Below are 223,588 nucleotides of genomic sequence, written 5' to 3'. Positions count from 1 at the left end.
GCTAGCACCCGGACCCCACCCGGTCAAGGAACCCCCCATGAGCGAGGTCACCATCTACCACAACCCGCGCTGCTCCAAGTCGCGCCAGACCCTGGCGCTGCTGCGCGAGCGGGGTGTGGAGCCGCGCATCGTGGAGTACCTCAGGACCCCGCCCGACGAGACGGAGCTGGAGCGGATCCTGGATCTGCTGGGGATGGAGCCGCGCCAGCTCATGCGCCGCAAGGAGGCCCCCTACCGCGAGCTCGGGCTGGACGACCCGGGCCTCGACCGGCGCACCCTCATCCGCGCCATGGTGGAACACCCGATCCTGATCGAGCGGCCCATCGTGGTCACCCCCCGCGGTGCCGCCATCGGCCGGCCGCCGGAGGCGGTGCTGGCGGTGCTGCCCTGAACCGCCGTCCCGGCGTGCAACCCCGTCAGTTCCCCCTGCCCCTCGTCTGCGCCTCGCCCGCGGACCTCGAGCGCTTCCACCCCGGGCCGAACCGCGCGGCCTGGGAGCGGGTGGCCGAGGCGGCCCTCGCCGGCGGCATCCTCTACCTCTGGGGCGCGGCCGGCAGCGGCAAGACGCATCTGCTGCAGGGGGCCTGTCACCGCGCGGCGCAGGCGGGCCGGCGCGCGGCCTATCTGGATCTGGCCGACCCCGCCTGCCGCAGCGAGGCGGCCCTGGAGGGGCTCGAGCGCATGGACCTGGTGTGCCTGGACGGCCTCGAGCATGTGGCCGGCAACCGCGCCTGGGAGGGCGCAGCCCTGCTCCTTCTCGACGCCGCGGGCCGCGGCGGCGGCGTCATCGCCGCCTCCCGCGCACCCCTCGCCGGTCTCGACCTCGCCCTCCCCGACCTGCGCAGCCGGCTCGCCTGGGGCGGGGTCTACGGGCTCGAACCCCTCGCCGACGACGAGCTCGCCGAGGCCCTGCGCCTGCATGCCGAGGCCCGCGGCATCGAGCTCCCGCGCGAGGTGGCCCGCTTCCTCCTCGCCCGCCATCCGCGGCGGCTCGACCGCCTCGTGGACCTTCTCGCCCGCCTCGACCGCGAGAGCCTCGCCGCCGGCCGGCGCCTCACCCTGCCCTTCGTGCGCGATCTCCTCGGTCCCTGAGCGCTCCGGCAGGGCGGCGGGCACGCCACGCCCTGCGCCCCCAGACCCACGCGTAGCCCGCGCCGCTGGCCACGGTGGTGGCGGCGACCGCGGCGATGCCCGCCTCGCGCAGCGCAGGCGGCAGCAGCCCCGCACGGAGATGGTCGGCGATGACCGCGGCCACGAGGAGGATCTGCACCACCGTGTTGAGCTTGCTCAGCAGGCTCGGGGCGGCCTCGAAGCGCCCCACCATGAGGCGGAAGAGGAGGCTGCCGCCGACGATGAAGAGGTCGCGCCCCACCACGAGGGCGGCAAGCCACGCCGGGAGCAGGCCCTGCCGCGCCAGCAGCAGGTAGCTCGCCACCAGCAGCAGCTTGTCCGCCGCCGGGTCGAGAAAGCCGCCGAGCCGGGAGCGCCAGCCGAAGCGGCGCGCGAGATAGCCGTCGAGCCCGTCGGTGACCGCGGCGAGGACGAACCAGACCAGCGCCTCCCAGTAGCGGCCGCGCGCGGCGGCCATGACGATGGGGACCACCAGCACGATGCGCAGCAGGCTGAGGGCGTTGGGGATGTGGCGCCACGGCGAGGCGCCCGGTCGGCCTCCCCTCATCGCCGCAGCCGGACGGCGATACCCTGGTCGGTGGCGCGCACCTCGGCGAAGAGGTCCGCCACCTCCAGGCCGCGGCGCAGCGCCGCAAGCCCGCCCTCGTGCCGCAGCCGGAACTCGGCCCGCTCCCCCTCCAGCGCCACCAGCATCGCCCCGGCCGCCGCCGGCAGCCCCGCGAGATACCGCTCCACGCGCACGATGTCGGCGAGGGTCTGCACCCCCTCGACGCGCAGATGCAGCGTCTGCACCGCATCACCCGCGCCGATCGGCGCGTAGAGCTCGGCGAGACGCTCGGCGAGCCCGTCGATGCCCGCGCCGAGGGCCTGCGCCGGACTCGCCCCGAACGCCTCCCACGCCGTGCCGCCCTCGCCCAGCAGCCGCCACGAGGCCCGCCAGCCGCCCCCTGCGGCGCCGAGGCGCACCACGGCGATGCGATCCGCGCCGTAGCGGCGCGAGGCCTCCATCACCGGGGCGTCGAAGCCCGCCCACAGATCGGCGACGTCCACCGCCGCACGGTCGGCGAGATCCCCCAGCGGCACCACCAGCGGCAGCCCGCGCCGCTGCCCCGCCAGGGCCAGGGCCTGGGCCAGCCCCGCCTCGTCGTCCGCCACCACCAGCCGGCGCGCCCCGTCCGCCGTCTCCGCCGCCACCCAGACCAGCGTCAGCGGACGCTCCTCGCCCCACACCGGGAGGCCGGCGGCGCGCACCACCTCCGCCACCGCCGCCTCGTCGAAGCGCAGCGCGAGCACCGTCGCCTCGTCGCCCGGACCGCGGTCGCGGTAGGCGTAGCGCACCAGCAGGCGCGAGGCGTCGGCGAGCGCCGCACGCGCGGCCTCCGTGCCCAGCACCGCCGAACGGCCCGCCACCCGCACCAGCACCTGGGCCAGGGCCGCGCGGATGGCCTCCTCGCGCAGCGCAGGGTCGCGCCCCTCCACCAGCACCTCGACGCGGTGCAGCTCCGGCACGGGCACGGCCGCCGCCGGCCGCGGCCCCGCCAGGAGCAGCCACGCCACCGCCACGCCGGAGAGGAGAGAAGCGCTGCGCCTCATGGGCCTCGCGTGCAAGGACGAAAGCGCGGCCAAAGATAGCACAAGCCCGCGGGCGCCCGGCGCGCGCCGTATAATGCAGGCCCTGTCCCCATCCGAACGGTGAGCGCCTTGTCCGGATCCACGCCGCCCCGCCCGCGGGGCCTGACCTACCGCGACGCCGGGGTCGACATCGACGCCGGCAACCGGCTCGTCGACCGCATCCGCCCCCTCGCCGCGCGCACCCGCCGCGACGAGGTCCTCGACGGCATCGGCGGCTTCGCCGCCCTCGTGCGCGTGCCGCTGGAGCGCTACCGCGAGCCGGTGCTGGTCTCCGGCACCGACGGCGTCGGCACCAAGCTGCTCCTCGCCCGGACGCTGGGGCGGCACGACACCATCGGCATCGACCTCGTCGCCATGTGCGTCAACGACGTCGTGGTCCAGGGGGCCGAGCCGCTCTTCTTCCTCGACTACTTCGCCACCGGGCGGCTCGAGGTGGAGGCCGCGGCGGAGGTGGTGGCCGGCATCGCGCACGGCTGCGAGCTCGCCGGCTGCGCCCTCGTGGGCGGTGAGACCGCGGAGATGCCCGGCCTCTATGCGCCGGGCGACTACGACCTCGCCGGCTTCTGCGTCGGCATCGCCGAGCGCGCCCGCCTCGTGGACGGCCGCCGCGTCCGCCCCGGCGACGTCGTCCTCGGTCTCGCCTCGTCGGGGCCGCACGCCAACGGCTACTCGCTGATCCGCCGCGTCCTCGAGCAGAGCGGCGCCGACCTCGCAGCCCCCTTCGGCGCCTCCACCCTGGGCGAGACCCTGCTCGCGCCGACGCGCATCTACGCCCGCGCCCTCCTCGCCCTGATCGCCGAGGTGGAGGTGCACGCCGCCGCCCACATCACCGGCGGCGGCATCCCGGAGAACCTGCCGCGGGTGCTGCCCGAGGACTGCGCGGCGGTGCTGGACCGCGGCGCCTGGGCCTGGCCGCCGGTCTTCCGCTGGCTCGCCGAGGCGGGCGGCATCGAGGAGGGCGAGATGCTGCGCACCTTCAACTGCGGCATCGGCATGGTGGTCTGCGTCGCCGAGGAGGAGGCGGCGCGGGCGCAGGCGCTGCTGGAGGCGGCCGGGGAGACGGTCTGGTGCCTCGGCCGCATCGAGCCGCGCGGCGCCGACGGGGCCCCGGTGCGCTGGCGGGGGGAGGCGCGTTGAGCGGCATCGGCGTCGTCGCCCTCATCTCGGGGCGCGGCAGCAACCTCCAGGCGATCCTCGACGAGGCCGCGGCCGGACGGCTGCCGGTGCAGGTGCGTGCCGTGATCAGCAACCGCCCCGAGGCCCAGGGACTCGCGCGCGCGCAGGCGGCGGGGATCGCCACCGAGGTGGTGGACCACACCGCCTTCCCGGACCGGCTCGCCTTCGAGGCGGCGCTGACCGAGGCCATCGACCGCCACCGCCCCGACCTCGTGCTCCTCGCGGGCTTCATGCGCGTGCTCTCGGCGCAGACCGTGGCCCGCTACGCCGGGCGCATGCTCAACATCCACCCCTCGCTCCTGCCCGCCTTCCGCGGTCTCCACACCCACCGCCGCGCCCTGGAGGCGGGGGTGCGCGAGCACGGGGCGAGCGTGCATTTCGTCACCGCCGACCTCGACGGCGGGCCGGTGATCGTGCAGGCCCGCGTCCCGGTGCTGCCCGGCGACGACGAGGCCCGCCTCGCCGCCCGCGTGCTGCGCCAGGAGCACCGGATCTACCCCCTCGCCGTGCGCTGGTTCGCCGAGGGACGGATCCGGCAGGACGGGGCGCGCGTGCTCCTCGACGGGCTGCCGCTGGCGGCACCGGTGCGCTTCGAGGGCGAGGGGCCGTGATGCGGGCGGCGCTCGCGGCGCTCGCGGCGCTCGCCCTGCTTCTCGCCCTGCCCGCGGCCTCGGCAGGTGTCGCCGCACCCCATGAGGCGGTCTATGCGGTCCACGCCGGCGTCCTGCGCCTGGGCGAGGCCCGCTACGCCCTCTCCCGGACCGGTGAGGGACGGCTGCGCTACCGCGCCGAGCTGATCCCCCAGGGGCTGGCGGCGGCCCTCGTGGGGGACGGGCGCAGCGTCGAGGAGAGCCTGCTCGAGGTGGTGGCGGGGCGCCTGCGGCCGCTGCGCTACCACTACCGGCGCGAGGGGCGCAAGGCCCGCACCGTGGCCATCGACTTCCAGTGGGCCCAGGGGCGGGCCGTGCACGAGGTGGACGGCGAGCGCTGGGTCCTGCCCCTGGAGGCGGGCGTCCTCGACAAGCTCTCGGTGCAGCTTGCGGTGATGGCCGACCTCGCCGCCGGCGCCGAGACGCTCGCCTACCGCATCGCCGACGGCGGCCGCCTCAAGGCCTACCGCTTCCGGCGCCTCGGCGGGGAGGTGGTGGAGACCCCGGCGGGGCGGTTCGAGACCGTGCTCATCGAGCGCCCCCGCGCCAAGGGGGCGCTGCGCTTCTGGTGCGCCCCCGCCCTCGACTACCTGCCCGTGCGCGTCGCCCGCCTCGACGAGGACGGGCGCGAGCGCATGCGCATGGTGCTGGTGCGGCACCGGCGGGCGGCGCCCGCGGCCGCCGCCCCTCAGCGCCAGACGCCGGCGGCCGGCTCGTAGCTCGAGAGCACCTTCATGTAGTTGGCGCGCTCGAAGGCGGCCGGATCCTCCACGTGCCGCTGGCTGAGGCTGCCGCGCAGCTCGGCCACCGAGGCGTACTCGCGGTCCTCCATCCAGCGCACCATGTCCTCGCGGATCCGCCCGAGGGCGCGCGGACCCTCGCGCAGGAGCACGCTGCAGAGCTGCGCCGCGTCGGCCCCGGCGAGCAGCACCTTGAGCACGTCCTCGGCCGTGTGCAGCCCGCCGGTGGCGGCGAGCCCGAGCCGTACGCGGCCGTAGAGGATGGCGATCCAGCGGATCGCCAGCAACGCCTCCGCCGAGGTGGAGAGGCGGTGCACCGGCACCACCTCCAGCCGTTCGAGATCGATGTCGGGCTGGTAGAAGCGGTTGAAGAGGACCACGGCGTCGGCCCCCGCCGCCTCCAGCTCCCGCACCAGGTGCGGGATCGCGCTGAGCTGGTAGCCGAGCTTGACCGCGATGGGGATGGAGACCGCCTCGCGCAGGGCGCGCGTGACCTCGACGTAGCGGGCCTCGACGTCGCGGCCGCTCTCGCCGGGGTCCGCGGCGACGTAGTAGAGGTTGAGCTCGAGGGCGTCCGCGCCCGCCTCCTCGAGGGCGCGGCCGTGATCCAGCCAGCTGCCCACGGTGGTGCCGTTGAGGCTGGCGATCACCGGGATCTCCAGCGCCTCCTTGAGGCGGCGGAGCTGCTCGAGGTACTCGTCGCGCCCGGTGCGGTAGCCCTCGAGCGGCGGCACCAGGCCGCTCGCCTCGGCGTGCCCCGCCTCGTGCCCCTCGACGAAGCGCGCGAGCGCCTCCTCCTCGGCGGCGAGGTCCTCCTCGAACAGCGAGTACATGACCACCGCGCCCGCCCCCGCATCCTCCAGCCTGCGCGCCGTGTCCAGCGACCGCGTCAGCGGCGAGGCCGAGGGCACGAGGGGGCTGCGCAGGCGAAGCCCCAGGTAGTCGGTGCCGAGATCCACCGCCATCACGCCGCCCCCCGCTCGGGCTTGGCCTTCGCCTCCGCCTCCTCGCCGCCGCCCACACGCAGCCCCGCAAGCTGCTGCAGGCGGAAGTAGTGCTCGAGCACCTTCTGCTGCGAGCGCCGCAGCAGCGCCTCGGCGGTCTCGCCGTCCTTGCGCCAGAGGATGTTGAAGCGCGTCTCGTGGTCGATGAACTCGCGGTACGGCACCGACGGCTTCTTGGAGTCGAGCTGCAGCGGATTGAGCCCCTGCTCGACGCGCCGTGGATCGTAGCGGAACAGCGGCCAGTGCCCGCTGTCCACGGCGAGCTGCTGCTGGGTGAGGTTCTGCCGCGTCAGGTCGATGCCGTGCTCGATGCACGGGCTGTAGGCGATGATGAGCGAGGTGCCGGGGTAGGACTCGGCCTCGAGGAAGGCCTTGAGCGTGTGCACGTCCTTGGCCCCGAAGGCGACCTGGGCGACGTAGACGTGCTCGTAGCTCATGGCGATCTCGGCCAGGTCCTTCTTGCCCAGCATCTTGCCGTTGGCGGCGAACTTGGCGATGGCGCCGCGCGGCGTTGCCTTCGAGGCCTGCCCGCCGGTGTTGGAGTAGACCTCGGTGTCCAGCACCAGGATGTTGACGTCGGCGCCGGTGGAAAGCACGTGGTCGAGGCCGCCGAAGCCGATGTCGTAGGCCCAGCCGTCGCCGCCCACGATCCAGACCGACCTGCGCACCAGGGCGTCGGCCACCGAGTCGAGCTCGCGCGCGAGCGGATCGTCCATCGCCGCAAGCGCCGTGCGCAGGGCCTTGACCCGCTGGCGCTGCTCGTGGATGCCGGCCTCGCTGGACTGGTCCGCCTCCAGCAGCCCCCGCACCAGGGCCTCGTCGAGGCGGTCGGCGAGCCGCCGCAGCAGCGCCTCGGCATAGGCCTTCTGCTGGTCGATGGCGAGCCGCATGCCGTAGCCGAACTCGGCGTTGTCCTCGAAGAGGGAGTTGTTCCAGGCCGGCCCCCGGCCCTCGGCGTCGGTGGTGTAGGGGGTGGTGGGCAGGTTGCCGCCGTAGATGGACGAGCACCCCGTGGCGTTGGCGATCAGCATGCGGTCGCCGAAGAGCTGCGTGGCGAGCCGGATGTAGGGCGTCTCGCCGCAGCCGACGCAGGCCCCCGAGAACTCGAACAGCGGATCCATCACCATCGCGCCCTTGAGGGTCGAGGTGCGAAGCCGCGTGCGGTCGAAGGGCGGGATGCGCAGGAAGTAGGCGAAGTTCTCCCGCTCCTGCTCGCGCAGCGGCTCCTGCGGGCGCATGTTCAGGGCCTTGAAGCTGTGGTCGGTCTTCGAGCGCGCGGGGCAGATCTCCACGCACAGCGAGCAGCCGGTGCAGTCCTCGGGCGCCACCTGGTAGGCGATGTGCATCCCGGGCTCGAACTCCTTGCCCTTGACCGCGGTGTGCTTGAAGGTGGGCGGCGCGTCCTGGATCCGGTCGACGTGGAAGACCTTGCTGCGGATCGCCGAGTGCGGGCAGACGAAGACGCACTTGCCGCAGAAGATGCACAGCTCCGGCTCCCACACCGGGATCTCCAGCGCCAAGTTGCGCTTCTCCCAGCGCGCGGTCCCGGTGGGATAGGTGCCGTCGCAGGGCAGCACGCTCACCGGCAGCTCGTCGCCCTTGCCGGCGATGAGCGGGGCGGTGACGCGCCGGACGAAGTCGGGCGCCTCCTCCGGCACGCGGAAGCCGATCTCGGTCTCGCTGGTGATGCGCCCGGGGACCGGCACCTCGTACAGGTGCTCCAGGGCCATGTCGATGGCGCGGAAGTTGCGCTCGACGATGCGCTCGCCCTTCTTGCCGTAGGTCTTCTCCACCGCGCGCTTGATCGCGGCGATGCCCTCCTCGCGGGGCAGCAGGCCCGAGACGGCGAAGAAGCAGGCCTGCATGATGGTGTTGATGCGTGAGCCCATCCCGGTCTCGCGCGCCACCGTCACCGCGTCGATGGCGTAGACGCGGATGCCCTTCTCGAGGATCTGCGCCTGGGCGCCGCGGGGCAGCGTGTCCCAGACCTTGTCCGGGGCGGCCGGCGTGTTGAGGAGGAAGACCGCCCCCGGCCTGGCCTTGGCGAGCATGTCGAAGCGGTCGAGGAAGCGGGGCTGGTGACAGCCCACGAAGTCCGCCTCGCCGTCCCCGATGAGGTAGGTGGAGCGGATGGGCTCGGGCGAGAAGCGCAGGTGCGACACCGTCACCGCACCCGCCTTCTTGGAGTCGTAGACGAAGTAGCCCTGGGCGTAGAGGTCGGTCTCCTCGCCGATGATCTTGATCGTGTTCTTGTTGGCGCTGACGGTGCCGTCGGAGCCGAGGCCGAAGAAGACCGCGCGCAGCAGCCCCTCGGGCTCGTCGACGCGGAAGTCCGGATCCGGCTCGATGTGGCTGTGGCAGACGTCGTCGACGATGCCCACGGTGAAGCCGTTCTTCGGCCGCTGCCTGGCGAGCTCGTCGAACACCCCCTTGATCATCTGGGGGTTGAACTCCTTGGAGGAGAGCCCGTAGCGCCCGCCCACCACCAGCGGCATCTCGGCGAAGGGGCTCGTGCCCTCGGCGTGGGCCCGCGCGACGGCGGCGAGCACGTCCTTGTAGAGGGGCTCGCCGTCGGCGCCCGGCTCCTTGGTGCGGTCGAGGACGGCGATGCGGCGCACCGTCGGCGGCAGCGCGGCGAGGAAGCGCTCCGCGGCGAAGGGGCGGAAGAGCCGCACCCGCACCATGCCCACCTTCTCCCCGCGCCGCAGCAGCGTCTCCACCACCTCCTCGGTGGCCTCGCAGCCCGAGCCCATGAGCACGACCACGCGCTCGGCCTCCTGCGAGCCGAAGTAGTCGAAGAGGTGGTAGCGCCGGCCGGTGAGCTCGGCGAAGCGGTCCATGGTCCGCTGCACCACCTCCGGGAAGCGGGCGTAGAAGGGGCTGACGGCCTCGCGGGACTGGAAATAGACGTCGGGGTTCTGCGAGGTGCCCCGGATCACCGGGCGCTCGGGGTTGAGGCCGCGCGCGCGGTGGGCGCGCACGTGTTCGTCGTCGATCATCGCCCGCACCACCTCGTCCGGCACCTTCGCGATCTTGGCCACCTCGTGGGAGGTGCGGAAGCCGTCGAAGAAGTGCAGCACCGGCACCCGCCCGGCCAGGGTCGCCGACTGCGCGATGAGCGCCATGTCCATGACCTCCTGCACCGAGCAGGAGGCGAGCATGGCGAAGCCGGTGGCGCGCACGGCCATCACGTCGCTGTGGTCGCCGAAGATGGAGAGGGCGTGGGTGGCGACGGTGCGGGCCGCCACGTGGATGACCGCCGGCGTGAGCTCGCCCGCGATCTTGAACATGTTCGGGATCATCAGGAGCAGGCCCTGCGAGGCGGTGAAAGTGGTGGCGAGCTCGCCCGCCTGCAGCGCCCCGTGCACGGCGCCCGCCGCCCCGGCCTCGCTCTGCAGCTCCACCACCCGCGGCACCACGCCCCAGAGGTTCGTCCGGCCCTGGGCCGACCAGGCGTCGGCGTACTCGCCCATGGGCGAGGACGGCGTGATGGGATAGATGGCGATGACTTCGTTGGTCAGGTGGGCGATGTGGGCGGCGGCCTCGTTGCCCTCCACCGTCACCATCTCGGGCTTGGACATGGCTCCCCCTCGCTGCTTCGTGCTCGCGGGCCGGCCGCGGCCGGCCCTCGTGTGGTTGTCGATGACGCTTGTGGTCCCGATGCTAGCACGGCTGTTATTGCATCGCAACAATCGATATTTCCGCGGAGATTCAATGTCTTGAGAATGATTTTTCCTGCAACGCAGAGAGCCGGGGCGCGTCTTCCGGCGGCTGCGCGACCCCCGCCCGCGCCTTCCCCGGCTTCTTTCTGGTACCATCGCCCGATCCACTACCGCGCTGCAGCATGCCCCGCGGCGGGAGCCCGAGCGATGTCCGACCCACGCATCATCAAGAAGTACCCCAACCGGCGCCTCTACGACACCGCCATCAGCAGCTACATCACCCTCGGCGACGTCCGCCAGCTGGTGCTCGACGGCGTCGACTTCCGCGTCGTCGACGCCCGCAGCGGCGAGGACCTCACCCGCAGCATCCTGCTCCAGATCATCGCCGAGCAGGAGGAGGGCGGCACCCCGGTCTTCACCACCGACCTCCTCACGCGGATCATCCGCTTCTACGGCGACAGCCTGCAGGGGGTCATGACCCGCTACCTGGAGCGGAGCATGGAGCTGTTCGTCGAGCAGCAGCAGACCCTGCGCGAGCAGATGCGCGAGCTGGTCAGCCGCACCCCGGTCTCGGTCATGGCCGAGCTGACCCAGCGCAACCTCGAGCTCTGGCGCGAGATGCAGGAGGCCTTCCTCCAGGGCGTCAAGCCGCCGCAGGAGGGCGGCGACGGCACCGCCGAGACCCGCGACCACACCGCCCGCAGCCGCCGCAAAGGCGCTTGACTTCCGCCCGCGGGGGGTCTATTGTGCACTGCAGCAATCATGTTGCAGTGCAATATCCAAGGACCCTTCAAGGAGGTCAGGCCATGAACGAGCTCTTCGAGCAGTGGACGTCGTACCAGAATGCCGCGCTGGAGAACGCGCTGCGCTACCAGGCCATCGCGCGCAAGGCCGCCGAGAAGGTCGCCCGCCAGCAGGTGGCGGCCTTCGGCGACTACGCCGATCTCGCCGCCCGCCAGCTCAAGGCGGCGGGCGAGGTGCGCGGCTATCAGGATCTCTACGCCGCGCAGGCGGGCTTCGCCGCCGAGTACGCCGCCAAGGCCCGCGCCCAGGCCGAGGCCCTGCTGGACATCGCCCTCGAGACCCAGGGTGAGCTGGTGGCGCTGATGGAGGAGGCCCTGCGCAGCGCCGCCTCCACCGCCGGCGAGGAGGCGCGCAAGGTGGTGAGCCGCCTCGAGCAGGGCGTCGCCGCCGTCGCCAAGGCGGGCAAGAAGGCCGCCTGAGTGCGTCAAGCGCGTCCGCCCGCAGGGGCGGCGCCACGCGACTGACCGAAGGGCCCCTGCCCGGCGCGGGCACGGGGCCCTTTTCGTCGAGGCCGCCGGGACACGGCGGCGGATGCGGCCCCCCGGGGCCGGGAGGAGCAAGGCATGGAGCAGGACATCGTCATCGTCGCGGCGGCACGCACCGCCATCGGCACCTTCGGCGGATCCCTCGCCGGGATCCCGGCGCCGGAGCTCGGCGCCCGCGTCATCCGCGCCCTCGTCGAGCGCACCGGGATCGATCCCGCGCAGATCGACGAGGTGATCCTGGGGCAGGTCCTCACCGCGGGCGCGGGCCAGAATCCGGCGCGGCAGGCCGCCATCCGCGCCGGCCTCCCCCACCACGTCCCCGCGATGACCATCAACAAGGTCTGCGGCAGCGGTCTCAAGGCGGTGCATCTGGCCGCGCAGGCGATCCGCGACGGCGACGCCGAGATCGTCGTCGCCGGCGGCCAGGAGAACATGAGCGGGGCGCCCCACGTGCTGCCGGGCTCGCGCACCGGACAGCGCCTCGGGGAGTGGCGTCTCCTGGACACCATGCTCGTGGACGGGCTCATCGACGCCTTCCACGACATCCACATGGGCTGCACCGCGGAGAACCTGGTGCGCCAGTACGGCATCAGCCGCGAGGAGCAGGACGCCTTCGCCCTGGCCTCCCAGGAGAAGGCCCTCGCCGCCATCGATGCGGGGCGCTTCCGCGACGAGATCGTCCCCGTCGAGGTCCCGGCGGGCAAGGGCGAGACCCGGGTCTTCGACACCGACGAGCACCCCCGCCGGGGCACCACCCTGGAGCGGCTCGCGGCGCTGCGCCCGGCCTTCGAGAAGGACGGTACCGTCACCGCGGGCAACGCCTCGGGGATCAACGACGGCGCCGCCGCAGTGCTGGTGATGACCGCGCGCCGGGCGCGCGAGCTCGGCCTCGAGCCCATGGCCCGCATCGCCGCCTACGCCAAGGCCGGGGTCGATCCCAAGATCATGGGCATCGGGCCCGTCCCCGCCTCGCGCCGCTGCCTGGAGCGGGCCGGCTGGCAGGTGGAGGACCTCGACCTCGTCGAGGCCAACGAGGCCTTCGCCGCCCAGGCCATCGCCGTCAACCGCGACATGGGCTGGGACACGGCCCGGGTCAACGTCAACGGCGGCGCCATCGCCCTCGGCCACCCCATCGGCGCCTCCGGCGCCCGCATCCTCGTGACCCTGCTGCACGAGATGGCCCGCCGCGGCGCGCACCGCGGCCTGGCCACCCTCTGCATCGGCGGCGGCCAGGGCGTGGCGCTGGCGGTGGAACGCTGAGCGAAGTGTGCAACCCATCCAGCGAGGGAGGAGAGCAACGATGAAGAACCGTGTGGCACTGGTGACCGGGGGAACGGGCGGCATCGGCACCGCCATCTGCGTCGCCCTGGCCGAGGCCGGCGCGCGCGTCGCCGCGAACTTCCTGCCCGGTCACGAGGACAAGGCGCGCGAGTGGCAGGAGGCGCGCCGCGCCGAGGGGCACGAGATCCTGGTGGTGCCGGGGGATGTCACCGACTTCGACTCCTGCCGCGCCATGGTGGCGCAGGTGGAGGCGGAGCTCGGGCCGGTGGAGATCCTGGTCAACAACGCCGGCATCACCCGCGACGCCACCTTCCGGAAGATGACCCCGGAGCAGTGGCAGGCGGTGCTGCGCACCAACCTCGACAGCTGCTTCAACGTCACCAAGCAGGTGTGGGAGGGCATGCTCGCGCGCGGCTTCGGGCGCATCATCAACATCTCCTCCCTCAACGGCGAGAAGGGCCAGTTCGGCCAGGCCAACTACGCCGCGGCCAAGGCCGGCATGCACGGCTTCACCATGGCCCTGGCCCAGGAGGGCGCGGCCAAGGGGGTGACCGTCAACACCATCTCGCCGGGCTACATCGGCACGCCCATGGTGATGGCGATCGCGGAGGAGATCCGCGAGAAGATCATCGCCCAGATCCCGGTGGGCCGGCTCGGCAGGCCGGAGGAGATCGCCCGCGCCGTGGTCTTCCTCGCCGCCGACGAGGCCGGCTTCATCACCGGCGCCAACTTCTCCATCAACGGCGGCCAGCACATGCACCACTGACCCCGCGCGACCGGGGGCGGCACGGCCCGCCCCCGGTGGCCCTAGCGCGCCTTGAGCCAGGACGCGATGGCCGGCGGCACCTCGCGCTGCGAGCGGCCGCTGACGTAGATGCCGATGTGCCCGCCCTTGAAGGCCTGCACCGTGTAGTCGTCGGTGCCCACGTGCCGCTCCAGCGCCACCGAGGAGGCCGGCGGCACCAGATGGTCCTCGGTGGCGTAGATGTTGAGCACCGGCATGGTGACGCGGCCGAGCTCCACCACCCGCTCGCCGATCTCGAGGGCGCCGCGCACGAGCCGGTTCTCCTGGAAGCAGCCCTTGACGAACTGGCGGAAGGCCTCGCCCGCCTGATCCGGGCTGTCGAAGATCCACTTCTCCATGCGCAGGAAGTTGCGCGCCTGCTCCGGATCGTCCATCAGGTCCACCAGCCCCACGTACTTCTGCCCCGTGAGGCGGAAAGGCTTGAGGGTGAGGAAGAGCCAGTTGAGGAGCTCGCCCGGCACGTTGCCCAGGGTGTCCACGAGGAGGTCGACGTCGATGTGGCGCACCAGGTGGGCGAGGAGAAAGTCCGGGACCGCAAAGTCCACCGGCGTCACCATGGTGACCAGATTGCGCACCCGCTCCGGATGCAGGGCGGCGTAGCAGAGGCTGAAGGTGCCGCCCTGGCAGATGCCGAGGAGGTTGACCGCCTCCAGCTCGTGGCGGCGGCAGACCTCCTCGACGCATCGGTGCAGATAGCCCTCGATGTAGTCGGCGAGGGTGAGGTAGCGGTCGCCGCGGTCGGGGTAGCCCCAGTCGATGAGATAGACGTCGATCCCCGCCTGCAGCAGCCCTTCCACCAGGGAGCGCCCCTTCTGCAGGTCGGCCATGTAGGGGCGGTTGACGAGGGCGTAGACGATGAGCAGCGGCACCGCATGCGGGCGCCTGACCTGCGGGCGGTAGCGGTAGAGGACGAGCTTGTCCTCGGCGTAGACGGCGTCGCGGGGGCTGGCGCCGACGTCGATCTCGCCGATGGCGGCCAGGGTGCCGAGCCCCCGCGCGAGCCGCTCCTGGTAGCCGGCGAGCTCCTCCGCCACCCGCTCGGGTCGAAGATCCAGCGGCAGCATGCTCAACCCTCCTTCTTCTTCGCGCCGGCACGCCCGCGCACCTTCGTGCCGCGGGCGCGGGCGGGGCCCTTCAGCGCCGCCACCTCGGCCTGGACGGCCGCGAGCGCCTGCTCCAGCCCCCGCACCCGCGCGCGCAGGTCGTGCACGCGCCGGTGCGCCGCATCCAGCTCCGCCCGCCCCGGCAGGTCCCAGGCCTCGGCCAGCTCGTCGCCGAGCACGCGCTGGCAGCGGCGCAGCGCCATCATGGCGTTGACCAGCCGCCCGTAGACCACGCTGTAGTCCTCTCCCGCCACCACCTCGGCGTAGGCCTCCTCGGCGGCGTCCACCCACAGGTCGTAGAGCTCGCGCAGGCTGCCCACCGGCCGATCCGCCTCGGCGCGCGCGCGCAGCCGCTCGCCGAAGCGGCGCGCGGTGCCCGTGGCCACCTTGTCCAGCTCGCGCCGGTAGGCGGCCCACGCCTCCTCGAGGGCCCGCCGCGCCCGCTCCAGGCGCTGCAGCTTCTCCTGCCACTCGCGGGTGTAGCCCAGGGGCGGGGCCGCAAGCAGCGCCTCCCACGGCGCCCGCCCCCCCGGGGCGCCCGGCGCACCTGCGGTCAGGATCTCCGTCATGCGCGTGCGCAGCGGCGCCACCGCCCGCTCGAAGGCCTCCTGCCAGCCGGCCTCACCCGCGGCGGCGGCGCGCTGGGCGGCGATCAGGGCCTCGCCCATCTCCTGCAGGATCCGCCCCTGCGCCAGATGGCGCTCGAAGACCTCCCGCGCGGTCCCGCCCGGAAGCGCCCCCGCCCACGCGCGGGCAAGCTCCGCCCACGCCGTCCCCCCGCCCCCGGCGAGCGCCTGCACCGCCTCGACCCAGGCGCGCGCCACACCGGCGAGCGCATCCGCCCCTGCTCGCTGCTCCGTCATCGGTGTACCTCCCGTACCGGGCCTTGCCCCCCGACCCATTATGGGCGGGGATCGGCGAGGCGGCCACGGGGCCGCGGGGCTCAGGCCCGCGGCAGGGTGACGCCGCGCTGGCCCTGGTACTTGCCGCCGCGGTCGCGGTAGGAGACCTCGCAGGGCTCGTCGGACTCGAGGAAGATCACCTGCGCCACCCCCTCGTTGGCGTAGATCTTGGCCGGCAGCGGCGTGGTGTTGGAGAACTCGAGGGTCACGTGCCCCTCCCACTCCGGCTCCAGCGGGGTGACGTTGACGATGATGCCGCAGCGGGCGTAGGTGCTCTTGCCGAGGCAGATGGTGAGGACGTTGCGGGGGATGCGGAAGTACTCCACCGTGCGCGCGAGGGCGAAGGAGTTGGGCGGGATGATGCAGACCTCGCCCTTGAAGTCCACGAAGCTGCGTTCGGTGAAGGCCTTGGGGTCGACGATGGCGGAGTTGATGTTGGTGAAGATCTTGAACTCGTCGGCGCAGCGGATGTCGTAGCCGTAGCTCGAGGTGCCGTAGGAGATCACGCGCCGGCCCTCCACCTCGCGCACCTGCGCGGGCTCGAAGGGCTCGATCATCCCGTGCTCCTCGGCCATGCGGCGGATCCAGCGGTCGGACTTCACCGGCATCTTCCACCCCCCTCGCGCAAGGAGGCGGAAGCCTAGCAGGCCGGCCCGCGCCCGGCAACGCCGCGGCCGCGAAGGCGGCTCAGGTGTTCTCGATGACGATGGTGGGGAACTTGTGGGCGTAGGTCTTGGCCTGCTGCGACAGCCGCGCCCCCACCCGGCGGGCGATCTCGCGGTAGATCTGGGCGATGCGCCCGTCGGGGTCCGCCACCACCGTCGGCCGCCCGCCGTCGGCGTGCTCGCGGATGGAGATGTCGAGCGGCAGCGCGCCGAGGAAGGGCACGCCGTACTGCTCGGCCATGCGCCGGCCGCCGCCCTCGCCGAAGATGGGCTCCTCGTGGCCGCAGCGCGAGCAGATGTGGATGCTCATGTTCTCGACGATGCCGAGCACCGGCACCTCCACCTTCTCGAACATCTTGAGCCCCTTGCGGGCATCGAGCAGGGCGATGTCCTGGGGCGTGGTCACGATCACCGCCCCCGCCACCGGCACCCGCTGGGCCAGCGTGAGCTGGGTGTCGCCGGTGCCTGGCGGCAGGTCGATGACCAGGTAGTCGAGGTCGCGCCAGTTGGTGTCGCCCAGCAGCTGCTGCAGGGCCTGGGTGACCATGGGCCCGCGCCAGATCATGGGCGTCTCCTCGTCCACCAGGAAGCCGATGGACATGGCCTGGACGCCGTAGCTGACCATGGGCTCGAGGGTGCGCCCGTCCTTGCTCTGGGGCCGCCCCTGGATGCCCAGCATGCGGGGCTGGCTCGGCCCGTAGATGTCGGCGTCGAGGATGCCCACCTGCGCACCCTCGGCCTTGAGGGCGAGCGCCAGGTTGACCGCCACCGTGGACTTGCCGACACCGCCCTTGCCGGAGGCGACGGCGATGACGTTCTTGATCCCCTCCAGGGGCTTGAGACCGCGCTGCACGGCGTGGGAGGCCACCTCCCAGCGCACCTCCGCCGCCACCTCCGAGACCCCGTCGATGGCGCCCACGCGCTCGCGCACGGCCTGCGCCAGGGCGTCGGCCCAGCCCGCGGCGGGATAGCCGAGCACCAGCTCGACGCGCACCCGCCCGCCGTCGATGTCGATGCCCCGGACCTCCTTGGCGCTCACCACGTCCTTGTCGATGTGGGGGTCGACCACCTCCTTGAGGGCCGTCTCCACCTGCAGGCGCGTGACCTCCGCCATGCCGCTGACCTCCTCGACGAGAAACCGGCGCGGCAGCCGCGCGAGGCCGCCGCAGGGCTGCGGATTCTACACGAGCGCGCCACCGCGCCTCACCCCCCATTGGGAATGGTTATGGCACCGCCTCCGCCCCGGTGCTACCTTATTCCGCCCTGCGGCGCGGCCCCGCCCCGGCGACCCGGAAGCACGATGAAGCAGCGAAAGATCCTCGTCACCAGCGCCCTGCCCTACGCCAACGGCCCGATCCACGTCGGCCACCTGGTCGAGTACATCCAGACCGACATCTGGGCCCGCTTCCAGCGCCTGCGCGGCCACGACTGCATCTACGTCTGCGCCGACGACGCCCACGGCACGCCCATCATGCTCAAGGCGCGCGAGGAGGGCGTCACGCCCGAGGCCCTCATCGAGCGCATCGGCCGCGAGCACCGGGCCGACTTCGCCGACTTCCTGATCGAGTTCGACAACTACTACACCACCCACTCGCCGGAGAACCGCGAGCTCGCCGAGCTCATCTACATCCGCAACCGCGACGCCGGCCACATCGAGACCCGCACCATCACCCAGGCCTACGACCCGGTGCAGGGGATCTTCCTGCCCGACCGCTACATCCGCGGCGAGTGCCCGCGCTGCGGCGCCCCCGACCAGTACGGCGACTCCTGCGAGGTCTGCGGCGCCACCTACTCGCCGGGCGAGCTCCGCAACCCGGTCTCGGTGCTGTCCGGGGTGCGGCCCGAGGCGCGCGAGTCGCTGCACTACTTCTTCCGGCTCGCCGACTTCGAGCCCATGCTGCGGGAGTGGACCGCGGGCGGCCACCTCCAGGAGGAGGTGCGCAACAAGCTCGACGAGTGGTTCGCGGCCGGGCTGCAGCCCTGGGACATCTCGCGCGATGCGCCGTACTTCGGCTTCGAGATCCCGGACGCCCCGGGCAAGTACTTCTACGTCTGGCTCGACGCCCCCATCGGCTACATGGCCAGCCTGCGCAACCTCTGCACGCGCCGCGGCCTCGACTTCGACGCCTACTGGGGGCCGGACTCGGAGGCCGAGGTCTACCACTTCATCGGCAAGGACATCATCTACTTCCACGCCCTGTTCTGGCCCGCGATGCTGCACGGGGCGGGCTTCCGCAAGCCCACCGCGGTCTTCGCCCACGGCTTCCTCACCGTCGACGGGCAGAAGATGTCCAAGTCGCGCGGCACCTTCATCAAGGCCCGCACCTACCTCGACCACCTGGATCCGGAGTACCTGCGCTACTACTTCGCGGCCAAGCTCAACGGGCGCGTCGAGGACATCGACCTCAACCTCGACGACTTCGTACAGCGGGTCAACAGCGACCTCGTCGGCAAGCTGGTCAACATCGCCTCGCGCTGCGCCCGCTTCATCGAGCGCGACTTCGGCGGGCGGCTCGCCGAGGCCCTGCCCGCGCCCGAGCTCTACCAGGGCTTCGTCGCCGCCGGCGAGATCATCGCCGAGTGGATGGAGGCGCGCGAGTACGGCCGCGCCGTGCGCGAGATCATGGCGCTCGCCGACCGCGCCAACCAGTACATCGACGAGCGCAAGCCCTGGGTCGCGATCAAGGAGCCGGCGCGGCGCGGCGAGGTGCAGGCCGTCTGCACCCAGGGGCTCAACCTCTTCCGCGTCCTGGTCACCTACCTCAAGCCGATCCTGCCGCGGCTCGCCCAGCGCGCCGAGGCCTTCCTCGGCGGCCCCGCCCTCGACTGGCAGACGCGCCTGCAGCCGCTGCTCGGCTGCGAGATCCGCCCCTTCCAGCCGCTCCTGCACCGGGTCGACCCGAAGCAGGTGCAGGCCATGGTGGAGGCCTCGCGCGAGAGCCTCGAGCCCCGCCCCGCCGCGGCGGGCACGGCCGCAGCCCCTGCCCGCACCGAGGAGGAGGCCGCCCCCACCATCGGCATCGACGAGTTCGCCCGCATCGACCTGCGGGTCGCCCGCATCGTCGAGGCCGCCGAGGTGGAGGGCGCCGACCGGCTGCTGCGCCTGACCGTGGACCTTGGCGGCGAGCGGCGCACCGTCTTCGCGGGCATCCGCCAGGCCTACCGCCCCGAGGAGCTGGTGGGCCGGCTCACCGTGGTCGTGGCCAACCTCGCCCCGCGCCGGATGCGCTTCGGCGTCTCCGAGGGCATGGTCCTCGCCGCCGGCCCCGGCGGTGAGCGGCTCTGGCTCATCGGCCCCGACGAGGGGGCCGAGCCCGGCATGCGCGTGCGCTGAGCCGCCCGCACCGCCGCATTGGGGCTTATCGCGGCATAAAAAATTACTAGCCGCGAGCGGCGCCGACCCCGTTGTTGCACCGCGTCAAACCCTGCTAGCATCGGATACATCCCCCTGCCGCGGTGTGTTTTCCGGGGCAGGGCGACGCGCTAGATTGTTTGCTCATCGAACAAAAACAGCCGCCCCGACCGAGGGCGTGGCGACGAGGGAGAGGCGATGGCCGAGTACGCGCTCATCCTCGTGAGCACGGTGCTCGTGAACAACTTCGTGCTCGTGAGGTTCCTCGGGCTCTGCCCGTTCATGGGCGTGTCGCGCAAGGTGGAGACCGCCCTCGGCATGGGGCTGGCCACCACCTTCGTGCTCACCCTTTCCTCCATCCTCGCCTACCTCGTCAACACCTATCTGCTGGAGCCGCTGGGCATCGGCTACCTGCGCACCGTCGCCTTCATCCTCGTCATCGCCGTGGTGGTCCAGTTCACCGAGATGGTGGTGCACAAGACCAGCCCCGTGCTCTACCAGGTGCTCGGCATCTACCTGCCCCTCATCACCACCAACTGCGCGGTGCTGGGGGTGGCGCTGCTGCTGGTGCAGGAGCAGCGCACCTTCCTGGAGTCGGCGGTCTACGGCTTCGGGGCCGCGCTCGGCTTCTCGCTCGTGCTGGCGCTCTTCGCCGCCCTGCGCGAGCGCATCGCGGTGGCGGACGTGCCCGGCCCGTTCCAGGGCGCGGCCATCGCCATGATCACGGCGGGCCTGATGTCGCTCGCCTTCATGGGCTTCTCGGGGCTGGTCAGGGGGTGAGGCGATGATCGTGGCGGTTGCATCCCTGACGGTGCTCGCGCTGGGCTTCGGCCTGCTGCTGGGCTATGCGGACCTGCGCTTCCGGGTCGAGGGCGACCCGGTGGCCGACCAGGTGGACGGACTGCTGCCCCAGACCCAGTGCGGCCAGTGCGGCTACCCGGGCTGCCGGCCCTACGCCGAGGCGGTGGCCGCCGGCGAGGCCGAGATCAACCTCTGCATCCCCGGCGGCGAGCCCGTGATGCGGGCCATCGCCGACCTGCTGGGCCGCGAGCCCAAGCCGGTGGAGGAGGCCGAGGAGAAGGGCCCGGAGGTGGCCGTCATCGACGAGCAGAACTGCATCGGCTGCACCAAGTGCATCCTCGTCTGCCCGGTGGACGCCATCGTCGGCGCCACCAAGCAGATGCACACCGTGATCCGGGCCGAGTGCACCGGGTGCGAGAAGTGCGTGCCGGCCTGCCCGGTGGAGTGCATCCGCATGGAGCCGGTGGACGAGGGCCTTGCGGGCTGGCGCTGGCCGCGGCCGGCGGGGATCGGGGAGGCCGCCTGATGGGCCGCCTGTGGCGCTTCCCCGGCGGCATCCACCCGCCGGGGCGCAAGGAGATGAGCCTCGAGGTGCCCCTCGCCCGCGCCTCGCTGCCGCCGCTGCTCGTCCAGCCCGTGCACCAGCACATCGGCCAGCCCGCCGAGCCCGTGGTGCAGCCCGGCGAGCGCGTCCTCAAGGGCCAGGTGATCGCCCACGCCGGCGGCGTGGTGAGCGTCCCCATCCACGCCGCGAGCTCGGGCACGGTGGTGGCGGTGGAGCCGCGCCCGGTGCCCCACCCCTCGGGTCTTTCCGCGCCCTGCATCGTCATCGAGACCGACGGCGAGGACCGCTGGGCGGAGCGGCCCGAGCCCATCGCCGACTGGGCGGAGGCGGATCCCGCGCGGCTGCGCGAGCGGGTGCGCGAGGCCGGCATCGTGGGCCTCGGCGGCGCCGCCTTCCCGACCCACGTCAAGCTCAATCCCGGGCAGCGCCACGCCGTCGAGTACCTGATCCTCAACGGCGCCGAGTGCGAGCCCTACATCACCGCCGACGACATGCTGGTGCGCGAGCACGCCGACGAGATCGTCGGCGGCATGCAGATCCTGCGCCGCATCCTCGACGCCGGACGCTGCCTCATCGGCATCGAGGACAACAAGCCCGAGGCCATCGCCGCGATGGAGGCGGCGGTGGCGCGGCTCGGCGATCCCGCGGTGGAGGTCCGCCCCGTGCCCACCCGCTATCCCACGGGGGGCGAGAAGCAGCTCATCCACGTCCTCACCGGGCGCGTGGTCCCGAGCGGGGGGCTGCCCATCGACGTCGGCGTGGTCTGCCAGAACCTCTCCACCACGGCCGCCGTGTACCGCGCCGTGACCCGCGGCGAGCCCCTGGTCTCGCGCATCGTCACCGTCACCGGCGAGGGCGTGGCCCGCCCGCGCAACCTGGAGGTGGCGCTGGGCACGCCCGTGCGCCATCTGGTCGCGGAGGCCGGCGGCTACACCCCCAAGGCGGCGCGGCTGATCATGGGCGGGCCGATGATGGGCGTGGCCCTGGCGAGCGACGAGGTCCCGGTGGTCAAGGCCACCAACTGCGTGCTGGTGGCCTCCGAGGCCGAGGTGGCCGCGACCGGCCCGGCCCTGCCCTGCATCCGCTGCGGCCAGTGCATGAACGCCTGTCCCATGCGGCTGCTGCCCCAGCAGCTCTACTGGTACGCGCGCGCCCGCGACCTCGACCGCGCCCAGGCCCTGCGGCTGTTCGACTGCATCGAGTGCGGCTGCTGCGCCTACGTCTGCCCCAGCCGCATCCCGCTGGTGCAGTACTTCCGCTACGCCAAGACCGAGATCTGGGCGCGCGAGCGCGAGCGCCGCCGCGCCGAGCGCGCCCGCCGCCGCCACGAGGCCAAGCAGGAGCGGCTCGAGCGGGCGCGGCGGGAGAAGGCCGAGCGCATGCGCATGCTGCGCGAGGCCGCCGCGGCCAAGAAGGCCGAGGACGGCACGCGGCCGGCGGCGGGGGAGCCGCCGAAGGCGGTGGCGGTGCGCGAGCGCGTGCGCCGCCACGAGGAGGCCGGGGAGGAGTGATGCGCTTTCCGACCCCGTCCTCGCCGCACCTGCACGGTCCGGCCTCGGTCACGCGCCTGATGGGCCGGGTGCTGCTTGCCCTCGTCCCCGGGGCGGCCGCGGCGACCTGGCTCTACGGCCCCGGGGTGCCGGTGCAGATCGCGCTTGCGGCGGTCACCGCGGTGGCCTGCGAGGCCGCCATGCTGCGCCTGCGCGGCCGCCCCCTGCGGCCTTTCCTCACCGACCTCAGCGCCGTGCTCACCGGGGTGCTGCTGGCCCTCGCCCTGCCGCCCACGGCGCCGTGGTGGATCGCCGTGGTGGGCGCGGCCTTCGCCATCGTCGTCGCCAAGCACCTCTACGGCGGTCTCGGCTACAACCCCTTCAACCCGGCGATGGTGGGCTTCGTGGTCCTCATCATCGCCTTCCCGCGGGAGATGACGGCGTGGCCGGCGCCGACCATCCTCGCGCCGCTGCCGCTCGCGCCCGGCGAGGTCCTGAGGCTCATCTTCGGCGGCACGCCCCCATCCGGGCTCGGCCTCGACGCCATCACCATGGCGACCCCCCTGGACGAGGTGCGCACGGCCCTCACCCTGGACAAGGCGGTGCCGGAGGTGCTCTCCGGGGCCGCCTACGGGCTGCTCGGGGGCGCCGCCTGGCAGTGGGTGGCCCTCGCCTACCTCGCCGGCGGCCTCTATCTCGCGGCGCGGCGCCTGATCGCCTGGCAGATCCCGGCCGGGATGCTGGGGGCGCTGGCCGGGCTGGCGACGGTCTTCCACCTCCTGGACCCGGCGCGCTACGCCGGGCCGCTCTTCCACCTCTTCAGCGGGGCGGCGATGCTCGGCGCCTTCTTCATCGCCACCGACCCGGTGACGGCGAGCACCACCCCGCGCGGGCGCCTGCTCTTCGGCGCCGGCGTCGGCGCCATCACCTACGTCATCCGCACCTGGGGCGGCTTCCCCGACGGCGTCGCCTTCGCCGTGCTGCTCATGAACATGGCCGCCCCCACCATCGACCAGTACACCCGCCCGCGGGTCTTCGGCGAGCAGGAGGGCTGAGCGGTGGCGGCGCGGCACATGAGCGGGGCGGCGCTGGTGCTCGCGGGCTTCGCCCTCGTGGGGACGGGGCTGGTGGCGGCCACCTACGGGCTCACCCGCGAGCGCATCGCTCAGGTGGAGCGTGAGAACCTGCTGCGCACGCTCGGGGCCCTGGTCCCGCCCGAGTGGTACGACAACGACCTCGCCGGCGACACCCTCCAGGTGCGCGACCGGGCGCTGCTGGGCACCGACGAGCCGGTCACCGTGTATCGGGCGCGACGCGGCGGCGCGCCGGTGGCGGTGGTCCTGACGCCGGTGGCCCCGGACGGCTACGGCGGACCCATCCGCCTGATGGTGGCGATCCGCGTCGACGGCACCCTCGCCGGGGTCCGCGTGCTCGCCCACAAGGAGACCCCCGGCCTCGGCGACCGCATCGAGGTGGAGAAGTCCGACTGGATCCACGCCTTCCGCGGCCGCTCGCTTCGCGACCCGGACCCGGCGCACTGGAAGGTGCGCAAGGACGGAGGGGTCTTCGACCAGTTCACCGGCGCCACCATCACCCCGCGCGCGGTGGTCAAGGCGGTGCGCAAGGCGCTGGAGTACTACGAGGCGCACCGCAACGAGCTCTTCGCGGCGCAACCGGAGGAGTCCCGGGATGGCTGAGACGCGCTACGGCCGCCTCCTCGCCGACGGCCTCTGGCACAACAACCCCGCCCTGGTGCAGATCCTGGGCCTGTGCCCGCTGCTCGCGGTCACCGGCTCGGTGGCCAACGGGCTCGGGATGGGGCTTGCGACCACCGCGGTGCTCGTCGCCTCCAACGTGACCGTGTCGCTGATCCGGGGGCTGGTGCGGCCCGAGGTGCGCATCCCGGTCTACGTGCTCGTGATCGCCTCCTTCGTCACCGCCGTCGAGCTCCTCATGAACGCCTGGTTCTACGACCTCTACAAGGTGCTCGGCATCTTCGTCCCCCTCATCGTCACCAACTGCACCATCATCGGCCGCGCCGAGGCCTTCGCCTCGCGCAACCGCGTCCTACCCGCCGCCCTCGACGGGCTCGCCATGGGCCTCGGCTTCACCGCGGTGCTGGTGACGCTCGGCGGGCTGCGCGAGGTGGTGGGTCAGGGCACGCTGTTCAGCCAGATGGGCGTGATGTTCGGCGAGGCCCTGGCGGGGCTCGAGATCACCGTCATCCCCGACTACCGGGGCTTCCTGGTGGCGATCCTGCCCCCGGGGGCCTTCCTCGGCATGGGGCTGCTCATCGCCCTGAAGAACGTCATCGACCGCCGCGCCGCCCGGCGCCGCACGGCCGCCGTCGCGGTCGCCGCCCCGGCGCCGGAGGCCGGCTGAGGCGGTGCCCCCGGAGGCGGTCCGGACGTTCTTCTCGCGCCTGCGCGCCGAGCGGCCGGAGCCGCGCAGCGAGCTCCGCTACCGCACCCCCTTCGAGCTCCTGGTGGCGGTGATCCTCTCGGCCCAGGCCACCGACGCCTCCGTCAACAAGGCCACCGAGACCCTGTTCCGCGTCGCCGACACCCCGGAGAAGATGCTCGCCCTCGGCGAGGAGGGGCTGCGGCGGCACATCCGCCACATCGGCCTGCACAACAGCAAGGCGCGCAACATCCTCGCCACCTGCCGCATCCTCCTCGAGCGCCACGGCGGCGAGGTGCCGCGCTCGCGCGAGGCCCTGGAGGCCCTGCCCGGGGTCGGACGCAAGACCGCCAACGTCGTCCTCAACGTCGCCTTCGGCGAGCCCACCATCGCCGTCGACACCCACATCTTCCGCGTCGCCAACCGCACCGGCCTCGCCCCCGGGCGCACGCCGCGGGAGGTGGAGCGCCGGCTGCTGGAGGTGGTGCCGGAGACCTTCCGCCGCCACGCCCACCACTGGCTGATCCTGCACGGGCGCTACGTCTGCACCGCGCGCCGCCCGCGCTGCGGCGCCTGCCCCGTGGCCGACCTCTGCGCCTGGGAGGGCAAGGCGGCGCCCGGCTGAGCTGGACGCCGGGGCGGCAAAGGCCTACCTTTCGCCGCGGATCCCCTGGGGGAGAGGAGCGTGTTCACCACCGACCGCACGCGGCTTCGCCGCTACTTCCGCGAGGCCTGGCGCAGACACTGCGCGGGCGAGCCGCTGGAGCCGCTGCAGCGCCAGATCGCGGGCGTCGTCGCCCGCCACCCCGAGTACCACCGCTGGCTGGAGGACGAGGAGGCGCTCGCACGCGACTTCCACGCCGAGCTGGGCGAGGCGAACCCGTTCCTGCACCTGTCGCTGCACCTGGCGCTGGAGGAGCAGCTCGCCACCGACCGCCCCCGCGGCATCGTGGCGCTCTACCGGCGGCTGCTCGCGCGCTCGCCCGACGCCCACGCCGCCGAGCACCGCATGATGGAGTGCCTTGCACGCACCGTCTGGGAGGCCCAGCAGGCCGGCCGCGAGCCCGACGAGGCGGACTATCTGGCCTGCCTGCGGGGGCTGCTGGACGAGGGCGGGTGAGACCCGGGGTCCGCACCCGGTCCGCCGGGCGGACGGCACGGGAGGAGCACAGGTGAGCGATTGGCAGCAGTTCGGCCTTGCCGCGGTGGAGATCCTGGCGGCGCTGTTCGTGTTCGTGATCGGGCTCGGCGTGCTCGGCGTCGTGGTCCTCTACGTCATCGACGTGACCCAGACCCGCCACGCCATCCGGCGCAACTATCCGGTCATCGGGCGCTTCCGCTACTGGTTCGAGCACCTGGGGATGTTCTTCCGGCAGTACTTCTTCGCCATGGACCGCGAGGAGCTGCCCTTCAACCGCGCCGAGCGGGGCTGGGTCTACCGCGCGGCCAAGAACGTGGACACCACCCAGGCCTTCGGCTCGACCCGGGACCTGCGGCCGGTGGGCACGGTGTTCTTCGTCAACTGCCCCTATCCGACCCTGGAGACGGACGCGGTCGCACCGCGCGAGGTCACCATCGGGCCCGACTGCCCCACGCCCTACACACGCGCAGCCTGTTCAACATCTCGGGGATGAGCTACGGGGCCCTGTCGCGCCCGGCGGTCCGGGCACTCTCGCGCGGCGCCGCCGAGGCCGGCTGCTGGCTCAACACCGGCGAGGGCGGCCTCTCGCCCTACCACCTGGAGGGGGGCTGCGACCTCGTCTTCCAGATCGGCACCGCCGAGTACGGCGTGCGCGACGCGCACGGGCGGCTGTCGGAGGCACGGCTGCGCGAGCTCGCCGCCCGCGAGCGCGTGCGCATGTTCGAGATCAAGCTCTCCCAGGGCGCCAAGCCCGGCAAGGGCGGCATCCTCCCGGCGGTGAAGGTGACCGAGGAGATCGCCCGCATCCGCGGCATCCCGCCGCATCGCGACTCCATCAGCCCCAACCGCCACCCCGAGATCGACAGCACCGCCGATCTCCTGGACATGATCGCCCGGGTGCGGCAGGTCACGGGCAAGCCGGTGGGCTTCAAGGCGGTGCTGGGCGCCTGGGGCTGGCTCGACGAGCTCTTTGCCGAGATCCACCGCCGTGGCATCGCATCCGCCCCCGACTTCATCACCGTGGACGGTGCCGAGGGCGGCACCGGCGCCGCCCCCATGAGCCTCGCCGACAACATGGGCCTGCCGCTGCGCGAGGCCCTGCCGCTGCTGGTGGACCGGCTGACGCTGTGGGGCCTTCGGGATCGCGTCCGCGTCATCGCCTCGGGCAAGCTCGTCACGCCCGTGGAGGTGGCCTGGGCCCTGTGCGTGGGCGCCGACTTCGCCGTCTCCGCCCGCGGCTTCATGTTCGCCCTCGGCTGCATCCGGGCCATGCAGTGCAACCGCGACACCTGCCCCACCGGGATCACCACCCACAACTCGTGCCTGCAGCGCGGCCTGGTGCCCGAGGACAAGGCGCGGCGCGTGGCCAACTATGTCCGCAACATGGTGCGCGAGGTGGGCGTGATCGCCCACGCCTGCGGCGTCCCCGAGCCGCGCGCCCTGCGCCGGTTCCATGCCCGCGTGGTCACCGAGCGGGGGATCTCGGTGCCCCTCGACCGCCTCTACCCGCCACCGCAGCCGGATCCCGCGCTGTGGCGCGACCTCGCCGCCGATCCGGGCTGAGGAGACCGCCATGGATGTCGTCCACCGCATCGCCCTGATCCCCGGCGACGGCATCGGCCGCGAGGTGGTCCCGGCCGCGGCCGAGGTGCTCGAGGCGGCGGCGCGCCGCTTCGGCTTCGCCCTGCGCTGGGAGGAGCTCGACTGGGGCTGCGAGCGGCTGCTGCGCACCGGGGCGATGCTGCCCGCCGACGGCCTGGAGGCGCTCGCGGACCTCGACGCCATCTTCCTCGGCGCCGTGGGCGATCCCCGCGTGCCGGACCACGTCTCGCTGTGGGGGCTGCTGATCCCGATCCGCCGGCGCTTCCGCCAGTACGTCAACCTGCGCCCGGCCCGCCTCCTCCCGGGCGTGCCCTCGCCGCTCGCCGCCGTGCCCGCCGGCGGCATCGACATGGTCATCGTGCGCGAGAACAACGAGGGCGAGTACTCCGAGATCGGCGGCCGCCTCTATCCCGGCACCGAGGAGGAGATGGCGGTGCAGGAGGCGGTCTTCACCCGCCGCGGGGTGGACCGCGTCCTGCGCTACGCCTTCGCGCTCGCCGCCGCGCGGCGCGGCCGCCTCACCTCGGCCACCAAGTCCAACGGCATCGTCCACACCATGCCCTTCTGGGACGAGCGCGTCGCCGCCGTCGCCCGCGACTTCCCCCAGGTGGCGGTGGAGCAGTACCACATCGACATCCTCGCCGCCCACTTCGTGCAGCGCCCCGAGCGCTTCGACGTGGTCGTCGCGAGCAACCTCTTCGGCGACATCCTCTCCGACCTCTCGGCGGCGGTGACCGGGAGCATCGGCCTTGCCCCCTCGGCCAACCTCAACCCCGAGCGCGAGCACCCGTCCATGTTCGAGCCGGTGCACGGCTCGGCCCCCGACATCGCCGGGCGGGGCATCGCCAACCCCATGGCGCAGATCCTCTCCGGGGCGATGATGCTGCGCCACCTCGGGCAGGCGCGCGCGGCGGACGCGGTGGAAGCGGCGGTGGCGCAGGTCCTCGCCGAGGGCGGCCCGCGCACCCCCGATCTCGGCGGCAACGCGGGCACCGCGGAGGTGGCGCGCGCCGTCGCCTCGGCGCTCGCCTGAGGGCCTCAGGCCCCGAGCAGGGCGCGCAGCCTGCGCTCCGACTGCGCCCCCACCAGCACCTGCACGACGCGGCCGCCCTCCACGAGGACGAAGGCGGGCGTGGCCAGCACGCCGAAGCGGCGCGCCGTCTCCGGCTCGGCGCTCACGTCCACCAGCTCGACGTCGCCGCGCTCGGCGGCAAGCCGCGCCACCACCGGCGTCACCCCGCGGCAGGGCCCGCACCGCGGGCTGTGGAAGTAGTAGAGCCTGCGCCCTGCCGGCAGGCCCTCGAGGCGCCGCCCCACGGCGCGGCGCATGCGCCACCACAGCGCAAGCTGCAGGCCCGCCACCAGCGCCGCCAGGACGCCGACGATCCAGGGCAGGACGTCGCCCACGGCCGGCTACGCCTCCAGGAAGCGGCCCAGCCACTTGGCGAGCTTGGGCTGGACCAGGTAGCCGTAGCTCTTGTGGGGATTGGGACGGCCGGTGCGGGGGCTGACGTAGGGATTGGCGAGGCGGACGTAGTCGCGGGTGGCCTCCTCCTCCGGCCCCAGCAGGCCCAGGCTGCGCATGGGCGCGAAGAAGTCGTCGGTCAGCGTCGAGTCGTGGGCGACGATGTCGCCGAGGGCGGCGTAGTTGTGCCAGCGGCGCACGTTGACCGGGAAGCGGCGCGCCTCGCCGCGGTAGCGCTCGCCGAAGAGCAGCCGCTGCACCTCGCGGTCGCCGAGGGGGCTGCCCAGGGTGGCGAAGAGGGCGACGCGGCGGTCGCGGTAGGCGGCGTACTCCGGTTCGCTGCGCCAGGAGAAGCGCCAGAGCACGTCGTAGGCGACGAAGGTGCCCATGCTGTGGGCGAGGACGGCGACCTCGGCGCCCTCGTCCCAGGCCCGGCGCAGGGCCTGCTCCAGGGGCGCGCGGATGCGGTCGGCCACGTACTGGTCGTGGGCGTAGAGGCGTACCTCCTCCAGCACCTTCTGCACCACCTCGTCCTTGATGGTGAGGGCGGTGCTCAGGGCGTCCACCAGATCCACCGCCCGGTCCTTGACGAAGGCCTTGAACCGCGCGCCGGGACGGATGTGGAAGTCGCCGCCGCGGCGGCGGCGCTCGCGGATGACGCGGTCCACCGCGCGGCGCAGCGCCGCCACCGCCTCCGGCGGATCCTCCAGGTGGCTCGGCACCGCGTTGGCCCAGTAGACGGTCTCGAACAGCGCCTCGAGGTCGGCGCGCCCGAGCGAGGCCACGGCCTGCGGCGCCTCCGCGCGCAGGTTGGCCGTGAGGCAGCGCGTCCAGAGGGCGTGCAGATCCCGCGCCGGCGGCTTCGAGGCGAGGCCGTGGACGAGCAGGATGCGCTTGGCCGCCATCTCCGTCCCTCCCTGGTGCGGGCCCCTGCGCCTCAGCGTAGCAGGCCCGCCTCGGCCTCGCCCTCCAGCACCCGCTCGCCGTGCTGGTTCTCGATCCAGGTGGCGAGGCGCACGCGGTTGCGCGCGGGGTCCGCCGCGATCACCTCGATCCAGGCGGTGAGGGTGTCGCCGATGCGCACCGGGCGCAGGAACGCCATGCGCTGGCTGCGGTAGACCGCACCCGTGCCCGGGATGTGCATCCCCACCAGGGTGGAGAGCAGCGAGGCGGTGAGCATCCCGTGCACGATCCGCCCGCCGAAGCGGGTCGCGGCGGCGAAGGCCTCGTCCGTGTGCAGGGGGTTGGTGTCGCCGGTGATGGCGATGAAGCGCTCGAGGTCGGCCTCGGTGACCGTCTTGGTCACCGAGGCCCGCTGCCCCGGGCGCAGGTCCTCGAAGCGCGTGCGCCGCAGGGCCACGCCCGTCAGCGCCGCCCGCGCCGGCGCGCGCCGATGCGAAGGCGCAGGGCGTTGAGCCGGATGAAGCCCGCGGCGTCGGCCTGGTCGTAGGCGCCGGCGTCGTCCTCGAAGGTGGCCACGGTGGCGTCGAAGAGGCTGTCGCGGTCGGAGCGGCGCCCCACCACCTGGACGCTGCCCTTGTAGAGCTTGAGCCGCACGACGCCGTTGACGCACTCCTGGGAGGCGTCGATCATGCGCTGGAGCATCTCCCGCTCGGGGCTGAACCAGTAGCCGTTGTAGATGAGGCTGGCGTAGCGCGGCATCAGCTCGTCCTTGAGGTGGGCCACCTCGCGGTCGAGGGTGATGGACTCCATGGCGCGGTGGGCCTTGAGCAGGATGGTGCCGCCGGGGGTCTCGTAGCAGCCGCGCGACTTCATGCCCACGTAGCGGTTCTCGACGATGTCGATGCGGCCGATGCCGTGCTCGGCGCCGATGCGGTTGAGGGTCGCGAGCACGCCGGCGGGCGTCATCTCCTCGCCGTCCACCGCCACCGCGTCGCCGCGGCGGAAGGTCAGCTCCAGGTAGCGGGGCTCGTCCGGGGCCTGCTCCGGCGCGCGGGTCCAGCGCCACATGTCGGGCTCGGGCTCGGCCCAGGGATCCTCCAGGACGCCGCCCTCGTAGGAGATGTGGAGCAGGTTGGCGTCCATGGAGTAGGGCGAGCCGCCGCCCGGCTTGCGCTCCACCGGGATGCCGTGAGCCTCGGCGTAGGCGAGCAGCTTCTCGCGCGAGGTGAGGTCCCACTCGCGCCACGGCGCGATGATGCGGATGTCGGGCTTGAGGGCGTAGGCGGTGAGCTCGAAGCGGACCTGGTCGTTGCCCTTGCCCGTGGCGCCGTGGGCGATGGCGTCGGCGCCGGTCTCCTCGGCGATCTCCACCAGGCGCTTGGCGATCAGCGGCCGCGCGATGGAGGTGCCGAGCAGGTACTCGCCCTCATAGACGGCGTTGGCCCGGAACATGGGGAAGACGTAGTCGCGCACGAACGGCTCGCGCAGGTCCTCGATGTAGATCTCGCGCACGCCGAGGGCCTCGGCCTTGGCGCGGGCCGGCTCCACCTCCTCGCCCTGGCCGATGTCGGCGGTGAAGGTGACCACCTCGCAGCCGTAGGTGTCCTGCAGCCACTTGAGGATGACCGAGGTGTCGAGGCCGCCCGAGTAGGCGAGCACCACTTTCCGGATCTTGCTCATGGGATCAGCTCCGCGGTCCGATGGGGAAGGCGCGCCGGCGGGCGCGAAGGCGGGGATTATACGGCGGCGGCAGGCCTCACCGCAGCAGCCGCACCTCGGCCCGGCGCACCGCCGCCCAGCGCGGGCGCGGCGCCGCCACCTCGCCGCGGGGGACGAGCTCGATGCGCGCCGCAGGCACCCCGAGGGCGACCAGCAGCGTGCGCACCGCCTCGGCGCGGCGGCGCGACAGCGCGAGGTTGGCACGGGCATCCCCGCGCGGGTCCGCCGAGGCCTCCACCCGCACCCGCACCTCCGGGTCGGCCGCCGCCCAGCGCGCAAGCGGCGCGAGCGCCGCCCGCGCCGCCGGCGGCGGCGCGGCGCTGCCGCTGTCGAAGCGCACCTCGCGCCGCGCCACCTCGGCGAAGGACCAGGGCAGCAGCCGCGCCTCGCAGGCGCGGAAGGCCTCGAGCCCGTCGGCGAAGCGGACCGCGGAGAGGAAGACCATCACCTCGTCGCCGCCGCGGGCGTAGCTCGCAAGCCCGTAGATCCCCGCCTCCAGGCGGGCGAGGAGACGGCCGGCCGCCTCGCCCGCAACCTCCGCCGCCGCCGGCCGCCCGGCGAGGGCGGTCTCGGCGAGATCCTCGATCATCATCCCCGGTCGCCACTCCGGCGGCACCGCCGCGAGCGCCACGCGCACGGGTGCGGCGGCGGCAGGTTCCAGCCGCAAGCGCAGGCCCCCGCCCGCCTCGTGGACGAAGCGCACCCGCCCCCACCCCGGCACCTGGTGGACCAGCTCGCAGCGCGCCGGGGTGCCGCCGCCGCGCCAGACCGCCTCGTCCAGGGGCGCCTCGTAGACGCTCTGCAGGGCCCGTGCAGGCGCCGCGGCGAGGATCAGGACTGCCAGGAGGATCGCTCGCATCACGCCCCCCTTATCGGCGCGCGCGGCGGCGCCTTGAGCCGCCGCCTCAGGCCGCGAGGAAGGGCTCCACGAGGGCGAGGAAGGCCTCGGGGCGCTCGGCGTGGAGCCAGTGGCCCGCCCCCTCGATGCGCGCGATGCGCGCCTGCGGGAAGAGGGCGCGGATGCGCGCCTCGTGCTCGGGCCGCACGTAGTGGGAGGCGCCGCCGGCGACGAAGAGGGCCGGCCCCGGATAGGGCCGCCCCGGCATCACCGCGGGAAAGTCCAGCAGCTGCGGCAGCGCGGCGTGGATGGCGGGCAGATCCACGCGCCAGCGCCACTGCCCGGGGCGCCCGTCGAGGTTGGTGAGCAGGAAGGCCCGCAGGGCGGCGTCCCCGATGTGCGCGGCAAGCCCCGCGTCGGCCTCGCGCCGGCTTCCCAGATGGCCCAGGTCCAGCGACTCCATGGCCGCCAGCAGGTCCTCGAAGCTGTGGCCGTAGCGCACGGGGGCGATGTCGGCCACCACCAGGCGCTCGACCCGCTCGGGCCGGGTCAGGGCCAGGGTCATGGCGGTCTTGCCGCCCATGCTGTGGCCGAGGAGCGCCGCGCGCCCGATCCCGAGCCGGTCCATGAGGCGCTCCACGTCCGCGGCCTGTGCGCGGTAGTCCATCCCCGGCGCGCGCGGCGAGGCGCCGTGGTTGCGCGCATCGGCAAGCACGACGCGGCGGCCGCGCGCGAGGCGCTGCCCGACCGAGCGCCAGTTGCGCCCCGAACCGAAGAGGCCATGGAGGATGACGAGCGCCGGCGCGCCGGGATCGCCGAGCTCCTGGTAGGCAAGGTCCACCGCCATCTGCGTCTCCCCCCGATCGCGGGGCGCCAAGGATAGCGGCAACCGCGGCCGCCGGCACGCGGCCTCAGGGCAGACGTTCCAGAGGCCGGCAGCGCTCCACCAGGTCGCGCAGTTCCCGCAGCGCCACCGAGAACATGGCGAGCTCCAGCGCGCCCGCGGCCCGCAGGTCGCCGAGGAGGCTGCGCCAGCGCGCGAGCGCCGCCTCGTTGTGGGCGAGCCAGGCCTCCACCAGACGCGCGCTGCGGCAGCGCTCGCGGCAGCCGGCGAGCATCCCGGTCACCAGCGCGCTCTGCTGGCGGTGCAGGTCCTCGCGCAGGGTCGCCACCGCCATCCGCTGCCAGTGCCCCTCCACGCCCAGCCCCTCGAGCTGGTCGCGCAGCCAGCGCAGCCCGAGGCGCTCGCCGAGGGCGAAGTGGGCCTCGGCGGCGAAGGCCATGGCGTGGCCGCTGGCGAGGCAGACCTCGACGAGGTCGAGGGCGGCGTCCATGTGGGCGAGCGCCGCGACGCGCGCGGCGAGCGCCGCCGGCACGCGCGCGCGCGTGAGCCGGCGCACCGCCTCGCGGTGGCGGCGGCGGTCCTCGGGCACCAGCGCCCTGGGCAGCGCCGCGCCCAGCGCGGCCACGCCGTCGAGATAGCGTGCCACGGTCTCCTCGATGGACATGGGCTGCGGCCGGTTGCGCAGCAGCCACAGCGCGGCGCGCTCGGCGAGATCCTCGGTCGCCGCCAGCATCTCCAGCTGCACCGCCGCCGCGACCCGGTTGTCCAGCGCCTCCACCTCCTGCCACAGCGGCCGCAGGGCGAAGACCTCCCGGACCACGGTGTAGGCGCGGGCGACGTCGGCGGCGCCGGCCCCGGTCTCCTCGTGCAGGCGGTGCACGAAGGTGCTGCCGACGCGGTTGACCATGCCGTTGACCACGTGGGTGACGATGATCTCGCGCCGCAGGGGGTGCTGCTCCATGAAGGCGGCGAAGGGCCCGCGCAGCGGCTCGGGGAAGTAGTCGGCGAGCTCCCGCCGCAGGTACGGGTCCTCGGCCACCCCCTCGGCAAGGAGCGCCCGCTTGACCGCGATCTTGGCGTAGGCGTGGAGCACCGCCAGCTCCGGCCGCGTCAGCCCCCGCCCCTCGGCGCGCCGCTCGCCGAGGGCCTCGTCGCCGGGCAGCCCCTCGAGGGCCCGGTCCAGCAGCCCCTCGCGCTCGAGGGCGCGGATGAAGCGCGCGTGCTCGGGCAGCAGCGCCGCGGCGCGCGCCTCGGCCAGGCTCAAGGCCTGGGTGCGGCGGTAGTTGTGGGAGAGGACGCGGGCGACGACGTCCTCGACCACCTCCATGAGCAGCGCGTTGCGCCGCTTGAGCGTGAGCTCGCCGGCGGCCACGGCGCGGTCGAGCAGGATCTTGATGTTGACCTCGTGGTCGGAGCAGTCGACCCCGCCGGAGTTGTCCACGAAGTCGGTGTTGATGCGCCCGCCGCGGAGGGCGAACTCCACGCGCGCCGCCTGGGTCAGGCCGAGGTTGCCGCCCTCGCCCACGACGCGGCAGCGCAGCTGCGCGGCGCTCACGCGCACGGCGTCGTTGGCGCGGTCGCCGACGTCGGCGTCGCGCTCCCAGCTCGCGCGCACGAAGGTGCCGATGCCGCCGTTCCAGAGGAGATCCACGGGAGCGCACAGGATGGCGCGGATGAGCTCGTTGGGCGTCATCCGCTCGGCCTCCACGCCGAGGCGGCGGCGCACCGGCTCGCTGAGCGGGATCCATTTCTGGCTGCGCGCGAAGACGCCGCCGCCCTCCGACAGGCAGGCGGGGTCGTAGTCGGCCCAGGTGGCGTGCGGGGTGCGGAAGAGCCGCTCGCGCTCGCGGAAGCTCGCCTCGGGGTCCGGATCGGGGTCGAGGAAGATGTGCTGGTGATTGAAGGCGGCGACGAGGCGGATGTGGCGCGACAGCAGCATGCCGTTGCCGAAGACGTCGCCGCCCATGTCGCCGATGCCGACCACCGTGAAGTCCTGGCTCTGGATGTCGAGGCCGAGCTCGCGGAAGTGCCGCTTGACCCCCTCCCAGGCGCCGCGCGCGGTGATCCCCAGCTTCTTGTGGTCGTAGCCGACGGAGCCGCCGGAGGCGAAGGCGTCGCCCAGCCAGAAGCCGTACTCGGCGGCGACGCGGTTGGCGAGATCCGAGAAGGTGGCCGTGCCCTTGTCCGCGGCCACCACCAGGTAGGGATCGTCGCCGTCGTGGCGCACCACGTGGGGCGGGGCCACCACCTCGCCGTCGACGATGTTGTCGGTCACATCCAGCAGCGCGCGGATGAAGCCCGTGTAGCAGGCCTCCACCTCGGCGGCGCGGGCCTCGCGCCCGCCCTCCGCGGGCATCCGCTTGACCACGAAGCCGCCCTTGGCCCCCACCGGGACGATGACCGCGTTCTTGACCTGCTGCGCCTTCATGAGGCCGAGGATCTCGGTGCGGTAGTCCTCGAGGCGGTCGGACCAGCGGATGCCGCCGCGGGCGACGCGCCCGCCGCGCAGGTGCACGCCCTCCACCCGGGTGGCGTAGACGAAGATCTCGAAGGCGGGACGGGGCTCGGGGGCGGTCTCGAGGCGGGAGGTGTCGATCTTGAGCGCCAGGGCGTCGCCGGTGCGCCCCTCGGCGGCGAGGCGGTAGTAGTTGGTGCGCAGCACCGCCAGGACCACGTGCAGGAACTCGCGCAGGATGCGGTCCTGGTCGAGGCTCGCCACCTGGTCGATGGCCTGGCGGATCTGCGCCGCCCACCGCTCGGCGCGCGCCTCGCGCTCGCCCTCGCGGGCGGGATCGAGGCGGACGTGGAAGAGCTGCACCAGCCGCCGCGCGATGCCCGGGTTGTCGGCCAGGGCCGAGGCCATGTAGCTGTGGCTGAAGTGCAGGCCCAGCTGGCGCAGGTAGCGGGCGATGCCCCGCAGCAGCGCCACCTCCCGCCAGTCCAGCCGCGCCGCCAGCACGAGGCGGTTGAAGGCGTCGTCGTCGGCCTCGCCGGCCCAGACCCGCGCGAACGCCTCCTGGAAGCGCTCGCGCAGGTCCTCCGCCATCAGCGCCTCGTCGTCGTCGTGGTGGAGCCCGAAGTTGTGGATCCAGGTGACCTCGCGCCCTTCCGGCTGGAGCTTGTAGGGATGCTCGAAGACCACCCGCACGCCCATGTGCTCCAGCACCGGCAGCGCCTGGGCCAGGGGCACCGGTCCGCCGAGGCTGTAGAGCTTGAAGCGCAGCGCCCCGCTCGGCGCATCCAGCGGGCGGTAGAGGTGCATCCCCAGCCGCCGGCGCGGCCCGAGGGCCTCCATGTGCTCGATGTCGTGGGCGGCGACGCGCCCGTCGTAGTGCTCGCGGTAGCCGGCCGGGAACGCCCCGCCCCAGCGCCGGAACAGGCGCACGCCGCGGCCCTCGCCGAAGCGCTCGACGAGCGCCTCCCGCAGCCGCTCCTCCCAGGTGCGCGCCGCCTCCGCGAGGCGCCGCTCCACCGCCTCCGGGTCCACCTCCGGGATCCCGCCCGGGGCGGTGCGGACCACGAAGTGCACCCGCGCCAGGGCCGACTCCGAGATCTCCACCGTGAACTCGACGTCGGTGCCGTCCCAGGCCCGGCGCAGGATCTCCACCATCTGCCGCCGCACCCCGGTGTGGTAGGCGTCCCGCGGCACGTAGACGAGGCAGGAGACGAAGCGCTGGTAGGGGTCGGGGCGGACGAACAGCCGCACCTGCTGGCGCTCCTGGAGGTGGAGAATGCCGAGGGCGATGTCGTAGAGCTGCTCCACCGGGGCCTGGATGAGCTCGTCGCGGGGGTAGGTCTCGAGGATGTGGCGCAGGGCCTTGCCGTCGTGGCTGCGCGGATCGAGGCCCGCGCGCTCCAGCACCGCCTGCACCTTGCGCCGAAGCAGCGGCACCTGCCAGGGGCTGGCGTGGTAGGCGGCCGAGGTGTAGAGGCCGAGGAAGCGCCGCTCGCCCACCACCCGGCCCGCCTCGTCGAAGCGCTTGATGCCCACGTAGTCGATGTGGGTCGGGCGGTGCACGGTGGCGCGCGCGTTGCCCTTGGTGAGGATCAGCAGCTGGGGCACCCGCGCCAGGCGCTGCACCGCAGGCGGCAGGAGCGAGAAGCTGGTGGAGATCCCCTCCGCCGGGTCCTCGCGCAGGATCCCGAGCCCGGAGCCCGGCACCACGCGCAGGGTGTCGCCGTGGGCGGTGGACTCGAGCACGTAGTCGCGGCTGCCCAGGAAGACGAAGTGGTCCTCGGCGAGCCAGCGCAGGAAGGCCCGGTCCTCCTCCACCTGTGCCGGGTCCAGGGGCAGGCGGGCGGGATCGATCCCGTCGGCGGTCTCGCGCAGCCGCGCCCGCATCGCCCCCCAGTCCTCCACCGCCGCGCGCACGTCGCCGAGCACCCGCAGCAGGTCGCGCTCGAGGGCCATGAGGACGTCGGGGTCGACGCAGCGGTCCACCTCGATGTGGGTCACCGCCTCGGCCTGCCCCTCGCCGTCGCCGCCCTCGCCGAGGACCGCCTCGAGGACCCCCTCGCCGTCGCGCCGCACCCGCAGCACCGGATGGATCACCACGTGCACGGCGAATCCGTGGCGGGCCAGCTCCATGCGCAGGGAGTCGACGATGAAGGGCATGTCCTCCAGCACCGCCTCCACCACGGTGTGGGTCGACTCCCAGCCGTGCTCCTCGAAGTCGGGGTTGTAGATGCGGATGCGGGTCTCGCCGGGGCGACGCCGGCGCGCCAGGTGCCAGTGGGCGAGCGCCGCCCCGTAGAGGTCCTGGGGGGCACGGGCGACCACGTCGCGGGGATCGACCCAGCGGTAGTAGAGCTCGATGAAGCGGGCGGCGGTCTCGCCCTCGCCGCCCTCGAGCTCGGTGCGGGCGCGGGCCGCGAGCGCCTCGATGCGCTCGCGCTTCTCCGCCTCCCGCTGCGCCAGCACCGCCTACCTCCGGCGCGGCAGGTAGAGGTCGGTGACGGTGCCCGCCGCCGCCTCGGCGGCGAAGGCCACGGTCTCCGACAGGGTCGGATGCGGGTGGATCGACAGGCCGATGTCCTCGGCGTCCGCCCCCATCTCGAGGGCGAGCACGGTCTCGGCGATGAGCTCGCCGGCGCCGGGGCCGACGATCCCGGCCCCCACCAGGCGCCCGTCGGCCTTGTCGAAGAGGAGCTTGGTGAGCCCGTCGTCACGCCCCAGGCTGAGCGCCCGCCCGCTCGCCGCCCACGGGAAGACGCCCTTCTCCACCTCGATCCCCGCCGCCCGGGCCTCGGCCTCGGTCAGCCCCATCCAGGCCACCTCCGGGTCGGTGTAGGCCACCGCGGGGATGGCGCGGGCGTCGAAGGCGGACTTGTGCCCGGCGGCGACCTCGGCCGCCACCTTGCCCTGATGGGCCGCCTTGTGGGCGAGCATGGGCTGGCCGACGATGTCGCCGATGGCGAAGATGTGCCCGACGTTGGTGCGCTGCTGGGCGTCGACGGGGATGAAGCCGTGCTCGTCGATGCGCACCCCCGCCGCCTCGGCGCCGATGCGGTGGCCGTTGGGGATGCGGCCCACCGCCACCAGCACGCGGTCGACCCGCAGCGACTCCGGCGCCCCCTCCCCCTCCAGGTACACCGCAAGCCCCGTCTTCCGGGGCGTGACGCCGATCACCCGGGTACCCAGATGGACGCCCTCGAGACGGCGGCGCAGCCGCTTCTCCAGCGGCGCCACGAGATCGCGGTCGCATCCGGGCAGCAGCCCGTCGGTGAGCTCCACCACGGTGACGGCGCTCCCCAGGGCGCGGTAGACGGTGGCCATCTCGAGGCCGATGATGCCGCCGCCGATCACCAGCAGGCGCTTCGGGATCGCGGGCAGGGCCAGCGCGCCGGTGGAGTCCATGATGCGCTCGTCGTCGGGCAGCCCCGGCAGGCGGGCGGCCTCCGAGCCTGCGGCGATGACGGCGTGGGCGAACCCCACCACCTGCACGCCGCCCGGCCCTTCCACCCGCAGGGCATGGGGCGAGACGAAGCGGGCCGTGCCGGTGAGCACCTGAACCTTGCGCCGCCTCGCGAGCCCGGCGAGCCCCTGGGTGAGGCGGCCCACCACCTCGTCCTTCCACGCCCGCAGGCGGTCGAGATCGATGCGGGGCCGGCCGAAGAGGATGCCGTGGGCCCCCATGGCCTCGGCCTCGTCGATCACCGCGGCGGCATGGAGCAGCGCCTTGGACGGGATGCAGCCGACGTTGAGGCAGACCCCGCCGAGGCGCGGGTAGCGCTCCACCAGGGCCACCCGCAGCCCGAGGTCGGCGGCGCGGAAGGCGGCGGTGTAGCCGCCGGGGCCGGCGCCGAGGACCACGAGATCCACCTCGAGGTCCACCCGCTCCACCGGCGCCGCGGGCGCCGGCGGCGCCGCCTTGGCCGGGGCGGGCGGCACCGGGGCCTCGGCCGCGCCAGACTGCACCGGGGCCTCGGCCGGGGCCGGCGGCTCCGCCGCCGCCGGCTCCCCCTCCTCCACCTCCATCACGCAGATGGGCGAGCCCTCCGAGACCCGGTCCCCCACCTGCACCCGCAGCGCCCGCACCACCCCCGCATGCGGCGACGGCACCTCCATCGTCGCCTTGTCGCTCTCCAGCGTGATCAGCGAGTCCTCGGGCGAGACCCGGTCCCCCGGGGAGACCAGGACCTCGATCACCTCCACGTCCCGGAAATCCCCGATGTCCGGGACCTTCACCTCCACCGTCCTGCCCACGTGCCCGTCTCCTCGAAGAACCGGTGGCGCTCGCGCCGCCGTCAGAGCAGCAGCCGGCGCACGTCGCCCAGGGTGCGCGCCAGATGCGTCGTGAAGCGCGCCGCGTCGGCGCCGTCGATGACCCGGTGGTCGTAGGACAGCGACAGCGGCAGCATCAGCCGCGGCACGAACTCGCTGCCGTTCCACACCGGCCGCATCTGCGCCCGCGAGACCCCGAGGATCGCCACCTCGGGGGCGTTGACGATGGGGGTGAAGGCGGTGCCGCCGATGCCGCCGAGGCTCGAGATGCTGAAGCTCGCCCCCTGCATCTCCTCCGGGCGCAGCCTGCGCTCGCGGGCGCGCGCGCTCACCTCGGCGAGCTCCTCGGCGAGCGCCCACACCCCCTTGGCGTCGACGTCGCGGATCACCGGCACCACCAGCCCCTCCGGCGTGTCCACGGCGACGCCGATGTGGTAGTAGCGCTTGAGGATCAGGTGCTCGCCGTCGGGATCCAGCGAGGCGTTGAAGTGCGGATGCTCGCGCAGCGCCGCCGCCACCGCCTTCATGAGGAAGGCGAGCAGGGTCAGGCGCACGCCGCGCGCCTCGGCCTCCCCGCGCAGCGACCGGCGGAAGGCCTCGAGCTCGGTGATGTCCGCCTCGTCGTGCTGGGTGACATGCGGCACGTGCAGCCAGGCCCGGTGCAGGTTCTGGGCCGAGAGGCGGCGGATGCGCGAGCGCTCGACCCGCTCCACCTGGCCGAACTTCGCGAAGTCGATCTGCGGCATCTCCGGCAGGGCGAAGGCCGCGTGCGGCGCCACCTGCGGCGCGGTGAGCTGCTCCTTGACGTAGGCCTGGACGTCCTCCTTGAGGATGCGCCCCTTGGGGCCGCTCCCCCGCACCCGCGCGAGATCCACCCCCAGCTCGCGCGCGAAGCGGCGCACCGCGGGGCTCGCGTGGGGCTTGCCGCCGGGCCGCTCCACCGGCACCGGCTCCACCGGCGGCGGACGGAAGGGGCCCGGCGCGCCAGGCGCCGCCTCGGCGACCGCCGTGGGCGCCGCCGCGCCCGTCTCGCCCGGGGCGGCCTGCGCCGCGGCCGCCGGGGCCTCGGCCGCGCCAGACTGCACCGGGGCCTCGGCCGGGCCCGGCGGCTCCGCCGCCGCCGGCTCCCCCTCCTCCACCTCCATCACGCAGATGGGCGAGCCCTCCGAGACCCGGTCCCCCACCCGCACCCGCAGCGCCCGCACCACCCCCGCATGCGGCGACGGCACCTCCATCGTCGCCTTGTCGCTCTCCAGCGTGATCAGCGAGTCCTCCGGCGAGACCCGGTCCCCCGGGGAGACCAGGACCTCGATCACCTCCACGTCCCGGAAATCCCCGATGTCCGGGACCTTCACCTCCACCGTCCTGCTCACCTCGGCGCCCCCCTCACACTTCCCACGGGTTCGGCGCCTCGGGATCGACGCCGTACTTCTCGATGGCCTCGCGCACCGTGGAGGCGGGGATCGTGCCCTCGCGGGCGAGGGCCCAGAGGGCGGCGACGGCGACGTGGTAGCGGTCGACCTCGAAGAAGCGGCGCAGCGCCGCGCGGGTGTCGCTGCGCCCGAAGCCGTCGGTGCCGAGGACGACGTAGCGCATGGGCACCCACGGGCGGATCTGGTCGGCGAAGGTGCGGATGTAGTCGGTGGCCGCCACCGCCGGCCCCTCGCGCCCCTCGAGCATGCGCTCGACGTAGCTCTTGCGCGGCCGCTGCTCGGGATGGAGCATGTTCCAGCGCTCGGCGGCCATGCCGTCGCGGCGCAGCTCGGTGAAGCTGGTCACGCTCCAGATGTCGGCGGCGACGCCGAAGTCCTGCTCGAGCAGCTCGCCGGCGGCGATCACCTCGCGCAGGATGGCGCCGCTGCCCATGAGCTGCACCCGCGGCGGCTTGCGGCGCCCGCGGCTGCCCCGGGCCTCGCGCAGCAGGTACATGCCGCGGACGATGCCCTCCTCGACCCCCTCCGGCATCGGCGGGTGGGCGTAGTTCTCGTTCATCACGGTGATGTAGTAGTAGACCCGCTCCTGGTCCACGTACATGCGGCGCAGGCCGTCGTGGATGATCACCGCCAGCTCGTAGGCGAAGGTGGGGTCGTAGGCCTTGCAGTTGGGGATCACCGAGGCCAGCACGTGGCCGTGGCCGTCCTGGTGCTGCAGCCCCTCGCCGGCGAGCGTGGTGCGCCCCGAGGTGCCGCCCATGAGGAAGCCGCGCGCCTGCATGTCGGCCGCCGCCCACGCGAGGTCGCCGACGCGCTGGAAGCCGAACATGGAGTAGAAGATGTAGAACGGGATCATGGAGATCCCGTGGGTGCTGTAGGCGGTGCCGGCGGCCATCCACGAGGAGATGGCGCCGGCCTCGGTGATGCCCTCCTCGAGGATCTGGCCCTTCTTGTCCTCGCGGTAGTAGCTCACCTGCTCGGCGTCCACGGGGCGGTAGAGCTGGCCCACGGAGGAGTAGATGCCGAGCTGGCGGAACAGCCCCTCCATGCCGAAGGTGCGCGCCTCGTCGGGGACGATGGGCACCACGTGGGGGCCGATCTGCTTGTCCCGGCACAGCGTGGCGAGGATGCGCACGAAGGCCATGGTGGTGGAGATCTCGCGCTCGCCGGTGCCCTCCAGCATGTTCCGGAAGGCCTCCAGGGGCGGGATCCGGAGCGGCGGCGCCTCGCGCCGGCGCTGCGGCAGGTAGCCGCCGAGGGCCTCGCGCCGGGCCTTGAGGTAGCGGATCTCGGGACTGTCCTCCGGCGGGCGGTAGTAGGGCACCTCGGGCAGCTTCTCGTCCGGGATCGGCACCCCGAAGCGGTCGCGGAAATGGCGCACCGCCTCGTCGCTGAGCTTCTTCTGCTGGTGGGTGATGTTGAGGGCCTCGCCCGCCGGCCCCATGCCGTAGCCCTTGACGGTCTTGGCCAGGATCACGGTGGGCTGGCCGCGGTGCTTGACCGCCGCGGCGTAGGCGGCATAGACCTTGTGCGGGTCGTGGCCGCCGCGGTTGAGGCGCCAGATGTCCTCGTCCGTGAGGTTGGCCACCATCTCCTTGAGCTCGGGGTACTTGCCGAAGAAGTGCTCGCGCACGAAGGCGCCGTCGCGGGCCTTGAAGAGCTGGTACTCGCCGTCGACGCACTCCTCCATGCGCCTGCGCAGCAGCCCCTTGGTGTCGCGCGCCAGGAGCGGGTCCCAGTACGAGCCCCAGATCACCTTGATCACGTTCCAGCCCGCGCCGCGGAAGACGCCCTCCAGCTCCTGGATGATCTTGCCGTTGCCCCGCACCGGACCGTCGAGGCGCTGGAGGTTGCAGTTGACGACGAAGATGAGGTTGTCGAGCCGCTCCCGCCCGGCGAGCGAGATCGCCCCCAGGGCCTCCGGCTCGTCCATCTCGCCGTCGCCGCAGAAGCACCAGACCTTGCGGTCGCCCATGTCCATGAGGCCGCGGTCGGCCATGTACTTCATGAAGCGGGCCTGGTAGATGGCCATGATCGGGCTCAGGCCCATGGACACCGTGGGGAACTGCCAGAACTCGGGCATCAGCCACGGGTGCGGGTAGGAGGAGAGCCCGTTGCCGTCCACCTCGCGGCGGAAGCGGTCGAGCTGCTCCTCGCTGATCCGCCCCTCCAGGAAGGCGCGGGCGTAGATCCCCGGGGCCGAGTGGCCCTGGATGAAGACCAGATCCCCCCCGTGCCCCTCGCTGGGCGCGCGGAAGAAGTAGTTGAAGCCCACGTCGTAGAGGGTCGCGGCCGAGGCGAAGCTGGCGATGTGGCCGCCGAGCTCCGGGAAGCGGCGGTTGGCGCGCACCACCATGGCCATGGCGTTCCAACGGATGATCGAGCGGATGCGCCGCTCGAGCCCCGCATCCCCCGGGATCCGCTCCTCACGCGAGGGCGGGATGGTGTTGAGGTAGGCGGTGGTGGCCGAGAAGGGCAGGTCCGCGCCGCTGCGGCGGGCGAGATCCACCAGCATCTCCAGCAGCTGATGGGCCCGCTCCGGCCCCTCGCGCTCGAGCACCGCCTCCAGGGCGTCGAGCCACTCCTGCGTCTCCTGGGGATCGGGGTCGTTGCGAAGCTGGGCCTCGGGGATCGCCGCCATGGATCACCTCTCGCGATGCAACGTGTTGAACCGGAATGCTTTTTTCTGCGGGCGTGATGCGCGGGCACGCCATTACAGCGTAGTATAGCGAGGCCCGGCAAGCTGCATTGCACCATGCGGAAGAGGCACCCATGAGCACCGTCGCCCTGCGCCGCGGCCGCGGCGCCCCCGATCCCCGCGCCATCGCCCGCGCCGGCGCCGTGCTGCTGGCGCTGCCCCGCGAGGGCGCCGCCGAGGCGCTCGCCGCGCTGCCCCACGGCGAGGTCCTCGCGCAACGGCTCGCGGCGTGGCCCGACTGGCCGCGCGAGCCCCTGGTCACGACCCTGCCCGACGCGCGCGGCACCCCCGTCGCCCTCGCCGCCCCTCCGGACGGCGGGGCCTGGTCCGTGCACGCCTGGGCCCGGCGCGCCGTCGCCACCCTCACCCCCCGCCGCCCGGGCGCGCTCCTCGTCTGGGTCGCTCCCGGGCGCGGCCTGCCCCCGACCACCGCCACCGCCCTCGCCCGCGCCGCCCTCGCCACCGCGCCCCTGCCCGCCCAGCGCCGGGAGCCGCCGCGCCCGCCCCTGACCCGGGTCGAGATCCACGGCGAGGCGCCGGGCCTCGACCCGGCGCGGCTCGCCGCCGAGGCCGAGGGGACCGACCTCGCCCGCGCGCTCACCGCCCGCCCGGCCAACGCGCTCACCGCGGCGGACCTCGTGCGCGAGGCCCGCGCCCTCGCCCGCCGCCACGGCTGGCGCGCGCGGCTGCTGACGCGCACGGCCCTGCAGCGGCGCGGCGCCGGGGCCTTCTGCGCCGTCACCCGCCTCGACCCCGAGGCCGGCATCCTGCACCTGCATCACCGCGGCGCAGGGGCCGTGCAGGGCCGCGTCGCCCTCGTGGGCAAGGGCATCTGCTTCGACACCGGGGGCGTCAACCTCAAGCCCGCCCGCGCCATGCAGCACATGCACGAGGACATGGCCGGCGCCGCCGTCGCCCTCGGCACGCTGCTCGCGCTGACCCGCCTCGGCGCCCCGCTCGCGGTGGACTGCTGGCTCGCCCTCGGCCGCAACGAGATCGGCCCCGGGGCCTACCGGCCGGGCGAGGTGGTGCGCGCCCTCGACGGCACCACCATCGAGGTGGTGCACAGCGACGCCGAGGGCCGCATGGTGCTCGCCGACACCCTCGTCCTCGCCGGGCGCGCCCGCCCGCAGCTCATCCTCGACTTCGCCACCCTCACCGGGGCCTGCATCCACGCCCTCGGCACCCGCTACAACGGCGTCTTCTCCAACCGCCCGCAGGCCTATCCCGCGCTGGTGGAGGCGGGCGAGGCCGCCGCCGACCGCGTCTGGCCCTTCCCCATGAGCGAGGACTACGACGAGGCCCTGGAGAGCGAGGTCGCCGACGTGCGCCAGTGCACCCTCGAGGGCGAGGCCGACCACATCCTCGGCGCCCGCTTCCTCGCCCGCTTCGTGCCCCGCGACATCCCCTGGGTGCACGTGGATCTCGCCGCCGCACGCAGCCGCGGCGGGCTGGGGCCGGTGCCCACGGAGGTGACCGGCGCGGGCGTGCGCTTCGCCCTCGAGCTTCTCCTCGGCCCGGCGCGCGGGCGCCTCGCGGCGGCGCCTTGAACCGCGGCGCGGGGGCTGGTGCAATGCGCCCCCCGCAGCACCGGAGACCGTCATGAGGGGACGCGGCGACAGCGCCGGGCGGCGGCGCGCGGCCTTCGCGGCGCTGGCCCGCTATCGCGAACTGATCGACGACTGGGCCGCCTTCGTGGAGGCCCTGGAGCGGCCCTTGCCGCGCTGCGTCTGGGCCAATCCCCTGCGCATCGACGCCGCGGGGCTGGCCCGGCTGCTGGCGGCCGAGGGGGTGGAGGCGCATCCGCTCGCCTGGCACCCCGGCGCCTTCCGCCTCGCCGCGGCGGACGGGGTCGGGGCCCGCTGGTGGTACCTCGCGGGCCTCGCCCACGCCCAGGAGGAGGCCTCGCTGCTGCCGGTGCGCCTGCTCGATCCGCAGCCGGGCGAGCGGATCCTCGACCTCTGCGCCGCCCCCGGCGGCAAGACGGCGCAGATCGCGCTCGCCCTCGGCAACCGCGGCACGGTGGTCGCCAACGACGTCCACTTCGGCCGCCTGCGGCCCCTGCGGGCGAGCGTCGAGCGCCTGGGGCTGCTCAACGTCAGCCTCACGGTCCACGACGGCACCGGCTACCCCGGCGAGGCCGGCCCCTTCCACCGCGTCCTCGTGGACGCCCCCTGCAGCGGCGAGGGCACCCTGCGCAAGCACGCCGCGCTGGAGGGCGAGGTGGGCGAGGCGCTCTCGCGCCGCTACGCCCGGCGCCAGCGGGCGCTGCTGCGCCGTGCCGTGCAGCTCACCCGCCCCGGCGGGCGCATCGTCTACTCCACCTGCACCTTCGCCCCCGAGGAGAACGAGGAGGTGGTGGACGCGGTGCTGCGCGAGGCCGAGGGGCGCCTGCGCATCGTGCCCGCGCGCGTCCACGGCCTGCGCCTCGCCCCCGGCGTCACCCGCTGGGCGGGGCGCGACCTCGACCCCGCCCTCGCCGGCGCCGCCCGTCTCTGGCCCCACCACAACGACACCGGCGGCTTCTTCGTCGCGGTGCTGGAGCGCACCGACGGGCCCGCCCCCGCCGAGGCCGCGACCGCCGCCCCGGACGCCCTCGACGAGCCCCTGGTGCGGGCCCTGCTCGCGCGCCACGGCGTCCCCGAGGCCGCCGCCGCGGGCTGGCGCATCACCGGCCGCAGCGGCCGCGGCGTCCACGTCGCCGCCGCCGACCACGTCCCGCCGCCGCGCCCCGCCCCCGAGGCCACGGGGCTGCCGCTGGTCAACCTCAGGGCCCGCCCGCCCAAGGCCACCACCGCGGCGGCGCTCCTCCTCGCGGCCCAGGCCACCCGCAACGTCGTCGACCTCGAGGCCGCGGAGCTCGCCGCCTACCTCGCCCGCGCCGCGGTGACGCTGCCCGCGGCCCGCACCGCGGCCTGCGACGGCGGCTTCGTCCTCGTCCGCCACCGCGGCTTCGGCCTCGGCACCGCGCTGCTGCGCCCGGACGGCACCCTCGAGAGCCTCTTTCCCAAGCGCTGGGCGGTGCCGACCTGAGGGAGGCGGTGCCGCGGCCGGACCGCTACAATGCGGCGCCGGCCCGAACCCCCATGCGAGCCATGGACCGCATCACCCTCATCCGCCCCGACGACTGGCACCTGCACCTGCGCGACGGCGAGGCGCTGGCCACCACCGTGCCCCACGCCGCGGCCCGCTTCGGCCGCGCCATCGTCATGCCGAACCTGCGCCCGCCGGTGACCACGGTGGCGGCGGCCGAGGCCTACCGCCGGCGCATCCTCGCCGCGCGCCCGCCCGGCGCCGCCTTCGAGCCGCTGATGACCCTCTACCTCACCGACACCACGCCCCCGGAGGAGATCGCCTGCGCCGCCGCCTCGGGCCTGGTGCGCGCGGTCAAGCTCTACCCCGCCGGCGCCACCACCCACGCCGAGGCGGGCGTGACCGATCCGCTGCGGCTCGACCCGGTGCTCGAGGCCATGGCCGCGCACGACCTGCCCCTGCTCGTGCACGGCGAGGTGGTGGACCCGGAGGTGGACGTCTTCGACCGCGAGGCCGTCTTCATCGACCGCGTCCTGGGGCCGCTGGTGGAGCGCCACCCGCGGCTGCGCGTGGTCCTCGAGCACGTCACCACCCGGCACGGGGTCGCCTTCGTGCGCGCGGCACGCCCCGGGGTCGCCGCCACCATCACCGTCCACCACCTGCTGCTCAACCGCAACGATCTGCTGGTGGGCGGCATCCGGCCCCACCACTACTGCCTGCCGGTGCCCAAGCGCGAGGCCGACCGGCTCGCGCTGCTGGAGGCGGCGGTGGGCGGCGATCCCCGCTTCTTCCTCGGCACCGACAGCGCGCCGCACCCGCGAAGCGCCAAGGAGAGCGCCTGCGGCTGCGCCGGCGTCTACACCGCCCATGCCGCCGTGGAGCTGCTCGCCGAGGTCTTCGAGGCCGCCGGCGCCCTCCACCGCCTGGAGGCCTTCGCCGCCCGCCACGGCGCCGCCTTCCACGGCCTTGCGCCCCATCCCGACACCATCACCCTGGTGCGGGATCCGTGGCCGGTGCCGCAGCGCTATCCCTTCCCGGACGGCGGCCTCGTGCCGCTGCGCGCCGGCGGCACCGTCGCCTGGAGGCTCGCGGCATGAGCGAGCCCCGCCCCAGGGCGCCCATCGCCGAGCGCTTCCGCGGCTACCTGCCGGTGGTGGTGGACGTGGAGACCGGCGGCCTCAACCCCGACACCGACGCCCTGCTGGAGGTGGCGGCGGTGCTCATCGAGATGGACGAGGCCGGGCGGCTGCGGCGCGGCGCCACCCACGCCCGCCACGTGCTCCCCTTCGAGGGGGCGCGGCTCGACCCCAAGGCGCTGGAGATCACGGGCATCGATCCCTGGCATCCCTTCCGCGACGCCCGCCCGGAGAAGGAGGCGCTGCAGGAGATCTTCCGCCCCATCCGCCGCGCCCTGCGCGAGACCGGCTGCAACCGCGCCGTCCTCGTGGGGCACAACCCCGCCTTCGACCTCGCCTTCCTCAAGGCCGCGGTGCGCCGCTGCGGGATCAAGCGCGACCCCTTCCACCCCTTCGCCACCTTCGACACCGCAACCCTGGCGGGCGTCGCCCTGGGGCAGACCGTGCTCGCGAAGGCGGTGGAGGCGGCGGGGATGGAATGGCAGAGCAGCGAGGCGCACTCGGCGATCTACGACGCCGAGCGCACCGCCGACCTGTTCTGCCACATCGTCAACCGCTGGCAGGCCCTGGAGCGCCTGGCCTCAGGAGGCTGAGGCCTCGCCGCCGGCCTTCTCCACCGCCTCGCGCACCATCCGCTGCAGCTCGCCGCGCTCGTAGAGCTCGAGGGTGATGTCGCAGCCGCCCACCAGCTCGCCGTTGATGTAGAGCTGCGGGAAGGTGGGCCAGTTGGCGTAGCGGGGCAGGTTCTCGAAGATCTCCGGATCGTCGAGGACGTTGACGTAGGCGAACTTGACGCCGCACTGGGCGAGCGCCGCCGCGGCGCGGCTCGAGAAGCCGCACATGGGGAACTGCGGCGTCCCCTTCATGAACAGCACCACCGGGTTGCCCTCGACGATCTCGCGGATCCGGTCCATCACGTCCATCGCGCTCACCTCCGTAGGGAAAGGGATGCCCCCTTGGGGCCGTCATGGACCCAGTCTAAACCAGGCGGCGCACTCGGAAAAACCCCGCCCCCCTTGCGGGTGCCCCGCCGCTCAGCGCAGGCCGTCGACGTTGCGCTGCAGCCACAGCTCCAGCATCGCCAAATGAAAGAGCTTGCTGCCCTGGATGCGCGTCAGGTGACGCTCGGGCTCGGCCAAGAGCCGCTCCACGTAGGGGCGCCGGAACAGACCCCGCTCGCGCGCCCGCGGCGAGTCGAGGACCTCGCGCATGAAGGCGAGGAAGGGCCCGCGCACGTACTTCAGGGCCGGCACCGGGAAGTAGCCCTTGGGCCGGTCGATGACCTTGTCCGGGAGCCGGCCGCGGGCGATGCGCTTGAGGATGTGTTTGCCGCCCGAGGCGAGCTTGAGCTCGGGGGGCATGCGCGCGGCGAGCTCCACCACGTGGTGGTCGAGGAAGGGCACCCGCGCCTCCAGCCCCCAGGCCATGGTCATGTTGTCGACGCGCTTGACCGGGTCGTCCACCACCAGGGTGGTGACGTCGAGGCGCAGCACCGCGTCGATGAAGGTCTCGGCGCCGGGCTCGGCGAGCCGCGCCGCGACCAGCTCCGCGGTGTGGTCGGGGCCGTGGAAGCGCGGATCCACCGTCTCCAGGTACTCGGCGTGGTCGCGGTCGAAGTAGTGGCGGCGGAAGCGCTCCACGGCCGGCCCCTCGGTCTCCGCCGCCATGCGCGGGTACCAGAAGTAGCCGCCGAAGACCTCGTCCGCGCCCTGCCCGCTCTGCACCACCTTGACCTCGCGCGAGACCCGCTCGGCGAGCAGGTAGAAGGCCACCGCGTCCTGCCCGAACATGGGCTCGGCCATGCAGTCGACGGCCTCGGGCAGGCGCTCGAGCACCTGCTCGTTGGGGACCAGGAAGCGGTGGTGGCGCGTGCCGTAGCGCTCGGCCACCGGGTCCGAGTACTCGAACTCGCTTCCGCGCTCCTCGGGCTGGTCCTCGAAGCCCACCGAGAAGGTGAGGATCTCGCCGCCGCCGGCCTCGGCGAGCAGCGCCACCAGCAGGCTCGAGTCGAGCCCGCCCGAGAGGAGCACGCCGACGGGGACGTCGGCGATGGCGCGCCGCCGCCGCACCGCCTCCAGCAGCGCCCCATGGACCGCCTCCTCCCACTCGGCCTCGCTGCGCGGTGCGCCCTCCCGCGTCGCCTCGAGCCGCCAGTAGACCCGCTCGCGGCCGGCGCCGTCGGCCTCCACGGTGAGGGTGGTGGCCGGGGGGAGCTTGCGCAGCCCGCGCAGGATCGTGCGCGGGGCCGGCACCACCCCGTGCAGGGTGAGCTGGTGGTGCAGGCCCACCGGGTCGATCTCGGTGTCCAGCCCCCCGGCGGCGATGAGCGCCTGGGCGTTGGAGGCGAAGCGCAGCCACCGCCCGGTGCGGGCGTAGTAGAGGGGCTTGATGCCGAGGCGGTCGCGGGCGAGGAAGAGGCGGCGCGCATGCAGGTCCCAGAGGCCGAAGGCGAACATCCCGTGGAGCCGCTCGACGCAGCGCTCGCCCCAGGCGTGGTAGGCCTTCAGGATGACCTCGGTGTCGCCGTGGGAGAAGAAGCGGTAGCCGAGCCGCGTCAGCTCCCGGCGCAACTCCGGGTAGTTGTAGATGGTGCCGTTGAAGACCAGGGCGAGGCCGAGCTCAGGGTCCACCATCGGCTGGTGGGCGCGCTCGGACAGGTCGATGATCGCCAGACGCCGGTGTCCGAGCGCCAGCGGTCCGTCCTCGTAGGCCCCCTCGTGGTCGGGGCCGCGCCGGCGCAGCTCGCCGAGCATGCGGCCGAGCGCCGCAAGGTCGGGCCGGGCCCCGTCCAGGCGCAGCTCACCGCAGATCCCGCACATCTCCGCCCTCCCCAGGCCGACGGGCGGCCATTGTAGCCCAGCCCCTTTCCCTCGCGCGGCACTCGGGAAACTGACCTGGCTCAATGCCCGCCGCGGCGCACCCGCGTAGCATCCTTCCCACACCGCGCCTCCCGGGCGGCTACACTGCTGCCAGGCGGCGCGCCACGGAAACCATCGCCCACAAAAGAAGGGAGGATCTCACCATGGAGCACAAGCTTCCGGAGCTGCCCTACGCCATGGACGCGCTCGCGCCCCACATCTCGCGCGAGACCCTCGAGTACCACTACGGCAAGCACCACGCCACCTACGTGGCCAACCTCAACAAGCTCATCGCCGGCACCGAGTACGCCGACATGAGCCTCGAGGACATCGTGCGCAAGGCGCCCCCGGGCGGGATCTTCAACAACGCCGCGCAGGTCTGGAACCACACCTTCTACTGGCACAGCCTCAGCCCCAACGGCGGCGGGGCCCCGACCGGCGCCGTCGCCGAGGCCATCGACCGCGCCTTCGGCTCCTTCGACGCCTTCAAGGAGCAGTTCACGCAGGCGGCGGTGACGCTGTTCGGCTCCGGCTGGGCCTGGCTGGTGCGCAACGCCGACGGCGGCCTCGAGATCGTGCAGACCGCCAACGCCGGCAACCCCATGACCGAGGGCAAGACCCCCATCCTGACCTGCGACGTCTGGGAGCACGCCTACTACATCGACTATCGCAACGCGCGGCCGAAGTACGTCGAGGCCTTCTGGAACCTGGTCAACTGGGAGTTTGCCAATCGCAACCTCGGCTGAGCGGCGCGCGGGGGCGGGTCCCCGCCCCCGCCGGCTCGCGGGGATCGCCCCGGCGGCTTAGAATGCACCGCCCCTGACCCCGGGAACACCCCGTGAGCGAATCGACCGCGCAGGCATCCGCCACCGTCCCCGACTACCTCGCGCGCCACTACCGCTGGGCCTACCTCACCCCCGGCGCGGTGCGCAGGTTCGACCGCCCCTGGGTGGTCAACGCCATTCTCTGGGGCCAGTACCGGCGCCTCGCCCGCGCCGCCGCGGCCTGCTTCGGACCCGGCCAGCGGGTGCTCCAGGCGGCCTGCGTCTACGGCGACCTGAGCCTGCGGATCGCGCGCCGGGTCGGCCCCGAGGGACGACTCGACGTGCTCGACGCCGCCGCGGTCCAGGTCCGCAACGCCCGCGGCAAGCTGCGCGGCATCCGCTGGGCCCGGGTCTGCCGGGGCGACCTCACCCGCCTCGAGGCCGAGGGCTACGACGGCGCCCTCGCCTTCTTCCTCCTCCACGAGCTGCCGGCGCAGGCCCGCACCGAGGTGGTGGCGCGGCTGCTGCGGGCGCTTCGTCCCGGAGGGCGGGCGGTCTTCGTCGACTACCACCGACCCCACCCGCTCCACCCGCTGCGGCCGGTGATGGCCGCCGTCTTCGCCACCCTCGAGCCCTTCGCCGCCGACCTCTGGCAGCAGCCGGTCGAGGCCTTCGCCCCGTCCGCGCCGGCCTGCCGGTGGTCGCAGCGCACCTTCTTCGGCGGCCTCTACCAGCTCGTGATCGCCCGCCGCCTCCCTTGCGGGGGCGCCGGGGCGGCGCTAGATTAGGCCTTCCCGGGCCCGCGCGGTCCCGGGAGCGAGGACGGCGGTCTCGCCCGCGAGACTGCCTTTTTTGCTTTCACGGACGGGGACCCAGCCCCATGGCCGACTGCCTCATGAACACCTACGCCCGCCAGCCGGTGGCCTTCGTCCGCGGCGAGGGCCCCTGGCTGTGGGACGCCGAAGGGCGACGCTACCTCGACGCCATCGCCGGGATCGGGGTCTGCGGCCTCGGCCACGCCCACCCCGCGGTGCGCGAGGCGCTGTGCGCCCAGGCGGGCGAGCTCGTGCACACCTCCAACCTCTACGAGATCCCGCTGCAGCGGCGGCTCGCCGAGCGTCTGGCGGCGCTCACCGGCCTCGAGCGCGCCTTCTTCGCCAACTCCGGCGCCGAGGCCAACGAGGCGGCGATCAAGATCGCCCGCCTCGTCGGGCACCGCCGCGGCCTGCAGCGCCCGGCGGTGATCGTGGCCGAGGGCAGCTTCCACGGCCGCACCCTCGCGACCCTCTCCGCCACCGGCAACCGCCGCGTCCAGGCCGGCTTCGAGCCCCTGGTGCAGGGCTTCGTGCGCGTGCCCTACAGCGACCTCGACGCGATGGAGGCGGCGGGGCGCAACAGCCCGGAGGTGGTCGCCGTCCTGGTGGAGCCGATCCAGGGCGAGGGCGGGGTGCGGGTGCCGCCGGAGGGCTATCTGCGCGGGCTGCGCGCGCTCTGCGACCGCCACGGCTGGCTGCTGATGCTGGACGAGGTCCAGACCGGCGTCGGCCGCACCGGCCGCTTCTGCGCCTTCCAGCACGAGGGCATCGTCCCCGACGTCGTCACCCTCGCCAAGGGGCTCGGCAACGGCGTGCCCATCGGCGTCTGCCTCGCCCGCGGCGAGGCCGCCGAGGCCTTCACGCCCGGCAGCCACGGCTCCACCTTCGGCGGCAATCCGCTGGCCTGCCGCGCCGCCCTGGCGGTGCTGGACGTCCTCGAGGCCGAGGGGCTTCCGGCGCGGGCGGCGGCGGCCGGCGAGACGCTGCGCGCGCGCCTCGCCGCGGCCCTCGAGGGCGTGCCGGGCGTCGTCGCCGTGCGCGGCCGCGGGCTCATGCTGGGCGTCGAGCTCGACCGCCCCTGCGCCGCCCTCGTCGGCGAGGCGCGCGAGCGCGGGCTGCTCATCAACGTGACCGCCGAGCGCGTGGTCCGGCTGCTGCCGCCCCTCGTCCTCGACGACGAGGCCCTGGGGCAGCTCGCCGACCTCCTCGTCGCCCTCGTGCGCGACTTTCTCGACTCGGAGACCTGAGCCATGGCGGTGCGGCACTTCCTGAGCCTGCTCGACCTCGCACCGGAGGAGGCCGAGGCGCTGGTGGCGCGCGCGATGGAGCTTCGCCGCCGCCACCACGCGGGGGAGCGCGGCGAGGCCTTCCGCGGCCGCGTGCTGGCGCTGCTGTTCGAGAAATCCTCCACCCGCACCCGCGTCTCCTTCGAGGCGGCGGTGGCGCAGTGGGGCGGCGCCGCCATGTTCCTGTCGCCGCGCGACACCCAGCTCGGGCGCGGCGAGCCGCTCGAGGACACCGCGCGCGTGCTCTCGCGCATGGTGGACGCCATCGTCGTGCGCACCTTCGAGCACGAGAAGCTGCAGCGCTTCGCGGCCCACGCCACGGTGCCGGTGATCAACGCCCTCACCGACCGCTTCCACCCGTGCCAGCTCCTCGCCGACGTGCAGACCTTCTGCGAGCACCGCGGCCCCATCCGCGGCCGCACCGTGGCCTGGATCGGCGACGGCAACAACGTCTGCCATTCCTGGATCAACGCCGCGCGGCTGTTCGGCTTCCATCTGCGCATCGCGGTGCCGGCGGGCTACGAGCCCGACCCGGCGGTGGTCGCCGCGGCCGCCGAGCGGGTCACGCTCACGCGCGATCCGCTGGAGGCCGCCGCCGGCGCCGACCTGGTGGTCACCGACGTCTGGGCCAGCATGGGCCAGGAGGAGGAGCGCGCGGCGCGCCTCGCCGCCTTCGCCCCCTACCAGGTGGACCGCCGCGTCATGGAGGCCGCCGGCCCCGAGGCCCTCTTCATGCACTGCCTGCCCGCCCACCGCGGCGAGGAGGTGGCGGCGGAGGTCATCGACGGCCCCTGGAGCGTGGTCTGGGACGAGGCCGAGAACCGCCTCCACGCCCAGCGCGCGCTGCTGGAGCTGCTCTGGGGGGTGCGGGGGCCGTGACCCAGACGCCGCCGCTGCTGGAGGTGCGCGGCATCCGCTGCGCCTACGGCCGCAACGCGGTGGTGCACGACCTGTCCCTGCACCTGCCGCGGGGCGTCATCGCCGGCCTCGTCGGCCCCAGCGGCTGCGGCAAGACCACGGTGCTGCGGGCCATCGCCGGCCTCCAGCCCCTCGTCGCCGGCGAGATCCTGCTCGAGGGCCGGGTGCTGTCGGGGCCGGGGGCGGCGGTGCCGCCCGAGCGGCGCGGCATCGGCATGGTCTTCCAGGAACACACCCTGTTCCCGCACCTGAGCATCGGCGACAACGTCGCCTTCGGCCTGCGCGGGCGCCCCGCGGCCGAGCGCCGGCGCACGGTGGAGCGCATGCTCGCCCTGGTGGGCCTGGAGGGGCTCGCCGGCCGCTACCCCCACGAGCTCTCGGGCGGCCAGCAGCAGCGGGTCGCCCTCGCCCGCGCCCTCGCCCCGGGCCCGAGGCTGCTGCTGCTCGACGAACCCTTCTCCAGCCTCGACGTGGAGCTTCGCCAGCGCCTCGCCCTGGAGGTGCGCGAGATCCTCGTGCGCGAGGGCATCACCGCGATCCTCGTCACCCACGACCAGGGCGAGGCCTTCGCCATCTGCGAGCGGGTCGGCGTCATGCACGCGGGGCGCATCCTGCAGTGGGACACCCCCTACAACCTCTACCACGACCCCGCCGACCGCTTCGTCGCCGACTTCATCGGCGAGGGGGTGTTCGTCGCCGGCCGCCTCGTCGACCCCGAGACCCTGGAGACCGAGGCCGGGGTCCTGCGCGGCGACCGCGCCTATCCCTGGCCCCCGGGCACCGCGGTGGACGTGCTGGTGCGTCCGGACGACGTCGTCCCGGACCCCGACGGCCCCCTCGCCGCGATCGTGCGCAACAAGGCCTTCCGGGGCGCCGAGACCCTCTACACCCTGGAGCTGCCCACCGGGGCGCGGGTGCTCTCGCTCTTCCCGAGCCACCTCGACCACGGCATCGGCGAGCGCGTCCGCGTCCGCGTGGCGGCGGACCACCTGGTGGCATTCCCACGCGAGGAGGAGGCCGCGGCATGAACGGGAAGGAGACCCAGGACGGCGGGCTCGAGCTCGTCAGCTTCAAGCTCTGCCCCTTCGTGCAGCGCTCGGTGATCACCCTGCTGCACAAGAAGGCCCGCTTCCGCATCACCTACATCGACCTCGCCGACCCGCCGCCGTGGTTCCGCGAGATCTCGCCCCTCGGCAAGGTGCCGCTGCTGCGCGTCGGCGACGCGGTGATCTTCGAGTCGGCGGTCATCAACGAGTACATCGACGAGACCCACCCGCCGCCGCTGCACCCCGCCGACCCCCTGCGGCGCGCCGTCAACCGCGCCTGGATCGAGTTCGGATCGGAGTGCCTCGGCGATCTCTACCGCATCGTCACCGCCGCCGACGAGACCGCCCTCGAGAAGGCCTGCGCCACGCTGCGCGGCAAGCTCGAGCGCATGGAAGGGGTCCTCGGCGAGGGGCCGTTCTTCAACGGCGAGGCCTTCTCGCTGGTGGACGCGGCCTGGGCGCCGCTGCTGATGCGCCTCGAGCTGCTGCGCCCGCTCGTGCCCGTCTACGGGCCCGAGGCGCTGCCGCGGCTTGCGCGCTGGAGCGAGGTGCTGCTCGCGGCCCCCGAGGTGCGCGAATCCGTGGTGCCGGAGTTCGAGACCCTCTTCCGCGAGCACATCCTCGAGCGCGGCGGGGCCCTCGCGGCGCGCCTCGCGGCTTCGTGATCCCGCGCACGGCAGCGCGCCGCGCCCGGGCTACAATCGGCGCCCACCCGCGCCAGGGAGGAAAGCCGTGATCCGCGCCGCACTGACCCTCGCCGCCCTCGTCCTCGCCGCGCCGGCGCTGCGCGCCGAGACCCGCTACGTCACCGACCGGGTGGAGATCACGGTGCGCAGCGGACCCAGCCTCCAGAACCGCATCCTCAAGCTGGTGCCGAGCGGCACGGCGGTGGAGCTGCTGGAGGCCGACCCCGAGAGCGGCTACTCGCGGGTGCGCCTTGCCGACGGCACCGAAGGCTGGATCATCACCCGCTACCTCATGGACGCGCCGGCGGCGCGGGCGCAGCTCGCCGAGGCCCGCAAGCGCGTCGCCGAGCTCGAGGCCGAGACCGCAAGCCTGCGCGAGCGCATCGCCGAGCTCGAGGCCCAGGGCCAGGCCCTCGGCGCCGAGCGCGACCAGGCGGTGCAGAAGGCGCGCGAGCTCGAGCTCCGCCTCGACCGCATCCAGCGCACCGCGGGCGACGCCCTGCGCATCGAGCGCGAACGCAACGAGCTGCAGACCTATGCGCGCAAGCTCGAGGGCGAGCTGCAGACGCTGCGCGCCGAGAACGACGCGCTGCGCGACCAGAGCGCCCGCGACTGGTTCGTGGCCGGCGCCGGCGTCCTCCTCGTCGGCCTGCTCACCGGGCTGCTCCTCGCCCGCATGCGCGGGCGCCGACGCTCGGGGTGGGACAGCCTCTGAGGCCCCCTCCCACCCTCCCCCGCAAGCGGGGGAGGAGTCTGCCCCTCCCCGCTTCCCCCTCCCTGCCTCCCTCCCCGCGCCGAAGGCGGGGGGAGGGCCGCGGAGGGGCGCGGCCCTCAGCCGCCCCGGCGCAGCCGCGACAGGTCGCGCACGGCGCCGTGGGCGGCGGAGGTCGCCATCGCCGCGTAGGCGCGCAGCGCGGCGCTGACCTCGCGCTCGCGGCGGCGCGGGGTCCAGGCCCGCGCCCCCCGCGCCTCCTCGGCCGCGCGCCGGCGCGCCAGCTCCTCCTCGGGGACGTCGAGGTGGATACGCCGGTTGGGGATGTCGATCTCGATGGGGTCGCCGTCCTCCACGAGGGCGATGAGCCCGCCCTCGGCGGCCTCCGGCGAGACGTGGCCGATGGACAGGCCCGAGGTGCCGCCCGAGAAGCGCCCGTCGGTGACCAGGGCGCAGGCCTTGCCGAGGCCCTTGGACTTGATGAAGCTGGTGGGATAGAGCATCTCCTGCATCCCCGGACCGCCCTTGGGCCCCTCGTAGCGCACGATCACCACCTCGCCGGCCTGGACGCGGTCGCCGAGGATGCCCTCCACCGCCTCCTCCTGGCTCTCGAAGACGCGGGCCGGGCCGCGGAAGACGAGGATGCTCTCGTCCACGCCCGCGGTCTTGACGATGCAGCCGTCCTCGGCGAGGTTGCCGTAGAGTACGGCGAGCCCGCCGTCGGCGCTGTAGGCGTGGTCGAGGTCGCGGATGCAGCCGCCGGCGCGGTCGAGATCGAGCGCCGGGTAGCGCCGCGCCTGGCTGAAGGGGTCGGTGGTGGGGATGCCGCCGGGGGCGGCGCGGTAGAAGCGGTGCACGGCCTCGTCCTCGGTGCGGCGCACGTCCCAGCGCGCCAGGGCCTCGGCGAGGCTTGCGCTGTGCACCGTCGCCGCCCCGGTGTGCACGAGCCCGCCGCGCTCGAGCTCGCCGAGGATGGCCATGATGCCGCCGGCGCGGTGGACGTCCTCGACGTGGTACTGCTGCGTGCTGGGGGCGACCTTGCAGAGGTTGGGCACGCGGCGCGAGAGGCGGTCGATGTCGGCCATGGTGAAGTCCACCCCCGCCTCCCGCGCCGCCGCGAGCAGGTGCAGCACGGTGTTGGTGGACCCGCCCATGGCGATGTCGAGGGCCATGGCGTTCTCGAAGGCCTCGCGGGTGGCGATCCCCCGCGGCAGGGCCCGCGGATCCTCCGCCTCGTACCAGCGCCGCACCAGCTCCATGATCCGCCGCCCGGCCTCCTCGAAGAGCGCGCGCCGGTCGGCGTGGGTCGCCACCAAGGTGCCGTTGCCGGGCAGCGCCAGCCCCAGGGCCTCGGTCAGGCAGTTCATGGAGTTGGCCGTGAACATCCCCGAGCAGGAACCGCAGGTGGGGCAGGCCGAGCGCTCCATCGCCGCCACCTCCTCGTCGGAGACGTCCGGGTTGCCGGCGGCGATCATGGCGTCGATGAGGTCGACGTGCAGCTCCTCGCCGCGCCAGCGCACCTTGCCCGCCTCCATCGGTCCGCCGGAGACGAAGATGGCGGGGATGTTGAGGCGCAGCGCCGCCATCAGCATCCCCGGGGTGATCTTGTCGCAGTTGGAGATGCAGACGAGGGCGTCGGCGCAGTGGGCGTTGACCATGTACTCCACCGAGTCGGCGATGAGGTCGCGCGAGGGCAGGCTGTAGAGCATGCCGCCGTGGCCCATGGCGATGCCGTCGTCGATGGCGATGGTGTGGAACTCGCGCGGGATGCCGCCCGCGGCCCGCACCGCCCCGGCCACGATCTCGCCCACCTCCTTCAGGTGCACGTGCCCGGGGACGAACTGGGTGTAGGAGTTGGCGATGGCGACGATGGGCTTGCCGAAGTCCTCCTCGCGCACGCCGGTGGCCCGCCACAGGGCGCGGGCGCCGGCCATGTTGCGGCCGTGGGTGGTGGTGCGGGAACGGTACTCGGGCATCTCGGCGCTCCTCCTCGGGCCGGGAACGGGAAGAGGGGGAAGGTTACGGCGGCGCACCGCCGCCGGTCCAGCGCCCGGCGGCGCTAGCCCAGCCGCGCGCCGTTGGGCACCGGGCGCTCGGGCTGGACCAGGACCACGGTCCCGTCCTCGCGGTAGAGGCCGGTGACCAGGCATTGGGAGCGCATGGGCCCGATCTGCTTGGGCGGCAGGTTGACCACCGCCACCACCTGCCGCCCAAGCAGCGCCTCGGGGGTGTAGAGGTCGGTGATCTGCGCGCTGGACTTGAGCACGCCGATCTCGGGGCCGAAGTCGATCCAGAGCCGGTAGGCGGGCCTGCGCGCCTCGGGGAAGGGCTCGGCGCGCACCACCGTGCCCGCCCGCAGCTCCACCCGCCGGAAGTCTTCCCAGGTGATGGTCTCCACCGCCTACGCCCCCCGCCGCTCGGTGTGGCCGAGGTCGCGCCCGGGTGCCACGAGATCGCGCACGCGCCGCTTGAGCTCGGTGATCTCGGGAAAGCCGCCCTCGCGCACGCGCGACCACACCAGGGCGTCGCCGACACGGATCTCGAACACGCCCCCGGTGCCCGGCACCAGGGCCACCTCGCCGATCTCCTCGGGAAAGGTGCTGAGCAGCTCCTGCGCCATCCAAGCCGCCCGCAGCAGCCAGCGGCACTGGGTGCAGTAGCGGATCTCGATCCTCGGCCTCATCGCCGTTCCCCGCCTCGCGGACCTCGCCCACACCCTACGTCCCGCCGGCCGCGGCGGGCAAGCCCCCCGCCTTGCGGCCCCCGACGCCCCCCGGCACAATCCGCGCATGTCCGAGCACGCCGCCGTCATCGAGCGCATCCGCCGCCTCGTCGCCATCCCCTCGGTGAGCAGCACCGACCCCGCCCACGACCAGGGCAACCGCGGCGTGGTCGCGCTCCTCGCGCAGTGGCTGGACGAGCTGGGCATGGCGGTGGAGCTCATGCCCCTGCCGCACCACCCGGACAAGCTGAACCTGGTCGCCACCGCCGGCGCGGGCGAGGGCGGACTCGTCCTCGCCGGCCACACCGACACCGTGCCGTGGGACGAGGGGCGCTGGTCCTCCGACCCCTTCCGCCTCGAGCTGCGCGACGGGCGCGCCTACGGCCTCGGCACCAGCGACATGAAGGCCTTCTTCGCCCTCGTGGTGGGCGCCCTCGAGGGGATCGGGCTCGAGCGCCTGCGCGCCCCCGTCACCGTGGTCGCCACCGCCGACGAGGAGAGCACCATGGCGGGGGCGCGGGCGCTGCTGCGCCTCGGCCGGCCGCGGGCGCGCTGCGCCGTCGTGGGCGAGCCGACCGGCCTGCGCCCCGTCTACGCCCACAAGGGGATCCTCATGGAGGCGGTGGAGGTGGTGGGCCGCTCGGGCCACTCCAGCGACCCGGCCCTCGGCGCCAACGCCATCGAGGGCATGCACGCCGTCATCGGCGCGCTCCTCGCCCTGCGGGCCGAGCTCGCCGAGGCGCACCGCGACCCCGCCTTCCGCGTCGCCCACCCCACCCTCAACCTCGGCCGCATCGAGGGGGGCGACAGCCCCAACCGCATCTGCCCGCGCTGCGAGCTGCACTTCGACCTCAGGCTGCTGCCCGGGATGGCGGTGGAGACCCTGCGCGAGACCATCCGCCGCCGGGCCGAGGCGGCGCTCGCCGGCAGCGGCCTGAGCCTGCGCATGCGGCCGCTGATCGAGGGCGCCCCCGCCCACCGCGTCGATCCCGCCTCGGCCCTGGTGCGCGAGGCCGAGGCGCTCACGGGCCGGCGCGCCTGCACCGTGGGCTTCGCCACCGAGGCCCCGTTCTACGCCGCCCTCGGCATGGAGACCCTGGTCCTCGGCCCCGGCGAGATCGACCAGGCCCACCAGCCGGACGAGTACCTGGAGCTGGCCCAGATCGGCCCCGCCGTCGCGCTGCTGCAACGGCTCATCGCACGGCACTGCACATGAACCGCACCCCGCCCTCGCCCCAGGAGCGCGCCGCCTACGTGGAGTGGTTCCGCGACGCCTCCCCCTACCTGCGCGCCTTCCGCGACCGCACCGTGGTGGTGCTCGCCGACGGCGAGTCGCTGGCCGAGCCCGGCACCGGCCTCGCCGCCGACCTCGCCCTCCTCGCCGGCCTCGGCGTCCGTCTCGTCGTGGTGCCGGAGGCGGCGGCGCGGCTCGCCGGGCTCGGCCTGCCCGAGGGCGACGGCCACCCCGTGGTGGACGCGCAGGCGCTGCGCGGGGTGTGCGAGGCGGTGGGCGGGCTCGCCCTCGCGGTGCAGGCGGCGCTGAGCCTCGGCGGCGCCGCGGGGGCGGCGCCGCCGCCGCGGGTGGTCTGCGGCAACTTCGTGCGCGCGCGCCCGGTGGGCGTGCGCTCCGGCATCGACCACGGCCACGCCGGCGAGGTGCGGCAGGTGGACACCGCCGCCCTGCGCCGCCAGCTCGACGGCGGCGCCGTCGTCCTCGTCCCGCCGGTGGGGGCGTCGCTCTCGGGCGAGCCCTTCCTGCTGGATGCGACGCAGCTTGCCGGCACGGTGGCCGCAGGCCTCGGCGCCGACAAGCTGATGCTCCTCGGCGAGGGCGTCGCCGCCACCCCCGATGGGGACCGCGTGGACGTCCTCACGCCGGCGGAGGCGGCCGAGCTCGCCCGCGCCACGACCACACCGCCGGCCCTCGCCCGGCGCCTCGCGGCGGCCGCCCGGGCCTGCCGCGGCGGCGTCCGCCGCGCCCACCTCCTCGACGCCGGACTCGACGGGGCCGTCCTCCTCGAGCTCTTCACCCGCGACGGGGTCGGCACCATGGTCACCGACGAGACCTACGAGGAGCTGCGCCCGGCGCGGCTCGAGGACGTGCCGGGGCTGCTGGCCCTGATCGCGCCGCTGGAGGCCGAGGGGGTGCTGGTGCGCCGCTCGCGCGAGCGCCTCGAGACCGAGATCGACCGCTTCACCGTGCTCGAGCGCGACGGCGCCGTGATCGGCTGCGCCGCCCTCTACGCCTGGCCCACGGAGCGTGCCGGCGAGCTCGCCTGCCTCGCCGTCCACCCGGACTACCGCAGCGGCGGGCGCGGCGCCGCGCTGCTGCACCGCATCGAACGGCAGGCGCGCCGCCAGGGGCTCGACCGCCTCTTCGTGCTCACCACGCGGGCCTCGCACTGGTTCATCGAGCGCGGCTTCCGCCCGGCACGCCTCGCCGAGCTGCCGGTGGCGCGGCAGGCCCTCTACAACTGGCAGCGCAACTCGCGCGTCTACGTCAAGACCCTCTGAAGGGGAGGCGGCGCACATGGAGAGCCTCTGGGACGATGCCGACGCCGCGCGCTTCCGCGGCCCGCTGGGGCTGCGCGTCTACACCTCGCGCCTGCTCGGGCGCGACCCCGCGCTGGTCCTGCACGGCGGCGGCAACACCTCGGTCAAGGTGGAGGAGACGGACCTCTTCGGCGAGCCGGTGGAGGTCCTCTACGTCAAGGGCAGCGGCGCCGACCTCGCCGACATCGACGAGACCGGGTTCACCCCGCTGCGCCTCGCCCCGGTGCGCAGGCTCGCCACCCTGCCCGCGCTCAGCGACACCGCCATGGTGGAGGCCCTGGCGACGCAGAAGCTGCGCCCGTCGGCGCCCGCGCCCTCGGTGGAGGCCATCCTCCACGCCCTGATCCCGCACCGCTACGTGGACCACACCCACGCCGACGCGGTGCTCGCCATCTGCCACGGCCCCGAAGGCGAGGCCTGGATCCGGGAGATCTACCAGGAGGTGGCGGTGATCGTGCCCTACGTCATGCCGGGCTTCCCCCTGGCGCGGCTCGCCGCCGAGCGCTTCGCCGCCGAGGCCACCGAGGCCACCGAGGGCATGGTCCTCCTCCACCACGGCGTCTTCTCCTTCGGCGCCACCGCGCGCGAGAGCTACGAGCGCATGATCGCCCTCGTGGACCGGGCCGAGCGCTGGCTGCGCACCCGGCGCGCCTGGTCGCTGCCCGCACCGGCGCAGCCGCCCGCCCCGCCCCTGGACCGCACCGCCGTCGCCGCCCTGCGCCGCGCCGTCTCCGAGGCCGCCGGCCGGCCCATGATCCTGACCCTGCACCGCGACGCCGAGGCCCTCGCCTTCGCCCGGGATCCCGAGGTCGGCCGCATCAGCCAGCAGGGCCCCCTCACCCCCGACCACGTCATCCGCACCAAGCCGTGGCCCATGATCGGGCGCGACGTGGCCGCCTACACCGCCGCCTACCGCGCCTACTTCGAGCGCAACGCCCCGCGCAGCCGCGAGCCCCTCACGATGCTGGACCCCGCCCCGCGGGTGATCCTCGACCCCGAGCTGGGCCTGGCGAGCGCGGGACGCAGCCTCGCCGAGGCCGACGCCGCCGCCGATCTCTACCGCCACACCATGGCCGCGATCCGCCGCGCGGAGGCCCTCGGGGGCTATCGCGCCCTCGCGGAGGCGGACCTCTTCGACGTGGAGTACTGGGAGCTCGAGCAGGCCAAGCTGCGCCGAGGCGGCGCCGCGCCCCCCTTCGCCGGCGAGATCGCGCTGGTCACGGGCGCGGCCTCCGGCATCGGCCGCGCCTGCGCCGCGCTGCTCGCCGAGCGCGGGGCCGCGGTGGCGGGGCTCGACCGCGATCCCGCGGTGGAGACCGCCTGCGCCCTCGGCCTGTGCGCCGACGTCACCGACGACGCCGCGGTGGAGGCCGCCCTCGACCGCATGGTGGCGCGTCTCGGCGGCCTCGACCTCCTGATCCTCAACGCCGGCCTCTTCCCCGCCTCCCTCCCCATCGAGCGCCTGGACGACGAGACCTGGCGGCGCACCTTCGCCGTCAACCTCGACGCCAACCTGCGCCTGATGCGCCTCGCCGCCCCGCTGCTTCGGGCCTCGCCGCGCGGCGGGCGGGTGGTGGTGGTGGGCTCGCGCAACGTGCCCGCGCCGGGACCGGGAGCCGCCGCCTACTCCGCCTCCAAGGCGGCGCTGACCCAGCTCGCCCGTGTCGCCGCGCTGGAGTGGGGGCGCGACGGGGTGCGGGTGAACGTCGTCCACCCCGACGCCGTCTTCGACACCGGGCTCTGGACCGAGGAGGTGCTGGCCTCGCGGGCGGCGAGCTACGGCATGACGGTGGAGGCGTACAAGCGGCGCAACGTCCTCGGCGCCGAGGTCTCGAGCCGCGACGTCGCGGAGCTGGTCTGCGCCCTGTGCGGGCCCGCCTTCGCCCGCACCACGGGGGCGCAGATCCCCATCGACGGCGGCAACGAGCGCGTGATCTGACCCCGCCTCAGGCGGCGCCGGCGACGAAGCGGCGAAGCGCCGCCTCCGGCAGGGGGCGGGAGAAGAGCCAGCCCTGGGCGGTGTCGCAGCCGAGGCGGTGCAGCGCCTCGCGGGTCGCCTCGTCCTCCACCCCCTCGGCCACCACCCCGAGGCCGAGGCCGTGGGCCAGGCCGAGCACCGCCTCGACGATGGCGCGGTCCCCCGCGTCGGCGGCCATGGCGGCGACGAAGCTGCGGTCGATCTTGAGCTCGGTGACGGGGAGGCGGCGCAGGTACTGCAGCGACGAGTAGCCGGTGCCGAAGTCGTCCACGGCCACCTTCACCCCCAGGGCGCGCAGCCGCCCGAGGGCGTCCTCGGCCCGCTCGCGCTCGTGCATCATCGCGGTCTCGGTGACCTCCACCGTGAGCCGGGCGGGATCGCAGTCCCAGGCGGTGAGCGCCCCCACCACCTCGTCCACCAGATCCGGGCGGGCGAGATCCTGCACCGAGAGGTTGACCGCGAGGTCGAGGGCGAGGCCGTCGCGGTGCCAGGCGGCGGCCTCGCGCACGCCGCGCATGAGCACCCAGCGGGTCAGCTCGTGGACCATCCCCATCTCCTCCGCCAGGGGCACGAAGACGTCCGGCGGCACCGGATCGCGCCCCTGCGGATGCCAGCGCAGCAGCGCCTCGACCCCGACCACGGCGCCGTCGGCGAGCCGCACCTTGGGCTGGTAGTGGAGCTGGAGCTCGTCGCGCTCGCGCGCCTCGCGCAGCCGCTCGGCGAGCTCGAGGCGGCGGCGGTTGGCCTCCGCCAGCGCCGGATCGAAGAACACCACCTCGCGCCCCGAGGTGACCGCCGCCGCGAGCGCCAGGCCCGCGTGGCGCTGCGCCTCGGCAAGCGCGGCGGCATCGCCCGGCAGGCGCGAGAGGCCGAGGGCGACGCGGGCCCGCATGCGCCGGCCCGCCACCTCCAGCGGCTCCTCCAGGGCACGCAGCATCTTGCCGGCGGCGAGCTCCAGCAGGGCCTCGGCGGCGACCCGGTCGAGGAACACCCCCAGCCGCCGGCCCTCGGTGTGGAAGACCACGTCGCCCTCCCGCACCGCCTCGCGCAGGCGCGCCGCCACCCCGCGCACGAGCTCGGCCGCCGCCGCCTCGCCGAGGGCCACCGCCACCTCGGTGAGGTTGCGCACCTCGACGAGGGCGAGTCCGCACGCCGCGCCGCTCTCCCGCGCGCGCGCGATGCGCTCGCCGAGGAGGCGGTCGAGCCAGCCGCCCGGGTGCAGCGCCGGCACCGCCTCCAGCATCCCGCTGTGCTCGCGCCGGGCGCACTCGGTGCAGGCCTCGTGCAGGAGCAGCAGGTCCGCCAGGAGCACCGCCTGCGCCGCCTCTGGCGAGGCCGCCGCCGGCAGCAGCACCGCGGCATCGTCAAGCCCGAGGGCGAGCAGCCGCCGGGCCAGCGTCTCGCGCGCGGCCAGGTAGCCGCCGTCGTCGACGGCGGCAAGCCCCGCCTTATAGGCCGCGAGCAGCGCCGCCGCCTCGGCCCCGCCCACCCGCGCCGCGAGACGCTGTGCCGCGGCGCCGCCGGCAGCCACGGCGCGGGCCGCCTCCGCCGCCGCCGCCGCCCACGCCGCGGCGTCGAGCCCGAGGGCCTGGCGCAGCGCCTCGAGCCGGGCCGCGAGCCCCTCCCCCGTGCTCACAGGAAGTACTCCCCGGGATCGAGGCCGTACGCGCCGGGCTCGAGGGCGCGGCGGATGCGCTGGGGCTCGCCCCGCGCATCCACCGGGTCCTGCAGCAGGTCGAGCACCGTGGGCGCCTCGAGGCGCGCCTTGTCCGGCCCGAGGAGCACCAGGACCCGCGGGCGGAGCTGGCGCGTGCGCCGCTGCGCCAGCACCACCCCCACCTCGCCGCCCGACAGCTCCACCAGGGTCCCGGGCGGATAGATCCCCACCGCCTGGATGAACTGCTCGACGAGGCCGGCGTGGAACAGCGTCCCGCGCCACTCGTAGAGGTCCTGGAGGGCGTCGTAGGCGGAGACCGCGGGGGCGTAGGGGCGGACGCTGGTCATGGCGTCGAAGGTGTCGGCGATGGCCGCCATGCGCCCGTGGAGCGGGATGTCCGGCTCCTCGATGCCGCGCGGGTAGCCGCTGCCGTCGCTGCGCTCGTGGTGGGTGTAGGCGATCTCCACCACCGCCGGCGGGGTGCGCGGGCTCGCCCGCAGCGCCTCGACGCTGTACAGCACGTGCTCGCGCACGAGCCGGTGCTCTTCCTCGCTCAGCCGGCCGGACTTGTCCAGCAGCTCCCGCGGCAGCCGCACCTTGCCCACGTCCATGAGCAGGCCGCCGAGCCCGACGAGCTCGATCTCGGCCCGCGGCAGCCCGAGATGGCGGGCGAAGGCCATGAGGTAGATGGAGACGCTGACGGCGTGCCCCCAGGTGTAGCGGTCGGCCCTGCGCAGCCGGGTCATCCAGATCAGCGCATCGGGGTTGCGCAGCACGCTCTCGGCGAGCCCCCGCACCGCCTCGCGGGCGAGGCGCACGTTGACCTCGCGCCCCGCCGCCACCTCGTCGAAGACCGCATCCACCGCCTCCTCGGCCCGGCTCCACGAGGTCCGCGCCGCCGGCAGCTCCTCCTCCACCGTGGTGCGTTCCTCGTAGCGGCGCGTCGGCCGCGGCAGGTCGTCGCCGCCTGAGCTCCCGAGACGGGCCCGCCAGCGCGTCGCCGCCGGCCCCTTCAGGATCCGCTCGCGGTCGCTGCGCAGGGGATCGACGTAGACGTGGCGGCAGTAGCGGGCGAGCTCCTCGATCTGCGCCTCGCTCTCGATGAGGAACCCCTGGAACAGAAACGGCGTGTCCAGCCAGGGCCGGTCGAGCTCGCACACGAACATGCCCGGCGCGAGCTCGCCCACGGGCACCTTCCAGTGCTTCATGCGCCCCCCTCCCTGCGCGTCCCGAAAGCCGCAGGAAATCGATCGTTTGGGTGAGTATCTATCGATCTACAACCTGCGACAAGGGCCGCCCGCGGCTCACCGCTTGCGGGCGAGGGTCATCCCGTCGCCCACCGGGACCATCACCGCGTCGACCCGCTCGTCGGCGGCGACGTGGGCGTTGAAGGCGCGAAGCGCCACCGTGTCGGCGTCGTCCTGGGCGGGGTCGGCGACGCCGCCCCCCCAGAGGACGTTGTCCACCGCCACCAGGCCGCCGGGGCGCAGCAGTGCGAGGCAGCGCTCGTAGTAGGCGGGATACCCCGGCTTGTCGGCGTCGATGAAGGCGAGATCGTAGCGGCCCGCCTTCCCCGCGGCGAGCATCGCCTCCAGGGTCTGCAGCGCGGGGCCGAGGCGCAGGTCCACCCGCTCCGCGACCCCCGCCTCGGCCCAGTAGCGGCGCGCCACGGCGGTGTAGCGCTCGCTCACGTCGCAGGCCACCAGGCACCCGTCGGCGGGCAACGCAAGCGCCACCCAGAGGCTGCTGTAGCCGGTGAAGACGCCGACCTCGATCGTCCGCCGCGCCCCCAGCAGGCGCGCAAGCAGGGCGAGCAGCGCCCCCTGCTCCGGCGCGATCTGCATCCGCGCCTCGGGCATGGCCGCAGTCTCCTCGCGCAGCCGCGCCAGGAGCGGCGGCTCGCGCACGCCGTACCGGCGCAGGTAGGCGGTGACCGCCTCGCCCATGCCGATGCTCTCGCGGCTCATGCTCCCTCCCCGGGCGCCTCGCGCCCGCCTGCATCTGCCCCTACCATAGCGCCCCGTGAAGATCCTGCAGCTCACCGACACCCATCTCTTCGCCGATCCCGCCGCGCGCCTCAAGGGCGTCGACCCCCGCGCCCGCCTGCGTGCGGTGGTGACCCACGCCTGCGCCTGGCACCCCGAGCCCGCCCTCGTGCTGGCCACCGGCGACCTCGTGCACGACGAGACCGAGGCGGGCTATCGCCTGCTGCGCCGCGAGCTGGACCGGCTCGGCGCCCCGCTGCGCGCGCTCCCCGGCAACCACGACCACCCGGGGCGGCTCGCCCGGGTGTTCGGCGCCGGCGCCGGCGCGCCGTGGGCGGGCGGGCGCTGGCGCGTGCTCCCCCTGGACGGCCGCGTCGCCGGCCGCGACGGCGGCCGCTGGCACCGGCGCGAGGCGCGCCGGCTGGAGCGGCTCCTCGCCGGCTGGCCGGCCCGCGTCCACCTCCTCGTCGCCACCCACCACCAGCCCCTGCCCGTGGGCAGCCCGTGGATCGACGCCATGGGGCTCGCCGGCGGGCGCAATCTCCTCGGACGGCTCGCCCTCGACGGGCGCGCCCGCGCCCTGGTGTGCGGCCACGTCCATCAGCCCTTCGAGGCCCGGCTCGCAGGCATCCGCATCCTCGCCACCCCGGCGGTGAGCGTGCAGTTCCGCCCCCGCACCCGCGACCCGCGGCCCGAGCCCGGCCTGCCCGGCTACCGCTGGCTCCGGCTCGGCCCCGACGGCGCCGTCGAGACCGGCATCGAGCGCGTCCCCCCGGGGGCGCCTCTGCTTCGGCGCATCGTCTCGGGCGGGCAGAGCGGTGTCGACCGCGCCGCCCTGGATGTGGCCCTGGCGCTGGGCCTGCCGGCGGGCGGCTGGTGCCCCGCCGGGCGCCGCGCCGAGGACGGCCCCATCCCCGCGCGCTACCCGCTGCGCGAGACGCCGTCGGCGGACTACGCCCAGCGCACGGCGTGGAACGTGCGCGACAGCGACGCCACCCTGATCCTGCACCGCGGCCCACTCGCCGGCGGCACGCGCCTGACGCGCGAGCTCGCCGAGCGGCACGGCCGCCCCTGCCTCTGCATCGACCTCGCGGCGGTGCCGGACCCCGCCGCCGTGCGCCGCTGGCTCACCGCCCACGGCGTGGGCAGCCTCAACGTCGCCGGGCCCCGCGAGACCCAAAGCCCCGGCATCGGCGCCGAGGCCGCCGCCTTCCTGCGCCGGCTCCTCCTCGATCCCGACGCCTGACCCTGCCGCCCCGGCCCCGCCGGCACGGGCGGGGAGCCGCGTTTCCCGCTTCCGCCCCGGCGCCGGGACGGCCCCGGAACGCCCCCGGGGCGGTCCGGCATGGCCGGTCTTGACAAGGATGGTTTTGGGACTATATTCCCAAACAAAGGCGCCACAGGGCGGCGCCCTACCCGTGACGAGGAGGACGGGACCATGAAGAAGCACATGCAGCGGCACATCCGGCGGGCCGGGACCTGGACCGCCGTCGCCGCCTCGGCGGCCCTGCTCGCCGCCTGCGGCGGAGGCGGCGGCAGCGCCGACGGCGGCACCCCGACCACGGTGGCGAGCCAGGGCGTGATCACCCAGCTCGGCAGCATCTGGGTCAACGGCGTGCACTGGGACGACAGCGGCGCCGCCATTGAGGTGGACGACAACCCGAGCGGGCACGAGGCGCTGCGGGTGGGCATGGTGGTCACCGTGGAGGGCACCATGGACGACAGCGGCAACGCGGTCGCCACCCGGGTCGTCTTCGACGACGAGCTCAAGGGCCCCGTGAGCGGACTGGACCCCGCGGCCGGGACCTTCGCCGTCCTCGGCCAGACCGTGCACACCTCGCCGGACGGGACCGTCTTCCACGACACCGGCCGCTGCACCGGCACCGGCAGCGGGCTCGCCGCGCTCGCCGACGGCAACGTCGTGGAGGTGAGCGGCCACCGCAACGCCGCCGGCGAGGTGGAGGCCACCTACGTCGAGTGCAAAGCGCCGGACCTCGCGGCGTTCGCCACGGCCCAGGGCAAGCGCAAGCTCGAGCTCAGGGCGACCGTCACCGCCGATCCCGACGACGGCGCCACGTTCCAGGTGGGCACCCAGACCGTGGACTACCGCGAGGCCGTGGTGGACGACGGCATGCCGCCCCACCCGTGGTCGGGGACCTTCGTCGAGGTCAAGTGCGACCCCGAGGCCCGCGCCGACGACGGCATCGGCGACGTCACCGACTGCATCGACGGCTCGGGCGTCCTCCACGCCACCAAGGTGGAGCCCGCCATGGAGGGGCTGGGGGACGTGGACGCCGACGAGGTGGAGATCGAGGGCTTCGTGACCGACTTCGCCGGCCCCTCCGACTTCGAGGTCGCGGGCCAGCCGGTGGACGCGAGCGGCAACGTGCGGTTCGTCGACGGCACCGCCGCCGACCTCGCCGACGGCGTCAGGGTGGAGGTGGAGGGCCAGCTCTCGGCGGGCGGCGTCCTCGTCGCGCACAAGGTGAAGTTCAAGGGCGGCGTGCGCCTGACGGGCGTGGCCCAGGGCGGGGCCATCATGGGCATCGCCGTCACCGGGGACACCCTGACCGACGGGCAGGCCTACGAGGTGCGCGGCCGCTGGACCGGCTCGGCCGTCAGCGCTGTGCGGGCGGAGCCCGAGGACGGGTTCGATCCCGACGACTGGGAGCTCCGCGCCCCCGCGAGCCTCGCGCAGGGCATCGCCGATCCCGTCTTCGAGCTCCTCGGGGTCCAGGTGGACACCACCAACGCGACGTTCGAGGCCGAGGACGACGTGGTGCTGACCCGCGCCGGGTTCTTCGCCCGCCTGACGAACGGCACCGGCCTCCAGTCGGTGAAGGTGAAGGGCAGCTACGACGGCGGCGTGCTCACCGCCCGCAAGGTGGAGTTCGACGACTGACCGGGCGACCCCGGCGCGGCCCGCCCCCGGCGCGGGGGCGGGCCGCGGCCTGCCAGCCGATCCGATGATTGCCACAAAACATGTTGACTTTTGTTAATTTGGGACTAAGGTCCCAATCATGAGCAACGACGTCCGCGAGGCCATCTCCGACGCCGTCCTGCGGCTGCTCAGGCCGCTGGTCAGGATCCTGCTGCGCAACGGCGTCTCCTTCAAGGAGTTCGCCGAGCTCGCCAAGTGGGTCTTCGTGGACGTGGCGGCGAAGGAGTTCGGCATCCCCGGACGCAAGCAGACCAACTCGCGCATCTCCGTGATCACGGGCCTGACGCGCAAGGAGGTGCTGCGCATCCAGCGGCTGCCGGGACCGCGCAGCGACGAGACCGAGAAGCGCTACAACCGCGCCGCCCGCGTCATCGCCGGCTGGGTGCGCGACCACCGCTTCGCCGACGAGACCGGCCGCCCGGCGGTGCTGCCCTTCGACGGCGAGGGCGCGAGCTTCAGCGCGCTGGTGCGCCGCTACAGCGGCGACATCCCGCCCCGCGCCATCCTCGACGAGCTCGTCCGCGTCGGCGCCGTGGAGCGCACCGCCGACGGCGCCGTGCGCCTCCTCACCAAGGCCTACGTGCCGCGCACCGGCGAGGTGGACAAGCTCGGCATCCTGGGCACCGACGTCGCCCTCCTCATCGCCACCATCGACCACAACCTGCGGCACGAGCCGCCGGCGACGCGCTTCCAGCGCAAGGTCCTCTACGACAACCTGCCCGCGGAGGTGCTGCCGAAGCTGCGCGCGCTGGTGGAGGAGCGCGGGCAGGGGGTGCTCGAGGAGCTGGACCAGTGGCTCGCCGCCCACGACCGCGACGTCAACCCCCACGCCGAGGGCACGGGGCGCAAGGTCGCCGGCGTGGGCATCTACTACTTCGAGGAGGACTACGCCACGAGCCCGGTGGCGGACAGGGAGACGGAGGACGACCCGAGATGAGCAGGCTGCACCGCATCGCACGCATGATCACGGCCGCCGCGGCCCTGGGCGTCCTCACCTCCTGCGGAGGCGGGGGCGGCGCCGCCCTCCTCCTCGGCGGCGGCGGCATCGGGGGCACCGGCATCTCCTTCGGGCCGATCCTGCTCATCGGCAGCGTGAAGGTGAACGGCGTGACCTTCCAGACCCCGGAGGCCGAGGTCTTCGTGGAGGGCCAGTCGGTGGGCAAGGGCGACGCCGTGGTCAAGGCCCGCCTCAAGGAGGGCATGGTGGTCACCGTCGACGGCGACATCGAGACCGCGACCTCCGGCAAGGCGCTCGAGGTCCGCTTCGACCGCCTGATCGAGGGCCCGCTGGAGGGGGCGCCGGGCAACGGCGTGATCACCGTGCTGGGACAGACCGTCGTCCTCGACGCCAACGTCTTCGTCTACCGGGACAACGGTCCGGGCGACCCCTTCCACACCGCCTCCGCGGCCGATCTCGCGCCGGGCCAGCGGGTGGAGATCAGCGGCCTGCTCAGCGCCAGCGGCCCCGTGCTCGCCACCTACGTGCGCATCCTCGACGACCACTTCGACCCGGCGGAGGACGTGGAGGTCACCGGGCGGGTCACGGCGACCGGGTCCGGCACCATCACCCTCGGCGGCCTCACGGTCCACCTGCCCCCCGCCGCCCCCGTGATCGCGGTGGGCGACACGGTGGAGGTGAAGGGCACGGTGGACGGGGCCGGACCGCCCTACACCGCCGTCACCGCGACCGCGGTGGCCCTGGAGGACCCGGTCACGGCCGACCCCGACGACGACGCCGAGATCGAGGGCTTCGTCACCGCCACCGAGGACAGCGACGCCGACGGCCTGCCCGACGCCTTCACCCTGCACACCGGCAACCGCGTCGTCGTCGCCACCGGCACCGCCTTCGAGCACGGCACCGCCGCCGACCTCGTCCCCAACGCCCGCGTCGAGGTGGAGGGCGTGGTGGGCGCCGACGGCACCACCGTCACCGCGGACAAGGTGGAGTTCAAGGAGACCCGGATCCGGATCGAGGCCACCCTGGCGGGCGACCCCGCGGCCGGGCCGGTGACCTTCTTCGGCGGCGCCCTCACGGTGGAGGCCGACGACCTCACCGAGCTCGAGGGCGGCCCGGCGGACGGGGACTACGTCAAGCTCTCCGCCCGCCGCCTGGAGGACGGCACCCTCGTCGCCACGGAGATCGAGAAGAAGTCGGACACGGCGCCGCCCTGCGGCATAGCCGGCGAGGAGGTGGAGCTGCAGGGCGTGGCCCAGGGGCTGCCCCCGGCGGGAACCGCCGCCGGCGACTTCACCGTGGAGGGGGTGAAGGTGGTCTTCGACGCCGCCACCGCCTTCGAGCCGCCGGACCTCCTTGCCCGGGCGGCCGACGGCGATCTCGTCAAGGTCAAGGGCTGCTGGGACGGGGCGGCAATCGCCGCCGATGAGATCGAGCTCGAGGACTGAGCCCGCGCGCGGAGGCGCCCTCAGGCGGCCCCGCCGCCGCGCGCGAGCATCAGGCCGAAGCCTGCGGCGGCCAGCACGCAGGCGGCGCCGTAGAGGGCGATGGTGGCGGGCACGCCCGCCGCCTCCGCCACCGCGCCGGCAATCAGATGCCCCACCGGCGTCATGCCGATGAAGGTCACCGAGAAGAGCGCCATCACGCGGCCGCGCAGCGCGTCCGGGACGTGGAGCTGGATGAAGGTGTTGCTGCCGGCGACGACGGTGGTGAAGCCGAGGCCCAGCAGGGGCAGGACGGCGAGGGCGACGGCGGTGCTGCGCACCTGCGACAGCACCATCAGCGCCACCCCCGCGGCGAGCGCCGCCCGCCCCACGAGCCGCCCGAAGCCGGACGTGCCCCGGCGGCGTGCCATGCGCAGGGCGCCGAGCAGCGAACCGCCCCCGGCCGCCCCCAGCAGCAGCCCCAGGGTCTGCGGGCCGCCGCCCAGGACCTGGTCGGCGAAGACCGGCATCAGCACCGCGTAGGGGACGCCGAAGAGGCTCACCGAGGCCACCAGCAGCAGCGCCGCGCGGATCGGGCCGGCGCGCCAGGCGAAGCGCAGCCCCTCGACCAGGGCCGGCCTGCCCCTTCCGGTGCCGCCCCCGCCGGGCACCCGGATCGCCGCCAGGGCGACGAGCACCGCGGCGTAGCTCAGAGCGTTGAGCAGAAAGACCGCCCCCTCGCCCATCCGCGCCACCAGCACCCCCGCCGCCGCCGGCCCGAGGAAGCGCGCGGCACTGAAAAGGGCCGAGTTCAGGGCGATGGCGTTGGACAGGTCGTCGCGCGGCACGAGATCGGCCAGGAACGACTGCCGCGTCGGCATCTCCAGGGCGTGGACGACGCCCAGGGCGAGCGCCAGCGCGGCCACGTGCCAGACCTCGACCCGGCCGCCGAGGGTCAGCCCCGCGAGCAGCGCCGCCTGCGCCGCGGCCACGCCGTGGGCGATCAGAAGCAGGCGCCGGCGGGGGTAGCGGTCGGCGAGGACGCCGCCGGCAAGACCGAGGACGAGCACGGGGACGTTGGCGAGGAAGGCCACCGTCCCCAGGGCCAGGCTCGACCCCGTGAGGCGGTAGACCAGCCAGGCCTGGGCCACGTGCTGCATCCACGTGCCCACCAGCGAGACCGCCTGCCCGGCGAAGAAGAGGCGGAAGTCGCGATGGGCGAGCGCGCGCAGGGTGGCCCCGGGCATCCGATCTCGTCTCCTCCTCCCGCCCCGCTCCGCCCCCGCGCCACGCGGCGCGGCCTCCCCGGCCGCGGCGAGTATACCAGCGCCCCAGGCCCTACAATGGCGGCATGGAGCCGCTCCTCGTCGTCGCCGTCGCCCTGGTGCTCGCCTACGCCTACACCAACGGCTTCCACGACGCCTCCAACATCCTCTCCGCCGTGGTCGCCTCGCGGGCGCTCCCGCCCGGCCGCGCCCTCGCCCTCGTCGCCGCCTTCGAGCTCGCAGGCCCGCTGCTGGCCGGCACCGCCGTGGCCGACACCGTGGGCGGCTTCGTGGATCTCGCCGGCGTGCCCCGGCCCGTCGCCCTCCAGGTGGTCCTGGCGGGTGTCGCCGCGGCCTCGGCCTGGAACCTCGTCACCTGGCGCTGGGGGCTGCCCTCCTCCTCGGCCCACGCCCTCGTGGGGGGGCTCGCCGGGGCGGTGATCGTGGCGCTGGGGCCGCAGCGGGTGATCTGGGGGCTCGCGGCGCTGCGCGCCGGCGAGCTCGCGGGAGTCGTCAAGGTCTTCGCCGGGCTGCTCGCCGCGCCGTGGCTCGCCGCCACCGCAGGCTTCGCCCTCCACCGGACCGGGCGGCGGCTCCTCGCGGGGGCGCGGCGGCGGACCGCGGAGCGGGTCCGCACCCTGCAGATCCTCACCTCCGCCGCCCTCGCCTTCGGCCACGGCGCCAACGACGCCCAGAAGAGCATGGGGGTGCTGGCCCTCGCGCTGGCGGCCGCCGGCGCCGCGCCCCGGGTCGAGGTCACGCCGTGGATCGTGCTCGCCTGCAGCGCCGCCCTCACCCTCGGGATCCTCTCCGGGGGCTGGCGCATCGTGCGCACCCTCGGCTGGGGTATCTACCGGCTGCGCCCGCTGCACGCCCTCGACGCCCAGCTCGCCTCCGCCGGGGTCATCCTCGCCGGCTCCGCGGGCGGCCTCCCGGTCTCCACCACCCACGTCGTGGCCTCGGCGATCCTCGGCGTCGGGGCCTCGGAGCGCCCGCGGCGCGTGCGCTGGGCGGTGGCCGGGCGCATCCTCCTCAACTGGGCGCTGACCCTGCCCGCGGCGGCGGCGCTGGGCGCCGGGGGGGCGCTGGTGGCGGGGCGGATCGCGTGAGCGCGGACCGCGAGGGGCTGCTGCGACGACTGCTCGGGCGCCTGCTGCCGGAGGCGCCGGACTTCTTCGCCCTGCTCGTGGAGCAGTGCGAGGTCACGCTGCGGGCGCTGGAGCTCTTCGTGGACTACATGGCCGACGGCGATCCCGAGAAGGGCCGCCGCGTGCGCGAGGCCGAGCACGCGGCCGACCGCGTCAAGGTCCGCAACCTGGAGACCCTCGCCGAGGCCTTCATCACCCCCATCGACCGCGAGGACATCCACCGCGCCGTGGTTCAGCTCGACCAGGTGGTCAACTACTGCAAGACCACGGTAGCCGAGATGGAGGCGCTGGAGGTCGCCCCCGACGCCCACATGCAGGCGATGGCGCGGCTGCTGCACGAGGGTGTGGCCCACCTCGCCGAGGGCTTCCGCCGCCTGCCCGAGTCGCCGCGGCAGGCGAGCCTGCTCGCCCACCGCGCGCGCAAGGCGGAACGTCGGGTGGAGGAGGTCTACCGCCGGGCGCTCGCCGAGCTCTTCCGCGGCGACGACTACATCGGCATGTTCAAGCGCCGCGAGCTCTACCGCCACCTCTCCAACGCCGCCGACCGCCTCGAGCACGCCGCCGACGTGCTCCAGGACATCGTGGTCAAGTCGGGATAGGCCCGCGGCACAAAGGGCCCCGAGGGCCTACAATTGCAGCGGACGGCGACCGCGGCGGCGCCGGGCCGCAGGCGCGACGAGAGGACGCTTCCGGACGCTGCGCCTCGTTCGTTATAATGTCATAACAATGCCTAATGGCCACCTCGTCAAAGGGACAGACAGCCGATGAGCGCCCTCCTCAAGGCCTTCCAGGAAAGCTCCCACCTCTACGGCAGCAACGCCCCCTTCATCGAGGACCTTTACGAGCGCTACCTCCAGGACCCGCAGTCGGTGCCGGAGGAGTGGCGCCGGTTCTTCGACCGCATCCAGGAGGGAGTGGCCCGCGACGCCCCGCACACGCCGGTGCGCGAGGCCTTCCGCCGCTTCGACACGCGCCGCGCCGCACGCCTCCGCGGGACCTCCTGCGCCCCCGAGGTCAGCATCGTGCAGAGGCAGGCGGCGGTGCTGCGGCTCATCGACGCCTACCGCATCCGCGGCCACCAGGACTGCACCGTGGACCCGCTGGCGCTGCGCGAGCGCAAGCCGGTGCCCGACCTCGCGCTCGCCTACCACGGCCTGACCGAGGCCGACCTCGACACCGAGTTCGACACCGGCACCCTCTACGCGCCGGACCGGCTGCCGCTGCGCGAGATCCTGCGCATCCTGCGCGAGACCTACTGCGGCAACCTCAGCTCCGAGTACATGTACCTCAACAGCACGGAGCAGAAGCGCTGGATCCAGCAGCGCCTCGAGAGCGTCCGTGCCCGCCCCCGCTACGAGCCCGGCCTGCGCCGGCGCATCCTCGAGCGCATCACCGCCGCCGAGGGGCTCGAGCGCTACCTGCACGCCAAGTACGTGGGCCAGAAGCGCTTCTCGCTGGAGGGGGGCGAGTCGCTGATCCCGCTCCTCGACCAGCTCATCCAGCGCGCCGGCGGCCACGGCGTCAAGGAGATCGTCATCGGCATGGCCCACCGCGGCCGCCTCAACGTGCTGGTCAACATCCTCGGCAAGTCGCCGAAGGAGCTGTTCGAGGAGTTCGAGGGCAAGGTCGATTCGCGCCTGCTCGCCGGTGACGTCAAGTACCACCAGGGCTTCTCCTCGGACGTGGAGACCCCCGGCGGGCCGGTCCATCTGGCGCTCGGCTTCAACCCCTCGCACCTCGAGATCATCAGCCCCGTGATCGAGGGCTCGGTGCGCGCCCGCCAGCAGCGCCGCGGCGACCACGACGGCAGCCAGGTGCTGCCGGTGGCGATCCACGGCGACGCCGCCTTCGCCGGCCAGGGTGTGGTCATGGAGACCCTCAACATGTCCAACACCCGCGGCTTCACCACCGGCGGCACCATCCACGTCATCGTCAACAACCAGATCGGCTTCACCACCAGCCACCCCCTCGACGCCCGCTCCAGCCTCTACTGCACCGACGTGGCCAAGATGGTGGAGGCGCCGATCCTGCACGTGAACGGCGACGACCCCGAGGCGGTGGTCTTCGCCATCGAGCTCGCGGTCGACTACCGCATGACCTTCCACCGCGACGTGGTGGTGGACCTGGTCTGCTACCGCCGCCACGGCCACAACGAGGCCGACGAGCCGGCCGCCACCCAGCCCATGATGTACAAGAAGATCCGCCAGCACCCCACGGTGCGCGAGATCTACAGCCGGCGGCTGATCGAGGACGGCGTGATCGCCCCGGAGGATCCGGAGCGCATCGCCGCCGACTACCGCAAGTGCCTGGACGAGGGCCGTGTGGTGGCGCGCAACATCGTCTCCGGCGTGCGCAACCCCTACGCCGTGGACTGGTCGCGCCACGTCGGCGCCGAGTACACCGACGAGGCCGACACCGGGGTGCCGCTGGAGGTGCTGCGCCCGCTCATGGACCGGCTCACCCACGTCCCCGAGGACTTCGAGCTGCACCCGCGGGTGGCGCGCATCCTCAGCGAGCGGCGCAAGATGGCCGCCGGCGCCCAGCCCCTCGACTGGGGCTTCGCCGAGACGCTCGCCTACGCGACGCTGCTGCGCGACGGCCACCCGGTGCGCATCTCCGGCCAGGACAGCGGCCGCGGGACGTTCTTCCACCGCCACGCGGTGCTGCACAACCAGCGCGACGGTTCCACCTACGTCCCGCTGCGCAACCTCTTCCCGGGCCAGCCGCACTTCCTGGTCATCGACTCGCTGCTCTCGGAGGAGGCGGTGCTGGGCTTCGAGTACGGCTACGCCACCGCGAGCCCCGAGTCGCTGGTGATCTGGGAGGCGCAGTTCGGCGACTTCGCCAACGGCGCCCAGGTGGTCATCGACCAGTTCATCAGCTCCGGCGAGGTCAAGTGGGGACGGCTGTGCCACCTCGTGCTGTTCCTGCCCCACGGCCAGGAGGGGCAGGGCCCGGAGCACTCCTCGGCCCGCCTCGAGCGCTTCCTCCAGCTCTGCGGCAACTACAACATGCAGGTCTGCGTGCCCTCCACCCCGGCCCAGGCCTTCCACATGCTGCGCCGGCAGATGCGCCGCGACTGCCGCAAGCCGCTGGTGGTCATGACCCCCAAGAGCCTGCTGCGCCACAAGCTCGCCACCTCCACCCTCGAGGACCTCACGGACGGGCGCTTCCAGCTCGTCATCGGCGAGGTGGACGAGCTCAAGGCGACGCAGGTGCGGCGCGTGGTCCTCTGCGCCGGCAAGGTCTACTACGAGCTGCTGCAGGAGCGGCGCGAGCGCGGGATCGAGGACATCGCCATCCTCCGCGTCGAGCAGCTGTATCCCTTCCCGCGCCGGGCGCTCAAGGCCGAGCTGCGCCGCTACCGCAACGCCGCCGAGGTGGTGTGGTGCCAGGAGGAGCCGCGCAACCAGGGCGCCTGGTACCAGATCCGCCATCACCTGCAGGCGTGCAAGAGCGAGCGCCAGGAGCTCCTCTACGCCGGCCGCCCGGTGTCGGCCTCGCCCGCACCGGGCTACTACAACCTGCACGTGGAGCAGCAGAGGGCGCTCATCGACCAGGCCCTCACCCTCGGCGGCGGCTCGTGATGGAGGCGCACGCGGAGTGCGCGGGTCCTGCTCGGCGGCGGGAGGCGCAGGCCGCCGGCCGCCTCGACGTCGTCCCAGCCGCGCGCCGCGCCGCCCCCGCGCGGTGCGCGGCAACCACTAGCTAGAGAGAGGAAGCCCCAACGATGCGCGTGGAAGTGAAGGTCCCCGTTCTGCCGGAGTCCGTGGCCGACGCCACCGTCCTCGCCTGGCACAAGAAGCCGGGCGATCCGGTCCGGCGCGACGAGAACCTGGTGGACATCGAGACGGACAAGGTCGTCCTGGACGTGCCGGCGCCGCAGGACGGCGTCCTCGCCGAGATCGTGCGCGGCGAGGGCGAGACGGTGCTGGCGGGCGAGCTGCTGGCGGTGGTGGAGACCGACGGCGCAGCCGCCGCCCCGGCGGCGTCCGCGGAGGCCGCGGCGCAGGCGGCGGCGCCCGCCGCCCAGGAGGCACCGGCCGGCGCCGCCCCGCCCCTGAGCCCCGCGGTGCGCCGCCTGGTGGAGGAGCACGGGCTCGACCCGTCGCAGATCCAGGGCAGCGGCAAGGGCGGGCGCATCCTCAAGGAGGACGTCCTGCGCCACATCGAGGCGGCGAAGGCCGCCGCCCCCGCCGCCCCGCAGGCGGCGGCCTCCTCGGTGATGCAGGCGGCACCCGCCGAGACCCGCCCGGAGGTGGAGGCCCCGGCGGTGGGCGGCCCCGGGCAGCGGCCCGAGCGGCGCGTCCCCATGACGCGGCTTCGCCAGCGCATCGCGCAGCGGCTCAAGGAGGCGCAGAACACCGCCGCCATCCTCACCACCTTCAACGAGGTGAACATGAAGCCGGTCATGGACCTGCGGGCCCGCTACCGCGACCGCTTCGAGAAGGAGCACGGCATCCGCCTCGGCTTCATGTCCTTCTTCGTCAAGGCGGCGGTGGAGGCGCTCAAGCGCTTCCCCGAGGTCAACGCCTCCATCGACGGCGCCGACATCGTCTACCACGGCTACTACGACATCGGGGTGGCGGTGTCGAGCCCGCGCGGGCTGGTGGTGCCCATCATCCGCGACGCCGACCAGCTCAGCTTCGCCGAGATCGAGAAGACCATCGCCGACTTCGCGGTCAAGGCCCGGGACGGCCGGCTCTCCATCGAGGAGCTCACGGGCGGGACCTTCTCCATCTCCAACGGCGGCATCTTCGGCTCGCTCAACTCGACGCCGATCCTCAACCCGCCGCAGAGCGCCATCCTGGGCATGCACAAGATCCAGGAGCGGCCGGTGGTGGAGAACGGCGAGATCGTCATCCGGCCGATGATGTACCTGGCGCTGTCCTATGATCACCGCATCATCGACGGCCGCGAGGCGGTGCAGTTCCTGGTCACCATCAAGGACTGCATCGAGGATCCGGCGCGGATGCTGCTGGAGATCTGACGCCGTCGCGGGCCGCCGGCGCGGCGGCGCGCGCTTCGTACCGCCTCATGCCAGGGGAGAAGGGGAATGGCCGATTCCTATGACGTCGTCGTCATCGGCGCCGGGCCCGGGGGCTACGTCGCCGCCATCCGCTGCGCGCAGCTCGGCCTGCGCACCGCCTGCATCGACAAGTGGATCAACAAGCAGGGCGAGCCCGCCCTCGGCGGCACCTGCCTCAACGTCGGATGCATCCCGTCCAAGGCCCTGCTCGACACCTCCGAGCGCTACCACGAGCTCCTCCACGGCCTGCCCGCGCGCGGCATCCGCGCCGCCGACGTGGAGCTCGACGTGCCGGCCATGATCGCGCACAAGGACCAGGTGGTGCGCGACCTCACCAACGGCATCAAGATGCTGTTCAAGGCCAACGGCATCCACTGGCTCCAGGGCAGCGGGCGGCTGCTGGACAACCGCCGCGTCGAGTTCACCCCCCTCGCGGGCGGCGCGCCCCAGGTGCTGGAGGCCGACAACATCATCCTCGCCACCGGCTCGGTCCCCATCGAGCTGGCCGCGGCGCCGGTGGACGGCGAGCTCATCGTCGACAGCACCGGCGCGCTGGAGTTCACGGAGGTGCCGGGGCGGCTCGGGATCATCGGCGCCGGCGTCATCGGCCTCGAGCTCGGCTCGGTCTGGCGCCGCCTCGGCGCCGAGGTGGTGCTGCTGGAGGCCCAGGACACCTTCCTCTACGCCGCCGATCAGCAGATCGCCCGCGAGGCGCTCAAGCACTTCAAGCGCCAGGGGCTCGAGATCCACCTCGGCGCCTGCGTCACCGCCACCAAGGCGCACAAGAAGACCGTCACCGTCTCCTACCGCGACGCCGAGGGCGATCACGAGATCAAGGTGGACCGCCTGGTGGTGGCGGTGGGCCGCCGCCCCTACACCGACGGGCTCATCGCCCCGGAGTGCGAGCTGCTCCTGGACGAGTCGGGCTTCATCCACGTCGACGAGGAGAACCGCACCAACCTGCCCGGCGTGTGGGCCGTGGGCGACGTCTGCGGCGGCCCCATGCTTGCCCACAAGGGCTCCGAGGAGGGGATCGCGGTGGCCGAGCGCATCGCGGGCATGCACGCCCACGTCAACCGCGAGACCATCCCCATGGTGATCTACACCCAGCCCGAGATCGCCTGGGTGGGGCGCACCGAGGAGAAGCTCAAGGCCGCCGGCGTCCCCTACCGCGCCGGCACCTTCCCCTTCGCCGCCAACGGCCGCGCCCGCGCCATGGCCCAGACCGCCGGCATGGTGAAGATCCTCGCCCATGCCGAGACCGACCGCGTCCTCGGCGTGCACATGATCGGCCCGATGGTCTCGGAACTCATCCACGAGGCCGTCGTGGCGATGGAGTTCGGCGCCTCCAGCGAGGACCTCGCCCGCACCATCCACGCCCACCCGGCGCTCGCCGAGGTGGTGCACGAGGCGGCGCTCGCCGTCGACGGACGCGCCATCCACCGCGCGCGCTGAGCCCGAGCCCGGCCGCCGGGGCGCGGCGCGCCCCGGCGGCGCGAACACGCGAGAGGGGACCGCCATGGCCGTGATCCGCGAAGAGGACTTCGTCCAGAGCATCGCCGACGCCTTCCAGTTCATCTCCTACTACCACCCGCTGGACTACGTCCAGGCGCTGGCCGAGGCCTACGAGCGCGAGCAGTCGCCGGCGGCCCGCGACGCCATGGCGCAGATCCTGCTCAACTCCCGCATGTGCGCCGAGGGGCACCGCCCCATCTGCCAGGACACCGGCATCGCCGTGGTCTTCCTCAAGATCGGGATGGAGGTGCGCTGGGCGGCACGGCGCAGCGTCGAGGAGATGGTCAACGAGGGCGTGCGCCGCGCCTACACCGACCCCGACAACCCGCTGCGGGCCTCCATCGTCGCCGACCCGGCGGGCCGGCGGACCAACACCCGCGACAACACCCCCGCGGTGATCCACATGCAGGTGGTGCCGGGGGACAAGGTGGACGTGATCGTCGCCGCCAAGGGCGGCGGCTCCGAGAATAAGGCCAAGTTCACCATGCTCAACCCCAGCGACGACCTCGTCGACTGGGTCCTGCGCACCGTACCCGCCATGGGCGCCGGCTGGTGCCCGCCGGGGCTGCTGGGCATCGGCATCGGCGGCACGCCCGAGAAGGCGATGCTGCTCGCCAAGGAGGCGCTGATGGCCCCCATCGACATCCACCGCCTGCGCGAGCGGGGGCCGTCGAACCGCGCCGAGGAGCTGCGCCTCGAGCTCTACGACAAGGTCAACGCCCTCGGCATCGGCGCCCAGGGCCTCGGCGGCCTGACCACGGTGCTGGACGTCAAGATCCTCGACTACCCCACCCACGCCGCCTCGCTGCCGGTGGCCATGATCCCCAACTGCGCCGCCACCCGCCACGCCCACTTCGTCCTCGACGGCTCGGGCCCGGCCGAGCTCACCCCGCCGCCCCTCGACGCATGGCCGCGCATCGACTGGAAGCCCGGCCCCGAGGCGCGGCGCGTGGACCTCGGCAAGGTGACCCCCGAGGAGGTGGCCTCGTGGCGGCCCGGCGACCGCCTGCTCCTCACTGGGCGGCTGCTCACGGGGCGCGACGCCGCCCACAAGCGCCTCGCCGACCTCATCGCCCGCGGCGAGCCCCTGCCCGAGGGGGTCGACTTCCGCGGCCGCTTCATCTACTACGTCGGCCCCGTGGACCCGGTGGGCGACGAGGTGGTGGGCCCGGCCGGCCCCACCACCGCCACCCGCATGGACAAGTTCACCGAGCTCATGCTCGCCCACACCGGGCTGCTGGGCATGATCGGCAAGGCCGAGCGGGGCCCCGAGGCCATCGAGGCCATCCGCCGCCACGGAGCGGTCTATCTCATCGCCGTCGGCGGCGCCGCCTACCTGGTCTCCAAGGCCGTCCGCAAGGCCCGCGTGGTCGCCTTCGAGGACCTCGGCATGGAGGCGATCCGCGAGTTCGAGGTGGTGGACATGCCGGTCACGGTGGCCGTGGACAGCCGCGGCGAATCCATCCACGAGCGCGGCCCGCGCGAGTGGCGGGCGCGCATCGGCGGCATCCCGGTGACCTCCGGGTAGCCCCTCCTTAGCCCCTCCCCGACCCTCCCCACTGCGTGGGGAGGGAGTTGGGGAAGCGGGGCCTGGAATCGGGTGGCCCCTCCCCGGCCCTCCCCACTGCGTGGGGAGGGAGTTGGGGAAGCGGGCCCTGGAATCGGGCAGCCCCTCCCCGGCCCTCCCCACTGCGTGGGGAGGGAGTTAGGGAAGCGGGGCCTGGAATCGGGCGGCCCCTCCCCGGCCCTCCCCACTGCGTGGGGAGGGAGTTAGGGAAGCGGGGCCTGGAATCGGGTGGCCCCTCCCCGGCCCTCCCCACTGCGTGGGGAGGGGGTCAGGGAAGCCGGCGCCGCCCGTCGCGCGGGGTGAGGCCGCATGCCGTCTCCACGCCCCCTCCCCCGCGAAGCGGGGGAGGTCCCAAGACGCCCACCGTCCGCAGCAGCGCCGAGCCCCCGAAGCCGGAGATGCCCGGCCGCCTCCCCGCCGCGCCCAGTGCGCTCCCCCTCCCCCGCGAAGCGGGGGAGGTCGGGAGGGGGACAGCGGGGGAGGCCGGAAAGGGGCCCGCCTCAGGCGCCGGGACGGACGAGGCCGCCGAGGCCGCGCTCCTCCAGCGCTTCGTTGAGGCGCTCGCGCACGGCGGAGGCACTCTCCATGGCCATCGCCTCCTCCAGCAGCGCCTCCGCCTCGGCGCGGGCGAAGCTGCGGATCACCCACTTGACCCTCGGCAGGCTGGCCGCACTCATGGAGAGGCTGTCCACCCCCATGCCCAGGAGCAGGAGCGCCGCCGCGGGATCGCCCGCGAGCTCCCCACACACGCTCACCGGGCAGCCCGCCCGCCGCGCCGCCCGCACGAGGTCGTGCAGCGCCGCCACCACCGCGGGGTGGAGCCCGTCGTACATCCCGGCGACGCGGGCGTTGTTGCGGTCCACCGCAAGCAGGTACTGGGTGAGGTCGTTGGTCCCCACCGAGACGAAGGCGACGCGTCGGGCGATGGCGGGCATGAGATAGACCGCGGAAGGGACCTCGATCATCGCCCCCACCGGGGGCCGCTCCACCGCATGACCCTCCTCGCGCAGCTCGGCCACCGCCTGGTCGAGCAGGCGCGCCGCCTGGTCGAGCTCGGACACGTCGGTGATCATGGGCAGCAGGATGCGCAGGTTGCCGAGCCCCTCGTCGGCGCGCAGCAGGGCCCGCAACTGGGTGAGGAAGATCTCCGGGTGGTCCAGGGCGACGCGGATCCCGCGCCAGCCGAGAAAGGGGTTCGCCTCCTGGATGGCGAAGTAGGGGAGGATCTTGTCGCCGCCGATGTCGAGGGTGCGCGCCACCACCGGGCGCGGGGCGAAGGCCTCCAGCACCTGCCGGTAGATGCGGTACTGCTCCTCCTCGCCCGGGAAGCGGTCGCGCACGAGGAAGGGGAACTCCGTGCGGTAGAGCCCCACCCCCTCGGCCCCGGAGCGCAGCGACGGACCGATGTCGGCGAGGAGCCCGGTGTTGACCATGAGCGGCACCCTGACCCCGTCCCGGGTCACGGCGGGCAGGTTGCGTAGCGCCTCGAGCTCGCTGCCGAGCCGCGCCTCCTGGCGGATGAGGCGGCGGAACTCCGTGCGCACACTCTCGCTCGGGCGGACATAGACCCGCCCGCGGTAGCCGTCGACGATCACCTCCTCGCCCTCGAGTCCGCCCAGGGGCAGACCCTCGGCGCCCATGACGCAGGGGATGCCGAGGGCGCGCGCGAGGATCGCCACGTGCGACGAGCCGGAACCCGTCGCCGAGACCACCGCCGCCAGCCGCTCGCGCGGGACCTCGGCGAGGTGCGAGGCGCCGAGCTCGCGCGCCACCAGCACCGTGCGCTCCGGCCAGACGCGCCCGGCCCGCTCGCGCGCGAGCAGGTCGTCCATCACCCGCGCGCCGAGGTCGCGGATGTCCGCCGCCCGCTCGCGCAGGTACTCGTCCTCCATGGCCTCGAAGACGCGGGCGTGCTCGCGCACGGTGTCGCGCAGCGCCGCCGCCGCGGCCGCCCCCGCCCGCACCCGCGCCACCGCGTCGTCCTCGAGCCCCCCCTCGCCCAGCATCATGCAGTAGGCGTCGAAGAGGGCGGCCGCGTCCGCGGGCAGGGTCTCACCCAGCCGCTCGCGCATCCCGGTGATGCGTGAGCGCACGCTGGCGAAGGCGCGGCGCAGCGCCGCCTCCTCCGCCTCGGCGTCGGCCGCGGTGCCGTCCGGCACGGTCATGAGCTGCGCCGCCGAGTAGACCTCCACCGCGGTGCCCATGCCGATCCCGGGCGCCCCCGGCAGGCCCTCCACCACGAGGCTGCCGCCGCTCCAGGGCCGGCCCAGGCGACGCCCCCGCAGCTCCCCCGTGAGCTCCGCGTGGTGGAGGGCCATCGCCACCTGCGCCGCCAGGGTCACGAGGAAGGCGACCTCGTCGTCGTCGAAGCGGCGCCGCTCCCGATGCTGCACCACCAGCACGCCGAGGACCCGGCGGTGGTGGATGACGGGCACGCCGAGGAAGGCGTGGAAGGGCTCCTCGCCGCTGCCCGGCACGTAGCGGAACTCCGGCCGCGCGGGCGCGTCCTCGACGTTGACCGGCTCGGCACGCGAGGCCACGAGCCCCACCAGGCCCTCGCCGAAGGCGAGCCGCACCCGGCCCACCGCCTCGGGGTTGAGCCCCTCGGTGGCCACCAGCACGTGCTCCTTGCGGTCGAAGTCGCAGAGGTAGACGGAGCAGACGTCCACCTGGAGGTTCTCCCTGACCCCCCGCAGGATCACCCCGAGGACCTCGTCGAGATCGCGGGCGGTGGTGGCCTCCTGGACGATGCGGCGCAGGTCGCCGAGCATGGGCCCTCAGCGCCGCCGGCGCCGGCGTGCGCCGGCGCCGCGCCGCCGACGCGGTTCGGCCGGGACGGCGCCCTCCGGGAAGAGCAGCGGGGCGAACTCCCGCAGCGCGAGGCGGTAGACCTCGCGCTTGAAGAAGATCACCTCGCGCACCGGCTCCCAGTAGCCGACCCAGCGCCAGCGGTCGAACTCCGGCTTGGGCGAGAGGTTGAGGCGCACGTCCTCGTCGTGGCCGCGAAAGCGCAGCAGAAACCAGCGCTGCTTCTGCCCCACGCAGGGCGGGTGGCTGTTGCGGCGCCGGAAGCGCACCGGCAGCCGGTAGCGCAGCCAGTCGCGGCTGCAGGCGAGGATCTCCACGTGCGCGGGCCCGAGCCCGAGCTCCTCCCCCAGCTCGCGGTACATGGCCTCCTCGGGCGTCTCGCCGGGGGCGATGCCCCCCTGGGGGAACTGCCAGGCGTCCCGCCCGATCCGGCGCGCCCACAGCAGGCGCCGCTCGGCGTTGACCAGGATCATCCCGACGTTGAGGCGAAAGCCTTGCTCGTCAATCACTTGCACGACCCTTTCGGGCGCTGGCAGGTGGCCTCATTGTTCCACACGGGATGCCGCACGGGCAAACCGGCGGCCGCCGCGGCTGCTAGAATGCGGCGGCTTACGCGCGGAGGACACACCGTGGGCCTGGCCCTGTTCGACCTCGACAACACCCTGCTCGCGGGCGACAGCGACTACCTCTGGGGCCGCTTCCTCGGCGAGGCGGGGCTGGTGGACGCCGAGGCCTACGAGCGCGAGAACCTGCGCTACTACGAGGCCTACCGCAACGGCACCTTGGACATCTTCGCCTTCCTCGGCTTCGCCCTGCGTCCGCTCGCCGAGCACGACCGCGGCCGGCTCGAGGCCCTGCGCGCCCGCTTCGTCGAGGAGCGCATCCGGCCCATCGTGCTCGAGGCGGGGCGGCGGCTCGTCGAGCGCCACCGCGCCCGCGGCGACCACCCCGTCATCATCACCGCCACCAACCGCTTCGTCACCGAGCCCATCGCCGCCCTCCTGGGCGTCGACGACCTCCTCGCCACCGAGCCGGAGGAGCGCGACGGGCGCTTCACCGGGCGCGTCGCCGGAGTGCCGTGCTTCCGCGAGGGCAAGGTGGAGCGGCTGCGCCGCTGGCTCGAGGGGCGCGGTCTCGACCTCGCCGGGAGCTGGTTCTACACCGACTCCCACAACGACCTGCCGCTGCTCGGGCGGGTGGCGCACCCGGTGGCGGTGGACCCCGACCCCGTCCTGCGCGCCGAGGCGCGCCGGCGCGGCTGGCCCGTGATCACCCTGCGCGCCGGCGCCGAGCCGCGACCCGACCCCCTCGCCGCCTCCGCCTAGGGCACCATGCGCGGGGGCGTGCTGCTCGCCATCCTCGCCCTCCTCTGCCTCGGGGCGCTCGCCGCCGCGCTGCTCGCGGGCACCGCCCCGGTGCGCCCCGCCGACGCCCTCGCCGCCCTCGCCGGCGGGGGCGCCGAGCCCGCGCGCACGGTGGTGCTGGAGCTGCGCCTGCCGCGGGCGCTGGCGGCGGCGCTCGCCGGGGCGCTCCTCGCCCTCGCCGGGGCGCTGCTCCAGGTGCTGCTGCGCAACCCCCTCGCCGACCCCTACGTCCTCGGCGTCTCCGGCGGCGCCGCCGCCGGGGCGCTCGCCGCCCTCCTCGTGGGGACCGCGGCGGCGGTGGCCCCCGCCGCCCTCGGCGGGGCCCTGGCCTCCACCCTGCTGGTCTTCCTCCTGGCGCGCGAGGGCGGGCTCCTGCGCCCGGAACGGCTGCTCCTGATCGGGGTCGTGGTGGCCTCCGGCTGGGGCGCCCTCAACGCCCTCCTGCTCTCCCTCGGCGGCGACACCCGCCTGCGCGGGATGGTCTTCTGGCTCCTCGGCGACCTCTCGGCCGCGCGGACCCCGGCGTGGGCCTGGGTGGTGCTCGCGGTGCTGGCGGCGGTGGCCGTGCTGCGGGCGCGGGAGCTCGACCTGCTCGCCCGCGGCGAACGCGCCGCCGCCGCCCTCGGCGTCGAGGTCCCCATGCTGCGCGCCGCCGTCTACGTGGCCGCCTCCGTCGCCACCGCCGCCGCGGTCACGGTGGCGGGCACGGTGGGCTTCGTCGGCCTCGTCGTCCCGCATGCGCTGCGCCTCGCGGGGGCGCGCCGCCACCGCGTCCTGCTGCCGGGCTGCGCCCTCGCCGGTGCGGCGCTGCTGACCCTCTCCGACACCCTCGCCCGTACCGTGGCGGCGCCGCGGCAGCTCCCCGTGGGGGTGGTGACGGCGCTGGTGGGGGTGCCGGTGTTCCTCGTTCTGCTGCGGCGGGGGCGGGCCGGGCCGTGAGCGCGCTCCTGCAGGCCCGGGGGCTGACCGTGCGCGTGGGCGCGTGCACCGCCTGCCGCGGCCTCGACCTGGACCTGCGCCCGGGCGAGCGCTGGGCGGTGCTCGGCCGCAACGGCGCGGGCAAGACGACGCTGCTCCTCACCCTGGCCGGCCTCCACCCGGCCGCGGCCGGGGAGGTGCGCCTCGCGGACCGCCCCCTCGCCGCCCTGCCCCGCCGCGAGATCGCCCGCCGCCTCGGCCTGCTGCCGCAGGACGATGCCGACCCCTTTCCCGCCACCGTCCTCGAGACGGTGCTCCTCGGCCGCCACCCCCACATGGACCCGTGGCGCGGCGAGACTGGCGCGGACCTCGACGCCGCCCGCGCCGCCCTTGCGCGCGTGGGGCTCGCCGGCCTCGAGGGCCGGAACGTGCGCACCCTCTCCGGCGGCGAGCGCCGGCGCGTGGCCTTGGCGACGCTGCTCGCCCAGGACCCGGCGGTGGCCCTCATGGACGAGCCCACCGGCCACCTGGACCTGCACCAGCAGGTGGCGCTGCTCGCCGAGACCGTGTGCTGGGCCCGCGAGGGCGCCGGGCGGGCGCTGGTGATGGTGCTGCACGATCCGGCGCTCGCCTGGCGCGCCTGCACCCATGCCCTCCTCCTCCACGGCGACGGCGCCTGGACGGCGGGGCCGGTGGGGGAGGTCCTGGAGACGGCGTGCCTCGCCCGCCTCTACGGCCATCCCCTGCACCGCGCCGACGGCCCCGACGGGCCCGTCTGGTGGCCGCGCTGGCCCATTGACAGGGTCTGAGGCTGCGCCCATCATCCCGCCACGCGCCGGGGCCCTGCCCCGGCCGCGGCCTCGGGTGCGCCGCGACGCGGCGTGAAACGGGAAGCCGGTGCGTCCCGCGCGGGACAAGTCCGGCGCTGCCCCCGCAACGGTAGGCGGGTGAAGGGTCCGCACCGACGCCACTGGGCCTCGGGCCTGGGAAGGCGCGGACCCCGGGAGCGATCCCACCCGCAAGCCCGGAGACCGGCCCGGGGTCGAAGGCACCGCGCTGCGGGCGGCGGCGTGGGCGGCCCCGATGCCGCGCCTCCGCCCCCGGGAGGAAGTCGTGGCCGCCACCGTCATCCACCCCAGCCCACACGCAGGGGACCCACGACGCGGCCTCGCCGCCTTCGTCCTCCTCTCGCTGCTCATCCACGGCGCCGGCCTGCTGCTGGCACCCGGGGCCTCCGCGCCGCGCCCGGCCGGGGCCGAGCCGCTGCGCATCGCCCTGCGCCCGCCCGCGGCGAAGGCCCAGGCACGCACGGCGGCGCAGCCCCCGCCGCCCCCGCACCGCCCGGCACGGTCCGCCCCCCCGCCGCCGTCGGCCGCGCCGGCACGGGCACGGCCTGCACCGGCACCACCGGCCCCGCCCGCCACCACCCCGGCTGCCGCGCGACTGGCGGCGTCGCCCGCAGCGCCGCAGCCGGCACCGGCGCCGCCGGCCCCGCCCACCGCCACCCCGGTTGCCGCGCGACCGGCGGTGGCACCCCCACGGCCTGCCCCGGCGCCACCGACCCTGCCCGCCGAGGCGCCGACGGAGCGCGCTCCGGCCGCCCCGCGGCCTGCGCCGCCGCCGACCGCGGCACCGGCCGCCGGGGCGCGGGCGGCACCGGCCTCGCCCCCCGCGGGGGCGGCGACCGCCCGCGAGGCGCTCCTCGCCCTCCTGCGGCCGCGGCTGCGCTATCCGGCGCTCGCGCGCCGGCGCGGCTGGCAGGGCACGGTGGAGCTCGAGGTCCGCCTCGATCCGGCGGGACGGCTCGCCACGGTCCGGATCGCGCGCACCTCGGGCCACGGCATCCTCGACCGCGAGGCCCTGCGGGCCCTTGCCGCGCTTCGCGGGCGGCGCGTCGCCGCGGCCGGCGGCACGCTGCGCCTGCCCGTGATCTTCCGCCTGGTGACCGGCTGAGGGGCTGTGCCAGAATGCCGCGGGCATCCGGCCCCGAACGAGGATCCGCCCATGGGACACCGCCTCTCGAAGATCTACACCCGCACCGGAGACACCGGCGAGACGGGGCTCGCGGGCCGGCGCCGCGTGCCCAAGGATGCGCCGCGGGTCGAGGCCATGGGCGCGGTGGACGAGCTCAACAGCCAGCTCGGCGTGCTCCTCGCCCATCCGCTGCCGCAGGCCCTGCGCGAGGTCCTGACCCGGGTCCAGCACCGGCTCTTCGATCTGGGCGGGGCCCTCGCCATGCCCGGGCACGAGCCCCTGGACGACGGCGACGTCGCCGCCCTGGAGGAGGCCCTCGACCGCCTCAACGCGGAGCTGCCGCCGCTGAAGGAGTTCATCCTGCCCGGGGGCTCGCCCGCGGCCGCCCACTGCCATCTCGCCCGCGCGGTCTGCCGCCGCGCCGAGCGCCGCCTCGTGACGCTGGCCGCCAGCGAGGGCGAGGCGGTGCCCGGGGTGCTGCTGCGCTACCTCAACCGCCTGTCCGACCTGCTCTTCGTGGCCGCGCGCGTGATCTCCCGCGAGGACGGCGTCGGCGAGGTCCTGTGGCGGCCCAAGGGTACCTGAGCGACGCGCTCGGGCGCCTCTGCTAGAATCGATCCGCCCCGACCGGAGAGCGCACCATGGAGATCCTGCTGGCCCGTCCGCGCGGCTTCTGTGCCGGCGTCGACCGGGCCATCGCCATCGTGGAGCGGGCCCTCGAGGTCTTCGGCCCCCCCGTCTACGTCCGCCACGAGGTGGTGCACAACCGCTTCGTGGTGGAGGGCCTGCGCGCCAAGGGCGCGGTCTTCGTCGAGGAGATCGACGCCGTCCCGGCGGGGGCGGTGGTGATCTTCAGCGCCCACGGCGTGCCGCGCGCGGTGCACGAGGAGGCCGAGGCGCGCGGGCTGCGCGTCTTCGACGCCACCTGCCCGCTGGTGACCAAGGTGCACCTGGAGGTCGCCCGCCACGCCCGCGCCGGGCGCGAGGTGGTGCTCATCGGGCATGCCGGCCACCCCGAGGTGGAGGGCACCCTCGGGCAGTACCGCCCGGAGGGCGGGCGCGGCGCCATCCACCTGGTCCAGAACGAGGCCGAGGCCGAGCGGCTGGCGGTGGCGAACCCCGACGAGCTCGCCTACGTCACCCAGACGACCCTCTCGGTGGACGACACCCGCCGCGTAGTCGAGGTGCTGCGCCGGCGCTTCCCGCGCATCCGCGGCCCGCGCAAGGACGACATCTGCTACGCGACCCAGAACCGCCAGGACGCGGTCAAGCGCCTCGCCGCCCGCTGCGACCTGGTGCTCGTGGTGGGCTCGCCCAACAGCTCCAACTCCAACCGCCTGCGCGAGATCGCCGAGCGCGCAGGCACCGCCGCCCACCTCGTGGACGGCGCCGACGACCTGCGCCGGGAATGGCTCGCGGGCGTGCGGCGCATCGGCGTCACCGCCGGCGCCTCCGCCCCGGAGGTGCTGGTGGAGGGGATCGTGGCGCGGCTGCGTGGCTGGACCGGCGGCCGCGTGCGCGACCTCGACGGGGTCGAGGAGTCGGCGCGCTTCCCGCTGCCGGAGGCGCTGCGGGCGTGAGTCTCAGTCCCAGCTGTCCTCGTCGGCGTCGGCGGTGTCGCCGTCGCCGTTGCGGTCCCAGCGCCGCACCCCGGTGTTGGTGAGCTCCAGGTAGCCGTCGCCGGCCTGGGGGCCGCCCGCCTTCGGCGTCGCCCGCAGCACGTACGTGGTCGGCGAGACGTCGGCGATGGTGAGGTCGTAGTACGCGGTCCCGTCGGTGGGCGCCTCGGTGGCGAAGATGGTGGGCGCCCCGATGTCGGTGCCGCCCGCGCCGCAGTCGGCGTCGGCGCTGGTGCCCGCGCCGCAGTAGGTGCCGTTCTTCGCGTAGTAGCGCTCCATCACGGTGGCGAATTCCATCAGCGCCGCCTTGGCCGTGGCGCGCCGCGAGCGCGTCGCCTGGCTCTGGTAGGCGGGGATGGCCACCGTGGCGAGGATCGCCACGATCACCACCACGATCAGGAGCTCCACCAGCGTGAAGCCGCGCGCCCGACGTGCCATGGCCGTCACTCCCTGTACTCGCGCCAGTTGATCTCGCCGCTGCGCACGCTGCTCGAGACCTCCGCATCCTCCACCTGGATGGTGCCGGTGGAGGTCTGCGTGTAGACCGTGATCTCGCCGCCGGACTTGCCGGAGCCCACGTGCAGCGCCGGCGACGAGGCCACGCCCCAGCCGAGGTCGATGCGCTCGAGCACCTCCAGCTTCCCGGTGCCGGTGGCGGCGGTGCCGAAGACCTCGAGCTCCGGCCGCGCCGTGCCGGTGAGGAAGTAGAGCCCGTAGAGCCGGCTCGTCCCCTCGGCCTCGCACAGGTTGTTGTTGGGCGTGTAGGCGCTGGCGAAGAACACCTTGCCGAAGAGACGCGGGTCGGAGACGACGCGCTCCGAGGGCTCGCCGCCGGTCGACGCTTCGAGCTCGCGCTTCCAGCCCTTGAAGCTCGCCGAGCTGCCGTTGATGGCGTCGTAGAGGTCCGAGAAGGTGGTGTAGGTGGCGTGATCGGTGCTGCCGTCGGTGAAGACGTCCACGCCCGTGACGTCGAGCAGCTCGGACGTCGTCACCGAAGTGGCCGCACTCGCCGGCAGGCGCAGGCCGTAGAGGGCCTGGGTCGCGGTGCTGCTCTTGTCCGCCTCCACCAGGAGCCGCCCGGTGCCGAAAAGGATCCAGCGGTTGAGGTCAAGGTCGATGGCCGGCACCGCGGCGGTGGAGACGGGCGCTGCGGTGTCGATCAGCAGCCCGTGCGTCCACGACGCGGGATCGTCCGTCTCGCCGAGCTCGATGCGGTAGAGCCCGCCGGTGTCGGCGTCGGCGTCGCCGATCAGCCCCACCACGACGGTGTCGTCGAGCTGGTCCAGATCCCAGTCCACGGTGGCGAAGTCCCCGACGAAGGTGCCCGGCACGCCGGTGTCGATGGTCCGGACCACCCCGGCGGCGAGATCCTTGAGGTCGAGGACGTAGATCTTGGCCTTGCCCGAGGCCGAGGCCGTGGTGAGGTCGTCGGGGCCCGACCCCAGCAGCAGGTACCAGCCGTTGGTGGTGGAATCGACGAAGGCCGCCGCGCTCGGCCGGCTGGTGGTGAAGCTCTGGTCGGGCAGCCGCACCTCGGCGAGCAGCTCCGGTTCCTGCTCCGGATCGGTGACGTCGAAGATGGCGTAGGCGGAGCTGAACGTGGACTCGTAGGTCCCGTCGCCGTCGGTGTCGATGGTCATGGGCCCGCCGCCGAGCCGCATCCCCACCACCAGCACCGTGCCCCAGCCGCCGGGATGGGTGGCGTCGTCGGCGAAGATCTTGGCGTCGAAGGCGTAGGGGGTGGCGTCCACGTAGTAGACGTGGGTGTAGTCGGGGTCGGTGAGCCACTTGAGGTGCGGCAGCAGGTTGCCCGGCACGTAGGCCCAGAGCTCCGTCCCCAGGGGGTGGGCCGCCGGGCAGCTCGTGCACCCGGAGGGCTGGAGCTTGAAGCTCTTGGTCTTCTCGTCGTAGAAGCCGGCGTTGAAGGCGTGCAGCATGCCGTCGTTGGCGCCGACGTAGACCACGTGGCGCCGGTGGGCGTAGAGCATGCGGAAGGTGGCGTAGCTGCTGTCGCCGTAGAGGAGGTCGAAGTTCTCCGCGGGCGCCGCCACCACCGTCGGCGTCGAGTTGACGATGTCGCCGAGGCGGATCCGCTCGACGGTGCCGTCGCCGTCGTAGTCGACGTCGCGGTTTCGCATGCCCGTGGGCTCGCCGCCGCGCACCCAGCGCACCACGGCCTTGGCGGTGGCCTCGTCGGCGACGTCGAAGAAGCCGTAGTTGCTGCTGTCGATGTTGGCGGTGACGAAGTCCTTGTACTCGCCGCTGTCGACGACGCCGTCGAGATCGGCGTCGATCCAGGTCTTGACGTAGCGGCCGGTGGTGGAGACGGTGCCGTAGGCACGCTGGGTCCCCGCCACGTTCTTGAGCTCCGAGAGCCGCTCCCGCGCCGACCAGATGGGCTGAATCTCGTCGAGCTCCGCCACCTCCGCCGGCACCGGATTGCCGCTGGCGTCGAGCGGCGGGTCGAAGCGGTCGGGATCGCCGCTGTCGAAGCGGCGGACCTTGGTCCTGCGATCGACGTCGTCGTAGAAGAGCTCGATGACGCGGTCGGTCTGGTAGTCCTCGAGGACGCCGTCGCCGTCGTCCTCGCGCAGCCGTCCGGCCTCGTCCACCCACAGCGCGTGGAGGTTGCCGATCCAGCGCACGGTGTTGCCCGCGGAATCGCTGCGCTCCGGGACGAAGAAGGCCTGGTACAGGGCGCCGGCGCCGGTGGCGCTGCTCGAGACCACCGCCGCCGCGGTGCCCGACGAGGCGCGCTTGAGGATGTTGGCGAAGACGCGGCCCAGCATCTCCTCGATCTGCCCCGGGTTGGCGGCGAAGAAGTAGTTGTCGGGGACGCCGTCCGGGGTCTTGATCCCGGTCAGGTTGTCCACCTGGTCCCACTCCGCGACGAGATCCGGGATGTCGTTGCCGTTGCGGTCCTGGAAGCCGCCCCACTTGGCCGCGTACCAGAGCGGATCCTCCAGGAGGGCCGCGCCGGAGCCCGCGGGCGAGAGATCGTAGGTGACGCTCGTGGGCCCGTCCCCCACCTGGCAGTTGCTGCACCCGGCGACCCCCGTGGGATCGGTGTAGCTGTAGCCCTCGATGCCCGAATGGGCGTGGAAGCCGTCCTGGGTGGTGCCGCTGAGGACATAGCCGAAACCCATCTCATAGATGGTGGATTCGGCGATGGCGTCCGTGGTCACCGTCAGCTGCCCCGCCGTCCCGGCGTCGGCGTCCAGGACGTACTCGATGATGCCCCACATGTCCTGGTCGTAGTCGCCGCCCTGCTCCGAGTCCTCCCAGTTGACGTAGAGCTTGCCCCGCGCCTTGCGGTGCCCGTCGGCGGGATCGATGTAGTCCGGATCCTGGGACACGATGCGGAAGTCGACGATGGCGCAGTTGCCCGGCGGCGAGAGGCTCTCGTTGCGGCAGGCCGGCAGGATGCGCACCACCCGCGAGGGGTCGCCCGGGACGCGGATCTCGATCTTCGGCACCGCGGTGGCGAGGGAGAGGGCGTAGGTGTCGACCCGCTGCTCGCCGTCGAGCGCCCGCGCCGGATCGCTGTCGGGGCGGAGATCGTGGGTGTGCGCGTACCAGGCGAGGCCGGCCACGCGGTAGGTCCCGTCGAGGCGCGGCGCCTCGGGGCAGATGCCCTCCACGTCGCCGAGCGAGGAGACCGTCTTCTCGGTGCAGAGCTGGTTGCGGTCGCTGCCCGCCTCGCCCACGAACCAGGCGCTGCCGTGGATGCCCTCGCCGTCGCCGACGATGTCGGTGAGGCTCGCCGAGTCGACGCTGTCGGCCGGGTCCAGCTTGTCCACTCCGGCGCTGGCGCTGTCCAGCTCGTCGCCGTCGTAGGAGATGGTGCTCCCGTTGATGGCGACCACGCTCAGGCGCGCGCAGCTGTTGCCCGTCCCGAGCGGGCACTTCCAGGCCTGCGGACCCTGCAGCCCCTTGAGCAGGGTGTGGTCGTTGGCCTCGAAGAGGTTCGCCTTGGCCTCGCCGGCCAGGTAGCGGATCGCCTGGAGGTAGATCTCGCCGAAGGGGTTGCCCCAGTTCTGGCACTGGCCGTTGCTGAACGAGGAGATGCCCCACGTGCATTTGGTGCTGTTGAGGCCGCCGGTGCCGTAGGTGCCGTCCCCGTAGCGGTAGTTGACGATGCGGTAGCGGGAGAGGGCGTTGATGATCCCCTTGACCTTGTTGTCGGGGACGCCGCCGAGCTGTACCCGCTGCGAGACCCAGCGGAAGCGGCCGGTGTCGGGATCGATCTCGCCGTCTGTGGGGTCGTCGATGCGGCCGATGTCGGCCACGAGGTCGCCGCCGGACTTGTTCTTCTCGTAGGTCCCGGCGAAGAGGCCGAACCACATCTTGCCCCCTTCGCCGTAGGTCTGGAGCAGCCCCACCGGCTTCAGGTTGCCGTTGGGATAGGTCTTGCAGGGCTCGGTGCCGACGAGCCCGGGGACGCAGGCCTGGACCCGGGCCACGTACTCGCCCAGCTTGTCATCGAAGCCGTCGCCGTTGTTGTCGCCGCTCTCCTTGGGGCTGTCGCTGGCGGCCGGGATCCCGCTCACCGCGGGATTGTTTTTGTTCTTCCCTTGCCCGACGCTGCTCATCTCCTCGCGCCAGCGGCACTGGAAGCGCTCGTTGGACGCCCACAGCGAGAAGTCGCCGCGGGCGACCCGCACGAGCGGCGGGTCGGTGTGGTCCATGGCCTCCGAAGTGCTGCTACTGCTCGCGGCCGCCGTGGTGTTGCACAGCGTGACGCCCTCCGAGTAGGACCACGGCGTGAGCTTGCCGAGGTCCGAGCCGTTGTAGAACTTGGCGAAGCTGTGAGCGTCATGGGGCAGGAAGGCGCGCTCGAGCACGGTCTCGCCGTCGGTGTCGATGTAGCGCAGGCCGCCGAAGAGCACCCGCCGCACGGCGTCCATGCGCGTCATCGTCGCCCAGTTGAGGAAGTTGCCGCTCCACTGGCCGCTGCCCGCGGGGCAGTACTTGTCCGCGGTCTCGGCCACCGGCTCGAAGCGCCCGTCGGCGCTGTCGTACTGGTAGCACTTGTAGGGGTCGAAGTAGCCGTAGTAGTCGATGGCGTGCGTGTAGGTGGCCTCCACCACGCCGTCGGCGTCGAGGTCGCTGTAGTCGTTGTAGGCCTTGAAGTAGTACTGGTGGTCGTTGGACATCACCAGCATCACCAGCGGGGTCGCCGTCTGGGAGACGGTGATGGGGTAGGCGGTGAACTCGGCCATGGTGTGGCTCGAGACCGCGGCCGCCGCCTGCGGCGGTGCACCCAGCCCGGCGACGAAGGCCGCCATGGCCACCGCGAGGATCGTGCCCTTCCGCATCTTCATGGCCTGCCCTCCCGCGCGCATCAGCGCACCACGTAGCGGTAGTCGGCCCCCGTGACGGTCACCGCCCCGCCCTCGGTGCCGGCGTCCGTGCTGCGGCTGCGAAGGTCGTAGAAGACGAAGCCGCCGCCGGCGGAGACCGCCTTGCCGAGGCCCTCGTACCCGGCGTGGACCCGCGCCGCCGCGCCGGTGGCGATGCTGGACCCGGCCGGGAAGGCGAAGATCTCCGCGGTCTGCTGGATCGTGGTGTCGGTGGTGCCGTCCCCGTCGGTGTCGACGTCCACGCTCTCCGAGAAGGTCCCCACCGGGCTCTGCGCGTCGAGATCCACCGCCGGATAGCCCGTGGGCGCGAGGAGTTCAAAGAGGTTGATCTGGTTTCCGCTCGAGTCGGTGGCGATGGAGAGCCCGCCGGGCAGGGTGACGTCCCCCCAGCCGCGGGTGAAGATGTGCGTGTCGACCACGCTCGCCAGGGCGCGCCGGCCCGCCTCGGAGGACTCCCCCGTGCGCGCCTTGAAGGCGAGATTGGCGCTCATGCGCTCCTCCAGCGCCGACATCCGCACCGAGCTCAGGCCGATCAGGGTCAGCACCACGAGCACGATGAGGCTGATGACGAGGGCGGCCCCGCGCATCCGCACGCCTGCTGCACCGCTCATCGGCCTGCCCTCCCTCATCGTGCCTGGGCGCGGTTGCGCAGGAGCACCACCGTGCGGAAGGTGCGCCGGATGTAGCCGTCGGCCGGTCCGCTGCCGGTCATCGTCGGATCCCGCGCCTCGGCCCGCACCGTGAGCGAGACCTCCACCGCCTCCACGTCGCCCCAGTCGCTCACCGCCCCGGGGTCCACGAAGGCCGTGTCGCCCTCGGTGCGGAAGCGCACCTGCAGGTTCTCCACCCCCGACACCAGCGCCTGCTCCACCAGCTCGTCCTCCTGCAGCGTCATCCGCACCAGGGTCGGCACCGGCGACCCGCCGTCGGAGCTGGCGCTGCAGGTGATCCCGCCCTTCACCGCGCAAGGGCGGACGAAGTAGAGGGTGGCGCTGTAGGGGTAGACGTAGGACGTCACCCCCGAAGGCGCCTTGCACGACGCCTTGGTCGCGGCGCCGGGGTCGAGGCGGGACCCCTTCGCGATGCAGCCGCGCCCGCCCGGCACCGTCTCCAAGAAGATCCGGTCGGCGTTCGCCGCCAGGGCGAGATCCGCCGGCGCCACCGCGGTCGCCTGCGCATGGCGCACCACGAGCACGTCCGGCCGCTCGTCGGCATCCACCGCGCCGCTGCCGTCGAGATCGGCGCCGGCGTAGTAGTCGGCATCGGCGAGGCAGCTCGAGATGGGCGACGCCGAGGCGCCCTCCACCGCCTCCACCCCCTCCCGCCGCGTCACCGGCACCTCGGTGCAGTCCCCGGAGATGGCCCCGAGGCCGGTATCGACGACCACGTCCCCGGGAACCGACGCCCCCCAGAAGTCGGCCATCCGCAGCGAGTAGGCGAGCTGGTCCAGGGCATAGCGCCCGTTCTCCTGCAGGACCGTGACCCCGTCCTGGATCCGGATCGACTGGCGGTTGGCGACGAAGATCTGCACCACCCCGAGCAGCAGCACGAGGCTGAGCGCCATCGCCACCATGAGCTCCACCAGCGAGAGGCCGCGCACCGCGCGCCGCCCCCCCGCCGGCCGCTCAGAAGAAGCGCACCGCGAGCACATACTGCGAGGCATCCAGGCTGTCGGGGTTGTCATGCTGCCAGTCCACGATGATGGTGCAGTCCGACGCCAGGTCCGGGCAGGAGACCGTCACCCGCCCCCCGGGCAGCGGCGGCGGATCGCTGCGCAGCGCCGCCTCCACGTCGGCCAGATCCGCGTCGGCCACCGCCCGACCCTCGGCGCCGCTGCCGCAGTCGGCGCCGTAGGTGGCCGTCGCCGTCACCGCGTGATCCACCATGCGGCTCTCGTAGCAGCCGTTGGCCACGCCGTCGCGGTTGGCCCGCATGCGTTCGGCAAGCTCGGTGGCGATCCACACCGCGTGGCTGCGGTGATAGCCCATGCGGCTCGACTCGATGCCGCGCAGGTGCACGCCGGCCACGCCCAGCAGCCCCACCGACAGCACCAGCAGGGTCACCAGGACCTCGATCAGGCCGAAGCCGCGCTCAGGTGCAGCTGAGGGCATTGCCGTCCGCATCCCGTTTCCCCGTGCTCACCGCGCCGGTCGGGCGCAGCACCACCGCGCGGGCGTCGCCCGCCCCGCGGCTGTCGCAGAAGGTGAAGGTGACCCCGTTCACCGTGCCTGCCCCCAAGGGCGCGGGGGTCCCGTCGCTGCGGTAGCTCACGCTGCCGATCGCGGCCTTGACGCTGTTGCCGCCCGAAAGCGCCGCCGCCTGCCCGAGCAGCGCCTCACCGCTGTCCTTGGCGCCGTCGCCGTTCGTGTCCACGAACACGATCCAGCCATCCTCCCAGCCCACACCGCTGCCGCCGCAGCTCGCCCCGTCGGCGCTCGCGCACACCACCACCCGCGTCCGCCGCTTCACCGCCTCGCCGCGCGCGAGATGCAGCGCCGCCACCAGCTCGTTCACCTGCGAGGTCATGCGTCCGTCGCGCACCCAGTCCACCACCGACGGCACCCCAACGGTGAGCAGCACCGCCGCCACCGCCAGCGTCACCAGAAGCTCGATCAGCGTGAAACCTTCGCCGCGCATCGTGCCTTCCTCATAGGTGTGTGCCGCCACCACCGCAAGCCCCCGCCCGACGGGCGGCACGGGTGCGCCGACGAACGGCACGCCTTGGCGGGCCCAGCGCATACCCGGCTATAATGGTCAACCATGAACGAGCGCACGGACCAGGACGACAGGCTCGCGACGCGCCTTCGCGCGCACGGCATCGCGCCCACGCGCCAGCGCCTCGCCATCGCCCGGGTCCTCCTCGCGGCGCCGCAGCACCTCAGCGCCGACGAGCTTCTCGACCGCGTGCGCGCCGCCGGCGGCCGCGTCTCCAAGGCCACGGTCTACAACACCCTCGCCGTCTTCGCCCGCAAGGGCCTCGTGCGCGAGGTCATCGTCGACCCAGCGCGCGTCTTCTACGACTCCAACACCGCCCCGCACCACCACTTCTACAACGTCGAGACCGGCGAGCTCATCGACGTCGAGGCCCCCGACCTGCCCCTCGACCGCCTGCCGCCGCCGCCCGAGGGCACCGTCGCCGAGGGCGTCGACCTCGTCATCCGTATCCGCGGCGCCGCCCGCGCCTGACGGTTGCCCCCCCCCAGCGCCCGCCGTATACTTCCGCCCCTTCGCCGGTGTAGCTCAGCTGGTAGAGCAACTGATTCGTAATCAGTAGGTCGGAGGTTCGAGTCCTCTCGCCGGCACCATCGAACCCGTGGCCCGGCCGACCCGCGCCCCCTCCGAGCCGCCATTCGCGCCCCGCCCGCCCGGGCGCGGCGGCCCACGGCTCCGCCCGCACCACCCCCGACCCCAGGCCACGCGAAGCACCCCCCCTTCCGCGCCTCCCCCCTCAGCCTAACCCGCCCATCGCCCGCGCCTCCCCCCACCCCGCCCCGCCGCGCCCCTCCCGCCCCGCGCCGCTTCACCCGCCGCACGCCCCTGCCCCCTCGCCCCCCGAACCCCGCCCCTCCGCCCGCCGCCGGAGCCGCCGCGCCCCGCTTGCGACCCGCACGTCGAAAAAAAAACCGCGCCCAGAGGGCGCGGCCGTCTGTTGATCCATTGTTCGCCCGGGATCGGTTCGGACGGTGGGCGCGGTCAATGTGAACAGCCGTCTCGACGTCTTAATCCCTTGTTCGTCAGGGCTCGGTTCGGACCACTGGCCGAGGTTCTGGGCGATTTGTAGTCGCCGTCTTAATTCCTTGTTCGTCAGGGCTCGGTTCGGACGCGGCGACTGCCTCGCAATGCCGGGCCTCGAAGAGTCTTAATCCCTTGTTCGTCAGGGCTCGGTTCGGACATGCCGCGGAGCTGGCTCCCCTAAATAAGCCCGTCTTAATCCCTTGTTCGTCAGGGCTCGGTTCGGACTTACTGCTGGCGCGATCCATCCCATAGGGGCGTCTTAATCCCTTGTTCGTCAGGGCTCGGTTCGGACAGGCCCCATGGGATACCTACCCCGCGGCGATCAGGTCTTAATCCCTTGTTCGTCAGGGCTCGGTTCGGACAGCGCGATCCGTATGTTGCAGGAGGCGGGGCTTCGTCTTAATCCCTTGTTCGTCAGGGCTCGGTTCGGACAGGCGGTGGCGGAGGATCCATCCCGCCTGGACGCGTCTTAATCCCTTGTTCGTCAGGGCTCGGTTCGGACTGCGCGCGGCGCACAGCCGCAACGCGGCCCTCAGGTCTTAATCCCTTGTTCGTCAGGGCTCGGTTCGGACGACGGATAAGGACGAGGCCCGCTGGCCCGAGCTGTCTTAATCCCTTGTTCGTCAGGGCTCGGTTCGGACGGCGCTGACCGCGGCATCCCTGCCGCGGAGCTGTCTTAATCCCTTGTTCGTCAGGGCTCGGTTCGGACGGGTGAGTAAGATAGGAGATACGAGCATGAGCAGTCTTAATCCCTTGTTCGTCAGGGCTCGGTTCGGACCAGGACTTGATCGCGTTCCCGGCTCCGCGGCGATGTCTTAATCCCTTGTTCGTCAGGGCTCGGTTCGGACGGCTGCTCCTGCGAAGGCTGCTAAGGCCGAGAAGTCTTAATCCCTTGTTCGTCAGGGCTCGGTTCGGACCCGATACGGCGCTGGGGTTCCTTGATGCCGTCCCGTCTTAATCCCTTGTTCGTCAGGGCTCGGTTCGGACCGGCGCGTCTTGATAGCGACCCTGTCACGAAGAAGTCTTAATCCCTTGTTCGTCAGGGCTCGGTTCGGACGTGTCGATGAAGGTTTGTCCACAGAGTTGCACCGTCTTAATCCCTTGTTCGTCAGGGCTCGGTTCGGACGATGCTTCCCTGAATACCCTGCCTGGCGTCTTGTCTTAATCCCTTGTTCGTCAGGGCTCGGTTCGGACGGCTGCTCCTGCGAAGGCTGCTAAGGCCGAGAAGTCTTAATCCCTTGTTCGTCAGGGCTCGGTTCGGACCCTGGGTGCTCCCGAAGACGGGGCGGCCCGGGTAGTCTTAATCCCTTGTTCGTCAGGGCTCGGTTCGGACAGGTCGGCGCCAGAAACGCCGCAGAAACAACGGCTTACAAGGGCCCTTGCGGGATTCCAGCACATCGCAGAAGTTTTATCCGTTCTTGACAAAGATCAAGATCCGCGGCAGGTGCGGCGCGTAGGATCGAGCATAGCGCGCAGGCCGACCGAGGGAAAGGGGGGCCGTGCGGAGCGGCAGGGGGGCAGCGGGCCGGGCGGGAGCACCCTGCGCGGCCGCAGCCTGCGCCCGCCCTCAGTTCAGCCGCCCGCCCCCGCAGCCGGGAACGATCTGCAGGGGCCGGCCCACGTAGTGCCGCTCGCCGATCTGGCAGATGAGCTCCACCACCAGCCACTCCAGCAGCGCACGGTTGATCCGCACCCCGTGCGCCTCGCACCAGCGCTCGGCAAAACGCACCGGCGGGGCACCGCAGCGGATCGCATTGTGGAAAAGATCGCGCATGGCGTCCTGCAGCTGCTCGCGCGTGATCTCGACCCCACGCACGGTGATGGGACTGTGCCAGTCGAGAAGCTCTTCGGTCGGGATCGCAATGGCGACCGCGCCGCCAAAGGGATCGTGCTCGTCCGGTGCCGACATGGTGACCTCCCCGCATCCCGGGCCTCCAGCGCCCCAAAGGATGCCCCCGCCACCACCCGCAGCCGGCCGTCGGCAGGGTTGCCGTGCCACCGCCGCAGTGGCGGGCGCGCGAAGGGCGTCCCCCGCCTGCTCAGAAGCCGTAGAGGTGCGGCAGGATCATGCCCAGAGCCGCCCACATGAGGAGGGTCAGGGGCAGGCCCGCGCGCAGGAAGTCCGAGAAGCGGTAGCCGCCGGCACTCATCACCAGCAGATTGGTCTTGTAGGCCATGGGCGTGGCGTAGCTCATGTTGGCCCCGAAGAGGACGGCGAGGACGAAGGCCTCGGGGGGCAGGCCGAGCTGGCGGGCGGTCTCCACAGCGATGGGGGTGCCGATGACGGCGGCGGCGTTGTTGGAGACGACGTTGGTGAGCAGGGCCATGAGGAGCATGAGCCCGGCGAGCACCACCCGCGGCGAGGCGCCGGCGGTGACGGCGACGAGGACCTCGCTCAGGTAGCGGGCGGCGCCGGTCTCGACGAGGGCGGTGCCCAGCGCGAGGCTCGAGGCCACGATCAGCACCACCTGCGCGCTCACCGCCTCGGCCGCGTCGCGCCAGTCGAGGCAGCCCGCGGTCACCATCAGGAGACCGCCCAGGGGCGCGCTCACCGCGATGGGCAGGATGTCGGCGGCGGCGAGCCCCACGGTCAGCGCGGTGATGGCGAGCGCCAGCGGCGCCTTGTCGCTGCGTGGCAGGTCCATGGCGGTGTCGAGGACCAGCAGCCCCGGGACCTCGCGCAGGGCGGCGATGTCCGCCTCCGCCCCCTGCACCAGGAGGACGTCGCCGGCGCGCAGCCGGATGTCGGCGAGGTCGCGGCCCGCCCCCAGCAGGTCCCGTCCCGCCCGGTGCACGGCGAGCACGAGCAGGTTGTGCCGGTCGAGGAAGCGCAGCCGCCGCAGCGACGTGCCAAGCACCTCCGAGCCCTGGACCACCACCACCTCGGCGAGGCGCTGATCCCCCGCCCGCAGCGGATGCGCCTCGTCCACCGGGGTGTCGCCGGAGTGGAGCCGGGCCCCGAGGGCGGCCTCGAACTCCTTGAGCCGGTCGGGCCGGTCGCTGACCAGGAGCCGGTCGCCGGGGCGCAGCCGCACGTCCGGCATCGGCACCACGAAGGCGTCCTCGCCGCGGCGGATGCGCCGCACCCGCATCCGCCCGTCGGTCCGCGCCACGGCGTCGCCGAGCCGCTCCCCCACCACGGGCGCGTCCTCGGGCAGCAGGAGCTCGGCGGCGAAGACCCGCGGCGAGCAGTCGCCGATGGGCAGCTCACGCCGCGGCAGCAGGCGCGGGGCGACGAGCCAGAGGTAGAGGAGCCCGACCGCACCGGCGGCCGCCGCGGGCAGGCTGAAGTCGAACATCCCGAAGGGCCGCACCCCCATCTCCCGCGCCACGGAGACCACGAGGAGGTTGGTGGAGGTGCCGATGGTGGTGGCCATGCCGCCGACGAGGGTAGCAAGACCCACCGGGAGGAGGATGCCGCTCGCGGGGCGGCCGCTGCGCAGGGCGACGCCCACGAGGATGGGCAGCAGCAGCACCACCACGGGGGTGTTGTTGACGAAGGCGCTGAGGGCTGCGGCCACCACCAAGGTGGCGAGCAGCGAGAGCGCCGGCGCCGCCGCCCAAGCGCGGGCGAGCAGCCGCGCCACCGGCTCCAGCGCCCCCGTGCGCACGATCCCCTCGCCCACCACCATGAGGGAGACCACCGCCACCAGCGCCTCGTGGCCGAAGCCGCTGAAGAGCGAGGCCGGCTCCAGCACCCGGCCCTGGGGGTCGTGGTAGGGGAAGAGGGCGAAGCCGGTGGCGAGGGCCACGAGCACGAACAGGCTCGAGGTCTCGAGGGGGATGCGCTCGCGGGTGAAGAGGAAGAGGGCGAGCGCGGTCAGCGCGAGCGCCGCCAGGGCATGGGCGTTGGGAAGCTCCGGAAGGCCCATGGGATCTCCCGAGGGGGCGGCGCCTTGCGCCGCCGAAGGGCGGGGTGCGGTCGCCGGAACGGGATCTGGTGGCTACGGCTGGACTCGAACCAGCGACACCGGCATTATGAGTGCCGTGCTCTAACCAGCTGAGCTACGTAGCCGAAGGCGGCAAAAGATACCGGATCGCCCGAGTGCGGGCAAGCGCTCAGACGTTGAAGCGGAAGTGCACGACGTCGCCGTCGCGCACGACGTAGTCGCGCCCCTCGAGCCGGAGCCTGCCCGCCTCACGCGCGCCCTGCTCGCCGCCGCAGGCGACGAAGTCCTCGTAGGCGATCACCTCGGCGCGGATGAAGCCGCGCTCGAAGTCGGAGTGGATGACCCCGGCGGCCTCGGGCGCCGTCGCACCCTCGCGCACGGTCCAGGCCCGGGCCTCCTTCGGGCCGGCGGTGAAGAAGGTGATGAGGCCGAGCAGGCGGTAGCCGGCGCGGATGACGCGGTCGAGGCCCGGCTCGTCGAGCCCGAGACCGGCCAGGAACTCGCCCCGCTCGGCCTCGTCGAGCTGGGCGAGCTCGGCCTCGATGGCCGCGCACACCGGCACCACCTCCGCCCCCTCGGCCTCGGCGATGCGCCGCACGGCCTCGAGATGCGGATTCCCCGAGAAGCCGTCCTCGGCCACGTTGGCGATGTAGACGGTGGGCTTGGCCGTGAGCAGGTGCAGCTCGCGCAGCGCCGCCCGCTCCTCCTCGCCGAGGCCCTGGGCGCGCACCGCGACCCCCTCGGCGAGCCCGTCGCGCACCCGGCGCAGCAGCTCCAGGCGCGCCCGCGCGGCACGATCCGCCCCCGCCTTGGCGGCCTTCTCGGCACGCGCCACGGCCCGCTCCATGGTCTCGAGGTCGGCAAGGGCAAGCTCGGTGTGGATGGTCTCGATGTCGGCCGCCGGGTCCACCCGCCCGGCGACGTGGACCACGTCGGGATCCTCGAAGCAGCGCACCACGTGGGCGATGGCGTCCACCTCGCGGATGTGGTGCAGGAACTGGTTGCCGAGCCCCTCGCCCCGGGAGGCCCCGGCCACGAGGCCGGCGATGTCCACGAACTGGATCGTGGTGGGCACCACCTGGCGGGGGCGGACGATGCGCGCGATCTCGTCGAGGCGCGGATCCGGCACCGGGACCACGCCGACGTTGGGGTCGATGGTGCAGAAGGGGTAGTTCTCGGCCGCGATGGCGGCCCGGGTCAGGGCGTTGAAGAGGGTGGACTTGCCGACGTTGGGCAGCCCGACGATGCCGCAGCGAAAGCCCATGCCTCGGTGCTCCCGTGGAAGGGCCGGACATTGTAGGGCGCCCCCGCCCCCCCACCAAGCCCGCCGTATACTGGCGCCCTGCCCACAGGGGACCACGCCATGCCGCACGCCCGCGACCTCGCGCTGCTCGCCCTCGCCTGGGGCGCCTACTTCGCGATCCACTCGGCGCTGGCCTCGCTGCGCGTCAAGGCCTGGGTGGACCGCCGCCTCGGCCGCATCGCCCGCGCCTACCGCCTGCTCTACAGCCTGCTCGCGCTGGCGCTGCTCGCGGTCCCGGTGGCGCTGCTCCTGCGCCTTGCCGGCCCGCCCCTGTGGTCCTGGCCGGGGCCGCTGCGCTGGCTCGCCGACGGGCTCGCTCTGGCGGCGCTTGCGGGCTTCGTCTGGACCCTGCGCGACGGCTACGACGGCGCCGCCTTCCTCGGGCTGCGCCAGCTCCGGCACGGCGCGGGGGCGGCGGACGAGGGCCAGGGCCTGCGCCTGACCACGCTGCACCGCTGGGTGCGCCACCCCTGGTACAGCCTCGGCCTCGTGATCCTGTGGACGCGCCCCATGGACGCCGCCCTGCTGGTGACGGCGCTGTGCATCACCGCCTACGTGGTGGTGGGGTCACGGCTCGAGGAGCGCCGGCTGGTCGCACGCTACGGCGAGGTCTACCGCGCCTACGCGCGGCGGGTCCCGGCCCTCGTCCCTCGTCCGTGGCGGCACCTGAGCGCGGAGGAGGCCGCAGCGCTGGAGGCGGCGGCGCGCGACGGCACCTGAGCGCGGCTCAGAAGCCGATCCAGATCATATTGCTGATCACCACCGCGGCGATGGTGAACAGGAACAGCTTGACCATGCGCGCAATCCCCGGTCGTTCTCGTTGTCGGTATGATCGCCGGTCCGCGGTTCGGCGTCCCTGCTCCGGTCGGCGCTTCCCGTGTGACGGCGGTCACGCCCCCGCCGTCCATCCTCCCCAGTGACGGCGCAGACTAACAGGCACTTGCCGGGATGTCCAGACACCGCCGCTGCCCTTTCCGGGCCATCCCCTTGTTTCCTCAGTCGACGGCGGGGCCGGCGACGACGCGGTTGCGCCCCGCCGCCTTGGCCGCGTAGAGGCCGCGGTCGGCGGCGCGGGTCAGCGCCTCGCCGGCCGCGGCGACGTCCCCCGGCGGCACCCGGGCCAGGGCCGAGACCCCCACCGAGACGGTGACCGGCACCGCCGTGCCCGCGCAGGGCCGGACGGGGCTTGCCGCCACCGCGGCGCGCACCCGCTCGGCGATGGCGAGCGCCTCCTCGAGACCCGAGCCCGGCAGCAGCGCCACGAACTCCTCCCCGCCGTAGCGGGCGAGCACGTCGCAGGCGCGCAGCCCCGCGTCCACCACCCGCGCCACCGCGCGCAGCACGTGGTCGCCCACCTCGTGGCCGTGGCCGTCGTTGATGGCCTTGAAGCGGTCGATGTCGATGAAGGCGCAGCCGAGCGGGGTGCCCGCGCGCCGCGCCCGCTCCAGCTCCTCGCGCAGCCGCTGCTCGAAGTAGCGGCGGTTGGGCACCCCGGTGAGGGGGTCGGTGATGCTCGCCCGGCGCAGCCGCTCGCGGTTGAAGGCGCTCTCGAGGCAGACCGCCACCACCGCCCCGAAATGGTCGAGGAACTCGGTGGCATGGCTCGGGCGGTAGCGGTCCGGGTCGCGGCTGCCGAGGAGGAGGGCGCCGACGGGGCCGCCGCCGTGGCGCAGGGGCACCGCCGCCACGCTGGCCACGGGCAGGCCGGCAAGCCACGGGCCGTGGCGGTCCGCATCGTAGGGGCCGAGGCGGCTCGGCCCGTCGCCCCGGCCGAGCAGCGGCGAGAGCGCCTGCGCCGAGCCGACGAGGTGCAGGCAGGCCGGGTCGGCCCCGCCCAGGGCACCGGCGAGGAGCTCCCGGAGGGTCCCCGACGGGTCCACCAGCACCAGCGCCGCCGCCTCCAGCCCGAAGCTGCGGCAGGTCCCCTCGAGCAGCCGCTCCATGAGCTCGGGCAGGGTGGCGGCCTCCATGAGGTGCAGCTCCTGGCGCTGGAAGCGGCGCAGCCGCGCCTCGTTGTCCTGCGCCTTGCGCACGAGGGCGCGCAGGCGCCGGCGCAACGCCCGCGGGTCGCCCCCGTCGTCCCTCACCTCGCCGCGGTCCATGGGCCCCTGTATGCCCGCCGCCGGCGGCGGGCGCCGTGATCCCCTTCCCGCAACCGGGAATCCGCCGGTCGCCGGCTGCTAAGATAGCGCACCCGTAGCGTCAGGGATCCGCCCCCCATGAGCGACCATCCTGCCTGCTGCGCCGCCGCGCCCGGAACCGCGCGCGGCGCCGTCCGCGTCGTCCTCGTCAGCCCCTACGAGATCGGCCGCCAGCCCTTCGCCCTCGCCGAGCCCGCGGCCTGGCTGCGCGAGGCGGGCTTCGACGTGCGCTGCCTCGACCTCGCGGTGGAGCCGCTCTCGGCGGAGACCCTCTCCGGCGCCCGTCTGGTGGCCCTCTACCTCGGCATGCACACGGCCACCCGCATCGCGGCGCGGGCGCTGCCGCGCATCCGCGAGCTCGCCCCCGAGGCGCATCTGTGCGCCTATGGCCTCTACGCCCCCATGAACGCGGCCTGGCTCCAGGCCCAGGGGGTCGGGACCATCCTCGGCGGCGAGGTGGAGCCGGCGCTGCTCGCCCTCGCCGAGGCGGTACGCGACGGCACCCCCCCACCCACGGGCAGCCGGGTCCACCTCGGGCGCGTGCGCTTCCTGCGGCCGGCGCGCGAGCTGCTCCCGGCGCTTCGCCGCTACGCCCGCCTGCGCATGCCCGACGGCAGCGAGCGCGTGGTGGCCTTCGCCGAGGCCACGCGCGGCTGCAAGCACCTCTGCCGCCACTGCCCCGTGGTGCCGGTCTACCACGGGCGCTTCCGCACGGTGCCGGTGGAGGTGGTGCTGGAGGACATCGCGCAGCAGGTGGAGGCGGGGGCGGAGCACGTCTCCTTCGGCGATCCCGACTTCCTCAACGGGCCCGCCCACGCCCTGCGCGTGGTGCGCGCCCTCGCCGCGCGCTTCCCGGGCATCACCTACGACGCCGTGATCAAGATCGAGCACCTGCTGAAGCATGCGGCGCTGCTGCCAGAGCTCGCCCGCACCGGGTGCCTGTTCGTCACCGCCGCGGTGGAATCGGTGGACGACCGGGTCCTCGCCCGGCTCGCCAAGGGCCACACCGCAGGCGACTTCCGCCGCGCCGTGGCGCTGCTGCGCGACCACGGCATCGGGCTCGCCCCGACCTTCATCCCCTTCACGCCCTGGACCACCCTCGCCGGTTACCGCGAGCTGCTGGCGACGGTGTCCGAGCTCGGCCTCGTGCGCGCCACCGCGCCGGTGCAGCTCGCGATCCGCCTGCTCGTGCCGGAGGGGTCGCTGCTGCTGGAGCTGCCGGGCTTCCGCGAGCGGCTCGAGCCCTTCGACCCCCGGATGCTGGGCTATCCCTGGCGGCACACCGACCCCCGCGTGGACGCCCTGCAGGCGGCGGTGCAGCGGCGCGTGGCCGAGGGCGAGGCGGCGGGCCGCGGGCGCGAGGCGATCTTCGCCGAGCTCTGGGAGCTCGCCCACGAGGCTCTGGGCCGCGCCGCCCCGCCCCTCGACGAGGCCGCCTTCAGCGAGCCCGTGCCGGCGATGACCGAGCCCTGGTACTGCTGCGCCGAGCCCACCGAGGAGCAGCTCAGCGGCTTCTGAGCAGGCGCCGCGCGGGTTCCTGGCGGTAGAAGCGGCTAAGCTCGCGGTAGACCTCGGGCATCTCCTCCAGCAGCAGCCACGGCGCGCAGAAGAAGTGCTCGCTGACGACGGCGAAGAACTCGCCCGGATCCTCGGCGGCGTAGGGATCGACGGCGGTGGCCCGCCCGCGGGCGACGCGCCGGCGCAACCGCTCGTAGGCCGCGGACATGACCCGCGCCCAGGCCTGCGGGTCCATGTCGCGGTGCAGCGGCGGCAGGCCGTTGGCCTCGCCGGTGCGCTGGTCGAGCTTGTGCGCGATCTCGTGGATGACGACGTTGCTGCCCTCGCCGTACGGCTCCGCCCCCGGGCGGGCCTCCTCCCAGGACAGCACCAGCGGACCCTCCGGCCAGGCCTCGCCGCTTCGCTCGTCCTCCCACTCGGTGACCACCCCCGCCTCGTCCACCTCGTGCTGGCGCGAGAGGAAGGCGCCGGGATAGACGAGCACCGTGCGCCATCCGCCGAGCAGATCCGCATCCAGCGCCAGCACCGGCAGGCAGGCCTGGGCCGCGATCGCGGCGCGGGCCTCCTCGTCGGGCTCGAAGCCGCCGGCGCCGAGGATGCGCTTCTCGCGGAGGAAGAGGCTCGCCAGGTCGCGCAGGCGCGCCTGCTCGGCATCGTCGAGGCCGTGCAGGCACGGGATCGCGGCCGTCACGCGCGCCCAGAGGCCGGCGTCGATGCGGGCACAGGCCAGCAGGCGCCGCCTGCGCCAGGCCCGCCACGCCCTCATGGATCCCCCCCGGCCGCCGCCATGGCGGCGACGCTAGCGCGGCGCCGCGCCGGCGGCAAGGGGGGTCAGGTGTACTCGCCGCTGATGTAGGCGACGAGCTGCTGGATCTCGGCGGCCTGGTCGCGCACCAGCCAGCGCATGAGATCCCCCGCCGAGACCATCCCCACCAGGCGCCCCTCCTCCAGCACCGGCAGGTGCCGGAAGCGGCGCTCGGTCACCAGCAGCATCGCCTCGCCCACGGTGAGATCGGGCGAGACCGTCGCCACCGAGGCCGTCATCACCTCCGCCACGGGCGTGGTCTCGGGGTCGCGCCCCGCATCCACCACCCGCGCCAGCACGTCGCGCTCGGTGAAGATGCCGACGACGCTGCCCTCGTCCAGCACCACCACGGCGCCGATCCGCTCCGCGTTCATGCGCCGTACCGCCTCCCGCACCGTGGTCTGCGCGTCGACGCCGACGACGGCGCCCCCCTTCTGCTCGAGAATCCTGCGCAGCGGCGCCTCCATCCCCCACCTCCGTCGCTTGGCCTCCAGGCCAAGTATAGGCCCGCGCCGGGGGTGGATGCGGGGCCGAGGGCCCTCAGCCGTCGGCGAAGAGGCGCGCGCGGGGGCAGCAGACCCTGCGCAGGGCGCGCAGGTGGATCTCGGCGAGCTCGCGCCGGACGAAGGGGCCGCGGACCCCTTCGCGGGTCTGCACGAACCAGCCGCTGCCGAGGACGTGGAACAGCCGGGGCGGGGGGAAGCGGGTGCGCCTGGACATGGGTCGGATCCTTCGCGCCCGATGGGCGTCGCCGGGGCCCCTCCACCTTTTCACGCCGCCGGCACCGCCGACGGCTGCAGAGAGAGGACCGGGCGGCGCCCGCGCCGCTTTCGCCACGGTCAGGCGTCGAGGTCCGGGATCAGCATGCTCTCGAGACGGGCGATGGTGTCCTTGAGCCAGAGCTTGCGCTTCTTGAGCCGGCGCAGGCGCAGCTGGTCCACCACCGGCTGCTCGGCCAGGCGCGAGATGGCCTCGTCGAGATCGCGGTGCTCCAGCCTGAGCTCGACGACCCGCTGCCGGATCGCCTCGCGCTCCTCCTCGCTGAGCATCTTCCCCATGCCGCGCCCGCCGCCGACCCGTCCCCCGCCGCCGAAGAGGCTGGAGCTGGCGACAGGACTCGAACCTGCGACCCGCTGCTTACAAGGCAGCCGCTCTACCTGCTGAGCTACGCCAGCCCGCTGCTGGCCATTCTAGCGCAGCGCCGCCCCGGTCACGGGCAGTCGATTCGCCGCACCGGCACGCCCTCCGGCGCCCCGGCGGCGAGCAGGCCCTCGAGGGCCGGACCCTCGGCCTGCACGAAGGGGCGCCGCCCCCGGCGCTCGCGGGGGACGATGACCACGGGATGGCCGAGCCGCTCCACGCGGCGCTTGACCTCCTCGGCCGTTTCGCGGCGGCTGAAGAGCCCGAGGGAGACCGCGCGGGCGTGCGCGCCCCGCGTGACGATGAAGCTGTCGACGCCGCGGGCCTGCAGCGCGCGCAGGGTCCGCCGCGCCTCCGCCTCGGTCGGCGCCGGCGGCACCATCACCCAGTGGTAGGGCGGAAGCGCCACCTCCCGCATCACCAGGGCGGTGGCAGCGCCCTCGCCCTGGAGGCGGGTCACCGCCGCCCGCGCCGCCGCCTCCCCGGGGAAGGGTCCGAGCTCGACGCAGAGCCGCGGCGGGGGCTGCGCCGCCGCCACCGCGCCGGGCTCCGACGCAGCGCCCCCCGCTCCGCCCTCCCCGGCCGCGCCGGCGCCGGACGGCGCCGGCGGCTCGGCTCCGCCCCCGTCCGATGCCGCCGCCTCCACCGGCGCAGGCGGTGCGGCCTCGGCGACCGCCCGGCCGCGGCCGCCGTCCGCATCCGGCGCCTCCCGATCGGGCGCCGGCGCCTCCGCCACCACGGCGGGCACGGGCCCGTCGAGGCGCGGCGGCGCCTCCTGGAGCAGCACCAGCGGGGCGGCCCCGGCGGGCAACCCGGGCGCCTCCCCCGACGGCGCCTCGGGCAGCCCGGTCCACCACACCAGGAAGGCCAGGTTGGCCAGCGCCAGCAGGGCGGCGAGCGCGCGCATCAGCCCGCTTCCCCGGCCTCCGCCGCGAGGGCCCAGCGCGCCACACCCTCCAGCACCAGGTGGGGCGCCAGCGTCCACCCCGGACCCAGGTGCGGGGCGAGAAGCACGGCGTCACCGCCGGTGATGAGCCGCGCCGGGGCCGGGCCCAGCCGCGCCTCCACCGCGGCCGCCGCCCGCAGCAGGCCGCCGAGGGCCGCGCACAGGGCGCCGTTGGCCACCGCGGGGGCGGTGTCCGTAACCGGGATCTCGGTGCCGGCCTCGGCGAGGGGCAGCGCATCGAGGCCGATCTCGTGGGCGAGGATGCGGTACATGCGCCCGAGCCCGGGGAGGATCACCCCGCCGAGGTGGCGCCCGGCGGCGTCGAGGCCGTCGACGGTGATGGCGCTGCCGCAGTCCACCACCACCGCGCCCTGCGGCGCCCGCGCCCGCGCCGCCAGCAGCGCCGCCCACCGGTCCGCCCCCAGCCGGTCGGGCCGCGGGTAGGCGTTGACCACCCCGGCGCAGGCCGCCGTCGGCCGCAGCAGCCGCGGCTCCAGACCCCAGAGCGCGAGGCTCGCCGCCCGCACCTGCGCCGCCGCGGCCTCGCCGCCGACGTTGGAGACCGCGACCCGTGCCGGCGGCGCCAGCCCCGCCCAGGCCTCGCGCAGCCGCCCCTCCCCCCCGCCACGGGCCACCGCGCCGCCCGGATGCAGCGCCCCCTCGCGCCAGACCCCCCAGCGCAGGTGCGTGTTGCCGATGTCCACGAGCAGGATCACGGCGCCCCCCGCAGGCTCACCTCGCCGCTGTGGAAGCGCCGCAGCCCCGCCGCGGTGCGAAGCCGCAGCGCCCCGTCGGCCTCCACCCCCTCGGCCACTCCCTGCACGGGCCCGTCCGCGGTGTGCACCACCACGCGCCGCCCGCGCAGGGCGTCCAGCCGTTCCCAGGCGGGGCGCCAGGGGGCGAGGCCCTCGCCGGGGAAGCGGGCGAGGAGGGGCAGGACGGCGTCGAGGACGGCGGCGGCGAGGGCGTTGCGCGGGGGCGCCGCCCCCTCGCGGGCGAGATCCGTCCACGGCTGGTCGATGGCCTCGCCGGCGCCGTCCGGCATGCGCACGTTGATGCCGATGCCCACCACCACCGCGGTGGGCCCCTGCGCCTCCCCCTGCAGCTCCACCAGGATCCCCCCCAGCTTGCGCCCGCCGGCGATGAGGTCGTTGGGCCACTTCAGACCCACCGCCACCGGGGCGGCCGCCCGCAGGGCCCCGGCCACCGCCGCCCCCACCGCGAGGCTGAGGCCGCCGAGGCGGCCCGGCCCCTCGTCGCAGCGCCACAGCACCGAGAGGCAGAGGCTCGCCGCGAAGGGCGAGCACCAGCTCCGCCCCCGCCGGCCGCGCCCCGCGGTCTGCCGTTCGGCGAGGCAGACGGTGCCGGACGGCGCCCCTTCGCGCGCGGCGGCGAGCAGCCGCCGGCTGGTGGAGTCCACCTCCGGCAGCACCTCGAGACGGGCGAGCCGCCGCCGCGCCTCGGGGCCGAGGGCCGCGGTGATGCGCCCTGCGTCCAGAAGCTCCAGCGGCGCGGCCAGCCGGTAGCCGCGCCCGGCCACCGCCTCCACCTCGAGCCCCAGGTCGGCCAGCCCCCGCACCGCCTTCCAGACCGCGGCACGGCTGACGCCGAGGGCGCGCCCGAGGGCCTCGCCCGAGTGCACCTCGCCGTCCGCCAGCCTGCGCAGCAGCGCCCACCGCGTGTCCATGGCCGCATTGTAAACGGCGCGCAGGCGGCGCCCGCAGGCCAAACCTGTTATCGTTGCCGACCTTGGCGCAGAAGGGGGGCGTCATGCGCATGCGTGGCATCGCCGGGGCCGTGCTCCTCGCCGCCGCCTCGGCGGCGGCGGCCGAGACCGTCTACGTCGTCGACATCCTGCGGGTGGGGGTGCGGCCCGATCCCGCCGGACGCGGTCAGCCGGTGGAGATCGTCTCCACGGGGACCCCGCTGGAGGTGCTGCAGCGCGGCCGCGGGGTGCTGCGGGTGCGCACCCCCGCCGGGCGCGAGGGCTGGCTCGCCGAGGTCTACACCATGCCCGAGCCGCCGGCGCGGGAGCGCCTGCCGGCGCTCGAGGCGCGCATCGCCGAGCTGGAGGCCGCCCTCGAGCAGGCGCGCACCGAGGCGGGCCAGGAGGCCGCCCAGCGCCGGGCCCTCGCCGAGCGGGTGCGCGAGACCGGCGAGGCCCTCGCCCGCACCGAGCAGGCGCTCGCCGCGGCGCAGGCGCGGGCGCGGCGCGCCGAGGCCTGGCGCGAGGGGCTTGAGCGCCGCCTGGGCGCCGCCGCCGGCGGGGTCGCGGTGCTCGTGGTGGGGTCGTTCCTCGCCGGGTCCGCCTGGTATCGGCGGCGCGCCTCGCGCCGCCTCGGCGGCCTCAGGGTCTGAGGGGCAGCGGCTCGATCCCGTCGCCGGGGATGCGCGCGGCGAGGATGGCCTGGTAGCGGCGGGCGCGGTCGCTGCCGGCGGCGGCCGCCCGCCGCCACCAGCGCTCGGCCTCGCGGTAGTCCCTGGCGACGCCGAGTCCGGCGAAGTAGACCTGCCCGAGGGCCACCTGCGCCCCCACGTGGCCGGCCTCGGCGGCCCGCCGCAGCCAGTCCCTGGCGGCGACCGGATCCCGCATCATTCCGCGGCCCTCCAGCAGCAGCGTGCCGTAGCGGTACTGGGCCTCGGCCTCGCCCGCCTCGGCCGCCGCCCGCAGCCAGCGCACCGCCCCGGGATCCGTGGCCTCGGCGGCCGCGAGCAGGCGCGCAAGCCGCGCCCGCGCCTCCCCGTCGCCGGCCCCGGCTGCCCGCTCGAGCCAGCGCCGCGCCGCCTCGGGCTCGGGACGCACCGTCCCCCGGCCCGCCAGCAGGCGCTCGGCAAGGGCCTTCTGCGCCTCCACGAGCCCCTGCTCGGCCGCCGCCCGGTACCAGCGCAGCGCCTCCTCCGGGGCCGGCGGGGCGCCGGCGCCCTCCTCGTACATGCGCGCCAGCGCGAGCTGCGCCTCGGGGATCCCGGCGCGGGCGGCGAGGCGCTCCCAGGCCAGCGCCTGGAGGGCGTCGGCCCGCCCCTCCGCGCGCGCGCGCAGGATCTGCGCCAGCCGGTGCTGGCTCGGGGCGTGCCCCAGCTCGGCGAGAAAGCGCAGCCACGGCAGCGCCTCGCCGTCGTCCTCGGGCAGGAGGCGCGCCAGCGCCACCAGCGCCCCGCGGTGCCCGTCCAGCACCGCCTCGCGGTACCAGCGCCGCGCCTGCTCCGGATCGCGCAGGGCGGGCGGCCCCTCGGCGTAGAGGCGGGCGAGGCGCAGGGCGGTGTCGGCCTGGACGCCGGCGGCGCGCGCCGCGAGATACTCCGCCAGCGCCTGCGCGGGCGCGCGACCCTCGAGGGCGCGGGCGACGAGATAGCGGCCGAGGGGGAGACCCTGCGCGGCGAGCCGGCGGCCGGCCTCGGCAAGCCCGTCGGCGGTGCCCGAGGCGAGCGCCGCGGCCGCCTCGCGGGCCGCCTCCGCCAGCCCCCGCCGGCCCTCCGCCTCGGCCTTCGCCGCGGCGCGGGCGAGCAGCTCCTCGGCCGGCGTCGGCGCCGCCGGGGGCAGGGTCAGGCGGGCGCGAAGCTCCGCCGTGAGCTCGGCCCTGAGCTCGGCGAGGACCTCGTCGCGGATCGCCCGCCGCACCTCGTCGCGCACCTGGGCGAGGGCCTCGCGCCGGATGCGCGCCGCCTCCTCCCGCACCGCACGCGCCACCGCCTCGCGCCGGGCCCGCTCCAGCTCCCGGCGGAAGGCCTCCTGGCGCTGCCGCTCGCGCTCGCGGGCCTCGCGCTCGATGCGGGCGATGCGCCGGGCCATCTCCCGCTCCTGGATGCGCAGCAGCGCCTGGGCCTCCCGCCGCGCCTGGCGCACCGCCTCGGCGTAGGTCTCCTCGCGGGTCTTGCGGACGAGCGCCTCCATCTCCCGCCGCCGCTTCTCCTCGGCGGTGCGGGTGATGCGCGCCACCGCCTCGGCCGCCGCCGCCTCGCCCTTGGCCGCGGCGAGGCCGTAGTACTCGAGCGCCCGCTCGGGGTCGGGCTCGACCCCCCGCCCCTCCTCGTACATCTTGGCCAGGCTCGCCGCCGCCTTGGGGTGCTGCTGCGCCGCCGCCTTCTCGTACCACCGGCGGGCCTCGTCGTAGTTGAAGACCACGTACTGGCCGAGCTCGAACATCCGCCCCACGTAGTACTGGGCGCGGGGGTCGCCCTGGTCGGCCAGGGGCCTCAGGATGCGGTAGGCCTGCTCGTACTCGCGCGCCTCGTAGAGGGCGATGCCCTGCTCCAGCGAGCCCGGCGCCGCACCCTCCTCGGCGCGGACGAGCGCGCCGAGGAGCAGCACGAGGAGGAGCAGGGTCAGCCGGGCTGGCGACATGCGGCGAACTCCCGGGACGAGCCTGACCGTCTTATCGGGCAGGACCCGGCAGGCTTGAGCGCCGCAGGCTATGCTCGAGCCCATGGACCCGCACCCGCCCCCCGCCCGGTGAGCACCACCCTGCGCCCGCAGGCCGGCCTTGCCCCGGCCACCCCGCTGTGGCGGCGCGTGCCCGCGCGCGACGAGGCGGGGCGGCCGCTCGCCGACTTCATGCTCCTCATCCCCGGCCTCGGCCGGCGCCCGCCGGGCGAGCTCGAGGCCGCCCTCGACGCCATCGGCGAGGTCCTCACCGCCCACGGCGACGCCGTGGTCTTCGCCGACCTCAACCTCCGCCTCAACGTCCTCTGGGTCAGCCTGCGCCCGCGCCCGGGCCTCGCCCTCGCCCTCGCCGCCGCGCTCGTGGCGCGCGTCCCGGGCGCCCGCCTCGTGGCCCAGCGCGTGCCCGGGTAGCGGATCCGCCAGCCCTCGCCGCGCCGGCGCGCCAGATCGATCCGCAGCCGCCGCGGGCTCCAGCCGTGGACGTTGTCGTGGGCCTCGACGAAGACCACCCCGGTCTCGGGGAGCCGCACCCCGGACAGCCCCCGCGTGAAGGGCTGCTCCTCCACGTGCGGGTGGTAGAGGACGCGCCGCGCGAGCTCGCGCCCCTGCGCGTCCACGATCCGCCAGGCATCGGCGTAGTGCGACCAGCCGGTGTCGGCATGACGCAGGGTCACATCCACCCGCCAGGTGCCGTCCGCCTCGCGCGCGAGCTCGGCCCCCAGGACCTCCACCTCCCCCGCCGCCGCCGGCAGCGCGGCAAGGCCCGCCGCGAGGAGCCCGATCCACGATCCGCGTCTCATCCGGTCACCTCCCGTGCCTCACACCAGCCACAGCGGCAGCGCCAGCAGCGCCAGGATCCCGAAGGCGAGGCGGCGCAGCCCCGACTCGCCCAGCGGCGGCGGGAAGCGCCGGCCGAGCCAGGTGGCCGCCGCCACCGCCGGCAGCGCCGCCGCGGCCAGCCCCGTCGTGTGGGCGTCGAACCCGCCCGCGGCGGCGACGTAGAGCACGCGCGAGAGGCTCGCGAGGACGAAGACGGCAAACAGCGTCGCCCGCACCTCCACCAGCCGCATGGGCTCCCGGTAGAGGTGATAGACCACGGGCGGCCCGGCGGTGCTGAAGAGCCCGCCGAGGACGCCCGCGACGGCGCCGAAGGCGAGGTCGGACCACGCCGGGGCGGGCCGCCGCCTGCGCGCCGGATGCAGCATGAGGAGGACCCCGGCCCCCAGGATCACCGTCCCGAGGAGAGCGCGCAGGAACGACTCCGCCGCGACGCTCAGCCGCTCCAGCAGCCACACCCCGAGCGCCACCGACGGCACCAGCGCCGCCGCGATGCGCGCCGCCCGCCCCGCGGCCACGTGGCGGCGCAGCCCGGCGAGCGCGAGGGCGTTGTTGACGAGCGCCACCACGCTCACCACCGCCGCCGCCGCCGGCAGCGGCACCCAGCCGCCCAGCGCCACCGCCCCCATCACGATCAGGCCCAGGGCGAAGCCCGTCACCGTCTGCACGTAGGCCCCGGCGGCCAGCGCCAGCAGGAACATCGACTCACCCGCGCCCACCGCACCCTCCCCGGGCGCGCCGGGCCCGCGCCGCGGCGGCGCCGCCCCGCCCCCTCACCCCCACGGCGGCAGATACGGGGCGGCGAGCCACAGCCCCGATCCCGCGAGCACCCCCGCAGCGACGTCGTCGGCCATGATGCCGAGGCCGCCGCCGAGGCGCCGGTCGAGCACGCACACCGGCCACGGCTTGAGGATGTCCAGGAGGCGGAAAAGGACGAAGCCGGCGGCGGCGGCCGCCGCCGAGGCGGGGACGAAGGCCATGGCGAGGAGGTAGCCCGCGATCTCGTCCCAGACGATGGCGGGGTGGTCGTGGAGGCCGAGGCGGCGGGCGGCGGCGCCGCAGAGGGGGATGCCGGCGAGGACCACGGCGGCGGTGACCGCCCCGTAGAGGGCCGGCGGCAGCGGCGCGAGCAGCGCCCACAGGGGCACGGCGACGAGGGTGCCGAAGGTGCCGGGGGCGCGCGGGGCGAGCCCCGCGCCGAGGCCGGTGGCGAGGAGCAGGACCGGGTCGCGCAGCACCTGCGCCGGCGCGAGGCGGCTCACGGCCGGCCCCGGAAGTGGTCCCAGCCGCCGGCCTCGAGGCGGCGCTCGCTGCCGTCCGGCTCCACGATGCGCACCCCCGCCCCGGCCTCCACGGTGCCGATGCGGGCCACCTCCCCGAGGCCGGCGACGGCCGCCGCGGCCCACGGCGGGGCGGTGAAGAGGAGCTCGTAGTCGTCGCCCCCGACGAGGGGGGCGGCGGGATCGCCGCCGGCGGCGAGGGCCGCCTGCGCGGCGGGCGAGAGCGGCAGCGCCGCCCGCTCGATGCGCGCCCCCACGCCGGATGCGCGGCAGACGTGGCCGAGGTCGGCGACGAGCCCGTCGGAGACGTCGATGCAGGCGCGGGCAAGCCCGCGCAGGCGCCGGCCGAGGGCGAGCCGCGGCCGGGGTCGGTCGAGGCGCGCGCGCAGCGCCGCCGCCACCGCCGCCGGCAGCTCCAGCCGCCCCGTCGCCGCGGCGAGGCCGAGGGCGGCATCGCCGAGGGTGCCGCTGACCCAGACGTCGTCGCCGGGGCGCGCCCCGCACCGGCGCAGGGCCTGGCCCGCGGGCACGCTGCCGAGCACGGTGACGGTGGCGGCGAGGGGGCCGCGGGTGGTGTCGCCGCCCACGAGGGCGACGCCGGCCTCCCGCGCGAGGGCCTCGAGGCCGGCGGCGAAGGCGGCGAGCCAGTCCTCGTCGGCCGCGGGCAGGGTGAGCGCGAGCAGGGCCCAGCGCGGCTCCGCCCCCATGGCGGCGAGGTCCGAGAGGTTGACGGCGAGGGCCTTGTGGCCGACCGCGGCGGGGTCGGTCCCGGCGGGGAAGTGGACACCCTCCACCAGGGTGTCGGTGGCGGCGACGAGCTCGCAGCCCGGCGGCGGACGCAGCAGCGCGGCGTCGTCGCCGACGCCGAGGGCGACATCGGCGCGCGCCGGGCCCCGCCGGAAGAAGCGCTCGATCAGGTCGAACTCGCCCTGCACCGGCGGGCTCAGCGCCCGGCCGCCTCGACCTCCACCGCGCGCAGGCTGCGGGCGGCCTTGTCGAGGATGCCGTTGACGTAGCGGTGGCCGTGCTCGGAGCCGAAGCGCTTGGCGAGCTCGATGGCCTCGTTGATGACCACGCGGTAGGGCACCTCGAGGCGGTGGGCGAGCTCGTAGACGCCGATGCGCAGCACCGCCCGCTCCACCGGATCCACCTGGCCGATGGGGCGGTCGAGGAGGGGGGCGAGGACGCCGTCGAGCTCGGCCAGCCGCGCCGGCACCTGGTGCAGGAGCTCGCGGAAGTAGTCGAGCTCGACGTCGCGCATGTCCTCGTCCTCGAGGAACTGGCGCTCGATCTCGCCCAGGTCCTGCCCCGTCATCTGCCACTGGTAGAGGGCCTGGAGGGCGCGGCGGCGGGCGCGGGTGCGCTTGCGGCTCATCCGTCGATGCGGCGCAGCAGGCCCACCATCTCGATCGCCGACAGGGCGGCCTCGGCGCCCTTGTTGCCGGCCTTGGTGCCGGCGCGCTCGATGGCCTGCTCGATGGTGTCGGTGGTGAGGACGCCGAAGGCCACCGGGACGCCGGTCTGCATCATGACCTGGGCGAGCCCCTTGGTGCACTCGCCGGCGACGTAGTCGAAGTGCGGCGTCCCCCCGCGGATGACGCAGCCGAGGGCGATGACCGCGTCGTAGCGCCCGCTCGCCGCCATCCGCTGGGCCGCCAGCGGCATCTCGAAGGCGCCGGGCACGCGCACCACGTGCAGGTCGGCGTCGGCGGCGCCGTGGCGGCGCAGGATGTCGAGGGCGCCCTCCAGCAGGCGCTCGGTGATGAAGCTGTTGAAGCGCGAGACCACGAGCCCGAAGCGGGCGTCGCGCACGGTGAGGTCGCCTTCGATGATCTTCACGGTGGCTGCTCCTTCACTCGCAGGAGACGTACTCGACGATCTCCAGGTTGAAGCCCGAGAGGGCGTGGACGCGCCGCGGCGTCTTGGCGATGACGCGCATGCGGTGGACGCCGAGGTCGGCGAGGATCTGGGCGCCGATGCCGTAGCCGCGCAGGTCCCCGCCCGCCGCCGGCCCCTCGGGCACGGCGCCGCTGCGGTCGGCGAGATCATAGCCGCGCAGGCGGCGCACGAGGGCCCTGGGATCCTCCTCGCGGTCGAGCACCACCAGCACGCCCTTGCCCTCGGCGGCGATGCGGCGCAGGGCGCAGGAGACGGGGTAGCCGCAGTCCTCGCGCAGGGGCTGGAAGAGGTCGCAGAGGGTGTCGCGCATCTGCACGCGCACCAGCGTCGGCTCCTCGGGGCGGATCTCGCCCAGGACCGCGGCGAAGTGGAGCCGGCCCTGCACCTGGTCCTGGTAGGTGACGAGGCGGAAGCGGCCGTGCTCGGTGGGCAGGTCGCACTCGGCCACCCGCTCCACCGTCTTCTCGTTGCGCAGGCGGTACTCGATGAGGTCGGCGATGGTGCCGATCTTGAGCCCGTGCTCGGCGGCGAAGCGCTCCAGGTCCGGCCGCCGCGCCATGGTGCCGTCCTCGTTGAGGATCTCGACGATGACCGCGGCGGGCTCGAGCCCGGCGAGGCGCGCCAGGTCGCAGCCGGCCTCGGTGTGGCCGGCGCGGGTGAGCACGCCCCCCGGCTGCGCCATGAGCGGGAAGACGTGGCCCGGCTGCACCAGGTCCTCGGGCCGGGCGTTGGGGGCCACCGCGGTGCGGATGGTGACGGCGCGGTCGTAGGCCGAGATGCCGGTGGTGACGCCGTGGGCGGCCTCGATGGAGACGGTGAAGTTGGTGGCGTGCTTGTCGTGGGTGTCGCTCACCATCAGCGGCAGGCGCAGCCGCCGGCAGCGCTCCTGGGTCAGGGTCAGGCAGATGAGGCCGCGCCCGTAGCGGGCCATGAAGTTGATGTCCTCGGGGCGGACGAGCTCGGCCGCCATGACGAGGTCGCCCTCGTTCTCGCGGTCCTCGTCGTCCATGATGATCACCATCCGCCCGAGGCGGATGTCCTCGATGATCTCCTCGATGGTGTTCAGGGCCATCTCCCTTCCTCGGCGGGCGGCGTCTAGCGCGCGAAGCCGTGCTCGCGCAGAAACTCCAGGGTCAGGCCCGCGCCGGGCTCGGCGGCCCGCTCCCCGAGCAGCAGCCGCTCCAGGTAGCGGGCGACGATGTCCACCTCGAGGTTGACCCGCCGCCCCGGGGCGTAGTGGCGGATGATGGTGCGCTCCAGGGTGTGCGGCACGATCATGAGCTCGAACTCGGCCCCCTCCACGGCGTTGACGGTGAGGCTGACGCCGTCCACGGCGATGGAGCCCTTGGCCGCGATGTAGCGCGCAAGCGCCGCCGGGGCGCGCAGCCGCAGCCGCTCGCCGCGCCCCTCGCCGCGCCGCGCGAGGACCTCGCCGACGCCGTCCACGTGCCCCGTGACCAGGTGCCCGCCGAGGGGGGTCGAGAGGGTCAGGGCCTTCTCGAGGTTGACCGGATCGCCGCCGGCGAGCCCGCCGAGCGTCGTCCGCGCCAGGGTCTCGGCGGAGACGTCGGCGGCGAAGACCTCGCCCGCGATCTCCACCGCGGTCAGGCACACCCCGTTGACGGCGATGCTGTCGCCGAGGGCGACGTCGCCGAGGCCGAGGCCGCCGGCCTCGATGCGCACGCGCGCATCGGCCCCGCGCCGCTCCAGCGCGGCGATGCGCCCCACCGCCTGCACGATCCCCGTGAACATGGTTCAGGCCTCCGCCAGGCGCGCCCGCAGCCGCAGGTCCGCCCCCACCGGACGGACCTCGTCCACCACCAGCCGCAGCCGCCGCTCCATGGTGTCGATGCCGGCGAGCTCCAGCAGCGGGCGGCCCTCGTGGCCGAGCAGGGCCGGCGCGAGATAGATCCAGAGCTCGTCGGCGAGCCGTGCGGCCACGAAGGCGCCGGCCAGCCGCGCCCCCGTCTCCACCATGACCTCGTTGACCTCGCGGGCGGCGAGCAGGTCGAGCACGGCCCCGGGGTCGAGCACCCCGCCGGGCCCCGGCAGCCGGACCACCTCGGCGCCGGCGCGGCGCAGCGCCTCTTCCGCGGCGGCCTCGGCCTCCTCGCCGCAGAGCACCAGGCAGCGCCCGTCACCGCCGATGATGCGGGCATTCTCGGGCATGGCCAGGTGCGGGTCCAGCACCACCCGCAGCGGCCGGCGCGGCACGCGCGCAAGCCCCAGCGCCGCCATCTCCTCGGGCGGCAGGCGCACGGTCATGGCCGGATCGTCGGCGAGCACGGTGCCGATCCCGGTGACGAGGGCGTCGCTGCGGGCGCGCAGGCGGTGGACGTCGCGGCGGGCGTCCTCGCCGGTGATCCAGCGGCTCTCGCCGCTGGCGAGCGCGGTGCGCCCGTCGAGGCTCGCCGCGAGCTTCACCCGCACCCACGGGCGCCCCGCGCGCATGCGCCGGACGAAGCCCGGATTGAGGGCCTCGGCCTCGGCCGCCATGAGCCCGGCCGCGACCTCCACCCCCGCCTCGCGCAGCCGCGCAAGCCCGCGCCCGGCCACCTGCGGGTTCGGGTCCTCCATCGCCGCCACCACCCGCGCCACCCCGGCCCGGACGAGGGCGTCGGCGCAGGGCGGCGTGCGCCCGTGGTGGGCGCAGGGCTCGAGGGTCACGTAGGCGGTGGCGCCGCGGGCGGCGTCGCCCGCGGCCTCGAGGGCGACGATCTCGGCGTGGGGGCCGCCGGTGCGCTCGTGCCAGCCCTCGCCCACGACCCGCCCCTCCCGCACCAGCACGCAGCCCACCCGCGGGTTGGGGCTTGCGGTGCACAGCCCCCGCCGGGCGAGGCGCAGGGCGTGCGCCATGTGGCGGTGGTCGTCGGCGCCGAAGCTCATGGTGCGGCCTCGCCCCCGCCCTCGTCGCCCCCGGGCAGCAGCTTCAGCTGCGCCCGCCGCAGCTCCACCGGCGGCTCGCGCTCGAGCCGCTCGATCTCCTCGCGGAAGGCGTTGACGTCCTGGAAGCGGCGGTAGACGGAGGCGAAGCGCACGTAGGCCACCTCGTCGAGGGCGCGCAGCTCCGCCATCACCAGCTCGCCCACCTCCTGCGCCGGGACCTCGCGCTCGCCGCGGGCGGCGAGGCGGCGGCGGATCCGCCCCAGCGCCGCCTCCACCAGCTCCGTCGGCACCGGCCGCTTCTCGAGCGCCCGCCGCATCCCGGTGCGCAGCTTGTCCTCGTCGAAGGGCTCCCGGCGGCCGTCGCGCTTGACGATGCGCGGCAGGGCGAGCTCGGCGGTCTCGTAGGTGGTGAAGCGCTCGCCGCAGCGCGGGCAGGCGCGGCGGCGGCGCACCTGGGCGCCCTCGCTGGCGAGCCGCGAGTCCACCACGCGGGTGTCCCCGGCGCCGCAGAAGGGGCAGTGCATGGGCTCAGCGCCGGTAGACCGGGAAGCGCCGGCAGAGCTCGATGACCTGGCCGCGCACCCGCTCGATGACGGCCTCGTTGCCGAGGTCGTCGAGGATGTCGCACATCCAGCCCGCCAGCTCGCGCACCTCGGGCTCGCGCAGGCCGCGGGTGGTCACCGCCGGGGTGCCGACGCGGATGCCGCTGGTGACGAAGGGCTTCTGGGGGTCGTTGGGCACGGCGTTCTTGTTGACCGTGATGTGGGCCCGTCCCAGGGCCTCGTCGGCGGCCTTGCCGGTGATGCCCTTGTCGATGAAATCCACCAGGAAGAGGTGGTTGTCGGTGCCGCCGGAGACGATCTTGTAGCCGCGCCCGAGGAAGACCTCGGCCATGGCGCGGGCGTTGGCCACCACCTGCTCCTGGTAGGCGCGGAACTCGGGCGTCATCGCCTCCTTGAAGCAGACCGCCTTGGCGGCGATGACGTGCATCAGCGGCCCGCCCTGCAGCCCGGGGAAGACCATGGAGTTGAGCCGCTTCTCGATCTCCTCGTTGGCCTTGGCCAGGATCAGGCCGCCGCGCGGGCCGCGCAGGGTCTTGTGGGTGGTGGAGGTGGTGACGTCGGCGATGGGCACCGGGTTGGGGTAGAGCCCGGCGGCGACGAGCCCCGCCACGTGGGCCATGTCCACCATGAGGTAGGCGCCCACCTCGTCGGCGATCTCGCGGAAGCGATTCCAGTCCATGATCCGCGAGTAGGCGGAGAAGCCGGCGACGATCATCTTCGGCCGGTGTTCGCGGGCGAGCCGCGCCACCTGCTCGTAGTCCACCTCGCCGGTGGCGGGGTCGAGCCCGTACTGCACGGCACGGAAGACCTTGCCGGAGAAGTTGACGCGGGCGCCGTGGGTGAGGTGGCCGCCGTCGGCGAGGCTCATGCCGAGGATGGTGTCGCCGGGCTCGAGGAGCGCGAAGTAGACCGCGGCGTTGGCCTGGGAGCCCGAATGCGGCTGCACGTTGGCGTAGGCGGCGCCGAAGAGCTGCTTGGCGCGGTCGATGGCGAGCCGCTCGGCCACGTCCACGTGCTCGCAGCCGCCGTAGTAGCGCCGCCCGGGGTAGCCCTCGGCGTATTTGTTGGTGAGCACCGAGCCCTGGGCCTCGAGGACGCGCGGGCTGGCGTAGTTCTCGGAGGCGATGAGCTCGATGTGCTCCTCCTGGCGGCGCTCCTCGGCCTGGATCGCGGCCCAGAGCTCCTCGTCGAAATCGGCAATGCGCATGTCGTTGGTGAACATCGGCGACCCCTCGTCGAAGGACCGGGTGGGCGGGCCGGGGACCCGCCCCGGAAAGGGGCTAAAGGATACCCGAACCCTCTCCGGCCTGCACCGCGCCGGGGCCGGCACGCGGCCTGCGGAATAAGCGGGCCCGCCGGGCGTTGGCACGGTTGCAACCCCGTCACGAAGGAGACGCGACCATGCACCGCAAGATCCTCACCGCCGCCCTGCTCATGGGCGCCTCGGGCGTCGCCCTCGCGAGCCACTGCCCCCTCGACGCCAAGGCCATCGATCAGGCCCTCGCGAAGGGCACGGTGCCGGCGGGCCTCGCCGCCGAGGTCAAGGCCCTGCGCGACAAGGGGATGGAGCTCCACAACGCGGGCCAGCACCGCGAGTCCGAGCGCACCCTCGCCGAGGCCATGCGCAAGCTCCTCGCCGCCAGGTAGCACGTCCGGCGCCGGCGGGGCCGCCGCCGGCGCCTCAGCCGGGCTCGAGCAGACCGCGCACGACCTCGGTCCAGGCGCGGGCGAGGTTGCGGTGATCGTAGCCGCCCCCGCCGAGGGCGAGCAGCCGCCCTTGGCAGTGCCGGTCGGCGAGCCGCGCCAGGCGGGCGGCGACGTGGCGGTGCACCGCCGGGCTGTAGGCGAGGTGGGTGAGAGGGTCGCCGGCGATGCTGTCGGCCCCGCACTGCAGGATCACGAACTCGGGCCGCCCGGCATCCAGATAGGCCTCCACCCGCGGCCACGCCGCGAGGAAGGCCTCGTCGTCGGCCCCGGGCGGCAAGGGGACGTTGATCTTGGTGCCGCGCGCGGGCCCCCGCCCGTCCTCGCTCGCCGCCCCCGTGCCGGGGTAGAGGTAGCGGCCGTCCTCGTGGAAGTCGGCGAAGAGCAGGTCCGGGTCGTCGTCGTAGCTGTAGAAGACGCCGTCGCCGTGGTGGGCGTCGATGTCCACGTAGGCGATGCGGCGCAGCCCGTGCTGCGCGCGCAGCGTCTCGATGGCGACGCCGATGTCGTTGAAGACGCAGAAGCCGCCGGCCGTGGCGCGGCGGGCGTGGTGCAGCCCCGCGATGGGCACGAAGGCCCGCCGGCAGCGCCCCGCCATCAGCCGCTCGACGGCGTCGAGCACGGTGCCCACCACCGTCGCCGCGGCCTCGTAGACGCCGCGGTAGGCCGGGGTGTCGCCGTAGTCCAGGTAGCCCTGGCCGGTGCGGGACTGCTCCATGACCCGCGCCACGTAGGCCGGCGTGTGGAAGCGCTCGATGGCCTCGCGCGGGGCCGTCGCGGGCTCGCACACGGTGACCTCCCGATCGAGCCCCTCGGCCGTGAAGTGGGCCCAGAAGTCGGCGAGGCGCCGCGGATCGAAGGGGTGACCCTCGCCGAAGCCGTAGCGCCCCAGGGCCTCGCCGTAGTAGACGCAGACACCGCTCATGACGCGCCCTCCCTGCGGATCCCCGCGGCCTCGCCAGGAACCTACGCCGCCGCCGCCACCCGCGCAAGGGGGCGGCTTGCCGCGGCCGGCCCCGCCGCCCAGAATGGCCGCGCAGTCGCGATCGGGAGAGGCATGGCGTGAGCAAGATCGTTTCCGCCGAGGCCGCCATCGCCGCGATCCCGGACGGCGCCACCGTCGCCACCTCCGGCTTCGTCGGCATCGGCTTCCCCGAGGCCCTCGCCACGGCGCTGGAGCGGCGCTTCCTCGCGGAGGGGCACCCCCGCGACCTCACCCTGGTCTACGCCGCGGGCCAGGGCGACGGCGCCGGACGCGGCCTCAACCACCTCGCCCACGAGGGGCTGGTGGCGCGCGTCATCGGCGGCCACTGGGGCCTCGTCCCGCGGCTCGGCCGCCTCGCCGTGGAGGAGCGCATCGAGGCCTGGAACCTGCCCCAGGGGGTGATCGCCCATCTCTACCGCGAGATCGCCGCCGGCCGCCCGGGGCTCCTCACCCGCGTCGGGCTGCACACCTTCGTCGATCCGCGCGTCGACGGCGGGCGCATCAACCGGCGCACCGGCGGCGAGCTGGTGCGGCTGGTGGAGATGGACGGCGAGGAGTACCTCTTCTACAAGGCCTTCCCCATCCACGTGGCGCTGCTGCGCGGGACCACCGCGGACCCCCGCGGCAACGTCACCATGGAGCGCGAGGCCCTGCCGCTGGAGGGCCTCGCCATCGCCCAGGCGGTGCGCAACTGCGGCGGCACCGTGATCGTCCAGGTCGAGCGCGTCACCGAACGCCACCGGCTGCCGCCCCAGATGGTGCGCATCCCCGGCATCCTCGTCGATCACGTGGTGGTGGCCCCGCCCGAGGCCCACGGCCAGACCTTCGCCGAGGCCTACAACCCGGCCTACACCGGCGAGGTGACGGCGCCGCCCGACCGCATCCCGCCGCTGCCGCTGGACGCGCGCAAGGTGATCGGCCGCCGCGCGGCGCGGGCGCTGCGCGAAGGGGCGGTGGTCAATCTGGGCATCGGCATGCCCGAGGCGGTGGCCGCGGTGGCCCACGAGGCGGGGATCCTCCACCGCGTCACCCTCACCGTGGAGCCGGGCGGGATCGGCGGCGTGCCCGCGGGCGGGCTCAGCTTCGGCGCCGTGGCCAACGCCGAGGCCATCATCGACCAGCCCGCCCAGTTCGACTTCTACGACGGCGGCGGCCTCGACCAGGCCTTCCTCGGGCTCGCCGAGGTGGACGCCGAGGGCAACGTCAACGTCAGCCGCTTCGGCGACCGCCTCGCCGGCGCCGGCGGCTTCATCAACATCAGCCAGAACGCCCGCGAGCTCTTCTTCCTCGGCACCTTCACCTCCGGCGGGGCGCGCTTCCGCATCGGCGACGGGCGGCTCGTGATCGAGCGCGAGGGCCGGCACCGCAAGTTCGTCCAGCGCGTGGGCCACCTCACCTTCAGCGGCCGCTACGCCCGCAGCCGCGGCCAGCGGGTCACCTACATCACCGAGCGCGCCGTCTTCCGGCTCGACCCCGAGGGGCTGGTGCTGACGGAGATCGCGCCCGGGATCGATCTCGAGCGCGACGTCCTCGCCCGCATGGCCTTCCGCCCCCGAATCGCCGCCGAGCTGCGCACCATGGACCCGGCGCTCTTCACCGCCCCCTGAGGCCGGCGCGGCCTTGACAGGGGCGGACTCGGGGGCTATGTAGTTTCGTGTCGATACTAGATCCACGGGAGGAGTCCGCCATGAAAGCCGCAGCCCCCCTCGTCCTGCTCGCCGCCCTCGCCGTCCCCTCGGCCTTCGCCGCCGGCAACGCCCCCTACCCCGAGGGCGTCCGCGAGTGGATCCACGTCAAGTCCATGGTCATCCACGACCGCAGCCATCCCCTCTACGGCTACCACGACGTCTACGTGAACCCCCTCGGCTACGGGGCGCTGCGCGCCGGCACCCCCTACCCCGCCGGCAGCACCCTGGCGGTGGTGTTCTACGAGGCGGTCGCCGGCGAGGGCAGCTACAGCCAGGGCCGGCCGCTCAAGGTGGTGGTGATGCGCAAGGACCCGGCGCGCACCGACACCGGCGGCTGGGCCTTCGAGGCCTTCCGCGCCGGCAGCCGCGAGCCGCTGGTGGGCGACGCCGCGCGCGAGCAGTGCTTCGGCTGCCACACCCAGGTGCGCGAGCGCGACTACGTCTTCTCCACCTTCCGCGACAGCGGCGGCTGAATTGACCGCGGCCCGGTGCCGCGCCACCCTTGCGGCACCGGGGCCGCCCTCATGGACACCGAGCACAGGCTCTACGAACTGCTCGAGCGCATCGGCCGGCTGCTGCGGCCGGCGCCTCGCAGCGCCTCGGGGCCGCGGCTGCAGCCGGTGCATCTGGCCGCCCTCCACTACCTCGCCCGCGCCAACCGCTACAGCGACGGCCCGGCGGCGGTGGCCGAGTACCTGGGGCTGACCAAGGGCACGGTGTCGCAGTCGCTGCGGCTCCTGCGCCGCGAGGGGCTGATCGAGGCCGTCGCCGACGGCGCCGACGGGCGCCGCATCCACCTCCGCCCCACCCCGGCCGGCGAGCGGCTCCTCGCCGAGGCCCTGCCGCCGCCGCTCTGGCGCCGCGCCGCCGGCGCCCTCGCGCCCGAGGCCGCCGAGGCCCTCGCCGCGGGGCTGACCGAGCTCCTGCGCGCGCTGCAGCGGGCCCACGGCGGCCGCACCTTCGGCCTCTGCGCCGACTGCCGCCACCTGCGCGCCGACCCCGGCGGGGGGCATCGCTGCGGCCTCACCGGCGAGCCCCTGGCGGTGGAGGAGACGCGCCGCCTCTGCCGCGATCAGGAGCCCGCCGCCTGAACCGCGGCGCTCGTCGCCAGCACCTCCCCGGCGAAGGCCGCCCGCACCTCGTCGTAGACCGCCTCCGGCCGATCCTCGTAGCGGCGCGAGAAGTGGAAGGGCAGCAGCCGCGCCACCGCCGCGGCGGCCGCGATCTCGCCGCAGGCGCGGGCGGTGAGGTGACCGGTGGCCTCGGCCTGGGCGCGGTCGGCCTCGAGGAAGGCGGCCTCGCAGACCAGGGTGTGCGCGCCCTGCGCGAGCGCCACCAGCCGCGCCCGGTTCGACGCCGTGTCGGCGAGGTCGGTGGCATAGACGAGCCGCCGCGGCGGCCCCTCCAGCAGCAGCTCGCGCGCCAGCTCCCCGGCGCTGCGCACCCCGCCCCCCGGCAGCGCGATGACGGCCCCGCGCCGCCCCGCCAGCACCGCCTGCTTGAGCTCCGTCAGCCACGGCCCGGGCGCCAGGCCGCTCGCGGCGAGGCGGTCCCGGCGCACGTGCACCTCCCGCGCCGGCTCGAAGGCGTAGGCCAGCACCGGCGTGCCGTGATCCAGCACCGCCGCGCGCACGCGCAGACCCGCCTCCTCCAGAACCACGCCGTCGGGCCGCGGCGCCTCGCCGATGAGGCGCGGCCCGCCGCCCCCGGCGCGCAGGGCGAAGCGCCGCAGCCTCCCCTCCGCGAGCTCCAGGACCTCGAAGCGCGGGCCGCCCTCGCCGATGCGGTCCCACAGCACCGCGGCGAGCTGCGCCGCCACGTGTCCGGCCACCCCCGCCGGACCGTACAGGCGGCAGACCCCGGCCTCGCCCATGCGCGCCCGCAGCAGCCATAGAAGACCCGCGATGTGGTCGAGGTGGGCGTGGCTGACGAAGACGTCGGTGACCTGATGGGCGATCCGCGCCGGAAGGCGCGCCCCGTCGCCGAGGTCGAAGAGCAGGCTGCGCCGGCGGTGGCGCAGCCGCGCGTGCAGGAGGGGATCGCCGAAGACCCCGTTGACCAGCAGCGCATCCAGCGCCCCCACCCGGAACGCCGGGCCCGGCACCGCCGCCGACCGCCCCGGGCGCAGGTCCGGCGCCGCCGCCGCCACCGCCGCGGCGCGCGCCCGCGCCCGCGTGCGAAGCAGCCCGTCCGGTGCCCGCGCGGCGTCGCGGACGAGGGCGGTGGGGCTCGTGCGCCCCGCCACCCGCACACGCAGCCCCTCCGCATCCGCCGCCTCCACCTCGCCGAGCCCCACGGTGGCACCGTCGGCGAGGAAGCCGATCTGCAGCCCCCGCCACGCCGGGCCCAGGGGCGGCGGGGTGCCCACGGCGCGAAGCCCCGCCCACGGCAGGGTGCGCGCCGCCGCCCCCGCAAGCCAGCGCGCCCAGCGCGCCGTCCGGCGCCGCGCCCGCTCGGCGGGCGGCGCCCGGTGCGCCCCCGGCGGCGCCGCCACCCGCCACAGGGGCACCCCGAGGGCGTCCAGCTCCGCCCCGAGCCCGGCCGCCTCACCGACCCAGATCACGGCCGCGACCCCGAGCAGCCGCACCGCCGCGTCCAGGAGCTCCGCCGCGGCGACCCCCCGCACGAGGCCCGGCAGGTCCACCAGCAGGGGGCCCGCTTCCTCCGGCCGCAGGCTGCGCGCCGCCTCCGCCAGCGGCAGGCGGAAGCGCGCCGCATCCAGCGTGCAGAGGGCGGCGATGCGCTCGAGCCGCCAGCGCCCCGCGCTCCGGCGCGCCAGCGCCAGCGCGCCCGGCGGCCCGAAGGCCGGGTTGCCGGGGTCGAGCCCGAGGGCACGGGCGCCGCCCAGGGCGTCGGCGAGAGCCGCCACCAGGGTCGACTTGCCGCACCCCGGCGGCCCGCCGACGAGGACCGCCCCGCCGGCCGCCACCGCCGCCAGCCCCGCCGGATCCCACGGATGATCGCGCCCCGCCATCGGCCGCCTCCCCGGCGCAGCCTCGCACCGACCGCGCCCGCCGTCCACCGCGCTATCATCGCCCGCGATGCCGGCCAACCTCACCCCCGAGTACAAGCGCGCCGAGGAGGCCTACCGCCGCGCGCGCGGCCCGCGCGAGCGCCTGGAGGCGCTGCGCGAGATGCTCCGGACCATCCCCAAGCACAAGGGCACCGAGCACCTGCAGGCCGACATCAAGTCGCGCATCCGGGAGCTGACCGAGGAGCTGGAGGCCGGGCGCCGGGGCCCGCGGCGGGGCGGCCCGTCCTACTCCGTCCGCCCCGAGGGCGCGGCCCAGGTGGCCCTCCTCGGCCCGCCCAACGGCGGCAAGTCCACCCTGCACGCCCGCCTGACCGGCTCGCACGCCGAGGCCGGCCCCTTCCCCTTCACCACGCAGATGCCCCTGCCCGGGATGCTCCCCTTCGAGGACATCCACTTCCAGATCGTGGACCTGCCCCCGGTGGCCGCCGAACACACGCCGCCCTGGCTGCCCTCGGCCCTGCAGAACGCCGACGCCGCGCTGCTGGTGCTCGACCTCGCCGATCCCGAGGCGCCGGAGCAGGCCCAGGCGGTGGTGGCGCAACTGGCCGGGCGGCGCATCACCCTGAGCGGCCGCTGGCCGGGTCTGGACGGGGAGGAGGAGGCGGAGGAGGACGTCTTCCGCCTGCGCCTGCCGACCCTGCTCGTCGCCAACAAGGCCGACCGCAGCACCGATCCCGAGGCCGACGTCGCGGTGCTCGAGGAGCTCGCCGCCCTGCAGCTTCCGGCCCTTGCGGTCTCCGCCGAGCGCGGCGACGGCCTCGCCCGCATCGCCCCGTTCCTCTTCCGCGGCCTCGGGGTCGTGCGGGTCTACACCAAGGCCCCGGGGCGCGAGCCCGACCGCGACCACCCCTTCACCGTGCGCCGCGGCGACACCGTGCGCGACGTCGCCCGCCTCGTCCACAAGGAGCTCGCCGAGCGGCTGCGCTACGCCCGCATCTGGGGCAGCGCCCAGTTCGACGGGCAGCAGGTGGGCCCGGACCACCTCGTCGCCGACGGCGACGTGGTCGAGCTGCACGCGCGGTGAGGCCGGCCCCCCGCTCAGGCGCGGCCGACGTCGAGATCGTTGGGGGAGTGGAAGTACTCGCTCTCGCGCGCCAGCTCCTCGGTCAGGCGCAGCAGCTCCTGCAGGCGCCGCTCGCCCGTGCTCACCGGCGCGCAGTCCTCGCAGCGCGGATCGCCGCAGGGCTGGCGGGCGTAGAGCCAGTACTGGATCGCCCCCGCCAGCAGGCCGTCCGCGATGTCCCAGAGATCGGCGTCCTGGTCCGCCTCCGCCAGGCGGTTGCCCAGCTCCACGGCCTCACGCGCGGCCTCGTCGTAGGCGTCGACCTCTCGCTCCATGGAACGTCTCTCGGGGATGGGAAGCGTGGGCGGCGATTTTACCACCCCGGGACGGCCCTCACAGCGCCCCGTGGTGCTCACGAAGGCCCTGACCCGCAGCCCCCCGTGCCGCGGGATCTCGCGGATCCGCCTGCCGCGTTCCTGGCCGCCGCAGGGCGCGGCGCCGGTCCGCGGGGCTTACGCCCCCGGACCGGGACGCCGCGGCAAGCGCTCCCCTCGGCAGCGCCGGGTCACAGCTCGTAGGCGGCCCAGTTCTTGGTCTCGGAGACGTCGTAGGTCCCGTCGCCGTCGAAGTCCGCCTCCAGGAGGAAGGTGGCCTCGTCCGGGTTGGCCGTGAGCCGGGCCATGGTTCCGCCCTCGCCGGTGGCGGTCGCCACACCCTGGTACGGATAATCGGCCGTATCGCGGATCGTGAAATCGCTCACGGTTTCGAACTGGATCGAGCCTCCGAGGACGCTGTCGGCCACCTGGAAATCGAACCCGTATATGGTCTCACCTGGCACCAGCTCGATCTGGGCGTTGAGTGAAAGGAACTTCATCACCCGCCCGTTGACCGACAGCAGGACATCCTGTCCCTGCATGCCGGCCTTGGTGACGGTATCGCCGCTGCCCCATGCCGTATACGTGAGGTCGCCGTGCAGCACCGTCGTGTCGTCGCCGATGGAGAGCGTGAGGCTCTCGGCGGCAATGCCGGCCGACACGCTCCAGTCCGCGCCGATCCAGAGGTCACCGCTCGCCGACTTCACCTCGAGGCTCAGTGCGCCATCCAGGCGCAAGGGACCGGCCCGGCAGTCGTCGGCGGTGATGGACACGGCATCGCCGACAGACAGCTTGCCGCGATCGAGGACCGTCCCCTGCACCCTCATGCTGCCGCCGTCCTCGCAAGGCTCTGTGCCGTCCACCGTGGTGACGCCCGCCGCCGTGGCGCTTCCACCGGAGGCGCCCAGGATCGCCCTCGCCCGTGTCCAGATGCGCGGCAGGACATGAAGAAACGACGCCTGCACCCGCTGCGGCTCCGATGCAACGCCGGTGAGGACAAAGAGCTCCTCGGTTTCGCTGCCCAGCCAGCTGGCTGCGTTGATGCCCACGCGCGCGACCTCGTCGAGATTGTCGGGCGAAACGGCCACCGGCGCCGTCGGCCCGTCGTAGGAGATGCCCTGGCTGCCCGTGTCACTCCCAGACCCACCGCCGCCACAACCGGCGAGCAGCACGGCCGACCAGGTGATCGCGAGGAAGACCGTCCCTCTCATGGGCATGCCCCTCCCTTCTGCCCTCGGTGACCTTGCAGGATCGTATGGACGAAGCCGAGTCTCCGCTGCCGGCCGGGCCGGAAACGGCCGTAAGACATCACCTACATGGCTGGCGCCCGGCGGAGTGGCTGGCCGCACGGCACGGATACAGGCGGCCGGCTTGGGCACCGACGCCTCCCCGGCATGCGCCACGGCCGGCGGGCGGGGAAATCGTTCGCCGCGGCGGGGGCGGCATCGGTTGCGCCCGACCCCGCCCGGCGGCACGCACCTCAGCCGCGGAAGGGCGTCCGCGCGAGGGCGCCGCAGCAAACCGAAAGGGATGAGCGGGCGCCTGCGCGGCGGCCCGGCGTTCGCGAAGTGCCGGCGGACGATGTCAGGACGTCCGCCGGGTGGTCCTCATGCGCGGGCGGGACAGAAGCTGGCGGAGAGGGTGGGATTCGAACCCACGGTACCCGCGGAGGGTACAACGGATTTCGAGTCCGCCCCGTTCAACCACTCCGGCACCTCTCCGTTCTGAAACCTTCGCCGGCCCCGCAGGGCCCGGGCGTCCGCTCGGCCACCGGGGGCCTCGCGGCACGCCAACGGATTTCGCCCCTCGCTGCGCTCGGGGCCCAGCCCGTCGCTTCGCGCCGGGCGTTCGCCCCGCTGCGAAGCTCCACCGGAGCTTCGGTCGGGGCTCACCCGCCCCGTTCAACCACTCCGGCACCTCTCCGTTCTGAAACCTTCGCCGGCCCCGCAGGGCCCGGGCGTCCGCTCGGCCACCGGGGGCCTCGCGTAAGGCGCGGCAGTTTACCCCAGCCCCGCCCGCTTCGCCACCTCGCCTTGACACCGCGCGCGGCGCCTCTCTAGCATGGGCGCCCTTTCCCGCCAGGGGGGAGCGGCCGGTCCATGGACATCGAGGCCATCCGCAGCCTCGCCGCCGAGGACATGCGCGCGGTGGACGAGCTCATCCGCAAGCGGCTGAGCTCGGACGTGGCGCTCATCAACGAGCTCGGCCACTACATCATCGCCGGCGGCGGCAAGCGCCTGCGCCCGCTGGTGACGGTGATCGGCGCCCGCGCCCTCGGCTACGACGGCCCCTGGCACGTGCAGCTGGCGGCCATCATCGAGTTCATCCACACCGCGACGCTGCTCCACGACGACGTGGTGGACGCCTCGGAGCTGCGCCGCGGGCGCGAGACCGCCAACGCCCTCTGGGGCAACGAGGCGAGCGTCCTCGTGGGCGACTTCCTCTACTCGCGCTCCTTCGAGATGATGGTCGAGATCAACAACATGCGGGTGATGGAGATCCTCGCCCACGCCACCAACACCATCGCCGAGGGCGAGGTGCTGCAGCTGCTCAACTGCCACGATCCCGACACCACCGAGGAGCGCTACCTGGAGGTGGTGCGCCGCAAGACGGCGAAGCTGTTCGAGGCCGCGGCCCAGCTCGGGGCGGTGCTCGCCGGCGGCTCCCCGGAGCAGGAGCAGGCCATGGCCCGCTACGGCCTCGAGCTCGGCGTCGCCTTCCAGCTCGTGGACGACGCCCTCGACTACGGCGCCTCGGGCGAGGACATCGGCAAGAACGTCGGCGACGACCTCGCCGAGGGCAAGCCCACCCTGCCGCTGATCCACGTCCTGCGCACCGGCACGCCGTCGCAGGTGGCGCTGGTGCGCGAGGCCATCGAGCAGGGCGGGCGTGAGCGCATCGACGAGGTGCTGGCGGCCATTGAAGCCACGGGGGCGATCGCATACACTGCGCAGCGCGCGCGGGAGCAGGCCCAGGCGGCGATCGCCGCCCTCGAGGCCATCGACGACTCGCCCTACCGGCAGGCGCTGGCCGGGATCGTCGAGTTCGCCGTCAGCCGCACGTACTGAACCACGGGGTGTAGCTCAGCCTGGTAGAGCACCGCCTTCGGGAGGCGGGGGCCGGAGGTTCGAATCCTCTCACCCCGACCAGCACACAGGCCCGTCCGGGGGTTGGGCACGGCCCGGCCCCCTTTTCCTTTGCCCCCTCGGGGCGGCCGCCTCAGGCGTCGGCGGCGATGCGCCCGTGTAGGCGCACGATGAGCTCGGCCTCGCCGCGGCTGAGGCCGCACTGGGCCATGAGCTCCTCGACGCCGGCGCCGCCCCGTGCCGCAAGGCGCACCGCCTGGGCGTAGACGCCGTCGCCGGGCTCCCGGGTGCGGAGCATCTCCTGGGCCTCGGCGAGCTCCTCGATGCGCGCCTCCAGGGCGAGCACGCGGTCGCCGAGGGCGGCCAGCGTCGCGCACACGGCGGCAAGGTCGCGCCGCGCCGCCGCCGCGGCACGGGCCTCCCCGGCGAGGCGGCGCTCCAGCCGCAGCGCCTGCACCCACGCCCCGAGGGCGGCGGCCAGCGCCACCGCCGCCGCACCGCCCGTGATCCACTCCCACGCCGTCATGCGTACTCGTCCACCTGATGCTCGTCCCCGTCGTCCTCGGGGGGTCTGCGCCGCGGCGCCTCCTCGCGCCGCGGCGGCGGGCGCCGCCCGCGCTCCCGCTCGCCCGGGGGCACCGGCCGCCCCGGCGGGACGGGGAAGGCCGGCGGCAGCTCGTCGATCCCGGCCATCGCGCACCTCCCGACGCCGGCAGGCGCCGGATCTCCGACGCACGGCGCCTTCACAGGGCAGTGCAGCAAGAATCGTGCCGATCAGGGCGCGGCCTCGCCGTGGCGCAGCTCGATGTCGGGCAGGTGGCGGCCCTCGCCGCTGGCGAGCACCACGATGACCACCCGGCGGTTGCGGGCGCGGCCCTCCTCGGTGTCGTTGGCGGCCACCGGGCGGTACTCGCCGTAGCCGATGGCGGCCATGCGCTCGGGGGCGACGCCGGCGCGGGCGAAGAGGTGGACGACGCTCGCCGCGCGGGCGGCCGACAGCTCCCAGTTGGAGGGGAAGAGGTCGTTGCGGATGGGCACGTCGTCGGTGTGGCCCTCGACGTGGATGGGGTTGGGGTGGGGGCGCAGGATCGCGGCCACGCGCTCGAGCACGGCCTCGGCCTGGGGGGCGAGGCGGGCGCTGCCGCTGGGGAAGAGCACCTTGTTGCGGATCTCCACCTCGAGCCAGAAGTCGCCCTTGCGCACGGTGACGAGATCCTGGTCGATGAGGGGGGCGAGGGTGCGGCGCATCTCCTCGGCCATGCGCGCCACCTCGGCGCCGGCCCGGCCGAGGTCGAGGCCGGCACGCGCGGCCGGCGGCGGCACCGGAAGCTCCACCCCGCTGCGCACGTCCTCGGGCACGGGCGCCTTCCCCCGCAGCGGCTCGCCCACCTGGATCGGGGCGGTCGCCCGCGGCGTGGCCTGGAAGATCGCCGCCAGGGCGTCGGAGAGGACGCGGTACTTGCCCTCGTTGACCGAGGAGACGGCGTACATCACGACGAAGAAGGCGAAGAGCAGGGTGATGAAGTCGGCGTAGGAGACGAGCCAGCGTTCCAGGTTCTCGTGCTCCTCGCGGCGTCTGCGGCGGCGGGCCATGGCGTCCCCCGGGGTCAGGCCAGGAAGCCCTGGAGCCGGGCCTCGATGTTGCGCGGGTTCTCCCCCTCGGCGATGGCGACAATCCCCTCGATGATCATCTCGCGGTGGCGTGCCTCCTCGCCGATGAGGGCCTTGAGCTTGTTGGCCATGGGCAGCAGCAGGAGGTTGGCCGCCCCGACGCCGTAGATGGTGGCGACGAAGGCGGTGGCGATGCCCTCGCCGAGCCGCGAGGGGTCGGCGAGGTTCTGCATGACGTGGATCAGGCCCATGACCGCGCCGATGATGCCGATGGTGGGGCTGTAGCCGCCGGCGGCCTCGAACACGCGCGCCGCCTGCAGGTCGCGCTGCTCGCGGGCCTCCAGCTCCACCTCGAGGGCGGCGCGGATGGCCTCGGGCTCGGCGCCGTCCACGAGCAGCTGCAGGCCCTTGCGCACGAAGGGGTCGGCCTCCGCCTCGGCCGCGCCCTCGAGCCCCAGGAGCCCGTCGCGCCGCGCGACCTGGCTCCAGCCGACGATGCGCTCGATGGTCTCGCCGCCGTCGCGGCGCGGCGGCACGAGCACCCAGCCGGCAAGGCCCAGCGCGCGTACGAACACGGGCAGCGGCGTCTGCAGCAGGATCGCCCCGGTGGTGCCGCCGATGACGATGACGAAGGCGGTCAGCTGCAGCAGCGAGCCGGTGTGCCCGCCCTCGAGGAGGTTGCCGCCGACGATGGCCACCAGCGCCAGGAGGACGCCGATGAGGCTGAGGACATCCATGGCTCAGCCCAGCAGGCGGCGGATGCGCTCCTGCAGGAGCGCGGCGGTGAAGGGCTTGACCAGGTAGCCGTCGACGCCGGCCTCGGCCGCCTTGAGGACCTGCTCGCGGCTCGCCTCGGGGCTCACCATGAGGATGCGGATGCCGGCGAGGGCTGGGTCGCGCCGCAGCGCCTGCACCAGCTCGGGACCGCCGGTCTCGGGCAGGTGGTAGTCCACGATGAGGAGATCGAAGGGCTCGGCCTGCAGCGCCGCGAGGGCCTCCTCGGCGCTCTCCGCCTCGCCCACCCGGGCGCAGCCGAGCTCGCCCAGCAGGCCCGCGAGGATGCGGCGCATGGCCCCTTGCGCATCGGCGATGAGGATGCGGGCCTCGGCCGGCTCGGGCATCGGCCTCAGCCCCCGCCGGGGACGGTCGCCGTCACCCGCGCGCCTCCCCCATCCACTCGCGCACCCGCGCCCGCAGCCGCAGCATGGCCTTGCCGTGGATCTGGCAGACCCGCGACTCGGTCACCCCCAGCACCGCCCCGATCTCGCGCAGGTTGAGCTCCTCGTCGTAGTAGAGGGCGAGGACGAGCTGCTCGCGCTCGCTGAGCTCCCCGATCGCCCGCGCCACCGCCTGGCGCAGGTCCTCGGCCTCCACCGCGGCCAGCGGGTCGGCGCCCGGATCCTCGCCGCCGATGAGCTCGCCGCCCTCGCCCGCCACCTCCTCGAAGCTGAAGAGCCGCCCGCTGCTCGCGTCCTGGAGGATGCGGTGGTACTCGTCGAGGCCGATGCCCAGCACCGCGGCCACCTCCTCGTCGCGGGCCTCGCGCCCCTCGCGGCGCTCGATCTCCTGGATCGCCTCGGCCACCATCCGCGATTTGCGGTGGACCGAACGGGGGACCCAGTCGTGGCGGCGCACCTCGTCGAGCATGGCACCGCGGATGCGGATCCCGGCGTAGGTCTCGAAGCTCGCCCCGTGCGAGGGGTCGAAGTTGCGCGCCGCCTCCAGCAACCCCACCACCCCCGCCTGGAGGAGGTCCTCGAGCTGCACCGTCGGCGGCAGCCGGTGCATGAGGTGATGGGCGATGCGCTTGACCAGCGGGGCGTGGCGCTCGACGAGGGCCGCACGGTCCTGCTCCGCGAGCGCCTCGTAGCCCGCCGCACCGATCACGGCAGCCCCGCCTCCTCGCCCTGCAGCGCCACCAGCCGCTCGAAGAAGAACTGCAGCCGCCCGTCGGCGTCGCGGCGCAGCGGCCACGCGAGGACCTGGCGGGCGAGCTGGCGGAAGGCCTCCGCCGCCCGCGACGAGGGGAAGGCCTCCACCACCGCGCGCTGCTGCTGCACCGCCCGGCGCACGTAGGGGTCCTCCGGGATGACGCCGGCGTGGTCGAGGGTGACGTCGAGGAAGCGGTCGGTGACGCGGCGGATCTTGTCGAACAGGGCCCGCCCCTCGGCGGCCCCGGGGACGAGGTTGGAGACGACGTGGAAGCGGTCGAGGCCGTAGTCGCGGCTGAGCAGCTTGATGAGGGCGTAGGCGTCGGTGATGGAGGTGGGCTCGTCGCAGACCACCACCAGCACCTCCTGGGCGGCGCGGCTGAAGGAGACGACGGTGTCGGAGATACCCGCCGCGGTGTCCACCACGAGCACGTCCACCTCGTCCTCGAGCTCGCTGAAGGCGCGGATGAGCCCGGCGTGCTCGGCGGGGGTGAGCTCGGCCATGCGCTGGGTGCCCGAGGAAGCGGGCACGATGCCGATCCCGCCCGGCCCCCGGAGGATGATCTCGCGCAGGCCGCACTCGCCGCTGACCACGTGCGAGAGGTTGCGCCGCGCCTGCAGCCCGAGGAGGACGTCGACGTTGGCGAGGCCGAGGTCGGCGTCGAACAGCAGCACCCGCTGCCCCGCCTCGGCCAGGGCCACGGCGAGGTTGACCGAGACGTTGGTCTTGCCGACCCCGCCCTTGCCGCTGGTCACGGCGATGGTCCGTACCGCTCCGCCCGTCATCCTCCGCAGCCCCGCCGCCTGGTCCTCGCGCGCCACCTCAGCACGCCCCGCCGGCCAGCACCGGCCCCAGCCCCGCCGCCAGCACCTCCTCGTCCACCTCGCCGCCGTGGCGCTGGCCCATCGCCATGGCGAGGCTGACGAGGTTGTGGGCGCGGGCGAGCTGGAGATCCTCCGGCACGCGCTGGCCGTTGCCCACATAGGCTACCGGAAGTCGATGCTCGATGACCACGGAAAGGACGTCGCCGAGCCGCCCGGCCTCGTCCACCTTGGTGACCATGCAGCCGGCCGGGGCCGCGCCGCGGAAGGCCCGCACCACCTCCTCGAGCCCCTGCCGCTGGGTGGTGGCGGAGAGCACGAGGTAGCTGCGCACGGCCGCCCCCCCCGCGGCGAGCAGCGCCAGCTGCTCCGAGAGGCGCACGTCGCGCTGGCTCATGCCGGCGGTGTCCACCAGCACCAGGTGCCGGTCCGAGAGGGCGGCGATCGCCTCGCGCAGGGACTCGGCGTCCTCGGCCACGCGCAGGGGGACGTCGAGGATACGGGCGAAGGTGCGAAGCTGCTCCTGGGCGCCGATGCGGTAGCTGTCGGTGGTGACCAGCGCCACCGAGCGGCGGCCGTGACGAAGCGCGCAGCGGGCGGCGAGCTTGGCCACCATGGTGGTCTTGCCGACCCCGGTGGCCCCCACCAGCGCCACCACCCCGCCCTCGGCCACCGGCTCGGCCGCCGCCATCGGCAGGGCGTGGGCGAGCAGCCCGAGGGCGGCCCGCCAGGCTCGCTCCGCGTCCTCCTGGGCGGCGGCCTCGGCGGCGATGCGCCGCGCGAGCCGCGGCGCAAGCCCGAGCTCGGTCAGCCGCCCGAGGAGCGCCACCTCCTGCGGGCGCGTGCGCTTGAGCTCGCCCCAGGCGAGCCGCGCGAGCTGCCCCTCCACGAGGCCGCGCAGGCGGTGGAGCTCGCGCTGCACCTCCTCGAGCCCGGCCGCCGCGGTCTCCCCCGCCGCCGGCCGGGCCGCGGCGGCCTCCGTGGCGGGCGCGTCCCGACGCGGCGCGGGCCCCGCGGGCGGGAGGTCGGCGCCGGGCGTGGCGGTCTCCGCGGCAAGGGCGGCGGCCTCGGGCGCCGCACCCGCCTCGTCCGCCGCCGCCAGCAGCGCCGCCTCGTCGTAGTCCACCGCGGCCACGATCTCCACCCCCTCGGGACCGCGGCGGTTGGACAGGATCACCGCGTCCGGGCCCAGCGTCTCGCGCACGAGGCGGATCGCGGTGCGGATGTCCGGGGCCGCAAAGCGCTTGATTCGCATGGCCTCTTCCTCCTCTCCTCAGGCCTCAGCCGGCGGCGATCTGCTGCTGGCCGACGGTGGCGACGACCCGGATCTGCTTGCCGTCGGGCAGCTCGTTGTAGGCGAGCACGTGCAGCCCGGGGATGGACGGGCGCAGGAAGCGCGACAGCCAGGCCCGCACCGCCCCGCCCACCACCAGCACCGGCGGCTGCCCCGAGGCCTCGATGCGGGCCGCGGCCTCGCTCACCCCGCGGTGGATCTGCTCGGCGAGGCCGGGCTCGAGGCCCGCCCCGCCGCCGGCGCCGGCCACCTGCAGGGACTGCTGCACCAGCTGCTCGAGGGCGGGGTCCAGGGTCGCCACCCGCAGCTCCGCGGCGCCGCCGACGATGCCCTGGACGATGGCCCGCCCGAGGGCGACCCGCACCGCCCCCGTGAGGGCGTCCGGGTCCTGGGTGCGCGGGCCGTGCTCGGCGAGGGTCTCGCAGATGGTGCGGATGTCGCGGATGGGCACCCCCTCGACGAGCAGGTTCTGCAGCACCCGCAGCACGGTGGCCATGGAGAGGGTGCGCGGCACCAGCTCCTCCACCAGCTTGGGGGCCTTGCGCCCGAGGACCTCCAGCAGGTGCTGCACCTCCTCGAAGCCCAGCAGCTCGTGGGCGTGGGTGCGCAGCACCTGGCTGAGGTGGGTGGCGATGACGGTGGCGGCGTCCACCACCGTGTAGCCCAGGGTCTGGGCGTGCTCGCGCTGCGCGGGCTCGATCCACACCGCATCGAGGCCGAAGGCCGGGTCCTTGGTGGCGAGGCCCTGTAGGCGCCCGTGGGCCTGACCCGGGTTGATGGCGAGCTCGCGGTCCGGGTGGACCTCGGCCTCGCCCACGGGGACGCCGTTGAGGGTGATGCGGTAGGCGTTGGGGGAGAGATCCAGGTTGTCGCGGATGTGCACCGCCGGCACCAGGAAGCCGAGCTCCTGGGTGAGCTTCTTGCGCACGCCCTTGATGCGCGGCATGAGCTGCCCGCCCTGGGTGCGGTCCACCAGCGGGATCAGGCGGTAGCCCACCTCGAGGCCGATGGGATCCACCGGCTGGACGTCGTCCCAGGTGAGCTCGGGCTCGCGCGGATGCGGCGGCGCCTCCGGCTCGGCCTCCTCCACCACCTCGGCCCGGGCCCGCCGCGTCATCCACCAGGCGGCGCCGCCCGCCACCGCGGCCAGGGTCAGGAACGGCAGGTTGGGCATCCCCGGGATCGTCCCCAGCACGCCCACGATGCCGGCCGTGACCCCGAGCACGCGCGGGCTCGAGAAGACCTGCCGCAGCACCTCCGAGCCGAGGTCCTGGGCGGCCGAGACCCGGGTGACCATGATCGCCGCCGCGGTGGAGAGGAGCAGCGACGGGATCTGCGCCACCAGGCCGTCGCCGATGGTGAGCAGGGTGTAGTTGCGGAAGGCCTCGCCCAGGGGCAGGCCGTGCTGGGCGGTGCCGACGGCGACGCCGCCGAGGATGTTGATGAAGAGGATGAGGATGCCGGCGATGGCGTCGCCGCGCACGAACTTGCTGGCACCGTCCATGGCCCCGTAGAAGTCCGCCTCGCGGGCGATCTCCTCGCGCCGGGCGCGGGCCTCGTCCTGGGTGATGAGCCCGGCGTTGAGGTCGGCGTCGATGGCCATCTGCTTGCCGGGCATGGCATCGAGGGTGAAGCGGGCGCTCACTTCCGAGACCCGCCCGGCGCCGCGGGTGACGACCACGAAGTTGATGATGACGAGGATGACGAAGACCACCAGCCCCACGGTGTAGCTGCCGCCGACCACGAACTGGCCGAAGGCCTCGATCACCCGCCCGGCGGCATCCGACCCCGTGTGCCCGCGCAGCAGCACCACCCGCGTCGAGGCCACGTTGAGCGCGAGCCGCAGCAGCGTCGCCATCAGCAGCACCGTGGGGAAGACGGCGAAGTCCAGGGGACGCTGGGCGTAGACCGCGGCGAGCAGCACCACCAGCGACAGCGAGATGTTGAAGGTGAAGAAGGCGTCGAGGGCGAGCGGCGGCAGCGGCAGCACCACCATGGCCATGATCATGACCAGCAGCAGCGGGGCGCCGAGGCCGTAGCGGGTCAGGCTGCGCACGGAGAGGACGGCGGCGGAGGTGGCCATGGCTCAGTGTCTCCTTGCGGCGCGGGCTGCGCCCGGCCGGGTCAGCTCGTCCGGAACCTCGAGCCCCTGCGGCCGCGCCGGGGCCTCGCGCCCCTCGCGGCGGGCGGCGTCCACCTGGTAGACCCAGGCCAGCACCTGGGCCACGGCGACGTAGAGCGCCGCCGGGATCTCCTGCCCCACCTCGGTGCTGTAGTAGAGGGCGCGCGCGAGGGGCGGCGCCTCGAACTGCGGCACCCCGGCGCGGGCGGCGACACCGCGGATCTGGGCGGCGACGAGATCGGTCCCCTTGGCCACCACCTGCGGCGCCCGCATCCGCTCCGGGCGGTAGCGCAGGGCGACGGCGAAGTGGGTGGGGTTGGTGACCACGACGTCGGCCTTGGGCACCTCCGCCATCATGCGGCGACGGGCGATCTCGCGCTGGCGCTCGCGCTGCCTGGCGCGCACCTCGGGCTTGCCCTCGGTCTCCTTGAGCTCGTCGCGCACCTCCTGGCGGGTCATGCGCAGCTGCCGGGTGTGGTCCCAGAGCTGGAACGGGACGTCGACGGCGGCGATGAGCAGGGTCGAGGCGGCAAGCCCGAGGAAGGCCCAGGCGAGCAGCGCCGCGGCGTCCGCCACCGCCTGCCCCGCCTCCTGCTGGCCGAGGCCGAGCAGCGCCGGCCCGAGCCGCCACAGCAGCACCACCGCCACGGTGGCGATCACGGCGAACTTGGCCAGGGCCTTGACGAGCTCGATCAGCCCGCGCAGCGAGAACACCCGCCGCAGGCCCCGCACCGGATCGATGCGCTCCCACTTCGGCATCAGGGTCTCGGTGCTGAAGACCCAGCCGCCGAGCACCAGGGGCGCCGCCACCGCGGCCGCCACCAGCAGGGCCAGCAGCGGCGCCAGGGCGAGCGCCGCCTCCGTGACCGCGCGCGCGAGCAGGCGGACCGGGGCGGCGGGGTCCAGCACGTCGGCCGCCTCCAGGCGCAGCCCCCGCACCAGCAGCGCCTCCATCCCCCCGGCAAGATGCGGCCCCGTGAGCAGCAGCCCGCCCGCCCCCGCGAGGAGCAGGAACAGGGTGCCGAGCTCGCGCGAGCGGGGGACCTGGCCCTTCTCTCGCGCCTCGCGCAGGCGCTTCGGCGTCGGTCGTTCGGTTCTTTCCTGGGCGTCTTCCTGGGCCACGGCTCAGCCTCCGCCGAGGAGCGTGCGCGCAAGCCCGAGCCCCGCCGCGAGGAGCCGCTCCAGCTGCGGCAGCAGCCCCGGCAGCGAGACCCAGATCACCACGAACCCGAGCAGCATCGAGAGCGGGAAGCCGACGGCGAAGATGTTGAGCTGGGGCGCCGCCCGGGTGATGACGCCGAAGGCGAGGTTGAGCAGCAGCAGCGCCGTCAGCACCGGCAGGGCGATGAGCACCGCGCCGGCGAAGAGCTCGCCGCCCCAGGCGGCCACCGCCCAGAGATCGGCCCGCCCCAGCCCCTCCGCCGCCACCGGCAGGGTGCGGAAGCTGCCGGCGACGATGTCGATGAGGATCAGGTGGCCGTTGACGGAGACGAAGACCAGGGTCGCAAGCACCACCAGGAACTGGCTCAGCACCGGGACCTGGACCCCGTTCTGCGGATCGACGCTGGAGGCGAAGCCGAGCCCCATGGTGTTGGCGAGCACCTGCCCGGCGGTGGCGATGGCGGCGAAGACCAGGCGCAGGGCGAAGCCCGTGGCGAGGCCGATCAGCAGCTGCTGCACCCCCACCAGCAGGCCCGCCACGCTCGCCGGGGCCACCGCCGGCGGCGCCGGCAGCACCGGCGCCACCGCCGCGGTGAGCGCCAGCGCCGTCACCAGCCGCACCCGCACGGGCACCCCGGCGGCGCCGAACACCGGCGCCACCATCACCATGGCGGCGACGCGCACGAAGGGCCAGAACCAGCGCGCCACCTCGGCGGCGAGGACGTCGGCGTTCCACGGCACCACCACCTCAGCCCCCCACGAGCTGCGGGACCGCCTCCATGAGCTCCCGCGTGAAGTCCACGATCAGGCCCAGCATCCACGGGCCCGCCGCCATGAGCACCAGGGCCACCACGATCAGCTTGGGGACGAAGCTCAGGGTCAGCTCGTTGATCTGGGTCGCCGCCTGCAGCATGCCCACCACCACGCCCACGAGCAGGGCGGCAAGCAGCATCGGCGCCGCCAGCAGCACCATCACCTCCAGCGCCCGCTGGCCGATGTCGATGACCTCGTCCGGACCCACCCCTCAGCCTCCCGTCACGCCGAAGCTCGCCGCCAGCGTCGCCATCACCAGCGACCAGCCGTCGACGAGGACGAAGAGCATGATCTTGAACGGCAGCGAGACCAGCATCGGCGACAGCATCATCATGCCCATGGACATCAGCACGCTCGCCACCACGAGGTCGATGACGAGGAAGGGGACGAAGAGCAGGAAGCCGATCTGGAAGGCGGTCTTGAGCTCGCTGGTGACGAAGGCGGGCACCAGCAGCGAGAACGGCACCTCCTCGCGCGAGGCCGGCGGCTCCCGCCCGGAGAGCCGCACGAACAAGGCGAGGGCGTCGTCGCGGGTCTGGCGCAGCATGAACGCGCGCATCGGCCCGGCGGCGCGGCGCAGGGCCTCCTCGGCCGGGATCTCGTCGGCGAGGTAGGGGGCGAGGGCCTCGGTGCGCACCCGCTCCAGCACCGGCGCCATCACGAACAGGGTCAGGAACAGGGCCAGCCCCACCAGGATCTGGTTCGAAGGCGTCTGCAACGTGCCGAGGGCCTGGCGCAGCACGGCGAGGACGATGATGATGCGGGTGAAGGCGGTCATCATGAGCAGCGCCGCCGGCAGCAGCGTCAGCGCCGTCATGAGGAACAGGATCTGGATCGAGAGGGTGTAGGTCTGCCCGCCGCCGGGCCCGTCCACGGTGAGCGCGGGGATCCCGGGCTGCGCCGAGGCGAGGGCGGGCGCGAGCAGAAGCAGCACCGCGGCCAGGCGCCCCCGTCTCATCGCCCCGCCTCCCGCGCCCCCAGGGCCTCGCGCAGGCGCGCGGCGAAGCCGCCGGGGGCGGCCGGTGCCGGCGCCGCCACCGGCTCGGCCAGGGTGTGCAGCCGCTGGATCCGCCCCGGGGCGACCCCGATCAGGATCTGCTCGCCGCCCACTTCCACCAGCAGGAGCCGCTCCCGCGCCCCCACCGGCAGCGCCGCCACCACCCGCAGCACGCCGCCGCCGCCGAGGCCGACGCGGCCGAGGCGGCGAAGCCCCCAGGCGGTGGCCGCGATCACCAGCACCACCAGCACCAGCCCCGCCAGGATGCGCGCAAGCTGCTGCGGCGCCAGGGGGTCGGCCGCCTCCGCCGCCGTCGCGGGCAGCGGCAGGGCCAGCAGCACGAGGATCCTCGCGCGCACCACGCCCCCCTCAGCGCAGCCGCTGGATCCGCTCGCTGGGGCTGACCACGTCGGTGAGGCGGATCCCGAACTTGTCGTTGACCACCACCACCTCCCCGTGCGCCACCAGGGTGCCGTTGACCAGCACGTCCAGGGGCTCGCCCGCGAGCCGGTCCAGCTCCACCACCGAGCCCTGGTTGAGCTGCAGCAGGTTGCGGATGCTCATGCGGGTGCGCCCGATCTCCACCGTGAGGTCCACGGGGATGTCGAGGATGAGGTCGAGGTCGAGCTCGCGCCCGCCCTCCTGCGGCCCCGCCGCAAGCTCCTCCATGGGCGCCGGCTCCGGCGCCGCCCCGTTGCCGGTCTTCTGCTCGTCGCTCATGCCCCACCTCCCCCGGCAGCGCGGGGCCGGCGCACCACGCGCTCGATGCGCACGGCGTTGGCGCCCTCGTGGCTGCCGAAGCGTCCGAGAAACATCGGGATCCCCTCCACGTGCAGCGTCACCAGCTCCGGCGGGTCGAGGGGGATGACGTCGCCGGGCTTCATGGCGAGGACGTCGCGCAGGGCGATCTCGGTCTGCGCCAGCACCCCCACGAGCTCCACCCGCGCCGCCTTGGTCTGCTCGCGCAGGGCCTCGGCCCAGCCCTCGTCCACCTCGATGCGGTCGCTCTGCACGCCGCTGTCGAGGTGCTCGCGCACCGGCTCCAGCATGGCGTAGGGGAAGGTCACGTGGAGGGCGCCGCCGCCCCCGCCCTCGAGCTCCACCCGGAAGGCGCTCACCACCACCACCTCGGCGGGGATGGCGATGTTCGCAAGATGCGGGTTGATCTCCGTGCCCGCCAGCGTCACCCGCAGCGGAAGCACCGGCTCCCAGGCCCGCGCCAGGTCGGCGAGCGCGGCGTCCACCAGGCGCTGGATCACGCGCCGCTCCGTGGCCGTGAACTCCCGCCCCTCGATGCGCGGCCCGAAGCGGCCGCCGCCGCCGAAGAAGTGGTCCACCACCACGTAGACCAGCTTCGGATCGAGCACCAGCATCGCCGTGCCGTGCAGGGGCTGGATCTCGAGCAGGTTGATGCTGCTCGGCACGTAGAGGCTGTGCGCGTACTCGCCGAACTTGAGGGTCTGCACCGGCTCGGCCTTGACCTCCACCGGGCGGCGCAGCAGCGCCGAGAGGCTGCCGCGCAGGTGCCGCGCCAGCCGCTCGTTGACCACGTCGAGCCCCGGCAGGCGGCCGCGCACGATGCGGTCCTGGCTGGTGAAGTCGTAGGGGCGGACCTCGCCCTCCGCCGGCGGTGTGCCCTCGCCGGCCGGCACCTCGCCCTCGCTCACCCCGGCGAGGAGGGCGTCGATCTCTTCCTGGGAGAGGAGGTCGTTGACCGACATGGCGCTACTGGGTGACGAAGCTGGTGAAGTAGACCCGCTCGATGCCGGGGCTGCCCGTCTCCTCCTGGAGGATGCGCTGGATCTCGGCCAGCACCGCCTGGCGCAGCTTCTGCTTGCCCTCGATGGTGCCCAGGGCCTCGATGTCCTGGCTCGAGAAGAGCAGCAGCAGCGCGTCGCGGATCGCCGGCATGTGCTTCTTGACGTCGTCGAAGACCTTCTCGTCGCGGGCCATCACCTCGATGGTCACCTGCAGGAAGCGGTTGCTGTTGCTGCCGCCCACGTTGACCACGAAGGGGGGGTCGAGGGGCATGTAGAAGGCCTGCTTGGGCGCCGGCGCCTCGGGCGCGCTCTCGGCCTGCGCCGGGGGCTCCGGCGGCGCCTCGCCGCGCGTCAGGAACCAGACGCCCCCGCCCGCGGCGGCGGCCGCCACCACCACCGCCCCGAGGATCAGGAAGAGGGTCTTGCGCCCCCCCTTCTTCCCCTTCTTCTTTCCGCCCTCCTCGTCGCTGGAGAGCTCGAGCTCGTCCTCGTCGGCCATCGTTCGCACCTCCGTCCTGCCCAAAGGGATAGCAAGCCCCGTGCCATCACGGCGCCTTCCCATTTAGCCCCGAAGACTCAGGAGGTTGCAAACGCGGCGCGGGCGGATGCGCCGGCCCGCCGACGCACCAGCGGGCGAGCGCGTCGGGAAGCCGGCGCGCGGGTCAGGCGTAGGCGTCGAGGAGGCCGTCGCCGCGGCGGACGGGTGCGGCGGCGTCGGCGGGGGCGTCCGGCTCGGCCCAGGCGGATCCGGCACCGGCGCCGTCACGGGCGTGGCCGCCGCCGTCCTGGCCGGGCCCCTGGTGCTGCACCCCCATGTGGGCGAGCGCCATGCCCTGCGCGGCGAGCAGGTCGCGCAGGCGCGGCAGGGCCGCCTGGAGGGCGTCCGCCGCCGCCCCCTGCTGGACGTGGAACTGGACCTGGACCTGGTCGTTGTGCACCGAGACCCGCACCTCGAGCTGGCCGAGGTGGGGCGGGTCGAGCTGGATGCGCGCCGCGCCGTGCCCGCCGCGGGCCAGCCACTGGACCCGCTCGGCGAGCGCGTCGGCGAACTCCGGCCGCGCCGGATCGCGCGGCGCGGCGGCGGCCTCCGGGGCGGCGGGCTGGCCGTCCCGCGGCGGCGCGGAGGCAGGCGGTGCCGCGGCGACGGCCTCGTCGCGGCCGCCCCTCGCCCCCCCGGCCGCCACCGGGGCCGCCTCCGGGGCCCCCGCCGCGGCCATGACCGCAGCGGCCCGTGCCGTGGCCTCGCCGCCGCCGGTCTCGCCCGCAGCCGACGGCGTCGGCAGCGCCGCCTCCGCGGGCCGCGGCCGCGCCCGCGCCGCCGCCCCCGCGGCCTCCTCCGCCGCCGGCGCCGCGCCGCCGGCGGCGGGCGCATCCGGCACCACCGGCAGCGCCGGGGGCGGCACCGGCGCATCCGACGCCCCGCCCGCATCGTCACGGTCCTCGGCGGCCTGCACCGCGCCCGCCTCCCCGTCCGCCGGAACCGCCGGGACCGCGCCCGCCACCGCGGGCCGCCCGGCGGTCGCCGGCCGCGCCGCCGCCTCGGGCGGCAAGGCCTTGCCGTCCGCCGCCGCCTGCGGCGCGGCCGCAAGCGGCGGCGCCTCGCCCGCAAGCAGGGCCATGCCGGCCTCCAGCAGGCGCGTGAAATCCACCGCCGGCGCGGCCTGCGCGGGCGAGGCCGCGGGCTGCGCCGGCACCGCACCCGGGGCCAGGATGGGCATCAGCTGTTCCATGGGGGCGTCCTCCGCCTCGTCCCTGCCCGGAAGGATGCAGATCCCGTGCCAGGTCTCAGCCGCGGCGCAGGCGTCTCGCCGCGTGCCCGTCGCTCTCGCGCTGCTCGCGGCGCGCTTCCTCGCGCCGCTCGAGCCCCTGCAGCCGCTCCACGGCCAGGCCCACGGAACGGCTGCGCCGCTGCGCCTCGAGCCAGTGCCGGCGGCAGGCCTCCACCTCCGCGCGGGCCTGCTCCACCGCGCGCTCGAGCTCGCCGAGGGCCCGGTTGATGCGCTCCAGGAAGACGCGATAGTCGCGCAGGCGCGCGCCGCTCACGGCGGCCGCCCCCTGCAGGCTGCGGGCGTACTCGGCGCGGTAGCCCTCGAGGCGCTCGCGCTCGGCAAGCCGCGCCCGAAGCCGCGCCTGGGCCTCGCCGAGGCGGCGGGCGGCCTCGCGCTCGCGTTCGTGCATCACCCGCGCCACCGGCTCCATCCGCCTCGCCCGGCCCGCCATCGTCATCCCCCTCCGCTCAGGCCGCCGCCTGCCGCACGCCCACCAGCGCCTCGAGGGCGGCGACGCTCTCGGCCCAGGTCACCCGCTCGCCCATGTCCTGGCGCAGGAAGGCCATGAGACGAGGATAGTAGTCGATGGCCTCGTCCACCCGCGGATCGCTGCCGTGCTGGTAGGCGCCGACGCTGATGAGGTCGCGGTGCTGGCGGTAGGTGCTGAAGAGCTGGCGGAAGCGGCGCGCGGCACGCTGGTGCTCCGCGCCGGTGATCTCCATCATGGCGCGGCTCACCGAGGCCTCGACGTCGATGGCGGGGTAGTGCCCGGCGTCGGCGAGCTCGCGCGAGAGCACCACGTGGCCGTCGAGGATGGCGCGGGCGGCGTCGGCGATGGGGTCGTTCTGGTCGTCGCCCTCGGCGAGCACGGTGTAGAAGGCGGTGATGGAGCCGCCGCCGTCCTCGGCGTTGCCGGCGCGTTCCACCAGCTGCGGCAGGCGGGCGAAGACCGAGGGCGGATAGCCCTTGGTGGCCGGCGGCTCGCCGATGGCCAGCGCGATCTCGCGCTGGGCCTGGGCGAAGCGGGTCAGCGAGTCCATCAGCAGCAGCACCTGCCGGCCGCGGTCGCGGAAGTACTCCGCGATGGTGGTGGCCAGCATCGCCCCGTGCAGCCGCATCAGCGGCGGATGGTCGGCGGGGGTCGCCACCACCACCGCCCGGCGCAGCCCCTCCTCGCCGAGGATGTTCTGCACGAACTCGCGCACCTCGCGCCCGCGCTCGCCGATGAGCCCGACGACGATGACGTCGGCCTCGGTGTAGCGGGTCATCATGCCGAGGAGCACGCTCTTGCCCACGCCGCTGCCGGCGAAGAGCCCCATGCGCTGGCCGCGGCCCACGGTGAGCAGGGCGTTGATGGCGCGCACGCCCACGTCCAGCGGCTCGCGGATGGGCCGGCGCAGCATCGGGTTGAAGGGCCTGCCCGTGAGCGGGCGGTGCGCCTCGACGCGCAGCGGCCCGCGCCCGTCGAGGGGGCGCCCGGCGCCGTCCACGACCCGCCCCAGCAGCCCCTCGCCCACCGCCACCTCGGCCCCGCCCTGCTGCGGGATGACGCGCGCCCCGGGCACCAGCCCGGTGAGCTCCCCGGTGGGCATGAGGAAGAGCCGCTCCCCGGCGAAGCCCACCACCTCGGCCTCCACCTCGCCGCCCGGGCCGACGACGCGGCAGCGCCCGCCCACCGGCGCCTGGCAGCCCACCGCCTCCAGGGTCAGCCCCACCATGCGGGTGAGGCGACCCTCCACCACCGGGCGGACCGGGCGGGCGAGCAGCGCCCGCCGCGCCGCCAGGCGCGCCCGCCAGGCCGCGCGCCGCGCCGCCGCCGGATCAGCCTGCGTGCCCATCCGCTTCCCGCTCGCCGCCGAGGAGCCGCGCCGCGATCACCGCCAGCCGGTTCTCCACCGTGGCATCCAGGCGCGAGACGTCGGTCTCCACGCGGCAGCCGCCGCGGGTGATGGTGGGATCCTCCACCACCTTCCAGGCCCGCTCCTCGCCCGAGAGGGAGAGCGCCTCGCGCACGAGGGCGGCATCCTCGGGATGGAGGTGGACGCGCACCAGGCGCTCGGCCACCGGCAACGCCGCCAGCGCCTCGCGCACCACCGCCACCACCTCGCCCGGATCCGTCCGCAGCTCCCGCCGCACGAGCTGCTGCGCCACCGCGAGCGCGAGCTGCACCAGCTCGCGCTCGACCTCCTCGTCGAGGGCCTGCAGCGGACGGGCGAGCAGATCGCAGAGCGCCTCGAGCCGCCGCGCCGCCGCCCGCACCTCGGCCTCGCCCGCCGCGCGCCCCTCGCGATAGCCGGCCTCGCGCCCCTCGGTGAAGCCCTCCTCCCAGGCCTGGCGCTGGATGCGCTCGATCTCCTCGGCGGTGGGCAGGGCGTGGCGCCGCACGGTCCCCGAGGCCCCCACCTCCGGGGCCTGCCAGCGCTCGGCCTCGCCGGCGCGCTCGCCCCGCAGCAGCCTAGACAAACTCGTCCCCCTTGCCGAGCATGATCTGGCCCTCCTCGGCGAGGCGCCGCGCCACCGCCAGGATCTCCTTCTGCGCCGCCTCCACCTCGCTCACGCGCACCGGGCCGCGCACCTCCAGGTCGTCGCGCAGCATCTCGGCGGCGCGCTTGGACATGTTGCGGAAGATCTTCTCCTGCAGCGCCTCGTCGGCGCCCTTCAGGGCCACCACCAGGGTCTCGGTGTTGATCTCGCGCAGCAGCATCTGGATGCCGCGGTCGTCCACGTCCATGAGGTTCTCGAAGACGAACATCTGCTCCTCGATCTGCTGCGCCAGGTCTGCGTCGCTCTCCTTGAGCGCCTCCATCACCGCGCCCTCGGTCTCGGCGTCGAGGAGGTTGACCAGGTCCGCCGCCCGCCTCAGGCCGCCGAGGGCGCTGCCGCCGCGGGCGAGCCCCCGCGAGACGCTCTGCTCGACGATGGCGTCGAGCTCCTGCAGGGCCTCGGAGGGCACGGTGTCCATGGTGGCGACGCGCATCACCACCTCGGCGCGCACGTGCTGGGGCAGCAGGGCGAGCACCTGGGCCGCGGTCTCCGCCTCCAGGTAGGAGAGGACGATGGCCTGGATCTGGGGATGCTCGTTGCGGATGAGCCCGGCGATGGCGCGCGGATCGAGCCAGCGCAGGGCGTCCAGCCCCTTGCCCGACACCCCCTGCAGGATGCGCTCGAGGACCGCACCGGCCCGCTCCGGCCCGAGGGCCTCCACCAGCACCGTGCGCAGGTACTCCTCCTTGCCCACGCCGAGGGCGGTGTGCTTCTCCACCCCCTGCACGAAGGCCTCCAGCACCCCCTGCACCTGCTCGCGGGTGACGCCGCCGAGCTCGGCCATGGCCTGGCCCACCTGCTGCACCTCGTGGGGGCCGAGGTGGCGCAGCACCTCGGCCGCGGCGCGCTCGCCGAGGGTCATGAGGAGGACCGCGGCGCGCTGGGCCCCGCTCAACTTCGCGCTCCCCGCCTCAGCCATCGCTCGCAAGCCACGTCTTCACCACCTGCGCCGCGCGCTTCGGGTCCTGGCTCGCCACCGTCTGCGCCGCGCCGAGCTGCTCCTCGAAGCTCGCCGGACGCTGCGGCTGCGGGCCCTGGAGCTGCGCGGGCTGCGCCGCGCCGCCGGCGCCGGGCGGCAGGGCCGGCGCCGGCGGGGGCGCCGCCCCGGCCTGGGCCGCGCCCCGCACCAGCGGCCTGAGGACCACCAGGATCAGCAGCAGTATAAGCGCCGCCGCCGCCACCTGCTTGGCCAGCGCCCACACCCACGGCCGCTCCCACAGGGCCGGCTCCGGGAGCGGCTCGGGCGCGGCCGGCGGCTGGAAGGAGGCGTTGATGACGCTCACGGTGTCGCCGCGGGCCTGGTCGAAGCCCACCGCCTGGCGCACCAGGGCGGTGATGCGCTCCATCTCCTCCGGGGTGCGCGGCTGGCGCGCCGTGGTGCCGTCCTCGCGGGTGACCACGCGGTCGTCCACCAGCACCGCCACCGAGAGGCGGCTGATGCGGCCCACGGGCTCGCGCACGTGACTGATGGTGCGGTCGATCTCGTAGTTGCGCACCACGCGCCGCGCGCTGTTGCGCACCGGCGACTGCTCCGGCGGGCTCACCGGCTGCGCCCCCGGCACCAGCTCGGGCTCGGCGGGCGGCTGGTTGGAGAGCGCACCCGGCACCCCCGCCGGCTCGGCGCCGCCGCTCACCTCCTCGCTGCTCTCCTCGCTGCGCACCGCGCTGCGCTGCGGGTCGAAGGACTCGCGGGTGAACTCCGTGGCGGTGAAGTCCAGGTCGGCCGCCACCTGCACCCGCACGCCGTCGGCGCCCACGACCGGCGCCAGCAGCTGCCGCACGCGCTCGGCGTAGCGCTCCTCCACCGCCTTCTGGTACTCCAGCTGGCGGGTGCTGAGACCCGCGAGCCCGCTCTCGTCGCGGGTCAGGAGCCGGCCTTTGTGGTCCACCACCTTGACCCGCGAGGCCTTGAGCCCCGGCACGCTCGAGGCCACCAGGTGCACGATGGCGTCCACCTGCGGCCGCTCCAGGGTCCGGCCGGGGCGCAGCCTGACCAGGACCGAGGCGCTCGGCTCCTCGCGCTCGCGCAGGAAGACCGAGGGTCGGGGCACGGCCAGGTGCACGCGCGCCGACTCGACGCTGGCGAGCGCAGAGATGGTGCGCGCGAGCTCCCCCTCCAGCGCCCGCTGGTAGCGGGCCTGCTCGATGAAGCGGCTGGTGCCGAAGCCCTGCTGCTGGTCGAGGAGCTCGAAGCCGGTGTCGGCGCCGCGCGGAAGCCCCGCCTCGGCGAGGCGCAGGCGCAGCTCGTGGACCTTGGCCTCGGGCACGAGGATCGCGCCGGTGGCGGGATCCAGGCGGAACGACGCCCCCGCCTGGCGCAGGGCCTCGGCCACCTCGGCCGCGTCCTGCGCCGCCAGGCTGCCGTAGAGGGGCACCATGGGCGGGCGCTGCGCCCACAGCGCCACCGCCACGCCGATGGCCACCGCCGCCGCCACCCCCACCATCGCCGCCACCTGGCGCACCACCGGCATGCGGCCGAGGCCGCTGACCGAGGCCCCCAGATCCTCCAGCTTCACCACCGCCATCGCAACCTCCTCGGCACCGACCGACGGCGCCCGCCTCGGGGCCCGTCACCCGGGATCAGATCTGCATGCGGAAGATCTCCTGATAGGCCTCCACCAGGCGGTTGCGCACCTGGGTCATGGCCTGGAAGGAGACGTTGGCCCGCTGCAGGGCCACCATCACCTGCGCAAGCTCCACCCCCGGCTCGCCGCGCTCGAAGGCCTCGGCGAGCCCCGCCGCCTGCTGCTGGCGGGCGTTGACCTCGTCCACCGCCCGGCGCAGCAGGGCCTCGAAGCCGCCCCCCGCGGCCTCGCCGCCGGCGGCGGGCTCGGCGCCGCCCGCGGCGCGCGCCGCCATGGCGCGCATCTGCGCGATGAGATCCTGGATGCCGATCTCGCTCACGTCCGTCCCCCCGTCAGCATGCCTCCGGAATCGGGATGCCCGCCTCGCGCATGCGCGCGAGCTTGTAGCGCAGCGTGCGCGGGCTGATGCCGAGGTGCTCGGCCGCCTTCTTGCGGCTGCCGCCGCCGGCGCGCAGGGCCTCGAGGATGAGCTGGTGTTCGCGGCTGCGCAGATCGCTGCCCAGGTCCGCGGGCGCCTCGCCCCCCGCCCGGGGGGGCGCCTCGGCCTCCAGGCGCAGCGCCCAGGCGTCCACCTCGCCGCCGTCGGCGAGGATGAGGGCCCGCTGCAGCGCGTTCTCCAGCTCGCGCACGTTGCCCGGCCAGTGGTGGGCCAGAAGCAGCCGCTCGGCGGCGGCGGTCAGGCGCGGCAGCGGCCGCCCCGCGGGCACGTGGCGGGCGAGCAGGTGCCGCGCCAGGGGCAGGATGTCGCCGGGACGCTCCCGCAGCGGCGGCAGGTGCAGCGGAAAGACGTTGAGGCGGTAGTAGAGGTCCTCGCGGAAGCGGCCGGCGGCCACCTCCTCGCGCAGGCGGCGGTTGGTGGTCGCGAGCACCCGCACGTCGAGGCGCACCGTCTCGCGCCCGCCGAGCCGCTCCACCTCGCGCTCCTGGAGCACGCGCAGCAGCTTCGCCTGCAGCGCCAGCGGCATCTCCGAGATCTCGTCCAGGAGCAGGGTGCCCCCCTGGGCCTGCTCGAACTTGCCGGGCGTGCTGCGGTAGGCCCCGGTGAAGGCGCCCTTCTCGTAGCCGAAGAGGATCGCCTCCAGCATGTTCTCCGGGATGGCGGCGCAGTTGACGGCGACGAAGGGGCCGGCACCGCGCGGCGAGCGGCGGTGGATATAGCGCGCCACCACCTCCTTGCCGGTGCCGGACTCGCCCGTGAGCAGCACCGTCGCCTCGCTCGCCGCCACCCGCCGCGCCAGCGCCAGCACCTCGCGCGAGCGCGGATCCTCCGCCACCGGGACCTCGGCCTCGGGCCGGCGCAGGTAGCGGCGCACCTTGGCCAGCAGCGTCTCGGCCTCGAAGGGCTTGACGAGATAGTCCACGGCCCCGAGGCGCATCGCCTCCACCGCGCTCTGCACCGTGCCGTAGGCGGTCACCAGCAGCACCGGCACCTCCGGACGCGACGCCCGGATGCGCCGCAGCAGCCCGTGGCCGTCGAGGCGCGGCATCTGGACGTCGCTGACCACCAGCCCCACCGGGTGCGCCTCGAGGGCGGCCAGGGCCTCCTCGCCGTCGGCCGCCGCCGCCACCTCGTGCCCCGCCATCTCCAAGGTGTCGCACAGCGCCTCGCGCAGCGCCGCATCGTCCTCCACCACGAGCACGACCCCCTCGCTCATCACCTCCTCCTTCCTGCTTTCGCCATCCGCACCGCCCCGCCCGCCAGGGGCTCGGCCGCCGTCGCCTGCGGCAGGCGCAGGACGAAGCGGGCGCCGGGGCCGCCGACGTAGGCCGCCTCGCCGCCGTGGGCGCGCGCCACCGCGCGCACCACCGCAAGCCCCAGCCCGGTGCCGTCGGGACGGGTCGTGAAGAAGGGCTCGAAGAGCCGCTCCCGCGCCTCGGCGGGCACGCCGGGGCCGTCGTCCGCCACCTCCACCGTGACCCAGCCGTCGGCGCACCCGACGGTGAGGGTGACCTCGGCGGCGCCGGCCTCGCGGGCGTTGTCCACCAGGTTCGCGAGCGCCTCCACCAAGGCCTCGCGCCGGCCGCGCACCAGGGCCTCGCCCGCGGGCGCGCGCACCGCGACCCGCGGGCGGCCGAAGCCCGCCGCCTCGGCCGCCGCCTCGCGGGCCGCGGCGACGGCGTCGAAGAGCGCCTCGCCGCCCGCCTCCGGGACCCCGCGGGCGAAACGCAGCAGCCCCGCGATGCGCCCCTCCAGGGCGCGCAGCCGCTCCTGCAGCCGCCCCGCGATGCGCCGGCGCAGCGCCGGCTCGAGGTCGTCGCGGGCGAGGTGTCCCGCCTGCAGCAGCGCCGCCGCCAGCGGCGTGCGCAGCTGATGGGCGATGCGGGCGGTGACCTCGCCGAGGTCGGCGAGCCGCGCCTGCCGCGCGGCCTGGGCCTCGAGGCGGCGGGTCTCGGTGACGTCGTGGAGGACGAGGATGCGCCCGCCGTCGGCGAGCGCCGCGCGGGCGAGGCTCAGGCGGCGCCCCCCCGCGGTGGCGAGCTCGCGCCCGTCGGCGCTCGCCGGGCGCAGCCCCGCAGCGAGCTCGGCCCAGCGCCGCCCCGCCGGGACGAGGCCGAGGAAGCGCTCGGCGGCCGGGTTGTGCTGGACCACCCGGCCCTCGGCGTCCAGCACCAGCACCGCCACCGGCAGCACCTCCAGCAGCCGCGCCAGGCGCCCGGCGAGGCGCTCCTTCTCCGCCAGCTCGCGCATGCGCGCCCCGCGCGCCGCCGCCAGCTCCTCGGTGAGGACGGCCACGCGCGCCTCGAGGTCGCGGTAGGCGGCCGCAAGCTGCTCCGAGAGGTCGTTGAAGAGCCGGAAGGCCTCGGCAAGCTCCGCGCTGGGCTGGTTCTGCGCCATGACGTCGGAATTCCGTCGCACACGCTCCCTGCCCCGAGAGGATGCAGGAAGCGTGCCGGACTCCGGCGCGGTCTCAGGCCCCCGCCTGCTCCGGGCGCTGGAGGCCGTACTTGCGCAGCTTCTCCACCAGGGTGGTGCGGCGCATGCCGAGGCGGCGCGCGGCGTGGGCCACCACGCCGCCGGCCTCTTCCAGGGCCTGCGAGATGAGCCGCACCTCGAGCTCGGCCAGGTACTCGCGCAGATCCAGGCCCTCCGGCGGCAGCTCCGGCGCGGCGGCGCCGGGCGCCGCCGCGCCCAGGGCCTCGGCCACCTCCACCCCGGCCTCGAGGCCGCGGCGGTAGCGCTCCGGCAGGTCGCGCACGTCCACCGACTCGCCCGGGTGGAGGATGGCGAGACGCTCCACCAGGTTCTGCAGCTCGCGCACGTTGCCCGGCCAGTCGTAGGCGGCGAGGGCCTGCAGCGCCGCCGGGGTCAGGCGCGGTCCCGGCCGGCCAGCGGCGTCGAGGCGGGCGACGAACTCCTCGATCAGCAGCGGGATGTCCTCGGCGCGCGCCCTCAGCGGCGGCATCTCGATGGGGAAGACGTTGAGGCGGTAGTAGAGGTCCTCGCGGAAGCGGCCGTCGCGGATCGCCGCCTCCAGGTCGCGGTGGGTGGCGGCGACGATGCGCACGTCCACCGTGATGGTGCGGCTCCCGCCCACCCGCTCGAAGCAGCGCTCCTGCAGCACGCGCAGGAGCTTGACCTGCATCGGCAGGCTCATGTCGCCGATCTCGTCGAGGAAGAGGGTGCCGCCGTCGGCGAGCTCGAAGCGCCCGCGGCGGCTGCTGAAGGCCCCGGTGAAGGCGCCCTTCTCGTGGCCGAAGAGCTCGCTCTCCAGGAGCTCGGCCGGGATCGCGCCGCAGTTGACGGGCACGAAGGGGCCGTTGCGCCGCGGCGAGAGGCGGTGCAGCACCCGCGCCACCACCTCCTTGCCGGTCCCCGATTCGCCGAGGACGAGGACGTTGGCGTCGGAGTCGGCGACGCGCTCGATGAGGCGGCGGACCTCGCGGATGGCGGGGCTGCGCCCCACCAGCCGGTGCAGCGCGCCCCGGCCCCGCCCCTGCCTGCGCGCCGCCTGCTCCAGCGCCGCCAGGAGCGGCCCGTGCCGCAGCGGCACCGCCCCCTCGGCCGCCTCGTCCCCGTCGGCGAGCGCGATGACGGCGACACCCTCCGGCGCCGCGGCCCGGGCCCGCGCCCGCGCCTCGCCACCGAGGCCGGGGGCGAGGAGCCACACCGCCGCCCCCTCCGGCACCTCACCCGGCGCCGCCACCCGCGGCTCGTAGTCGAGGAAGCGGACGATGGCGGCGAGGCGCTCGGCCTCCGCCGCCTCGGCGGCCACCACCGCCACCGCCTCGCACGTCCCGCTCATGCCCTCCCCTGCCGTGCTCCCGCCCCCGCGGCGGCCCGGCAAGCGTAGCGACGCCGCCCGCGCGTTGTCAAAAATCCGACGCGCCGGGCGGCGCAGCCGGCGCGCCGCCCGCCCGCGCCCGCGCCACGGTGCGCCGATGCTGGCGGAAGAGGTAGCGCTCGAGCAGCTCGGCCACGGGCGGCGGCGCAGGCTCGAGGATCACCGTGCCGTCGCCGCCGGCACGGCCTGCGAGCACCAGCGGCGCCGGCAGGCGCGGATCGAGGACAAGCTCCACGAAGACCCGCTGCCCGGGCGCCGGCCGCCCGTCGCCCTCCCAGCGCAGGGCGTCCAGCCGCCACGCCACCGCCCGCGGCGGCGGCGCGCCGCCCTCGCGGGCGAGCCACAGGCCCATGAGCTCCAGGATCAGGTCGAGGCGGCGTTCGATGCGCGCGAGCGCCGGATCGGCGCCGGGCTCGTCGGCGGGCTCGCCCCGCCGCGGCCACTCGTCGAGGGCGAGGGCGAGGCGGAGGACGCGGGCGTTGGTCTGCGCGTCGGGGACGGCGTCGTCGGGCGCCGCGCGCCAGCGCAGGGGGATGCGCGCGCGGTGGACGACGCCGGCGCCGAGACCTTCCTGCGGCTCCCCGGCCATGGCGGCAGCGTAGCCGGCGCCGCCGGGGGCGGCAAGGGCTCAGCCGGCGGCGGCGCCGTAGGCGGCGGCGGCGGCGCGGCCGCGGCGCAGGGCGCGCAGGGCCGCCGCCGCCTCCTCCCGCGCCGCCAGGGCCAGGGCCGCGAGCTCGCGGTCGCGGGCGAGCACGGCGCGGATGGCCTCGGCGAGGGCCTCGGCGCGGGCGGCGTCGGGCGGGGCGGCGAAGGCGCGGCGGATGGCCTCGCGCCGCCGCCCCTGCAGCTCGGCCACCGCCGCCCAGGATCCGGCGCGGGCGTGGCCGAGCATGGCCTCGGTCAGGGCCAGGACCTCGTCCACCGCCGGCCTCAGGCTCCCGCGGCCGCCGGGACGCCGGCGCGCACCGCCTCGGGGATCGCGTCCCAGGCGCCCTTGATCTCGCGCAGGAGGTTGGCCACCTCGTCGAGGATGGCGGGGTCGTTGTGCAGGTTGGCCTCCAGCAGCCGGCGCTCCATGTAGTCGTAGAGGTCGTTGAGATTGGCCGCGATCTCGCCCCCGCGCTCGCGATCGAGGCTCGCCCGCAGCCCCTCGAGGATGGAGATGGCCCAACCGATCTGGGCCCCCTTGGCCGCCACCTCGCCCCGCACCATGTGGCCGCGGGCGGTGCAGACCTTCTCCAGCGCCCCCTCCAGCAGCATCTGGACGAGGCGGTGCGGATCGGCGTCGGTGACCCCGGCGTGGGTGCTGACCTGGCGGTACTGCTGGATGGCGCCGCTGCGGTTCATGGTCTCGCTCCTTTCGTTGTCTGGGTTCAGCGCTTGCTGCCCGAGTCGATGGCGCCGGGCAGGTTGGCGAGCTGCCCGGCGAGGAACTGGCTCGTGGTGTTGAGCTCGGCGATGAGGCTGTCGAGGGCGCTGAACTGCGCCGTGAGCCGCTCCTCGAGCGCCTCCATGCGGCGGTCGAGGGCCTCGCGCTGCGCCTCGATGTCGTCGAGCAGCGCCTGCAGCCCCTCCTCGCGGGCGTCGAGGATGCCGTCGCTTCCGGTGTACTCGTCGATGAGGTCGTAGAGGCGCACCGCGACCCCGTCGCTGCCGGCGAAGAGCGTCGAGAGCTTGTCGAGGCCGGCGTCCATCGCCGCCTCCAGCTTCGCGCTGTCGAGCTGCAGCATGCCGTCCTCGTCCGTGGTGATGCCGAGCTCCACGAGGGTGTCGTAGGCCGCGTCCGCACCGTCCACGGCGGCGCCGAGCTCGGCGCGCAGCCGGCTCTCGAGGGTGCGCACGGTGAAGTCGCCGATGAGGGTGCCCGAGGCGCCCTCGCTGCTGTATTCGGTCAGGGCCCCGAGGGTGGCCACGAGCCCGTTGTAGGCGTCCACGAAGCCCTGCACCGCCGCGGTGACGGCGCCGCGGTCCACGGCCACGGTCAGCTCGGCGGTGGTGCCCGGGGTCTCCGGCTCGCCCACCACGGTGATGGTGACGCCGTCGATGGCGTCCGCGAAGGTGTCGGTGGCGCTGGAGACGGTCTGGCCGTCGATGCGGATCTGGGCGTCCGCCGCTGGCCGGATCTCCACCAGATTGGCCGAGGCCAGGCGCGACAGCCCGGCGGCGTCGGTGTCGTTGCCATCGTCGTCGGCGACGGTGACGGAGATGGCGTTGGCCGCGCCCGTGCTGCCCGCGGTGAGCACGAGCCGCGAGACGGTGCCGCCGGCGCCGTCGTCCACGTGGACGATGGTGGCGGAGACGAGGCCGTCGTTGCCGTCGGCGGCGTTGATGGCGTCGCGCACGTCGGCGAGGGTCTGCGCGGAGGCGTCCACCGCCACCGTGAAGCTGTCGCCGCCGACGCTGATGGTGAGGGTCCCGGTGCCGACGTTGTCGCCGGCGGAGGCGAAGTCGCCGGAACGGACCTTGTGCGCCGCCGCCCGCTGCACCACCTCGATCTCGTAGCTGCCCGCGACGGCGTCGCCGTCGGCGCTGGCGGTGAAGAGCGAGGTGTCGCCCGAGGTGGCGGTGCGGCCGGTGAAGGTGTCGGTGTCCTTGAGGGCGGCGACGGCGTCCCGCAGCGAGGCGAGCGCCGACTTCACCGTGCCGAGGGCGGACAGGGTGGCCTGGGTCTTGGCCTCGCGCTTGTTGAGCCGAAGCTCCGTCGGCTGGCGCTCGGCCGCCACCAGGTCGGTGACCAGCGACGCCAGGTCCAGCCCCGATCCCACGCCCAGCGACTGGATGCTCGCCATGATGCCGCCTCCGTCGGTCCGCCCCGGAGGGGCCGGGCCCCGGGAACGGGACCCGGCCCTTTGCCGATGACAAGCAACAACCGGGCCAGTCAGGCCTGCACGCGGAGCAGGATCCCCTGCTGCTCGGGGTCGCGCAGCTCGCGCAGGTGGCGGGCGATGCTCAGGACCTCCTCCGGCGGGATCTGCCGGATGACCTGGTCGGTCTCGGCGTCGATGACGCGGATCACGGTGTGGCCGCTCTCCTCGTCGACGCTGAACCGGAGCTCGCGCCGCAGGCTCTGGACGTGGTCGCGAAGCCGCGACACCGCCTCCTCCACCTGCGCCCTGGAGGGCTGCCCGGCCTCGCGGGGCGCCTGCCCTGGGGCCTGCGGCGGCAAGGCGTTGCCGCCCGCTGCCGCACCCTCCTGCCGCACCGCCCCCTCCACCTGGGGCCGTGTCCGCGCACCGTCCGCCGGCCCGGAGACCGCCACCGCGACGCGGGTGCTGATCTCGTTGGCCATTGCGCTACCCTCCCGGGTCCGCGCCCGGGGCGGGGGCGGCCCGCCGGCCGCCCCCCACCCCGGACGTCATCCCCTTACTGCAGCAGCGCCAGGACGTTCTGCGGCAGGACGTTGGCCTGGGCGAGCATGGCGGTGCCCGCCTGCTGCAGGATCTGCGCCCGGGTCAGACGCGCCGTCTCGGCGGCGAAGTCCGCATCCTGGATCCGGCTGCGGGCCGCGGAGACGTTCTCCACGGTCACCTCGAGGTTGCGGATGGTGGACTCGAAGCGGCTCTGCAGCGCGCCGAGCTGCGCCCTCGCGGAGTTGATGGTGTCGAGGGCGGCGTCCACCCGCTTGATGGCGTCGTTGGCCCCGCTCACGGTGGAGATGTCGAGGCCCTCGAGGCTGCCCGAGGTGGCGATGGAGGCCTGCGCGGTGGTGAAGCCGATGGCGTTGAGCGCGCTGCCCCCGCCCGCGAGCTCCACGGCGTTGGACGACTGCAGGGTGATGGAGCCGCGGAAGGTGTCGGCGGCGTCCATCGCGATGGTGCCCGCCGAGTTCGACGCGGTGCTCGAGAACACGGTCTTGATGGTGGCGGTGGTGTCGCCGCCGCCCGAGGCGTTGGCGTCGAAACCCGACACCACCTCGTTGACCTCGATGTTGCGCCCGTCCGTGGCCGTGAGCACCAGCTTGCCGTTGCTGTTGGTGGCGGTGACGCCGGTGGTGTCGCTGTTCTCGTTGATCTTGGCCACCACGGTGTCGAGGGCGACATCGGCCGCCGTGACCTTGTCGCCGGCGGAGAAAGTGTAGGTGAACACCGTGGTGCCGTTGATCTTGAGCGTGTAGCTGCCGGAGCCGGAGATGGTGTCCGTACCGCTGCTGGGAGTGATGTCGAGGAAGTCCGAGACGCCGGTGGTGCCGCCGTTGCCGCCGAAGGTGACCTGGGTCTGGGCCACGGCCTCCACGCCGGTGTCATCGCTGGAGGCGTTGATGGCGAGCGCCTTGGCGTAGGCGCTGTCGCCGCTGCGGTAGGTGTCGCCGCTCACGGCGAAGGCGGTGGAGTTGTCGATGGTGACGCCGTTGATGGTGAGGCCCGAGAGCGCGGAGCTCGACACCGCTCCCGTCAGCGTGCGCTTCGCCGCGAAGCTGCCGGCACCGTTGCTGATGGTCCGGGTGCCGGTGGTGGCGGTGGCGCCTGTCAGCGTGCTCTTGTAGGTCCCGTTCGCGTCCACCACGGCGCCGAGGTCCACCGTGCGGGCGCTGGAGACGGAGACGGTGATGGTCTGGTTGGCGTTGGCCCCCACCTGGAAGGCCTGCGCCGCGAAGCTGCCGTCGAGGAGCTTGGTGCCGTTGAACTCGGTGGTCTGGGCGATGCGGTCGAGCTCGGCGACCAGCTGGCTGACCTCCTTCTGCAGCGCGGCGCGGTCCGACGAGGAGTTGGTGGCGTTGGCCGACTGCACCGCGAGCTCGCGGATGCGCTGCAGGATGTTGGTGGTCTCCTGCATCGCCCCCTCGGCGGTCTGCGCCAGCGAGATGCCGTCGTTGGCGTTGCGCACCGCCTGCTCCATGCCGCGGATCTGCGCCGTCATGCGCTGGGCGATGGCGAGGCCGGCGGCGTCGTCCTTGGCGCTGTTGATGCGCAGGCCCGTGGAGAGCCGGGCGAGGGCGACGTTGAGTTCGCTCTGGGTCCGGCTCAGGCTGCGCTGGGCGTTGAGCGCCGCGACGTTGGTGTTGATCACAAGTGCCATGGCTCGTTCTCCCCTGTTCCGAGCCCCCGCACCGCGGGCGCGGGGGCGTTGCACCTAGCGGATATGCCGGTCGGCATTCACCGCTGCCGAACCCCGTATCGGCCGCTCCCTTCGCCCCCTTTAGCCCCGCACGGACCCGGCGCGGTTAGACTCTCCGGCATCGTTCTTGCAACACGTGGGGCGGCTGTCGACTTCCCGACGGAGGCGAAGGTGGCGAGGGGCGACCAGGAACTGGAGCAGGCGCTGGCCCTGCACCGCGCCGGCCGGGCCGCCGAGGCGGCGGCCCGCTATGAACGGCTGCTGGGGCGGCGCGACGATCCGCACCTGCGGGTGTTGCTGGGGACCGCGCTGTGCCAGGCCGGCCAGTGGGAGCGCGGCGCGGCGATGCTGCGGGAGGTGCTCGCGGCCCACCCGGACCATGTCGATGCCCTCAACAACCTGGGCGCGATGCTTCTCGAACGGGACCACCTGGACGAGGCCGCGGCCCTCCTCGACCGCCTCCTCGCCCACGCGCCCGAGCACCCCCAGGGGCTGCGCAACCGCGCCGTGGTGGCGCGGCGGCGCGACGAGCCCGAGGTGGCCCGCACCTGCACGGAGCGGCTGCTCGCGAAGGCGCCGGACGACACCGAGGCGGCGGCGCTGCATGCGTGGGCGCTGGCACGCTCGGCCGAGCCCGAGCAGGCTGCGGCCTGGATGGAGGCGTGGATGGCGCGCCACGGCCCCCATGCGGGCCTGCTCCAGGAACTCGGCGCGCTCCGCTTCGCCCAGGGCCGCCACCGCGAGGCGACGGCCTGCTTCGAGCGGGCCGCCGGGCTGGAGCCGGAGAATCCGGAGCCGCTCTGCAACGCCGCGGTGGCGGCGGCCATCGTGGATGCGTCACTGGGCCTCGCCGCCTACCGGCGGCTGCTGCAGGCCCACCCCGGGCACCGGCGGGGCCGGCTCGGCTACGCCAACCTGCTGCAGCGCACCGGCGACTACGCCGAGGTGGAGCGGATCTGCCGGGAGATCCTGGCCGAGGACCCGGGTTGCGTCGAGGCGTGGCTGAACCTCGCCGCCGCCCTGCGCCGCCAGGGCCGGGGTGAGGAGGCGGCCGCGGCCCGTGCCCGCGCCCTCGAGATCGCGCCCGACGATCCCGACGTGCTCTCGCACCTGGGGGTGACGATGCTCGAGGAGGGGGGCGACCCGGCCGAGGCCATCGCCTACTTGGAGCGCGCGCACCACGCCGATCCGCGCCATCCGGCGGCCGGGGTCAACCTCTCCGACGCCCTCCTCCACGCCGGGCGCTTCGACGAATCCCTCGCCGTGATCGAGGAGCTGGCGCGCCACTGGCCCGAGAGCGCCGAGGTGCAGTGGCAGCGCGCCATCGTCCTGCTCCTGCACGGCCGGCTGCGGGAGGGCTTCGCCGCCTACGAGGCGCGCTTCCGGCACGGCACCCCGGGCTTTCCGAAGCCGCCCCCCGACCCGGTCTGGGACGGCCGACCGCTGCAGGGCGGCACCCTCCTCCTGCACCCCGAGCAGGGGCTCGGCGACACCATCCAGTTCGCCCGCTACCTGCCCCTGATCGGTGCCCGAGGCGGGGTGCCGGTCCTGCCGAGCCCGCCGGCGCTGCTGCGGCTCTTCGCCGCCTCCTTCCCACAGGCGCGCATCGTCCCCGCCCAGGGGCGGATCGAGGCCCCCGCCTGCCATCTCGCCATGGCGAGCCTGCCCCACGTCTTCGGCACGGACCTCGAGGGCATCCCCGCCGAGATCCCGTATCTGCGCGCGCCCGAGTTCCTGGTGGAGGAGTGGCGCCGCCGGCTCCCGGCCGGGCCGGGGCTGCGCGTGGGCATCTGCTGGGCCGGCAACCCCACCCACCGCCACGACGCGCGCCGCTCGGTGCCCGCGGTGCGCTTCGCCCGCCTCGGCCGCATCCCCGGCGTCACCCTCTACAGCCTGCAGAAGGGGCTGCGCGGGGAGGAGGTGGCGGAGCTGCGGGCCCAGGGGATCGAGGTGGTGGATCCCACGCCGGACATCGGCGACATGGCCGATACCGCCGCGATCCTGATGCACCTGGATCTCGTGGTCAGCGTCGACACCTCCGTGGTCCACCTCGCAGGCGCCCTGGGCCGTCCCGTGTGGACGCTGCTGCAGCACGACTGCGACTGGCGCTGGATGCTGGAGCGCGAGGACAGCCCGTGGTATCCCACCATGCGGCTCTTCCGCCAGCCGCGACCGGGCGACTGGGACAGCGTCTTCGAACGCGTGGAGGCGGCCCTGCGCGATCTCGTGGCGGCGCGGCAGGCCGAGGCGGCGCAGGCGGCCGCCGCCGCCGGCCCCTGGCAGGGACCGGGGGCGCTGCTGCCTGCGGGGGCGCGGGTGCTGGCGGTGGGCGAGCCGCCGGCGGTGCCGCTGCCGGAGGGGACGCGGCTCACCAGGGTCGGCGACGAGGAGGGCGAGGGCGGCCCCTTCACCCATCTGCTGGTGGCCCGGGCCGAGGACCTTGGGGACCCGGCGGAGGCGGCGGCGGCCCTGCGCGAGGCCGCTGCGGAGGTGATCCTCGGGGTCCCCTCCGAGCGCCTCGAGGGGACGGTGCAGGCGCTCCTCGCCGCGGGTCTCGGGGTGCGCGCCGCCGAGCGCGGCGAGGGGCGCTGCTATCTCGCCCTCGAGCGGCGGCCGCCCGAGACCCCGGTCCCGCGCCGGGTGCGCCTGCTGGCCCTGGACGACTCCCTGCCGGCACGCATGGCCGGGCGGCTGTGGGCGGCGCTGCTGCCCGGCGGCACCGAGTTCGTGGCGGAGGGGCAGGCGACGGACGCGCTCCTCCTCACCGGCGGCCTCGTCCCCGCCCCGGCCGAGGCCCTCGCCGCGGCCGCGCCGGCGCTGCCCTGCGCCGGCGCCTTCACCGCGGCGGCGCCGCCGGCGAGGCTCCGGCTGCGCCTCGCCCTCACCGCCGCCGACGCCGCCTCCGGGGCGGTCCACCTGGGGGTCTGGCCCCTCGCCTTCCTCCGCCCGGCGCCGCGCGACGACGCCGAGGGCGCGGTGCGGATCGGGCCGCAGGCGCTCGCCGCCGCCCCGCCCGAGACCCTGGCGGCGGAGGCGGCGGCGGCGGGCGGCGTGGTCGCCGTCGGTCCCGACGCGGTGCTCGTGGGGCTCGCCGCCGCAGCACGCATGCAGTGGCACCCCGACCCCGCGGCGCCCGAGGCCTCGGCCCGCGCCGTGCGCGCCCTGCTGGTGGAGGTGCTGGGCCGGGCCTACCCGCCCGGGCAGGCCTTCCCGGTCGACCGCGAGGCGGTACGGCGCTACCGGGAGCGGCTCGCCGAGCGCATGGAGGCCATCCGCCGGGGCCTCGCCGAGGTCCTCGCCGCCTGAGCCTCAGGCCGCGGGGGCGAGGGCGGCGATGCGGCGGAGGGTCGCCGCCACGCGCCCCGCGGCCCAGTCGCGGTCCTCGTCGGTGTACGGCGGGGTGCGCGCATGCCCGACGGTGTCGCGCACCACGTTGACCTCGCGGGAGGGGCGCACCGGCGCCGGCGGCGGCGCGAGCCCCAGCCGCCCGGCCAGCATGCCCACGGTCTCGCCGAAGCGCCCGTCCAGCTGCTCGTAGCGCACCACCACGATGCCCTCGGGGTGGCGGGCGGCCAGATCCAGCCACCCCTCCACGTGCACCGCCCAGCGCTCGAGCATGGTCGGCACCTGCGCCTTCTGGTAGCGCAGCAGCGCACCGCGGGGGGCCGCGCGCATGAAGGCCGCGGGACTCTCCGTGCGCGGGCCCTCGTCCCAAGGCAGGGACTGCACCAGGCGCCAGAAGCTCGCCATCACCGCCAGCGGCTCGCGCACGATGTAGAGGATGCGGAACTCCTCCAGGAACTCGGCGACGAAGGGCTCGAAGAAGGCCGCCTGGTGGTGGGACTTGAGGATGTTGAGGACGGCATGGCCGCGCACCTGGCGGAAGTAGTCGCGCAGACCCTGCGGGGCGTGGAAGTTGAGGCCGAGCTCGAAGTCGAAGTTCCACCAGGGGCGCGCCACGTAGCCGAGGTTGGCGGCCAGCGTGTTCATGAGGAAGTGGGTCCCGGAGCGCTCGTGGCTGATCACGGCCACCTTGGGGCGGGGCTCCGAGGCCACCTGCAGTCTCGTCTCCATGGCGTCTCCCGGCGGCCCGCGCGGACCGGTCCTAGAGGAACTGGAACAGGCTCAGCCCCTGCACGCGGGCGAAGGTCTGCTGCGCCGCCCGCAGGGCGGTGAGCTGCACGTTGAAGCGGCTGACCGCCTCGGCGTAGTCCAGGTCGCGAAGGCCCGACAGGGTCGCCTCGAGCTGCAGCCGGAGGTCGGCGTTGACCTCCTCCTGGCTCTCCACGGCGGCAAGCCGCGCCCCCACCCGCGCGCGCACGACGTCGAGATGCTCGAGGCCGCGGTCGAGGTCGGCGAGCACCCGCCCCAGCCGGTTGTGGCGCAGCGCGTCGGCGGCGGCGTCGCCGCCGGTGCCGAGCGCCTCGAGGAGGCGGTCGAGGGTGGCGAAGAGGTCCTGGCTGCCGCTGGGGGCGACGGTGAAGCGGTCGCCGTCGGCGGGGCTGCCCTCGATCACCACCTCCGCCCCCGCGAAGGCGATGGCGGCCCCGTCGCTGTAGGTGCCGCTGGCCACGGTGGTGCCGCCCGAGTCGGTCACGGTGTAGGTCACGGGATCCGACGGCGTGGGCTGGCTGAAGCGGATGGTGTAGGTGTCGGGGACCCAGGTGCCGGTGACGCTGCCCTGGTGGATGACGCCGGTGCCGGTGTTGGCGGCGTCGGCCTCCACGGCGAAGACGCCGTTGCCGGTGGGCACCGCGAGGAAGACCGCCGAGCCCGCATCGCCCACCGCCACCTGCCGCCCCGGCCCCACCTCGACGAAGCGCTGGCCGCCGTCGCCGTTGTAGGTCACGCCGGCGCCGCGCTCGGTGAAGGGCTCGGTGCGTACCTTGAAGCCGGCGAAGACGTACTCGCCGTTGGCGTCCTGGCTGTTGGCGATGCGCACGAGCTCCGCCCGCAGCCCCCGCACCTCCTCGGCGATGGCGTCGCGGTCGGCGGCGGCGAGGGCGTCGTCGCCGCCCTGGATCGCGAGCTCGCGCGCCCGCACCAGCAGGCGCTGGGCCCCGGCGAGCGCCGTCTCCTCCACGCCCAGGCGGGCGCGGGCGGCGGCGGCGTTGGCCCCGTACTGCTCGAGGCCCGCGGTGGAGGCGGTGAGGGAGAGGATGCGGGCCGCCGCCGCGGGGTCGTCCGCGGGGGTGAGCACGCGGCGGCCGGTGGCGAGCTGCAGCTGCGTCTCCTGCAGCCGCGCCTGGCCGTCGAGCATGGCGCGCAGGGCGCCGGTGTGGATCTGCGAGGTGGAGACGCGCATGGCCCGCTACCTCCCGACCGCCGCCAACAGGGTGTCGAACAGGGTGGAGGCGGTGCGGATCACCTGCGCCGCCGCCTGGTAGGCCTGCTGCAGGCGGAGCAGGTTGGCCGCCTCCTCGTCGAGGTTGACCCCGGCGACCGCCTCGCGCCGGGCCACCGCCTGGTCCAGCAGGGCCTGCTGGGCCTCGGCCGAGACCTCGGCCTCGCGGGTCGCGCTGCCCACGGAGGCGACGGTGGCGCCGTAGGCGTCGGCGAGGCGCAGGGTGCCGCCCTCGAGCAGCGCGCGCTCGCGCAGCGCGGCCATGGCGAGGGCGTTGCGGTTGTCGCCCGTCGCCCCCGTGCTCGCGCGCACCGTGAAGCGGTCGCCCGCCGCCGGCGCGCCGTCGATGCGGATGGTCCAGCCGTTGTAGCTGATCTCGGCGCCGGGCGTGTAGGCGACCCCGGTGGGATTGCCGGTGCCGGTACCGCTGACGTCGAAGCTGGTCGGCGGATCGTTGAAGGTGATGGTGACCGTCTGCTGCAGGTTGGGATCCGGCGGCGGCCCCGCGCTCACCTCGCCGAGGGTCACGGTGGCGCTGCCGGTGTTGCCGAGGTCGGCCTCGGCGAGGATGGGAGCGGCGGCGGCGATCTCGCGCACGCCGCCGACCTCGATGCCGATGGCGGCGGCGGCGCGGGCGGTGGGCCGGACCAGGAAGGCGTCGCCGGCGCTGACGCTGCTTCCCGAGAGGGTCAGGCGCAGGCCCTCGCCGGCGGTGAGGTCGATGGTCTGGGGAAAGCCCGCGGCCGCCACCGTGGCCACGACCTGGTTGTCGGCGAGGCGGCGCACCGTGTAGTCGCTGCCGTCGAAGTCGATGCGGTAGTCGCTGGCGGCGAGCGCGGCCACGTCCGTCACCTCCACCGCCACCGTGACGTCGGTGGATGCGGCGTTGGCCCGGGAGGCGAGCCCGACCCCGGCGGTGGCGGCAAGATCGGTGAAGAAGTCGCCGCCGAGGTTGCCGTCGAGGTCGGTGCCGAGGCGGTGCTGGTCGTTGACGGCGTCGCTCACCGCCACCGCCAGACGCCCGAGCTCGCGCGCCGCCGGATCGAGGATCTCGCCGCGAAAGCGCAGCACGCCGCCCAGCGCCCCGCCCGAGACGTAGGGCCCGATGTCTGCCACCACCGAGCCCTTGCGGAAGGCCACCGTGAGCCGGCTCGGGTCGAAGGCGTCCTCCACCGCGGCGAGCTCGTTGGCCACCGCCGCCTGCACCAGGACCTGGCCGCGGCCGAGGAAGACGTTGACCGCGCCGTCGTCCTGCGCCACCACGGTGACGCCGACGTGCTCGGCGAGCCGGCGCAGGGCCTCGTCGCGCTGGTCCAGCAGGTCGTTGGGGGGGTCGCCCTGGGCGATGCCGAGGGCCTGCACGATGCGCACGTTGAGGTCGGCGATGGCGCGGGCGAGGGCGTTGATCTCCTCCACCTCGGCGCCGATGCGGGCGTTGACCTCGCGGTTGAGGTCGTCGAGGCGCCCGCCGAGGGCGGCGAAGCGGCCGACGAGGCTGTCGGCGGCGCCGATCAGGGCCTCGCGCACCGGCACCGAGTCGGGGTGGTCGGCGAGGTCCTGCAGCCCGTTGAAGAACTGCTCGAGCCCCGGCAGCAGGCCCGCCTCGGGGTCCGAGAGGAGCGCGTCCACCTGGGCGGCGAGCGCGTGGAACCCAGCCTCCTCGGCGTGGGCGGAGGTGCTCGCCCGCACCTGCCCGGTGAGGAACTCGTCGGTCACGCGGGTGACCGAGTCGACGATGACGCCGGCGCCCATGAAGCCGCCGCCCACGTACTGCGGCGGCCGTGCCACCAGGTCCACGCGCTGGCGGCTGTAGCCGGGGGTGTTGACGTTGGCGATGTTGTGGCCGGTGGTGGCCAGGGCCCGCTGGAAGGCGAGCAGCGCCGTGGTGCTGATGCCGAAGACGTTGCCCGTGGCCATGGTGCCCTACCTCCGCCTCACGCCCCGTCTGTCGGCGCCGCCGCCGCAGACTTGAACCCGTCGCCCTCGAGCCGCGCGAGGATCGCCAGGACCTTGCCCGTGTAGTCCGGGTCGGTGGCGTAGCCGCCCTCGGCCAGCGCCCGCACGAAGGCCGCCGGCCGCCCCGCCTGCGCCACCGCCTCGCGGTAGCGCGGGCTCGCCCGCAGGAAGGCGACGTAGTCGTCGAAGGCCTCCGCCCAGGAGCCGTAGGCGCGGAAGGCGGCCCGCTCGCGCACCGCGCGCCCGTCGCGGTACTCGGTGGTCTCCACCTCCACGCGCGGGCCCTGCCAGCGCGCGTCGGCCTTGATGTTGAAGAGGTTGTGGCTGCTCGTGCCGTCGTCGCGGCGGATCACGCGCCGCCCCCAGCCGGTCTCGAGGGCGGCCTGGGCGAGGAGCAGCTCGGGTCGGGTGCCGAGGGCGCGTGCGGCCCGCTCGGCGTGGGGCCGCAGCCGCTGCACGAACTCCGCCGGCGAGGCGAACGCCTCGCCGCGCGACGCGGGCGGGGCCTCGGCGGGCGGCGGCGCCGGCGGGCGCGGCGCCGCGCCCTCGAGCTGGCGCACCATGGCCTCGGCGAGCCCGAGGCGCTCGCGCGCCGCCAGCTCGATGGCGAGCTGGCGGTCGAGAAGATCCGTGTAGAGCTCGCCGCCCGGCCCCGCATAGGGGTCCTCGGCAAGGCGCGCCGCGCGCATGCTGCGCACCATCATCTGCACCAGCAGCGCCTCGAACTGCTCGGCCGCCTCGCGCAGGCTGCCGGGCTCGCCGCGGGCGGCGTCCGCCCGCAGGGCGGCGAGACCCCGCAGGTCGTGGTAGACGCGGGCGGCGGCGCCGGCGCTGTCGGCCGCAGGGCGCATGGCTCAGATCACGATCAGCTCGGCGCGCAGGGCCCCGGCCGCACGCAGCGCCTCGAGGATGGCCACCAGGTCGCCCGGCGCCGCCCCCACCTGGTTCACCGCGCGCACGATCTCGTCCAGGGTCACGCCGGAGCGGAAGAGGAACATGCGCCCGCCGGCCTGCTCGGCCTGGATCTCGGTCCGGGGCACCACCGTGGTCTGCCCGCCGGAGAGCGGCGCGGGCTGGCTCACCTCGGGCCGCTCGGTGATGGTGACGGTGAGGCTGCCGTGGCTCACCGCCGCCGGCATCACGCGCACGTGGCTGCCGATGACCACGGTGCCAGTGCGCGAGTTGACGATGACCCGCGCCGGCGCCTCCCCCGGCTCCACCTCCACGTTCTCGACGAGGGAGAGGAAGGCGACGCGCTGACCCGGGTCGGCGGGGGCGCTGACCTCGACCGAGGTGGCGTCCAGCGGGCGCGCGGTGCCGCGGCCGAAGACGCGGTCGATGGCCTTGGCGACGCGGTAGGCGGTGGTGAAGTCCGGCTCGTGGAGGTTGAGGGTGAGGCTCGCGCCGCCGTTGAAGGGATCCGGCGCGGGCCGCTCCACGGTGGCGCCGTTGGGGATGCGGCCGGCGCTGGGGACGTTGACCTTGATGCTGGAGCCGTCGGCCCCGGCGACGCCGAAGCCGCTCACCACCAGGTTGCCCTGGGCGATGGCGTAGATGCGGCCGTCGGCGCCGCGCAGCGGCGTCATGAGGAGGGTGCCGCCGCGCAGGCTCTTGGCGTTGCCGATGGAGGAGACGGTGACGTCGATGGTCTGGCCGGGCTTGGCGAAGGGGGGCAGCTCCGCGTGCACCGCCACCGCGGCCACGTTCTTGGTCTGCAGGCTCACCCCGGGCGGGATGGTGATCCCGAACTGGGCCAGCATGCTGCGCAGGCTCTGCACCGTGAACGGGGCCTGGCTGGTCTGGTCGCCGGTGCCGTCGAGGCCCACCACCAGCCCGTAGCCCACGAGCTGGTTGGCGCGCACGCCGGCCACCGAGGCCAGGTCCTTGACCCGCTCGGCCCCCGCCGGCGCCGCCAGGGCCAGCAGCACCGCACCCATCGTCGCAAGCCTTCCCGCCCTACGCATCGCCTTCACCTCCCGGCCCCGCGCGGTCAGAAGGGCCAGACCCTGAGGAAGAACCGCGACAGCCAGCCGGCGCCGGCGGCGTCGGCCACCTCGCCGCGCCCGCTGTAGACGATCCGGGCATCGGCCACCTGGGTGGAGGGCACCGTGTTGTCGGCGCGGATGTCCTCCGGACGGACGATGCCCGAGAAGCGCACGAACTCGTCGCCGCGGCCGAGGGTGAGCACCTTCTCCCCGCGCACCCGCAGGTAGCCGTTGGGCAGGACCTCGGCCACCGTGACCGTGATCCGCCCCTCGAGGCTGTTGCTCTGCTCGGCGGTGCCGCTGCCGGTGTTCTCCTGGGTCGCGTCGACGCTGGCCGAGAGGATCTCGCGCCCATGGCGGATCACCTTGTCCCCCAGCAGGGTCGGTCCCGTGGCGTCGATGCTCGCCTCGCGCGAGGTGGTGGTCTCGGCCTTCTTGCTCGCCTCGGTGCTCTCCACGAGGACGATGGTGAGGATGTCGCCCACCCGCCGCGCGCGCCGGTCGGCGAAGAGCGCAAGCCCGAACCCCTCCTGGTAGACGGCGCCGGCGGTACGCGCCGCAGGCTGCGGCGCCGGCGGCGGCACCGGCGCGAAGGCCGGGTCGTGCAGCGGCGGCGTCGCGGCGCAGGCCCCCAGCAGCAGGGCCGCGGCGGCGACGGCGGCGGGACGCGGGGACGGCCTCATGGCGTGCGTCTCAGAGCTGGTTGGTGGCGAAGCGGAGCATGTCGTCCAGGGTCGAGACCGCCTTCGAGTTCATCTCGTAGGCGCGCTGGGTCTCGATCATGTTGACGAGCTCCTCCACCACGTTGACGTTGGAGGTCTCCAACATCCCCTGCACCGTGGTGCCGAGGCCGTTGAGGCCCGGGGTGCCTTGCTGGGGCGGCCCGCTCGCCGCGGTCTCCACGAACAGGTTGTCGCCGATGGGCTGCAGCCCCGCCGGGTTGCTGAAGTCGGCGAGCTGCAGCGTCCCCACCTGGGTCGGATTCGGGGTGCCCGGGGTGGTGACGGTGACGGTGCCGTCGGTGCCGATGGTGATGCTGAGGGCGTCGTCGGGGATGGTGAGGGGGGGCTGCAGCACGTAGCCCGAGGGGGTCACGAGCTGCCCCTGGGCGTCGCGCTGGAAGCCCCCGGCGCGGGTGTAGGCGAGGCGCCCGTCCGGCAGCAGCACCTGGAAGAAGCCGCGCCCCTGGATGGCGAGGTCGAGGGCGTTCTCGGTCCCCACGAGGCTGCCCTGGGTGAAGATCTTCTCGGTGGAGACCAGCCGCACGCCGGTCCCCAGAACGAGCCCCGAGGGCAGGATGGTGTCCTGGGAGCTCTGCCCCCCCGCCTGGCGCACGTTCTGGTAGAGCAGGTCGGCGAACTGGGCCCGCCCCCGCTTGAAGCCGGTGGTGTTGACGTTGGCGAGGTTGTTGGCGATCACCGACATCCTCGTCTGCTGGGCCTCGAGGCCCGTCTTGGCGATCCACAGTGCCTGGCTCATGGCTCCTCCTCCTAGCCCGCGACCCGCAGCAGCGACGCCGCCGCCCGGTCCATCTCCTCGGCCTCCCGCATGAGCTTGACGTGCACCTCGAAGCGCCGCCCGAGCTCGATCATCTCCACCAGGGCGCGGGTGAGATCCACGTTGCTGCCCTCGAGACTGCCGCTGGTCAGCCGCACCGCGGCATCGGCAGGCTCCGCGCCCCCGTCGGCCCGGTGCAGCAGCCCGTCGGCGCCGCGCACCAGCGCCGCCGGGTCGGGCCGCACCAGCTTGATGCGGTCCACCACCGCCAGCGTGGAGGCCTCCTGGCCCAGCGGCACCACCGAGACGGTGCCGTCGGCGCCGATCTCCACCTTCTGCGCCGGCGGCAGGGCGATGGGGCCGCCGTTGCCCAGCACCGGGAAGCCCGCCCCGGTGAGGAGGCGGCCGCTGGCGTCGATGCGCAGGTCCCCGGCGCGGGTGTAGCCCTCGGAGCCGTCGGGGGCCTGCACGGCGATGAAGCCCTCGCCCTCCACCGCGACGTCGAGGTCGCGCCCGGTGGGGGTGACGGGCCCGGGCGCGAGATGGGCCGTCGGCGGCAGGATGACGCCGAAGGCCCGCGTCGGGCCGCCCTCGCCCACCACCTCCACGGTGCCGAAGCGGGCGAGGGCGGCGCGGAACCCGGTGGTGGCGACGTTGGCGAGGTTCTGCGCCGTCGCCGCCTGCGCCAGCTGCGCCTGGCCGGCGGCGTTCATGGCGATGTAGATCAGGCGGTCCATGGCCCCGCTCCCGCCGCGCTACGCTAGCGGATGTTGAGGATGGCCTGGGTGACCTGGTCGGCGGTGGTCACCACCTGGGCGTTGGCCTGGAAGTTGCGCTGGGCGGTGATCAGCCGCACCAGCTGCTCGGAGATCTCCACGTTGGACTCCTCCAGGGCGCCCGACTGGATGAGGCCGAGGGTGCCGCTGCCGGGGGCGGCCACCAGGGGCGGCCCCGAGGCGAAGCTCTCCGCCCAGGCGGTGTCGCCCACCGGACGCAGCCCCTGCGGGTTGGCGAAGGTGGCGAGCGCCACCTGGCCGAGGACGCTGGACTGGCCGTTGGAGAAGCGGGCGAAGACGATGCCGTTGTCCTCGATGTCGATGCTGGTCAGCCGCCCGGTGGCGAAGCCGTCCTGGCTCAGGCTCGAGACCGCGAAGTCGGCGCCGAACTGGGTGGTCCCGGAAAGGACGATGTCCATGTCCAGGGGCGCGCCGCCGGTGGTCAGGGTCGCCGGGTCGTAGTCGACGCTGAGGGCGAGGGAGCCGGCGGGGCTCGTGGCGGTGAGGCGGCCGGTGTTGTCGAAGGTCAGGGTCGCCGGGCTGCCGGGGCTGCCGCCCGCGGGAACGAGCTCCACCTCGGTGCCGTCCGGCTGCGTCACCCAGGTGTGCATCTGCCAGCTGTTGGCCCCCACCTTGCGGAAGTACATGGTCGCGAGCAGCGGATTGCCGAGGGTGTCGTAGACCGTGGTGGAGGTGGCGTGGTTGAAGGTGGTGGGGTCGTTGTGGTTGAAGGCGGGCGCGCCGGCGCCGAAGACCGTGGCGTTGGCGTCGAGGTTGAGCAGCGCATCGAGCTGGCTCGTCGCCTGCGGCGGGATGTTGGCGGTGGAGATCTGGAGGTCCCCCAGCGCGCCCGTGATGTTGCCCGCGCTGTCGGCCTGGAAGGCGGTCAGGCGCTGGCCCTGGCCGTTCACCACGAAGCCCCGGTTGTCGAGGCGGAAGGCACCGGCGCGGGTGTAGGTGATGGCGCCGTTGTCGCTCAGGCGGAAGAAGCCCTCGCCGCTGATGGCAAGATCCAGGGGGTTGTCGGTGAAGGTGATGTTGCCCTGGGTGAACTGCTGCGCCACCCCGCTCAGGCGCACCCCCTGGCCGATGCCCGAGGCCGTGGTCCCGAGGTTGGACACGGCGAAGATGTCGGCGAACTCGGGCCGCGACTGCTTGAAGCCGGTGGTGCCGGCGTTGGCGATGTTGTTGCCGATGACGCTGAGCTCGGCCGATGCGGCGTTGAGTCCCGTCAGTGCGATCTCAAAGGCCATGGTCTGGACCTCCCCTAGAGGATCTGGCGGACGTCGTCGAGGGTTCGGGTGCCGAGGCCCTCGAGCTCGAGCTCGAGCGCCCCGCCGCCGGCGCGCAGGGTGACGCTCTCCACGGGTGCCGCCACCAGCGGCTGCAGGGACACGGTCTCGCCGTCGCGGACGCGCTCCACCGCGAGCCGGTACCGGCCCGACGGCACGGGGGCACCGGCGTCGTCGAGGCCGTCCCAGGTGAAGGCCACCCGGCCGGCCTCGTGGGCGCCGAGGGGCACCGTGCGCACCAGCGCCCCCGCCGCGTCGTGGACGCGGAGCCGCAGCTCCGTGGCCGGCGCATCCAGCTCCACCGCGCCGCGCACGGGCTCGCCGTCGAAGCGCACCGCGTCGCCCGGCACCAGGACCCTGCGACCCACCAGGGCGGCGGCCCGCAGGGCCTGCTCGCCGTGCATGGAATCGGCGAAGTCGCGGAACGCCTGCTGCAGGTCCTGGATCCCCGAGACCGTGCCGAACTGGGCGATCTGGCCGAGAAACTCCCCGCTCTGCAGCGGCTTGAAGGGGTCCTGGTTGCGCAGCTGCGTCACCATCAGGCGCAGGAAGTCCTCCTGCCCCAGGCGGTCGCGCGGCCCGCTGCGGCTCTCCTGGGGCGGGTTGATGGCGGCGGCCACGTCGGCGATGGTGCTCATCGCGGCTCCTCCTTACTGGCCCAGCGCCAGGGTGCGCAGGGCCAGCTCCTTGGCGGTGTTGAAGACCTCGACGCTGGCCTCGTAGCTGCGCGAGGCCGAGATCATGTCGGCCATCTCCTCCACCACCTCGATGCGCGGCAGGTAGACGTAGCCCTGCGCATCGGCGAGGGGATGGCCGGGGTCGTAGCGCTTCTCCGGCGGCGCCTGGCTCTCCACCACCGCCGCCACGCGCACCCCGACGGCGGCGGGATCCCGGCGCTGGGCATCGAGGACGGCGGCGAAGACCGGATGGCGCGGCCGGTAGACCGCCTCGGGCGAGCCCGCCTCGCTGTTGGCGTTGGCGAGGTTGCTGGCGGTGACGTTGAGCCGCACCGACTGGGCCGCAAGGGACTGGGCGGAGATGTCGAGGATGCGCATCAGCGACATGGCTACTGCCCCCGGATCGCGGTGAGGAGGGTCCGGATGCGGCCGCCGAGGAACTGCAGGCTCGCGCGGTAGCGCAGCGCGTTGTCGGCGAAGGCCGCACGCTCCACATGGGGATCGACGGTGTTGCCGTCCGGCGAGGGCTGCACCGGGACGCGGTAGCGCAGTGCCACCGCGGTGGGCAGCAGATCGGGCGCGGGCAGGTGGCGGGCGTCGGTGCGCCGCAGGGTCACGGCACGCCCCTCGACCGCGGCCAGCGCGGCGCGGAAGTCGAGGTCGCGCGCCTTGTAGTGCGGGGTGTCCGCGTTGGCGATGTTGGACGCCAGAATTCCGGCGCGCTGCGCCCGAAGCGTCAACGCCTTGGCGTGGATTCCGAACAGCGGATCGGTCTTCATCGGCACTTGCGCGGATTCCTTGAGCCTGCGCCCACCCCGATGCAGGAGGCGTGCCAACCCGCCGCGGCCCCGTGACGACGCGCCCCGGGGCGGACGGCGGCGGCAAGGGCGGCGGCGGGGGCGGCAAGCCCTTGCCGCCGCGCCGCCGCCCGGCACGGCGCTTGCACGGCCTTGCGCAGGCCTCCATGAAGAGCGTCGCAGCCATGACCCAGCGAAGCCTCGTCGCCTGCCTTGCCCTCCTGCTCGCGGCGGCGCCGGCGTCCGGACGGGCGGCCCTGCAGCCCCTCGACGCCGTCCGGCGGGCCGCCGAGGCCCATGCCCGCGCCGCCGCGGGGGCCGCCGCCGAGCACATCGAGGTGCGGGCCGGCGCCCTCGACCCGCGCCTGCGCCTGCCCCGATGCGCCGGCGCCCTCGAGACCTTCGACCCCCCCGGCAGCCGCGCGGTGGGCCGCCGCGTCGTGGGGGTGCGCTGCCCGGGGCCGCGGCCCTGGTCCCTGTACGTGTCGGTGACCGTGCGCGGCCTCGTCCCGGTGGTGGTGGCGGCGCGTCCCGTGCCCCGCGGACGGACGCTCTCGGCGCAGGACCTGCGGGTGGAGCGGCGCGACCTCGCCGCCCTGCCCGCGGGCTACCTCGACGCCCTCGAGCGGGCGGTGGGCCAGGAGACGCTGCGCCCGCTGCGCCCCGGCGAGGTGGTCAGCCCCGCGGCCCTGCGCCCGCCGCGCCTCGTCCGTCGCGGCGAGCGGGTGGTGCTCGAGGCCGGCGCCGGGCCGGTGCGGGTGCGCAGCAGCGGCCGCGCCCTCGGCGACGCCCCCCTGGGCGCGCGGGTGCGGGTGCGCAACGAGGGCAGCGGCCGCGTCGTGGAGGGCGTGGTGGTGGGCCCCGGGCGGGTGCAGGTGATCATGTGAGGCTGCTAGAATCGGCTCGATCCGCAGGGGCGCGCCTCAAGCCCGGCGCCCGACGGCCGATAAGGGGGACAGAACCCCGGGAGCGTGACGATGGCGATCGAGATCAACGGCAGCGGAGGCCCGCAGCGGCTCTCCACCGAGGCGCGCGAGGGTGCGCGCGTGGACGTCGAGCGCAGCGAGCCGTCGGCACGCCAGCAGGAGACCGGACGGCCCGCCACCTACGACACCGTGAGCCTCACCGACACCGCCCGCACGCTGCAGTCGCTCACCGAGCGCCTGGCCGAGCTCCCGGTGGTGGACACCCAGCGCGTCGAGCAGCTGCGGCAGGCCATCGCCGACGGCAGCTACCAGGTGGACCCGCAGCGGGTGGCGGCGCGGCTGCTCGCCTTCGAGTCGGCCCTCGGCGGGAAGGGATGAGCGCCGCCGCGGATCCCGCGCGGGCCGAGGCGCTGGCCCGCATCCTCGACGAGACCCTCGCCGCCCTCGACGCCCTCGCCGAGACCCTGGCCGCCGAGCGCAGGGCGCTCGCCCGCGCCGATGCCGCGGCCATCGCCGAGACCGCAAGGCGCAAGGCGGAGCTTGCCGACCGCATCGACCGCGCCGAGGCCCGGCGCCGGGAGGCGGCGGGAAGCGATGCCGAGGCCTTCGAGGCGCTGCTGACGCGGCTCGACCCCGCAGGCGGCCTCGGGCGGCGCTGGGCGGCGGTGCGGGAGGCGGTGCTGCGCTGCCGCCGCGACAACGAGATCAACGCCCGCATCGTCCAGGCCTCGAGCCGCCGTCTCGAGGAGGCCCTGGCCCTGCTTCGCGGCGGCGACGGCACCTACGGTCCGGACGGCGCCCCGGCGGCCGCCGGCACCGGCTCATCCATCGCCAAGGCCTAGCCCGGGGCCGCGCAGGGACGGCCTCGACGGTGGCGCAGCCGCACGTCCACACCCTGGAGGTCACCTCCCCGGCGCGCATCGCGCAGCTGCTCGCCCGCGCCCAGGACGACCGCCGGCCCCTCGTGCTGCGCTTCGAGTCCGAGGCGGCGCCGCGCGGGGGCGCCGTGGCCGCGGTCCGCCCGCTCGAGGAATACTTCCTCGTCGAGGGCATCCGGCGCGCCAAGGGCGAGCCGCTGCCGGAGCCCGGCCGCGGCGTGCACTGCCGCATCGACCACCCCGGCGAGCGCATCGAGTTCGTGGCCCGGGTGCGCGAGGCGGCCCCCATGGGGGGCCAGGTCCTGGTCCGCATCGCCTTCCCGGACCGGCTCCTGCACCACCAGCGCCGGGCCTGGGTGCGGGTGCCGGTGGCGGCCGTCGCCGAGGTCCCCGTGACCCTGGTCGACGCCGCCGAGGGCAGCCTCTTCGGGCGACTCGAGGACCTCTCCCTCGGCGGCCTCGGGAGCCTGGTGCTGATGGCGGGCCGCGGAGAGCCCGCGGATCTCGCGACGGTGGAGGGCTGCATCGTCCAGCTTCCCGACGGCGGCGTCTTCCACGCCGGGCTCGAGGTGCGCAACGTCCACCCCCGCAGCGACGGGACCCTCCGCGTCGGGGCCCGCTTCTCGCGCATCCCACGCGGCCAGGATCACCGCCTGGAGCGCTTCATCCGCGAGGTGGAACGGGAGCTCCTCCGGCGCCAGCGCCAGCCCTGAGCGGGAACCGGCCCGGGTCGAGGCGGGCGAGGTCGGCCGGGCGGTCCAGGTCCCACAGGGGCTCGAGCTCCACCACCCGCAGCCCGAGCGCGGCCGCCCGCCGCCGGGTCGCCGCCGCCACCTCCGGACCGCCCCAGGGGATGCCCGAGAAGAGGTCCGGCACCGCGCCCCGCACCCCCAGCAGCCCGTAGCCGCCGTCCTCCACCGGAAGCAGCACCGCGTCCGCGCCCCCGAGCGCCTCCGCCGCCCGGCGCAGCACATCGCGCCGAAGGTCGGGGAGATCCGACCCCATGACCAGCGCCGCCCCCGTCGCGCGCACCCCCTCGGCGAGCGCCCCCCGCATGCGGGCGCCGAGGTCGGCCCCCTCCTGCAGCGCCAGCGCGGCGCCGTGGCGGTCGGCGAGGGCCACGAGCCACGGCGCGTCGATGCGCGGCGTCGCCCACACCGTCACCGGACCGCAGGCCGCGGCGGCGGCCTCGGCCACCGCATGCTCGGCGAGGCGCCGCTGCAGCTCGGCCGCCCCCGCCGCCCCGAGGACCGGGATCAGCCGGGTCTTGGCGCGCCCGGGCTCGGGCAGGCGGGTGAAGACGGCGACGGCGACGGGCATTACGGCCGGGCGTAGCGGCGCGCGAGCCGGGCCGGGTCGGCGCCGAGGAAGTAGGCGAGGCGCAGGCGCCACATGAGGAGGATGGTGCGCACCACGCCGTGCGCCTCCCAGCGGCGGCTGGAGGTCACGAGGGGGCCGGCGAGGCAGGCCGGCCGGCCGCGGCGGCGCAGGGCACGGCTGAGGGCGATGTCCTCCATGAGGGGGATGTCCGGGAAGCCGCCCGCGGCCTCGAACCAGTCGCGGCGTACGAAGATGCCCTGATCCCCGGTGGCGATGCCGGTCAGGCGCGAGCGCAGGTTCATGGCGCGCTCCACCACCCGCAGCAGCGGGTGGGCGCCGCTCAGGCGCACGTCGAAGCGGCCCCAGCCCGCACCGGCGGCGACGGCGGCCCGGATGGCCTCGGCCGCGCCGGGTGCGGGCAGGGTGTCGGCATGGAGGAACCACAGGATCGTCCCGCGGGCGACGGCGGCGCCGGCGTTCATCTGCCGCGCCCGCCCCGGCGGACGGCACACCAGCACCCGGTCGGCGAGCCCGCGCGCGGCCTCCGCGGTGCCGTCGGCGCTGCCGCCGTCCACCACGATCACCTCCTCGCCCGCCGCGCGCAGGGGCGCCAGCGCCCGCAGCGCGGCGCCGATGACGGCGGCCTCGCCCAGGGCCGGGACGACGACCGAGAGGCGCCCGCTCACCCGCTCAGGGCACCCCCGCAGCTCGAACCCTGGCCCGCGGTGCAGCCGTAGCAGTGATCGCCCACCACCACCGGATTGCCCTCCAGGTCGCGCCCCACCAGGTCGCGCACGTGCACCCGGGGACGGCCGCCGAGGGCGAGGGGCAGCCCCAGCATCTGGTTGAAGTCGCAGTCGTAGACCTGGCCGCGCCAGTCGATGCTGACGAGGCTGCGGCACATCACCGTCTCCAGGTTCTCGGGGCGGTGGCTTGCGCGCAGCAGCGCCATGTAGTCGTGGAACTGCCCCCGCGAGACGAGGGTGCTGCCGAAGCGCTGGATGGGCATGTTGGCGAGCGCCAGCAGGCGGTTGAAGCGCACGCCGTGGCGGTCGAGGAGCTCGCGCCGGTAGTCAGCCTCCAGCTCCGCCTGCGGCGGCGGCAGGACCGGCCCCTGCGGGTTGTAGACCAGGTTCAGCACGAGGCCGGAGGCGGGATCGCCGTAGCCGAGGGCGTTGAGGCGGCGCAGCCCCTCGATGCTGCGCGCGAAGACGCCGCGGCCCCGCTGGCGGTCGACGTTCTCCTCGAGGTAGCAGGGCAGCGAGGCCACCACCTCGACGCGGTGCGCGGCGAGGAACTCGGCCAGGTCCTCCTGCCCCGGCTCGCCGAGGATCGTGAGGTTGCAGCGGTCGATGACCCGCACCCCCAGCGCCCGCGCCTGCCGCACCAGCTCGCGGAAGTGGGGGTTGAGCTCTGGGGCGCCGCCGGTGACGTCCAGGGTGCCGGCACCGGAGGCGGCGAGCAGATCGAGCACCGCCTCCATGGTCGCCCAGTCCATGGTCTCGCTGCGGTGGGGCCCGGCGGCGACGTGACAGTGCAGGCAGCGCTGGTTGCAGCGGTAGCCGACGTTGACCTGCACCGTCTCGAGCCGCCCCCGCAGAAGCGGCGGGAAGTCGGTCTCCATCAGGAGCTCGCGCGTCGAATGCATCGTCCCTCCTTTCGTCCCGCCCCGGCGGGGCCTTCTCCGCTGCCAACGGGACCCGGTCGCGGCGCCCGGGCTTACCGGCCCGGCGCATACATCGTAGACTGCCTTCATGACGGAGTCGCTCCTCGATGCCCTGCGTGCCGGCCTCGGCCCCTTCGCCTGGCGGGCCGTGCTCGCGGCGGCCGTCCTCCTCGCCTTCTGGGTCGGGGCGCAGGTGGCGGCTTCGCTCCTGCGCCGACTCGCCGCGCGGCTCGAGCCCGGGCGCGACGAGGTGGTGCGGCTGCTCGCCGCCACCGCCCACGCCGGCATCCTCGCCGTCGGTGCGGTGAGCGCGCTGGGCACCGCCGGCATCGAGGTGGGCGCCCTCGTCGCCGGCCTCGGCCTGACCGGCTTCGCCCTCGGCTTCGCCCTGCGCGACGCCCTCTCCAACCTCCTCGCCGGCGTCCTGATCCTCTTCTACCGCCCCTTCCGCCCCGGCGACCACGTCCAGGTGGGCGCGGCCGAGGGCCTGGTGCGCAGCATCGACCTGCGCTACACGATCCTCGAGACCGAGGGACGGCGCCATCTGGTGCCCAACAGCGTCCTCCTGACCCAGGTCATCACGGTTCGGGAGCCGCCGCCCCAGGGGAGCGGCCGCGACGGGTGGTGACGGCCCCGGGGCAGGGTGCTACAATTGCGCGCCGTTCTCGTGGGGCCGTAGCTCAGCTGGGAGAGCGTCGCGTTCGCAATGCGAAGGTCGGGAGTTCGATCCTCCTCGGCTCCACCATGTGGCGCGAGGCCGGGCCCGGGGCCCGGCCTCTTTCGTTTCCGGCGCCGCCCCGGTAGCTCAGTCGGATAGAGCATCCCCCTCCTAAGGGGAGGGTCGGGGGTTCGAATCCTCCCCGGGGCGCCATCCCCGTGCTCAGCCGCCCTCGCCCGCCGCCCCCACGCGGCGCACGTCGAGCACGTTGGGAAGCTCCCCGATGCGGGCCAGCACGCGGGCGAGCTGGCCCATGTCGCCGACGTGCAGACGCAGCTCCAGGTGCGTCTCGTGGCGCCTGCGCCCGCCTGTGCTGCGCGCCGCCTCCACCTCCACGTGCTCGGCCGCGAGCAGCGCGGTCACGTCCCGCAGCAGCCCCGGCCGGTCGTAGGCCCGCACCCGCACGTCCACCGGGTAGCGCCGGCGCGGCCCCGCGCCCTGCCAGTCCACGGTGATCACCCGGTCCGGGTCCTCCAGGGCCAGGCGCGCGAGGTTGCGGCAGTCGCGGTGGTGGATGCTGACGCCGCGCCCGCGCGTGATGTAGCCCCGCACCGGGTCCCCCGGCAGGGGCTTGCAGCAGCGCGCGGTCTGGGCGAGGAGGTCGCCGACGCCGGCGATGCGCACCTCGCCGCTGCCGCCCTCGCCGCGCCGCCGCGGCACCGCGACCACCGGCTCGTCGCGCCCGCCGGGCGGCGCCCCGAGCTCGGCCAGCGCCGCCGCCACCTGGGCGGCGCTGATCTCGCCGCGGCCGACGGCGGCGAGCAGGTCGTCCTCGCTCGCCTGGCGCAGACGCCCACAGAGCGCCGCGGCCTCGACCGTGACCCCGAGGCGCTGCGCCTCGCGCTCGAGCACCGCCCGCCCGGCGGCGATGTTCTCCTCGCGGTCGAGCTGCTTGAACCAGTGCCGCACCTTGGCCCGGGCGCGCGCCGTGCGCAGGTAGCCGAGGTGGGGGCTGAGCCAGTCGCGGCTCGGCCGCGGCGCCTTGGCGGTGAGGATCTCCACCTGCTCGCCGGTGGCGAGCTCGTGGGTCAGGGGCACGATGCGGCCGTTGACCTTGGCCCCGCGGCAGCGGTGCCCCACCTCGGTGTGGATGTGGTAGGCGAAGTCCAGCACGGTGGCCCCCGCGGGCAGGTCCACCACCTCGCCGCGGGGCGTGAAGACGTAGACCCGCTCCTCCTGGGTCGCGGCCCGGAACTGGTCGACGAACTCCCCGCCGTCGGCCACCTCCTCGCGCCAGGCCAGGAGCTGGCGCAGCCACGCCACCTTGCGCTCGACCCCGGGGTCGAAGCGCACGCCCTCCTTGTAGCGCCAGTGCGCGGCGATGCCCAGCTCGGCCTGGCGGTGCATCTCGTGGGTGCGGATCTGCACCTCGAGGGTACGCCCCTCCGGCCCCACCACCGCGGTGTGGAGCGAGCGGTAGTTGTTGGGCTTGGGGCGGGCGATGTAGTCGTCGAACTCCCGCGGGATGGGGTGCCAGAGGCTGTGGACGATGCCGAGCACGGCGTAGCACTGCGCCACCTCGGCCACGAGGACGCGCACCGCGCGCACGTCGAAGATCTCCTCGAAGCCCACCCCCTTGCGCTGCATCTTCTTCCAGATGCTGTAGAGGTGCTTGGGGCGGGCGGCGATGTCGGCCTCGATGCCCTCGCGCGCCAGCGCCTCGCCGAGCTGCGCCGTGACCTCGCGCAGGTAGCGCTCGCGGTCGGCCCGCCGCTCGGCGAGCTGCTGCGCGAGCCGCCGGTAGGTGAGCGGCTCGAGGTAGCGGAAGGCGAGGTCCTCCAGCTCCCACTTGAGCTGCCAGATGCCGAGCCGGTTGGCCAGCGGCGCGTAGATGTCCATGGTCTCGCGCGCCAGCGCCCGCCGCCGCTCGTAGCCGATGGCCGCGGCGTGGCGCAGGTCCACCAGCCGCAGGGCGAGGACCAGGAGGACGACGCGCACGTCCTCCACCATCGCCAGCAGCATCTTGCGCAGGGCCTCGGCCTGCTCGGCCGAGGCCGCCGCCGTCCCCGCCCGCTGCTCGGCCACCTGGCCCATGCGGCCCGCACCGTCGAGGAGCCGCACCATGCCCTCGCCCAGCGCCTCGCGCACCGCGGCCCGATCCGCATCCGCCCCGAGCAGCACGTGCAGCAGCGCCGCCCCCACCGTCTCGGCGTCGGCGTGGAGAGCGGCGAGCACGGACGCCACCTCGTGGGCCCGCCCCCACGCCGCCGGCGCCACCGCCCCCGTGCGGGCGTCGAGATGGCGCAGCACCGCCCGCAGCCGCCGGTGCTCCTCCGCCGGCCAGTGGCCGCAGGCCGCGCTCACCCGCGCCGCCAGATCCGTCAGCCCCGCCACCGGCCGCAGCGCCTCGCCGCCGGCCTCGTTCATGCCTCCTCCGCGCGCAGCGTCGCGCCTCCACGCGCCCCATTCTAGCCCCGCGCCGGCATGGCGGCCGGCCGGTTCTTTCCCTATGATCCAGGGACGGGCACACGGAGGGACCCCGCCCGCCGCCGCGGCGGGCGCGCGGCAGGATCCATGGGACGCGGGGAGGTGCAGGCATGAGCACGCCGTTCGAGCCCCGGGTGGGGGACTGGTACCGCAAGCCCAACGGCGAGACCTTCGAGGTCGTGGCCGTGGACGAGGCCGACGAGACGGTGGAGATCCAGTACTTCGACGGCGACCTCGAGGAGTTCGACTTCGAGAGCTGGTACGAGCTCGACCTCGAGCCCATCGACCCGCCGGAGGACTGGTCCGGCCCCTTCGACGACCTCGAGCCGGACGATCTCGGGGAGGATGTCGCCGGCCACGGGCCGGTGGGCGACTACCTGGACGAGATCGACCGCGAGGACTGACGGGGGGGCCGTGACCGCCCCGTCGCCGGTGGAGCGGCTGATCGCCGCCATCGAGGAGGATGCGGCGCGCACCGCCCACACCACCGGTGTCGCGCGCATCGACCCGGCGGTGCTGGAGGCGATCCGCCGGGTGCCGCGCGAGCGCTTCGTGCCCGCGGAGCAGCGCGGCGCCGCCTACGCCAACCATCCCCTCCCCATCGGCGAGGGGCAGACCATCTCCCAGCCCTTCATCGTCGCCCTCATGACCCACCTCCTCGGGGTCGGGCCCGGCGACCGCGTCCTCGACGTGGGCACCGGCTCCGGCTACCAGGCCGCGGTGCTGGCCGAGCTCGGCGCCGAGGTCTACGGCGTCGAGCTGCGCCCCCGCCTCGCCGAGGAGGCGGCCGAGCGGCTGCGCGCGCTGGGCTACGACCATGTCGCCGTCCGCATCGGCGACGGCGCCCTCGGCTGGCCCGAGCACGCCCCCTACCGCGGCATCGTGGTGGCCGCGGCCACCCCGCACGTGCCGCCCGCGCTCCTCGACCAGCTCGCCCCCCGCGGGCGCATGGTCCTCCCCCTGGGCCCGCCCGGGCTCGGCCAGATGCTGACCGTGGTGGAGCGCGGGCCCGAGGGCGGCATCCACCAGCGGGAGGTCCTTCCGGTGGCCTTCGTCCCCCTCACCACCCGGGGCTGACGGCCGCGGCCGGAACGCCCCACCATCAATAAGGTTTCTCGATTTCGTTCATCTGGGTTGTCTGGATGCTACCATGGGCCGATGAAGCTGCGCGCCCAGATCCGCCGGTCCGCAGCGCCCGCCCTCGGCGCGGCGCTGCTCCTCTCCTGCGCCGCGGCGCAGGCCCCTGCGCCGGAGCGCGACCCGGTGACGCGCATCCGCGCCGCGGGCCTCCTCCGCGTCGCCGTCCCGGCGCCGGCGGCGGAGGCGGCCGTGGCCCTCGGACCCGCGGGGATGGACCGCGATCTCGCGGCCGCCTTCGCCGAGCGGCTCGGCGTGCGCATGGAGCCGGTGCGCACCGCGGGCGCGGCGGAGGCGCTGGCGCGGGTGCGCTCCGGCGAGGCGGATCTCGCCGCGGTGGCGATGCCGGTGGTGCGGATCCGGGCCGCCGGGCTGCGGCCGGGCCCGGTCCACCGCAGCGGACAGGCCGTGGTGGTGGCCCGGCGCGGGGGGGTCCGGCCCGCGGATCTCGGCGCCCTCCACCGGGTGTACGTGGAGGCCGCGCCCGGCGGCACCGGGGCGGCGGCGCTCGAGGCCGTGCGCGCCGCCGGCGCGCCGCAGCTCCTCTGGACCGAGCCCGGCGGGACCGACGACGGCGCCGTCCTGCGCCGCCTCGCCGAAGGCAGGGCCGAGGCGGCGGTGGTGGATGCTGCAAGCCTCGCCCACCACCGCGCCTTCCTGCCCGGCCTGCGCGCGGCCTTCGAGCTGGGATCACCGATCCCGCTCGCCTGGGCCCTGCCGGCGGGTTCCGACACCGGCCTCGCCGAGGCCCTCGCCGACTTCTTCGACGAGGCCTTCACGGGCGGGCTGGTGGCCCAGATCGAGGATCGCCATCTCGGCCACACCGCCCACGTCCACCCGCTGGAGATCCGCGCCCTGCGCCGGCGGCTGGCCCGGCGGCTGCCCCGCTACCGCGATCTCTTCGTCGAGGCCGCGCGGCGGACCGGCATGGACTGGCGGCTGCTGGCCGCGGTGGGCTACCAGGAGTCGGCGTGGAACCCGCGCGCGGTCTCGCCCACGGGCGTGCGCGGCATCATGATGCTCACCCTCGCGACGGCGGCGCGCGTGGGGGTGGCGAGCCGTCTCGACCCCGCCGAGAGCATCTTCGGCGGCGCCCGTCACCTGCGCAGCCTCCACGAGCGCCTTCCGGCCTCGGTCCGCGAGCCGGACCGCACCTGGATGGCTCTTGCGGCCTACAACGTCGGCCTCGGGCACCTGCTGGACGCGCGCGCGCTCGCCGAGCGCCGCGGCCTCGACCCGGACCGCTGGGTGGACGTGCGCGACACCCTGCCGCTGCTCAGCCGGCGGGCGTGGTATGCGCGCACCCGCTACGGCTTCGCCCGCGGTGAGGAGGCGGTGGTCTACGTCGAGCGCATCCGCCTCTTCTACCAGCAGCTGCTGCGCTGGCTCGACCCCGCCCTCGCCTCCTGAGGCCCTCAGCGGCGGGCGCGGAAGAAGGCGCGCAGCAGCTCGGCGCAGGCCTCGCCCAGAACCCCGCCGCGCACCGCGAACCGGTGGTTGAGGCCGGGGTGGGCACTGAGATCGAGGCGGCTGCCGGCGGCGCCGCTTCGCGGGTCGGCGGCGCCGTAGACCAGGCGCGCGATGCGGGCGTGCACCATGGCGCCGGCGCACATGGGACAGGGCTCGAGGGTCGCGTAGAGGGTCGCCCCCGGCAGGCGGTAGTTGCCGGCGCGGGCGGCCGCCTCGCGCAGGGCCACGATCTCGGCGTGGGCGGTGGGATCGCAGGCCCCGATGGGCCGGTTCCAGCCCTCGCCGAGGAGCTCGCCGTCGCGCACCACCACCGCCCCCACCGGGACCTCGCCCGCGGCCGCGGCGCGCGCGGCAAGCCCCAGGGCGTGGCGCATCCAGCGCAGGTCCGCCTCGTCGCTCACCCCCGCCGCCCGCTTCCTACTCCCACTCGATGGTGGCCGGGGGCTTGCCGGAGATGTCGTAGACCACGCGGGCGACCTCGGGGATCTCGTTCATGATCCGCCGCGCCACTTGGTCGAGGAAGGCGTAGGGCAGCTCGGCCCAGCGGGCGGTCATGAAGTCGACGGTCTCCACCGCGCGCAGGGCGATGACGTGGGCGTAGCGGCGCCCGTCGCCGGTCACGCCCACCGAGCGCACCGGCAGGAACACGGCGAAGGCCTGGCTGACGCGGTCGTAGAGATCGGCGGCGCGCAGCTCCTCGATGAAGATGTGGTCGGCCCGCCGCAGGATGTCGGCGTAGGGCTTGCGGACCTCGCCGAGGATGCGCACGCCGAGGCCCGGCCCCGGGAAGGGGTGGCGGTAGACCATGTCGTGGGGCAGGCCGAGCTCGAGGCCGATGCGGCGCACCTCGTCCTTGAAGAGCTCGCGCAGCGGCTCGACGAGGCCGAGCCGCATGCGCTCGGGCAGCCCCCCGACGTTGTGGTGGGACTTGATGACCTTGGCCTTGCCGGTCCTGGCGCCGGCCGACTCGATGACGTCGGGATAGATGGTGCCCTGGGCGAGCCAGCGCACCCCCTCGAGCTTCGCCGCCTCCTCCTCGAAGACCTCGACGAAGAGGTTGCCGATGCGCCTGCGCTTCTCCTCCGGATCGGTGACCCCGGCGAGGGCCGCGAGGAAGCGGGCCTCGGCGTCGACGTGCACCACGCGCACGCCCATGTGGCGGGCGAAGGTGGCCATCACCTGCTCGGCCTCGCCGAGGCGCAGCAGGCCGTTGTCGACGAAGACGCAGGTGAGCTGATCGCCGATGGCGCGGGCGAGCAGCGCCGCCGTCACCGAGGAGTCCACCCCCCCGGAGAGGCCGAGGACGACGCCGTCGCCGCCCACCTGCTCGCGCACCGCGCGGATCGCGTCCTCGATGATGTTGCCGGGGGTCCAGAGCCCCTGGCAGCCGCAGATGTCGCGCACGAAGCGGGCGAGGATGCGCGCCCCCTGGCGGGTGTGGGTCACCTCCGGGTGGAACTGCAGGCCGTAGAGGCGGCGCTCGTCGTCGGCCATGCCGGCGATGGGCGCGGCCTCGGTGCTGGCGATGACCTTGAAGCCGGGCGGCAGCTCGATGACGCGGTCGCCGTGGCTCATCCAGACGTCCAGCAGCCCCCACCCCTCGGGGCTCGCATGGTCCTCGATGCCCTCGAGCAGCCGCGAGTGGCCGCGGGCCCGCACCTGGGCGTAGCCGTACTCGTGGGTGCGGGCGTTCTCCACCCGGCCGCCGAGCTGGGCCGCCATGGTCTGCATCCCGTAGCAGATGCCGAGCACGGGCACGCCCAGCTCGAAGACCGCCTGCGGCGCCCGGGGCGGCGTCTCCTCGGTGACCGAGGCCGGCCCGCCGGAGAGGATGATGCCGCGGGGGGCGAAGGCGCGCACCGCCTCCTCGCCCATGTCGTAGGGGTGGATCTCGCAGTAGACGCCGGCCTCGCGCACGCGCCGGGCGATGAGCTGCGTGTACTGGGAGCCGAAGTCGAGGATGAGGATGCGCTCGCGGTGGATGTCGGTGTTCACGCTGCTCTCCCGCGCGCCGGGCTCAGTCGACCCAGTAGTTGGGCGCCTCCTTGGTGATGGTGACGTCGTGGACGTGGCTCTCGCGAACGCCCGCGCCGGTGATGCGGACGAACTCCGCCCGCGTGCGCAGCTCCTCGATGGTGGCGCAGCCGGTGTAGCCCATGCTGGCGCGCAGCCCCCCGAGGAGCTGGTGGATGATGTGCAGCACGCTGCCCTTGTAGGGCACCCGGCCCTCGATGCCCTCGGGCACCAGCTTGTCGGCGTCCCCCGTGCCCTCCTGGAAGTAGCGGTCGGCCGAGCCGTGCCGCTCCGACATGGCCCCCAGCGAGCCCATGCCGCGGTAGGTCTTGTAGGAGCGCCCCTGGAAGATCTCCACCTCGCCCGGGGCCTCGTCGGTGCCGGCGAAGAGGCTGCCCATCATCACCGCGTGGGCGCCGGCGGCGATGGCCTTGGCGATGTCGCCGGAGTAGCGGATGCCGCCGTCGGCGATCACGGGCACCCCCGTGCCCTCCAGGGCCGCCGCGGCGTCGGCCACCGCCGTGATCTGGGGCACGCCGACCCCGGCGACGATGCGCGTGGTGCAGATGGAGCCGGGGCCGATGCCCACCTTGACCGCGTCGGCGCCGGCCTCGGCGAGCGCCCGCGCCCCCGCGGCGGTGGCGACGTTGCCGCCGATGACCTGGACCTGCGGGTAGTTCGCCTTGATCCAGCGGACCCGGTCCAGCACCCCCTGGGCGTGGCCGTGGGCGGTGTCGACGACGATGACGTCGACACCGGCCTCGACGAGGGCGGCGACCCGCTCCTCGGTGCCGGGGCCCACCCCCACCGCGGCCCCCACCCGCAGCCGCCCGAGCTCGTCCTTGCAGGCGTTGGGAAACTGCTGCGCCTTCTGGATGTCCTTGACCGTGATCAGCCCCCGCAGCCGGAAGGCGTCGTCCACCACCAGCACCTTCTCGATGCGGTGGCGGTGCAGCAGCGCCAGCACCTCCTCCCGCGAAGCCCCCTCGCGCACCGTGACGAGGCGCTCCCGCGGCGTCATCACCATGCGCACCGGGGCCTCGTAGCGGGTCTCGAAGCGCAGGTCGCGGCTGGTGACGATGCCCGCGAGGGCGTCCCCGTCCTCCACCACCGGCACCCCGGAGATGCCGTGCTCGCGCATGAGGGCGAGCACCTTGCGGATGGGTGTGTCGGGCGAGACCGTGATGGGCTCGCGGATCACCCCGGCCTCGTACTTCTTGACCCGGCGCACCTCGGCCGCCTGCCGCTCCGGGGTCATGTTCTTGTGGATGATGCCGATGCCGCCCTCCTGGGCCAGGGCGATGGCGAGCCGCGCCTCGGTGACGGTGTCCATGGCCGCCGAGACCAGCGGCATGTTGAGCCGGATCTCCCGCGTCAGCCGGGTGGAGAGGTCGGCATCGCGGGGCAGCACCTGCGAGTGCGCAGGAAGGAGGAGCACGTCGTCGAAGGTGAGGGCGTCTTGCTGGATGCGAAGCATGTGGGCGAGGCTCTCCGTGGCAGGGGTTGAGAATAACCGGCCATTCTACCAGAACGGCGCCGGCTCGACCCGTCCGCGGGGCGCGGCTAAGATCGCCCCATGACCGCGGACGCCGGGCGCGAGATCTACACCGTCAGCCGCCTCAACCGTGAGGCCCGCGCCCTGCTCGAGGAGGGCTTCCCCCTCCTCTGGGTGGAGGGGGAGGTCTCGAACCTCGCCCGCCCCCGCTCCGGGCACCTCTACTTCACCCTCAAGGACGCCTCGGCCCAGGTGCGCTGCGCCTTCTTCCGCAACCGCCACCGCCCGGGCATGCCGGCCCTCGCCGACGGGATGCAGGTGCTGGTGCGCGCCCGCGTCAGCCTCTACGAGGCCCGCGGCGACTACCAGCTCCTGGTGGAATCCGTGGAGGAGGCGGGCGACGGCGCCCTGCGCCGCGCCTTCGAGGCGCTCAAGGCCCGGCTCGCCGCCGAGGGCCTCTTCGACGCCGACCGCAAGCGGCCGCTGCCGCGCCTGCCCCGCGCCGTCGCCGTGGTCACCTCCCCCACCGGCGCCGCCATCCGCGACATCCTCCACGTCCTCGCCCGGCGCTTCCCCGCCGTGCCCGTCTACGTCTACCCCACCGCCGTGCAGGGCGAGGGGGCGGCGGCGCAGATCGTCGCCGCCATCCGGCGCGCCGGCCGCGAGCGGCGCGCCGACGTCCTCATCCTCGCCCGCGGCGGCGGCTCGCTGGAGGATCTGTGGCCGTTCAACGAGGAGGCCGTCGCCCGCGCCATCCGCGCCTGCCCGATCCCGGTGGTGAGCGGCGTCGGCCACGAGGTGGACGTCACCATCGCCGACCTCGCCGCCGACCTGCGCGCCCCCACCCCCTCGGCCGCCGCCGAGCTGGTGGTGCCGGACCGGGGCGAGTGGCGGGCGCGCCTTGCGCGGGACCGCGAGCGCCTGGCGCAGGCCGCGCGCAGGCTGCTGCGCCGGCGCCGCGAGGGTCTCGAGGGGCTCGCCGCCCGGCTCGCCCGCCAGCACCCGCGCCGCATCCTGCGCCAGCGCAACCAGCGCCTGGACGAGGCCTCGCTCCGCCTCGAACGGGCGGCGCGCGCCCTCGTGGGGGCGCGTCGCCGCCGGCTCGAGCTCCTCGCGGCGCGCCTTGCGCGCCAGCACCCCCGCCGTCGCCTCGCCGCGCGCCGCGCGCGCCTCGCCGAGCTGCGCGTCCGCCTCGGCACCGCCGCCCGCGGCGGGATCGAGCGGCGGCGCCGGCACCTGGCCGCACTGCGCGCCGCCCTCGGCGCGGGGGGGCGCCGCCCCCTGGAGCGCTGGCGGCCGCGGCTTGCGCGGCTCGCCGGCCGCCTCGACGGCACCAGCCCCCTGCGCACCCTCGCGCGCGGCTACGCCATCGTCATCACGCCGGACGGGCGCATCCTGCGCGATGCCGCCGCGGTGCGCGCCGGCGACGCGGTGCGGGCGCGGCTCGCCCGCGGGGCCCTCGACTGCCGCGTCGAGGCGGTGCACCGCGGAGAGACGCCCTGATGCGGGGGCCGGCCGGGCTGCTCCTCGCCGCCCTGCTCGTACCCCCGGCCGGGGCGGCGGCCCCCGCCCCGGCCCCCTTCCCCGGCGGCATCGCCGTACTGCCCCTGCCGGCGCTGGGGTCGCTGCCGCCGGTGGCCCGCTTCGGCGGCCGCCGCGTCCTCGTCCGCGGCGAGGCGGGGCGCTGGGTCGCGGTGGTGGGCCTGGGGCTGGATCTCGCCCCCGGACGGCACGTGCTGCAGCTTGCGGACGGCACCGCCGTCCCCTTCGAGGTCCGTCCCCGGCGCTATCCCGAACAGCACCTCACCGTGCCGCGCCGCTACGTCGCCCCGGACGCCGCGGCCCTTGCGCGCATCCGCCGCGAGCAGGCGCGGGTGCGCCGGATCCTCGCCCGCTACAGCGAGGACCTGCAGCCGGCGCTTGCGCTCTCGCCGCCGCTGCGCGCCCCGGTCTCCAGCCCCTTCGGCCTGCGCCGCTTCTTCAACGGCGAGCCCCGCCGGCCCCACAGCGGCCTCGACCTCGCCGCCGGCGCCGGCACCCCCGTCCGGGCGCCCGCCGACGCGGTGGTGGCCGACACCGGCGAGTACTACTTCAACGGCCGCACCGTCTTCCTCGACCACGGGCAGGGGCTGATCACGGCCTACATGCACCTTCGCCGCATCCTCGTCCGTCCCGGACAGCGGGTGCGCCGCGGCGAGGTGATCGGCGAGGTGGGGGCCACCGGGCGCGTCACCGGCCCGCATCTGCACTGGGGGGTGGCCCTCAACGGGGCGATGATCGACCCCACCCTCCTGCTCGCCGAGCGTCCCTGAACCGCCCGGCCTCCTGGGCATGGGGGGCGGTTCGAGACCCCGGGGCTGCGCCTCGACGGCGGCGCCGACGACCGGGCGCCGCCCGCACCGCGGTCGCCTCGGGACGCGAGGGAGGGGCCCCGCGGCCCCTCCCGCAGAGGACCCGCGGGATCCTCAGGTGCAGCTCTCCACCTCGATGTAGAGGGCGGGCACGTCCGCGTCGGGCTCTGCCTGCGGCGGCGCCGAGGCCGAGCCCCTCCCCGTGTCGATCCCGGTGCCGTCGAAGGTGAGGCGAAGGCCGGAGATCTCGCTCATCCACACCTTGTAGCGCTGGCCCGCCTCGCAGGCGGTGACGAGGAAGGGCTCCGCGCCCGCCACACCCGAGGTGCCGGCCGTGCGGTACTCGTCCGTCTCCTCGCCATCGGCGGTGAAGACCTTCGTACCCTGGACGGCGACGGCCGCCGCAGGGTCCCCACTCGAGAGGGCGGTGACCTTCACCGGGCGGGGCGCGCGGTCGGACGCCCGGACTCCGATCACGGGATCCGGATCCGTGGGATCCCCGTCGTTGGCGGCCATCCACCCCGCCCAGGTGCTGCCGTCCTTGGAGACCACCGCGCCGAGCACCTGCTCCGCGGTGTTCACGTTGTCGCGGATCTCCCAGACGCAGGTCCAGGCGTCCTCGGTGGCGGCGCCGTCGCCGAAGTCGGTCTCGAGCCGGATCTCGGGAAGCTCCGAGATCAGCGCCGCGTACACAGCACCCTTGGAATCCGGGCTGTTCGGATCGCCGCTGAGGGCGGCGCCGAGCGCCGTGGCGAAGGCGTTCACCGTCTCGCGGTCCGCCCAGCCGCAGCCCGTGGCGCTCGCCACGCGCGTGAGCGAGACCTGGTAGGACGTGCTGTTCACGGTGGCCGTGCCGTCGATGGCCGACCCGGTCACGGTGCCGTCGAAGGTCACGGTGACGTCCTGGTCCTCAAGGTCCTTGCCGCTGGCGGTGAGGCTGACGCTGTCGCCGCTCAGCTCGCCCGACACGTCCGCGCCCCAGAACTGGAGGGCGACGTTGGCCTTGCCGGAGACCTGGGCACCGTTCTGGCTGAGCTCGAGACAGACCGGCCCCTTCTCGCCGGTGCTGGTGTTCTCGTAGCTGCCCTTCCAGACCCCGGCGAGCTCGGTGGCGGTCCCGCCGCCGCCACTGCTCGCATCGCCACTGTCATCGGCGCCGCTTCCGCTCGAACCGTCGCCGCCCCCACCGCCGCAGGCGGCGAGGAGGGCCGTGGCCATGGCGAGTGCGAGATGTCGCTGGGTCATGACGCGTCCTCCCTGCTTTCGTGACCGTGCACCGCACCGCGGCCCCGCCTCCCGCAGGCGCAGGCCGCGGTCGTCGATTTGGTGGCGGCGGCGCCGCTTTCAAGACCCGGGGGACGGGTCCGGCCGGTTCAGGATCGCTTGACGTGGCGCATGAGCCGCCTGCGCTTGCGGATCTGGCGCGGGGTGAGCTCGTTGCGCCGCCCTGCGAAGGGGTTCTCGCCGCTTCGCAGCTCCACCCGCACCGGCGTGCCGAAGAGGTCGAGGGCCTCGCGGAAGGCGTTGGCGAGATAGCGGCGGTAGTGCTCGGGCAGGAGCTCGGTGCGGTTGCCGTGGACCACGATCACCGGCGGGTTGCGCCCGCCCTGGTGGGCGTAGCGCAGCTTGATGCGCCGCCCGCGCACCAGCGGCGGCTGGTGGCGCGCCACCGCCTCCTGGAGGATGCGGGTGAGCTCGGGGGTCGCGAGATCCGCGGTGGCGGCGCGGTGGGCGCGGTCCACCGCCGCCATCAGCTCCTCGAGGCCGGAGCCGTGCAGGGCGCTGATGCGGCGCACGGGGGCGAACTCCAGCAGGAAGCCCAGGCGCAGCTCCAGCTCGCGCCCCACCGCACGGCGCTGGGCCTCGGGCAGGCGGTCCCACTTGTTCACCGCCACCACCACGGCGCGCCCGCTCTCCACCGCCAGGCCCGCAAGCGCCGCGTCCTGCTCCACCACGCCCTCGCGCGCGTCCACCATCAGGACCACCACGTGGGCCGCCTCCATGGCCTGGAAGGCCTTGACGACGCTGAACTTCTCCACGAAGTCGCGGATCCGCGCGCGGCGGCGCACGCCGGCGGTGTCGATGAGCAGGTAGCGCCGCCCGTCGCGCACGAAGGGGATGCGGATGCTGTCGCGGGTGGTGCCCGGCTCGTCGTAGGCCAGCACCCGTTCCTCCCCCAGCAGGCGGTTGACCAGGGTGGACTTGCCGACGTTGGGGCGGCCGACGATGGCCACCCGCACCGCATCGTCCTCCTCCGGGGGCTCGGGCTCGCCCGGGGGCAGCTCGGCCAGCGCCCGCTGCAGCACCGCCTTGACCCCGCGGCCGTGGGCCGCCGAGACCGCGTGGGGGCGGCCGAGGCCGAGGCGGTGGAACTCGGCGCAGGCCAGCTCGCCGTCCAGGCCGTCGGTCTTGTTCACCAGCAGCCACACGGGCTTGCCGGTCCCGCGCAGGCGCGCCGCCACCTCCTCGTCGGCCGCGGTCAGCCCCTCGCGCCCGTCGACGAGGAAGAAGACGGCGTCCGCCTCCTCCACCGCGCGCCAGGTCTGGGCCGCCATGTGGGCGTCGATCCCCTCGCCCTCGCCCGACAGCCCGCCGGTGTCCACCACCATGTAGCCGCCGCCGCCGACGCGCCCGATGCCGTAGATGCGGTCGCGGGTGATCCCGGGCCGGTTCGCCACGAGCGCGTCCCGGCTGCGGGTGAGATGGTTGAACAGGGTGGACTTGCCGACGTTGGGCCGGCCCACCAGGGCGATCACGGGAAGCATCGGTCACCGAAGACAGCGGAAGGTCGGGCGCTATTGTAGCGGCTGGGCGCTGCCCGCGCCTCCCCGCCGGGGCGGGCTCAGGCCCCGCCGAGCCGCGCCGCCGTCCGCGCCACGAGACGGCGCACGGCCTCGTCGCCGCCCGCCTCGCGCGCGGCGGCGAGATGGCGGGCGACGGCCTCGGCGTCCCCCTCGCCCGCGGCAAGCTCGGCGGCGAGGCAGTGCACCAGCGCGCGGTCGTTGGCGCTGGGGACGCGCCCGGCCGCGGCCCGCTCCGCATGCACCCGCGCCCGGCCGCGCTCGCCGCGGGCGGCGAGCTCCACCGCGCGCAGCCAGTGGTAGTAGGCGCGGTTGCGCGGGCCCAAGAGCCCCGGAAAGACGATCTGGGCGAGCCAGCGCCGCATCGCCGGCAGGTCCCGGCGCTGGAAGGCCCGGAACGCCAGCGGCACCGCCCCCGTGCGCAGCCATCCCCAGACGAAGAGACCGCAGGCCGCCACCCCCGCCCAGCCGAAGGGGGAGCCCTCGGCGAGGAGCCAGGCGCCGAGGGCGAGGGCGAGCGCCGCGAGCAGGAGCCGGGCGAGCGGCGAGATCAGCACGCCGCCACCCGCCCGAGGCGCAGGTTGAGCGGCCAGCGCACCGTGCGCAGCCCCCCGCCCCACGCCTCCGCCAGCGCCTCGCCCACCTCCCGCAGCGGGTCGCTGCCGTGGTGCGCCCGGTAACGCGCGCTGGCCGACCAGCTCGCAAGGTAGGTCCGCATCCGCGCGCAGTCCCAGCGCGCCTCCATGGCCAGCGCCGGCGCCGCCAGCGGGCGGTAGGGGAAGGGCAGCTCCCGGTAGGCGGTCTCCACGTGGCGCCGCTCGGGCGGCCAGAAGGGACCCACCACCTCGTGGTAGTAGCGACCGAGCACGCGATCCACCTCCGGACTCACCGTCGGCCGCCCGTAGCACCACAGCGCCACCAGCCCCCCGGGGCGGAGCACCCGCCGCACCTCGGCGTGGAAGCGCCGCGGCTCGAACCAGTGCGCCGCCTGCGCCGCCGCCAACAGGTCGGCCACTCCGTCGGCCAGCGGCAGCGCCTCCGCCGCGGCCCGCACCCAGCGAAGCGCCGGGTGGCGCCGCGCGCGGGCGATCTGCCCCGCGCTCGGCTCCACCGCCACCACCCGCGCGAAGCGCCCGGCAAGGCCCAGGCTGGCCTGGCCGCTGCCCGCGCCGCAGTCCACCGCCAGCGCCCGCCCCGGGGCCCGCCGCGCCAGGAGATCGAAGAGCGCCGGCGGATAGCCGGGCCGGGCCGCCGCGTAGGCCGCCGCCCCTGGCCCGAAGTGGTCGCTGAACGCCGCCACGCCTTCCGTCCCCGCCCGAGGCCGCGATGGTAGCATGGGCCGCCATGGGCCATCCGTACACCCGCCTCGCCCCCGACACCGTGCTCGACGCCGTGGAGGCGGCGGGCCTGCGGCCGGACGGGCGCCTCCTGCCCCTGGCGAGCTACGAGAACCGCGTCTACCAGGTGGGCCTCGAGGACGGCCCCCCGGTGGTGGCCAAGTTCTACCGGCCGGGGCGCTGGAGCGACGCCCGGATCCTCGAGGAGCACCGCTTCGCCCGCGAGCTCGCCGCGGCGGGGGTGGAGGTGGCCGCGCCCATGGCCGATGCCCGCGGGCGGACCCTGCACCGCCACGCCGGCTTCCGCTTCGCCCTGTGGCCGCGCTGCGGCGGCCGCGCCCCCGAGACCGGCGACCCCGAGGTGCTGCGCCGGCTCGGCCGGCTCCTGGGACGGCTCCACGCCGTGGGGGCCGCGCGCCCCTTCCGCCGCCGCGGGCGGCTGGAGGCCGCCGCCCGCACCGAGGCCGCCTGCCGGGTCCTGGAGGAGGGGGCGTGGATCCCCGCCGACCTGCGCCCGGCCTGGTCGGGGCTTGCGCGCGAGGCGGTGGCGGCGGTGGCCGCCGCCGAGGACCGCGCCGGCGCCGTGCAGCGCATCCGCCTCCACGGCGACCTCCACCTCGGCAACGTCCTCTGGCGCGACGAGGGGCCGCTCCTCGTGGACCTGGACGACGCCTGCCAGGGGCCGGCGGTGCAGGACCTCTGGATGCTGCTGGCGGGGGAGCGGGACGCGCGCGAGGCGCAGCTCGCCGCACTGCTGGAGGGCTACGAGACCTTCCGCCCCTTCGACCGGCGCGAGCTGCACCTGGTGGAGGCGCTGCGCACCGCGCGCATCCTCGGCCACGCCGCCTGGATCGCGCGCCGCTGGGACGACCCCGCCTTCCCGGCGGCCTTCCCGTGGTTCGGCACCCAGCGCTACTGGCAGGACCTGATCCTCACCCTGCGCGAGCAGCTCGCGGCCATGCAGGAGCCGCCCCTCGCCGCCGCCTGACCGACCCCACACCTCCCCACCGCCCGCATCAGCCCCACGGCATCATCGGCCGCGGCCGCACCTACGCGCTTCGCGCGCCCGTGCCGCGGCCGCATGCCTGCCCCGCCAGCTCCCCAACCGCACCCCCATGACCCGACCCCACGCCCCCGCACCGCCCGCATCAGCCCCACGGCATCATCGGCCGCGGCCGCACCTACGCGCTTCGCGCGCCCGTGCCGCGGCCGATGCCGTAATAGGTGAAGCCGAGGGCGGCGAGGCGGGCGGGATCGTAGAGGTTGCGCCCGTCGAAGATCACGGGCCGGCGCAGGCGCGCCTTGACGGCGTCGAAGTCGGGGCTGCGGAAGAGGTGCCACTCGGTGACGACGGCGAGGGCGTCGGCGCCCTCCAGCGCCTCCATGGGGTCGGCGCAGAGGACGAGGTCGTCGCGCCCGCCGTAGAGGCGCCGCGCCTCGGCCATGGCCACCGGGTCGTGGGCGCGCACGCGCGCGCCGGCCGCCCACAGCGCCTCCATGAGGGTGCGGCTCGGCGCCTCGCGCATGTCGTCGGTGTTGGGCTTGAAGGCGAGGCCCCAGAGGGCGAGGGTGCGCCCGGCGAGCCGCCCCCCGAAGTGATCGCGGATCTTCTCGAACAGGCGCCGCTTCTGCCGCTCGTTGACGCCGTCCACGGCGCGCAGGATGCGGGCGTCGTGGCCGGCCTCCTCGGCGGTGCGGATCAGCGCCTTGACGTCCTTGGGAAAGCAGGAGCCGCCGTAGCCGCAGCCGGGGTAGATGAAGTGGTAGCCGATGCGCGGATCGGAGCCGATCCCCACCCGCACCCGCTCGATGTCGGCGCCGACGCGCTCGGCGAGGTTGGCCAGCTCGTTCATGAAGCTGATCTTGGTTGCGAGCATGGCGTTGGCCGCGTACTTGGTCAGCTCCGCCGAGCGCGTGTCCATCACCAGCAGGCGGTCGTGGTTGCGGTTGAAGGGCGCGTAGAGCTCGCGCATGCGCTCGGCGCTGTCCTCGCGCTCGCAGCCGACGATGATGCGGTCGGGCTTCATGAAGTCCTCGACCGCCGCCCCCTCCTTGAGGAACTCGGGGTTGGAGATGACGTCGAAGTCGAGCTCGAGGCCGCGGGCGGCGAGCACCTCGCGCACGGTCTCGCGCACGCGGTCGGCGGTGCCCACGGGGACCGTGGACTTGTTGACGATGAGGCGGTAGCCGTCCATGCGCTCGGCGATGGTGCGGGCCACCTCGAGGACGTGACGCAGGTCCGCCGAGCCGTCCTCGTCCGGCGGCGTGCCCACGGCGATGAACTGGACCTCGGCGTGGGCCACGGCCTCGTCGGCGTCGGTGGTGAAGGCGATCCGCCCTCCCGCCGCCGCCTCCGCGACGAGGTCGTCGAGCCCGGGCTCGTAGATGGGCAGCTCGCCGCGGCGCAGCCGCGCCACCCGCTCGGCGTCCACGTCCACCATGAGCACGCGGTTGCCGACGTGGGCGAGGCACGCCCCCGTCACGAGCCCGACGTAGCCGCAGCCGTAGATGGTGACGCGCATCTCACCCCTCCTCCCTGCCGTCGCCCGCGGCGGCGAGCCGCGCCCGCTCCTTGCGGATGAAGTGCAGGTTGCGCAGGTAGATGAAGAGCCCCGTCGCCTGGCCGACGATGAAGACCGGGTCGGCGCGGTGGATCGCGTAGGCGAGCAGGGTCGCCCCGCCGGCGACGCTGAAGTACCAGAACTCCACCGGCACCACGCTGCGGCGCTTGCGCTCGCTCTGCAGCCACTGCACGAGGAAGCGCATGGAGAAGAGCGCCTGCCCCGTGAACCCGACGATGAGCCAGACGAGATTCTGCTCCGGCACGGCTCAGGCCTCCTCGATCACCGGCACGCGGGCGCGCCGCATCAGCCACATCACCCCCAGCAGGTCCACGATCCCCACCCACAGGCGGTTGCGGATGCCGTAGTGGGAGCGGCCGCGCTCGCGCGGCCGGTGGTGGACCTCCACCGAGCGCACGCGCCCGCCCGCGCGCAGGAACAGCGCCGGCAGGAAGCGGTGCATGTGGTCGAAATAGGGCAGCTCCAGGAAGTCGGCGCGGCGGAACACCTTGAGCCCGCAGCCGGTGTCCGGCGTCGCATCACGCAGCAGCCGCGCGCGCACGCCGTTGGCGATGCGCGAGGACAGGCGCCGGATCCAGGTGTCGCGGCGGCTGCGGCGCCAGCCGGCAACCAGCAACGGCCGCCCCTCGGCGGCCTCCTCGCGCGCCACCGCCCACAGCCGCGGAATGTCGGCGGGATCGTTCTGGCCGTCGCCGTCGAGGGTGCAGATCCACGTCCCCCGCGCCGCGCGCACGCCGGTACGGATGGCGGTGCTCTGGCCGCAGCTCGTGCGGTGGCGGATCACGCGCAGGCGCGGAAAACCCGCCGCGACCCGGGCGAGGATGCGCGGCGTGTCGTCGTCGCTGCCGTCGTCGACCACCACCACCTCGTAGTCGGCCGCCCCCTCGAGGGCGGCGCGGATCTCGCCGAGCAGCGGCTCGACGTTCTCCGCCTCGTTGTGCATCGGAATGACCAGCGAAAGCTCCACGGATCGCTCCCCCTGCAGGCGCGGCAAGGATAGCGGCGCCGCCGTGAAGCCGGCGTGAAGGCGGCATGAAGGATTCGTCAAGGGCCGGCGCCGCCCCGCCCGCCCCAGCACACCTCGGCGCGGGTGCCGCCGCCCTCGCGCGGCGCGAGCCGCACCGCCCAGCCGTAGTGGGCGCAGATCCGCCGCACCACGGTGAGGCCGAGACCCTCGCCCCCGGGGGCGGCGCCGGCGCCGCGGTAGCCCGGCTCGAACAGGCGTGCCGCCTCCGCCGGGTCGATGCCCCGGCCCGTGTCCTCCACCACGAGGCCCGCGGCGTCGGCGCGCACCCGCACCGCGCCCGCCTCGGTGTGGAGCAGCGCGTTGGCGACGAGATTGCCCGCCACCATCGCCACCGCCGCCGGGGCCGCCGCCACCTGTGCACTCTCGTCGGCCTCCACGGTGAGGGTCACGCCCGGCCGCAGCAGGTGACGCTGGGCCTCCACCGCCTCGCGCACCGGCGGCGCCACCGGCACCGGCGCCGCCGCCCCCTCACCCCCGCGCGCCAGCACCAGCAGCACCTCCACCAGCTCGGTCATGCGCCGCGCCGCCCGCTCGATGCGCTCGGCGGCCCGGCGCGCGCGCGGCGGCAGCGTCCCGTCGGCGAGGAGGATGCCCGCGCTGCCGCGGATCACGGTCAGCGGCGTGCGCAGCTCGTGGCTCGCCGCGGCCGTGAACTCGCGCTCGCGCGCCAGCGCCTCGGCCAGCCGCGCGGCGTAGGCGTCGAAGGCCTCGGCGAGCTCGCGCACCACGTCGTCGGCGAACTGCGGCGCCAGGGGCTCCGGCGCCGCCACCCCCGGGCGGAGCCGGTGGACGCGGCGGGCGAGCTCGTTGAGCGGCGCGAGTACGCGGTCCGAGACCCACAGCCCGAGCCAGGTGGCGAGGTAGGCCGCCGCCCCCGCCCCCGCCACCAGGAGCGCCGCCACCACCTGCCGCAGGCGGGCGATCTCCTCGGGGCCCTCCTCGCCCCGCATCAGCTCGACGAGCTCCTCCTGGAGGTGATCGAAGCCCAGCCAGGCGGTGCCGGCGAAGAGCACGCCCAGCAGCAGACCGACGCCGAAGGCGAAGAGGACGATGCGCGACTGCAGCCGCCGCCTAAAGGGCATCGGGCGCGCTCAGCCGGTAGCCGACGCCGTGCACGGTGCGGATCAGGGGCACGGCGAATGGGCGGTCGACCACGGCGCGCAGCTGGTGGATGTGGCTGCGCAGGGCGTCGCTCTCGGGGGGCTCCTCGCCCCACAGCGCGTGCTCGAGCTCCTCGCGCCCGACCACGCGGTGGCTGTTGCGGGCGAGGATCTCGAGGATCGCAAAGCCGGTGGGCGTGACCCGCAGGACACGCCCGCCGCGGCGCACCTCGCGGGTGTCGAGGTCGAGCTCGAGATCGGCCACCGCGAGGCGGCGCCCGCCGTGCCGTCCCCGGCGCAGCAGCGCCTGCAGCCGCGCCTCCAGCTCCTCCGGCTCGAAGGGCTTGACCAGGTAGTCGTCGGCCCCGGCCTCGAAGCCCGCCAGCTTGTCCGCCAGCGTGTCGCGCGCGGTGAGCATGAGCAGCGGTGTGGCGCGCCGGGCCTCGGCGCGCAGCCGGCGGCAGAGCTCGAGGCCGTCGATCCCGGGCAGCATCAGGTCGAGGACGATGGCGTCGTAGGCGCCGGTGACGGCGCGGTGCAGCCCCGTGAGGCCGTCCCCCGCCCAGTCCGCGGCGTGGCCGCGGGCCTCGAGGAAGTCGCACACGGTGGCGGCGACATCGGCCTCGTCCTCGATCACCAGCACCCTCATCCCGGCACCTCCCCGCCGCGGCACCGCCCGGTCGCAGCCTCCGACCCCACGAGGTGCCAGTGGACGCCGTGGCGAAGGCCCAGATCCACCGTGCGCGCCGGATCGAAGCAGGGCGCGAGCCGGTCCTCCGGCACCACAAGCCAGCGCCCCGGCGCCACCTCCTGCCAGCGCACCGCCTCGGCCAGCACCTCCCGCGGCGCCCGCCCGCGCCAGCGCACCGCATGCACCGGCCGGTCCGCCAGCAGCACCATCTGCTCCTTCCACCAGGTCAGCCCCAGCTCCGCGCGGGGACCGATGCGCCGGCCGATCTCCGCCATGAAGGGGCGGGTCGAGCGGCCGGGATCCAGCGCCGGGTAGCCCACGAGCCCGTAGGCCGGCCAGAGGGCCAGCAGGAAGCCGGCGAGGGCCGCCACCCCCCGCCGCGGCCCGAGGGCGAGCGCCGCCGCCGCCAGCGCCGCGAAGGCCGCGAGCGGCGGCGTGGGATCCAGGTGCTCGCGGGTGCGCACCGCATCCAGCGCCCCGGGGACGAGGTGGAGCCAGGCGAGAAGCCCGGCGAAGAGGGCGCCGAGGCCGGCGAGCACGGCCCAGGCCGTGCGCTGCACCGCCACCCGCCGCACCAGCCCCGGGACGAGGGGCGCCGCCGCCAGCGCCAGCGCCGGCAGCGCCGGGAGGATGTAGACGCCGCGCTTGCCCGCGGCGAGGCTGAAGAAGGCGAGCACCAGCACCACCCAGCCGAGCAGCACCAGATGGCGGCCATCGCGCCGGCGCAGCCGGCGCCACCAGGCGGGCACGAGCCAGGGCAGGGCCGCGGTGAGCGGCAGCCAGGCCCAGGGCACCACCTGCACCAGCAGGTACCACCACGGCGCCACGTGGCCACCGTGGCCCTCCAGGTAGCGATCCGCGGTCTGGCGGAAGAGGATCTCGTCGCGATAGGCGGCAAGGGCCGGATCGCCGCTCGCCGCCACCGCAAGCAGCATCGGCACGAGCCACGCGCCGACCGCGGCCAGCATCCACGCCGGCCCGCCCGCCCAGGCGAGCCACCCCCCCTGCGGGCGCGCGATGCGGCGCCAGCCGCGCGCCGCGGCCCAGCCCCAGGGGATCAGCGCCAGCGCCGGGAGGAACCCCACCCCCTTGGTGATCACCCCGAACCCCATCGCCGCCCAGCCGATGCGCCACCAGCGCCACGCCGGCCCGAGGAGGAGGTGGCGGGCCAGACCGTAGAGCCCCAGCGTGGTCCAGAAGGCCAGGGTGGCGTCGATCTGGGCGCTGCGCGCCTGGAGCGGAAACTGCACCGAGACCAGCAGCGCCATCGCCGCCCACCGGCCCGCGCGCCGGCCCCACAGGCGCCGGCCGAGATCGTGCACCAGCAGCAGGGTGCCGAGCCCGGCCGCGAGCGAGGGCAGGAGGAAGGCCAGGCGCAGCTCCCCCGTGAGGCGGTAGGCCAGGGCCATGAGCCAGAAGTAGAGGGGCGGCTTGTCGGCGTAGTAGAAGCCGCCGCGGGTGGGGAAGAGCCACTGTCCGCTCTCCACCATCTCCTTGGCCACGAGGGCGAAGCGCGGCTCGTCCGGGGGCCACGGATCGCGCAGCCCGAGCCCCGCCCCGATCACCACGAGGCCGAGCAGCAGCAGCCCGAGCCGCTCCCGGTTCCATGCCCGCGCCAACGGTCTCCCCCGATGCCTGCCTGGCGCGGCATTGTACCCTTGACCGGCCGCGGCGCCGGCGCCGACACTGGCGGCGATCCCGGCGGGAGCGAGACGATGCGCGCACGCGACGAGGCCGAGGCCCGGCTCGAGGCCTGGATGGCGGACCACGGCGTCCCCGGCCGGATGCGCCGCTTCGCCGCCTCGTGCCACACCGCGGCCGAGGCCGCCGCGGCCGCCGGCGTCGCGGTGCACGACATCGTCAAGAACGTGTGCCTCATCACCGAGGACGGACGGCTCGTGGTCGCCGTCGCCCGCGGCGACCACCGCGTGAGCACGCGCCGCGTCGGCCGCGCCCTCGGCCTTGCCCGGCCGCGCCCGGCGGGCCCCGACGAGGTCCTGCGCCTGACCGGCTATCCCGCCGGCGGCGTGCCGTCCTTCGGCTACGAGGCCCTGTTCCTGGTGGACGAGGCGGTGATGGAGCGGCCCCGCGTCCTCACCGGCGGCGGCTCCGACCGGGCGCTGGTGGAGATCGCGCCGGCCGATCTCGTCGCCGCCTGCGGCGCCCGCATCGCGCGCATCCGCAAGTAGGGGCTAGCGCCGCTCGAGGGCCCGGCGCAGGATGCCCGCCTCCTCGGGATCCAGCCCCTCCAGCCGGCGCAGGTTCGCACGCGCCCGCGCGAGCTCCCCGCGCCAGATGAGCAGCTCGCCCTGCTCGCGCAGGGCGCGGGCATTGGCCGGATCGCGGCGAAGGGCGTGCTCGTAGACCCCCACCGCCTCCTCGGCGTAGATCTCGGCGAGACGGCGCAGCGCGTGGCCCAGGCGGTTGAGGGCCGGCCCGTAGCCGATGTCGAAGAGCAGCGCCTTGCGGTAGTACTCCACCGCCCGCAGGTAGTCCCCGCGCGCCTCCACCTCGGCGCCCAGGCGGGTGTACATCTCCGCGCTGCTCTCCTCGGCCGCCGCCGCATGGGCGGCCGCAAGGAGCAGCGCCGCGGCCCACGCTCGCCAGGCCATCCCGCGCCCTCCCGGATCCCCTTGCCCGGGAGTCTAGCCCCCGCGTCAGTCCCCCGCCACGGTCATCCCGTCCACGAGCCAGGAGCCGGTGCGCACGCTGCCGCGAAGATCCAGGTCGCGGCCGACCGCGCGCAGGTTGGCGAACATCTCGCGCAGGTTGCCCGCCACCGTGATCTCGTGCACCGGGTGGGCGATCTCGCCGCCCTCGACCCAGAACCCCGCGGCCCCGCGCGAGTAGTCGCCGGTGACGAGGTTGACGCCGTGGCCCAGGAGCTCGGTGACCAGCAGCCCGGTGCCCATCTCGCGCAGCATCCCCGCGAGGTCGTGCTCCCCGGGCTCGACGGTGAGGTTGTGGACGCCGCCGGCGTTGCCGGTGGTGCGCAGCCCCAAGCGGCGCGCGGAGTAGCTGTCCAGCACGTAGCGGACGAGGACGCCGTCGCGCACCAGGTCCTGCTCCCGGGTGGCGACGCCCTCGTCGTCGAAGGGGGCGCTGCCCAGCGCCCGCGGGATGTGCGGGTGCTCGGTCATGCGCACGAACTCGGGGAAGATGCGCTCCCCGGCGGCGTCGAGGAGGAAGGAGGCGCGGCGGTAGAGGCTGGGACCGCGCACCGCCCCCACCAGGTGCCCCACGAGGCCGCGGGCGAGCTCGGCGACGAACACCACCGGCACCCGCCGCGTCGCCAGCTTGCGCGCCCCGAGCCGGCGCAGCGCCCGCTCGGCGGCGCGCCGGCCCACCACCTCCGCCGCCTCCATGGCCTCCGGCTCGCGCGCCACCGTGTACCAGTAGTCGCGCTCCATGGCCTCGCCCGCCGAGGCCACCACGGCGCAGCTGACGCTGTGGCGGGTCGCGGGATAGCCGGCGAGGAAGCCGTGGCTGTTGCCGTAGACGCGGACGCCCTCGTGGCTGGTGACGGTGGCACCCTCGGAGTTGGTGATGCGCCGGTCGTGGCCGCGGGCCGCCGCCTCGCAGGCGCTGGCGAGGCGCACCGCCTCCTCGGCGTCGATCCCCCAGGGGTGGTGGAGGTCCAGGTCCGGGATCTCCCGTGCCAGGTCCTCGGGGTCCGGCAGGCCGGCGTGGGGATCCTCGGCGGCGTGGCGGGCGATGCGCACCGCCGCCTCCACCGCCGCCTGCACCGCCTCTCGGGAGAGGTCGTTGGTGCTGGCGCTGCCCTTGCGCCGGCCGAGGTAGACGGTGATCCCGAGGCCGCGGTCGCGGTGGTGCTCCACCGTCTCCACCTCGCCCATGCGCACGGTGACGCTGAGCCCCTGGTCCACCGAGAGCCCCGCCTCGGCGGCCTCGGCACCGAGGGCGCGCGCCCGCTCCAGGGCCTCGCCCACCACCTCCTCCAGCGCCTGCACGGACGGCAGCGCCGCCCGCTGCCGGCTCGCGGCGATCCCGCTCACGACCGTCCTCCCCCGGTCTGCGTCCCCCCCACGGTGAGGCCGTCCACCCGCAGGGTCGGCTGCCCCACCCCCACCGGCACGCTCTGGCCGTCCTTGCCGCAGGTGCCGACGCCGTCGTCGAGGCGCAGGTCGTTGCCCACCATGCGGACGCGGGTGAGCACGTCGGGGCCGTTGCCGATCAGGGTCGCCCCGCGCACCGGCGCCGTCACCCGCCCGTCCTCGATGAGATAGGCCTCGCTGGCCGAGAAGACGAACTTGCCCGAGGTGATGTCCACCTGCCCGCCGCCGAAGTTGACGGCGTAGAGCCCCCGCTTCACCGAGGCGATGATCTCCTCCGGGTCGTCCTCGCCCGGCAGCATGTAGGTGTTGGTCATGCGCGGCATCGGCTGGTGGGCGTAGGACTCGCGCCGGCCGTTGCCGGTGGGCGCCATCCCCATGAGGCGGGCGTTCTGGCGGTCCTGCATGTAGCCCCGGAGCACGCCGCGCTCGATGAGCACCGTGCGCCGGGTCGGCACCCCCTCGTCGTCGACGTTGAGCGAGCCGCGCCGGCCCGGCAGGGTGCCGTCGTCCACCACCGTGCACAGCGGCGAGGCCACCCGCTCGCCGATGCGGCCGCTGAAGGCCGAGGTCCCCTTGCGGTTGAAGTCGCCCTCGAGGCCGTGGCCCACCGCCTCGTGCAACAGCACCCCGGGCCAGCCCGGCCCCAGGACCACGGTCATGGTGCCCGCGGGCGCCTCCACCGCCTCGAGGTTGACCAGCGCCTGGCGCACCGCCTCGCGGGCGAAGGCCTCGGCGCGGCCCGCCTCCAGGAACCACGGCAGGCCGAAGCGGCCGCCGCCGCCCGCCACCCCCTGCTCGCGCCGCCCCTTGTGCTCGGCGATCACATGCACGCTCAGGCGCACCAGCGGGCGCACGTCGGCGGCCAGGGTCCCGTCGGAGACCGCGATGAGGACCACCTCGTGGACCGCGGCGAGGCTCACCGTGACCTGCCTCACCCGCGGGTCGGCGGCGCGCGCGGTGCGGTCCACGCGCTCGAGCAGGGCCACCTTGGCCGCCTCGTCGAGGCTCGAGACGGCATCGAGGGGCGGATAGAGCCGCTGCGCCGGCTGCCGCGGCCCGACCCGCAGCGCCCCCGCGCCGCCGGCCCGGGTGATGGCCCGCGCCGTGCGCGCCGCCTCCAGCAGCGGCGGCAGCGCCACCTCGTCGGCGTAGGCGAAGCCGGAGCGCTCGCCGGCCACCGCCCGCACCCCGACGCCGCGCTCGATGCCGTAGCTGCCCTCGCGCACGATGCCGTCCTCGAGGACCCAGGCCTCGTGCCGGACCGCCTGGAAGTAGAGGTCGGCGTGGTCGACGCGGTGCGCCAGCACCTGTCCGAGGGCCTGCTCCAGCGCCCCCTCGTCGAGCCCCGCCGGCTCCAGCAGCACGCCCCGTGCGATCTCCAGCGCGTTGTCGCTCATCTCCACTCCGTGGGCCGCCCTGCGGCCCGTCTCATGCAGGCGGTGGAGCGGACTCAGCAGGCGGCCAGGCGGCGGTGGGCCACCACCGGGAAGCGACGGCGCAGGGCCTCCTGCCGATCCAGGTCCACCTCGCCGATGACCACCCCGGAGCCCCGCGGCAGGCGGTCGAGGACCGTGCCCCACGGGTCCACCACCATGCTGTCGCCGTGGGTCTCGCGCCCGCTGACGTGGTAGCCGCCCTGCGCCGCCGCCACCACGTGGCAGAGGTTCTCGATGGCGCGCGCCCGCACCAGCACCTCCCAGTGCGCCCGCCCGGTGACGGCGGTGAAGGCGGCGGGGAGGACGAAGAGCTCGGCGCCGCGCGCGAGCAGGGTGCGGAACAGCTCCGGGAAGCGCAGATCGTAGCAGACCGCAAGGCCGATGCGGCCCAGCGCGGTCTCGGCCACCACCGGCGCGGTCCCCGCCTCGATGGTCTCCGACTCCTGGTAGCGCTCGTCGCTCCCGGGCACGTCCACGTCGAAGAGATGGATCTTGTCGTAGCGGGCGAGCAGCGCGCCGTCCGGGCCGTAGACGAGGCAGGCCGCCCTGATCCGCCCCGGGTCGGCGCTCTCCAGCGGCACCGTGCCGCCCACGAGGTGGATGCCGTGGCGCCGCGCCTCCTCGGCGAGGAAGGCCTGGATCGGGCCGTCACCCGGGCGCTCGCGCCGCGCCACCTTGTCGGTCTCGGCCATGCCCATGAGGGCGAAGTTCTCGGGCAGGACCACGAGGCGCGCCCCGCCCTCGGCGGCACGGGCGATGAGCCGGCGGGCCTCGAGGAGGTTGCCGTCCACGTTGGGCCCGGAGGCCATCTGCACCGCCGCGGCGAGAAAGCGCCGGCTCACGGCCGAGGCTCCACGCTGAGGGCGAGGGCGTCGTCGCGCCCGCTGCCGGGCAGGGTCTCCACCTGCGCCGAGGGCACCCCCAGCGCCACCAGCCACGCCCTCAGCTCCTCCGCCCACAGGATGCCCTCCTCGCCGCTGGGGTAGCGGATGACGATGCGCGCATGGGGCGCCTGCAGGTAGGCCCGGACGGTCTCCGCCACCGGCGCCAGGGTGCGGACGTAGGCGCCGTCGCGCGGCCGGGCCCAGGCCGCGGCATCCAGCCACCGCACCGGCGCCGCCGCCGCCGACGCGGCGGCAAGCCCCAGCAGCACCCCAAGGAATCCACGCATGCCGCTCAGCATATCACGCCCTCACCGCTGCGATCCCGGCGCCTCCGCGGGGGGTTCCGCCTGCGGCGCCAGCCGCTCCACGCGCGGGTCCTCCCATGGACCGGTGACGCGGTACTCCACCTTGGCCCCCTTGTCGATCTGCCGGCCGAGGATGCGCTCGAAGAAGAACAGCGCCGCCCCCGCCGCCGGCCCGCCGGCGATCCACCCCACCACCGGCAGGCCCGAGCTCACCCGGGGCGTCACCGTCACGTGCTGGTCGTAGTCGCGGCGCACGAGCCCCGTGCGCCCGCGCACCTCGATCCGCGCCGCCGGCCCCTCGATGATCAGGGGTTCGCTGTGGGCCTCCCCGCCGCCGACCCGGATCGTGGCCGCGAGGCGGTCGAAGGCGAAGCCCTTCCCGAAGAGGTCGCGAAAATCCAGCAGCAGACGCCGCGGCAGCGCGCCGAGGCTGAGCAGCCCGAGCAGGCGGCCGGCCCCGGGGTCCACCTCCGCCAGCGCCCCCTTGGCGAGCTCGGCCTCCAGCGTCCCCTCCACCGTGGCGAGGGCGAAGTCCCCGGGGCCGCCCGGCCAGGCCAGATCGGCCTCGATCCGGCCCTCGCCCTTGGCCACCGCCGATGCGATCCCCAGCGCGGCCACCGCTCGGCCGAAGTCGGCCACGTCGGCGACCCCGCGCAGGCGGGTCCGGACCCCGTCGGCCTCGTGCCGCCACGTGCCCGTGGCGCGCAGCGTGAAGTGCGGCTGCGCGAGCAGGATGCGGCGGGCCTCGAGCCCCCCGGGGCGGCGCACCGCGCCGAGCTCGAGGCGCCCCAGCACGGCCTCGCCGTAGCGCAGGTCCCCCACCTTGACCTCCATCGCCGGCAGGGTGCGCGGATCCGTCTCCCCGCGCTTCTCGCGCGGGGGCAGCCGCGGCAGGTGGAGGCGCTCGAGGTCGAGGCTCAGCGGGGCCGTCCCCGCATCCACGGGGAGCACGAAGCGGCCCGCCGCCTCCCGGGCCCCCACTGTGCCCGACCACAGCCCGCCCTTGCGCACCGCGTCGATCCGGGCCTCGTGGTAGGTGCAGGCGAGCAGGGTGGCCTCGCCGAGCTCGAGGCGGATGCGCTCCACCGGGCCTGCATCCAGCCGCCAGCCGTCACCGCCGCCCAAGGCCTCGCGCCAGGCGTCCGCGGAGAAGGCGGGAAGCCGGCCCGTGATCTGCACCCCCGCCTCCGGCAGCACCGCCCGCTCCGCGCCCAGGCGCACCTCGCCGCGCGCCACCCGGCCCGCCTCGTCGAGCTCCATGCGGGCGGCACCGAGGCCCGCCGCCACCACCTCCAGCGCCCGCCGCGGGGCCACGCCCAGCTCCACCGCGAGGCGCAGCGGGCGCGCCTCGGCCGCCGCCTTGCCCACCGGCGCCGGCAGCCCCACCTGCACCCCGACGAGATCGCTCTCCGCCTCGAGGCGAAGCGGCGCCTCCCCCTCGACGCCGCGCACCGCGAGGGTGCCCGTCCACGCCGTGTCACCCTCCACCCAGGCCCACCACGGCGAGGGGACGAGGGCCTCCAGCAGCCCCCGATCCAGGCGTCCCGCAAGGCGCACCTCGCCGCGCGGGCTCGCCCGCCAGGCGCGCCCCAGGGGGACGGCGAGGTCGGCGCGCAGGGGCCGCCCGTGCAGGGTGCCGCGGACGCCCTCGGCGGCGAGCCCCTCGGCGGTGAAGCGCAGGCGGCCCTGGAGCCCCGCAAGCCGGACCCGGCCCGGGGGATAGTCCAGGGCGACCCCCTCCAGCACCGCCTCGCCCTCCACCTCGGGGCGGGCTTCCCGGCGCAGGGGCAGGCGCAGGCGCAGTGCGAGATCCACGCGCCCGCGGCCCGACACCGCCGCCAGCACCGGGTCCAGGGCATCGGCGAGGGGCGAGGCCACGAGGTAGGCGAGCACCTGCCCCGCCCGGGCCCTGGACGCCGCCTCGAGCTCCAGCCGGTTGTCGCGGCCGAGGCCGCCGATGCCCACCCGCCGGACCTCCACCGCCGCGCCCAGGGTCGCCGCCCGCCCCGAAAGCGCCAGCGTGTCCTGCTCCAGGACGAGCCGCGCCTCAACCCGCTCCACCCGCGGCCAGTCCGGCCGGAAGGCGAGCGCCCCGCCCTCGATCCGCCCGCGCGCGACGAGCCGCCCCTCGCGGGCGCGGAAGGGCACGGCCGCCGCCGGCCCCGCCATGAGCAGCACGCCGTCACGCAGGGTTCCGGCAAGCCCCGCGTCCGCGACCCACGCCCCGAAGGCCCGCCCCACGAGCTGCGGCGTCATCCACGCCGCAAGCCGGCCGAGCTCCGCCTCCGGCACGCGCGCCAGGAGCTCGATCCGCGGCCCCTGCGGCGTCGGCCGCAGCCCCCCCTCGGCACGCAGGTGCAGCCCCGGGGCGGCGAGCAGGAGCTGCGCCCCCTCCACCGCCCAGCCGCCGGCGGTGCGGCGCCAGCGCGCCCCGCCCTCGATCCAATCCGCGCGCAGCGTCCCCTCGTGGGCGCCCGGGGCCTCCAGGGCGACGCCGGCGCCGGCGACGCGCAGGACGCCGCCGGTGGGGGCGGCGGCGACCTCGCCCGAGAGGCCCTCCACCCCGGGGGTCCGGTCGGTGGCCGCGACGGCGGCGTGGAGGAAGCGCCCGCGCAGGAGGTAGCCGCCGCCGTCGGCGAGATCCAGGGCGAGGTCCCGCACCACACCGCCCTCGATGCGCCCGAGCCAGGTCCGCACCGCCTCCGGCACCTGCGGCAGCCGCGCGGCGAGCGGCAGCACATCCTCCGCGCGCAGGTAGCCCAGGCGCAGCCGCCAGCCCCCGGGGCGGCGCTCGACGACCCAGTCCGCCCGCGGCCAGACCGCGCCGCCCCGGGCCGCGAGGACGTCGTGGGCGAGCAGCCGCCAGCCGCCGTCGAGGCGCCGCCAGCGCAGCTCGGCGGCCAGCGTGTCGAGTCCCCACGCCCCGAGCGCCGGCCGATGGAGCCGCACGCGGGCGTCGGCGCGCACGACGCCCCCCCCGGCGAGGTCGAGCCAGAGGGCCGCACCGCCCGCGAGCCGGGCGTCCGCCGGCACCGCAAGGCCCAGGCTGCGCCCGAGGGTGGCGAGATCCCCCTCGGCCAGGTCCAGGTAGACCGTACCCTGCGCGCCCCCCGCCTCCAGGCGGAGATCCGCCGCCGCCTCGAGCGCGCCGCCGCCGAGCGCCGCGGGCAAGAGGACATCCCCCACGAGGACCAGCCGGCGCGCCTGGATCCCGGCGTCCAGGCGCCGGAAGGCGAGCACCTCGTCGAGCCCGCGCGCGGCGTCGCGCACGTGGACCGCCCCGTCCCGGAGCACCAGACGGAAGCCTGCGGGCAGCCCCGCCGCGCCGCCGCGGGCCGGGCCGAGCCCCACCAGCCGCCACTTCCCTCCGGGGTCGCGCTCGAGGCCGAAGCGCACCCCCGCGAGATCCACCACCCGCGGCGCCAGGCGCCCGCGGAGCAGGGCCGCGGGGGAGAGCCGCAGGCGCACCTCCTGCAGCAGCATGGGCGCCGCCCCGGCGCCGCCCAGGCGCACGCCGCGCAGGATGAGCTCGGGGGCAAGCCCGGTCCAGCGCGCATCCAGGGCCTCGATGGAGACCGGCTGGCCCACCGCGGCCGAGACGCGCGCCTCCACCTCGGCGCGGTAGGAGGCGAGGGCCGGCAGCAGCAGCCGCGCCAGCGAGAGCAGGAGCGCGGCCGTGATCACGCCCGCCGCCGCCAGCCGCCACGCCCAGCGCAGGATCAGGCCCACGGTTCCCCTCGCCGCCCGGCGTCCGGGCGCAGGCGCGCCCGCCGCACGTCACATGAGCACGACGTCGTACTGCTCCTGGGTGTAGGAGCTCTCGGCCTGGAAGCGCACCTCCCGCCCGATGAAGGCCTCGAGCTCGGCCACCCCCGCCGACTCCTCGTCCAGCATCCGGTCCACCACCTGCGGCGCCGCCAGCACGAGGAAGCTGCGGGCCTCGAACTGGCGGGCCTCGCGGATGATCTCGCGGAAGATCTCGTAGCAGACGGTCTCCACGGTCTTCACCGTGCCGCGGCCCTCGCAGGTGGGGCAGGGCTCGCAGAGCTGGCGCGCGAGGCTCTCCCGCGTGCGCTTGCGCGTCATCTCCACCAGCCCCAGGCGGGAGATCTCGCTGATGTGGGTGCGCGCGCGGTCGCGGGCGAGGGCCCGCTCCAGCGCCTGCAGCACCTGCGTGCGGTGCTCCTCGACTTCCATGTCGATGAAGTCGACGATGATGATGCCGCCGAGGTTGCGCAGGCGCAGCTGGCGGGCGATGGCCTGGGCCGCCTCCAGGTTGGTCTTGAAGATGGTCTCCTCGAGGTTGCGATGGCCCACATAGGCGCCGGTGTTGACGTCGATGGTGGTCATCGCCTCGGTCTGGTCGATGATCAGGTAGCCGCCGGACTTGAGCTCCACCCGCCGCTCCAGGGCGCGCTTGAGCTCGTCCTCGACGCCGTAGAGCTCGAACACCGGCCGCTCGCCCGGGTAGTACTCGAGCCGCCCGGCGAGCTCCGGCACGTAGCGCTCGGCGAACTCGCGCATGCGGCGGAAGGTCATGCGCGAGTCGACCCGGATCTTCTCCACCGCATCCCCCAGGAGATCGCGCAGGATGCGCAGCGCAAGGGGCAGGTCCTCGTGCACCAGGGTGCCGGGGCGCGCGGCCTCGGCGCGCTCGGCGATCCCCGCCCACAGCCGCCTCAGGAAGGCCATGTCGGCGGCGAGGGCGGCCTCCTCCGCCCCCTCCGCGGCGGTGCGCACGATGTAGCCGCAGTGCCCGTCGGCCTCGCCGAGACGGGTCACCACCTCGCGCAGGCGCTCGCGCTCGTCCTCGCCCTCGATGCGCTGGGACAGCGCCACCTGGCCCATGCACGGCACCATCACCAGATAGCGCGAGGGGACCGTGATCTGGGTGGTCAGGCGCGCCCCCTTGCTGCCGAGGGGGTCCTTCACCACCTGCACCAGCAGCTCCTCGCCCTCGCGCAACAGCTCGGCGATGGGCTGGGACCGCGCCGGATCCAGCTCCGGCCGCCCCCGGCAGACGTCGGAGGCGTGCAGGAAGGCGGCGCGCTCGAGGCCGATGTCCACGAAGGCGGCGTCCATGCCCGGCAGGACCCGCGACACCCGCCCCTTGTAGATGTTGCCGACGATGCCGCGGCTGCGCGTGCGCTCGATGTGGACCTCCTGCAGGACGCCGTTCTCCACCACGGCGACGCGCGTCTCCTGCGGGGTGACGTTGACCAGGACCTCCTGGCTCAGCGGCTCGACCATCACGCCTCCTCGCGCCCCCCCAGGACTCGGACTCCGGCCGCGGCGAGAAGCTCCGCGGTCTCCGCCAGGGGCAGCCCGACGACCCCCGAGTAGCTGCCCTCGATGCGCGCCACCAGCACCGCCCCGAGCCCCTGGATGGCGTAGCCGCCGGCCTTGTCGTCGCCCTCGCCGCTGGCGGCGTAGGCGGCCAGCTCCCGCGCGTCCAGGTCGCGGAACCGCACCCGCGTCACGCTCAGCCGCGTCGCCTCGCCGCCGCCGTGGACCACCGCCACGCCGGTCATGACCTCGTGCCAGCGCCCGGCGAGGCGCGCCAGCATCGCCCGCGCCTCGGCGCGATCGGCGGGCTTGCCGAGGGGCTCGCCGTCCACCACCACCTCGGTGTCCGCGCCGAGGACCACCGCCCCCGCGGGGGCGGCGGCGGCCCCCGCACGCGCCTTCGCCCGCGCGAGGCGCAGGACCCGCGCCGCCGGCGCCTCCCCGGCCCGCGGCGACTCGTCCACGTCCGCCGGCACCACCACCGCCTCCAGCCCGATCTGCGCCAGCAGCGCGCGACGGCGCGGCGAGCGGGAGGCGAGATGGATCGTCGGTGCGGTCATGGCGCGCTCAAGGTAGCGGCGGCGCGGCGGCGCGGGCAAGGGGCGTCAGCCGCGGTGGTAGGGATGTCCGCCGAGCAGCGACCAGGCGCGGTAGAGCTGCTCGGCCACGATCACCCGCACCAGGGCATGGGGCAGGGTCAGGGGCGAGAGCGACCAGCGCAGCTCGGCCTGCCCCAGCACCGCCCCGTCGAGCCCCTCGGCACCGCCCACCGCCAGCGCCAGATCCCGCCCCTCGGCGGCCCAGGCGGCGAGGCGCCGCGCCAGGCCCCGCGTGTCCCAGAGCTCGCCGCGCTCGTCCAGCGCCACCAGCCGCGCCCCGCGCGGCACCGCCGCGAGCAGCCGCCGCCCCTCCTCGGCGCGGGCGCGGGCGGGTTCGCCGCCGGCGGGACGGATCTCGCGCAGCCGCAGCTCGAGCCCCCGCCCGAGGCGGCGCGCGTAATCGCGGTAGCCCTCGGCGACCCAGGACGGCACGCGCGCGGCGACGCTCAGGAGGTGGACGCGCACGCCCTCACCCCCCGCCCTCCCCGCCGGCGGGCCCCTCCGCCGGCGTCGACCACAGCTTCTCCAGGTTGTAGAAGGCGCGCACCCGCGGCTGCATGACGTGCACCACCACCGCACCGAGGTCCACCAGGACCCACTCCGCGGCCTGCTCGCCCTCCACCCCCAGCGGCGGCTGGCCGGCCTTCTTGGCCTGGAAGGCCACCTCCTGGGCGAGGGCGCGCACATGGCGCTGGGAGGTGCCGCTGGCGATGACCATGAAGTCGGTGATGGCGGTGCGGTCGCGCACGTCGAGGACACGCACGTCCTCCGCCTTCATGTCGTCGAGGGCGCGCTCCACCAGCTCGGCCAGACGCTCGGGTTCCATCGTGCTCACGGCTCCTTCGCCGCGGGCCCGGCGTAGAGCCCGTGGCGGCGGATGTAGTCCAGGACCGGATCGGGGACCAGAAACCGCACACTGCGCCCGGCGGCGATGCGGCGGCGGATGTCGGAGGCCGAGACCTCGAGCAGCGGGATCTCCAGCTCGAGGACGCGCCCGGCGGGCGCCGCCGCGAGGGCGGCGGCGCCGTCGGCGCGCCGCGCGGCAAGCTCCGCGCCCGCCGCCCCCTCCCACGCCGCCTGCCCCGGGCGGCGCAGCACCACCAGATGCGCGAGGGCGAAGAGCTCGCGCCAGCGGTGCCAGGAGGCGAGCCCCCGCGCGGCGTCGGCGCCGAGGAGCAGGCACAGCGGCCGCCGCGCCCCCAGCTCCCGGCGCAGCGAGATCAGCGTGTCGACGGTGTAGGACGGGCCCGCCCGCGCGAGCTCGCGTCCGTCGGCGGCGAGACCAGGCTCGCCGGCGCAGGCCAGGCGCACCATCGCGAGGCGCGCCGGCGCCGGCGCCGCGGGCAGGCCGCGGTGCGGCGGGCGCGCGTTGGGGATCAGCCGCACCGCCTCGAGGCCCAGGGCCTCGCGGGCCTCCAGGGCGGCCCGCAGGTGCCCGACGTGGACCGGATCGAAGGTGCCGCCGAGCAGCCCGATCATGCGCCGGCGGCGCACCGGCCCCGCGGCGGGCGCTCAGACGCGGACGTGGCCATCGCCGAGGACGATGTACTTCTGCGTGGTCAGCCCCTCCAGCCCCACCGGGCCGCGGGCGTGGAGCTTGTCGGTGCTGATGCCGATCTCGGCCCCGAGGCCGTACTCGAAGCCGTCGGCGAAGCGGGTCGAGGCGTTGACCATCACCGAGCTCGAGTCCACCTCGCGCAGGAACCGCCACGCCCGCCCGTAGTCCTCGGTGACGATGGCGTCGGTGTGGCCGGAGCCGTGGCGGGCGATGTGGGCGATGGCCTCGTCGATCCCCGCCACCACGCGGATGGAGAGGATCGGGGCGAGGTATTCGGTGTCCCAGTCCGCCTCGGTGGCGGGGCGCACATCGGGGAGGATCGCCCGCGTGCGCGCGCAGCCCCGCAGCTCCACCCCCTTCTCCCGGTAGCGCGCGGCGAGCGCAGGCAGCACCCGCGGCGCGATCCCCTCCGCCACCAGCAGCGTCTCCATGGCGTTGCAGACGCCGTAGCGGTGGGTCTTGGCGTTGTCGGCGATGGCCACCGCCTTGTCCGGGTCGGCGCGGTCGTCGATGTAGACGTGGCAGATCCCGTGCAGGTGCTTGAGCACGGGCACCCGCGCCTCGGCCGTGACCCGCTCGATGAGGCCCTTGCCGCCGCGCGGCACCACCAGGTCCACCAGCCCCTCCATGCGCACCAGCTCGCCCACCGCGGCGCGGTCCGTCGTCTCCACCACCTGCACCGCCGCCTGCGGCAGGCCAGCCTCGGCCAGCCCCTGGCGGATGCAGGCGGCGATGGCGCGGTTGGAGCGGATCGCCTCCGAGCCGCCGCGCAGGATCGCGGCGTTGCCCGCCTTCAGGCACAGCCCGGCGGCGTCGGCGGTGACGTTGGGGCGCGACTCGTAGATGATGCCCACGACCCCCAGCGGCACGCGCATCCGCCCGACCCGGATCCCCGAGGGGCGCACCCGCAGCTGCGTCACCTCGCCCACCGGATCCGGCAGGGCGGCGATCTGGCGCAGCCCCTCGGCCATCGCCGCCACCCGCTGCGGGTTGAGCTCGAGCCGGTCCAGCAGGGCGTCATCCAGCCCCGCCGCGCGTCCGGCGGCCAGATCCTCGGCGTTGGCGGCGAGGATCTCGCCCTCGCGCGCCTGCAGCGCTGCCGCCATGGCCGCGAGGGCGGCGTCCTTGGCCGCGGTGGAGGCGGCGGCCATGGCGCGGGCGGCCTCCCGGGCGGCCTCCGCCAGCCCCCGCATGTAGCCTGCGATGTCGGTCTTCGCGTCCATCCGTCCCTCTCCGTCGGTGGCCGGCTCAGCCCGGCAGCGCCGCCCCCGCGGCGCGCGCCGCCACCGCCTCCAGCACCTGCCAGGGCCGCCCCGCGGCGAACCCCTTGATGACGCGGTCGGCCTCGGCGCACTCGCGAAGCCGCGCCCGCCACCAGGCCGCGGGCCGCCGCCGCGCCGCCCCCGCCACCAGCCGCTCGCGCGAGCGCCACACGCCGTGGCGGCGCAGCGCCTCGGCCGGCGCGGCGCCGGACTCGACATCATACGCGATCGCCGCCGCCAGCCGCACCTCGCGCGCCAGGGCCCAGAGCACCAGCGTGGGCTCGCTCCCCTCCTCGCGCAGGCGCCGCAGCACCCGCAGGGCGCGGGCCGGATCGCCCGCGAGGACGGCCTCGCCGAGGGCGAAGACGTCGAAGCGGGCCGAGTCCGCCACCGACCCCTCCACCGCCTCCACCCCCAGGCGGCCGCCGGCATGGAGCAGGGCCAGGCGCTCGATCTCCTGCGCCGCCGCCAGGAGGTTGCCCTCCACGCGCTCGGCGAGGCGCGCCGCCGCCTCCGCATCCGCCTCGACGCCGCGGGCGCGAAGCCGCGCCGCCACCCAGCCCGGCAGCTCCCGGCGCGCCGGCGTGCGGGCCTGCACCACGGCGCCGACCCGCGCCATCGCCGCCACCCACGCCTGGCCGAGCTCGCGCCGCTCCAGCCGCTCGGCCTGGACCAGCAGCACCGCATCCGGGGGCGGCGCCGCGAGCCAGCCCTCGAGGACCCGGCGCGCCCCCGCCTTGAGCGTCGCCGCCGCCAGGCGCAGCTCCACCAGGCGCCGGGCCGCGAAGAGCCCCGGGCTCGCCGCCGCCTCGGCGAGCGCCGCCCCGTCGAAGGCGCCGTCGGCCTCGATCACCTCGCGGCCCTCGCAGCCAGCCGCGCGCGCGGCCCGGCGCACGGCGTCGGCGGCCTCGAGCCGCCCCAGCGGCTCGTCGCCGTGGACCAGGTAGGCCGGCCGCAGGCCGCGGGCGAGGTCCTCCTCGATGCGCTCGGCGTCGATCTGCGCCACCGCCCGCCCTCAGCGCAGCGCCGCCGCGGCGCGGCGCAGCAGCGCCGCGGCGGCCTCCCGCACCATCTCGGCGTGCACCGTGGCCTCCTCGTCGCGCTTGGCGAGGAAGTCGCCGGTGTCGAAGACGAGGTCGCGTGTGACCGCCACCTGCTGGGGCGCGAGCAGCGGGCGGCCGTCGGCGGCGTCGATGCGGTAGCGCACGGCGTAGCGCAGCTCGTACTCGCGCGCCTTGCCGTCGGAGCCCACCGCGAGCACGCGCCGCTCGTTGCGCACCTCGAGGACGACGATGCGCGCGCGCGCCGTCTCGGGTGCCGCCGCGAGCACCCCGCCGGCGGCGCGCAGCGCCCTGCCCAGGGCCTCCTCCAGCTCCACCGGCACCGCCTCTCCCGTCACCACCGCGCGCGCAAGCGGCGGCGGCAGGTCCATGCTGCCGCGCAGGTGGAAGCCGCAGCCGGCGAGCGCGGCCGCCGCCAGCAGGGCCAGCACCCGCAAGGCGCCCCCCACGGCGGCCCTCAGGTGGCGACCACGTTGACCAGCCGGTCGGGCACGACGACGACCTTGCGCACCGTCCGCCCCTCGGTGAAGCGGCGCACGTTGGGCTCGGCCAGCGCCGCCCGCTCCACCTCCTCGCGCGGGGCGCCCGCCGGCACCTCGATGCGGGCGCGCACGCGGCCGTTGACCTGGACCACGATCTGGACGCGCTCGCGCGCGAGGGCCTCGGGATCGGGCTCGGGCCAGGCCGCGTCCACCACCGCCTCGTCGTGGCCCAGCTCGCGCCACAGGACGTGGGTGATGTGGGGCACGATGGGCGAGAGCAGCAACGTCACCGCCTCGAGCCCCTCCTGCATCACCGCGCGCCCCTGCGGCGAGTGGTCCTCCCAGCGCGCAAGCAGGTTGACCAGCTCCATGGTGGC

210 protein-coding genes, 7 tRNA genes, 3 pseudogenes, 1 CRISPR repeat array and 1 riboswitch (1 of these 222 only partly in view) are annotated in these 223,588 nt (G+C 74.8%); of the genes and pseudogenes, 79 read left to right on the top strand and 141 right to left on the bottom strand.

The genetic code is table 11. From position 1 onward, the window contains the following. Positions 1-37: 37 nt before the first annotated feature. Together arsC and hda are read left to right on the top strand one after the other, a co-directional pair. On the top strand, positions 38-391 hold the full coding sequence (arsC, locus tag EDC57_RS04910) for an arsenate reductase (glutaredoxin) (RefSeq protein ID WP_123400719.1): 354 nt from the start codon (positions 38-40) through the stop codon (positions 389-391). A 14-nt stretch (positions 392-405) separates the two neighbouring features. Then, entirely contained in the window at positions 406-1,092 is a 687-nt protein-coding gene (gene hda, locus EDC57_RS04905; RefSeq protein WP_170165036.1) for a DnaA regulatory inactivator Hda, read from the top strand. Here hda and EDC57_RS04900 read toward each other — a convergent pair. Both EDC57_RS04900 and EDC57_RS04895 read right to left on the bottom strand, forming a co-directional pair. Continuing rightward, the gene (locus EDC57_RS04900) at positions 1,055-1,678 is read right to left on the bottom strand and encodes a CDP-alcohol phosphatidyltransferase family protein (RefSeq protein ID WP_123400718.1); all 624 of its coding nucleotides are present in this window, start codon (positions 1,676-1,678) and stop codon (positions 1,055-1,057) included. The two genes, hda and EDC57_RS04900, sit on opposite strands and share 38 nt — an antisense overlap. Further along, the gene (locus tag EDC57_RS04895; RefSeq protein WP_123400717.1) at positions 1,675-2,724 is read right to left on the bottom strand and encodes a DUF2066 domain-containing protein; all 1,050 of its coding nucleotides are present in this window, start codon (positions 2,722-2,724) and stop codon (positions 1,675-1,677) included. The genes EDC57_RS04900 and EDC57_RS04895 overlap by 4 nt, the downstream gene beginning before the upstream one ends. 108 nt (positions 2,725-2,832) lie before the next feature. On the opposite strand from EDC57_RS04895, the gene purM reads away from it, so the two are divergent. The 3 genes from purM to EDC57_RS04880 are packed head-to-tail and all read left to right on the top strand — an operon-like array spanning position 2,833 to position 5,308. Next, positions 2,833-3,900, top strand: a complete 1,068-nt coding sequence (purM, locus tag EDC57_RS04890; protein WP_123400716.1) for a phosphoribosylformylglycinamidine cyclo-ligase — start codon at positions 2,833-2,835, stop codon at positions 3,898-3,900. Continuing rightward, positions 3,897-4,550: a phosphoribosylglycinamide formyltransferase gene (purN, locus tag EDC57_RS04885; protein ID WP_211331876.1), complete on the top strand. Its 654-nt coding sequence runs from the start codon at positions 3,897-3,899 to the stop codon at positions 4,548-4,550. The genes purM and purN overlap by 4 nt, the downstream gene beginning before the upstream one ends. After that, complete coding sequence (locus EDC57_RS04880) at positions 4,550-5,308, top strand: DUF3108 domain-containing protein (RefSeq protein WP_123400715.1); 759 nt, start codon at positions 4,550-4,552, stop codon at positions 5,306-5,308. Before purN ends, EDC57_RS04880 begins: the two co-directional genes overlap by 1 nt. On the opposite strand, the gene EDC57_RS04875 is transcribed toward EDC57_RS04880, so the two are convergent. After that, positions 5,278-6,294 carry a dihydroorotate dehydrogenase-like protein gene (locus tag EDC57_RS04875; protein ID WP_123400714.1) on the bottom strand — a complete coding sequence of 339 codons (1,017 nt, stop codon included), beginning with the start codon at positions 6,292-6,294 and terminating at the stop codon, positions 5,278-5,280. The genes EDC57_RS04880 and EDC57_RS04875 overlap by 31 nt on opposite strands. Then, positions 6,294-9,914, bottom strand: coding sequence for a pyruvate:ferredoxin (flavodoxin) oxidoreductase (nifJ, locus tag EDC57_RS04870; protein ID WP_123400713.1), 3,621 nt, complete (start codon positions 9,912-9,914; stop codon positions 6,294-6,296). Before nifJ ends, EDC57_RS04875 begins: the two co-directional genes overlap by 1 nt. Positions 9,915-10,202: 288 nt before the next feature. On the opposite strand from nifJ, the gene phaR reads away from it, so the two are divergent. The 4 genes from phaR to phbB all read left to right on the top strand — a co-directional run bounded on the left by phaR (position 10,203) and on the right by phbB (position 13,331). Next, positions 10,203-10,718, top strand: coding sequence for a polyhydroxyalkanoate synthesis repressor PhaR (gene phaR / locus EDC57_RS04865; protein WP_123400712.1), 516 nt, complete (start codon positions 10,203-10,205; stop codon positions 10,716-10,718). An 83-nt stretch (positions 10,719-10,801) separates the two neighbouring features. Then, complete coding sequence (locus tag EDC57_RS04860; RefSeq protein ID WP_123400711.1) at positions 10,802-11,218, top strand: phasin family protein; 417 nt, start codon at positions 10,802-10,804, stop codon at positions 11,216-11,218. 144 nt (positions 11,219-11,362) lie between these two features. After that, positions 11,363-12,544 (top strand): acetyl-CoA C-acetyltransferase, encoded by a 1,182-nt coding sequence (locus tag EDC57_RS04855; protein ID WP_123400710.1) that lies wholly within the window; start codon positions 11,363-11,365, stop codon positions 12,542-12,544. A gap of 40 nt (positions 12,545-12,584) precedes the next feature. After that, positions 12,585-13,331 (top strand): beta-ketoacyl-ACP reductase, encoded by a 747-nt coding sequence (gene phbB / locus EDC57_RS04850; RefSeq protein WP_123400709.1) that lies wholly within the window; start codon positions 12,585-12,587, stop codon positions 13,329-13,331. Between the two features lie 41 nt (positions 13,332-13,372). Here phbB and EDC57_RS04845 read toward each other — a convergent pair whose 3' ends face one another. From EDC57_RS04845 to apbC, 4 genes are all read right to left on the bottom strand, one after another. After that, a complete protein-coding gene (locus tag EDC57_RS04845; protein ID WP_123400708.1) occupies positions 13,373-14,434 on the bottom strand; it encodes a class III poly(R)-hydroxyalkanoic acid synthase subunit PhaC in 1,062 nt (353 codons plus the stop codon). Between the two features lie 2 nt (positions 14,435-14,436). Then, a complete protein-coding gene (locus tag EDC57_RS04840) occupies positions 14,437-15,336 on the bottom strand; it encodes a poly(R)-hydroxyalkanoic acid synthase subunit PhaE (RefSeq protein WP_170165035.1) in 900 nt (299 codons plus the stop codon). Positions 15,337-15,416: 80 nt separating this feature from the next. Further along, the gene (dcd, locus tag EDC57_RS04835) at positions 15,417-15,983 is read right to left on the bottom strand and encodes a dCTP deaminase (RefSeq protein ID WP_123400706.1); all 567 of its coding nucleotides are present in this window, start codon (positions 15,981-15,983) and stop codon (positions 15,417-15,419) included. A gap of 79 nt (positions 15,984-16,062) precedes the next feature. After that, entirely contained in the window at positions 16,063-17,154 is a 1,092-nt protein-coding gene (gene apbC / locus EDC57_RS04830) for an iron-sulfur cluster carrier protein ApbC (protein ID WP_123400705.1), read from the bottom strand. 186 nt (positions 17,155-17,340) lie between these two features. On the opposite strand from apbC, the gene metG reads away from it, so the two are divergent. The 12 genes from metG to EDC57_RS04775 all read left to right on the top strand — a co-directional run bounded on the left by metG (position 17,341) and on the right by EDC57_RS04775 (position 28,424). Next, positions 17,341-19,374, top strand: coding sequence for a methionine--tRNA ligase (gene metG, locus EDC57_RS04825; RefSeq protein WP_123400704.1), 2,034 nt, complete (start codon positions 17,341-17,343; stop codon positions 19,372-19,374). A 216-nt stretch (positions 19,375-19,590) separates the two neighbouring features. Further along, positions 19,591-20,172: an electron transport complex subunit RsxA gene (gene rsxA / locus EDC57_RS04820; protein ID WP_123400703.1), complete on the top strand. Its 582-nt coding sequence runs from the start codon at positions 19,591-19,593 to the stop codon at positions 20,170-20,172. A 4-nt stretch (positions 20,173-20,176) separates the two neighbouring features. Then, entirely contained in the window at positions 20,177-20,719 is a 543-nt protein-coding gene (gene rsxB / locus EDC57_RS04815; protein WP_123400702.1) for an electron transport complex subunit RsxB, read from the top strand. Beyond that, on the top strand, positions 20,719-22,269 hold the full coding sequence (gene rsxC / locus EDC57_RS04810) for an electron transport complex subunit RsxC (RefSeq protein ID WP_123400701.1): 1,551 nt from the start codon (positions 20,719-20,721) through the stop codon (positions 22,267-22,269). Before rsxB ends, rsxC begins: the two co-directional genes overlap by 1 nt. Beyond that, positions 22,269-23,303: an electron transport complex subunit RsxD gene (gene rsxD / locus EDC57_RS04805; RefSeq protein WP_123400700.1), complete on the top strand. Its 1,035-nt coding sequence runs from the start codon at positions 22,269-22,271 to the stop codon at positions 23,301-23,303. Before rsxC ends, rsxD begins: the two co-directional genes overlap by 1 nt. Before the next feature lie 3 nt (positions 23,304-23,306). Further along, positions 23,307-23,945, top strand: coding sequence for an electron transport complex subunit RsxG (gene rsxG, locus EDC57_RS04800; RefSeq protein ID WP_245995124.1), 639 nt, complete (start codon positions 23,307-23,309; stop codon positions 23,943-23,945). Continuing rightward, positions 23,938-24,630 carry an electron transport complex subunit E gene (locus EDC57_RS04795; protein ID WP_123400699.1) on the top strand — a complete coding sequence of 231 codons (693 nt, stop codon included), beginning with the start codon at positions 23,938-23,940 and terminating at the stop codon, positions 24,628-24,630. The genes rsxG and EDC57_RS04795 overlap by 8 nt, the downstream gene beginning before the upstream one ends. A 4-nt stretch (positions 24,631-24,634) precedes the next feature. Beyond that, positions 24,635-25,273, top strand: a complete 639-nt coding sequence (gene nth, locus EDC57_RS04790; protein ID WP_123400698.1) for an endonuclease III — start codon at positions 24,635-24,637, stop codon at positions 25,271-25,273. 60 nt (positions 25,274-25,333) lie between these two features. Continuing rightward, positions 25,334-25,768: a DUF1841 family protein gene (locus EDC57_RS04785; protein WP_123400697.1), complete on the top strand. Its 435-nt coding sequence runs from the start codon at positions 25,334-25,336 to the stop codon at positions 25,766-25,768. Positions 25,769-25,820: 52 nt separating this feature from the next. After that, a complete protein-coding gene (locus tag EDC57_RS13085; RefSeq protein WP_245995123.1) occupies positions 25,821-26,282 on the top strand; it encodes a hypothetical protein in 462 nt (153 codons plus the stop codon). Next, entirely contained in the window at positions 26,279-27,352 is a 1,074-nt protein-coding gene (locus EDC57_RS04780) for an FMN-binding glutamate synthase family protein (protein ID WP_245995122.1), read from the top strand. The genes EDC57_RS13085 and EDC57_RS04780 overlap by 4 nt, the downstream gene beginning before the upstream one ends. Before the next feature lie 10 nt (positions 27,353-27,362). Then, the gene (locus EDC57_RS04775; RefSeq protein WP_123400696.1) at positions 27,363-28,424 is read left to right on the top strand and encodes a tartrate dehydrogenase; all 1,062 of its coding nucleotides are present in this window, start codon (positions 27,363-27,365) and stop codon (positions 28,422-28,424) included. Positions 28,425-28,429: 5 nt separating this feature from the next. On the opposite strand, the gene EDC57_RS04770 is transcribed toward EDC57_RS04775, so the two are convergent. The 10 genes and pseudogenes from EDC57_RS04770 to aceE all read right to left on the bottom strand — a co-directional run. Beyond that, positions 28,430-28,798, bottom strand: coding sequence for a thioredoxin family protein (locus EDC57_RS04770; RefSeq protein ID WP_123400695.1), 369 nt, complete (start codon positions 28,796-28,798; stop codon positions 28,430-28,432). 6 nt (positions 28,799-28,804) lie between these two features. Then, a complete protein-coding gene (locus tag EDC57_RS04765; protein WP_123400694.1) occupies positions 28,805-29,761 on the bottom strand; it encodes a hypothetical protein in 957 nt (318 codons plus the stop codon). Between the two features lie 32 nt (positions 29,762-29,793). Then, positions 29,794-30,216, bottom strand: a complete 423-nt coding sequence (locus EDC57_RS04760) for a MaoC family dehydratase (RefSeq protein WP_245995121.1) — start codon at positions 30,214-30,216, stop codon at positions 29,794-29,796. Between the two features lie 5 nt (positions 30,217-30,221). Further along, positions 30,222-31,439, bottom strand: a complete 1,218-nt coding sequence (locus tag EDC57_RS04755; protein WP_123400693.1) for an argininosuccinate synthase — start codon at positions 31,437-31,439, stop codon at positions 30,222-30,224. A 76-nt stretch (positions 31,440-31,515) separates the two neighbouring features. Beyond that, a complete protein-coding gene (locus tag EDC57_RS04750) occupies positions 31,516-32,337 on the bottom strand; it encodes an OmpA family protein (RefSeq protein ID WP_123400692.1) in 822 nt (273 codons plus the stop codon). Between the two features lie 46 nt (positions 32,338-32,383). Next, positions 32,384-33,163 (bottom strand): alpha/beta fold hydrolase, encoded by a 780-nt coding sequence (locus EDC57_RS04745; RefSeq protein WP_123400691.1) that lies wholly within the window; start codon positions 33,161-33,163, stop codon positions 32,384-32,386. Between the two features lie 64 nt (positions 33,164-33,227). Beyond that, on the bottom strand, positions 33,228-38,081 hold the full coding sequence (locus EDC57_RS04740) for an NAD-glutamate dehydrogenase (protein ID WP_211331875.1): 4,854 nt from the start codon (positions 38,079-38,081) through the stop codon (positions 33,228-33,230). A 3-nt stretch (positions 38,082-38,084) separates the two neighbouring features. Next, positions 38,085-39,866: a dihydrolipoyl dehydrogenase gene (lpdA, locus tag EDC57_RS04735; protein ID WP_123400690.1), complete on the bottom strand. Its 1,782-nt coding sequence runs from the start codon at positions 39,864-39,866 to the stop codon at positions 38,085-38,087. 41 nt (positions 39,867-39,907) lie between these two features. Beyond that, positions 39,908-41,404: pseudogene (gene aceF / locus EDC57_RS04730) on the bottom strand (dihydrolipoyllysine-residue acetyltransferase); the annotation flags it as partial. Then, positions 41,337-43,958, bottom strand: a pseudogene (gene aceE, locus EDC57_RS04725) (pyruvate dehydrogenase (acetyl-transferring), homodimeric type); the annotation flags it as partial. The pseudogenes aceE and aceF, both read right to left, overlap by 68 nt. 131 nt (positions 43,959-44,089) lie before the next feature. Here aceE and EDC57_RS04720 point away from each other — a divergent pair. The 4 genes from EDC57_RS04720 (at position 44,090) to rnt (ending at position 48,777) form a co-directional block, all read left to right on the top strand. Next, positions 44,090-45,565, top strand: a complete 1,476-nt coding sequence (locus EDC57_RS04720) for a M17 family metallopeptidase (RefSeq protein WP_123400687.1) — start codon at positions 44,090-44,092, stop codon at positions 45,563-45,565. Positions 45,566-45,617: 52 nt separating this feature from the next. Beyond that, a complete protein-coding gene (locus EDC57_RS04715) occupies positions 45,618-47,048 on the top strand; it encodes an RsmB/NOP family class I SAM-dependent RNA methyltransferase (RefSeq protein WP_123400686.1) in 1,431 nt (476 codons plus the stop codon). Between the two features lie 62 nt (positions 47,049-47,110). Next, positions 47,111-48,145 (top strand): dihydroorotase, encoded by a 1,035-nt coding sequence (gene pyrC / locus EDC57_RS04710; RefSeq protein WP_123400685.1) that lies wholly within the window; start codon positions 47,111-47,113, stop codon positions 48,143-48,145. Next, entirely contained in the window at positions 48,142-48,777 is a 636-nt protein-coding gene (gene rnt, locus EDC57_RS04705; protein ID WP_123400684.1) for a ribonuclease T, read from the top strand. The genes pyrC and rnt overlap by 4 nt, the downstream gene beginning before the upstream one ends. Here the strand turns inward: rnt and grxD are convergent. Both grxD and EDC57_RS04695 read right to left on the bottom strand, forming a co-directional pair. Continuing rightward, positions 48,766-49,107, bottom strand: a complete 342-nt coding sequence (gene grxD, locus EDC57_RS04700) for a Grx4 family monothiol glutaredoxin (RefSeq protein WP_123400683.1) — start codon at positions 49,105-49,107, stop codon at positions 48,766-48,768. The genes rnt and grxD overlap by 12 nt on opposite strands. 111 nt (positions 49,108-49,218) lie before the next feature. Then, complete coding sequence (locus tag EDC57_RS04695; protein WP_123400682.1) at positions 49,219-51,003, bottom strand: N-acetylglutaminylglutamine amidotransferase; 1,785 nt, start codon at positions 51,001-51,003, stop codon at positions 49,219-49,221. A 203-nt stretch (positions 51,004-51,206) separates the two neighbouring features. On the opposite strand from EDC57_RS04695, the gene EDC57_RS04690 reads away from it, so the two are divergent. From EDC57_RS04690 to EDC57_RS04660, 7 genes are all read left to right on the top strand, one after another. After that, a complete protein-coding gene (locus tag EDC57_RS04690) occupies positions 51,207-51,788 on the top strand; it encodes a superoxide dismutase (RefSeq protein ID WP_123400681.1) in 582 nt (193 codons plus the stop codon). 92 nt (positions 51,789-51,880) lie between these two features. Next, positions 51,881-52,594 carry a rhodoquinone biosynthesis methyltransferase RquA gene (gene rquA / locus EDC57_RS04685; RefSeq protein WP_123400680.1) on the top strand — a complete coding sequence of 238 codons (714 nt, stop codon included), beginning with the start codon at positions 51,881-51,883 and terminating at the stop codon, positions 52,592-52,594. Positions 52,595-52,686: 92 nt separating this feature from the next. Further along, positions 52,687-53,868: an acetylornithine transaminase gene (locus EDC57_RS04680; protein WP_123400679.1), complete on the top strand. Its 1,182-nt coding sequence runs from the start codon at positions 52,687-52,689 to the stop codon at positions 53,866-53,868. A gap of 3 nt (positions 53,869-53,871) precedes the next feature. After that, entirely contained in the window at positions 53,872-54,786 is a 915-nt protein-coding gene (gene argF, locus EDC57_RS04675; RefSeq protein WP_123400678.1) for an ornithine carbamoyltransferase, read from the top strand. Continuing rightward, positions 54,783-55,853 carry an ABC transporter ATP-binding protein gene (locus EDC57_RS04670; RefSeq protein WP_123400677.1) on the top strand — a complete coding sequence of 357 codons (1,071 nt, stop codon included), beginning with the start codon at positions 54,783-54,785 and terminating at the stop codon, positions 55,851-55,853. The genes argF and EDC57_RS04670 overlap by 4 nt, the downstream gene beginning before the upstream one ends. Further along, entirely contained in the window at positions 55,850-56,536 is a 687-nt protein-coding gene (locus EDC57_RS04665) for a glutathione S-transferase family protein (RefSeq protein ID WP_123400676.1), read from the top strand. The genes EDC57_RS04670 and EDC57_RS04665 overlap by 4 nt, the downstream gene beginning before the upstream one ends. A 67-nt stretch (positions 56,537-56,603) precedes the next feature. After that, positions 56,604-57,272: a TIGR04211 family SH3 domain-containing protein gene (locus EDC57_RS04660; RefSeq protein WP_123400675.1), complete on the top strand. Its 669-nt coding sequence runs from the start codon at positions 56,604-56,606 to the stop codon at positions 57,270-57,272. 116 nt (positions 57,273-57,388) lie between these two features. Here the strand turns inward: EDC57_RS04660 and ilvD are convergent, their stop codons facing one another. The 3 genes from ilvD to EDC57_RS04645 all read right to left on the bottom strand — a co-directional run bounded on the left by ilvD (position 57,389) and on the right by EDC57_RS04645 (position 59,952). Then, positions 57,389-59,245: a dihydroxy-acid dehydratase gene (gene ilvD, locus EDC57_RS04655; protein WP_123400674.1), complete on the bottom strand. Its 1,857-nt coding sequence runs from the start codon at positions 59,243-59,245 to the stop codon at positions 57,389-57,391. Between the two features lie 83 nt (positions 59,246-59,328). Then, complete coding sequence (locus EDC57_RS04650; protein ID WP_123400673.1) at positions 59,329-59,667, bottom strand: tRNA-binding protein; 339 nt, start codon at positions 59,665-59,667, stop codon at positions 59,329-59,331. Between the two features lie 3 nt (positions 59,668-59,670). After that, complete coding sequence (locus EDC57_RS04645) at positions 59,671-59,952, bottom strand: Rdx family protein (RefSeq protein WP_123400672.1); 282 nt, start codon at positions 59,950-59,952, stop codon at positions 59,671-59,673. Positions 59,953-60,058: 106 nt separating this feature from the next. On the opposite strand from EDC57_RS04645, the gene argE reads away from it, so the two are divergent. The 3 genes from argE to EDC57_RS04630 are packed head-to-tail and all read left to right on the top strand — an operon-like array spanning position 60,059 to position 64,483. Beyond that, positions 60,059-61,207 (top strand): acetylornithine deacetylase, encoded by a 1,149-nt coding sequence (gene argE, locus EDC57_RS04640; RefSeq protein ID WP_123400671.1) that lies wholly within the window; start codon positions 60,059-60,061, stop codon positions 61,205-61,207. Beyond that, positions 61,204-62,505 carry an amino-acid N-acetyltransferase gene (gene argA, locus EDC57_RS04635; protein WP_123400670.1) on the top strand — a complete coding sequence of 434 codons (1,302 nt, stop codon included), beginning with the start codon at positions 61,204-61,206 and terminating at the stop codon, positions 62,503-62,505. Before argE ends, argA begins: the two co-directional genes overlap by 4 nt. Before the next feature lie 16 nt (positions 62,506-62,521). Further along, a complete protein-coding gene (locus EDC57_RS04630; protein WP_123400669.1) occupies positions 62,522-64,483 on the top strand; it encodes a bifunctional aldolase/short-chain dehydrogenase in 1,962 nt (653 codons plus the stop codon). A gap of 7 nt (positions 64,484-64,490) precedes the next feature. Here the strand turns inward: EDC57_RS04630 and EDC57_RS04625 are convergent, their stop codons facing one another. The 3 genes from EDC57_RS04625 to EDC57_RS04615 all read right to left on the bottom strand — a co-directional run bounded on the left by EDC57_RS04625 (position 64,491) and on the right by EDC57_RS04615 (position 68,146). After that, positions 64,491-66,158, bottom strand: coding sequence for a putative bifunctional diguanylate cyclase/phosphodiesterase (locus EDC57_RS04625; RefSeq protein WP_123400668.1), 1,668 nt, complete (start codon positions 66,156-66,158; stop codon positions 64,491-64,493). Next, the gene (locus EDC57_RS04620) at positions 66,155-67,387 is read right to left on the bottom strand and encodes an HD-GYP domain-containing protein (RefSeq protein WP_123400667.1); all 1,233 of its coding nucleotides are present in this window, start codon (positions 67,385-67,387) and stop codon (positions 66,155-66,157) included. The genes EDC57_RS04625 and EDC57_RS04620 overlap by 4 nt, the downstream gene beginning before the upstream one ends. A 96-nt stretch (positions 67,388-67,483) precedes the next feature. Then, positions 67,484-68,146 carry a class I SAM-dependent methyltransferase gene (locus EDC57_RS04615; RefSeq protein WP_123400666.1) on the bottom strand — a complete coding sequence of 221 codons (663 nt, stop codon included), beginning with the start codon at positions 68,144-68,146 and terminating at the stop codon, positions 67,484-67,486. A 55-nt stretch (positions 68,147-68,201) separates the two neighbouring features. Between EDC57_RS04615 and EDC57_RS04610 the strand changes: the two genes are divergently transcribed. From EDC57_RS04610 to EDC57_RS04595, 4 genes are all read left to right on the top strand, one after another. Further along, on the top strand, positions 68,202-69,410 hold the full coding sequence (locus tag EDC57_RS04610; RefSeq protein ID WP_123400665.1) for a YpsA SLOG family protein: 1,209 nt from the start codon (positions 68,202-68,204) through the stop codon (positions 69,408-69,410). 192 nt (positions 69,411-69,602) lie between these two features. After that, positions 69,603-71,066, top strand: a complete 1,464-nt coding sequence (locus tag EDC57_RS04605) for a DUF5666 domain-containing protein (protein WP_123400664.1) — start codon at positions 69,603-69,605, stop codon at positions 71,064-71,066. Positions 71,067-71,184: 118 nt separating this feature from the next. Then, positions 71,185-72,042, top strand: a complete 858-nt coding sequence (locus EDC57_RS04600; RefSeq protein WP_123400662.1) for a DUF6502 family protein — start codon at positions 71,185-71,187, stop codon at positions 72,040-72,042. Then, on the top strand, positions 72,039-73,508 hold the full coding sequence (locus EDC57_RS04595; protein ID WP_123400660.1) for a DUF5666 domain-containing protein: 1,470 nt from the start codon (positions 72,039-72,041) through the stop codon (positions 73,506-73,508). The genes EDC57_RS04600 and EDC57_RS04595 overlap by 4 nt, the downstream gene beginning before the upstream one ends. A gap of 20 nt (positions 73,509-73,528) precedes the next feature. On the opposite strand, the gene EDC57_RS04590 is transcribed toward EDC57_RS04595, so the two are convergent. Next, positions 73,529-74,731 carry an MFS transporter gene (locus EDC57_RS04590; RefSeq protein WP_123400658.1) on the bottom strand — a complete coding sequence of 401 codons (1,203 nt, stop codon included), beginning with the start codon at positions 74,729-74,731 and terminating at the stop codon, positions 73,529-73,531. 104 nt (positions 74,732-74,835) lie between these two features. Between EDC57_RS04590 and EDC57_RS04585 the strand changes: the two genes are divergently transcribed. The 6 genes from EDC57_RS04585 to EDC57_RS04560 all read left to right on the top strand — a co-directional run bounded on the left by EDC57_RS04585 (position 74,836) and on the right by EDC57_RS04560 (position 83,969). Beyond that, the gene (locus EDC57_RS04585) at positions 74,836-75,858 is read left to right on the top strand and encodes an inorganic phosphate transporter (protein WP_123400656.1); all 1,023 of its coding nucleotides are present in this window, start codon (positions 74,836-74,838) and stop codon (positions 75,856-75,858) included. Continuing rightward, positions 75,855-76,496, top strand: a complete 642-nt coding sequence (locus EDC57_RS04580; RefSeq protein ID WP_123400655.1) for a DUF47 domain-containing protein — start codon at positions 75,855-75,857, stop codon at positions 76,494-76,496. The genes EDC57_RS04585 and EDC57_RS04580 overlap by 4 nt, the downstream gene beginning before the upstream one ends. Before the next feature lie 165 nt (positions 76,497-76,661). Beyond that, on the top strand, positions 76,662-79,484 hold the full coding sequence (locus EDC57_RS04575) for a 2-oxoglutarate dehydrogenase E1 component (protein ID WP_123400653.1): 2,823 nt from the start codon (positions 76,662-76,664) through the stop codon (positions 79,482-79,484). Positions 79,485-79,627: 143 nt separating this feature from the next. Then, positions 79,628-80,887 (top strand): 2-oxoglutarate dehydrogenase complex dihydrolipoyllysine-residue succinyltransferase, encoded by a 1,260-nt coding sequence (odhB, locus tag EDC57_RS04570; RefSeq protein ID WP_123400651.1) that lies wholly within the window; start codon positions 79,628-79,630, stop codon positions 80,885-80,887. Positions 80,888-80,953: 66 nt separating this feature from the next. Next, on the top strand, positions 80,954-82,381 hold the full coding sequence (lpdA, locus tag EDC57_RS04565; RefSeq protein WP_123400649.1) for a dihydrolipoyl dehydrogenase: 1,428 nt from the start codon (positions 80,954-80,956) through the stop codon (positions 82,379-82,381). 64 nt (positions 82,382-82,445) lie between these two features. Further along, positions 82,446-83,969: a fumarate hydratase gene (locus EDC57_RS04560; protein ID WP_123400647.1), complete on the top strand. Its 1,524-nt coding sequence runs from the start codon at positions 82,446-82,448 to the stop codon at positions 83,967-83,969. A gap of 539 nt (positions 83,970-84,508) precedes the next feature. Here the strand turns inward: EDC57_RS04560 and ptsP are convergent. Further along, the gene (gene ptsP, locus EDC57_RS04555; RefSeq protein ID WP_123400645.1) at positions 84,509-86,779 is read right to left on the bottom strand and encodes a phosphoenolpyruvate--protein phosphotransferase; all 2,271 of its coding nucleotides are present in this window, start codon (positions 86,777-86,779) and stop codon (positions 84,509-84,511) included. 6 nt (positions 86,780-86,785) lie between these two features. After that, positions 86,786-87,325 carry an RNA pyrophosphohydrolase gene (locus tag EDC57_RS04550; RefSeq protein WP_211331874.1) on the bottom strand — a complete coding sequence of 180 codons (540 nt, stop codon included), beginning with the start codon at positions 87,323-87,325 and terminating at the stop codon, positions 86,786-86,788. Positions 87,326-87,445: 120 nt separating this feature from the next. On the opposite strand from EDC57_RS04550, the gene EDC57_RS04545 reads away from it, so the two are divergent. The 6 genes from EDC57_RS04545 to ispH all read left to right on the top strand — a co-directional run bounded on the left by EDC57_RS04545 (position 87,446) and on the right by ispH (position 92,652). Beyond that, the gene (locus EDC57_RS04545; protein ID WP_123400641.1) at positions 87,446-88,141 is read left to right on the top strand and encodes a histidinol-phosphatase; all 696 of its coding nucleotides are present in this window, start codon (positions 87,446-87,448) and stop codon (positions 88,139-88,141) included. 6 nt (positions 88,142-88,147) lie between these two features. Then, positions 88,148-89,119: a FecCD family ABC transporter permease gene (locus EDC57_RS04540; RefSeq protein ID WP_123400639.1), complete on the top strand. Its 972-nt coding sequence runs from the start codon at positions 88,148-88,150 to the stop codon at positions 89,117-89,119. Further along, a complete protein-coding gene (locus tag EDC57_RS04535) occupies positions 89,116-89,907 on the top strand; it encodes an ABC transporter ATP-binding protein (RefSeq protein ID WP_123400637.1) in 792 nt (263 codons plus the stop codon). Before EDC57_RS04540 ends, EDC57_RS04535 begins: the two co-directional genes overlap by 4 nt. A gap of 49 nt (positions 89,908-89,956) precedes the next feature. Further along, positions 89,957-90,141: riboswitch (cobalamin riboswitch) on the top strand. 70 nt (positions 90,142-90,211) lie between these two features. Beyond that, on the top strand, positions 90,212-91,051 hold the full coding sequence (locus tag EDC57_RS12630) for an energy transducer TonB (RefSeq protein WP_148051430.1): 840 nt from the start codon (positions 90,212-90,214) through the stop codon (positions 91,049-91,051). Positions 91,052-91,102: 51 nt separating this feature from the next. Next, entirely contained in the window at positions 91,103-91,657 is a 555-nt protein-coding gene (locus EDC57_RS04525; protein ID WP_123400635.1) for a cob(I)yrinic acid a,c-diamide adenosyltransferase, read from the top strand. Between the two features lie 56 nt (positions 91,658-91,713). Then, complete coding sequence (ispH, locus tag EDC57_RS04520) at positions 91,714-92,652, top strand: 4-hydroxy-3-methylbut-2-enyl diphosphate reductase (RefSeq protein WP_123400634.1); 939 nt, start codon at positions 91,714-91,716, stop codon at positions 92,650-92,652. A gap of 3 nt (positions 92,653-92,655) precedes the next feature. On the opposite strand, the gene EDC57_RS04515 is transcribed toward ispH, so the two are convergent. The 6 genes from EDC57_RS04515 to EDC57_RS04490 are packed head-to-tail and all read right to left on the bottom strand — an operon-like array spanning position 92,656 to position 100,691. Beyond that, positions 92,656-93,129 carry a type IV pilin protein gene (locus EDC57_RS04515; protein WP_123400632.1) on the bottom strand — a complete coding sequence of 158 codons (474 nt, stop codon included), beginning with the start codon at positions 93,127-93,129 and terminating at the stop codon, positions 92,656-92,658. 5 nt (positions 93,130-93,134) lie between these two features. Then, a complete protein-coding gene (locus EDC57_RS04510; protein WP_123400630.1) occupies positions 93,135-98,015 on the bottom strand; it encodes a pilus assembly protein in 4,881 nt (1,626 codons plus the stop codon). Positions 98,016-98,035: 20 nt separating this feature from the next. Then, positions 98,036-98,665: a pilus assembly PilX family protein gene (locus EDC57_RS04505; protein ID WP_170165034.1), complete on the bottom strand. Its 630-nt coding sequence runs from the start codon at positions 98,663-98,665 to the stop codon at positions 98,036-98,038. 14 nt (positions 98,666-98,679) lie between these two features. Then, positions 98,680-99,654: a PilW family protein gene (locus tag EDC57_RS04500; protein WP_170165033.1), complete on the bottom strand. Its 975-nt coding sequence runs from the start codon at positions 99,652-99,654 to the stop codon at positions 98,680-98,682. A 25-nt stretch (positions 99,655-99,679) separates the two neighbouring features. Continuing rightward, positions 99,680-100,165, bottom strand: a complete 486-nt coding sequence (pilV, locus tag EDC57_RS04495; protein ID WP_170165032.1) for a type IV pilus modification protein PilV — start codon at positions 100,163-100,165, stop codon at positions 99,680-99,682. Next, positions 100,146-100,691, bottom strand: a complete 546-nt coding sequence (locus EDC57_RS04490; RefSeq protein ID WP_170165031.1) for a GspH/FimT family pseudopilin — start codon at positions 100,689-100,691, stop codon at positions 100,146-100,148. Before EDC57_RS04490 ends, pilV begins: the two co-directional genes overlap by 20 nt. Before the next feature lie 123 nt (positions 100,692-100,814). Here EDC57_RS04490 and EDC57_RS04485 point away from each other — a divergent pair, with 123 nt between their 5' ends. After that, entirely contained in the window at positions 100,815-101,240 is a 426-nt protein-coding gene (locus EDC57_RS04485) for a Fur family transcriptional regulator (RefSeq protein ID WP_123400620.1), read from the top strand. A gap of 43 nt (positions 101,241-101,283) precedes the next feature. After that, positions 101,284-101,359: transfer RNA gene (locus tag EDC57_RS04480), tRNA-Thr, on the top strand. Between the two features lie 341 nt (positions 101,360-101,700). Further along, a CRISPR array of direct repeats spans positions 101,701-103,122; the repeat unit is 36 nt; unit sequence GTCTTAATCCCTTGTTCGTCAGGGCTCGGTTCGGAC. A gap of 234 nt (positions 103,123-103,356) precedes the next feature. Here EDC57_RS04480 and EDC57_RS04475 read toward each other — a convergent pair. The 4 genes from EDC57_RS04475 to ychF form a co-directional block, all read right to left on the bottom strand. Next, a complete protein-coding gene (locus EDC57_RS04475) occupies positions 103,357-103,698 on the bottom strand; it encodes a hypothetical protein (RefSeq protein WP_123400618.1) in 342 nt (113 codons plus the stop codon). 130 nt (positions 103,699-103,828) lie between these two features. After that, positions 103,829-105,661, bottom strand: coding sequence for an SLC13 family permease (locus EDC57_RS04470; protein ID WP_123400616.1), 1,833 nt, complete (start codon positions 105,659-105,661; stop codon positions 103,829-103,831). Between the two features lie 66 nt (positions 105,662-105,727). Then, a tRNA-Met gene (locus EDC57_RS04465) sits at positions 105,728-105,804 on the bottom strand. A gap of 44 nt (positions 105,805-105,848) precedes the next feature. Continuing rightward, the gene (gene ychF, locus EDC57_RS04460) at positions 105,849-106,943 is read right to left on the bottom strand and encodes a redox-regulated ATPase YchF (RefSeq protein ID WP_123400614.1); all 1,095 of its coding nucleotides are present in this window, start codon (positions 106,941-106,943) and stop codon (positions 105,849-105,851) included. A gap of 99 nt (positions 106,944-107,042) precedes the next feature. Between ychF and EDC57_RS04455 the strand changes: the two genes are divergently transcribed. Further along, on the top strand, positions 107,043-107,702 hold the full coding sequence (locus tag EDC57_RS04455) for a methyltransferase family protein (RefSeq protein WP_123400612.1): 660 nt from the start codon (positions 107,043-107,045) through the stop codon (positions 107,700-107,702). 275 nt (positions 107,703-107,977) lie between these two features. On the opposite strand, the gene EDC57_RS04450 is transcribed toward EDC57_RS04455, so the two are convergent. Further along, positions 107,978-109,084: a GGDEF domain-containing protein gene (locus EDC57_RS04450; RefSeq protein WP_123400610.1), complete on the bottom strand. Its 1,107-nt coding sequence runs from the start codon at positions 109,082-109,084 to the stop codon at positions 107,978-107,980. 117 nt (positions 109,085-109,201) lie between these two features. Here EDC57_RS04450 and EDC57_RS04445 point away from each other — a divergent pair, with 117 nt between their 5' ends. Then, a complete protein-coding gene (locus EDC57_RS04445) occupies positions 109,202-110,641 on the top strand; it encodes a CUAEP/CCAEP-tail radical SAM (seleno)protein (protein WP_123400608.1) in 1,440 nt (479 codons plus the stop codon). Here the strand turns inward: EDC57_RS04445 and EDC57_RS04440 are convergent. The 8 genes from EDC57_RS04440 to birA all read right to left on the bottom strand — a co-directional run bounded on the left by EDC57_RS04440 (position 110,628) and on the right by birA (position 115,219). Beyond that, positions 110,628-111,407, bottom strand: a complete 780-nt coding sequence (locus EDC57_RS04440) for a M90 family metallopeptidase (RefSeq protein ID WP_123400606.1) — start codon at positions 111,405-111,407, stop codon at positions 110,628-110,630. The two genes, EDC57_RS04445 and EDC57_RS04440, sit on opposite strands and share 14 nt — an antisense overlap. Before the next feature lie 65 nt (positions 111,408-111,472). Then, positions 111,473-111,913, bottom strand: coding sequence for a CBS domain-containing protein (locus EDC57_RS04435; RefSeq protein WP_123400604.1), 441 nt, complete (start codon positions 111,911-111,913; stop codon positions 111,473-111,475). A 73-nt stretch (positions 111,914-111,986) separates the two neighbouring features. Continuing rightward, the gene (locus EDC57_RS04430) at positions 111,987-112,166 is read right to left on the bottom strand and encodes a hypothetical protein (protein ID WP_123400602.1); all 180 of its coding nucleotides are present in this window, start codon (positions 112,164-112,166) and stop codon (positions 111,987-111,989) included. 119 nt (positions 112,167-112,285) lie between these two features. Then, on the bottom strand, positions 112,286-112,504 hold the full coding sequence (locus tag EDC57_RS04425; protein WP_123400600.1) for a YdcH family protein: 219 nt from the start codon (positions 112,502-112,504) through the stop codon (positions 112,286-112,288). Between the two features lie 41 nt (positions 112,505-112,545). Further along, positions 112,546-112,621: transfer RNA gene (locus EDC57_RS04420), tRNA-Thr, on the bottom strand. 35 nt (positions 112,622-112,656) lie between these two features. Continuing rightward, on the bottom strand, positions 112,657-113,493 hold the full coding sequence (locus tag EDC57_RS04415) for an SPOR domain-containing protein (RefSeq protein ID WP_123400598.1): 837 nt from the start codon (positions 113,491-113,493) through the stop codon (positions 112,657-112,659). Continuing rightward, positions 113,493-114,248, bottom strand: coding sequence for a type III pantothenate kinase (locus EDC57_RS04410; RefSeq protein ID WP_123400596.1), 756 nt, complete (start codon positions 114,246-114,248; stop codon positions 113,493-113,495). Before EDC57_RS04410 ends, EDC57_RS04415 begins: the two co-directional genes overlap by 1 nt. After that, the gene (birA, locus tag EDC57_RS04405) at positions 114,245-115,219 is read right to left on the bottom strand and encodes a bifunctional biotin--[acetyl-CoA-carboxylase] ligase/biotin operon repressor BirA (RefSeq protein WP_123400594.1); all 975 of its coding nucleotides are present in this window, start codon (positions 115,217-115,219) and stop codon (positions 114,245-114,247) included. Before birA ends, EDC57_RS04410 begins: the two co-directional genes overlap by 4 nt. 83 nt (positions 115,220-115,302) lie before the next feature. Between birA and EDC57_RS04400 the strand changes: the two genes are divergently transcribed. Continuing rightward, positions 115,303-115,890 (top strand): TIGR04211 family SH3 domain-containing protein, encoded by a 588-nt coding sequence (locus tag EDC57_RS04400; protein ID WP_123400592.1) that lies wholly within the window; start codon positions 115,303-115,305, stop codon positions 115,888-115,890. On the opposite strand, the gene EDC57_RS04395 is transcribed toward EDC57_RS04400, so the two are convergent. After that, a complete protein-coding gene (locus EDC57_RS04395; protein ID WP_170165030.1) occupies positions 115,880-117,874 on the bottom strand; it encodes a tetratricopeptide repeat protein in 1,995 nt (664 codons plus the stop codon). The two genes, EDC57_RS04400 and EDC57_RS04395, sit on opposite strands and share 11 nt — an antisense overlap. Positions 117,875-117,982: 108 nt before the next feature. Here EDC57_RS04395 and EDC57_RS04390 point away from each other — a divergent pair, with 108 nt between their 5' ends. After that, positions 117,983-118,324: a hypothetical protein gene (locus EDC57_RS04390; protein WP_123400588.1), complete on the top strand. Its 342-nt coding sequence runs from the start codon at positions 117,983-117,985 to the stop codon at positions 118,322-118,324. A gap of 407 nt (positions 118,325-118,731) precedes the next feature. Here the strand turns inward: EDC57_RS04390 and EDC57_RS04380 are convergent, their stop codons facing one another. Genes EDC57_RS04380 through glyA form a run of 10 tightly spaced genes read right to left on the bottom strand, consistent with a single transcriptional unit; the run spans position 118,732 to position 126,600 of the window. After that, positions 118,732-119,469 carry a TSUP family transporter gene (locus EDC57_RS04380; protein ID WP_148051429.1) on the bottom strand — a complete coding sequence of 246 codons (738 nt, stop codon included), beginning with the start codon at positions 119,467-119,469 and terminating at the stop codon, positions 118,732-118,734. A 54-nt stretch (positions 119,470-119,523) separates the two neighbouring features. Next, on the bottom strand, positions 119,524-120,012 hold the full coding sequence (locus EDC57_RS04375; protein ID WP_211331873.1) for a phosphatidylglycerophosphatase A family protein: 489 nt from the start codon (positions 120,010-120,012) through the stop codon (positions 119,524-119,526). Continuing rightward, complete coding sequence (gene thiL / locus EDC57_RS04370; protein WP_245995120.1) at positions 120,009-120,965, bottom strand: thiamine-phosphate kinase; 957 nt, start codon at positions 120,963-120,965, stop codon at positions 120,009-120,011. The genes EDC57_RS04375 and thiL overlap by 4 nt, the downstream gene beginning before the upstream one ends. Positions 120,966-120,973: 8 nt before the next feature. Beyond that, the gene (gene nusB / locus EDC57_RS04365) at positions 120,974-121,405 is read right to left on the bottom strand and encodes a transcription antitermination factor NusB (RefSeq protein ID WP_123400584.1); all 432 of its coding nucleotides are present in this window, start codon (positions 121,403-121,405) and stop codon (positions 120,974-120,976) included. Further along, on the bottom strand, positions 121,402-121,869 hold the full coding sequence (gene ribH / locus EDC57_RS04360) for a 6,7-dimethyl-8-ribityllumazine synthase (protein ID WP_123400582.1): 468 nt from the start codon (positions 121,867-121,869) through the stop codon (positions 121,402-121,404). The genes nusB and ribH overlap by 4 nt, the downstream gene beginning before the upstream one ends. A 13-nt stretch (positions 121,870-121,882) precedes the next feature. Then, a complete protein-coding gene (gene ribBA, locus EDC57_RS04355) occupies positions 121,883-123,001 on the bottom strand; it encodes a bifunctional 3,4-dihydroxy-2-butanone-4-phosphate synthase/GTP cyclohydrolase II (protein WP_123400580.1) in 1,119 nt (372 codons plus the stop codon). Between the two features lie 23 nt (positions 123,002-123,024). Then, the gene (locus tag EDC57_RS04350; RefSeq protein WP_123400578.1) at positions 123,025-123,681 is read right to left on the bottom strand and encodes a riboflavin synthase; all 657 of its coding nucleotides are present in this window, start codon (positions 123,679-123,681) and stop codon (positions 123,025-123,027) included. 3 nt (positions 123,682-123,684) lie between these two features. Next, a complete protein-coding gene (gene ribD / locus EDC57_RS04345; RefSeq protein ID WP_245995119.1) occupies positions 123,685-124,815 on the bottom strand; it encodes a bifunctional diaminohydroxyphosphoribosylaminopyrimidine deaminase/5-amino-6-(5-phosphoribosylamino)uracil reductase RibD in 1,131 nt (376 codons plus the stop codon). Beyond that, the gene (nrdR, locus tag EDC57_RS04340; RefSeq protein WP_123400576.1) at positions 124,812-125,339 is read right to left on the bottom strand and encodes a transcriptional regulator NrdR; all 528 of its coding nucleotides are present in this window, start codon (positions 125,337-125,339) and stop codon (positions 124,812-124,814) included. The genes ribD and nrdR overlap by 4 nt, the downstream gene beginning before the upstream one ends. A gap of 4 nt (positions 125,340-125,343) precedes the next feature. Next, entirely contained in the window at positions 125,344-126,600 is a 1,257-nt protein-coding gene (gene glyA, locus EDC57_RS04335; protein WP_123400574.1) for a serine hydroxymethyltransferase, read from the bottom strand. A 179-nt stretch (positions 126,601-126,779) separates the two neighbouring features. Here glyA and EDC57_RS04330 point away from each other — a divergent pair, with 179 nt between their 5' ends. After that, positions 126,780-127,025, top strand: coding sequence for a hypothetical protein (locus EDC57_RS04330; RefSeq protein ID WP_123400572.1), 246 nt, complete (start codon positions 126,780-126,782; stop codon positions 127,023-127,025). 34 nt (positions 127,026-127,059) lie between these two features. Here EDC57_RS04330 and EDC57_RS04325 read toward each other — a convergent pair whose 3' ends face one another. Continuing rightward, positions 127,060-128,007, bottom strand: a complete 948-nt coding sequence (locus EDC57_RS04325) for an acetoin utilization protein AcuC (RefSeq protein ID WP_123400570.1) — start codon at positions 128,005-128,007, stop codon at positions 127,060-127,062. A gap of 137 nt (positions 128,008-128,144) precedes the next feature. On the opposite strand from EDC57_RS04325, the gene EDC57_RS04320 reads away from it, so the two are divergent. From EDC57_RS04320 to EDC57_RS04310, 3 genes are all read left to right on the top strand, one after another. Then, on the top strand, positions 128,145-129,674 hold the full coding sequence (locus tag EDC57_RS04320; protein WP_123400568.1) for an acyl CoA:acetate/3-ketoacid CoA transferase: 1,530 nt from the start codon (positions 128,145-128,147) through the stop codon (positions 129,672-129,674). A gap of 80 nt (positions 129,675-129,754) precedes the next feature. Beyond that, positions 129,755-130,228, top strand: coding sequence for a cytochrome P460 family protein (locus EDC57_RS04315; RefSeq protein WP_123400566.1), 474 nt, complete (start codon positions 129,755-129,757; stop codon positions 130,226-130,228). A gap of 51 nt (positions 130,229-130,279) precedes the next feature. Then, positions 130,280-130,846: a MarR family winged helix-turn-helix transcriptional regulator gene (locus tag EDC57_RS04310; protein ID WP_123400564.1), complete on the top strand. Its 567-nt coding sequence runs from the start codon at positions 130,280-130,282 to the stop codon at positions 130,844-130,846. Here EDC57_RS04310 and EDC57_RS04305 read toward each other — a convergent pair. Continuing rightward, a complete protein-coding gene (locus tag EDC57_RS04305) occupies positions 130,828-132,729 on the bottom strand; it encodes an MBL fold metallo-hydrolase (protein ID WP_123400562.1) in 1,902 nt (633 codons plus the stop codon). The genes EDC57_RS04310 and EDC57_RS04305 overlap by 19 nt on opposite strands. 67 nt (positions 132,730-132,796) lie before the next feature. On the opposite strand from EDC57_RS04305, the gene EDC57_RS04300 reads away from it, so the two are divergent. Then, on the top strand, positions 132,797-133,813 hold the full coding sequence (locus tag EDC57_RS04300; RefSeq protein WP_123400561.1) for a TGS domain-containing protein: 1,017 nt from the start codon (positions 132,797-132,799) through the stop codon (positions 133,811-133,813). 14 nt (positions 133,814-133,827) lie between these two features. On the opposite strand, the gene EDC57_RS04295 is transcribed toward EDC57_RS04300, so the two are convergent. The 3 genes from EDC57_RS04295 to EDC57_RS04285 all read right to left on the bottom strand — a co-directional run bounded on the left by EDC57_RS04295 (position 133,828) and on the right by EDC57_RS04285 (position 135,887). Then, positions 133,828-134,127 (bottom strand): protein kinase family protein, encoded by a 300-nt coding sequence (locus EDC57_RS04295; RefSeq protein WP_123400559.1) that lies wholly within the window; start codon positions 134,125-134,127, stop codon positions 133,828-133,830. A 230-nt stretch (positions 134,128-134,357) separates the two neighbouring features. After that, positions 134,358-135,377, bottom strand: a complete 1,020-nt coding sequence (locus EDC57_RS04290) for a hypothetical protein (RefSeq protein WP_148051428.1) — start codon at positions 135,375-135,377, stop codon at positions 134,358-134,360. Between the two features lie 419 nt (positions 135,378-135,796). Then, a tRNA-Ser gene (locus EDC57_RS04285) sits at positions 135,797-135,887 on the bottom strand. 378 nt (positions 135,888-136,265) lie between these two features. On the opposite strand from EDC57_RS04285, the gene ispB reads away from it, so the two are divergent. Both ispB and EDC57_RS04275 read left to right on the top strand, forming a co-directional pair. Then, positions 136,266-137,234, top strand: a complete 969-nt coding sequence (ispB, locus tag EDC57_RS04280) for an octaprenyl diphosphate synthase (RefSeq protein WP_123400555.1) — start codon at positions 136,266-136,268, stop codon at positions 137,232-137,234. Between the two features lie 4 nt (positions 137,235-137,238). Continuing rightward, positions 137,239-137,315 (top strand) — tRNA-Pro (locus EDC57_RS04275). 70 nt (positions 137,316-137,385) lie between these two features. On the opposite strand, the gene EDC57_RS04270 is transcribed toward EDC57_RS04275, so the two are convergent. From EDC57_RS04270 to EDC57_RS04115, 33 genes and pseudogenes are all read right to left on the bottom strand, one after another. Further along, positions 137,386-137,778, bottom strand: coding sequence for a DUF2802 domain-containing protein (locus EDC57_RS04270; protein ID WP_123400554.1), 393 nt, complete (start codon positions 137,776-137,778; stop codon positions 137,386-137,388). Next, positions 137,775-137,945, bottom strand: coding sequence for a hypothetical protein (locus EDC57_RS12750; protein WP_170165028.1), 171 nt, complete (start codon positions 137,943-137,945; stop codon positions 137,775-137,777). The genes EDC57_RS04270 and EDC57_RS12750 overlap by 4 nt, the downstream gene beginning before the upstream one ends. 81 nt (positions 137,946-138,026) lie before the next feature. Next, positions 138,027-138,845 carry a flagellar motor protein MotD gene (motD, locus tag EDC57_RS04265; protein ID WP_123400552.1) on the bottom strand — a complete coding sequence of 273 codons (819 nt, stop codon included), beginning with the start codon at positions 138,843-138,845 and terminating at the stop codon, positions 138,027-138,029. Between the two features lie 14 nt (positions 138,846-138,859). Next, complete coding sequence (locus EDC57_RS04260) at positions 138,860-139,600, bottom strand: flagellar motor protein (RefSeq protein WP_123400550.1); 741 nt, start codon at positions 139,598-139,600, stop codon at positions 138,860-138,862. Positions 139,601-139,603: 3 nt separating this feature from the next. Further along, positions 139,604-139,984: a response regulator gene (locus EDC57_RS04255; protein WP_123400547.1), complete on the bottom strand. Its 381-nt coding sequence runs from the start codon at positions 139,982-139,984 to the stop codon at positions 139,604-139,606. 31 nt (positions 139,985-140,015) lie between these two features. Further along, positions 140,016-140,750 (bottom strand): RNA polymerase sigma factor FliA, encoded by a 735-nt coding sequence (locus EDC57_RS04250; protein WP_123400545.1) that lies wholly within the window; start codon positions 140,748-140,750, stop codon positions 140,016-140,018. Then, complete coding sequence (locus tag EDC57_RS04245; protein ID WP_123400917.1) at positions 140,747-141,580, bottom strand: MinD/ParA family protein; 834 nt, start codon at positions 141,578-141,580, stop codon at positions 140,747-140,749. Before EDC57_RS04245 ends, EDC57_RS04250 begins: the two co-directional genes overlap by 4 nt. A 37-nt stretch (positions 141,581-141,617) precedes the next feature. Continuing rightward, complete coding sequence (gene flhF / locus EDC57_RS04240; protein ID WP_123400543.1) at positions 141,618-142,871, bottom strand: flagellar biosynthesis GTPase FlhF; 1,254 nt, start codon at positions 142,869-142,871, stop codon at positions 141,618-141,620. Positions 142,872-142,896: 25 nt separating this feature from the next. Beyond that, the gene (flhA, locus tag EDC57_RS04235; RefSeq protein WP_123400541.1) at positions 142,897-144,993 is read right to left on the bottom strand and encodes a flagellar biosynthesis protein FlhA; all 2,097 of its coding nucleotides are present in this window, start codon (positions 144,991-144,993) and stop codon (positions 142,897-142,899) included. 3 nt (positions 144,994-144,996) lie between these two features. Next, positions 144,997-146,154 carry a flagellar biosynthesis protein FlhB gene (flhB, locus tag EDC57_RS04230; protein ID WP_123400539.1) on the bottom strand — a complete coding sequence of 386 codons (1,158 nt, stop codon included), beginning with the start codon at positions 146,152-146,154 and terminating at the stop codon, positions 144,997-144,999. 3 nt (positions 146,155-146,157) lie between these two features. Beyond that, complete coding sequence (gene fliR / locus EDC57_RS04225; protein ID WP_245995118.1) at positions 146,158-146,940, bottom strand: flagellar biosynthetic protein FliR; 783 nt, start codon at positions 146,938-146,940, stop codon at positions 146,158-146,160. 1 nt (position 146,941) lies between these two features. Continuing rightward, entirely contained in the window at positions 146,942-147,214 is a 273-nt protein-coding gene (fliQ, locus tag EDC57_RS04220; RefSeq protein ID WP_123400537.1) for a flagellar biosynthesis protein FliQ, read from the bottom strand. A gap of 3 nt (positions 147,215-147,217) precedes the next feature. After that, positions 147,218-147,964, bottom strand: a complete 747-nt coding sequence (gene fliP / locus EDC57_RS04215) for a flagellar type III secretion system pore protein FliP (protein ID WP_123400535.1) — start codon at positions 147,962-147,964, stop codon at positions 147,218-147,220. Then, on the bottom strand, positions 147,961-148,362 hold the full coding sequence (gene fliO, locus EDC57_RS04210; RefSeq protein WP_211331872.1) for a flagellar biosynthetic protein FliO: 402 nt from the start codon (positions 148,360-148,362) through the stop codon (positions 147,961-147,963). Before fliO ends, fliP begins: the two co-directional genes overlap by 4 nt. Positions 148,363-148,372: 10 nt before the next feature. After that, a pseudogene (fliN, locus tag EDC57_RS04205) lies at positions 148,373-148,624 on the bottom strand (flagellar motor switch protein FliN); the annotation flags it as partial. 95 nt (positions 148,625-148,719) lie between these two features. Next, a complete protein-coding gene (gene fliM, locus EDC57_RS04200; RefSeq protein ID WP_123400530.1) occupies positions 148,720-149,724 on the bottom strand; it encodes a flagellar motor switch protein FliM in 1,005 nt (334 codons plus the stop codon). A 4-nt stretch (positions 149,725-149,728) separates the two neighbouring features. Continuing rightward, positions 149,729-150,262, bottom strand: a complete 534-nt coding sequence (locus EDC57_RS04195; RefSeq protein WP_170165027.1) for a flagellar basal body-associated FliL family protein — start codon at positions 150,260-150,262, stop codon at positions 149,729-149,731. 163 nt (positions 150,263-150,425) lie between these two features. Further along, on the bottom strand, positions 150,426-151,493 hold the full coding sequence (locus tag EDC57_RS04190; RefSeq protein ID WP_123400525.1) for a flagellar hook-length control protein FliK: 1,068 nt from the start codon (positions 151,491-151,493) through the stop codon (positions 150,426-150,428). 55 nt (positions 151,494-151,548) lie between these two features. Further along, positions 151,549-151,989 carry a flagellar export protein FliJ gene (gene fliJ / locus EDC57_RS04185; RefSeq protein ID WP_123400523.1) on the bottom strand — a complete coding sequence of 147 codons (441 nt, stop codon included), beginning with the start codon at positions 151,987-151,989 and terminating at the stop codon, positions 151,549-151,551. 10 nt (positions 151,990-151,999) lie between these two features. Next, complete coding sequence (fliI, locus tag EDC57_RS04180) at positions 152,000-153,370, bottom strand: flagellar protein export ATPase FliI (protein WP_123400521.1); 1,371 nt, start codon at positions 153,368-153,370, stop codon at positions 152,000-152,002. Then, complete coding sequence (locus EDC57_RS04175) at positions 153,354-153,995, bottom strand: flagellar assembly protein FliH (protein ID WP_123400519.1); 642 nt, start codon at positions 153,993-153,995, stop codon at positions 153,354-153,356. Before EDC57_RS04175 ends, fliI begins: the two co-directional genes overlap by 17 nt. After that, complete coding sequence (fliG, locus tag EDC57_RS04170) at positions 153,988-154,995, bottom strand: flagellar motor switch protein FliG (RefSeq protein ID WP_123400517.1); 1,008 nt, start codon at positions 154,993-154,995, stop codon at positions 153,988-153,990. The genes EDC57_RS04175 and fliG overlap by 8 nt, the downstream gene beginning before the upstream one ends. Then, positions 154,988-156,601: a flagellar basal-body MS-ring/collar protein FliF gene (gene fliF, locus EDC57_RS04165; RefSeq protein ID WP_123400515.1), complete on the bottom strand. Its 1,614-nt coding sequence runs from the start codon at positions 156,599-156,601 to the stop codon at positions 154,988-154,990. The genes fliG and fliF overlap by 8 nt, the downstream gene beginning before the upstream one ends. Before the next feature lie 55 nt (positions 156,602-156,656). Beyond that, positions 156,657-156,980 (bottom strand): flagellar hook-basal body complex protein FliE, encoded by a 324-nt coding sequence (fliE, locus tag EDC57_RS04160; protein WP_123400513.1) that lies wholly within the window; start codon positions 156,978-156,980, stop codon positions 156,657-156,659. 13 nt (positions 156,981-156,993) lie between these two features. Further along, the gene (locus EDC57_RS04155) at positions 156,994-158,316 is read right to left on the bottom strand and encodes a sigma-54-dependent transcriptional regulator (protein WP_123400511.1); all 1,323 of its coding nucleotides are present in this window, start codon (positions 158,314-158,316) and stop codon (positions 156,994-156,996) included. Beyond that, the gene (locus EDC57_RS04150) at positions 158,316-159,497 is read right to left on the bottom strand and encodes a sensor histidine kinase (protein WP_123400509.1); all 1,182 of its coding nucleotides are present in this window, start codon (positions 159,495-159,497) and stop codon (positions 158,316-158,318) included. The genes EDC57_RS04155 and EDC57_RS04150 overlap by 1 nt, the downstream gene beginning before the upstream one ends. 73 nt (positions 159,498-159,570) lie before the next feature. Then, positions 159,571-160,905, bottom strand: coding sequence for a sigma-54 interaction domain-containing protein (locus EDC57_RS04145; RefSeq protein ID WP_123400507.1), 1,335 nt, complete (start codon positions 160,903-160,905; stop codon positions 159,571-159,573). Between the two features lie 67 nt (positions 160,906-160,972). After that, positions 160,973-161,533: a PilZ domain-containing protein gene (locus EDC57_RS04140; RefSeq protein ID WP_123400505.1), complete on the bottom strand. Its 561-nt coding sequence runs from the start codon at positions 161,531-161,533 to the stop codon at positions 160,973-160,975. 39 nt (positions 161,534-161,572) lie between these two features. Continuing rightward, positions 161,573-161,866 carry a flagellar protein FliT gene (gene fliT, locus EDC57_RS04135; protein WP_123400503.1) on the bottom strand — a complete coding sequence of 98 codons (294 nt, stop codon included), beginning with the start codon at positions 161,864-161,866 and terminating at the stop codon, positions 161,573-161,575. 8 nt (positions 161,867-161,874) lie between these two features. After that, positions 161,875-162,291, bottom strand: coding sequence for a flagellar export chaperone FliS (fliS, locus tag EDC57_RS04130; protein ID WP_123400501.1), 417 nt, complete (start codon positions 162,289-162,291; stop codon positions 161,875-161,877). Positions 162,292-162,317: 26 nt separating this feature from the next. Continuing rightward, positions 162,318-163,733 (bottom strand): flagellar filament capping protein FliD, encoded by a 1,416-nt coding sequence (gene fliD, locus EDC57_RS04125; protein ID WP_123400499.1) that lies wholly within the window; start codon positions 163,731-163,733, stop codon positions 162,318-162,320. Between the two features lie 89 nt (positions 163,734-163,822). Next, positions 163,823-164,233 carry a flagellar protein FlaG gene (locus EDC57_RS04120; RefSeq protein WP_123400497.1) on the bottom strand — a complete coding sequence of 137 codons (411 nt, stop codon included), beginning with the start codon at positions 164,231-164,233 and terminating at the stop codon, positions 163,823-163,825. Between the two features lie 74 nt (positions 164,234-164,307). Continuing rightward, entirely contained in the window at positions 164,308-165,960 is a 1,653-nt protein-coding gene (locus EDC57_RS04115) for a flagellin N-terminal helical domain-containing protein (RefSeq protein WP_123400495.1), read from the bottom strand. Positions 165,961-166,170: 210 nt separating this feature from the next. Between EDC57_RS04115 and EDC57_RS04110 the strand changes: the two genes are divergently transcribed. Continuing rightward, positions 166,171-169,305 carry a tetratricopeptide repeat protein gene (locus tag EDC57_RS04110; protein WP_123400493.1) on the top strand — a complete coding sequence of 1,045 codons (3,135 nt, stop codon included), beginning with the start codon at positions 166,171-166,173 and terminating at the stop codon, positions 169,303-169,305. Between the two features lie 3 nt (positions 169,306-169,308). Here EDC57_RS04110 and EDC57_RS04105 read toward each other — a convergent pair whose 3' ends face one another. The 12 genes from EDC57_RS04105 to flgB are packed head-to-tail and all read right to left on the bottom strand — an operon-like array spanning position 169,309 to position 180,311. Further along, complete coding sequence (locus tag EDC57_RS04105) at positions 169,309-170,073, bottom strand: sulfotransferase domain-containing protein (protein ID WP_123400491.1); 765 nt, start codon at positions 170,071-170,073, stop codon at positions 169,309-169,311. Between the two features lie 31 nt (positions 170,074-170,104). Further along, on the bottom strand, positions 170,105-171,304 hold the full coding sequence (gene flgL / locus EDC57_RS04100; RefSeq protein ID WP_123400489.1) for a flagellar hook-associated protein FlgL: 1,200 nt from the start codon (positions 171,302-171,304) through the stop codon (positions 170,105-170,107). 6 nt (positions 171,305-171,310) lie between these two features. Beyond that, positions 171,311-173,260 carry a flagellar hook-associated protein FlgK gene (gene flgK, locus EDC57_RS04095; protein WP_123400487.1) on the bottom strand — a complete coding sequence of 650 codons (1,950 nt, stop codon included), beginning with the start codon at positions 173,258-173,260 and terminating at the stop codon, positions 171,311-171,313. A 17-nt stretch (positions 173,261-173,277) separates the two neighbouring features. Then, positions 173,278-174,150: a flagellar assembly peptidoglycan hydrolase FlgJ gene (flgJ, locus tag EDC57_RS04090; protein WP_123400484.1), complete on the bottom strand. Its 873-nt coding sequence runs from the start codon at positions 174,148-174,150 to the stop codon at positions 173,278-173,280. 3 nt (positions 174,151-174,153) lie between these two features. Beyond that, positions 174,154-175,236, bottom strand: coding sequence for a flagellar basal body P-ring protein FlgI (locus EDC57_RS04085; RefSeq protein ID WP_245995117.1), 1,083 nt, complete (start codon positions 175,234-175,236; stop codon positions 174,154-174,156). 53 nt (positions 175,237-175,289) lie between these two features. After that, complete coding sequence (gene flgH / locus EDC57_RS04080) at positions 175,290-175,967, bottom strand: flagellar basal body L-ring protein FlgH (protein ID WP_123400481.1); 678 nt, start codon at positions 175,965-175,967, stop codon at positions 175,290-175,292. A gap of 10 nt (positions 175,968-175,977) precedes the next feature. Continuing rightward, positions 175,978-176,763, bottom strand: coding sequence for a flagellar basal-body rod protein FlgG (gene flgG, locus EDC57_RS04075; RefSeq protein ID WP_123400479.1), 786 nt, complete (start codon positions 176,761-176,763; stop codon positions 175,978-175,980). Positions 176,764-176,774: 11 nt separating this feature from the next. Beyond that, complete coding sequence (locus EDC57_RS04070) at positions 176,775-177,518, bottom strand: flagellar basal body rod protein FlgF (RefSeq protein WP_123400477.1); 744 nt, start codon at positions 177,516-177,518, stop codon at positions 176,775-176,777. A gap of 23 nt (positions 177,519-177,541) precedes the next feature. Next, the gene (flgE, locus tag EDC57_RS04065; protein WP_123400475.1) at positions 177,542-178,810 is read right to left on the bottom strand and encodes a flagellar hook protein FlgE; all 1,269 of its coding nucleotides are present in this window, start codon (positions 178,808-178,810) and stop codon (positions 177,542-177,544) included. 14 nt (positions 178,811-178,824) lie between these two features. Next, positions 178,825-179,487: a flagellar hook assembly protein FlgD gene (locus tag EDC57_RS04060; RefSeq protein WP_123400473.1), complete on the bottom strand. Its 663-nt coding sequence runs from the start codon at positions 179,485-179,487 to the stop codon at positions 178,825-178,827. A gap of 12 nt (positions 179,488-179,499) precedes the next feature. Then, the gene (gene flgC, locus EDC57_RS04055) at positions 179,500-179,913 is read right to left on the bottom strand and encodes a flagellar basal body rod protein FlgC (RefSeq protein ID WP_123400471.1); all 414 of its coding nucleotides are present in this window, start codon (positions 179,911-179,913) and stop codon (positions 179,500-179,502) included. A 2-nt stretch (positions 179,914-179,915) separates the two neighbouring features. Next, positions 179,916-180,311: a flagellar basal body rod protein FlgB gene (gene flgB / locus EDC57_RS04050; RefSeq protein ID WP_425454785.1), complete on the bottom strand. Its 396-nt coding sequence runs from the start codon at positions 180,309-180,311 to the stop codon at positions 179,916-179,918. Between the two features lie 179 nt (positions 180,312-180,490). On the opposite strand from flgB, the gene flgA reads away from it, so the two are divergent. The 4 genes from flgA (at position 180,491) to EDC57_RS04030 (ending at position 182,840) form a co-directional block, all read left to right on the top strand. Next, positions 180,491-181,210 (top strand): flagellar basal body P-ring formation chaperone FlgA, encoded by a 720-nt coding sequence (flgA, locus tag EDC57_RS04045; RefSeq protein ID WP_148051427.1) that lies wholly within the window; start codon positions 180,491-180,493, stop codon positions 181,208-181,210. A gap of 90 nt (positions 181,211-181,300) precedes the next feature. Continuing rightward, entirely contained in the window at positions 181,301-181,627 is a 327-nt protein-coding gene (flgM, locus tag EDC57_RS04040; protein WP_123400464.1) for a flagellar biosynthesis anti-sigma factor FlgM, read from the top strand. After that, positions 181,624-182,091 (top strand): flagellar export chaperone FlgN, encoded by a 468-nt coding sequence (gene flgN / locus EDC57_RS04035; RefSeq protein ID WP_123400462.1) that lies wholly within the window; start codon positions 181,624-181,626, stop codon positions 182,089-182,091. The genes flgM and flgN overlap by 4 nt, the downstream gene beginning before the upstream one ends. A gap of 29 nt (positions 182,092-182,120) precedes the next feature. After that, positions 182,121-182,840 carry a flagellar brake protein gene (locus EDC57_RS04030; RefSeq protein ID WP_123400460.1) on the top strand — a complete coding sequence of 240 codons (720 nt, stop codon included), beginning with the start codon at positions 182,121-182,123 and terminating at the stop codon, positions 182,838-182,840. Here EDC57_RS04030 and EDC57_RS04025 read toward each other — a convergent pair. From EDC57_RS04025 to arsS, 3 genes are read right to left on the bottom strand one after another with little or no spacing between them, the layout of a single operon-like run. After that, on the bottom strand, positions 182,791-183,447 hold the full coding sequence (locus tag EDC57_RS04025) for a TIGR04282 family arsenosugar biosynthesis glycosyltransferase (RefSeq protein WP_123400458.1): 657 nt from the start codon (positions 183,445-183,447) through the stop codon (positions 182,791-182,793). The two genes, EDC57_RS04030 and EDC57_RS04025, sit on opposite strands and share 50 nt — an antisense overlap. Next, positions 183,447-184,133 carry a TIGR04283 family arsenosugar biosynthesis glycosyltransferase gene (locus EDC57_RS04020; protein WP_123400456.1) on the bottom strand — a complete coding sequence of 229 codons (687 nt, stop codon included), beginning with the start codon at positions 184,131-184,133 and terminating at the stop codon, positions 183,447-183,449. The genes EDC57_RS04025 and EDC57_RS04020 overlap by 1 nt, the downstream gene beginning before the upstream one ends. Then, complete coding sequence (arsS, locus tag EDC57_RS04015; RefSeq protein ID WP_123400454.1) at positions 184,130-185,095, bottom strand: arsenosugar biosynthesis radical SAM (seleno)protein ArsS; 966 nt, start codon at positions 185,093-185,095, stop codon at positions 184,130-184,132. The genes EDC57_RS04020 and arsS overlap by 4 nt, the downstream gene beginning before the upstream one ends. Before the next feature lie 106 nt (positions 185,096-185,201). Between arsS and EDC57_RS04010 the strand changes: the two genes are divergently transcribed. The 3 genes from EDC57_RS04010 (at position 185,202) to EDC57_RS04000 (ending at position 185,984) form a co-directional block, all read left to right on the top strand. After that, complete coding sequence (locus tag EDC57_RS04010) at positions 185,202-185,741, top strand: mechanosensitive ion channel family protein (protein ID WP_123400452.1); 540 nt, start codon at positions 185,202-185,204, stop codon at positions 185,739-185,741. 41 nt (positions 185,742-185,782) lie between these two features. Then, positions 185,783-185,858, top strand: a tRNA-Ala gene (locus tag EDC57_RS04005). Between the two features lie 49 nt (positions 185,859-185,907). Next, a tRNA-Arg gene (locus EDC57_RS04000) sits at positions 185,908-185,984 on the top strand. Positions 185,985-185,993: 9 nt separating this feature from the next. Here the strand turns inward: EDC57_RS04000 and relA are convergent. After that, complete coding sequence (gene relA, locus EDC57_RS03995; protein WP_123400450.1) at positions 185,994-188,198, bottom strand: GTP diphosphokinase; 2,205 nt, start codon at positions 188,196-188,198, stop codon at positions 185,994-185,996. A 170-nt stretch (positions 188,199-188,368) separates the two neighbouring features. Between relA and EDC57_RS03990 the strand changes: the two genes are divergently transcribed. From EDC57_RS03990 to mltF, 3 genes are all read left to right on the top strand, one after another. Continuing rightward, on the top strand, positions 188,369-188,662 hold the full coding sequence (locus tag EDC57_RS03990; protein WP_123400448.1) for a DUF6763 family protein: 294 nt from the start codon (positions 188,369-188,371) through the stop codon (positions 188,660-188,662). 10 nt (positions 188,663-188,672) lie between these two features. Further along, positions 188,673-189,335 (top strand): protein-L-isoaspartate(D-aspartate) O-methyltransferase, encoded by a 663-nt coding sequence (locus EDC57_RS03985; protein WP_245995116.1) that lies wholly within the window; start codon positions 188,673-188,675, stop codon positions 189,333-189,335. A gap of 81 nt (positions 189,336-189,416) precedes the next feature. Further along, positions 189,417-190,805, top strand: coding sequence for a membrane-bound lytic murein transglycosylase MltF (mltF, locus tag EDC57_RS03980; RefSeq protein ID WP_123400444.1), 1,389 nt, complete (start codon positions 189,417-189,419; stop codon positions 190,803-190,805). 5 nt (positions 190,806-190,810) lie between these two features. Here mltF and tadA read toward each other — a convergent pair whose 3' ends face one another. The 3 genes from tadA to guaB are packed head-to-tail and all read right to left on the bottom strand — an operon-like array spanning position 190,811 to position 194,355. Then, positions 190,811-191,266, bottom strand: coding sequence for a tRNA adenosine(34) deaminase TadA (gene tadA / locus EDC57_RS03975; RefSeq protein WP_342768969.1), 456 nt, complete (start codon positions 191,264-191,266; stop codon positions 190,811-190,813). Positions 191,267-191,282: 16 nt separating this feature from the next. After that, on the bottom strand, positions 191,283-192,860 hold the full coding sequence (gene guaA, locus EDC57_RS03970; RefSeq protein ID WP_123400442.1) for a glutamine-hydrolyzing GMP synthase: 1,578 nt from the start codon (positions 192,858-192,860) through the stop codon (positions 191,283-191,285). A gap of 22 nt (positions 192,861-192,882) precedes the next feature. Further along, positions 192,883-194,355: an IMP dehydrogenase gene (gene guaB, locus EDC57_RS03965; protein WP_123400440.1), complete on the bottom strand. Its 1,473-nt coding sequence runs from the start codon at positions 194,353-194,355 to the stop codon at positions 192,883-192,885. A gap of 99 nt (positions 194,356-194,454) precedes the next feature. Here guaB and xseA point away from each other — a divergent pair, with 99 nt between their 5' ends. Next, positions 194,455-195,876 (top strand): exodeoxyribonuclease VII large subunit, encoded by a 1,422-nt coding sequence (xseA, locus tag EDC57_RS03960; RefSeq protein WP_123400438.1) that lies wholly within the window; start codon positions 194,455-194,457, stop codon positions 195,874-195,876. Continuing rightward, entirely contained in the window at positions 195,876-196,685 is an 810-nt protein-coding gene (locus EDC57_RS03955; protein ID WP_123400435.1) for a peptidoglycan DD-metalloendopeptidase family protein, read from the top strand. The genes xseA and EDC57_RS03955 overlap by 1 nt, the downstream gene beginning before the upstream one ends. Positions 196,686-196,838: 153 nt before the next feature. On the opposite strand, the gene EDC57_RS03950 is transcribed toward EDC57_RS03955, so the two are convergent. From EDC57_RS03950 to EDC57_RS03935, 4 genes are all read right to left on the bottom strand, one after another. Further along, positions 196,839-197,969 carry a hypothetical protein gene (locus EDC57_RS03950; RefSeq protein WP_123400433.1) on the bottom strand — a complete coding sequence of 377 codons (1,131 nt, stop codon included), beginning with the start codon at positions 197,967-197,969 and terminating at the stop codon, positions 196,839-196,841. 128 nt (positions 197,970-198,097) lie between these two features. Then, positions 198,098-199,489, bottom strand: coding sequence for a ribosome biogenesis GTPase Der (der, locus tag EDC57_RS03945; RefSeq protein WP_123400431.1), 1,392 nt, complete (start codon positions 199,487-199,489; stop codon positions 198,098-198,100). Between the two features lie 77 nt (positions 199,490-199,566). Beyond that, on the bottom strand, positions 199,567-200,082 hold the full coding sequence (locus EDC57_RS03940; RefSeq protein WP_123400429.1) for a hypothetical protein: 516 nt from the start codon (positions 200,080-200,082) through the stop codon (positions 199,567-199,569). Next, entirely contained in the window at positions 200,076-200,825 is a 750-nt protein-coding gene (locus tag EDC57_RS03935) for a class I SAM-dependent methyltransferase (RefSeq protein ID WP_211331871.1), read from the bottom strand. The genes EDC57_RS03940 and EDC57_RS03935 overlap by 7 nt, the downstream gene beginning before the upstream one ends. 26 nt (positions 200,826-200,851) lie before the next feature. On the opposite strand from EDC57_RS03935, the gene EDC57_RS03930 reads away from it, so the two are divergent. Continuing rightward, a complete protein-coding gene (locus EDC57_RS03930) occupies positions 200,852-201,850 on the top strand; it encodes a serine/threonine protein kinase (RefSeq protein WP_123400426.1) in 999 nt (332 codons plus the stop codon). 193 nt (positions 201,851-202,043) lie between these two features. Here the strand turns inward: EDC57_RS03930 and EDC57_RS03925 are convergent, their stop codons facing one another. The 6 genes from EDC57_RS03925 to EDC57_RS03900 form a co-directional block, all read right to left on the bottom strand. Beyond that, positions 202,044-203,384 carry a UDP-glucose dehydrogenase family protein gene (locus EDC57_RS03925; protein ID WP_123400424.1) on the bottom strand — a complete coding sequence of 447 codons (1,341 nt, stop codon included), beginning with the start codon at positions 203,382-203,384 and terminating at the stop codon, positions 202,044-202,046. Between the two features lies 1 nt (position 203,385). Beyond that, positions 203,386-203,688 carry a lipid-A-disaccharide synthase N-terminal domain-containing protein gene (locus tag EDC57_RS03920; protein WP_123400422.1) on the bottom strand — a complete coding sequence of 101 codons (303 nt, stop codon included), beginning with the start codon at positions 203,686-203,688 and terminating at the stop codon, positions 203,386-203,388. Positions 203,689-203,691: 3 nt separating this feature from the next. Further along, positions 203,692-204,411, bottom strand: coding sequence for a glycosyltransferase family 2 protein (locus tag EDC57_RS03915; protein ID WP_211331870.1), 720 nt, complete (start codon positions 204,409-204,411; stop codon positions 203,692-203,694). Positions 204,412-204,488: 77 nt separating this feature from the next. Next, positions 204,489-205,553, bottom strand: coding sequence for a sensor histidine kinase (locus EDC57_RS03910; protein ID WP_123400418.1), 1,065 nt, complete (start codon positions 205,551-205,553; stop codon positions 204,489-204,491). Next, positions 205,543-206,220: a response regulator transcription factor gene (locus EDC57_RS03905; protein ID WP_123400416.1), complete on the bottom strand. Its 678-nt coding sequence runs from the start codon at positions 206,218-206,220 to the stop codon at positions 205,543-205,545. Before EDC57_RS03905 ends, EDC57_RS03910 begins: the two co-directional genes overlap by 11 nt. Then, a complete protein-coding gene (locus EDC57_RS03900) occupies positions 206,217-207,881 on the bottom strand; it encodes an ArnT family glycosyltransferase (RefSeq protein WP_123400413.1) in 1,665 nt (554 codons plus the stop codon). Before EDC57_RS03900 ends, EDC57_RS03905 begins: the two co-directional genes overlap by 4 nt. Positions 207,882-207,977: 96 nt before the next feature. Between EDC57_RS03900 and EDC57_RS03895 the strand changes: the two genes are divergently transcribed. After that, positions 207,978-208,451 carry an aminoacyl-tRNA deacylase gene (locus tag EDC57_RS03895; RefSeq protein ID WP_211331869.1) on the top strand — a complete coding sequence of 158 codons (474 nt, stop codon included), beginning with the start codon at positions 207,978-207,980 and terminating at the stop codon, positions 208,449-208,451. Positions 208,452-208,454: 3 nt separating this feature from the next. On the opposite strand, the gene EDC57_RS03890 is transcribed toward EDC57_RS03895, so the two are convergent. The 15 genes in view from EDC57_RS03890 to leuS are tightly spaced (at most 53 nt apart) and all read right to left on the bottom strand, a layout consistent with a single transcriptional unit that may run on beyond the window. Further along, positions 208,455-208,874, bottom strand: a complete 420-nt coding sequence (locus EDC57_RS03890; RefSeq protein WP_123400411.1) for a hypothetical protein — start codon at positions 208,872-208,874, stop codon at positions 208,455-208,457. 45 nt (positions 208,875-208,919) lie between these two features. Next, positions 208,920-210,269 carry a metalloprotease PmbA gene (gene pmbA / locus EDC57_RS03885; protein ID WP_425454791.1) on the bottom strand — a complete coding sequence of 450 codons (1,350 nt, stop codon included), beginning with the start codon at positions 210,267-210,269 and terminating at the stop codon, positions 208,920-208,922. A gap of 5 nt (positions 210,270-210,274) precedes the next feature. After that, complete coding sequence (gene tldD, locus EDC57_RS03880) at positions 210,275-211,735, bottom strand: metalloprotease TldD (protein ID WP_123400911.1); 1,461 nt, start codon at positions 211,733-211,735, stop codon at positions 210,275-210,277. 53 nt (positions 211,736-211,788) lie between these two features. After that, positions 211,789-212,616: a carbon-nitrogen hydrolase family protein gene (locus EDC57_RS03875; protein ID WP_123400408.1), complete on the bottom strand. Its 828-nt coding sequence runs from the start codon at positions 212,614-212,616 to the stop codon at positions 211,789-211,791. Then, on the bottom strand, positions 212,613-212,945 hold the full coding sequence (locus tag EDC57_RS03870) for a hypothetical protein (protein WP_148051426.1): 333 nt from the start codon (positions 212,943-212,945) through the stop codon (positions 212,613-212,615). Before EDC57_RS03870 ends, EDC57_RS03875 begins: the two co-directional genes overlap by 4 nt. 21 nt (positions 212,946-212,966) lie before the next feature. Continuing rightward, a complete protein-coding gene (locus tag EDC57_RS03865) occupies positions 212,967-216,692 on the bottom strand; it encodes a YhdP family protein (protein ID WP_123400404.1) in 3,726 nt (1,241 codons plus the stop codon). Between the two features lie 48 nt (positions 216,693-216,740). After that, a complete protein-coding gene (gene rng, locus EDC57_RS03860; protein WP_123400910.1) occupies positions 216,741-218,201 on the bottom strand; it encodes a ribonuclease G in 1,461 nt (486 codons plus the stop codon). 11 nt (positions 218,202-218,212) lie between these two features. Continuing rightward, positions 218,213-218,809: a Maf family protein gene (locus tag EDC57_RS03855; RefSeq protein WP_123400909.1), complete on the bottom strand. Its 597-nt coding sequence runs from the start codon at positions 218,807-218,809 to the stop codon at positions 218,213-218,215. A gap of 45 nt (positions 218,810-218,854) precedes the next feature. After that, on the bottom strand, positions 218,855-219,313 hold the full coding sequence (rlmH, locus tag EDC57_RS03850; RefSeq protein ID WP_123400402.1) for a 23S rRNA (pseudouridine(1915)-N(3))-methyltransferase RlmH: 459 nt from the start codon (positions 219,311-219,313) through the stop codon (positions 218,855-218,857). Positions 219,314-219,317: 4 nt separating this feature from the next. Next, positions 219,318-219,674 (bottom strand): ribosome silencing factor, encoded by a 357-nt coding sequence (rsfS, locus tag EDC57_RS03845; RefSeq protein ID WP_123400400.1) that lies wholly within the window; start codon positions 219,672-219,674, stop codon positions 219,318-219,320. Positions 219,675-219,679: 5 nt separating this feature from the next. Continuing rightward, positions 219,680-220,327 (bottom strand): nicotinate-nucleotide adenylyltransferase, encoded by a 648-nt coding sequence (gene nadD, locus EDC57_RS03840; RefSeq protein ID WP_123400398.1) that lies wholly within the window; start codon positions 220,325-220,327, stop codon positions 219,680-219,682. Positions 220,328-220,360: 33 nt separating this feature from the next. After that, positions 220,361-221,629 carry a glutamate-5-semialdehyde dehydrogenase gene (locus tag EDC57_RS03835; RefSeq protein ID WP_123400396.1) on the bottom strand — a complete coding sequence of 423 codons (1,269 nt, stop codon included), beginning with the start codon at positions 221,627-221,629 and terminating at the stop codon, positions 220,361-220,363. Between the two features lie 25 nt (positions 221,630-221,654). Continuing rightward, complete coding sequence (holA, locus tag EDC57_RS03830; protein WP_123400394.1) at positions 221,655-222,674, bottom strand: DNA polymerase III subunit delta; 1,020 nt, start codon at positions 222,672-222,674, stop codon at positions 221,655-221,657. A gap of 9 nt (positions 222,675-222,683) precedes the next feature. Then, positions 222,684-223,178: an LPS-assembly lipoprotein LptE gene (locus EDC57_RS12745; protein WP_170165026.1), complete on the bottom strand. Its 495-nt coding sequence runs from the start codon at positions 223,176-223,178 to the stop codon at positions 222,684-222,686. A gap of 8 nt (positions 223,179-223,186) precedes the next feature. Then, positions 223,187-223,588, bottom strand: partial view of a leucine--tRNA ligase gene (gene leuS / locus EDC57_RS03820; protein ID WP_123400390.1) — the final stretch only. Its footprint extends 2,052 nt past the window's final position; 402 of the gene's 2,454 nt are visible here — the last part of the coding sequence; its start codon lies off the right edge, out of view; it ends in the stop codon at positions 223,187-223,189.

It is taken from the genome of Inmirania thermothiophila, assembly GCF_003751635.1.
GTDB classification, from domain to species: domain Bacteria; phylum Pseudomonadota; class Gammaproteobacteria; order DSM-100275; family DSM-100275; genus Inmirania; species Inmirania thermothiophila.
The sequence above is the reverse complement of the archived record's forward strand: the minus strand, read 5'-3'. Positions and strand labels throughout refer to the sequence as shown.

Coding starts and splice junctions, on each gene's coding strand:
- EDC57_RS04840 (WP_170165035.1), bottom strand. CDS start 15,336: ATGACGGAGCAGCGAGCAGGGGCGGATGCGCTCGCCGGTGTGGCGCGC.
- EDC57_RS04455 (WP_123400612.1), top strand. CDS start 107,043: ATGCCGCACGCCCGCGACCTCGCGCTGCTCGCCCTCGCCTGGGGCGCC.
- EDC57_RS04745 (WP_123400691.1), bottom strand. CDS start 33,163: ATGGCGGTGGACCTTGCCTACCAGGAGCTCGGCGATCCCGGCGCGCCG.
- EDC57_RS04510 (WP_123400630.1), bottom strand. CDS start 98,015: ATGAAGATGCGGAAGGGCACGATCCTCGCGGTGGCCATGGCGGCCTTC.
- EDC57_RS03990 (WP_123400448.1), top strand. CDS start 188,369: ATGAGCACGCCGTTCGAGCCCCGGGTGGGGGACTGGTACCGCAAGCCC.
- EDC57_RS04120 (WP_123400497.1), bottom strand. CDS start 164,233: ATGGCCAACGAGATCAGCACCCGCGTCGCGGTGGCGGTCTCCGGGCCG.
- nusB (WP_123400584.1), bottom strand. CDS start 121,405: ATGAGCCGCAAGCGCACCCGCGCCCGCCGCCGCGCCCTCCAGGCCCTC.
- ispB (WP_123400555.1), top strand. CDS start 136,266: ATGGACATCGAGGCCATCCGCAGCCTCGCCGCCGAGGACATGCGCGCG.
- EDC57_RS04880 (WP_123400715.1), top strand. CDS start 4,550: ATGCGGGCGGCGCTCGCGGCGCTCGCGGCGCTCGCCCTGCTTCTCGCC.
- flhF (WP_123400543.1), bottom strand. CDS start 142,871: ATGCGAATCAAGCGCTTTGCGGCCCCGGACATCCGCACCGCGATCCGC.
- rsxD (WP_123400700.1), top strand. CDS start 22,269: ATGCGCTTTCCGACCCCGTCCTCGCCGCACCTGCACGGTCCGGCCTCG.
- EDC57_RS04875 (WP_123400714.1), bottom strand. CDS start 6,294: ATGGCGGTGGATCTCGGCACCGACTACCTGGGGCTTCGCCTGCGCAGC.
- EDC57_RS04590 (WP_123400658.1), bottom strand. CDS start 74,731: ATGCCCGGGGCCACCCTGCGCGCGCTCGCCCATCGCGACTTCCGCCTC.
- pilV (WP_170165032.1), bottom strand. CDS start 100,165: ATGCCCTCAGCTGCACCTGAGCGCGGCTTCGGCCTGATCGAGGTCCTG.
- flgM (WP_123400464.1), top strand. CDS start 181,301: ATGGCGATCGAGATCAACGGCAGCGGAGGCCCGCAGCGGCTCTCCACC.
- EDC57_RS03950 (WP_123400433.1), bottom strand. CDS start 197,969: ATGACCCAGCGACATCTCGCACTCGCCATGGCCACGGCCCTCCTCGCC.
- EDC57_RS04845 (WP_123400708.1), bottom strand. CDS start 14,434: ATGCTGCCGCTGGATCTTCGACCCGAGCGGGTGGCGGAGGAGCTCGCC.
- EDC57_RS04400 (WP_123400592.1), top strand. CDS start 115,303: ATGCGCATGCGTGGCATCGCCGGGGCCGTGCTCCTCGCCGCCGCCTCG.
- ilvD (WP_123400674.1), bottom strand. CDS start 59,245: ATGCCCGAGTACCGTTCCCGCACCACCACCCACGGCCGCAACATGGCC.
- nifJ (WP_123400713.1), bottom strand. CDS start 9,914: ATGTCCAAGCCCGAGATGGTGACGGTGGAGGGCAACGAGGCCGCCGCC.
- EDC57_RS04450 (WP_123400610.1), bottom strand. CDS start 109,084: ATGGACCGCGGCGAGGTGAGGGACGACGGGGGCGACCCGCGGGCGTTG.
- EDC57_RS04780 (WP_245995122.1), top strand. CDS start 26,279: ATGAGCTACGGGGCCCTGTCGCGCCCGGCGGTCCGGGCACTCTCGCGC.
- EDC57_RS03910 (WP_123400418.1), bottom strand. CDS start 205,553: ATGCCCTTTAGGCGGCGGCTGCAGTCGCGCATCGTCCTCTTCGCCTTC.
- rnt (WP_123400684.1), top strand. CDS start 48,142: ATGAGCGAGCCCCGCCCCAGGGCGCCCATCGCCGAGCGCTTCCGCGGC.
- EDC57_RS03855 (WP_123400909.1), bottom strand. CDS start 218,809: ATGACCGCACCGACGATCCATCTCGCCTCCCGCTCGCCGCGCCGTCGC.
- EDC57_RS04270 (WP_123400554.1), bottom strand. CDS start 137,778: ATGACGGCGTGGGAGTGGATCACGGGCGGTGCGGCGGCGGTGGCGCTG.
- EDC57_RS04430 (WP_123400602.1), bottom strand. CDS start 112,166: ATGTCCAGGCGCACCCGCTTCCCCCCGCCCCGGCTGTTCCACGTCCTC.
- rsfS (WP_123400400.1), bottom strand. CDS start 219,674: ATGGAACCCGAGCGTCTGGCCGAGCTGGTGGAGCGCGCCCTCGACGAC.
- fliI (WP_123400521.1), bottom strand. CDS start 153,370: ATGGGCACGCAGGCTGATCCGGCGGCGGCGCGGCGCGCGGCCTGGCGG.
- ispH (WP_123400634.1), top strand. CDS start 91,714: ATGGAGATCCTGCTGGCCCGTCCGCGCGGCTTCTGTGCCGGCGTCGAC.
- flgL (WP_123400489.1), bottom strand. CDS start 171,304: ATGCGCGTCTCCACCTCGCAGATCCACACCGGCGCCCTGCGCGCCATG.
- relA (WP_123400450.1), bottom strand. CDS start 188,198: ATGAACGAGGCCGGCGGCGAGGCGCTGCGGCCGGTGGCGGGGCTGACG.
- EDC57_RS04900 (WP_123400718.1), bottom strand. CDS start 1,678: ATGAGGGGAGGCCGACCGGGCGCCTCGCCGTGGCGCCACATCCCCAAC.
- EDC57_RS04010 (WP_123400452.1), top strand. CDS start 185,202: ATGACGGAGTCGCTCCTCGATGCCCTGCGTGCCGGCCTCGGCCCCTTC.
- phbB (WP_123400709.1), top strand. CDS start 12,585: ATGAAGAACCGTGTGGCACTGGTGACCGGGGGAACGGGCGGCATCGGC.
- EDC57_RS04395 (WP_170165030.1), bottom strand. CDS start 117,874: ATGTCGCCAGCCCGGCTGACCCTGCTCCTCCTCGTGCTGCTCCTCGGC.
- dcd (WP_123400706.1), bottom strand. CDS start 15,983: ATGCCGGTGAAGTCCGACCGCTGGATCCGCCGCATGGCCGAGGAGCAC.
- grxD (WP_123400683.1), bottom strand. CDS start 49,107: ATGGACGTGATGGACCGGATCCGCGAGATCGTCGAGGGCAACCCGGTG.
- EDC57_RS12750 (WP_170165028.1), bottom strand. CDS start 137,945: ATGGCCGGGATCGACGAGCTGCCGCCGGCCTTCCCCGTCCCGCCGGGG.
- EDC57_RS04445 (WP_123400608.1), top strand. CDS start 109,202: ATGAGCGACCATCCTGCCTGCTGCGCCGCCGCGCCCGGAACCGCGCGC.
- EDC57_RS04425 (WP_123400600.1), bottom strand. CDS start 112,504: ATGGGGAAGATGCTCAGCGAGGAGGAGCGCGAGGCGATCCGGCAGCGG.
- metG (WP_123400704.1), top strand. CDS start 17,341: ATGAAGCAGCGAAAGATCCTCGTCACCAGCGCCCTGCCCTACGCCAAC.
- EDC57_RS04315 (WP_123400566.1), top strand. CDS start 129,755: ATGAAAGCCGCAGCCCCCCTCGTCCTGCTCGCCGCCCTCGCCGTCCCC.
- rsxC (WP_123400701.1), top strand. CDS start 20,719: ATGGGCCGCCTGTGGCGCTTCCCCGGCGGCATCCACCCGCCGGGGCGC.
- EDC57_RS04615 (WP_123400666.1), bottom strand. CDS start 68,146: ATGAGCCGCGAGAGCATCGGCATGGGCGAGGCGGTCACCGCCTACCTG.
- EDC57_RS04620 (WP_123400667.1), bottom strand. CDS start 67,387: ATGAAGCACTGGAAGGTGCCCGTGGGCGAGCTCGCGCCGGGCATGTTC.
- EDC57_RS04720 (WP_123400687.1), top strand. CDS start 44,090: ATGAGCACCGTCGCCCTGCGCCGCGGCCGCGGCGCCCCCGATCCCCGC.
- EDC57_RS03955 (WP_123400435.1), top strand. CDS start 195,876: ATGCGGGGGCCGGCCGGGCTGCTCCTCGCCGCCCTGCTCGTACCCCCG.
- EDC57_RS04680 (WP_123400679.1), top strand. CDS start 52,687: ATGGCCGACTGCCTCATGAACACCTACGCCCGCCAGCCGGTGGCCTTC.
- EDC57_RS03870 (WP_148051426.1), bottom strand. CDS start 212,945: ATGCGTGGATTCCTTGGGGTGCTGCTGGGGCTTGCCGCCGCGTCGGCG.
- fliS (WP_123400501.1), bottom strand. CDS start 162,291: ATGAACCGCAGCGGCGCCATCCAGCAGTACCGCCAGGTCAGCACCCAC.
- fliD (WP_123400499.1), bottom strand. CDS start 163,733: ATGGCGAGCATCCAGTCGCTGGGCGTGGGATCGGGGCTGGACCTGGCG.
- flgK (WP_123400487.1), bottom strand. CDS start 173,260: ATGGCCACGGGCAACGTCTTCGGCATCAGCACCACGGCGCTGCTCGCC.
- flgA (WP_148051427.1), top strand. CDS start 180,491: ATGAAGAGCGTCGCAGCCATGACCCAGCGAAGCCTCGTCGCCTGCCTT.
- EDC57_RS04605 (WP_123400664.1), top strand. CDS start 69,603: ATGAAGAAGCACATGCAGCGGCACATCCGGCGGGCCGGGACCTGGACC.
- EDC57_RS04150 (WP_123400509.1), bottom strand. CDS start 159,497: ATGGCGCAGAACCAGCCCAGCGCGGAGCTTGCCGAGGCCTTCCGGCTC.
- EDC57_RS04310 (WP_123400564.1), top strand. CDS start 130,280: ATGGACACCGAGCACAGGCTCTACGAACTGCTCGAGCGCATCGGCCGG.
- EDC57_RS04630 (WP_123400669.1), top strand. CDS start 62,522: ATGGAGAGCCTCTGGGACGATGCCGACGCCGCGCGCTTCCGCGGCCCG.
- EDC57_RS04695 (WP_123400682.1), bottom strand. CDS start 51,003: ATGTGCGGGATCTGCGGTGAGCTGCGCCTGGACGGGGCCCGGCCCGAC.
- EDC57_RS04350 (WP_123400578.1), bottom strand. CDS start 123,681: ATGTTCACGGGGATCGTGCAGGCGGTGGGGCGCATCGCCGCGCTGGAG.
- EDC57_RS04895 (WP_123400717.1), bottom strand. CDS start 2,724: ATGAGGCGCAGCGCTTCTCTCCTCTCCGGCGTGGCGGTGGCGTGGCTG.
- EDC57_RS04025 (WP_123400458.1), bottom strand. CDS start 183,447: ATGCCCGTCGCCGTCGCCGTCTTCACCCGCCTGCCCGAGCCCGGGCGC.
- argA (WP_123400670.1), top strand. CDS start 61,204: ATGAACCGCACCCCGCCCTCGCCCCAGGAGCGCGCCGCCTACGTGGAG.
- ptsP (WP_123400645.1), bottom strand. CDS start 86,779: ATGCTCGGCGACCTGCGCCGCATCGTCCAGGAGGCCACCACCGCCCGC.
- EDC57_RS04190 (WP_123400525.1), bottom strand. CDS start 151,493: ATGGAACAGCTGATGCCCATCCTGGCCCCGGGTGCGGTGCCGGCGCAG.
- EDC57_RS04470 (WP_123400616.1), bottom strand. CDS start 105,661: ATGGGCCTTCCGGAGCTTCCCAACGCCCATGCCCTGGCGGCGCTCGCG.
- birA (WP_123400594.1), bottom strand. CDS start 115,219: ATGGACACGCGGTGGGCGCTGCTGCGCAGGCTGGCGGACGGCGAGGTG.
- guaB (WP_123400440.1), bottom strand. CDS start 194,355: ATGCTTCGCATCCAGCAAGACGCCCTCACCTTCGACGACGTGCTCCTC.
- flgH (WP_123400481.1), bottom strand. CDS start 175,967: ATGAGGCCGTCCCCGCGTCCCGCCGCCGTCGCCGCCGCGGCCCTGCTG.
- EDC57_RS03895 (WP_211331869.1), top strand. CDS start 207,978: ATGCGCGCACGCGACGAGGCCGAGGCCCGGCTCGAGGCCTGGATGGCG.
- flgC (WP_123400471.1), bottom strand. CDS start 179,913: ATGTCGCTGATGCGCATCCTCGACATCTCCGCCCAGTCCCTTGCGGCC.
- der (WP_123400431.1), bottom strand. CDS start 199,489: ATGCTTCCCGTGATCGCCCTGGTGGGCCGGCCCAACGTCGGCAAGTCC.
- EDC57_RS04575 (WP_123400653.1), top strand. CDS start 76,662: ATGAGCGCCCTCCTCAAGGCCTTCCAGGAAAGCTCCCACCTCTACGGC.
- flgN (WP_123400462.1), top strand. CDS start 181,624: ATGAGCGCCGCCGCGGATCCCGCGCGGGCCGAGGCGCTGGCCCGCATC.
- EDC57_RS04595 (WP_123400660.1), top strand. CDS start 72,039: ATGAGCAGGCTGCACCGCATCGCACGCATGATCACGGCCGCCGCGGCC.
- EDC57_RS04490 (WP_170165031.1), bottom strand. CDS start 100,691: ATGCGCGGCGAAGGTTTCACGCTGATCGAGCTTCTGGTGACGCTGGCG.
- EDC57_RS04195 (WP_170165027.1), bottom strand. CDS start 150,262: ATGGCCGACGAGGACGAGCTCGAGCTCTCCAGCGACGAGGAGGGCGGA.
- EDC57_RS04600 (WP_123400662.1), top strand. CDS start 71,185: ATGAGCAACGACGTCCGCGAGGCCATCTCCGACGCCGTCCTGCGGCTG.
- glyA (WP_123400574.1), bottom strand. CDS start 126,600: ATGTTCACCAACGACATGCGCATTGCCGATTTCGACGAGGAGCTCTGG.
- EDC57_RS04765 (WP_123400694.1), bottom strand. CDS start 29,761: ATGGCGGCCAAGCGCATCCTGCTCGTCCACGGCCTCGCCTCGAAGCCG.
- EDC57_RS04855 (WP_123400710.1), top strand. CDS start 11,363: ATGGAGCAGGACATCGTCATCGTCGCGGCGGCACGCACCGCCATCGGC.
- fliJ (WP_123400523.1), bottom strand. CDS start 151,989: ATGACGATGGCGGGCCGGGCGAGGCGGATGGAGCCGGTGGCGCGGGTG.
- EDC57_RS04290 (WP_148051428.1), bottom strand. CDS start 135,377: ATGAGAGGGACGGTCTTCCTCGCGATCACCTGGTCGGCCGTGCTGCTC.
- pyrC (WP_123400685.1), top strand. CDS start 47,111: ATGGACCGCATCACCCTCATCCGCCCCGACGACTGGCACCTGCACCTG.
- flgG (WP_123400479.1), bottom strand. CDS start 176,763: ATGAGCCAGGCACTGTGGATCGCCAAGACGGGCCTCGAGGCCCAGCAG.
- EDC57_RS04260 (WP_123400550.1), bottom strand. CDS start 139,600: ATGGATGTCCTCAGCCTCATCGGCGTCCTCCTGGCGCTGGTGGCCATC.
- EDC57_RS04060 (WP_123400473.1), bottom strand. CDS start 179,487: ATGAGCACCATCGCCGACGTGGCCGCCGCCATCAACCCGCCCCAGGAG.
- argE (WP_123400671.1), top strand. CDS start 60,059: ATGTCCGAGCACGCCGCCGTCATCGAGCGCATCCGCCGCCTCGTCGCC.
- fliP (WP_123400535.1), bottom strand. CDS start 147,964: ATGAGACGGGGGCGCCTGGCCGCGGTGCTGCTTCTGCTCGCGCCCGCC.
- EDC57_RS03905 (WP_123400416.1), bottom strand. CDS start 206,220: ATGAGGGTGCTGGTGATCGAGGACGAGGCCGATGTCGCCGCCACCGTG.
- EDC57_RS04070 (WP_123400477.1), bottom strand. CDS start 177,518: ATGGACCGCCTGATCTACATCGCCATGAACGCCGCCGGCCAGGCGCAG.
- EDC57_RS04750 (WP_123400692.1), bottom strand. CDS start 32,337: ATGCGAGCGATCCTCCTGGCAGTCCTGATCCTCGCCGCGGCGCCTGCA.
- phaR (WP_123400712.1), top strand. CDS start 10,203: ATGTCCGACCCACGCATCATCAAGAAGTACCCCAACCGGCGCCTCTAC.
- EDC57_RS04440 (WP_123400606.1), bottom strand. CDS start 111,407: ATGAGGGCGTGGCGGGCCTGGCGCAGGCGGCGCCTGCTGGCCTGTGCC.
- EDC57_RS04755 (WP_123400693.1), bottom strand. CDS start 31,439: ATGAGCAAGATCCGGAAAGTGGTGCTCGCCTACTCGGGCGGCCTCGAC.
- EDC57_RS04860 (WP_123400711.1), top strand. CDS start 10,802: ATGAACGAGCTCTTCGAGCAGTGGACGTCGTACCAGAATGCCGCGCTG.
- nrdR (WP_123400576.1), bottom strand. CDS start 125,339: ATGCACTGCCCCTTCTGCGGCGCCGGGGACACCCGCGTGGTGGACTCG.
- EDC57_RS03925 (WP_123400424.1), bottom strand. CDS start 203,384: ATGCGCGTCACCATCTACGGCTGCGGCTACGTCGGGCTCGTGACGGGG.
- EDC57_RS04505 (WP_170165034.1), bottom strand. CDS start 98,665: ATGAGCGGTGCAGCAGGCGTGCGGATGCGCGGGGCCGCCCTCGTCATC.
- EDC57_RS04515 (WP_123400632.1), bottom strand. CDS start 93,129: ATGGCACGTCGGGCGCGCGGCTTCACGCTGGTGGAGCTCCTGATCGTG.
- EDC57_RS04585 (WP_123400656.1), top strand. CDS start 74,836: ATGGAGCCGCTCCTCGTCGTCGCCGTCGCCCTGGTGCTCGCCTACGCC.
- EDC57_RS04415 (WP_123400598.1), bottom strand. CDS start 113,493: ATGCGCGCGCTCGCCGCCCTGCTGGCGCTGGCCAACCTGGCCTTCCTG.
- motD (WP_123400552.1), bottom strand. CDS start 138,845: ATGGCCCGCCGCCGCAGACGCCGCGAGGAGCACGAGAACCTGGAACGC.
- EDC57_RS04155 (WP_123400511.1), bottom strand. CDS start 158,316: ATGAGCGAGGGGGTCGTGCTCGTGGTGGAGGACGATGCGGCGCTGCGC.
- ribD (WP_245995119.1), bottom strand. CDS start 124,815: ATGAGCTTCGGCGCCGACGACCACCGCCACATGGCGCACGCCCTGCGC.
- flhA (WP_123400541.1), bottom strand. CDS start 144,993: ATGGCCACCTCCGCCGCCGTCCTCTCCGTGCGCAGCCTGACCCGCTAC.
- EDC57_RS04665 (WP_123400676.1), top strand. CDS start 55,850: ATGAACGGGAAGGAGACCCAGGACGGCGGGCTCGAGCTCGTCAGCTTC.
- EDC57_RS04295 (WP_123400559.1), bottom strand. CDS start 134,127: ATGGAGCGAGAGGTCGACGCCTACGACGAGGCCGCGCGTGAGGCCGTG.
- argF (WP_123400678.1), top strand. CDS start 53,872: ATGGCGGTGCGGCACTTCCTGAGCCTGCTCGACCTCGCACCGGAGGAG.
- EDC57_RS04435 (WP_123400604.1), bottom strand. CDS start 111,913: ATGGAGGCGCCGCTGCGCAGGATTCTCGAGCAGAAGGGGGGCGCCGTC.
- tldD (WP_123400911.1), bottom strand. CDS start 211,735: ATGAGCGACAACGCGCTGGAGATCGCACGGGGCGTGCTGCTGGAGCCG.
- EDC57_RS03890 (WP_123400411.1), bottom strand. CDS start 208,874: ATGGCCTGGCGAGCGTGGGCCGCGGCGCTGCTCCTTGCGGCCGCCCAT.
- EDC57_RS04485 (WP_123400620.1), top strand. CDS start 100,815: ATGAACGAGCGCACGGACCAGGACGACAGGCTCGCGACGCGCCTTCGC.
- EDC57_RS04795 (WP_123400699.1), top strand. CDS start 23,938: ATGGCTGAGACGCGCTACGGCCGCCTCCTCGCCGACGGCCTCTGGCAC.
- mltF (WP_123400444.1), top strand. CDS start 189,417: ATGAAGCTGCGCGCCCAGATCCGCCGGTCCGCAGCGCCCGCCCTCGGC.
- EDC57_RS04560 (WP_123400647.1), top strand. CDS start 82,446: ATGGCCGTGATCCGCGAAGAGGACTTCGTCCAGAGCATCGCCGACGCC.
- arsS (WP_123400454.1), bottom strand. CDS start 185,095: ATGCATTCGACGCGCGAGCTCCTGATGGAGACCGACTTCCCGCCGCTT.
- EDC57_RS03930 (WP_123400426.1), top strand. CDS start 200,852: ATGGTAGCATGGGCCGCCATGGGCCATCCGTACACCCGCCTCGCCCCC.
- EDC57_RS04775 (WP_123400696.1), top strand. CDS start 27,363: ATGGATGTCGTCCACCGCATCGCCCTGATCCCCGGCGACGGCATCGGC.
- EDC57_RS04105 (WP_123400491.1), bottom strand. CDS start 170,073: ATGGAGACGAGACTGCAGGTGGCCTCGGAGCCCCGCCCCAAGGTGGCC.
- rsxB (WP_123400702.1), top strand. CDS start 20,177: ATGATCGTGGCGGTTGCATCCCTGACGGTGCTCGCGCTGGGCTTCGGC.
- flgJ (WP_123400484.1), bottom strand. CDS start 174,150: ATGCGCCCTGCGGCCGACAGCGCCGGCGCCGCCGCCCGCGTCTACCAC.
- EDC57_RS04245 (WP_123400917.1), bottom strand. CDS start 141,580: ATGACGGGCGGAGCGGTACGGACCATCGCCGTGACCAGCGGCAAGGGC.
- EDC57_RS04145 (WP_123400507.1), bottom strand. CDS start 160,905: ATGAGCGGGACGTGCGAGGCGGTGGCGGTGGTGGCCGCCGAGGCGGCG.
- fliG (WP_123400517.1), bottom strand. CDS start 154,995: ATGGCTGAGGCGGGGAGCGCGAAGTTGAGCGGGGCCCAGCGCGCCGCG.
- arsC (WP_123400719.1), top strand. CDS start 38: ATGAGCGAGGTCACCATCTACCACAACCCGCGCTGCTCCAAGTCGCGC.
- ychF (WP_123400614.1), bottom strand. CDS start 106,943: ATGGGCTTTCGCTGCGGCATCGTCGGGCTGCCCAACGTCGGCAAGTCC.
- EDC57_RS04645 (WP_123400672.1), bottom strand. CDS start 59,952: ATGAGGCCGAGGATCGAGATCCGCTACTGCACCCAGTGCCGCTGGCTG.
- fliF (WP_123400515.1), bottom strand. CDS start 156,601: ATGGCGGTGGTGAAGCTGGAGGATCTGGGGGCCTCGGTCAGCGGCCTC.
- EDC57_RS04540 (WP_123400639.1), top strand. CDS start 88,148: ATGCGCGGGGGCGTGCTGCTCGCCATCCTCGCCCTCCTCTGCCTCGGG.
- EDC57_RS04325 (WP_123400570.1), bottom strand. CDS start 128,007: ATGAGCGGTGTCTGCGTCTACTACGGCGAGGCCCTGGGGCGCTACGGC.
- EDC57_RS04330 (WP_123400572.1), top strand. CDS start 126,780: ATGCACCGCAAGATCCTCACCGCCGCCCTGCTCATGGGCGCCTCGGGC.
- lpdA (WP_123400649.1), top strand. CDS start 80,954: ATGGCCGATTCCTATGACGTCGTCGTCATCGGCGCCGGGCCCGGGGGC.
- EDC57_RS04715 (WP_123400686.1), top strand. CDS start 45,618: ATGAGGGGACGCGGCGACAGCGCCGGGCGGCGGCGCGCGGCCTTCGCG.
- EDC57_RS04085 (WP_245995117.1), bottom strand. CDS start 175,236: ATGGGTGCGGTGCTGCTGGCCCTGGCGGCGCCGGCGGGGGCCGAGCGG.
- EDC57_RS04525 (WP_123400635.1), top strand. CDS start 91,103: ATGGGACACCGCCTCTCGAAGATCTACACCCGCACCGGAGACACCGGC.
- odhB (WP_123400651.1), top strand. CDS start 79,628: ATGCGCGTGGAAGTGAAGGTCCCCGTTCTGCCGGAGTCCGTGGCCGAC.
- EDC57_RS04690 (WP_123400681.1), top strand. CDS start 51,207: ATGGAGCACAAGCTTCCGGAGCTGCCCTACGCCATGGACGCGCTCGCG.
- EDC57_RS04140 (WP_123400505.1), bottom strand. CDS start 161,533: ATGGCCGGGGAGCCGCAGGAAGGTCTCGGCGCCGGCGTCGTCCACCGC.
- EDC57_RS04305 (WP_123400562.1), bottom strand. CDS start 132,729: ATGGCGGGGCGCGATCATCCGTGGGATCCGGCGGGGCTGGCGGCGGTG.
- nadD (WP_123400398.1), bottom strand. CDS start 220,327: ATGATCGGGCTGCTCGGCGGCACCTTCGATCCGGTCCACGTCGGGCAC.
- EDC57_RS04255 (WP_123400547.1), bottom strand. CDS start 139,984: ATGCCCGAGCCGGCCGAGGCCCGCATCCTCATCGCCGATGCGCAAGGG.
- EDC57_RS04300 (WP_123400561.1), top strand. CDS start 132,797: ATGCCGGCCAACCTCACCCCCGAGTACAAGCGCGCCGAGGAGGCCTAC.
- fliM (WP_123400530.1), bottom strand. CDS start 149,724: ATGTCGGTCAACGACCTCCTCTCCCAGGAAGAGATCGACGCCCTCCTC.
- EDC57_RS04115 (WP_123400495.1), bottom strand. CDS start 165,960: ATGGCACTTGTGATCAACACCAACGTCGCGGCGCTCAACGCCCAGCGC.
- rsxA (WP_123400703.1), top strand. CDS start 19,591: ATGGCCGAGTACGCGCTCATCCTCGTGAGCACGGTGCTCGTGAACAAC.
- EDC57_RS04475 (WP_123400618.1), bottom strand. CDS start 103,698: ATGTCGGCACCGGACGAGCACGATCCCTTTGGCGGCGCGGTCGCCATT.
- apbC (WP_123400705.1), bottom strand. CDS start 17,154: ATGGCGGAGGTCACGCGCCTGCAGGTGGAGACGGCCCTCAAGGAGGTG.
- ribBA (WP_123400580.1), bottom strand. CDS start 123,001: ATGGCCCTGAACACCATCGAGGAGATCATCGAGGACATCCGCCTCGGG.
- xseA (WP_123400438.1), top strand. CDS start 194,455: ATGACCGCGGACGCCGGGCGCGAGATCTACACCGTCAGCCGCCTCAAC.
- flgE (WP_123400475.1), bottom strand. CDS start 178,810: ATGGCCTTTGAGATCGCACTGACGGGACTCAACGCCGCATCGGCCGAG.
- EDC57_RS03835 (WP_123400396.1), bottom strand. CDS start 221,629: ATGGACGCGAAGACCGACATCGCAGGCTACATGCGGGGGCTGGCGGAG.